This window comes from Sulfurimonas sp. NW7 (genome assembly GCF_051132265.1).
In the GTDB taxonomy this organism is placed as follows: domain Bacteria; phylum Campylobacterota; class Campylobacteria; order Campylobacterales; family Sulfurimonadaceae; genus Sulfurimonas; species Sulfurimonas hydrogeniphila.
In genome coordinates, this window is record NZ_CP093235.1 from 1267211 (window position 1) to 1497896 (window position 230686).

A 230686-nucleotide genomic window follows, 5' to 3' on the forward strand; every position below is an offset into this window, starting at 1 on the left:
AGATAAAAGATGAACTATGACAGATATTACCTACCCTTATGAAAATATGCAGGACTACACACTGCCAAGTTTGCTAAAACGGTCAGTTGAGCTGTACGGACCGAAAAAAGTATTGTCTAAAGTTGACCAGGACCCTATGAGCTATGAAGAGTTACATGAAAATGTACATGCCATGATCAAACTTTTAAAGAAAAACGGTGTCAGAAAAGGCGATAAAGTTGCCCTGCTGAGTGAAAATATGCCTAACTGGGCTGTTGCATATTTTTCTGTTACCTATTTTGGCGGTGTCATCGTTCCCATACTTCCTGATTTTCATCCCTCTGATGTCCAGCACATTATCAGACACTCTGAGGCAAAAGCTGTTTTTGTATCACAAAAGCATCTTCAAACCATAGAAGAGCTGGATAATTCCAATATGAAGTTTGTTATAAAGCTTGATGATTTAACACTCATAGATGAATTGAAAAATCACAGTTACATCGCAAAACTGACACAGAAAATGGCTTCCAAAGAACTTCCAAGACCAAAAGAAGATGATATGGCGGCACTTTTGTATACGTCAGGCACGACAGGACACTCAAAAGGAGTGATGCTCTCACACAAAAACCTTGTTACCAATGCAATGAGTGCCTATAAAAACGTAACTATTTTACCCGAAGATACTTTTCTTTCCATTTTACCTTTGGCACATACTCTCGAGTGTACTGTCGGCATGATACTGCCGATTTTACATGGTGCGGACATTGTATATCTCGACAAAGCACCCACTCCGAATGTCCTTATAAAAGCCTTTGCCAGCGTCAGACCGACTATGATGCTCAGTGTGCCTCTAATCATAGAAAAAATATATAAAAATAAAATATTGCCAAAATTTACCGGTTCGTTTATTATGAAAACACTCTACTCCATCCCTTTTATACGCAAACTGCTCAATAAAGTTGCCGGAAAAAAATTAATCGAAACATTCGGAGGCCGGATCAAATTTTTCGGTATAGGCGGTGCAGCACTCTCTCCCTATGTAGAAAAATTTTTGGCAGAAGCCAACTTTCCATACATTGTAGGCTATGGACTCACCGAAACATCTCCACTTATAGCGGGAGGAAGAATCGGCTACCCGATCAAGATAGGCTCTACCGGCTTGCCGATGGTCGGAGTCGAAGTGCAGATAAAAGATCCCAACCCGCAAAACGGTGAAGGGGAGATTATAACCAGATCACCCAGTGTAATGATAGGCTATTACAAAGATGAAGAGCAGACAAAAGAGGTTATCAAAGATGGCTGGTTTTATACCGGAGACTTGGGTTACATAGATGAAGACGGGTATCTCTTTATCAGCGGAAGAAGTAAAAATGTCATTATCGGTCCCGGTGGAGAAAACATATATCCAGAACAGATAGAGGCTATCATCAATCAACATGAGGCGGTTCTTGATTCCCTTGTGATGGAAAAAGACGGAAAACTGGTTGCAAGAGTACACCTGGACTATGAACTTATAGATAAAATGTTTAATGCTCATAATATGCCGGAAAATGAAGTCAGAGAAAAAATTGCAGATTACCTGGAAAATATGAGAATAGAGGTCAATGCACAGTTGGCCTCATTTTCAAAAATTCAAAAATTTATAGAACAGATTGAGCCTTTTGTAAAAACACCGACAAAAAAAATAAAAAGATACCTTTATACAGAATAGACAATGGCACAAAAGGAAAATATCATAGAAAATTTTAAAAAGGTTCTGCACAAAGATGAATCGGTTTTGGTACGGGCAGAAATATCAAAAACGTTTTATTTGCCTATGATAAAACTCTATGCCCTGGGATCTCTTCTGCTGTTTATAGGATATGAGTACGAAATAGGTGTGATTGGTATTGTTTTAATGATTCGCACTTTTTTTGTCCATCTGGATGAAATAAAAGAAAAAAAATCCTACAACTGTCTGCTCACACAAAAAAGGCTTATTATTCTCAAGGGCCGGGTACAAAAAGAGATTTTTCCGATTAACCTTGAAGAGATCAGAACTATCTATATTAAGCCTTTCAGTAAAAGATTTGGCAAAATAATTGATGTTGGAACACTGGAAGTAATCACGACATCCGGCGGCAGGTATGTTATAAGCAATATAAAACAGCCCTACCTCTATCACCGCGCCATCATCGGTGATATTGTCAGTGCGACGCACTATTCAAACAAGTCTAAAAAGAGTTAAAACTGAGGCTGCACAAAAGGCACTACCTGCTTTTTACGGCTCAGTACGCCATCGAGCCATGCTTTATGGTCTTGGAGTTTAATGTCAAATGCTTTTTCTATTTTTGACTCATCATCACTCACAACCAAAAGTTTTGAGCCCTCTTTCATAATGTCTGTCAAAAGAATCAAAACAGTATGCAGTCCGCCCTCTTCTTTCATCTTTTTCATATCTTCAAGCAGTTCCTCTTCACGAGGTTCCAAGACTGAAATATCGACCATTTCAAGCTGCCCGATACCGACTTTTGTGCCGTTCATATTAAACTCTTTATAATCCCGTGTATTTAAATCACGGGCACTTGCACCGTCAACAGCAGATTTTACTATAAACATCTCCATCGCCAGTTTTTTATAGTCTGTTACTCCGGCAATTTCTGCCAACTCTTTGACGGCTTTTGTATCTGCCTTTGTACATGTAGGCGATTTAAATATAACGGTATCACTTAAAATTGCCATCATCATTAAACCTGCAATCTCTTTTGGTACTTCCACACCGTAACATCTGTACATTTCATAAATTACCGTGTTAGAACACCCAATCGGTCGAATCCATGCTTCAAGAGGCGTATCGGTAGTCAAATCACCCAGTTTATGGTGGTCGGCAATACCTATTATAGTTGCTTCGTCAATATCGTCCTGAAAATGTGCTTTGTCGGTAGAGTCAACTATAAAAACTCTCTCACCTGCCACTGAAGTTTTGAGCATTGGCAGAGTACCGCCGAATTTCTCTAAAATAAACTCGGTCTCAGCAGTTATTTCACCCTGACGGGCAGGGATATACTCTTCTTTTTCTACTTTGTTTTTTAAATAAGATAATGAGATAGCACCAACAATAGAGTCACTATCGGGATTTTTGTGTCCAAAAACGTATACAGACATTTTTAAGCCTTTATTTTTTTTCGAATTATACTATATTTTATGTAACTTTAACTCTTTTTCAAGATATTCACCGGTGTAAGAGCCTGTTTTTTTATGGTTCTTTGCCAACACTTCAGGGGAACCTTCCGCTATTATGAGTCCCCCGCCGCTGCCGCCTTCAGGACCCATATCTATAATATAATCGGCATTTTTTATCATATCAAGATTATGCTCAATGATGAGCATAGAGTTACCGAGTTCGACAAACTTATGCAGTACATTTGTCAATCTGTCAACGTCGGCAAAATGCAAACCTGTTGTCGGTTCATCCAGAATATAAAGCGTTTTTCCTGTATCTTTACGGCTAAGCTCTTTTGAGAGTTTGATTCTCTGCGCTTCTCCGCCTGAGAGCGTTACGGCATTTTGACCCAAAGTTATATAGCCAAGTCCTACATCTACAAGTGTTTTCATTTTTTGGTGTATCTTAGGAATAGGTTTAAAAAACTCAAAAGCCTCATCCACACTCATGGCAAGCACATCGGCGATGGTTTTACCTTTGTAAAAAACCTCCAAAGTCTGCTGATTATAGCGTTTTCCGCCACAGGCATCGCATTTGACCATAATATCGGGCAGAAAGTGCATTTCTATCTTGTTTTCACCCTCACCCTGACACTTCTCGCAACGTCCGCCTTTGACATTAAAAGAGAATCTTGATGCCGTATATCCGCGAATCTGACTCTCTTTTGTCTGGGCAAAAAGGTTGCGGATTTCATCCATCACACCGGTATAGGTTGCCGGATTACTCCTTGGAGTACGCCCTATCGGGCTTTGATCCAGATAGATAACTTTATCAACATGCTCTAATCCGTTTATTTCTACACCAGCAACTTTATTGACTTTTCTGGCATGATTTAACAGTTCTCTTGCCGTCGGAAGAAGTGTCTGAAGCATCAGAGAACTTTTTCCGCTGCCGCTAACTCCTGTGATGCAGACAAAGTTGTTGAGCGGAATTTTAGCACTCAGGTTTTCAATATTGTTAATAGTGACATTTTTGATTTCTATCCATTTTTCCTGCGGACGTCTGTAAAAATACTCGATTTTTTTACGTCCGTAAAGGTAGTCAGCCGTAAGTGTTTTTGCTTTTTTCAATTTTTCCAGTGTTCCGCTGAAAACAACTTCTCCGCCGAATTTTCCCGCACCGCTTCCTATGTCTACTATAAAGTCTGCATTTTCTATGGTCTCTCTGTCATGCTCAACCACGATAACAGTGTTTCCTTTTTCCTGCAGGCTTCTGAGTGTTCGGATAAGTTTCAAGGTGTCTCTTTCATGAAGTCCTATACTCGGCTCATCCAACACATACATGACACCTGTAAGTCCCGAACCGATTTGTGAAGCTATTCGTATGCGTTGTGCTTCTCCTCCGCTTATGGTTCTGGCATCACGACCCAAAGTAATGTAGCCAAGTCCTACATCATAAAGAAAGAAAAGTCGTTCTTTGATTTCGTTTAAAATAGGCTCTGCTATCATTCTTGACTGTCTGTCGAAATAGGAAAAGTTCTCATCATTGGCAAAAAATTCATAGGTTTTGGCAATCGGCATTTCGAGAAGCTGTGCTATTTTTGTATCAGCCACTTTCACTGCCAAAGATTCGCGTTTGAGCCTGTGCCCGCCACAGACATCACAGACCTTTTCACTCATATAGTCTGCAAGTTCTTTTTCGTCTTTAAGCATATCATAGGCTATACGGATAATACCCGGGAATATTCTTTTTACTTTATGGTTTTTCCACAAAAACTCTACTTCATCTATATTACCGTGTAAAATCGCTTTTTGCTGGTGCAATGGCAATTCAGAATACGGTACGGTAACGTCAATGTCATTATGTGCACAAAAACCCTTTAAAAAGGTAAAATAGTAACCTTTGTTAAAACCGTAAACAATTTTAACAGCACCTTTTTCAATACTCAGATCACTGTCAATAATCTTGTCAATATCAAGTGCATAACGTATGCCAAGACCGTCACATTCAGAACAGGCGCCTTTTGGAGAGTTAAAAGAGAAGCTCAAAGGTTCAAGCGGTTCAAAGCTTATTTTACAGTCAAAACAGGCGTTATGTTCCGAATAGTGAATATGCTGAGGGCAGCCGAGTTCTTCATAGTTGAGTATTTCCACTTCCAGTTCGCCGTAGCTTTCTTTGAGCGCTTTTTCCACATCTGATGCGATTCGTTCTTTGTTCTCTTCTTTGACAATCACTCTGTCAACAACTACTTTAATCGTATGCTTTTTTGTTTTTGAGAGTTCTATCTCTTCATCCAGACGTACCATAACACCGTCAATCTGAGCACGGACATAGCCTTTATGCACAAGTGACTCAATCAGGTCTGCGTAGGCACCTTTGTTCTCTCTTACAAGCGGTGCCATCAGGACAAGTTTTGCTCCCTCAGGCAGCTTTGCAACTTCGCCAATTATATCCGAAGCCGACATTTGAGAAATCTTTTTGCCGCATTTATGACAGTACTGAATACCGACACGGGCATACAGCAGTCGAAAATAATCATATATTTCCGTAATTGTTCCGACAGTTGAACGCGGATTTTTTGAGGTTGTTTTTTGATCTATGGCTATAGCAGGTGTGAGCCCCTCTATTTTGTCAACATCAGGCTTGCCTACACGGTCTAAAAACTGTCTTGCATACGAAGAGAGTGATTCCATGTAGCGGCGCTGACCCTCTGCATAGAGCGTATCAAAAGCCAGAGTAGACTTCCCGCTTCCACTGAGTCCAGTCATCACAATCAATTCATTTTTAGGAATTGTCAAATTGATATTTTTTAAATTGTTTTCGCGCGCGCCGGTGATTTTAATTACATCTTTTTTTTTCATTTATACCTCAAAAAATTCTATAGAGCAAATATATTACAATAATCAGATAAAGAACAGTTAAGAGTTTTTTTTGCAGAGATACATTTAAGATATGATGCTTTAAATGTATGCCTGCATACACACCTGCCAATGATGCCAACCCTATAATGATTCCACTTGTATAATCAACATGCCCGTGCAGTGTATGCGATATCAACCCCGAAACAGATGAAAAAACAACAAAGAACAGTCCTGCTGATGTAGCTTTTTTCAAAGGTACATGTAAAAACCCAACAAGGATAGGGACAAGAATCAGACTCCCGCCTACCCCTATGGACATGCTTATTGCCCCTATGACAAAACCTGTGACAAAAAGCACTGCCTTGTTTACTTTCTTTTCGTGTTTATAGTCATGTGTTTTCATAAAAAGGCGAATAAGTGCAAATGCAGCAAATGCCAAAAAGACCATTTCCAAGGTCTGGTCACTGAAACTTGCCGTAATATTACCGCTTAAAAGGGCACCGGTAAAACCGCCAAGTCCAATAATAACAACCATCAGGACATCAAGTGTTCCTTTTTTATTATTCAGATAGCTGCCGTAAACAGAGCTGAAAACCATCTGAATAACCGAAATGCCTATGGCAATTTTTGTTTCATACCCAAGCAATAGCAGCAGTGGCACCAGAATTGTTCCACCGCCTATTCCAAAAAGCCCGGACAGCAAACCGACAAAAGTACCAAGCAAGATTAATTCAATCATTATTATCCATAACTTTTTTGGAATTATACCCCAATATAAATAATAGTTTAATTTTACTTTGTGTTTCATTCAAGTATAATCTATGAATTATAAGAAAGGTAGATAATGCTAGAGAGCTTAAAAGAAGCAGCAAAAAACTTTTGCATACATCAAATCGGCGCTTCATGCGAAATAAAAGATGCCCCGACAAACAAGAGAACACTTATTGCTTACATAGATGTACAAACTCAAGACCAGAAACGCTACAGAGTTTATATAGCTTCTGACAATGATTTTATGCAGAAAGTTTCAAAACTGTTTTTAGAAGAAGAAAAAAGTGATGAAGAGACGCTCAAGGAAATGACACTTGAAACTGCCAATCTTATTATAGGAAGCGCCAAAGTCATTGCTGAAGGACTTGGAATCTCATATACAATGGGAACGCCTCATTTTGCAAAAGTCGGAGAATTTGACTTTAGCTTTGATGAGCGCAAAGTCGTTCATATAGACAATGCCGAACTCATTATTGCCATTAAGGAATTAGATGCCTGATACAAAAAAATTTGACCTGCAAGAAGAACTTTCATGGATGGACTACTCCGGTATTTTAGACATGGAAGTTGAATTTATTGCTGATCTGGGAGAGACCGAGTTGAGTGTTGCAGAAGTTTTAAAGCTTGAAAAAGGATCTATTATCGATTTAAAAAAACCGGCAGGAGAGAGTGTTGAGTCTTATGTCAACGGACGTATTATAGGAAAAGGAGAAGTGATGGTTTACGAAAAAAACCTCGCTATCCGTATCAATGAAGTGCTGGATTCAAGTGCTGTACTCTACTACCTGTCAAAAGAGAGATTATGATTAAAATTTTATTACTTTTTATTCTGCCGTTTTCCCTGTATGCTTCAAAAATTTTAAGCTATAATATTTATGAAAGAACTGACAGAGCCGATGTCATGATTACTTTTGATACACCTTACACCGGGCAGATAAAGCAGAGTATCAGTAAATCAAAAATCATCATAAAACTTGAAGATGCCACGATAGAATCACCAAAAATAAAAAAAGTCTCTTCCCAGTATTTACACTCATTGACTATCACACCTCTTAACAGTGAAACCCTGATTGTTGCTTCTATATCTCCATCAACAAAACTTATTGCTTCAAAAACATCTGACGGCTACGGATTGAGATTGCGCTTTACAAACAAAACAGCTGTAAAATCATCAACTTTTAAAAAAGCATCATCCTCTTCTGTAAATTCACTCAGTGCATTGCCGACAAAAAAGGATGACGCAATGTCTTCAAGTTATTATATTGTGGTTGCGATTTTAATCCTTGGAATTCTTATACTTTTATATATCAAGAAAAAAATGAAACCTCTCCCTGCTAATACGGAAACATCAAATAACAACTGGCTCTTTAAAGACACAAAAAAATCCCCTTTACAAAATGACAACACTGATATGACAGAACAAAATGTCAGTATACGGTTTCAAAAAGCCATAGATGAAAAGAACAGTGTTGTTATGCTTGACTTTGGCAATCAAAGCTACCTGGTTCTTATGGGTAACGGCAATATACTTCTGGACAAATTTACAGATAACAAGCCGGCATCCCAAAAGGAGTTTGATGAGATTTTACAAAGCAGACATGAAGATTTAGAAAAATTTTTAGGTAAATCGCAAACATCACAAAAGCAGGAACCTCTTCAGGCATACAAAGAAAGAGCTGCAAACATAGCCTATGAAATGCAGTAAAAAACTAATTTACGTTTGGTTTTTGACTCTCTCTTTTAAAACGTTCTTTCAGTAGTTTTTTAATTGTATTGACCTGAGATATACTTAACAAATAGCTCTCATTCATCAATTTATTGATATGAAACACTTCTGTTACAGTAATTCCGTAAGGATCTTTTTTTTCTTTCACAACTTTCCAGTCATTAAAACTGTACAGATAAAGATTCTTACGGGTTGTCTGTATGTAGTACGTCACTACAATCTCATCAGAATGTTTCTTTTCCAATGCAACAACTACCCGTTGTTCTTGCGAATATTCACCCTCTTTTAACTGCAGTATGTTTTTCATATCTTTTACAGTCAAAAAACCGACATAAAATTTATTGTATAGATCATGATATCTTTGTACTTTTTCAGTCATCAAGAAATTCATATCTATGACATATTTTTTATTTGCACGTATTGTTTTGGTAATCCAGCTCATGGTATTATAATACCTGAACGGATGAAGTTTCAGCATGTGTGCTTCTATCATTTTCTTGGAATTTATTTTGTCTTTTGGCAAAAGTTTTTGTTTGTCGAGTTTTGTAATATATTCTAAAACTTCTGCAGCCGAGAACTCTTTTGTAAACCATACTTTACAGTATGACGGGAACTGCTTGGCACCTGTGGCACCTTCATTTAAGATAATTAATGATTTGATTGTGTAGTTTGGAAAGATAATTTCCAAAAGTGCTTTTTTCTTTCTCAGTCTGCGACGCAATTTCAATACAGACTTTACCAGTGTCATTTCAACAAAATAGAGTTCATTGTTTTTTGTCAAAAACATTGCATCAAATTCACTGATTTCACGGCTTTTTGTTCTGTAGACTATTTGTTCTTTCTCGCTGATGGAAAGAGTATTTGCATAGGCTTTGCATTTTCCCTGATGAAAACCCTTGAGTACAAATTTTGTTATATAGTCATTCTCCTGGGCGTAACGCAAAAGCTTCTCATAAATAAAATTTTCATACACTTCCCCTTCAAAGGAACGGTAAGAACTCAAATAGGAAGGATCATCCAGTTCAATGCCTTTTTTAATTAAAGAGAGTAAATGTTTTGTATTATAAACATAATGGAGTAGATTATCCGCTATGTCTTCTTTTTCTAAATTTTTAATTGCCGGAGAAATTTCTAACATCAGAGTGTCATCTCACTGTTTTTAAAGAAGTCATCTATGACTGAACGGTATGTTGCTATATCATCAATTGAGTTTACTTCATTTCTCAAAACTGATGCACCTCGATAGCCTTTCGAATAGGTATGGGTATGCTTTCTAAACATTGCAACACCATGCTGTCCGTAAAACTCTATCATTTTGTCAAAATGTTCCATAATAATTTCATGTTTAAGACTCTGTTCGATAGATTCTGCACCGGTTTTAAGCTGATGAAATATCCACGGAGCCCCTACTGCACCGCGACCTATCATAACCCCGTCAGCACCAGTATGTTCAAGCACCCATTTGGCTTTTTCATAAGAGTCTATATCTCCGTTGGCAATCACCGGGATATCTACAGCCTCTTTTATCTCTCTTATTGCATCATAATCAACAGCTGCTTTAAACTTGCCGGTTCGTGTTCTTCCATGCACTGCAATAAAATCTGCACCGCTGTCCTGTACGACTTTTGCAATATCTACATGGTTTTTCTTTTCAAAGCCCAATCTTATTTTAACACTGGTCATATTTTTATTGGAAGTATTTTTAATAGTTTTTATTATATCTCCCATCAGAGGAAGGTCCAAAAGAAGAGAACTGCCACTGCCGTGACCCACAACTTTGGGTACAGGACAACCACAGTTCAGATCAATAATGTCAATTCCATCCTGTTCGTTTAGTATTTCAACCGCACGACGTACAATATCAACATCAGCACCTGCAATTTGTACAGAATACGGATCTTCCAAAGAAGATTTTTCCAGCATATGCAGTGTTTTTTGTGAACCGTGAGCCAGAGCATTTGAACTCAACATTTCACTGACAGTCAAATCTGCTCCAAATTTTTTCACCACACTTCTAAAAGGAAGATCAGTAAAACCCGCCAATGGGGCTAATACATATAATGGCTTGTCAAAGGAGAGTTTTGTTTTTTTCATTATTACAGAAACATATCTATACTAAAGTTTTGTCCACACTCTTTAAGCGCACGATAAGCCTTAAAGTTCTGATACTCATCAGGCTGAGAATTGTCAAGAATAGCATTGGCCGGTGCTATCATTTCAAGGTCATAAAGCGTATAAAGATACGCATCCACAGCATCTTCATCTTCTTCAGACAATATTTCAAAAAGTTTTATTCTCTGTTCCGGAATCATACCGCCTTTAGATAGAATCGAAGAAATTTCAATATAGTCTTTCTTGCTGAGATCAAGTTTTTTAAATAAATCTATAAGTACTTCATTACTGATTTTCAAAATATTTTCATCAGCATTAATTCTTGAAAGGATTACATGTAAAGCCTCTTTTGTTAAAAAGGATTTATATTTTTCAATACCGCTCAATGGTGCGGTTTTGACATAATCCACATAAACCTCTTTACATATACTGTCATCATATTTGGTACAGTTTGCCAGAATATTTTCTGCACTTATCTGACCTTTTTTGTATCTGTTTCTTTCGTTTTGTATCACAAGTTCATTGTCAGACGGTAAATTGTACGGTTTAAGATCCACAACTTCACCGTTTTTGACATCTTGAATAATACGCAGTACTTTTTCAATTTTTTCGTTATTTATTTTTCCTATAATCTCTCCGACCGGGTGCATCTCACTATTTTGCAAAAGCGTTCCCAATAGAGTATATCTATCAGTTTTAAATGTATAGTTTCTCTCTTTTTTTCCCAGGTAGGCATCAATAACAGCATTAATAAGTTTTTCATAATCTTTTTCATATTTACGTAATCGAAAATTACCGATAATTGAATAGAATGTCATATGTGCCACGCTTGCAAGGTATAGGATAAATATCGGTATGATTACCCATAAAGCAATTGAAAGTGACGGCATAGGAATGCCAAACAGATCTATACTCATGCTTTCCTGTGTTACATATGCGTAAACATACCAACCGACAAGTCCCATCCAAACCAATGCAGCTACTGTGTACCTTTTAATATACATTCTCCAATCCTTTATTTAGATTTTTCTACTATTTCTCTACAGTCAATGCAGTATGCAGCATGCGGTTTTACTTTCAGTCTTTGAAATCCTATTTCATCTTCACACATTTCACAAACACCATAACCACCGTTTTTAATTTTAGAGAGTATTTTTTCAATCTCATCCAATTCCTGCTTTTGCTGCTCTATTATAGCACCTTCTACCATAGAATTGTTATTTGCCGAAGCATGATCGCCTTCATCATTTAAATCTAACGAACTCAGCTCACTTAGTTCTGTTCGGACATCCTGAATGTTTTTCTCTATCTGTTCTTTTCGACTCAGTAGTAACTCTTTAAAATATTTTAACTCACTTGCTTGCACTTATATTTCCCTTTTATTTATGATATGGATGATTGCTCAGTATAGCAAAACCTCTATAGATCTGTTCCAATAAAACCGCCTTGGCAATTTTATGACTCATTGTTATTTTGCCTAAACTGACAACAGCATTGCTTTGGTCTAAAAAATCTTTTTCAAAACCATATGCTCCGCCTATAAAAAATTTTACGGACATTTTATCATTTAGAAGCTTACTAAATTCAAAACTGTCTACTAGTTTTCCATCTGGATGCAAAGTTATACAGAAATCTTTCCCAATATAAGCTTCTAAAACTTTGGTATATGCTTTTTGAGCGGCCTGTGGGGAAATTGTGTGTGCTTTTGTTACATCTTTTGAAAAAATCTCCGTATCTTTTACAGTTGCAAACCTTGATATCATTTTTGTCAACTCTTTATACAGCGGATCGTAAAGTGTTTTTTCTCTCTTTGCTATAGAGACGATTTCTATATTCATTGGAGTAAGCCGCTCCCGATTACATTGTATGTTACATGTTCAAATGAATCATTAAATTTCACACCGCCTATAGCAGCGACATGGTGTCTGGATTTTGAGGCAATGGTATCCAGGGTATCTCCAAGAAGGCTTGATACATCTTTTTTTGTATCAGTATTTCTGTATGCGCCAAGTCCGATATAGTTTAAATCCATTGCATTTGCCTGCAAAACTTCTTCTTCATTATGCGTTGAAATACCTAAAATTTTGTCTTCATTTATAACACTTCGTAAAATTTTGACTGCCTTGAATACATCTGTATCTATAGCTTTAAGATCTTCCTGCCCTACATGCACACCATCGCAGAATTCAACAAGCTCATAGGCATCATTCACTATCAAAAAACCGTCATAAAGTTTTCTGATTTTTATCAATTGTGCTTTAATAAAAGCGATGTCTGCATTTTTATTTCGATATTGTATAATTTCAGCATTCTTCTTTTTTGCAATACCTATAAAGGATTCTAAAGAAATTCCTTTTTTATCAAGCATGTCCTGATCACATAACGCATAGAGTCTCATATCAGTCTTTTTTCAGTAAAGTCAGCATATCAGAGAGGGTTTTTTTCAACTTGTTTCGATTGACAATCATATCAATGGAACCGTGTTCTAGTAAAAATTCAGCTCTTTGAAATCCCTCAGGCAATTCTGAACCAATAGTCTGCTCAATAACTCTCTGTCCTGCAAAACCGATCAACGCTCCCGGTTCAGCTATAATAATGTCACCAAGGTTGGCAAAAGAGGCACTCACCCCACCCATCGTCGGGTCCGTAAGCACAGAGATAAAAGGCAGTTTGTGATTGGAAAGTTTTGCCAGTGCCGCCGAAGTTTTACTCATCTGCAGCAGTGAAAAGGTTGATTCCTGCATTCTTGCACCACCTGAGGCACTGAGTATAATCAAACCCTGCTTTTTCTCAATAGCTCTCTCAGCCGCGCGAACAATTTTTTCACCCTCAACTGAGCCCAAAGAACCGCCCATAAAAGCAAAATCAAAAATGACAAGCTGTACATCAACCCCGTTCATTTTACATTCACCGCTTACTACTGATGATTTTCTTCCTGTTTTTGCATAGGCTTCTTCAAGACGTTTTTTATAAGGTTTTTTGTCAACAAACTTCAACGGATCCACAGGTTCCAATGAAGCATCATACTCTACAAATGTTCCCTCATCTGCAAGCATGTTGAGTCTCTCTTTTACACCTATACGGATATGATACCCACATTTTGGACATACATAGTTTTGGTTCTCAACTTCTTTGTAGTACATAAGAGAGTGACATGATTTGCATTTAATCCAATGAGATCCTGCTTCGGCTTTTTCCGGTTGTTTATTGTCAAATGTTTTTGTAAAAAGGTTTAGTAAATTCAAAAAAAATCCTTAAATTATATAAATAGACTCTATTATAGCAAATTAATGTTGATTTTAAAGAATTTTTGAAAATATTTTTTTCAGAAGAAAGGCAGATTTACTCATCAAAAACAAGTAAATCTGCTTGAATTTATTGCAACAAAGAGTCTATAATGCTTCTTGCTGCCTCACGACCGTCAAAAGCCGCAGTTACAACTAAGTCAGCACCACGAAAACAATCGCCTCCGGCATATATGCCGGGTGTTGTTGTTTCGTATGTCTCTTCATTTACAATAATCCCACCCCATGAATTTGTCTCTATACCGTTTTCAGCTAAAAACGACGGCACAACAGGATCAAATCCAAGTGACATTATAACCACATCTGCATTCACTCTGAATTGTGAACCTTTTACCTCTTCCATGCGTTGGCGGCCTGAAGCATCTTTGGCACCCAAAGTTGTTTTTACAACTTCTACCGCCACTGCACGTCCTTCCTCATTTAATATTATCTCTTTGGGTGCTACAAGAAATGTAAAATCAACACCCTCTTCCATCGCATTTTTATACTCTTTTTTACTGCCCGGCATGTTTTTTTCATCTCTGCGATACAAACATGTAACAGATTTTGCACCTTCTCGTTTTGCAGTTCTTAAACAATCCATCGCCGTATCACCTCCACCGATGACCACAACATTTAAATCTTTAAAATCAAATTTTTTATCATACGGCTGTTTAAAATTCTTTCTTTGTATGTTTGTAAGATAATCCATTGCCTTGTAGACATTTGGTGCATTTTCACCTGCGATACCCGCACTTTTTGCTTTTGTTGCACCAACGCCTATAAACATTGCATCATGTTCGTTTGCAATAGTTTCAAACTCTATATCGCGTCCCACTTCACTGTTGAGCACAAGTGTCAATCCGGCCTCTTCCAAAAGTTTCACACGTCTCTCAACTACTTTTTTATCGAGTTTGAAATTTGGAATACCGTATGTCAAAAGACCGCCTGCACGGTCACTTTTTTCATACATGGTTACAGCAATGCCTGAACGCAAAAGATAGGTAGCAGCAGAGAGTCCTGCTGGACCGCTTCCGATAACAGCCACTTTTTTATCTGTTGTTATTCCAGGAAAATCCGGTGTATATCCTGCTTTAAATCCTGCTTCAGTAATGTGTGTTTCAACAGAACCGATGGTAATCGCCCCGTGCCCGTCATTTAATGTACAATCCCCTTCACAAAGTCTGTCATGCGGGCATACTCTTCCCATGACTTCAGGGAAAGGAGAAGGTTCATTGGAGAGTTTAAAAGCAAATTCCAAATCTTTTTCGGCAATAGATTTGAGCCATTGAGGAATATAATTGTGCAAAGGACATTTGTTTAAACAAAACGGATCGCCGCACTGAATACATCTGTCACTCTGTGTTGCTGCCTCATCTTTATCAAAGACTTCGTAAATTTCACCAAAATCTTTTGTTCTGTCAACAACCAGTCTTTTTGCCGGGTCAATTCTCTCAGTTTTTAGGTATTCGCGCATTTTAGTCTCCGTTCTCTAGATTAAGAGGTAATTTTGTTAAATTTTTAGGTTTTACCAGCCAGAAGTTTCGTACTTCCACTCTAAAGTTTTCCAGTAAATCTTCAGCTTTTTTGCTCTTTGTTTCTACTACATAATCTTTGAGCAGGCGTTTGAGGTAATGTCGTGCTTCATCTCCCTCATCTGTATCAATTCTTACAGCTTCCACAAGTTCACTGTTTACATTTTCAATAAAATCATGATCTTCATCATAGACAAAGCTCACGCCTCCTGTCATTCCTGCACCAAAATTAATACCGGTACGTCCCAGAATGACAACAACACCGCCTGTCATATATTCACAGGCATTGTCCCCGGTCCCCTCAACAATAGCAAAGGCTCCGGAATTACGTACTGCAAAACGCTCTCCGACACTGCCTGAAATATAAAGTTTTCCGCCGGTAGCACCATAAAGACAGGTGTTACCGCCTGCTGAAAATTCTTCACCCTCATTTTTGGAAGTAATAATGATTTTTCCTCCGTGCATACCTTTGCCTATATAATCATTTGCAACGCCGTCAAGATAAATCGAAACACCCGGAATTAAAAACGCACCAAGTGCCTGTCCGGCTACACCGCTGAGATTCATTTTGATTGTATCCGGCTTCAGTCCTTCATCCCCGTAGTATTTCGCAATTTCTCCGGATATCAAAGCACCAAAACTTCTGTGGATATTTTGGATTTCTCTTTTGATGCGTATCGGGTATTCAGGATGTTTAATCGCATTCATCGCCTCTTTGAGAACATCTTTTTCAAATTTGTTATCATCAAAAGGCGGATTAAACGGCTGTTGATGCGTATTGACACCCTCTTCTCTGTGCAGGATTGCCGAGAAATCAAATTTCTTGGCAAATTCATCGTCTTTGACACTCAGCAGGTCCACACGGCCTATCATTTCCTCCATGGTTCTGTATCCAAGTTCTGCCATAATGGCTCTGATATCTTCGGCCAAATATGTAAAATAATTGATTACCTGATCAACATGTCCTTTAAAGAACTCTTCACGAAGTTTTTCGTTTTGTGTTGCAATACCTACAGAACATTTATTGACATGACAAATACGAAGCATTTTACAGCCTACAATAGTCAAAACACCTGTACCGAAAGCAAAAGACTCCGCACCCAGCAAAGCAGCTTTAACAACATCAAGTCCTGTTTTTAGTCCACCGTCTGTCTGTAATTCTACAAGTCCACGCAGATTATTTGCCTTAAGCGCATTATGTGCTTCAGACAATCCGAGTTCCCAAGGATTCCCTGCAAATTTGATAGAGGTCAGCGGAGCGGCACCGGTACCACCGTCTCCTCCTGAAATAATAATTTTATCAGCATAGGCTTTTGCCACACCCGCAGCAATGGTGCCTACTCCGACAGTAGATACAAGCTTGACAGCGATTCTTGCCGCAGGATTGACCTGCTTCAAATCAAAAATCAACTGTGCCAAATCTTCAATAGAATAAATATCATGGTGTGGCGGCGGTGATATAAGTGTCACGCCGGGAACTGTATGACGAAGCTTTCCGATAAGAGCAGTCACTTTATGCCCCGGAAGCTGTCCGCCTTCACCCGGTTTTGCACCCTGTGCAACTTTAATCTGAATCTCCTCTGCACTTCTCAGATACGCCGGAGTAACACCAAAACGGCCTGAAGCGACCTGTTTGATTTTGGAAACTCTCTCTGTGTTGTATCTTGCTTTGTCCTCTCCGCCTTCTCCTGAATTTGACTGTGCTCCGATTCTGTTCATTGCAATGGCAATTGTTTCATGGGCTTCAGGAGAAATGGAGCCAAGACTCATAGCAGCGGATGCAAAACGTTTGAAAATCGCTTCTTTCGGTTCAACTTCTGATATATCAATCGGTTTTCTGTCTGATTTCAAGTCAAAGAAATCACGAATAAATTTCAATCCGCGCTTGTTCACAAGGTTTTTCAGTGTATCAAAATTTTCCTGTGTAGGGTGTTTGGAAACAGCATGAATTGCATGAATGACAGCAGGACCGAAATCATGATGTTCCTGATTTGTATAAAACTTATAGTAGCCACCGATATTCAAAGGAAATATTTTGTTAAAACCGTTTGTTTTAAAAGCATCTTTATGGGCTTTTTGCAGTCTTTCGTCTATATCTTCATAGGTAAGTCCGCTGAGCGTACAATGCGATGTTGCAAAGCACTCTTTTACTATGGTTTTATCCAGTCCCATTACATCAAAAAGACCGGAATTTCTGTAAGAGGCAATTGTTGCAATTCCCATTTTGGACATAATTTTCAAGAGTCCGCTGTTGAGTGCAGTGTGTACAGATTTATAGGCTTCAGAAAATGTCATATTTAACGCTTTTGATTTTTCAAGCTGGTTTGCCACTGTTGCGAACAATACATAAGGATGGATTGCCGAAGCACCATATCCAAGGAGTACTGCAGCACTGTGCGAATCAATGACTTCTCCCGTTGTAGCGATAATAGAAACCAAATGACGAATCTTTTCGTTCAGTAAAGCGAAGTTCAAACGGCCTATGGCCATTGCCATCGGAATAACTTTGTTGTCCTTGTCAAATCCGCTGTCATCCAAAATGACAATGCGTGTTCCTTCATTTTTAACCGATGCTATGACTTTTTGAACCAATGCTTCCAAAGAGGCTTTCAAATCGCTTATATAGGTGGTTGAAAATGTGGCATTTTTATAAAATTCCTGATATCTTGGAGAGGAATCATTGCCAAAAGACTTGAGCACTTCCAACTTTTCAGTCGTTATTATCGGAGAAATAGACTTCAGCCTGTGCGCATGTGACGGAATTTCATCCAGAATATTATGCACTTCACCAAAACCGGTATTTAAGCTCATTACAACTTTTTCACGAATAGGATCAATTGGCGGATTGGTAACCTGTGCAAATTTTTGCTTGAAAAAATCAGTAAAATTACGCTGTTTTTTAGAAAAAGCTGCAAGAGGTGTGTCATCACCCATAGAACCCACGGCTTCTTTTGCCTCTTTTACCATTGGTTCGATTACCTGTTCAATAACTTCCTGCGTAACATTAAAATATCTTTGTTTGGCAATCAAATCTGCCTCATCAACTTCTCTGCATACAACATACTGCTCTTCCACATGTTCCTGCAAATAAATCATATGTTCATTCAGCCACTTCATATACGGATTGGAACCTTTTAAATAATCATCAATTTCCTGACTCTTCAGAAGCTTGCCAAATTTCAGATCAAGTCCTATCATTTCCCCTGACTGCAGACGTCCACGCTCTTTGATCTCTTCTTCGGGAATATCTACAACACCGTACTCGGAAGCTATCAGAAGGTTGTCATCTTTTGTTACGATGTATTTTGATGGACGCAAACCGTTTCTGTCAAGTACACAGCCTATATATCGTCCGTCTGTTACTGAAAATGCAGCCGGACCGTCCCATGCTTCAAATACAGTTGAATGATATTCATAAAAAGCTCGTAATTCAGGATCCATATGCGGTGCGTTCTGCCATGCCGGAGGAATCACTGCACGGACAGCTTTGAAAAAGTCCATACCGTTTACAATTAAAAATTCAAAAAAGTTATCGGCTGAAGCACTGTCAGAAGCACCGGGCTGCAGGATAGGAAGCAGTCTTTTAATTTCTTCGTCGCTGAATACTTCGCTTTTTATTGATTCAGATTTTATAGCCACATTAATGCGGTTGGCTTCAACAGAGTTGATTTCTCCATTATGCGCTACAGCACGAAACGGCTGTGCAAGACGCCATTCAGGGAGTGTATTTGTTGAAAATCTTTGATGAAAAAGTGAAAAAGAGATTTTAAAATTTTCATTCTGCAGATCTTTGTAAAATTCTTTGATATGCGTAGGCATAACAAGCCCTTTATACGATAGCACTTTCGAACTCATAGATGCTATATAGAAATCTCTTTCAGAAATCATTTCATGTTCTGCTTCTTTGCGTGAAAGATATAAAAGTGCATCAAATCTGTTTGTGGCCATGATTGAATTAGGAACAATGAAAAGCTGTACGATGTGAGGCAGTGAAGCCAGTGCCTGGTCTCCTAGAGCATTGGTGTCAATTGGAACATCACGGTGTAAAACCACTTTTAAATCATTGTTGTTACAAATAGATTCCAGTGTCTGCAAATGCTTTTTTTCTTTGGTAAAAACTACAGCTACTGCAAACTGAGACGGTAATTCTATACCTTTTTCTTTTGCTTCATTTTTAAGAAAATCAGTCGGCATGGAAAGCAGTAAACCGCTTCCGTCCCCCGTTTTTCCATCTGCAGCAACAGCACCACGGTGCATCATGCGTTCAAGCGCAGTCACTGCATCATTGAGCACTTTGTGTGAAGGTTTGTTTTTGATGTTGGCGACAAGACCAAAACCGCAATTATCCTTAAATGATCTTAATAAATCATGATGTTCAACCATTTCAACTCCCAAATTTGTAAATTTTATATGCAAAACATATAAATTTAATCTCTTTTTAAAGAAACTTAGTCTATTTAGACAAAGCATGTAAATTATACTTTCTTTTGGTTTAAATAAGCATAATAAGTGTAAAATATTTTAAAAAAAATTAAAAAGTGTGTATATAGGAAGCAATTAGGTGCAAGGTTTTATCATTAATTTAAATCGCGTCAAAGACGAAGATTTAATAGTAAATATTTTATCTCAAAACAGCTTAGATACCCTTTACAGATTCTACGGTGCACGCCATGGTGTGATAAATATAGGTTTTAAAATTGATTATGAAGTCGAAAACTCGGCAAAATCCACTATATCAAGACTTAAAGATGTTATACACATTGGATACAGCTGGATAAATGATTATAATCTTTTGCGATTATGGCAGGATTTTTTAGGGCTTTTCTATAAGCACTTGAAAGACTCTGAAGATATTGGTTCTTTTTATTTTGATTTAATTGAGGAAGCTTCACAAAACTGGAACAGACAAAACCCCAAACGCGTAGCTATTGAAGCCTATACCAAACTTTTGGAGCATGAAGGACGGCTGCATAAAGATATGCACTGCTTTTTATGTTCCAAAAAAATTGATGGGGATGTCTCGCTCTTGCGTGCATATCTTCCAACGCATGAACAGTGTTCGCATACGCTCGCAATCAACAAAAAAGGACTAAAAGAACTCTTTAAAAACAAATCTTCTCTTTTTTTAGACAACCAGGAAGTAAATCGGCTCTGGAATGTTCTGCTTGAAGGTTTATAATTTACATATTTTGTTGTATTCTACTATCATGCCATGATATCGGGCATATATAAGGTTTAAATCTTTACATGTAAAGGCCTCTTTTATGCCTGATTCCAAAAATTCTTTATACTGCATATAATTTTTAAACTCTATGTCAAAACTCTTTAACAGCCTTTTTGTATAACTGTCTACAACCATCTCATCTCTAAAACAGGCATAACAGAGAATAGCGTCCGCACTCTCCTGTCCGATGCCTTTTTGCAGTAAAAGCCACTCTCTGCTTACCTCTTTTTGAAAAGATGCAAAATCACCAAATTCATTTTGAATGTTTTTTGCAAGCTGCAAAAGCCTTGGTGCTTTTTGGTTATAGAATCCGCTTGGACGAATCTTCTCTTTTAAGACGTCTGCATCCAAAGCGGCAAAACTGTTCAAATCCAAAAACATGTCTAAATTCTTTAAAGACTTTTCAACATTTTTCCATGTTGTGTTTTGCGTCAATACAGCACCTGCAACAACTTCAAAGGTTCCCGCATTGGGCCACCACAATTTCGGCGAATACTGCAACAGGTTTTTTGCTTCTAAAAAATCATATATCTGCAGAGAATTTGTGTACATGTAAACCTTTATCTAAATGGGTACTTCTAAAAATCTAACATCTCTTTCTTGCCACAAGAGAGGCTACACGGGTATCTTCGCCTCGCAGATTCACTTCGTCTTTTTCTTCATAGTAGATAATATCAAGCCCGATAAAAGCATGCAGCAATTCATTTGTACGCAAAAGGTATTCAGGGTTTGCCGGCTGATTAAAATCGCCGTGTGCCACAATAAAAGTTTCAAAAATCAACAGGCCGTTCGGCTTGAGAGCTTCTTTGATCTGCGGCAACAACCTTCTGCTCAAATAGTTAATATTGATAATGAGATCGTACGTATTTTTCTCTAAATTATAACTGTCCAGGTCAGCTTCTATTTTATTTACTTTCTCATCATCTTTTATCTGAGAAAGTGCATAATCACTAAAATCCACAGCATCAACTTCAAAACCTTTTTCTGCTAAAAAGTGCGTATTTCTGCCAATTCCGCAGGCAATATCCAAGGCTCTGTCTCCTGCTGCACAATCTATATACTTTTCAACTATCGGTTCTACATTTTTTCGCATCGGCTTCTCTACATGGCGAATATTCCAACGTTCTTTATCTTCTATCATTCTCAACCTTTCTTATCTTAAGAGTTTCGGAGTTACTCAGCATAAACTTTATATGCTATTATATTGAAATTTTTTTGTATACACCTTGAACCGATAAAACAAACATACATTATTTTCAGGAAGCTTTAGTATGAAATTTTTTTTATTTTTATTTGTTTTCTTACTTTGTGTGCTCCGTGCCGAATCCATAGATACAAATTCATCGTATCTTGATACTGCGCATAAAATAATTTCTGACAAAGTCACAGGCTATTCAGACACCCTTGATCAGACGATCAGCAAACTGTTTACAGGAAAAAAAGCACAAAATAGCTATGATGATTTTTTTAAAAATGAAAAATATTTCAATGAAACAGAAAAATCATTTGTCAGTGTAAATCTAAATACACAATTTCAGTCAAAATACAAAGAAAAAAGTACCCTGAACATAAATGCCAACATTGCCCTCAAAAGAACAAATCAGAAGCTTAATCTTTTTATCTCAGGCATCAATGAAAACAAAAACATAATAGACAAAAATGCTGCCACAGAACTTGGTCTCAACTATTTCAGATCAGACAGTTACGAGATCCAAAGCAGGTATTCCATTGGAATCAGAGGCTTTTATCCGTTTGTCAGAGCACGATATTATAAAGTTTTTATTGCAAAAAACTGGAAAATCGAACCTATGCAGATTTTTGAGTATTCGAGTAAAGAGAGTTTTACAGAAAGAACTTTCATCTATTTCGACAATACACTTACAGACAGATCACTGTTAAGGCTCACCTTACACAGAGAAACAAAAACAAAGGTAAAGGGAATGGACTATGATATCTCGGCACAATACTATTGGAACTTTAACAAAAAAAACATCCTAAGTATATCTGAAATATTTTCCGGCAATACAGAATATACAACAGAACAGTCTTCTAAAAAATACAGCGGTATAAATAATTATGCTACAGTTTTGACTTTTAGAAAAAACATATGGAAAAAATGGTTTTTTTATCAGATCAGTCCCTCTGTAAACTTTCACAAGGAAAACAGTTACAAAGCAAATTATGCAATTGCATTTTTAATAAATCTTTATTTTGGCGATTTTGACTAAAAGTTCATGAAAGTCTGTTTTTGTAATCTTCATATCCAAACTCTTTTACAAGTTCAATTGTTCCGTTTTTGCGCTTTATCACCAAAGAAGGAAGTTTCACACCATTAAAGGTGGTATTTTTGACAAAAGTATAATGAATTTGATCTTCAAATATAACAGTATCTCCTACATGTAAAGGGGAATCAAAAGAGTAATCCCCCATGATGTCACCCGCAAGACAGGTGTTTCCGCCTAAACGGTAGGTATATTTTTTTTCATTTGCTATGCCTGCATTTCTTACTTGGGCACGATACGGCATTGCCAGTGTATCAGGCATATGTGCTTCTGCAGAGGTGTCAAGAATGGCAATATTCATACCGTTTTGAAAAACATCCAATACTGTTGACTGCAGATATCCTGTTTCCCAACCGACGGCCTCTCCGGGTTCCAAATAGACATCAATATTATATTTTTTACGAAATTCTTTGATTATCCAAACAAGTTTCTCTATATCATAGCCTTTTTTGGTTATGTGATGTCCTCCGCCAAAATTAATATATTGCAAATTTTTCAAATATCTTCCGAATTTATCTTCAAAAGCCGCTAAAACCTGTTCAAGCGCATCTGCATTTTGCTCACAAAGCGCATGAAAATTGAGTCCGTCTATCTTTTCAAGCAGTTTTTCATCAAAATTCTGCAGAGTTGTTCCCAGTCTGCTGTACAAACCGCAGGGGTTGTATATATCGACTGGAGAAGAAGAGACTTCAGGGTTTATTCTCAGAGAAACATGAATATTTTTATTGATTTCTTTGACTTTCCAAATATATTTTTCCAATTGATTTGGAGAATTAAAGACTATATGATCAGATATTTTGGCTATTTCTTCAATCTCATCATCTTTATATGCCGGAGAATAAGTATGCACTTCTGCATCCGGGTTGTATTTGCAAAATTCTTCACGGGCAAGTTTTGCCTCATACAGACCACTGGCTGTACAGCCTTTTAAATATTTTGCCACCAGTTCAAAAGTGCTCCACATTGCAAAGCCCTTGAGTGCCAAAATAATTTTGGCACCGCTTTGTTCTTGCACATACGCTAAAGTTTGCAGATTCTTTTCTAAAAGGGTTTCCTCGCATATATAACACGGTGTTTTAATTGGATTCATTTGTTTAGTCTAGTTCTTGAATCTTCCAAGGCAATCCCTGTTTATTGAGCTCTTCCATAAACGGATCAGGATCAAACTCTTCCATATTATGCACCCCTGTTTTGTACCAGACTTTTTCAAGCATCAACTTTGCACCTATCATCGCAGGAACTCCCGTCGTATAAGAGACAGCCTGAGAGTTCACCTCTTTATAGCATGCTTCATGATCACTTACCTGATAAATATAGATTTTTTTCTTTTTGCCGTCTTTTATGCCCTCTGCCACAATACCGATATTTGTTTTTCCTTTTGTACGGGGACCAAGAGAAGCCGGATCAGGGAGCAGTGTTTTTAAAAACTCTATCGGAACAATTTGTTGCCCCTGATGCTCAATCGGCTCAATTCCCAGCATGCCTACATTTTCAAGACACTTCATATGCGTAAGATAACTCTCGCCAAAGGTCATAAAAAACCGAATACGCTTAAGCCCTTTTATATGCTTGACAAGGGATTCCATCTCTTCATGATAAAGCAGATAAGAATCTTTAGGTCCGATTTCAGGATAATCCCAGACCATTTTTATCTCCATCGGCTCTGTTTCTATCCATTTGCCGTTTTCCCAGTATCGCCCGTTTGCAGAAACTTCACGAAGATTGATCTCAGGATTGAAGTTTGTTGCAAAAGGATAGCCGTGATCACCTGCATTGCAATCAAGAATATCAATAGTATGAATTTCGTCAAAATAGTGTTTTTGCGCATAGGCACAAAAAACATTTGTCACACCCGGGTCAAAACCGCTGCCAAGCAAACCCATAATACCTGCTTCTTTGAAGGCTTCATCTTTTTCCCATTGCAGTTTATACTCAAATTTTGCCTCATCGGGATGTTCATAGTTTGCAGTGTCCAAATAATCTGTTTTTGTTACAATACAGGCGTCCATAATTGTTAGGTCCTGGTAAGGAAGTGCCACATTGATAACTATATCCGCCTGCACTTTATTTATCAAATCTGCTATCTCCTGCGTATTGTCGGCATCAAGCGCATAGGTTTCTATATCTGCATCTGGCAGTTCTGATTTAATATCATCGCATTTTGATTTTGTTCTGCTTGCAAGTACTATTTTTCCAAATACCTCTGCATTCTGTACACATTTATGCACAACGACACGGCTTACGCCGCCCGCACCTATTATTAACGTTGTATTCATTATAATTCTCCCTATACTAAAGCATCAGCTAATGTAAAAATCCATATCATAAGTGTAACCAATAAGCTTAACAGAACTAAAGTCGCACCGGCATCTTTTGCCTGTTTTGCCAAAATATGATACTCGTTAGTCACCAAATCCACAACTCTTTCAATGGCACTGTTTGCGACTTCTGCCAACACAGGTATAAACAGTGAAATAAAAAGGATACTTGAGTGTACAAAACCTACCGGCAAACTCCAGGCAACAATACCCATCACCGCAAGCATAAAAAGCTGCCACTTAAATGATGTTTCATTTTTCACTATATCTATAAAACCCTCTACTGCATACATACCATTTTTATAAAGATTATGTTTTGGTTTATTCAGCTTCATATTTTTCTCTCATTTGTAAAATTATATCCCGTAACTCTTTTGCTTTTGTATCAATCGGCAGAGGATTTCCAAAATAGATTTTAACTACTCTGCGCTTAAAAATATTCCTTTTGGCACCTTTTGGCCTATATTTTGCAAAAGAACTGCCAAATATACCTTTATCTATATAAAAAGGAACAATAACACCCTCATAATCTTTTGGAATCAGCTCATAACCTCTCTTAAACTCATGTATATTTCCGTCCTGTGATATTTCGCCTTCGGGAAACAAAGCGACAATGCTGCCTTTTTTTAATCTTTTATGTGCCTCTTTGATGGCATCTTTAAAAGCTCTTGGCGAAAGAGGGATTGCTTCTCCCTTTTTAAAAACAGCGTGAAAAAATTTCCAGTTATAAATATCTTTGTCCATCATATAATTTATTCGTCTTGCTATTGGAAGCTGCAATAAAATCCAGTCAAGCCAGCTGACATGGTTGCCAAGCAGCAACACAGCTTTATTTTGCGGGATATTTTCCAACCCTGTGTAAATATATTTATGTCTTAATGCTGCAATAAGACCCATGAGTGAAAAAAACATCTCTACTACATATCTTTTATATAAATTACGTATCAGATAAATGCCTATCATCCCCATAAAATAAAAAAGCAGTTCAGCATTCATCCCGAAATATGCGAATACCGTTGTCAACAATAAAAAAGTAAACATAAATATGTTTTGTATAAAATTATTTGCTGCCAAAATAATTCCAAGATGTACACGTGAAGCCAGATACTGAATTCTTGCATTTAACGGTACCAAAATAAATGCCGCAAAAATACCAAAGAGTGTAAACATAATTGCAATGAATGTCATAGAATGCAAAAACGGCACACTCAAAACAATAAGCGTTATAATGGTTGCCCCTATCCCCGCCAAACCGACATTGATATAAAATCTTGAGAGTTTTGCAACCATAACTGATCCGACAACAATGCCTATACCTGCAAGTGCCATCACACCTTGCACATAAATAGTGTTGGTTACATGTAGCTCATCTTTTGCATATTCGCCAAATACAGCCAAAACAACCTGTGATATTGACCAGAAAAGACTGAGTGCGATAATCGCATCAAAGATTTCTCTGTTTCTTCTGACTGTTTTAATGTTTCTGAACAAATAGACACCGCTCACATACTTTTTTAAGCGAAAATCCCGTTTGCTCGCTTCTATCATTTTATTTGGCAGTTTTGAGGCTAAAAACCACTCAATTATCGAACCGATCACCAAAAGCCAGCCCAGAGGCGCAACAGTTTGCAAAATTTGGGACTCTGTTACCAAAGTATCCCTGTACATTCCCTCAAATAAAACCGTATAAAAAATAATACCGCCAAGGATCGCAACGGTTGTGATTGCCTGAACAGCACTGTTGGCACTGCTGAGAAATTTCACACCAACCAACTCTTTTATATATCCGTATTTCGCCGGGCCGTAAATTGCACTCTGCATGGCAAGCAAAAAGGTTAAAATAAAAGCAAAAACAAAATACCCATGATAATAGGCATAGGTAATACCAAGGGTAATAATCACCGCAAAAAGAGCAGCATACTCCATAATTTTGTTTTTGGCAAATCTGTCTGCCAAGAAACCCGAAGGAGAAAAAATCAAAATAAAAGGAAGTAAAACCAAGGCATTAACGATTGCCGTCAAGACAATTTGTGTACTTCCGTCATAAACCTTAAATATCGTGTTTTGTATAATGATTTTATGCCCGAGATCTGTAAAAGCATTCAGAAAAACCACTGCAAGATAATTGATAACACCTGCTATTTTAAACATTTTCTTCTTGTGCTAAAAGCGTACTCCATCCTTCATAATAGCCCTGCTCTTTTTTTATTGCTTCAAAAAGTTCATTAACAACTTTTCTTACTTCCTCTGTAGTTACTGCATGTGTTTTCACAAGAGCAATACCGTTTTCAAATTCATCACTGCTTATTTCGTCTTTAAAACTAAAGCCTTCAAGAGATAAAGAGTTTAAAAATTTATTTTTTTGCGTAGGTGTTGTAAATGAAACATAATGTTCCACTGCTCTTGGAATTTCTAAATTATCGCCTTCTTCTTTGAGTAAAAAAATAATTTTTTCGCTTTCTATATGACACAGTTCCAAATCATTCGGAGCAAGGTTTTTATAATGAAAATCCCATTTTGTATCACGGACTACATTGCTTTCATAAATATAATGAGCTGGTTTTAGCATATTTGCCACTGCAGCATCCAAGCCTTTTGAGTCAGCCGCGTAAAAATAGAGCTCACTCCATCCATCTACAACTCTTGAACCGACGTACTTTGCTTTGTCTTCATGTTCAAGAGTTATAATCAAAGATTCTTTTACATCCAAAAACTCTTCAAAGCCCTCTGCGCTTTCATCCAAAGCATCAAACTTTATAAATACACTAAGCAGCCATCCGTACTTGTTACTATATGCATAAGCATTTAAATCTACTTCTATCGACACTTGATTACCGTCTTCATTTCTTAAAAATATTTCTCTCATAAACTCTCAATCTTTTTTTTCTTTATTATATCAAAGATTATTCTTTAATATCGATAATAATTATTAAAATTAAGAATATTTAAAAAGAAAAAGTATATAATTTCCGCATCAAAAAGATTTTGATAGTAAATATCACAATCAACAAAAAGGATAAAAAAATGAAAAAAACAAACGTATCACTAGTATTAGCAAGCATGTTACTGGTAAGCAGTGCCTCTTTCGGGGATGACAAAACAGATATTCTCAAGCTTCAACAGGAAGTGAAAGATCTCAAAGAAATGACACAGATTCTTGTTGATGAAACAAGTGATTTAAAAACCGGCTTTAATTATACCAAAGTTGATGAGAAAAAGCGTTATACCGGTCTAGGTAGTGCTGCTTCTAAAGTTTACTACTCAAAATCACCGTTAAGTATCGGCGGATACGGTGAAATGTATTATTCAAGTACACAAAAGGCTGGTTCTGAAACACAGATAAAAAGATTTATAACATATTTTGGATATAAGTTTGCTGACAATATCATTTTAAACTCGGAAATTGAGTATGAAGGCGGCGGAGTAAAAGCTACCAGTACAGGTGCGACCGGTGATACTGTAGCTGTTGAATTTATGTACCTTGACTTCATCGGGAACAAAAACTTCAATGCACGTCTTGGTAACTTCTTGCTCCCGATGGGTTTAATGAATGAACAGCACGAACCGACACTCTTTACAACGATACAGCGTCCAAATACAGCGAAGTATATTATTCCGACTACATGGAATACTTCAGGGGCAATGGTTTACGGTGAAATTGCAGATGGCATAGAGTACAAAGCCTCTATAGTCACAGCACTGCAGATAACGGATACCGGGGACAAGTGGGTAAGAAACGGCCGCGGCAGCGGGCGTTTAGTGAAAAATCCGGATGCAGCAGGACAGATAAGAGTTGACTACACCGGAAAAAGCGGTTTGCTTATCGGTGCTTCATCATACTTTTCAAAAGATTTGCTTATGGTAGATGTTCATCTTGACTACAAAATAGGCGCAGCAAGAATTTACGGTACCTATGCACAAAACAAAAGACTTGATACAAATGCAAGTCAACAGGTTACAGCAAATTACGGCGGTTTCTTAAATGCAAGTTACAATATTGCCTCTTTAATAGGTACAGACAAAAAAACACCTCTTTTTGTGCAATATGAACGATATAATCCGCAATCAGAAGTAAGCAACGGCGGAACTGCAGGTGATGCCATAACAGATATGACACTTGGGATTAACTTTTTCCCACATGAGCAGGTAGTCCTTAAAGCTGAGTATGTTGTCTCAGACAATGCGGCGACAGGGAACATTACCGGCATATCTTTAGGTTTTGTTTTTTAAAAACATTCGGACATATTTTCTCCTTTATAAGGTTTTGCAGCAATTTTACTGCAAAACCCCAATTATTTTGCTAGAATTTTAAAAATAAAATATTTAAAGAATTAAGCTATGAAATATATTTCACTATTTATACTGCTATTGACACAACAGCTATCAGCCCAACTCCTTGTATCTCCTATTGATGCAATGAAAGAAAATTTTGATCTTAATGCAACAATTACCAAGAAGAATATTATTCTGACCCATGAAAAATTTAAAACAGTACAAAAAAATGCAGGTGTAAAACTGACTACAAAAATCTACAGAGTATATATAGCCGAAAAAAACGGAAAAATATTAGGATACGGCATACTTGTTAACAGAAAAGTTCGTTCCAAAAATGCAGTAACACTCTATTTTTTCAAAGACTCTGTTTTGCAGGGGATAGAAGTCATTGCCTTTAATGAAACACTGGAATATCTTCCGCCAAAAAGATGGACGCAACAGTTTAAAAACAAAAAAACTGACAAGTTGTTAAAACTCAATCGTGAAATAACAAATATCTCAGGTGCAACAATGAGCGCAAAGAGTCTTACTGATGGTTCGCGTATAGCATTTGCCATATACAATATGCTCTATAAGGATAAATAATTGCGTTTTACTCTTATAAAAGACTTAAAGAAAGATTCATCGATCAAACCTATGCTCAACGGCTTGCTCGTTTTCATGCTTTTGTATTTTGCTGCTGAAGTTTTTGTAGATTCCAGCAACTTTGGTCTTTTTTATGAACAGGTAAAATTCACACTTTTTGGAAATGAAGAAAATTTCCTCGAACCCATCTCCGAAGCCTCGTTTTTGGAATATATTCATACCAAAATATTTTTCATGATGATGATACTTCTCACACTCAGTGCTATATTTATCCGCTTAGCCGCAAATGACACTCTTAAACTTTTTTGTCTTAACAGTGTGATGACAAGTGCGCTGATTATGCTCATTGCCCTTACGCTTTCATATTATATACATCCTTTTTTTGTGTATATTTATCTTGTAACATATTATTTATGGCATTTGTGTGCATTTTACATGGTTATTTATTCATTATGGAGCCTTAATTTTGCAAAAAGCCTATAACCTTGCTATATTTTACTTTATTCTCTTTTCAATACTCCTTCTTATAAGCAGCAGTATTCTTTTTGCATCCAAAATCGGCTTCACGACCGAAGGTGTATTAACATACTATCTTGGAAATGAAGCACTTTTCATAGCACCTAAAACACCAGGCGGCATACTGAAAATCATCTTGCCGCATATTTTTGCCTTTGGACTTTTCGTAATGGTGACTGTGCACTTTTTACTCTTTACACACAAAAAAAGAACAAGAGAACTGCGACTGCTTACATCTGCTCTGTTTATACTCTCATTTTTAGAAATTTTTACACCGTTTGCTCTTATAAACGGTTTTGAATCGCTTGCATTTTTAAAAATATTTTCATTTTTTTTCTTTGAAATTGTCATATTGTATACTTTGTTTATACTCTTTAAAAGTATTTTATATGATTAATTGGCTACAATATTTGCTATGAAAACACTTTTATTATTTTTATTACTTCTTATTACATGTAATGCTTCCTTTGCAAACGACAACAAAGTGTGTCAAAAATGCCATCCTTTAATCTATAAAGAATATTATGATTCAATTCACAGAAAGTCATCGCTTGCTAATGATGCAATATATAGAGCGGTCTTTGAGAAAGAACACAAAGAAAAAGAAAGAAGCAAATGCAACAGCTGCCATGCACCAAGCGCAAAAAACCTGCAACAGGAAAAAGAAGAACCGATATCATGTATCTACTGCCATACAATCAAAAATATTCAAAAATATGATGAAGCGAACAAAAATATTTTAACAGGAAAGAAAAAAGACTTCTTTAGTGCCCAAGAAGATAAAAGAAACAAATCCAAAGTTACATATGAAACAACAACTTCTTTTTTTGGTCTTATCAAACGCTCTAAAAATTCTCCTTATCACCAAATTGAATACAACAATGAAAACTACTATAACGGCAATGTCTGCATGGGATGCCATTCACATGTAAACAATGCACATGATTTTGATATCATCATGCTTGATGCGTATATTGACAAAAAAGACAAAAACACCTGCATATCCTGTCATATGCCGCAAACCATGGGCAGCAAAACAACACTCAGCGACAGTAAGACTCATGCCTATCATGGCATAGCAGGTCTGCACAAACTCAGCAAAAGTCTCGGAAAATATATCAATTTTCATGTACAAAAACATGAAAAAGGCTTTCAGGTAAGCATTGAAAATCTTGCCAATCATGCTCTGTTCGGACAGGCCTACAGAGAAGGAGTCCTCAATGTTACAATCATTCGCGGAGCAGACAAAATAGTTCAGGAACCTTATATATTTACACGTATTTTCGGAAAAGGCGACAAAGAAAGTATGCCTTTTGAAGCAACGAATATTTTAAAAGATACCCTTATTTATGCGAAAAAAAATATTGTCTACAACACAAAGCTGCAAAAAGGTGATAAAATTGTACTAACACTTGGTTTTCGGCTTATCTCAAAAAAAGCAGCAAAAGAGTTAAAGCTGCAACATAGCAAAGAGCTTACCAAAATAAGAATTCTAAAAACTGAATCATTTAATTTTTAATAAACATATCAGTATATTCAGCTATATTTTTGCTTATAACAAGTTTTTTATCTGCTTGCAAAATAATGTAGCCTATCTTCTTAGAATCTAAAAATGCATATGTTTCTTTTATCGGCATAACACTCGCAGCCGTTGCATATGCATCGAGTGTTGCTGATGGAAGTTTTGAGACAAGCGTTATAGAGATAAATTTTTGTTCTGATTCTTTTGTTTTTGGATTAATGAGATGATTATACTTTGTGCTTTTTATATAACGATTATAATTTCCGCTTGTGCTCACACCGCTGTTATGTATTATAAATGTAACCAAAGGATGTGTCACATCCAAAGGATTATTAACGGCAATTTTACAGCTGCCTATGCATCGAATGTCTCCGCTCAGGGCAACAACTGCCTTTTTCACCTTGTTTTGCAGTAAAAATTCACTGACTTTGTCTGCTGCAAATCCCTTTCCCATACCGCCAAGATCTATTTTTACTGCATTGCCTAAAAAAGCCTCATCTTTATCAAATCTAAGTTCATTAACAGAAACAGAACTTTTTTCAAGTTCATTTTTCAAAGCAATACACTCTTTGGCACCAAATCTGTATAAATCTTTCGTAATTGTTCCTATCGCAATATTAAAGTACCCGTGTGTTTGCTTATAGTATTTTAAAGAAAGCGTCAAAGCTTCATAAGAATACTTGTCTAAAGATGCATGTCTGTTTTGATTAAGTTGAGATATTGGAGAACTCTTTTTATAAGTAGAGAGCGAGTTATCGACCCTTTTGATAATCTCAAAAGAGGGTTTAAAAAATTTTTTATCTTCCTTGTCGACAGATATTGACACAAAAGTACCCATCAATACTTTTGTACGCTGTATCATCTGTGAATCTGCATTACATGTAACAAATACAGAGACAAGAAGAAAAAATTTGTACATCAGTTAAATATCAATAATCTCATTTACTTCAAGTCCAAATCCGCTCAGTCCTACAAAGTCGGTTTTTTTCATAGAAGTAATAAGATTCATTTTTGAAATACCAAATGATTTAATAATCTGCGCCCCTATTCCAAACTCTTTTATGGCCGCATTGTCCTGATGATGTGTTTTGTTTATAAAAACCAACAAACCGCTGTTTTGCTTCAGATATTCTATAGAGTTGATCAAATTATTGTATTTCTCTTGTTGCAAAAGCAGTTCACAGTCAGGAATTACATTATGAACCCGTACATTTGCAACTTCACCTGCATTGTAAAAAAGTATCGCTGTATGTTTTATACCATCATGGTCTTCAAATGTATGTTGCTGCACTTTGACACCGAAAAACTCTATCTCCTGCACCTCTGTCTCTTTTACAAGTCTTTCATTCGAAAGTCTATACTCAACAATATCAGAAATAAATACTGTATGCAGATCATGTTTTTTGGCAAAAATATCCAAATCATCACGACGGGCCATTTCACCATTATCTTTAATTATTTCACAAATTACCCCCGCTTCACTCAGCCCTGCCAAACGGCACAGATCAACAGAGCCTTCCGTATGGCCTGTTCTTACAAGTGTACCGCCCTCTTTTGCAATGAGAGGAAAAATATGTCCCGGTTTTACCAGTTCATCCGGCTTTGAAATGGGGTTGGCTAATATTTTTATAGTATCGTCCCGCTCTTTAGCTGAAATTCCTGTCAGTGCATCTTTAGCATCAACAGAGACTGTAAAGGCAGTTTCATACGAAGAAGTATTTGAACTCACCATAGGATTCAAATCAAGTCTGTCGGCAATAGACTTAGAAAGAGCAACACATATAAGCCCCCGTGCGTGCATTGCCATAAAGTTTACATGTGCCGGTGTAGAAAAGGCAGCCGCATAGACCAGATCGCCCTCATTTTCTCTGTCTTCATCATCAACCATAATAACCATTTTACCTTTTTTAATATCTTCTATAGCCTGTAAAACTCTTTCTATCGGTTTCATATTTTCTCTTTATTTATTAATATTTTTCTTTTCTTTATTATAGGAAAATTAGTATTAAAAAGAGTTCAAAAAAAAAATTAATACTTTTAATAAAAAACTCTTGACATAAAAGAAATTTTTGTCTATAATTTCGCTCACAAACACAGAGTAAAAGTGTTTGAAACACCGCGGAATAGAGCAGTTCGGTAGCTCGTCGGGCTCATAACCCGAAGGTCACAGGTTCAAATCCTGTTTCCGCAACCAATCTTTAATCTACAAAGCATTGGGGTATCGCCAAGCGGTAAGGCACCAGTTTTTGGTACTGGCATTCGGGGGTTCGAATCCCTCTACCCCATCCACCTATTTCAAATACACATAAAATAGGCACTTTCAAGTAATTGATTTAATAACTGTCAGCTGATTTTATAGGATTTTTACTGACAATATGACTGACACTTACAGTAACATTTTTACAACTTTTCAAAAACATACAACCTATCCATTCATCATCTATTTTTTGTTATAATAGCTTATCTATTTAAGGAAGTATTTTATGAGTAAGAATCCAAACAATAAAAATATCATTTCAAAAATTGTATCTGTCTCTCAAGCTATTGAAGGATATACTACAACAAATACTTCTGTTATAAAAAAAGCTCAACTCCTTAGAAAAAAATATGGCATCAAAGTATCAGTTAGTAAGTAGTGAGTTTTACTACGATAACAGTGATGTTCCTAGAAACAAATTTAATATCAAAGACACAGAAACTGTCCATGAGATAGAAAGAGAGCTCCTGGAAGAAGCATATACTGTCTTTTTCAATGAACTTAACGAGAACACTCATTTTGATGAGATATATTTCATTTCACTACACAAAAGAACGTTTGAATCACTATATGATTGGGCTGGACTATACAGGGATTTCAACATGGCAAAAGGTGAGTCAAGATTTTGTCAAGGTGAATTTGTCAAAAGTTCATCTCAAAAAATATTTACAGATTTAGCTAATGATAATTTTCTCAAAGATTATACATCACGTCCAAAATCAGAGTTTGTAAAAAAGCTGGCTTATTACAAATGTGAACTTAATGCCCTACACCCTTTTTATGAGCTCAATGGGAGAATTACAAGGATGTTTATTGATATGATAGCTGCATATAATGGGTATCAGTTTATAGACTATTCTCACATTACTCCAAGTGAGTACATTGATGCTGCTATAGAGTGTGTACAGTTTGCAGATAGCTCAGCTTTAGAAAAAATCATTTTCAATGGACTATCGAAGTAGTAACTGTTGATAATTGGCGTTTGAATATCTAAAAAATGTGGCATAAGGTAACAGATGAAGATGAAATTAGATTTCTGGAGATGCTGTCTTGATTTTTAGGGGCATTATACATTTTAATATTGAACACCTTGCAAAAATTGCAAATGTATTAGAAGTAGATTTAACTGATTTTTTTCATGCTCTAAATCTAAAATAATCAAATAGCAAAGTTAATCACAGTCCCAAAATACAACAAAATACAAATAAATATTATAATTACAATTAACCTGTATCATCAAAAATATGTTATACTTAGGTAACTAAAGGAGGTAATTACAGATGCAAATATCTTTAAATATTCAAGATGATGTTTATCAAAAACTCAAGAGTGCTGGCATTGATATGCAATCAAAAATTAATGAATACCTTCTGAATCTAGTAGATAGAAAAGATGATTACTTAAACTCTAAGCAATTTCAAGAGGATAAAGCTTATTTCCAAAATGCTTTAGAAAATATTGAAAGTGGAAAGACAAAACCTCTTTCACATACAGAAGTATGGAATACAATAGAACATTATACTAGCAATTAAGTATGAAAATTATCTATGAGCCAAGGTTTATAAATTCTTTTAATAACATTTGGGACTATATTGCACAAGATAGCAAGAATAGAGCAAATCAATTTAAAAAAGGGATAAAAAAATTAATTGAAGATATGCACCATATGCCTTACAAATGTAGAAAATCAATTTACTTTGATGATGATAATATCCGAGACTTGATTTATAAAGGGTATACAGTTGTATATAAAGTTGATGAAGAAAAATCAATCATTACAGTTTTAGGTATTAAAAAGTATAAAGCAGAATTGTAGGTCACTTTAATTTTTAGGGGTATATTTTTATTTTGTATTTAAAAAATACAATAAAACAGGGATACAGTGAAACCCTCTACCCCATCCACCCCTTAAAACCCCTAAAATAAGCACTTTAAATTTGAATTGGCAGAGCAAGAATCCGAACAATAAAAATATTATCTCAAAAATTGTATCTATCTTTCAAGCTATTGAAGGATATACTACAACAAAATACTTCTGTTATAAAAAAAGCTCAACTCCTCAGAAAAAAGTATGGCATCAAAATATCAGTTAGTAAGTAGTGAGTTTTACTACGAGAACAGTGATGTATCTAGAAACAATTTTAATATCAAAGACACTCAAACTATCCATGAGATAGAAAAAGAGCTCCTAGAAGAAGCATATGCTATCTTTTTCAATGAAATCAATGAAAGCACTCGTTTGACAACTGCTAAAGAGTTCAGGGTTTAATTTGGAAAAATGGCAACAAAAGAGTGCACAGGCTATATTTAAACGCTTGTTTGTTGCCTCTTATGCCTGTTTGCTTGTATGAGAGACAGAACATACAAACAGTAAAAATATGTTGGAAATCAGAAAGTTTTTAGTTCGATTAAGCTGCAGGCTCGTAACCAGGAACAAGATATCTGATGTAGATGGAGTTTTGAGTTGTGTAGATACTTATGACTGAAGTACCGGTTCCGAAAAAGCATTAATTTTTTTTAACTTAATGGCATTGGGTATAAATAGCGGGTTAAAAAGAATTATAATTTCTCTTTAACCATATTGTCTAAATAAGTAAACAACTCCTGTGATGCTTTTTCTGCATCTTTAAATATTTTTATGATTTCATCAACTTTATCACTGCCAAGCATACGCATAGCTTTTGCTATATCATCATGCACTTTTTTATGCGGCTCTTGCAGATTTGTATAAAAACTGCTTTTTCCAAATAGTTTTTTACCTTCATCTGCATACCATTTGCCTAGTCTGCATTGAGTATGGTCACTCAATTCAAATTTCAATTTCCCTTCAAGCATTGATGAATATGCATTGTTTTTATAGACCATATGATCAAGTTTTGCCATATTTGTAAATAGTTCGTATCCTATGATTTCATTGTCTTTTGTGATAGCTTCACTGTTGGAAATCAACTGAGAAAGCGTGTCAACATAGTCCTCGAGTGTTTGCTGTGAACTTATGGAGTGTTCTTCAATTTTTTCACTGTTTTCACTCATATTCATCGAGTTTTGCTTAAGTACACTTATATTTGCTTCTACCTCACTTGTAGCTTTTTGCGTTCGTTCTGCAAGCTTACGAACTTCATCGGCAACTACTGCAAATCCTCGTCCGTGTTCACCTGCACGTGCTGCTTCTATAGCCGCATTCAGTGCAAGCAGGTTAGTCTGGTCTGAAATATCTTTAATAAGAGAGATCACATTAAAAATTTCTTCAACATTTGCATTCAGTTCCTCTGCAGAATGCCGTGATTCTGAAACCATCTCTGTAATACTGCCAATTGCATCTTTAATGTTATCCGTAGAGTGTGTCACTTCTTTAATGACTTCGGATGTTTTGGCATTGAGTATATTTACCTGATTGACACTTTCAACACTCTGAGACATGCTGTTTCTTAAATTTTCTGCATTGTTGAGTGCACCGCTTATCATCTCTCCCGACAGCGCAAGAGTCAGTTTGTTCTTCTCGCCAATTTCCGCAGCATGTTTTGCAGAATCTTCAGCTCTTAAAGCTTCTTCTTTTGCTTCGAGTGCAAGCGCTTCGACTTTATCTAAAAAGGCATTGAAATTTTTACTCGCCTGCCCTAATTCATCTTCTGATACCACGGGAAGTCTCTTTGACAAATCAGCATCACCCTGTGCCAATTCATCAGCAACATTTGCAAGGTTTACTATAGGGTCAGTAATTGTTTTTTTGATAATGTACATTAAAAACAGTAAAATAAACAGATCAACCAAAGACATAATATATACTTGTCTCAAAAGAGAGTCTTCAGATTGAGAAATGACGCTGTTTACTTTATTGATATCTTCACCGATCAGTGCATAAGCAACAACATTGTTTGAAAAATCTTTTATAGGTTCTGAGACTATAAAATACTTATCAGTTATTTGTGGTCTATCTGTCTTCTCAATAGAAATATGAGCCAAATCATTAAAAAACTCTTTATTAACGACATTTTCTTTGACTGCAAGTGTAAAATTACCGACTTTTGGAGCAGATTTTAATGAACGTGCTGTTGAGAGATATTCGTTTTTCATGACAATGGCTATTTCGTATCCGTTGTTTTTTCTCGCAGATTTTATTATAGAATTTAAACCTTGCATAAATTCAACAGAACCTAAATAGCGATTATTGAGCTCAACAGGAGCTAAGCCTCTGAGTACAAGCCCTGCACGACCAAGCTCAATAGCGACAATAGGTTTTTTATCTCTTTTAACGGCAACTATTGTTTTTCTAAAAGAACTTAAATCATCTCCAAATTTCTTTGGCTTCCAAGCACGTAAAAAACTATGTACATTTGCATCATGTATATGTATTTTAATATTTTTATATTTTGTGTATTTTTTAAATTCCTGAGACAGGCTTTTTAAACCATTGATGGCAACAGTTCTGTTGTTTTCCATCAATGAGCGTATCACACTGTAATTTTGCGATATGTTTATAGCATTGGTAAGACCGATGTCTTCCTTTGCTTGCATTGCTTGCTTGTAGCTAAGATGCAAAGAAGCAGATTCTGAAGTATAAACCTCATGTTCCAAGTCTTTAATAGAATAATAGTAGTTCACCAAAATAACAATAAATCCTGCTAAAATAGAAACTACCAATGGTATATGTATTTTTTTACTGATTGACATGAAATTTACCTCCATTCCTGCAATTTTTTTTGACAGGTACTATTTTAATTTGCCGTTTCCATAGTGCTTAAAGAGATAGTCAGTCACAATTTTTTCATCTTCTTTTGTGATAGGTGCTTTAAAATGTACAATCATCTTCTCTATCTTTTTATGCCAAAACTCACGTGATTGAGGGCCTTGGTTAATAATATATCCAAAAGAGTGACACATCAGACAGTTTGCCTGAACAGCATCAAATCCTTTACCCATTTTGATTTGATAAGATATATACGGGACTTCAATATCTCCCTTTACTTGTGCAAAGAGTGAACCTGCGGACAGTATTGCTATTAATAATAATTTTTTCATTTTTTCTCCTTAAACCACTTCTACTGTAACTTCATCAATACCATTGTACTTATATCCACCATGGTTCCATCCGATATCTTTTGCAAATGGCTGTTCATCTCCAAGACGATTAACTGCTTTTGCCATAAATGTCAGTTTTCCGTATTTTGTAGGTTTATATGAATACCTAAACTCCGTATAAGCATAACGTCCATTTTCTTGTTTGAGTTCTGCTTTTTCCCATGTTTTCCCACCATTAACAGAGACTAAAACTTCTCTAATTCCATGTCCGTCATCAAATGCCACACCTCTTACAACTACATGTGAATTATGATAGAGTTTCATCCCGTTTTCAGGATACCCTATCACTGATTTTACATTCATATTTGTTATTGGCTTTGTTGGTTTAAATTTATGCTTTGGCGTTTCACATTCACATTTATTGTCTGGAACACGGTATGCTACATCCATAAAGAAAAGAGATTTGTATTTATTTGTAACTGTAATATTACTTAACATTTTAACCCAACTGTCCGAATAGTATCCAGGAATAACCAAACGAAGAGGAAAGCCATTTAAATAAGGTAAATCCTCACCATTCATTTCATACGCAATAATGACATGATCATTTAACTCTTCAATCTCTAATTCTCTTACAAAATTCGGTGTTTCATAATAAGCTGCATTATCCTTACCGTTGAAACCGATCCAATGAGCATCTTTTTTCAAGCCTGCACGATTCAAAATATCACTTAACCGTACACCTTTCCATTTTGCACATCCCATAGCACCACTTCCCCATTGAATACCGCCTGCTATTGGTGTAAAAGCTGAACGGGAATTACCACCACATTGCAGTACTGCAGTTACTTCAACTTGTTCAAAATCATTTTTCAACTCTTTAAGAGAAATTTCCAATTCTTTTTCAACCAAACCATCGATTTTAATAGTAAAAGAATCTGTATCAATATAAGTCGGAATATCCGGAAGGTGCCATCTGACAAAAAATTCATCATTTTCAGTGATGCCGCGTGCAAATGTGCTTCTTGGTGATTCCAAAAGCGGTGGTCTGTCCGAATAGGTTATCAATGGTCTTTTTTCAGGGAAAGCCATATCAGAGACTTTTCTGGTATCAATTGGCTGATGTGTTTCACCGGCTGATAATGCAGTTGTACCTAAAATAGCAGCTGAAGCAGCCATAGAAGTTTTAAGAAATTCTCTTCTTTTCATATTTTTCCTTATAATTGTTATTTTGGCTTGGATTATATCGACAAATATTTAAAATGACTTAAAAGAGCTTTTTTTCCAATCTTTTTAAAAGATTTTCAAGCTCTTTGTATGATGTTATATAATCCGATTTTATCGCTTCTATTTCTTGAATCACACTGTTTAATTGAGAAAATATTTTTGGAAAACTTGCTGTTGTTTTTTCAAGTTCCTGCATATTCTTCACTGATAAAACAATCTGTTTTATTATCATTTCACTTTGATTCTTGACATTTAGAGGAGCATAGTTAATTTTGTCCGGACGTTTCAAAATTGCTATTTGTCGTAAAAATAAAATGCCCATTACAATAAAAGCTATCAGTAAATCATTATGAAACATTTTGACATCCCTCCTCAACCGAGTTAGGATTTATTGTATCATAATTTATTGTAAAACGATATCTACTATTTCTTTTGGATCTTTTACTACTACGGTATGTGTTCCATGCGCAGAAAATCCCCATGCTGCAAAAATCGCTTCAATGCCGGCATTGTGTGCACTTTTAATATCTTTTGAATTATCCCCCACCATCCATGCCTTATCTTTTTTTGCATCATAACTGTAAAAATTCAAAATCTTGTGTATCATATCGGGATGCGGCTTTGATGCCTGTACTTTATCTGCACCGACTATCATGTCAAACAAATCGGCTACATGTAAATGTTCCAGCATTGTCAGGGCAAACTGTGTCGGTGCATTTGTCGCAACTGAAAGCTTTACCCCCTTTACATGTAACCGCTCAAGCATCTCTTGGACACCATCATAAAGGTAAGGATGTTCTATACACTGCTCTTTATAATGTTTTTCAAAAAGAATTCTGTCTTTTTCTTCATAGATTTCAGTATTGTAAAAGAGTTTAGGAAGATTTCTTACCTCTTTGTTAATAGCATCCACTATAAACTCTTCGCTTAGTGGAGGCAGGTTATGATTTGTTTTTCTTACATAATTGACTGAGATGGTAATATCTTTTTTTGAATCAATCAATGTCCCGTCCATATCAAATATAACTATTTTTTTCATGATTTCATCTTTTTATAAATTTCCACAAGTGCTTCAACAAACAAATCACTGTCATTTGGACATTTACAGACTCTATACTCTTTAAATCCCAAATCCTGTGCTATTTCTCTGTACTCTACATCCAGCTCATAGTCTGTTTCCGAATTGTCAATAGTAAAGGCGATAGGAAAAATGACAACACCCCTGTTTCTGACTGTTTTGAGTTTGTCCTCAAGTGAAGGTTTGAGCCACTCCATACGCCCTACTTTTGACTGGTATGCCAAATGAACATCATGAAATGCCATCCCTTCTTTTTGCATCATCTCTTTTAAAATTTCCACATGACGTTTCACATGTTTTTCATACACATCTCCCGCATCTATAATTTTTTGCGGAAGTCCGTGTGCTGAAAAAACAATGTCAAAATCACGATACTCACTCTCTCCCACTGTATTTTGAATACTTTGAATAACTGCCCTGTTATATGTTTCATTTTGGAAAAAATGTTTTATTTCCACCAAAAGTGCATTGCCTTTACTCTTGTGATAGCACTCTTCAAAATCTTCAAGAGAGGACTTTGTCGTCGTTGTAGAGTATTGCGGATACAAAGGAATCAAATATATTTTGTCCACATCCTCTTTAGCCAGTTTTTCCACTACTTCACAGGCAAAAGGCGGTGTATATCGCATGGCAAAATCAACTATAAATTTTTCACCCAGTTTTTTTTGCAGTTTTGACACAAGATTTTTTGTATGCCCGACTATAGGCGATTTTCCGCCCAGTTCTCTGTATATTTCCTGAGATGCTTCCGCACGGTTAAAGACAATCAGTCCGCCAACCATTTTTCTCACAAGATTGCTTTTCATCGTCAGTATGTTTTTATCTGCAAACATATTTTTTAAAAACATTTCTACTTCATTCAGGTTGTTTGGACCACCCATATTCAGTAATACTATCGCCTCTTTTTTCAATCTACTTCCTATTGTATATATACACTCAGCCAGACAACAACTTTTTTTGTTTTGAGCAGTGTATGCTTTGTATTTGCAGCTATAAACAGAGTATCACCGCTTTTTAATTTGTGTACTATACCATTTATTTCCAATTTTGCACAACCTTTGAGAACGACAAGCCATTCATCTCTCTCTTCAACAAAGGTTTGCGGAGTTTTCAGGGTGTTGCTTACTATAGTTTTTATTTCTACATTTTTCTTTTTTAAAAGTGTTTGAAATTTTTCACTGTCAGGTTCAGGCAGCTCATAATCAAAAATATTACTCATCTTCGACTCTCAGGCTGACTTCATACATAAACTGTTGCAGAGGCAGCATATCTTCATAAATTTCATAAAGCCTGTTTATAAGCTTCTCCCCGTCTTCTATAAGATGCGGGTCGAGTATCGTATAGGTTGCCATACCTTTATAAAGGCTCAAATCAGCATGTTCCATATCAGCATGAAATCCTTTAGGAAAACGCTTATAGCCTTTTTCAAGATGGGTGTAGTTTTTATTTTTTGCTTTGATAACTTTAAGTATATTTGCGAGTTCGGCACGTTTGGCATCATTTTTAATGGTTTGCCGAAAAGCATCAAGCATCGGTTTTTCAAACCAGCGTACACCCACGGCTACATAAAGTTCTTCAGGCGAAAAGTGCAGATAAAAAGAGGAGCTTTGCATTCTCTTGCTGTTTCCCTGCCAAAATATTATGCCGATGCGCTCTTTTATAGGCATGGCAAGCGCATTTGGACGTCTTGAATCACGGTAGATTCTATACAGAGATTTGTTGATTTTTGGTATTGCGTTTATGGATGGTTCAAGTGCCTGCAGATGCTCTCCCATCTCTGTGACAAAAGCACGGGAGGGATTGAGAATGAGTGTTTCGTACTCCTGTTTATGAGCCGAAAACCACTCTTTGTTGTTGTTTTTTCGAATTGCTGCCAAAAACGGCAGTGTTTTTTTACTAAAACCTGTAAACTCCAAAGGTATTTCCTTTTTTACATTACAAATATATGTGTCAAACTAAAACTTAGTCATGAAAGACACAAAGCCCGCACTAAAGTACGGGTTCCAAAAAAGTCGCTTAACTTAATAGCATTGCGTTTAAAACCAAGGTTTTAAGCTTGCCTAAAATCTGGTATTTCTATGCTAATTTTCTGTTTCTAAAAGCAAGTGCAATAATTATAAACACTATTGCATAGGTTACCGGAACAAAGTCAGGAATAGGTACCGGATCCCCTTTTGCATACGAGTGCATACCCGCAAGATAATAATTCACTCCGAAATATGTCATCAAAACCGATGTAAATGCCAAGAGCGAGATTACACTGTAATTAAAGTCATTGTAAATAGATTTAATAAACCGTACATGGATAACAACGGCATAGACTAAAATAGTCACCAGTGCCCATGTCTCTTTTGGATCCCATCCCCAGTATCGACCCCATGATTCATTCGCCCAGACACCGCCTAAAAAGTTTCCAACAGTCAGTAAAACGAGCCCTATCATCAAACTCATTTCATTGATTGCATTTAACTCTTTAATTGAAAGAGATATCTGCTTCTCATTTTTGTCATTTTTTACAATAAACAGCAACAGGGTGATAAACCCAAGTAATGCTCCAAGCCCCAGAAAACCGTAACTTGCCGTAATCATAGAAACATGAATACTCAACCAGTAAGAATTAAGTACAGGCACAAGATTGGTAATCTGCGGGTTCATCCAGCTCAAATGTGCCACAAACAGAATCAGACCTGCCAAAATTGACGTAGATGCCAGCGTAATAGGAGACTGCTTGGAAAAAATAAATCCTGCCAGAACCGTTGCCCATGCAATATATGTCATTGATTCAAAACCGTTTGACCATGGAGCATGTCCCGATATGTACCATCGCAGTGCAAGACCCAAAGTATGTGCAATAAAAAAGATACCTAAAAGTCCCAAAGAAACTTTTGTAATTTTTTGCATTTGAAATTTCGGTTTTAAAATTTTCACAAAACTTAAAATCAACAATACAAAGCCCATAATGAAATACAATGGCCAAAGAATTTCAAAAACATTTGAGTGGTTGTAAAAAATCTCTGCTTTTATTTTATTTTCACTCGGATAGACAGCAGAACCGTAGAACCTCTGATATTCGTCTATCTTTTTCAATCCTGCATCAGCGATTTTCCATTCTCCGTTTGAAAGAGCAGCATCGACAGCTGTGAAATAGGCTATCGCAATCATTCTGACTTTTTCAGCCTGAGAAGCATCAAATGTTTTTAAAGCCTCAATTGTTGCATACCATTTGTTATTAAGGTCATTCGGTTTTGGCCATATTTTCAACAGTGAACCTGTAAAAACCATATAAACAACATTTACTTTTTCATCAATTTTCAAGGCAGCTTTGTCTAACTTGTTTCTGTCTTTTGGAGCTTTTCTTGAAGCCTGTTCAACAAGAGACAAAAGCTTATAACCCCGCATACCTGCAGGATCCTGAAAAAACTGTGCAAAAGAGGCATATTTTGCATCTTTTTTTATTCCTATGGCCTCATTTATTCTTTCATCAGCCGTTCGAATAAGTTTTATGTCTTTGTAAACATCCGGTCGTATCATCATGCCCAGGATTACCTGATTTGCACTTAACTCTGTTTCTCCGACTTGCAATGTAGAACTTCTGTGTATTTTTGCCAATACTTCCAAAGCAAGTGTATCTATCGGCTTCATACGTCCTTTTGTATCCTGCACTATCAAATGTCCAAATTTTTGTGCATGCTCTTTATCAAAAGAAAGTATGGTTTTTATAGCCGGATCAAGTTCAGCGGCTTTTGCCGGTGTCACTGCAAATGCCAAACCTGCAATCAACAATGCCGGAACTATTTTACACTCACTCGCTTTTTTTGCTTTTGCCGAAAGTTTGGCAAATCTGTGTTTTTTGGAAAAGAGTGCCCAAAACATTCCGAGTGCCAGTAAAAAATACCCTATATATGTCGGCAGTGTTCCTGGGTCATGGTTTACTGACAAAATTGTTCCTTTTTCATCCATATCATAAGAAGATTGGAAAAATCTGTAATTTCTGTGTTCCAAAATATGATTCATATATATTCTGTATTTCATATCAATTCCCATTTCCTTGTCTATAAGTTCCACTTCACTTGCATACGATGCCGGACTCATAGATCCCGGATATCTGTCAAGCTGGAAATCCAAAAGTTTTAAGGTAAAAGGAATTTTTATCTCTTTTGAACCATAAGCAACACTTACATGTAAACCATTTATATCCACTTCACTGGGAACACCAAGCATACCTTTTTGTGAATATACCAGGACTTCTTTTTGTTTATCGCCACTGTGAACCAAAAATTTAAGCGCATCTACACCGGAAGCCCGCAGTATGGATTTTGGGTTTGAAACCACTTTTTTATGTGCATGCAGCATAAAATCACGCAAAACAAAACCGCCTAAATCACTGCTGTAAAGAACTCTTGTCTGAAGCGCTTCATGATCATTTGCATCCAAACTGCCTCTGGATCGGTCAGCCATTTTTAAGTAAGAAAGTTTCATATCATGCTTCAGGTACAACCTGCCGTCTTTTATATACAAAAACAAAACCGGTTTATCAAAATGTTCGCCTGAATTAAAATCCAGAATAAAACTTCCCGCATTATAAAACTTGCCCTCTTCGAGTGCTACAGGTTTTCCCTGTCCACTGCCTGTAACCATAAGTTTTGCTATTGCCTTGCCGTTTTTGTCTGCCACCAAAGTTTCTATGGCATTAGGAATGTACTCTACAAGCTTCACATCAACCTTTTTATTCTCAAGCTTCAAATACGCCTCAAAATCATTATTTCCTCTTTTTGAAAGATATAAAACTTTAGAGAATTTTTTTGTGTCACTGCCGTTACTGACTTTTATGCTTATATAGGGATCAGCACTTACAATTGAAGAAGCACTGCCTCCTTCACGAATATGCATAGTCCCTTCATAACCAAAATACCGCGTCACTGCCGCACCGACCAATATCACCAAGAACGCAATATGAAAGATAAAAATAGGCGCTTTAGAGAGTTTGTACATCTTAAATCGATAGATATTATACAAAAGATTCAAAGCCAATAAACCCAGCAAAACCTCAAACCATCGTGCATTATAGATTTCTGCTTTTGCAGTCATCGTTCCATAGTCATTTTCAACTATCGTTGCATACCCTATTGTAAATGCAAAAATAAGCATTAAAATTGCCATCGTATGCATTGAACCAATTAAAGAGAGAATTTTTTTCATGTTTAACCTTTTAAAAAAAAATTATTATACTTGCAATAAGATAATAATAAACTAACCTAAAAACAATCACGCCTTTTTAACTTACATTTTAATTTTCACTTCAAAACATTTTTTCTGCACAGTGCATAAATTTACACTTCCGCCGTGTGCCTCGGCAATCTGACGGGAAAGAACAAGTCCTAAACCGTTGCCTTTGAGCTTTGTGCTTTTAAATGCTTCAAAAAGCTCTTTTTCATTATCTATAGCCACACCACTGTCATATATCTTAAAGATGTGATATATTCCATCATTTTCATAGGTTATTTCAACCCTTCCCTCTTCGTTTTCATCCTCTTCTATCGCATCAATGGCATTGGTGATAAAGTTTGCAAACAGCATTTCAAGTAAATCTTTGTCTGCATGCATAAAAAAATCCTCTTTTGGAAAAACAAACTCTATCTCTTTTGAATATCCGTAATAGGCTATCGCCATATCCAGAGACTCTTTGAGCTGACTCCACGGTATAAGATCTTTTTGTGTCTGCACACCTTTTGAAAACATCAGTGTCGCTTTAATGATTCGCTCAATTCTATAAACTGATTTTTGTATCTCTTCGACTATTGGAATATTTTCAGGAAGTACCCGTTTTTTAAGTGTCGAACTCATCAAAGAAATCGCCCCTATAGGGTTCCGTATTTCATGGGAAAGGTGGGCTGCCATCTGTCCCATAGTAGCAAGATTCTCTTTTCGCTTTTGTTCTGTAATATCTGTTGCAGAGAGCATCACTTTGTCTTTATAGGTAGAACTCTTGACAAGGTAGGAGTGTGCATTAAAAGTAATTTCATAATCTTCATCACGGTACTCCAAAAGCTTTAAAAGCTCCCATAACTCTCTTGCATGGGAATTTTGCAAAAAAACAGTGTTATCACTGTTAAGAATCCAAATAGCATTAGGGAGAAATTCAACAACCTTTTCAACAGTATCCTGCAGGTGTGCATACGAGGCCTTTAACTCATTAAACTCATTCTCAACCTTATAAGTCTGCTGAATAAGAACATTAAGTTCCTGCGGTGTAATAGATGCCATTAAGCACTGAGCCCTGTCAAAATTTTATACAAATCATGTGCATCATCACTGCCGGCAAGTTCGCGTATGGAATGCATTGCCCAGGTTGGCAGTCCTACATCTATGGTGTCTATTCCTAAACGCGAAGCCGTGATGGGTCCTATGGTGGAGCCACATCCCATATCGCTTCTTGTCACAAAATTTTGCAGCCTTACATGTAACAATGAAGCGCTATACTTAAACTTTGCTATTGTTTTGTCATTGGAGGCATATCGCTGATTTGCATTGACTTTTATGACAACACCTTTGTTTATATGCGGGGCATGATTGCTGTCATGTTTTGCCGGGTAATTTGGATGAATTGCATGGGCATTGTCTGCACTTATCATCAAAGAGCTTCTTGTCATCTTCATATACTCTTCATAATCATCAAACATTCTGTGCAGGGTATTTTCTAGAAAACTGCCCCCTGCTCCGCTCGTCGATTCACTCCCCACCTCTTCATGGTCACTTGCGATGAAAAGCATAGGCTTGTCTGTATTTACACTGCAAATACTAACCATGCCTGTGTAACAACTCAGCAGATTATCAAGCCGCGCACTTGCAATAAAATCATTCCGCAGCCCTACAAATTCTGCTTTTTGTGTATCATAAAAGCTCAACTCACTTGCATAAATTTCTTCGACATCTCCAATACCGTTGTTTGCAAGCTGCCATTTAATAAATTCATCAAAATCAAAATCTTCATTTGTGCTCAAAACCGGACAGATATCTGTCTGTTTGTTCACCGTTCTCTCTTTGTTGGCTTTGTCGTCCAAATGAATGGCTAGCGATGGAATAACAGCGATTGGCTTTTGCACATTAATCAAGATACTTTGCAAAGTCTTGTTTGCATCAAGATAACTTACCCGACCCGCTAAAGACAAATCTCTGTCAAACCAGGGATTTAAGAGCAGTCCGCCGTAAGGCTCAACACCGAATTTCACCACACCATGCTCTTTTATTACAGGATTTGGCTTGAGTTTCAGGTTTGGCGAATCGGTATGTGCCCCGACCATCACATAATTTTTCTCTGTTTTTGGATAGGTAAAGGCAATGATTGAAGAGCCATTGCGTGTGACATAATACTTTTGTCCTGCTTTAAGTTCCCATTTATCTGTTTCATCAAGCTTGATAAATCCTGCATTTTCAAACATCATTGCCATATTTTGCGTCGCATGAAAAGGCGTAGGCGAAGCATCCAAAAAGCCTAAAAGTCCTTCATTGAAATCTTGTTTATTCATCTGTTTATCCTATTATATCCACAAATTCATTGCCTTCAAGCGCAGTTATGAGCTGTGCATTTACATGTATGGCGGAATCTATGACGACATTGTGCAGTTTTGATACTATGGTAATTTTAAGCGGTCTGTTCCCCGGATTTTGCCTGATAAGCGTATAAAGTTTTTCCAGTACATCAAAATTACTGCTCAGTCGTACAGCCAAATTAATTGGCTCCGGCGGCGCTTCTTGAATCTCTGTTTTTACTTTTTTTGTCTCTTTCTTTGCCTGTTTGAGTGTCATTAGCTTTGTAACATTGAGTCGTGGTCCAAAATCAGTATGCGTGACTCTTGCCTTAAAAGCAACAGGTTCTTCCAGATCCATTTCACTGAGTTGTTCGAGCTTATCGGAAAAAAGCATAATTTCAATATTTCCATGAAAGTCCATCAGGTTGACAATACCGAACTGATTCCCTTTTTTAGAGATTTTTTTCGTTATCTCTTCTACTTTTCCTATAAATATAGCAAAAGAGCCGTCTTTGATGCTTTCAAGTTCTGATGAGAGTGTATAATTTAGCTCATCCAATTCTTGTCTGAAATTATCCATCGGATGCCCGGAGACATAAAATCCCAAAGTCTCTTTTTCAAACTCTAAAATCTCTTTGAGTTCATATTCGTCTGAGTTTGTAAGTTCGAGTTTTACGGTTGTAATCTCTTCATCATTTCCAAAAAGAGAACCAACTGCATTTTTCTTTGCTTCACTCGCTTTTTTTGCCGTCTCCACAATCAGTTCTATCTGGTCTAAGAGTGCTTTTCGTGAGTAGCCGTATCTGTCAAATCCGCCTGACTTTATAATGGCTTCAATAACACGCTTGTTTACTTTACTTGGCTCGATTCTGTTGACAAAATCCTGCAAAGAGGTATAGTCACCGTTTTCTTCGCGCTCTTCTATCATGGCATAAATAGCTGCTTCTCCAACCCCTTTTATACCGCCCAAACCAAACAAAATAATCTCCTGCTGATTTTTCGTAATAGCAGAAAATTCCAGATAAGAGTCACAGATATCAGGAGGAGAAAGTGCTATGCCCATTCGCTTGACTTCATCTATATAGCGCACTACTTTTTCTGTATTGTCTTTGTCTGAGGTTAAAAGTGCTGCCATAAATTCATTGGGATAATATGTCTTGAGCCATGCCGTTTGAAAAGTAACCATGGCATAGGCTGCCGAGTGTGATTTGTTGAAACCGTATCCGGCAAACTTTTCAATCAAATCAAAGAGTTCTGAAGCCGTTTTATAATCAAGCCCCTGTTTGGCTGCACCCTCGGAGAACTCTTTGTTGTATTTAAGCATCTCCTCGACTTTTTTCTTCCCCATGGCACGGCGCACAATATCTGCACCACCGAGAGAAAATCCGCCGATAGTCTGCACAATCTGCATAACCTGTTCTTGATAAACTATAACTCCGTAGGTAGGCTTGAGTATCTCTTCAAGTGCGGGAAAAACATAGGTAATTTCCTGTCGTCCGTGTTTACGCTCGATGAAATCATCAAGCATCCCTGATTCCATAGGACCCGGACGGTACAGTGCCAGGACCGCAATCAAATCCTCAAAGTTTGAAGGTTTTAAACGACGGTTCAGATCCTGCATACCGGATGATTCTATCTGAAACATTCCGACTGTTTCACCGGTCTGAATGACATCATACACATTTTTGTCATTTTCGTCTATCTGATGCCAGTCTATCTCCTTGTTGTATCTTCTTTTAATGAGTTTGATTGCATTGTCAATAACATCGAGTGTTTTTAGACCCAAGAAGTCAAACTTGATTAAATCGACATCTTCCATATAGTTGAGTGAATACTGTGTGACAAAGGTATCTTCCCCGGAAGGCTTGTATATAGGTGTTTTTTTCCATAACTCTTCATTGCTTATAACGACACCGGCAGCGTGCATTCCTGCATTTCGCTTGAGCCCTTCAAGCTTTTTGGCAAATTCCCAAACCCGTCCGACCTGAGGATCACTCTCTATGAGTTCTCGAAGTTTTGGCTCTTTTTGAAAAGCACCCTCTTTAAACTCTCCGTTTTTTGTTTTACCGTTAAGTGTAATGCCGAGTTCATCGGGTACAAGTTTTGCCATCTGGTCGGCTTTACTAAGCGGCATATCCAAAACACGTGCCACATCCCGAATGACTCCCTTGGCAAGCAAAGAACCAAAAGTAATGATTTGGGCAACCTGATTACGCCCGTATTTTTTTGTGACATAGTCTATCACTTCTCCGCGGCGCGCCTGCATAAAATCCATATCAATATCGGGCATACTCACACGCTCAGGATTTAAAAAACGCTCAAAAAGCAGGTCGTATTTCATCGGGTCAATGTCGGTAATCTCCAAAGAGTAGGCAACCAGGCTTCCGGCAGCACTTCCCCGTCCGGGACCTACTGCAATACCCAGACGCTTTGCCTCTTTAACAAAGTCCCAAACAATCATCATATAACCGGGAAATTTCATAGAGTTAATGATGTTCATCTCAAATTCCAGCCTGTCCCGATACTCCTGATGCTTCTCTTTTGGAACAATTTTCAGACGCTTTTGGAGTCCCTGTCGGCATTTGACAATGAAAAATTCAGCATCATTCTTATCAGCAGCACTCATCCACTTTTTTTTCTCTTCTTCTGTGGCATTTTCAGGTAAAGGGGGATCATCTTCAAAGTCTATATCAAGCCCCTCTTCTTTTGCATACTCCTGCGTAAATTTAAAGTTGGGCGGTGTCGGTGATTTTACAATGGGTACAAAATCTTCTATTTTGTCTGTAATTTCCTGCGTATGTTCTAAAGCTTCCGGAATATCGGCAAAAAGCCGTGCCATCTCATCAGGAGATTTTATATAAAACTCATGTACCGAGTGACGCATACGATTTGGATCATCATAAAGTTTATTCATCCCTATGCACATAAAGGCCTCATGGTACTGGGCATCTTCAGGATAGGTATAGTGTGTGTCATTTGTCGCCACAACTTTAATACCTGTTTCTTTGGAAATTTTTAAAATCTGCTCATCTATGTAGAGTTGATCCCCGATACCGTGACGCATCAGTTCAAGGTAAAAATCATCACCGAAAATATCCTGATACTCCCGAGCGACATCTAAAGCACCCTCATATCCGAGCGCACCGTTTTTGACATTTCTTTCATTTTGCAGATTTAGGTGCCAGTTTACTTCTCCCTGAAGACATGCAGAGGTACAGATAAGCCCCTCACTGTGTTCTCTCAGTTCTTTTTTGTTGATTCGCGGGAAATAGTAAAAGCCCTCTATAAAGGCTTTGGAGGAGAGGTACATCAGATTTTCATATCCCTTTTTATTTTTGGCATATAAACAGATATGAAAACGCTGTTTTGTACTTTTATCGCCAAGAGTCTCACCGTTGTGAATGTACCCTTCCATACCGATAATAGGCTTGAGTCCGGCATTTTTCATCTGCTTGTAAAAATCAATAGCTCCAAACATATTGCCATGATCTGTCATAGCAACACTTGTCATCCCAAGTTCTTTGACTCTTGAAACAAGGTTTGAGAGTTTGTTTGCACCGTCTAACAGTGAGTATTCTGTATGAAGATGTAAATGTGTAAAGGAAGGTTTTGCACTCAAAAATCACTCCGTTTTTTAGTATGTAAAGAATAGAGTGATTATAGTTAAAATGACTTAATTTGAGGTAAGAAGATGAAAAAAAGCTCCTTATTTAAGAAGCTTTTTCCATGCTTTTTTTATTTTTTTTACAAGCTTCTCGGTAATGCCTTTTATTTCTGTCAGCATATTCGGATTTTGATGCAATACACCAATTACCTCTTCCACATCACCAAAATGTTCCACTATTTTTTTTACTTTCTTTTTCCCTATGCCTTTTACAGATGTTAAAAAATCACTCAGTTCTTCTTGTGTAATTTTCACCTCATCACTAAAAGACTCCTGTGATTCATCTTTCGTAGGCTTTGGAACTTCTACATTCGAATCTTTCTTCAAAGAACGCAACGGTTTAAGCGAGAGTTTATCCTGATAATTCCATTTTTCACTCGGCCACTCCTCACTGTATCGTGGTTTGACGGCAGAAATTTTATACTTTTTATCCAGTTCATGCAGATAAACTTCTTTGTCACCGTACATTTTCTTCTTTTTACCAAAGTAGGCACCGTCATAACTTGCACGATATTCACCAAAAGTAATGTGTCGCATTGTTCGCAGCAAATCCGGAGAGATTTTTCCCAACTCTTCCCAGTTAAACATTGGAATATGCGGTTTTCTAAATCTTCCCTCGCTTAAAAGCCACATCAGGTATTCCCCGATCCAGTCTCTTATATAAGGAAAAGCGGCAAATGCAGTCGCACACTCTAAAATACGCACTTTCCCGTCTTTGCCGTAAGCCACATCACAGGCCCAGTATTCTGCTTTTGCAGCCTTGGAGACTTTCACTGCCAAATCAAGTACGGATTTTGGTACATCATTATAATCCATACTGCCGCCCTGGGAAGTATTTGTCAGCCATTCCCCCTCAGGCGCACGACGCCAAAAGGCACATACAGGTTTATGCCCTATGAGCATAACACGAATGTCTGCCTCCATCGGAACAAAATCCTGCACATAGACAGGATGATATCTTTTTTCTTCCAAAAGTGCTTTTGCTTCCTCATAACTGTCGACTTTATGTACAAAATAACCGCCGTAATTTGAAGGTCCGTAGGACTTTTTGATGATTTTAGGGTACTTTGCTTTTTTCAGTGCTTCATCCGCTTTTTTATGATTGTAGTAAATATAGGTCTTTGGAATCGGCAAGTCATATTTCCAGGCAAACCGTGTCACATTCTCTTTTGATTTGTTAGAAAACTGTGTATCCAAAGAAGGAATAAAACGCACATGAGGCAAGGCTCGAGCAATTTCACGAAATGTCTCATAAGCAGTAGCAGGAATATTGCCGATAAGTACATCAATTTTTTTGTCTTTGACCTCTTGAATAAATCTCTCTTTATCATTTTTCCAGTGATATGTCACTGTCTCTATTTTGTTTGGCCACCCTTTGAAATTGGAGTGGTCAAAAAATCTCAGGACATAGTCCATATACAAAAGGCCTAATTTCGGTAACTCTTTATTGCTTAATCCCATGCTGCTTATTCCTTAATCAGTGAAGTTAAATTATTTAACTTTTTCTAAATACTCGCCGTCAACTGTATTGACTTTAACAGTATCGCCCTCTAGCACATGATACGGTACCTGAACAACAGCACCGCTTTCGAGTGTTGCAGGTTTTTTGCTTCCGCTTGATGTATCACCTTTAAAATTCGGCGGTGTTTCTGTGATCACAAATTCCATTACTTCCGGAGCCTGCACAGAAATTGCCTTGCCTTTGTAAAACACAATATCAACGTTGATACCGTCTTTAAACCATTTAGAAGCATCATCACACTGCTCATATGTCAAGCCAAGCTGATCATATGTTTCATTATCCATAAACTGATACATCTCTCCGTCATCATACAGGTACTGCATTGTTTTGTATTCAATCACAGGCACTTCAAACTTGTCACCCGCATGCACTGTTTTTTCCACTACTTTACCGTTTAAAAAACTTTTCATTTTCATACGGACAAATGCTGCCCCTTTTCCCGGTTTTACATGTTGGAACTCTACTACTTTATACGGAACTTCCCCTACTATCAGACGCACATTTTTTTTGATATCACTCATACCGATTGTTGCCATTCACTCACCTTTAAAAATATTTTTACAATTCTATAATAAATGGGCTTAGAAGTCTCTAATAGCATTGCAAATATCTGATTAGTGACATTTTATTATTATTTGCTATTTTAAATCGCAAGATTAAGCAATTCTTAATATATAGAGGCGTACTATTTATAAAAAGCAAACTGGAGCTAAAAATGGAAATTTCATCATCATTAAATACTATAACTGTAAAAGGCAATATCAAGGCTATAAGCCATTATGAAGAAATAAAAAACGAAATTGAAAAGATGATCGACAATTCTCCGGATATAAAATATATAAAAATTCTCATTTTGGAATCCATCTCCATTACCTCCTCTATTATAGGATACCTGTGTAAACTCGTGGACGACGGGATAAATCTTGAGGTACACATACAAAATGAAGGTTTGCATGAACTTTTGGATGATTTGAATCTGGTTCCTTTATTGAATGTAAAAAAACTCTCCGCGCATTGATGAATGACTATATATCAGACATATATAAAACTTTAAATATATTATGTGTTGAAAACGATACAAAAACGATACAGATATATAAAAACATTTTTGCCGATATGTTCAAAAATGTATATTGTGCCAAAAACGGTCTAGAAGGTTTTAACAGCTTTCAAAAAAATGAAATAGATATTGTTATTACCAGATACAGTATGCCGATATGCAACGGACTGCAAATGAGCAAAAAAATACGCAAAGTGGATACTTCTGTTCCAATAGTACTGGTAACTTCTTTTCAAAGTATTGAAATTCTCAAAGAAGCAATTGATCTGCATATTGCAAGCTTTTTAAAACGACCTTTTACTGTCTCTTCTTTAGTCTCAATATTCAATCAGGCAGTAAAATCCATCATAGTTGACAGATGTATTATGAAAGAACAGGACCAAAAAATAAAATACAGCAATTATCAGGAAGGTATTACTTTTGCAAAAGAAAAAATTATTACAAAAAATGATTTGGAAGAGGACAACAGGCTTCTTAAACTTACATGTAAAGCCGTCTATAAGCCAAAAGACATTCTAAGCGGAGACAGCTATATTATACGAAAGTTAAATGAAAATGAGTATTTTATCTTTTTGGTAGACGGTATGGGCAAAGGCATCTCTGCTTCTGTGACTGCAATGCTGTGCAGTTCTTTTGTCAACTACTCTGTTGATTTGCTAAAAGAAGAAAAAAAACTGTTTTCGCTTGAGACATTACTCAACTCGCTAGTGAAGTTTATACGACCAAATTTACTAAAATATGAAGTACTTTGTGCGCATTTTTTACATTTTAAGCACAATACCCTGAGTTATGCAATTTTTTCTATGCCTCCTGTACTCTATATGCTCGATACACAAGAGGTCTTCAAACTCAAATCCAACAATACTCCTCTGGCATCCTATACAAAAAAATTTACTGTTGACACACTGGATATACAAAAACTTAAAAAAATGATTCTCTACAGTGACGGTTTGAATGAGAACACGGTTCATAATTCACAAGAGAGTTATAATGCATATATTGCAGAAGATTTTATGCAGGCAAACAGTGTTGAGGAATTTGAAAATTTGTATCAAAAAAAGATAGAAATACAAGAAGATGACATCACCTATATTTTACTGACATAAATTAGCTATAATTTCACAAAATTTTAAAATGAGTGGAGAAATATGGAATTTACTTTAGATGCAACTTCAAAAAATGCCCGTGCGGGAACTCTTAAAACAGCCCACTCCACTATTAAAACACCTGTTTTTATGCCTGTCGGTACTATAGGCAGTGTGAAATCTTTGGATGCACATGATGTTTTAGAATTACTCGGTGCCGACATCATTTTGGCAAACACCTACCATATGTATCTGCGTCCCGGAGACAAAACGGTTGCCAAGATGGGCAAGCTTCACGGCTTTACACAATACCCTAAAAGTTTTTTGACAGACAGCGGCGGTTTCCAGGCATTTTCATTAAGCGACATCTCAAAATCAAAAACTGACGGTATAGAGTTTCGCTCCCACATTGACGGCAGTAAGCACTTCTTTACACCTAAAAAGGTAATAGACATCCAACACAATCTCGGTTCTGACATCATGATGATTTTAGATGATTTGGTTGCACTGCCGGCAACACAGGAGCGCATAAAACTCTCTATAGAACGGACAACTGCCTGGGCAAAAGAGTCTATAGAGTACTTTCGTGCAAAGCAAAAAGAGGGTGTGGGCGTTGAACAGAATATTTTTGCCATAATTCAAGGCGGCACAGACAAAGCGTTTCGAACAAAAAGTGCGACCGAGCTGTGTGCTTTGGATTATGACGGTTTTGCCATCGGCGGGCTCTCTGTAGGAGAACTCAACAATGAAATGTACGATACGGTAGAACATACCGTACAATATATGCCAAAAGACAAACCCCGTTACCTGATGGGTGTCGGTACACCGGAAGATTTAATAGAAAATATTGAACGCGGCATCGATATGTTTGACTGTGTAATGCCCACAAGAAATGCAAGAAACGGCACTCTTTTTACCTCATTTGGGAAAATAAACATCAAAGGGGCAAAATTCAAAGAAGATCCCGAACCGATAGACCCTGAGTGTCAGTGCCTTACATGTAAAACATACAGCCGTGCCTACATCAACCATCTATTTCGTGCGCGTGAAATTACTTACTTCAGGCTTGCTACGATTCACAACCTGCACTACTATCTCAACCTGATGAGAGAAGTTCGTGAGGCTATTTTAGCAGACAGCTTTGCAGAATACAAAAAAGAGTTTTATGCAAAAAGAAGTTGATTTTCAAGTAATTTAAACATAAAAGCAATTCAGCCCGCACTGAAGTACGGGTTCCAAAAAGACTTCGGAATCGGTACTTTCTATGCCAAAGCATGGCTTAAAAATAAAACCAAATTTTTTTCTGTAATAACTTTCCTGCCACTCTCGCCCGCACTGAAGTACGGGTTCCAAAAAGACTTCGGAATCGGTACTTCAGTGCCGACTATTGTTACGTTTTATCACTCTCTTCCGGCATTGGAATAGCAGTTCCAAAAAGTGCTTCGCCGTTATAAAGCGACTGGGCATTGTGGATAACTTTTTTTTCATTTGTGTCAAAAAGCACAATGTCTGCTGCATTTTGCCCTACCTCTATAATTCCTGCTTTCGTATTGATACATTTGGCAGGATTTTCTACAGTCAATTTTACTAATTCGCTCATAGAGATCATCCCTGATTTTACCAGTTTTGTATAATAAATCGGCAGTGCATCTTCTAGTGCTTCACATCCATAGGCCGCATCAAAGAACGCCACTTCTTTATTTACAGGTGAATTTGGCTGATGCAAAACACTCAGAACATCAATATCACCATTTTTTAAAGCATTTTGCAAAAGAATGACATCTTCCCTGCTTGCTAAAGGAGGATTGAGTTTTGCCGTTGTATTAAAACCTTCACAGGCTTCATCGGAATAAATCAAGTGATGCACGGAGACTTCACAGCTTACATGGACACCCTCTTTTTTTGCCTTAGTGATAAGCTCTATAGAACGAGGTGAGGCAATGGACTTAAAGAGTATTTTAATATTGAAATATCTTGCTATTTCTATCATTCGTGATACATGTAATACTTCACTCAGCTCAGGAATTCCTGCCAGTCCGAGTTTTGAGCTGACATCTCCTTCAAGCATTACACCGGCATTAATCAAAGAGTTGTCCTCAGGCTTGCAAAAGAGTGTTACGTCATACATCTTGACATATTCTGCTATTTTAATAGCAATATTGTTTTTTGCTATCGTGCTCATATAAGGGGCCACAACACCTTTTTTTAATAAAATCGCGATATTTGAAAGCGCCATATCTTCTTTTAAAGCGTTCAGCATAAAATCAATCTTTACGCCCTTGATATCTTTGACACCGTTTTGTGCAAATTCCAAAACAACTTCATTGTCAATAGCAGGTGTTGCATCGGCATTTAATACAATATGCCCTACTCCGCCTTTTCTTGCCTCTTTCGCAAGTGTTTTTATATTTTTTGCATTTAAAGAAGAATCCAGCACTCTTACATTGGTATCTATAAGACTCGGCAACAGATAGGCACCTTGGGCATCTATAACATTTTCATCCTGCAAATTTTCACCTATGGCGACAATCACACCGTCTTGTATCTGTACATCGACATTTCTTTCTCCGTTTACGTCACACACTACGGCATTTGATATAAGCATTTCAGACCACCTTTGATATAATGTCCGTATTATAAATTATTAAGGCTTAAAACTCATGAAAATTCTTGTATCAGCACTCGAACACTCTGCAAATATGCATCTCAAATCATTACAAAAAGAGTTGGCCGATGATGTTGAATTTATAGGTATCTTTGATAAAAATCTGGGAGAGCCCATTGTGGATTTGAGAAGCCTTGCTATTATGGGTTTTGTGGATGCTTTGAAAAAATTACGGTTCTTTTTCAAACTTGCAGACGAAATGACAGAACTTGCAAAAGAGGCGGATAAAATACTGCTGATAGACTCTTCCGGCTTCAACCTGCCTCTGGCAAAAAAAATCAAAAAAAGATACCCGCAAAAAGAGCTAATCTACTATATACTGCCCCAAGCCTGGGCCTGGAAGAAAAAACGCATTCCCGTGCTTGCCAAAACTATAGACAGGTTATGCTCTATTTTACCTTTTGAGCCGAGTTACTATCCAAAAGAAGCTCCTATAGAATATGTCGGGCATCCATTACTTGACCAAATTACACACTTTAAAGAATCCCTCAGGGACGAAGTACAAAATGTCGTGTTTATGCCCGGCAGTCGAAAAGGTGAAATTACAAAACTCATGCCTGTTTTTAGGGAACTTGTGCAGCACTTACATGTAAAGGCAACACTGGTTATACCTGAGCATTTTTCCCAGACAGACATCAAGTCATTATATGGAGATATAAGTGATTTTGACATCACGCATGAACCGCATAATGCCCTTTACAATGCAGATTTTGCTTTTATCTGCAGTGGAACGGCTACACTTGAAGCGGCACTCATAGGTGTGCCTTTTGTTTTGAGTTACATTGCAAAACCGTTTGATTATTTTCTAGCAAGCAGACTTGTAAAACTGGATTATCTTGGTCTTGGGAATATTATGTTTTCACAGTATAAAAAGGAGGCACTGCATCCTGAGTTTATTCAGAAAGATGTGACTGTAGAAAATCTTTTAAATGCTTATAAAGAGTATGACAGAGAGAAATTTTTACAAAATTCCCAATCTTTAAGAGAATATCTGCAGCATGGAAGTTCTCAAAGAGTGGCAGAAATTCTTTCCCATTAGCGTCAAACTAATGCCTTTATGTATCTTTTGGTTTGCGGGCTTGAATGCTTATTTTTTTCCCTGTAAGCTTTTCTCTTGGCTTCCCGTCATAACGGTGATTACGCTCGCCGCTTTTTCCTGAAAATTTTGCTTTGCCGTTTTCATCTTTGCCTAAAAACTTGTTGGGTGCTTTTTTCTTTTTTGCCCATTTGTTCTCTTTTTCATCATCCTTTGTAAAATCACCTTTTGGCTTGTCAAACTTCGGCTTTTCCTGTGTAGAACTTTCATACCGTTTTTTAGCAACTTCTCTTATCTCATCTTTTGAGAGTTTTTTTCTTTTTGGTTCATCTGAATCTTTAGACTCTTTTTGCGGATATGCAAAACCTTCAACTGTTTCTTGTTTAATGGCACGTCCAAGCAAAGTTTCTATAGCATGCAGGGCTTTTTGCTCGCTCTCATCCAACAGCATTACGGCCTTGTGTGTAGCTTTTGACACTCTTGCTATATAGACGATGGCTTTGATCGGCATATCATAACTGATCAAAAAACCACAGGTCAAATTTTTGTTTTTTACAAGTTCTTTATCTTCTATGACAGGAATCTCTTTATTGTCCAGCTCTTCTTTAAGTGCTTGAGAATTGCTTGCACAAACAATTAAAATATCTTCATTCTTGTTTTCTTCTATAATTTTATTTAAAAGTTCTGTTTTTTTATCATCCGGGCAGGGATAAATACGATGGTTGTTTGGTTTAATGGCAATGGTCTCAGCAGGCATTTGGTGTCCTATAAAAGTATTTTTGAAATTATACCCACAAATGCCATAAATTATGCTATTATAGAAGAATAAACAAAAGACTTGTTTAAGTCTTCATTAGGAAAAAACGATTCAAAAAGAAATTACATTTAATTCACTCGGTCTTTCAGCGCCGATTTTAAAAGCTGTCAAAGAACAAGGGTATGATATACCTACACCCATTCAGGCAAAGGCGATTCCCGTCATTTTACAAAAAAAAGATATTTTGGCAGGTGCACAGACAGGAACAGGAAAAACCGCAGGTTTTACACTGCCTCTTTTGGAGTTGCTTTCACGCAAAAAATCTTCAAAGCAAAAGCATAAAGTCCGTGCACTTATTTTGACGCCGACACGCGAGCTTGCACTGCAGGTTGCCGAAAATGTCGCATTGTATGCCAAACATACCCCTTTTAAATCAACTGTTATTTTTGGCGGTGTAAAGATTAATCCGCAGATTACACAACTGCGAAAAGGTATTGATATTGTCATTGCAACACCGGGACGTCTGCTTGACCATATTTCCCAAAAAACAATCGATTTGAGAGAAATAGAATTTTTGGTACTTGATGAAGCCGACAGAATGCTCGATATGGGTTTTGTCAACGACATTAAAAAAATTGTCAACATTATTCCAAGCGAACGCCAAACGCTGCTTTTTTCGGCAACCTATTCGGATGCCATTAAAAAACTCTCAAACCAGTTTTTAAGATCTCCTACGCTTATCGAAGTAGCCCGCACAAACGAGTCAAATACCAGTGTAGCACAGAGTGTCTATCCTGTCGACAAAGCACGAAAAAGAGAACTCTTAACCCATCTTATACATGAGGGAAAATGGCAGCAGGTTCTTGTTTTTACCCGTACCAAGCACGGCGCAAACAAACTCAGCGGACAGCTTGAAAAAGAGGGTATTTCATCAGTTGCCATTCATGGAAACAAAAGCCAAAATGCACGAACAAAAGCGCTTGCTGATTTCAAAAAAGGAGATGTGAGAGTTTTGGTAGCTACAGATATTGCAGCCCGCGGTATTGACATCGACCAGCTACCTCATGTCGTTAACTTTGAACTGCCTAATGTCAGCGAAGATTATGTACATCGTATAGGACGAACCGGCCGTGCAGGCAATAAAGGTGAGGCAATCAGCCTTGTCTGTGTTGATGAAGATGAGTTTTTAGGCAATATAGAAAAGCTGATAAAAAAAGATATACAAAAGGTATGGCTCAAAGGTTTTAAACCCGATCCGAGCATCAAAGCGGAACCTATCAATATGGGTGGAAACCGAGGCTCAAGAAACAAGCCAAGAGGAAACTCCCGCGGCTCAAATGCCAACAGAAGCAGAGCAAGAAGATAACTCTTCTACTCTGTAATATCTTTCAAAATAGATTCGAAATCTTTTTGTGCTTTTAAGAGTGTCGCTTTCGCCTCTTTGTCTTCAACTTTTGCAGAACTCAGCCAGTTATACACAGCCGGAAAACCTACGACAACTTTATTTTCTCCTTTTTTCTTATACAACATTGTTGTACATGGTGCAAATGCCGATGCTTCAGGTCTGCTTTTTGAAACAGTATAAATAACCGGCAGTTTACAGATAGAATAAGTAATATAAAAATCAAACGGTGACTCTTTTGTTCCGTCTTGTGTAAGTACTTCGTTGAGATCCATAAACTGGGGAACAACAAACCCGTATGGTTTAAATGCGCCTTCAAGGTTCATTTGAAGTTCATCCAGCACATCATCAGGGTCTTCATCCTCATCTACTTCCATCTCATAAACTGTTACTAAATTATGTGATGTTTTTAAACTGTCTTCACTGTAAGTATGCTTTGCTTTTGGAAAATTCTTTTTTATCACTGCAAGCACGTCTGTTTCTATCTTTTTTAGAAGAGACAGGTCTTTAATCCCTAATATTTTTCCCTGTGCCTCTGCGCTCAACACAGAAAAATGCAAAGTATTTTCATTTTTTGCCTGATAGATTCCCATACCCATCGGTGTAAAAACACCCGCTTTTGGATACTTAATCACCAAATCTCTTGTGTATTTTTTACTCCAGAATGTCATTAAAGTAAAAACTTTGTATTGTGTCTCTTTAAACTGTTTTTTAAACGGTCCTATCATATTGCTGTTAAGCTCTACATGGAAACCGCCGTTGTTCAGCGCCTGTTCAATAGTATATGGAGTAATTTTTCCATCTTTGTTTTCTATACTGAAAAGATGCAAGTCTCCTTTTGCCTGGAGTGAAACTGCACAAAAAAGTACAATTGCCAGTGTAATTAGTTTTTTCATTTTTCTTTTCCTATGGTTTAATATAAATCCAACCTGCTTTAACACTCTCCAGCAGTTCAACCACACCTGCGGTTACTACAACGGAGCCGTCAACAAGGTCTTCTTTTTTTATATGCAGTGTCCGCATTGTGTTTCCACACGCAACAAATTCTACATCATACTGCATCAGAGCATCTACGCGCACAGCAGTCTCTTTCACATGTCTGTCCAAAAGTTTTATCCCCTTGGAATAGGCAACGATTTTCATCTCTACTTTTTCCGGTCCGTAAAACTTCAAAACATTGTTTGCGACACTGAGTATGTGATCCAGTGCATGCGGAGAATCTTCTGTGACTGAAAAGACAATTTGTCTCGGATTGTCTATAGAAGGTTTGGGCTCTGCATACTCTGTATCTGCAAACGAGAGAATACAAAAGCTTAGTAAAATTAGTGTAAATTTTAGCATGAATTATCCTTTATTTTATGTTTTTTGTTAAATCTTTAAAATCCTGAATATTCCATGAACCCGGAATCTGTTTAATTATTTTTTGATTTTTGTCTACAAAGAAAAAAGTCGGTGTAAAATATACATGTAATCCCAAAGGCAGTTCATCAAAGTCAAGGTTCAATTCCACGGGAATAAAACGTTCTTCTATCCATTCTGACATTTCCGGATCATCAAAAACCTCTTTTTTCATTTTGATGCAGTACTGACAATCCGAACGTATGACATCTATCATAATAATTTTATTGTTTTGTTTTTGGATTTTTAACGCTTCTTCATAAGTATGAAATTCAAGACCCCATAAAGAAAAAGCACTTAACAAAACTAAAAATATAATTTTACTCATCTTCCCACTCCAACATTCTATAAGCTGTTTCTACATTCTGTCTGTGGATGGAATCATAAAAAGGGTCATTTTCATACTTTTTCATTTTAACCTCATTTACAACATCAGCGATATCTTCACCCGCTTCCAGCCTTTTTTTTACTTCTTTTTTTAAGGTCTTCAGATAATTATAGGTAAAATCAACGGCTTTTTTATCTATATTTTCTCCATGCCCGCCGATAATATACTGAACATCCATTTTCTTTATTTGTTCAAGAGCCTCCAACCAGCCGCTTATGTCCCCGTCTCGAAGTGAAGGAAGTCTTTGATTAAACACAAGGTCGCCTACAAAGACAATTTTTTTGCTTGGTATGTAAACGTAAAGATCACTGTTTGTGTGCGCTTTATGATTTACACTTTTGATATATACTTTGTTTCCGTTAATCTGTAAAACTTTTTCTTTTTTTACAAAAACAGTCGGAAAGACCTGTGTCGTTTTTTTATATGCCTCGGCAGATATTCTTCTTTGCATGCGTGTTTGTTCCAACTTAGGAAGTTCTTTAAATGCCTCTGATCCTATGATTTTGGCACCAAGTGTCGCATAGTAACTATTTCCAAGCCAATGATCATCATGAACATGTGTGTTTATAACATAAGAGACAGGAAGATTTTTGATAGCTTTCATCTTTTGATATGCCTGCTGGGCATACTGATACGTGGGACCACTATCTATCACAAGATAGCTGCTCCCAAGGGTAACAAAACATGAATTGGACATGTTTCCGTTGTTATGCTCATCCATCACTTCTGGTAGCCCAAAAAAGCAGTGAGTGGTGATCTCATCTACTTTTTCAGGCTGAAGTTTGTAATCGTAAGAAAGGAGAGAATGAAATAATACAATACTCAACAAAAATGACTTCAAAGCATAATCCTTTTTAAAACAGGTAGTTTAATTCGAAACGGTATTCGTTATATGAATCTTTTTCTACGCCACTTACACGACTATCAGCTGATACTAAGCCAACACGTATCTTAGCATACAGTCCATTTCCAAAGTTTTCACGTAAGTCTACATGTAGTATATTACTGTCTGCTTGAACACCGGCAGCTTGTTTTGCTTCATCAAAGTTTTGTATTGCATAACGAGCCATTGCACTAAAACCAGTAATCAAACCAGCTTTATTAAAATCATAATGCAATTCTGCAGCTGCAGTTTTAGTATTGGCATACCAGTTATACTGTGCCATAGCACGTGTATACCCACCCGTTGGGAATCCTCTCCATGGTGCTACGATATCCGCTGCATCTTCAACTGCAGAGTAAGCAATTTTTGCTTTAAATGCACCTTTTTTAAGGACTAAACGAGCCATCCAAAGAGAACTGTCAAGCGTATATCTATCTTTATATCCCAGGTTTGTTGCAGGTGCTTTATCGATAGCTAATGTACCTTTTAAAGTAGCACCACCAACGGCTCCTCCGCCGTTATCCATTTGGTTCATATAACGAACACCTGGAGTTAACGAATATCCACCTGATAAAGCTATCTTATAATTTAATTCTCCTGTAATTGATGACACAACACCAGGAACACTACCATAAGTAACATCTACTTTAAGATTTTCAATTGATGTATTATGTAAATCAATAACAATTAATTCATGATTCACATCTTCTCCAGCAGTAACAAAATTTTGATAACTCAAACCTTTATGCACTGCTGAATCATCATTATTGGCCCAACTGTTACCAGCTTCATCTTTAAATGTAATTACATCATGAAAAGTTGTATGATCACGCAGTTTTTGTGCAGTAATATATGCACCTCTAATTTTTGTTTTAGCCAATTCTTTTGTCTCTAAAACAACAGCTTCAAAAGTATTTGGAATCATTTTTGTATCATTAGATTTCGTCAAAAAAGATTCAAAAATTTGACGACCGGCTATCACTTTAGTTTTAGAAACCTCATACTGAATATTTGCTTCTGCCAATACTGAATATTCCCAAACTCCTGTCGTACTAATTTGATAACGGCTAAATGTATCTTTTCCTGCTTTTACATACTTTATATCTGCCTCATCTTGACGTAATGCAGCAATAGGACTACTTGTAAAATAAAATCCTGCCATTGCACTTACACCATTGTACGATGCAGATTTATAAAGTAAACTGCCCCCTAAACCAAAGGCTTCGTTATCTTTATTCCCAGTAGCAGCTGTATCGTCATTCTTCCAGTCCCATTTAAAGTAGTTTGTTCTTATTCGACCATAGAACATGCCTTCTGTAAACATTTCAGAAAGGCTATCAACTTCCCCCGGTACAATATTTGTTTTAACCATCATATTGTTTTTTAATTCACGTTTTGGTTTAGTTTCAGCAGCATTTGCTGAAATTGACAATGCACATGATAATGCTGCAACAGCACTTAGTTTTAATAATTTCATTTTCTTTCCTTTATTAATTTAAAAGTGTTATAATAACTTTGTTTGATTATGTTATTGTTAACACATTCAGATGCAGGAGGCAGTTGCAGCTGCCTCCTGTTCCTTTAGCAGCCTCTTGACCCCTTAGTCGGACAGCCACAACTGTAATCTAGTATAGTAACATTACCTTTGTTACTCACATCAACCACTTTTTTCTTTTTAATATAATCACGTACAACATCATAAACCGGACGAATTTTGTCAGTTTGCAAGTTGGCGCCTGCTTTTTGCAGGTTCCCACCCCATGATGAGACTATATATGTTTTCTTCAAGTCTATAGGTTTACCTCCAATCTTAAGATTTGATATTCTCTCACCCGCTTTGTTTGAAACGGCGATAGAATAGGTTACACCGCCAAGACGGCTCATGTCACCACCCTGCTGGTATAGAGGGTTTGCATTAAAAACATTATCTGCAATATCTTCTAAAAGTGTTGCAATTTTTTCACCTTTTAACTCAAATGTATACACATCAGGATAGGTAATCCCACACATCTCATATACATTGTCCATTAAAATATTGTCACCGGCAAGCACTGTTGTTCCCCATCTGTATCCTGGAGTAAAAGAGACATCACATTTCATCTCATCCATAATTGCATCATTGATGAGCTGATCAAATGTTGAGAAGAATGTATCACGCTTATAAAGCATTCCTTTTGTTCGGCCTAACACTTCATTAAACTCTTTATCAAAAGGAGCATACAATTCATTGACAAGCTTTACACCCTCCGGATCTGCCGGAATAATATGCGAAGCAATAGGAATCAGTTTGTACTCATATCCGTTCACTTTTCCGTTTTTTGCATCAATATCCAAACGACCTATATATTTTCCGTGACTTCCTGCAATAACGATAACAGTACCGTTAATTACAATAGGTTCCGGTGAAGGGTCATGTGTATGACCGCTTAAAATAAAGTCGATACCTTTAACTTTACGCGCCACTTCCTGATCAACGCTGAATCCATCGTGCGAAAGCACAACAACGCAGTCCACTTTTTTCTCATTTTTCAACTCATCTACATATTCTTGAAGTGTTTCAAGTCTTAAACCAAAACTCCAACCCTCTGTAAACTCTTTTGGGTTCGCAGTAGATGTAAACGGAAAGGATTGTCCGATAATTCCGATTTTTGCCCCACCACGCTCTTCAATAGTATACGGTTCAAAAATCAACTCTTCATACTCATCAGCAAAAGGATCATCACCTATGATATTTTGAGAAATAAATTTCGCATCAAGCATCTCAATCAGCTCTTTGACTCTCTCTTTCCCATAGGTAAATTCCCAGTGCCCGACCATAGTGTCAATTCCAAGATAATTTTGGGCTTTTACAATAGCTTCGCCAGCGGTTTTCAGTGCCACACCAGTTCCCTGCCATGTATCACCGGAATCAAGGAAAAGTACATTCTCTTTTCCGCGTTCTTTTATAATGTGATTTGTCAAAGTTTTAATGTGCGCGATACCGCCCATTTTTCCAAACTTTTTAGCCAATTTGCTAAAGTCTATATATGTGTCGAAATATGCATCAAGAGAACTTGGTTCAAGTCCATAATGCTTTGCAAATGCTTCACCACATAAAAACCCAGGTGTTCCCACAAGGTTTGGAGCAGAGATCAATGTTGAGGGCTCTCTCCAGTACAGTGGTTTTATATGTGCATGTAAATCACATATATGCATCAGTGTAAAATTACCCATTGAATTAAACTGGTATATATCTTTTAAACCAATCTGCTCTATTTTTTGTGAACTTGCAAAGCTGCTTGTAGCTGCAGTCAGTCCAAATATCGCTGCAATGTGCATAAAATCTCTTCTAGAAATTTCCATTAATTAACCTTCTATCTTTTTAAACCAGGGATTGAAATTTCAGCGCCCTTTGCTTTATTTGTTAAATACACTTCAAGTGCTACCATCTGTTTTGAACCGAGCGGTATAACTTTTAAAAGTGCATTTTTCATACATCCCTGAAAACGGCGTTGCAGTGTTCTTAAAGATGATTTTGTCATTCTGTATGCCGGCCATGTTGCCGCAGCTTTTGCACCTTTTGCACCTAAATCCGGAAGCGGCTGTGTTCTTAAAATACGGCCGACTACAGCAGGAGCATGACAAGAGTTACATGAAAGTCCGCGACCGCCGCGTTTTGTCATATATGTCTTTAAACCCAGTGCATAAGCTTCTTTCATCTGCTTGTTTGCTGTTACATCTATGTTTATCTTTTCGCCGTTTGCAATAGATTTCACATATGCCACCATTGCAAACATGTTTCCACTTTTAAGCTTCAGTGGTTTGTGACCACCGTCTGCCATCATTGCCTGAATTACCTGGTCAATTCCTACAACCATGTCAAACTTTTTGATATAACGGGGAAACCCTGCTATATATGCCGGCAGTTCATCTTCGGTCACACCAAGATATTTTGCAAGACCTTCGTCTCCACCCATATAACCTAGTAATTCTTCACCGTCAGCCACCATAATGTCGGCAGGATTGTTCTCTGACATCTCTGCGTACATTGCACGGTCTGCGTCGCTCATTGCAAATTGCTCACCACCATAAGATAATGAAGCAAGCATTGCAACTGATAGAGCTATTTTAATACCTGTTTTCATTTGATTATCCTTTTGGTTTAATCTTTTTGGTTTTTTCGTGCGCTTCGCCAGTATTATCCGTATATTTAACAGTCAGTTTCCCTTTGCCGTTAATTTTCATGTATGTAGTAAATACAGGGTTTACAGATAATGACTCCCAGACTTTCATACTTGTAATTTCTTTTCCGTTATAAATAAACTTTACACTGTTTATATATTTTGCCGGAATAATTTTTTTCGTTTTTTTATCTTTAGCCATACCAGTATGCATTGGGTGCATAACCATAAAACTAACTTTGACTATCTCGCCGTTTTTATATCTTTTTGGCTTGATTTTAATCAGTGACTTTCTTTCTTGCATTTTCAATTCCTCTATTTTATATTTTTCTTGACTTTAAATGTTTGGTTAGAATCAACCACAACCACCAATAGTTACTTTAACACTTTGAGAAGCTGTTAAAAACTCTCCATTGCTCAACTCTACCAAAGCAGTTACTTTTTGCGTACCACCAAGTTTAATACGTGTTGAAAACATTGCTTTGCCGTTAGCAGGAGTCAAATAAACATCAATTGTACGAGCATTTGAATTTTTTCCTGTTAAAATATGAATAGCTTTTACATAATTACTCTCAGTCATTGGAGAATCAACTGTAACTGTTACAGGAACAACTGCACCGTTTTCCGCAATTTCCGGAACTTTTAATTTTACTTTTTTTGAAGGTTTAGGGGTTTTCCCACCTGTTATCGTGTTTACAGCAGTATTATAATCCATTTTATTTGGACTTATAGGTTTCGAACCACCGGCAAAACTCATCGCTGGCATAACAGCTGATACCGCAGCTACTGTTCCTAGTTTTTTGAAAAAATCTCTTCTTTGCATAGTTTAAATTCCTTATAATTATTTTGGAGCAACAATATATGAAGTAATATCACATATTTCTCTTGGAGTGAATAACTTGGTTGTTAAGTTAATTGTCATATGAGTATCCGGATTGTCAATACGGGCATCAGCTATTTTTTGAAAAACAAACTGGTTGTCTCTTGCACCACTCTCTATAAAGTTTTCTCTATAGTCAGTTAAATCAGGACCTATATTACCGGCACCTTTAGCACCTTCTATATTATGGCAGGCAACACAGTTTCCATATTGCTTGACTTTTCCGTCTTTCGTTTTTCTAGACAAACCTTTTGGCGGGTTTTTCTTTGCCTTTTTTCCGTTTAAGTTATGGAAAATATATGCACCTCTTGCTATTGCATCAGGGTCAGTTGTTACACAACCGGCTGGCATACTATATACTTTTGGTGGTGCTAACAAATCTTTTTCTATCATCTTACTCGCATCCGGATGTGTTATTACTTTGCTATAATCAGTAGCAAATAATGAAACACCCACAAGTAATGACATCATAACAGTTTTCTTCATTCTCGTTCCTCCTATTTGTTTTATGGAGTAAGTGTAACTACTAAATGTAAAATTTATGTAAAATCAGTTTTATTTATATTTAATTTGTCTTTTTTTTAGGAAATGTGTAGATAAACAGACTTCCCTGCTTCGGAAGTGACTCTATTTCAAGTTCTATATTTTCTTTGTCTATGATTGCTTTTACTATATTGAGCCCTATTCCAAAACCGCCTTTACTGCTGTCTTCTCTGTAATATCTGCTAAATATCTTTTCAACTTTTTCAATGCCTACACCATAGTCTTTAAAACTCAAACAGCATTTTTCGTTTTCTTTATACAGCGTAATATCAATATTTGAATTTTCATACGAGTATTTTATGGCATTGGATATATTGTTGTCTATGAGACGCTGCAGTTCTTTGTCATTCATATATACCATTCCGCACTCCTGTATTGATGCATTGATCTGAATATTTTTCATTTTGGCAACTTCATTAAAATACTCTATACGTTCTTTTAAAAACTCGGCAAGATCTATATCTTTTTTTTCATGATGCAAGCGTTCATATTTTATAAGATAGTCCATATCATTGTAGATATTAGAAAGTACTTTTGCGGCAGCTTTCATTCTCTGCATATATTTGTTTTGTTCATATTTTCTGTTGTAAAGATCAATATTTACATTAATGATAGAGAGGGGTGTATTTATTTCATGCATGGAGTCTTTTATAAAGTTGTCCAGCTGCTTGTTTATTCTTTGAAAAGGTTTGGCGAAACTGCCTAGAAAAAAGAGACTCAGTATAAAGACGAAGACAACAATGGTAAAAAGGATAATAAACACTTTTTCATACACAGGTGCAAAGGAGATTTCATTTTTCAGTATAAGATATCTCGCACCGAAATATCTCTCTTTGGGCAAGGTTACAATGAGGTAGGCGTTGTTGCCTTCTAAATAATATCCCTCTTTAAAATAATTGATCGGAGTGTCAATCAAGGTAAAAATCGGATGAAAACCTTCGTCATAAAGACCTGACTGAAATGTTTTAAACCTTGGGTACTCAAAATATTCATCATCCTGGTTAAATTCTTCCATCGCTTTTACCACCAAAAGAGACTTTTCTTTTAAAAAAAGTTCATTTTGAATAGAATGGATGTTTTTCATATAGACGAAATAAAAAAACAGAGGCGTCAGCAGTATGCCGGAAACCAAAAAAGTATAAATAAGCGCATATTTTGCCGAATATTTATTATCTTTCAATAATGTACCCTAAACCGCGTCTGTTTTGTATGACTGCCTGTGGAAGTTTCTTTTTAAGATTGTTGAGCTGAACTCGTATTGTAGCCGGTTCCACATACTCTCCCCATACTTCATCTTGAAACATTTCTGTAGAAACTATAGAGTTTTTATGCTTGATAAGCACTTCAAGCAAATCTTTTTCTGTTTTTCTCAGTACAATCTCTTCATCATCTTTCGTCAGTTTGCTTTTTTTCAAATCATACACCAGACCACAGCCGAGTTCTACACTGTTACCGTCATTTTGCAAATGACTTGCAATTGCCTGATCTATACGCAGTTCAAGCTCTTCGAGGTCAAACGGCTTGCGGATATAGTCACAGCACCCTCTTTTGTAACCCTCTTTTAAATCATCAACATCCGTCATTGATGTTAGGAATATGGCAGGTGTTGTAATTTCATCTGCACGCAGTTTTTTTAAAAGTTCAAAACCGTTCAAAGAGGGAACATTTACATCCAAAAGAAGCAGATCATAACTTTTATCATAAACAGCATCATATGCTTCAAGTCCATCCGTAATCCCGTCTACTTCATATCCAAGATCACTCAAAAATTCTTCTACGCTGATACGCAAAGAGTATTCATCTTCCAAAAGTAAAATTTTCATTTAATTTTCCCGTCTATTTTTTTTACAATTTTTCTGTTAAGCATCATTTGAATCAACTCGTCTTTGGAATATTTGTCAAATTTTTCATAGGCTTCGTCAAAAAACAGCTGTCTCTCTTCTTTGTCTATGACATCCTGCAGATAGACCATTGATTTGGCACTGTAGTCTTTATATATGTTGTTTTGATATTTTTTTTCTTTGACAACATCATACAGTCCGCTTCTTGTAACATTAATTAAAAAAGAGATATCATCTTCCGGATTTCTGAAATAATCCAAATACCTTTTTGGCAGTACAAAGACAAAAGCTCCTATTATTGTACCACTTCCGTCTTTCATATTTTCATAAAAAATATATTTTTCATCTGCATAAACAACACCGTTAAGCTTCAGTTCTTTAAAATCAATATGGTTGAGGGTTTGAATATGTGCATAATTATAGTTTCTGTTTGCCAGAACATAATTGTCAATTGTCAGGTTTTGCATCATCAAAACTGCAGTATCTGTGTGTTTTACATCGAGTAACACATACAAATCAACACCCATGGAGCTGAAAAAGTCTGTTATAGATTTAAAAAAAGAGATGACTTCCACAAAGCCCAAAAAGTTACCGTTTTTATATACAGGCACTGTTGCCTTTATACCCAGACGGCGTCCAATTTCTACAGAGGTACGGGGATTTGTATGCGTATAGAAATATTGCAGATCCAGTCTGTAGTCACCTATCGGCATACCGGCATAAATGTCATCCCAGCTTCTTGCAAAGATATTCAGCTCTTTTGTAATGACCTGGGCACGTATATGCATACCGGTGTTTTTTTCAATATTTTGTGTAATATCTTCTAAAATTTTATAGCCCAGATCTTCATCATCATTTTCCAGGGCATTGACAAGTGCTTCATTTTTTGAAAGGAGCAGCGCAATTTTCAGATCATCCATTTCATGAGATTTGAGCTGGGAATCAAGTGTCAGCCGCATTTGATCCATAATATGGTAAATTTTTTCTTCTTTGACTTCATTTTTGTAGTATAAGGTCAGAAGCAATGTGATCAGTATAATGCCCCCAAAAAAGATTACTATTTTTTTTAACAAATAAACTCCGCCTCTATTCTTTAGTCCAAATTACTGAAGATGTTTTAAAAACGCTTCCGGTTCTATAAATCCTACAATTGTTTTGGATTTCTCTACATTTAAATCTTTGTCAAAAAAGATCATCACAGGAGGACCAAAAACACCATATGCCTTAGAGAGTGCCTTTTCTTTTGCTCCGTTTGCCGTAACGTCAGCACGAATCAGAACATATTCACTTAATTTTTCTTTTACTCTCGGATCTGCAAAAGTCACCTCTTCAAGTTCTTTACATGCCGTACACCAGTCAGCTGCAAAATCAAGCATTATTTTTTTACCTCTGTTTTTTTCCAACAAAGTATTGAGCTCATCCAATGAGGTTACCTTTGTAAATGTCAACTTTTTCTCATTTGCAGGAAGCACTGTACCTGCTGCCTGTGATTTTAAAAATCCAAGCGGCTGTTTTATACTTGGTGCGCCTGCTAAAACACTCATGAAAAGTGCCAAAGAGTAGAGAAACAAGAGCAAAGACAGACTCCGCTTGAAACTGTGTCCGTCTTTGTCAAAGGCTCCAAAATGAACACTGAATCCTATTCCGACAATTGCATACATCAAAGTAGTAACAGATGACGGCAGTACTTTTTCAAGCATCCAAATGGCAACACCCAACATTAATGCGCCAAAAATTTCATTGACCATAACCATCCACGGACCAGGTTTAGGCATAAACTTACCGGCACTTACACCGACTAAAACAAGTAAAACACCCATTCCTATACTCATACTAAAAAGTGCAGCCCCGCCTAAGAGTGCATCACCCGTTTGTCCTATGTATACCAAAGCACCTGCCAAAGGAGCAGCAACACAGGGACCGACAATAAGTGCTGAGAGAAATCCCATAATGGCTACACCTATAAAACCGTTACGATTTGTATTTGTACTTACTTTGGTTACAAGTGCATCAGGAAGTTTCAATTCATAAAAACCAAACATACTTGCAGCAAGAGCAACAAAGATACCTGCAAAAGAGTAGACAACCCAGGGATTTTGCAATGCTGCTTGCAGATTAGCTCCAAAGACTCCTGCTAAAACACCTGCAATTGTATAGGCAACAGCCATTGCAAGTACATAAACCAAAGAGAGGGCAAAAGCTTTTTTTGTCGTAAGTCCTTCACCCTGAGAAATTATCACACCGGAAATTATAGGAATCATAGGAAATACACAAGGCGTCAAAGAGAGTAACACGCCAAACCCGAAAAAAGTTGCCAAAATAACAAAAAAACTGCTTGATTTTATCGTATCTGCTATAGAGTCAGTCTCTGATTTTTTTTCTGTTTTTGTACCTAACGCATCGTTTGTTGAAGAGAGTTTGTCTGTATCCACTGTGAGTGTAAACTCTTTTGTACTTGGTTCATAACACAAGCCCTGCTCCGAACATCCCTGGTAAGAGATTTTTAATTTTATTGTTTGCATCCCTTTCAAGGAAGCATCTTTTTTCAATGTAACAATAAAATTCGGTGACTTGATATAAACTTTGTCGCCCTGGTGCTCAGATACAGCAGGCTTTGTGATGCTTTGTATGGACAAACCTTTTGCATCAATCAGTTCAATTTTTAATTTATCAACATACAGATAAATATCTTTGGCAATTTTCACACCTGTTTCTATCTGCATTGTGTCATTGACTTTGGCATAAGGTTTAAATGCCTGGTCCGGCATTAAAAAAGCGCTTGCATGAAGCAAGCCGAGGCTAAAAGTCAAAATTAAAAATATTTTATTCAACAGTTTCATATATCTGTCCTTTTAGGAAAATATTACATTTTTGTATGTATTCTTTGCGTAATTGTATCTCATAAATATAAAATTTGTGTTAATAAAAATATATTATAATTCCATATCAAAGAAAAAGGTTTTTAAAAACATGCTAGATTTAGATACTGAAATATGTGTATGCAATTCGCTGACTCTAAAAGATATAGCTGATTGTATAAAAGAGAATAATTTTACAACCCTCCAAGAACTCCTGCAAAACGACATATGCCCTATGGGTGACAAATGTGAATCATGCAGAGATGAAGGATATCATAATGACGGACTCAACCTCCCGATGGTTTTGGCAATGGTAAAAAGAAAACAAATCTAAATATTATTTTTGTACATCTTTTGGTATGACTATGGTAAAAGTTGTACCAAACATTGAACTTTCCACACTGATACTCCCTCCAAACTGTTTTTCTATAATCATTTTTGACATGTACAGTCCAAGGCCTGTTCCGTTTTTGCCTTTGGTAGAAAAATAGGGTTCAAACAATTTGGACAAGTGTTCTTTTCTTATACCTCCCGCTTTGTCAGTCACATCAATCTGAATCTTCGGACCGCTCTGTTTACATGTAAGCTTTATAATCTTATCTTCTGTTTTTTTATTTTCGTATGCTTCAATGGCATTGTTTAACAGATTCAGTAAAACCTGTATCAGTTCATTTGCATATACATTTGCAGACAACTCAGAATCACATTCTGTTTGGAGCTTAATTTTATTTGACTTGAGTCTTGGCTCAACAAATTTTATTGCTTTTTTAAGCAATCCTCTCATGTCAGTCTCTTGAGGAGCTTTGTTTGGGCGAAAATATGTCTTGAAATCCTCAATCGTATCTGAAAGATACACAACAGAATCACTGATATCTTCCAAAGTCTGCATAATATCCTCTTTGGAAATATTTTGTCCCATAAGATATTTTAACTGTAAATTTGAAATTTGAAGCGTAATTGTATTTAGGGGCTGTCGCCATTGATGGGCAATCATACTGATCATTTCTCCCATTACAGCCTGTTTTGACTGTGCAGTCAGAATTTCATCTTTTTTTATCAGTTCTTTTGCTTTTTCCTGTACTTTGTGTTTTAAAATTTCATTTGTCTCCTGCAGTTCTTTTGTTTTTTGCTGCACTCTTTGTTCAAGTGCCGCATTGAAGTTTTTCAATTTTCTTTGATAGTAAATCATAATAAAAAAAATGATTGCAACAACCCCTAAAACCATCCATAAAAGAAAGTAATCAACTCTTTCATGATACCGCGTGAGTCTCCAGCTGTTTTTTATTGCTTCTATCTTCTCTTTGGAAAGACTCTTCAAAGCTTTTTGCATAATTGAGTACAAGACCGGTTCATCCTTTTGCACACCTATACTTCCATGCAGCAGCCTCTCTTTTGCCAGGAATCCATTGATCTTCAGCTTTCCGTATCCATATTTGTCAATAAAATAGTCCGCCTGTTCATCTATGGATGCAATAGCATAGGCTCTGCCGTCGAGCACTTTTTTCACCATTGTATTTTTATTCTCTTCCACTTCAATATTTAAATAGGGATACAGATAGTTTAAATAATTTTTAAATGAGTTTTTTTGCACCAGCAACAACTTTCCTTTTAAAAACAGAGGGTTTTCAACAAAGGATTTGTCAAGCCTGCTTAACAATGTGAAATGGGTACTGCTGAAAGGTTTTGTCGGTCTGACAGTAGTAAAATACCTGTTATTCGTTGCCACGACTGCAAGTAGTTTGCACTTTTTTTCTTGCAGTTTTTGGAACAACTCTTCTTCTGAGTGTGATTCTACAGGAATAAACTCAAAACCTGTTTTATTGCCAATCATTGCAAACACATCAGCCATAATACCAATGTGTCTGCCGTCTTTAAATCCGTCAATCGGAAAAAAATCATAATTTACACACAAAGGTATCTTTTTATGCAACTCTATATATCTTTGTTCCTCATCTGTCAATGCGAGTCCGTTTATCCCGGGCTTTACAATAAAATCATCCAGTGTTTTTCCCGCACCCACATGAAAATCATTTTTAAAAAGCTGCATCTGTTTATGCAGGAAGTTTCTGTCTATGGAACCTATGTCATATATAAAAGGCAATATCAGTTTGTTGATTGTTTCTGCTTCATATTCCAATGTCTCTGTGTCCAGCTGTGGCGCATATTTTTCATGAATGATTTTGGCAATCTCTTTTCTGTGTGAGAGAGCATATTCCCAGCCTTTTATGGAAGCTTTTTTAAAAGCATGCACCCGGTAGGGATGGTTTTTCAGTTCAGCAGCGGAGGTAAAGAGTTCCTCCTGCAAGACAAAGAGATTATCATTTGAGGGATCCAGAATATTATATTTTACACCGAGTTTGTCAAGTTTGTGAGGCTGATCGGAAATAAAGGCCGTCATAGCATCGACTTCACCTTTTGCAAACTCATCCACACGGTATGTTTGTGGAACCATTTTAAGATCACTTATCTTTACGCCGTATCCATCCAAATAAGGTTTAAAATTAAGCCTGAAATCATCAACAAGCGAAGACATCACTGTTTTGCCGATCAGATCTTTGGGAGAATGGATAGAAGGCTGTGTAATCAATACAAGTGCGGAACGCTTAAAAAATGACGCCAACAGAATCAGGGGTTTTCCCTGCAGATACTCCAGTAAAATAGAAGAGTTGTAAATACCGTAATTTGCTCTTTGTGAGAGAACCTCATCAACGACATCCATCCCCGTCCTGTACTCTTTGATCTCCACATCCAGACCGGCATCACGGTAAAATCCTTTTTCTTTGGCGGCAATAAATCCCGCAAACTCAAACTGATATTTCCAGTGGAGTTGCAAAGAGACTTTTTCCAAGGCATCTGCAGCGTGTCCTCGGTTTGTATCGGCTTCTGTGAAACCACATAAAAAGAAGAGTATCAATAGGAAAAATCTCATTCTCTGCCTTTTAAAAATTTTAAAACTGTTTCAAAACTGCCTTCTATAATTTTTGTAGAACAGGAGAGCATTAGATTAAGCGGATAATCAAAATCCTCTATCACTCTTGCATCCAAATCGTAAAAAGATCCCTCTTTTGCAAATCTTTCATCTTCTGTAAATCTGTCAATATAATTACAGGCAGGACTTAAGTATCCGTATACCTCTTTTTTGAGTCCATAGGCATATCCGCACTCAAAAACAGTTCCGCTGTCAGGCTCTTTCCCGCGAAAAGGATTTAAGTTGGCTATCACTATGTCAGCCTCTTGTATCATTGCAATATTTGCATCAAATATATTCTGTGCAATTTTATGTTTTTGCTGTGAAAAATCAACAATGTTGTCAAGCGGGTAGAGACCTTCATATCCATATTTTTGGCACAATTGCACTAAATTTTTTCCAATTGCAACAGAATCAGGCTCAAAAACATCAGGTCCGGCTATATAGATTTTTTTCATACAATACTCTATTCACTAAATTCAACACTATTGTATCATGTTTTTATACAAGTTGTGTAAATTACACGCTTAAGCAAAGCATCAGCCCTTTTTTCATACCCTACCATACAAAATCAATGCCATTAAGTTAAGAAATAAGTTTGATGTTTTCTTGGAACCCAGGTTTTACCCTAGGCTTTAGTTTTGAAAGACACAAAGCCCGCACTAAAGTACGGGTTCCGAAAAAATTGCTTAACTTAATGGCATTGACCCTATAAAATACAAGAGGTTACAAACTATGTCAAACAGATTAGCAAACGAAGATTCTCCATACCTGCAGCAGCACAAAGACAATCCCGTAGACTGGTGGCCGTGGTGTGAGGAGGCTTTTGTTCAGGCTGAGGCCCAAAACAAAGCAATTTTCATCAGCATAGGCTACAGTTCCTGTCACTGGTGCCATGTAATGGAAGAAAAAGTATTTGAAGACAAAGAGTGTGCGGATATTTTAAATGAAAGTTTCATCTCTATAAAAGTAGACAGAGAAGAGCGTCCGGATATAGACAAATATTATCAGGAAGTATATATGCTTTTGAATCGTCGCGCCGGAGGATGGCCGACAAGTATATTTTGTACACCACAGAACAAACCCTTTTTTGCCGCCACTTACATACCGCCTGAATCAAATTCTGGCAGCATAGAAGGCATGGGTTTTAAAGAGATTACACAACTTATAGCAAGAAAAGTAAAAGAGGGGGATCCCAAACTCTTTGAAAATGCCAATGAGATAGAAGGCTTTTTGGGTCAAAAAGAGCATCCAAAAGAAGCGACTGTGTTAAAAGAGGAGTTTTATAAAAATTTTCTGCTCCAAGCCAAAAACAATTATGACGCACAAAACGGCGGTTTTTCAGATAAACCGAAATTTCCACGTGCTTCCACTCTTGATGCCCTGCTTGTTGTTGCAAGACTCTACAATGATGCCGATGCAAAAACAATGCTGACAAATACACTCAAAAACATGATTAAAGGCGGTATGTATGACCTTGTAGACGGAGGCTTTTGCCGTTACAGTGTAGATGAAAAATGGCTTGTGCCGCATTTTGAAAAGATGCTCTATGACAATGCCCTGCTCTGTGGTGTCTACACAAAAGCCTATTTGCTATATGAGGATAAAACATATTTGCATATTGCAAAAGAGACAGCAGACTTCTGGTACAACTTTATGAGTGAAGATGGACTTTTTTACAGTGCAAGTGATGCCGACAGTGAGGAGGGAGAGGGAAGCTACTTTGTTTATACCTATGATGAAGTTTATATGCTTCTTGTTCAAAATGGATATGAAAATGCAAAAGAGATGTGTGAAACGATGCATGTTACGCATCACGGAAATTTTGAAGGCAAAAATATCATTCGTTTTGAAGAAGAGATTCCTGCATGGTTCAGTAATGTAAAACCGCTTCTGCAAAAAATTCGACAAAAAAGAGACTACCCTTTTACAGACAAAAAAGTACAGACATCATGGTCGGGTATGATGATAAATGCTTTATTTTTACTTGGAACTGTTGATAGCAAGTACAAAGAAAAAGCCATAAAAAGCCTTGATAAGCTTCTTGAAACACTCTTTATTGATGAAAAACTGTATCATACGACACTTATACACAAAAAGCCAAAAGTTGAAGCTTTTTTGGAAGATTATGCATTTCTCTCACAGGCACTTCTCAGCGCTTTTAAATACACACAAAATGAAATGTATCTTATACATGCCCAACGGTTTGTCAACAAAGCACTGGAAGAGTTTTACGACAAAGGACTGTGGAACTTCAGTAGCGGCGAATTTGCTGTAAAAGCAGAAATTACGGATACAACATATACAAGTTCCGTCAGTATTATGATAGATGTTCTACAAACCCTCGGAACACTTCTTGAAGATGAAAAATATACCCATTTTGCCTTTAAAACAATGGAATACAACTCTTATGAACTCGGGCGTAAGCCAATTTACTACCCCTCTATGCTTATACAGGCTTTACGATATGTCAAAGGAGACAGAGTTATAAAAACAAGCGAACAAAACATTTACAACTACGCGTACAAACTGGCAAAAATAAAATATCCGTTCACACTGTTAAAAAGAAGTGAAACGGATGATTTCATGATATGCGGAGAGAAAAGCTGTTTTGCAAATACACAGGATGTGGATAAGATTAATCAACTTGTTGAGCAATCTTTCTAAACTCTTTCCACTTTAGAAAAAAAGCTTCTTTAAGCTTTTTTTTCCTCTTTGTATTCTCTGCTTCAAGTTGTTTTGTAAAGGTAAAAAGTTTTTTGTTTTTTTGGGATTGCAGAAAAACTTTGTGCAACTCTTTTGTTACATATATATCATGAAGTTTTCCTAAAATATCCTGTAGTTCTTTGAGTGTGTTTCTGAAAGTATCTTTATTTTGCAGATAAGCGGAAAACAGCTCTGTGGCATATCGCAGTTTTTTTAATTTAATTCGTAATTTGTGCGCCTGTTCATCTTCCAAGACACTCCCTGTTGCGGAACCGTATAAAATTATTTCATTTGTATAGCTTTTTAAAAAATTTTCGGCAAAAGGAATAATGTTTTTTTCCAGGGCGGACAACTCCTTTTTTTTAAGCTTTTTTCGCCATTTTTTTGTTTGTATCCATCTTCTTAGTTCTCTTATAAGCTTTTTATATTTGTGAGACTTTAAATACTTTTGAATCTTTTTATACTCTTTTTCTCTGTAGTGGACAACAATTTTATAAAGCAGCGATTCTGTAGAAGACAATGTCTCTTTTTTCAAGTATGTTTCCATGTAAACATCAATATCACGGGCTCTGTTGCAATAAGAGGCCACGGTTGCAATTTTTATGTCAATTTTTTTTGTAATTTTTTTTGGTATTACGGATTGAAAAGTAAACAATACAGAGCGCATCCTTCTCAAAGAGACACGCATTTGATGCAGGGGTTCGGTCTCTTTTTTTGCAAGCACAGCTTTTTTGTATTTTTGTATTTTTTTAAAATCAATTTCCAAAAAATTTTTAAATGCTGATTCAATACTTACATCCATCTTTTCATACCTTCTTGTACCATTATAACATAGAACAAAATTTATGTTAAGGTGAAAGTGATTATAATAAATCAAAGGATAAAAAGATGGGACATGAAAGAACTATGCTCGAAGATGAGATAAAAGAAGGTACTGATTTAAAAGATATTGTACATGAAGACAGAAGAAAAAATAAAACAAAAGAGAAAGACACTGAGGACAAAAGAGGCAAAGACCCTCATAAGAAACGTGTTGCCGTCTGGGTAAAAGATGAAGTCCTGCGATATGAAAGTGAACTCAAAGATTTACAGATAGAACTCTTAAAAATGCAAAACCATGTCAAAGAAACAGGACAGAAGGTTTTAATGATTTTTGAAGGTCGTGATGCTGCGGGAAAAGGCGGGACTATCAAACGTATTACAGAACATCTCAATCCTCGTGGTGCAAGAGTAGTAGCCCTTGACAAGCCCAGTGACAAAGAGAGAACACAGTGGTATTTTCAAAGATATGTCCAACACCTGCCATCAGCCGGAGAGATAGTCCTTTTTGACAGAAGTTACTATAACCGTGCAGGTGTTGAGCCTGTTATGGGCTTTTGTACACAAGAGGAGCATAAAGAGTTTTTACATGAAGTTCCCGAATTTGAAAAGATGCTTGTCAATTCCAATATAAAAATTTTTAAATTCTATTTTTCTGTTTCAAAAGCCGAACAGAAAAGACGTTTTGAAAAGAGAAAAACAGACCCGCTCAAGCAGTACAAACTCTCACCGGTGGATGAAAAATCACAAGATTTATGGGACAAATACACCATAGCGAAATATTCTATGCTCTTAGCATCTCATACAGACTATGCACCCTGGACAATCATTCGTTCCGATAACAAGAAAAAAGCCCGTATAAATACCATCAAACATATATTAAACCATTTTGACTATCCGAAAAAAATTGACAAACAGAAACTCAAAGCAGATGCTGACATACGTATTTCTGCCAATGATGAAATCAGAATCATGGAAACAGAGATGACCTTAAAAAAAGACAATGCGTAGGCGTGTTACAAAAGGGTTGTATATTTTTAGCTATAATTTTCTTTTTCAATAAAGAGGGTTACTCATGCTAAAAGATTTAGGAAAATTTATTTTTATGATTGAGCTTGGCTTCAAATATATAAAAATTTTCAAACAAACCTATTTTCATCCGTTTATCACACAAAAATATGCCTATCAGGAACTCTCAAAAGCAAGACAGGAGTATTCAAACAAAGTTTTGGACTTTTTAAATATCAAAGTAAAACCTGTAGGCAAACTTCCAAACAAAGACAAAATTCTTTATGCAATCAACCACCGTTCTCTGCTTGATATTCTCGTGATGGAAAATATTTTTTCAAGATACAGCAAAAGTGGTGCCTGGATAGCAAAACAGGAACTTTTTGAAGACCCGATATATGGCAAATTTTTTCAATACAGCGGATGTATTCCTGTAGATTTGGAAAACAAAAAAGGACTCGTACGCTTTTTTAAGACCATCAAAAGAACACTTGCCAAAGTTGATGACTTAAATATTTACATTTTTCCCGAAGGTGAGAGATACAATGGAGAAGGTATTAAACAATTTCAAAGCGGTGCTTCAAAAATAGCCAAAGCAAACAACCTTGACATAGTTCCTGTATATATCAATGACAAACTTGAAAAGGTATTTAAAAATGCCCCTTACAATGAACCTTACACTGTTGAAGTCCATATAGGCGAAATCATCAACTATGAGAATTTGGAAGAAAAGTATCTTGAATTTTATAAATCAGTAAAAGAAAAAACAAAAGGAAACAAATGAAACTTGGTGTAAACATTGATCATGTAGCAGTTTTACGAGAAGCCAGACAGGTAAATGACCCTGATATTTTGCAGGCACTTTACGTCGCCTGTGAAAGCGGTGCTGATCAGATTACTATACACTTACGAGAAGACAGAAGACATATTCAGGACAATGATGTTACAAATATTTTGCAGTTTTCGAAGGTGCCTGTTAATTTGGAATGTTCGATTAATAAAAAAATACTCGACATTGTCAGTAAGGTCAGGCCTCATCGTGCAACCTTGGTTCCTGAAAAAAGAGAAGAAGTTACCACAGAAGGCGGACTTGATGTTTTTGCCTATGAAAATGAAATATCCTATGCAATTGAGCAACTCCATGACGCCATCATTCCTGTTTCGCTGTTTGTTGACCCCTCTACAGATGCGATAGAACAGTCAAAAAAGCTCGGAGCCGAGATGGTCGAACTTCACACCGGACTTTTTGCAAATCTTTTTGCGATGCTTCACTCCTCTTTGCCAAAATCAAATCACTCTGTAAAAGAATTTGAATTTCCAAGATATGAACTCAGTGACAGACTGGAAACTGCCCTCGAAGAGTTAAAACTCTCTGCAAGATATGCAAAAGAACTTGGTCTCGAAGTAGCAGCAGGCCATGGACTCAATTATCATAATGTAGATGAAATCATGCAGATTCAGGAGATTACAGAGTTGAACATCGGACAAAGCATTATCGCCCGCAGTGTTTTTACCGGATTACGTGAAGCGATACAAGAGATGAAAAGAGTTACAAGGCGATGAATAAGCCAACAATAGCCGTAAGTGTCGGTGATGTAAACGGTGTCGGACTGGAGATAGCACTCAAAGCACATGAAGAGATTGCTAAAATATGCCATCCGGTTTACTGCATCAATAAAAATATCTTGCAAAAAGCCTCTGCACTGTTACATGTAAGCATCCCTGATGATTTCACACTTTATGAAGTTGCGGGAGATTTTGCTCTGCAGCCGGGAAAAGTAGCTGCCAAGAGCGGTTTGTACGCCTATGATTCTTTTATGGCTGCCGTGCGTTTGTGTGAAGAAAAAAAAGCCAAAGCCGTTGTAACCTTACCGATACATAAAGAAGCCTGGATGCAGGCAGGACTTGAGTACAAAGGACATACAGACCTCTTACGCAAACACTTTGACAAAGAAGCCATTATGATGCTAGGATGCCATAAAATGTATGTGGCACTTTTTACAGAACACATTCCCCTCAAAGATGTTGCAAAAAATATAAAATACAAAAAACTCAAACAGTTCTTTTTGGATATGCACAATACAATTCCAAAAGCCCCTGTAGCTGTGCTCGGTCTTAATCCGCATGCTGGAGACAACGGTGTTTTGGGGCATGAAGAGCTTATAATCACGAAGGCAATAAAAAGTGCCAACAAAAAAATAGGCTTTGAACAGTTTGTCGGTCCAATGGTGCCTGATGTGGCCTTTGCACCCTACTGCCGCAACAACTACAACTATTTTGCAGCAATGTATCACGACCAGGGACTTGCTCCGCTCAAAGCACTCTATTTTGACGAAAGTGTTAATATTTCACTTAACCTGCCCATCATACGCACATCAGTCGATCACGGAACTGCTTTTGACATCGCCTACAAAAATAAAGCAAAAACACTGAGTTATATCAATGCTGTACAGGCAGCATTGGATTTCATTAAATCTGAAGAATCAATTCCTTTAATAAGTTAAAAAAACTGATATTTTTTCCGAATCCGAGTTTTAACCTTGGATGTAGTCTTTTAATACCCAAAGCCCGCACTGAAGTACGGGTTCCAAACAGCACTCTCTTCCCGGAATCGCTGTTTCAGACCTGAAAAATACCAAAAATGTTTTTGAAGCCTTTTCCAAACAGCATTCTCTTCCCGGAATCGGTACTTCAGTGCCGACTGTTGCTGCTTTTTGTCACTCCTGTTCCAATTTGAAAGATAAATTCCATAAATTTTTTTAAATGATAATTATTTTCCTTTAAGATTAGTTCTGTTATACTACACCTATAAATATTTAGAAGGAAGACAAAATGAAAAAAATCGCAGCACTAGCATTAACAGCCGCTTCGTTAATGGCATCATCATTGGTTCAAGATGCAAAAAACGCAGGCCTTATGCCAATTCCGAGTTCACAAACTGAACTTTTAAAACTGATAGACAACCCGAAAAATCCTATCACAAAAGCAAAAGTAAAACTCGGTGAAAAGCTTTATATGGATCCGCGTCTTTCACGCAGTGGTCTTATTTCATGCAACACATGCCATAATTTAATGGAAGGTGGAGATGACGGCGTAGGTCCTTCAACAGGACATATGTGGAGACACAATCCGCATCACTTAAATGCACCGACAGTTTACAATGCAGTGTTTTTCGGTTCTCAGTTTTGGGATGGACGGGCAAAAGATTTGGAAGAGCAGGCACAGGGACCGGCACTTGCCCATCCTGAAATGGCAGCAACAAAAGAACATATAGAAGAAGTAGTCAAATCTATGCCGGAATATGTAAAAGCATTTAAAAAAGCATACGGTGACAATGTAAAAATTACTTTTGAAAAAATTACGGACACTATTGCAAATTTTGAACGTACACTTGTAACACCGGCACCGTTTGATGCATTTATGAATGGTTACAAAGAAGCAATGACACCAAAGCAAAAAGAGGGTCTGAAAACTTTCATTCAAGTTGGTTGTGCATCTTGTCATAACGGTGTAGCACTTGGTGGTGAAATGAATGTATTGAATGTGGCAGCAACATACAAATACATGAATACAGGTGACTTTAAAGGTGACAAAAACGGCATGGTAAAAGTACCGACACTCAGAAACATTACTGAGACTGCACCTTACTTTCACAATGGTATGATTTGGAACTTAAAAGATGCTATCAAAGAGATGGGGCGTATTCAACTTGGAATGAAAATTACGGACAAACAGGCTGAGTCTATTGAAGCATTCTTAGGTTCATTAACAGGGAAAAAACCGCATATGATGATGCCTATGCTTCCTGCTTCAACAGATAAAACTCCTAAACCGAACTTAAACTAGTTTTATAGCAACATAATGTTGCTATAAAATATCTTCTTCACAGATATATCTGATTATCTCTTTTTTCAATTGCTTAAATTCAGCATTTTCTACATTTTCAAGAGTATACAGTAATCTGTCCAGTGATCTGTTTTTTCCCAAATAAGGTACAACTTTTTTCAAAAATTTCTCTTTATCCCCAATACTCTGCAACTCTTTTTTGATCCTTTTTTCTTTGTCCGTTCTTGTAGTATTTTTCAGTACCTGATACATGTAAACTAAAAACAGTGCTGCAAATACTCCCGACAAAAAATAAACTGCTTTTTCCATCATAGTTGTCCTTTCCTTCTTTTTTGTTGTATCTTCAAACACAGCATCTTCCACATGTATCGCAAAAGCCTGTGTTGTTATCTCTTTTACTCTTTGCTCCTTGATGTCAAAATATTCTAAAGAAACAGAGGGAATTGTAAAGTTTTTATCCGAAACAATTTCAAAACTTTTTTGATAAATTTCTTCCTCTCCCTGGTGCAGTTTTTTTGTACTTTTTTCGTATACGGTTGCACCTGCTATACTTATGTTTATATCATCAAAATTATTGATATTGCCCTTGCCCTGCAGAGAGAGTGTGAATTGTACCGGCTGATTTTTTTGGACATATTTGACATTCACACTTGCATGAAGCTCATAAGAACCCATAACAGTAAGATTATTTGGAATTTTTTTCACTTCCAGGTTCAGAGCATTAGAATAAATATTTCGTTTTGCATATTTTGAGCTTGAGAGTTCTATTGTAGCTTTTATGGGATTTAAAACAAAAGTACCGCTTTTTTGGGCTATAATTTCATAGCGAAGCTCTTCGACCCATTCGCCTTTATCGTTTTTATACTCTTTGTCACTGATTTCCTGCAATGCAAAATCATTAAAACGGGGGGTCTCAACACTATAGTCTTCTACATCATCTTTACAGACAAGCCTTACATGTAACAGAAACTTTTCTCCTGCCATCGGCGTTATATTGCTGATGTTCATACTGAGTCTATAATCCGGTGAATGTGTTTGTGTGCGTTTTTTCACCTTTACATGTAAAGGCTGTGTCTTTTCAACCTTGCCGTCAACTTTGATACTAAAAGCAGGTAATGTAACATCTTCGGTCGGTGCCAAAGAGTAAATTTTAGTCACTTTGTCTGCTTTTTTCGCATGAATCAGCGTTGCCTCATGGAAAGTTCTTACATTTTGCACGATATACCCGTCTATATACTCTATCATTGGAAATGTAACATGAAAACCTTTTGCAACCACGCGAAATTCCAAAGTTTCTGTTTTGACAATCTCTTTGGGTGCAGTTGTTTGTACCCATGCATACAGTTCCAAAGGAATACAAAAGAGTAAAAAAATTATACTACCAAGGTTTTTTACTGTCACTGCTGCTCCTTTTTGTCCGGATTTTTTGCAAGAAAACAGGAGTTTTTTGTTTTTGTATTATTTTTATCCATTTTTCTTCCTCTGACAAAACCAGTTTTTGCAGTTTTATCTTGTATTTTGAACTGACTTTATAATCATTATTCATTTGTTCAAGCCTGTTTTTAAAACATACTTTTGCCGTGCCTCTGCTGAAAATCTTTTTGAGTTTTTTTCTTTTTTTAAGCTTCTGTGTAATTATCTGTAAATTCTTTTTTGTCTCATCAAAAACATGCAGTTGCAAAGAATGCTCAAACTGAGACTTTGCCAGTTCCAGTTTCCCTCTTTGTACATAACAGTTGCCGATATTGTGATAAATTTTTGCATTGAACAGTTTATCTTTGCCGAGTGCTTTTTTATAATACTTTATTGCCTGTAAATATTCATGTTTTTTATACAAAGCATTGGCAATATTATAATTAACTGCGCTTGTAGGCTTGAGCTTTTTGTAACATTCTACCGCTTGCTCATACTGCTTTTTTGCATAAAAAGACTTTGCTTTTTGCAGAGTTATAAAATCGAAAACACCCGCATTTACAGGAGTATTTAAAAAAGTCAGCTGCATCAGAGCAAATAACACTGTCAGTTTAACTGTATGCTTTTTTTTCAAGTTCAGTATAAAAACAAAATAGAGAATCAACAGTGCAAGCCCCAAAGGATACATAAACAGTTCCTGATACTGTTTCATATTATATGCATCAGCAGATATCTTTTGCGAACTCTTTTGTATGGCATTGAGAATTTTTTCTATGTCACCCTCTCCCCATTGATACTTTGTATAATACCCATGACTCTTTTGCACCATATTGTTCAAGGCATTATTTTTCCTGGATGCAAAATCAATGACATACAGCCTTAGATGATTTTTTCTAATATATGCAGTTTCATCCACTCTTGTGACATCTTCACCACCGTCACTCAGTAAAATTATATTTTTTGTTTTTTCCGTATGCAGCATTTTTTCACTTGCCTCAAATACTCCAAAGAGATTGGTGTTTGGCTCAAATTTTTGCTTTATCTGAGCGTTTTTAAGCATATAGGCAAGAGCCTGTGTATCTTCACTGAGAGGATAAAGCATATAGCTGTTTTTAGCGAACAGCAGTACCCCTGCATGTAAATGCTCTGCTTTTTCGATGAGTTTTACAAGTTTTTCTTTGGCTAAAGTGAAACGGCTCGGATAAATATCTGATGAGTTCATAGATTCTGAGACATCAAGTGCAATAACAGCCGAGCTGCTCATCTGTTTGATCACCGTATTTTGTTTCAGATATACAGGACGGGCAAGTGCGATTATCATCAAAAATATGACAAGTAAAAAATATCTGTAGCGCATGGAAGCTTGTATTAACTGAGGGTGTAATGTGAGTTGTCTGATCACTGCCTGAGAAAAAACAGTTTCGAGAATATTGTTGCTCTTTTTAAAAGAGAAAACAAAGAGTAATGCAGGAACAACCAAGAGGTACAGTACATAATCATATAAAAAGAACATTTACAACACCCCTCTCGTTTTTACATGTTCTACAAGCAAGATTGCGCACAACAACGAAAACAGAAGAAAATAAAAATATATATGCTCTTCTACATCTAAAGTATTGTACTCAAGTTCACTTTTTTGCAGCCTATCAATGCGTTTGTAGACTTTGAGTAAATCTTTTTTATTTTGCACTTCAAAGTTTTGTGCACCGTTTTTACTGGCAATAACCTTCATCATGTTGCTGTAACTTTTGTCTATGGTTATCGTATAAATTTTTATGCTGTATTTTTTTGCCAGTTTCAGTGCAAATGCAAGCGGAATTTTACTTGCAGAGTCTTCTCCGTCACTCAACAGTATAATGATTTTTGACTTGCTTTTTGCATTTTTCAAAAGCGCTGCAGAAGAGACGAGGGCATCAATCAAAGCTGTGCTTTTACCAATAACCCCCACTTCAATCTTGCCCACGATATTTTTTTGCGCCTCTTTGTCAAAACTCAGAGGAGAGGCTATAGCGGCTGTTGTACCAAAAATGACCAAACCTATTCTGTCGCTCTTTCTCATATCTATAAAACTTTTCACGACCTCTTTTACCACATCCAGTCTGCTTTGTTTGTAATTTTTTTCATTAAAACCATAAGTACTCATAGAACCGCTGGTATCAAGTGCCAACACAATATCAACGGCATTGCTCTTGACTGCTTTTATTTTTTTCACTGCAACAGGATCGCTCAATGCAACAGTCATACATGTAATCATAGCCCATTTTAAAATTTCTCTTGCATAGTGTTTCTTCTTAACATGCGAGAGCAGTTGCAAAAAATGAGGAATATAGAAAGATTCTTTTTCCTGATTGAATAACAAAGTGCTCAAAGCAAACAAAGGAAGCAGCAGCAAAAAAAAGGGATATGTAAAATGAAAGGAATTAAGCATAGAATTCTCTTAGCGTATCTAAAAAATTCTCTATTTCATGAGAGAGCTTTTGCGGTATCTGTAGAGATTTTTGTTGGTATTTATAGAGAAAAAGCTGTGAAATTATATGCTCAAGCTCTTTTTTCTGCTCTTGTGTTTTTGCCAGTTTTCTTCCGTAATAGGTAAAAAGGTAAGCACTTTGTTTGACATTATAAAAATTTGAATGCAGCAGTATTTTCAAATAGCATGTTTCGTCTGTTTTATTTTTTTGCACTCTTTTTTTATAAAAATAAAAGAGTGCAAAAAACAGTATAAAAAAAAGCAGTATAAAAAACACTAACAGATACAAAGAGTTGTCCGGTACTGTTACAGGAGCAAAAATATCATTTATTTCATTCATGTTTTCTCCATAAGACCGATAATTTTTTCAGCCGGATCTTCATCTGTGTAAATTTTCACAAAACGGACTCCTGCTGTTTGCAGTTTTTTATACAGCATCTCATCATTTTGTACTATTTTTTTTCTATAGGAATGGAGCGTTTTTTTGTTAAGGCTTATCTCTGCACTCATACCCAAAGCCGGGTCGGTAATATGCAACTCTCCCAGTTCTGCAGGATTTTCTTCAAAACGGTCACGGACAATAATAAGTACAAGCTCATGTTTCAGACTCAATGCCATCAAATTTAAATCATGCGTATCAAAAAAATCTCCGATTAAGAACAGAATGCTCTTTCTTTGAATTTGTCTGTAAAGAGCCTGTGTACTATACGAATAATCCAATGTTTTTCCAAGGACATCAAAACTGTCAACCTTTTCCAGCAGTCTTCGCACAGCAAAAAGCTGTTTTGTTTTTTGCGTACACAAAAAAAGTGTGTCACTGCAGATATAGCTCTCAAAGGGATTGTTTTGCTTGACACAGCTGTAACTGAGTAATGCACAAATCTGAGTCAGTAAATCTTTTTTCAGTATTTTCGTTCCAAAATGAAGCGAACCGCATAAAAACGGAACAATCACTACGTTGAGTTCTTTTTGCTGATGAAAAACTTTCACATAGGGTTTTGTAGTTTTTGCACTTATAATCCAGTCAATATGCCTTATATCATCTCCGCTTTCATACTCTCTGAGTTCTTGGAAATCATATCCCTCGCCTCTTTTTTTTGAAATATTTTCCCCTGCAATTTTACTAAAGACTTCTCTTTGTGTTTTGATAAGGATTAGTGCAAGTTTTTTATTGGACTCCAAAAGTGTTTTCAGCATGCTGTTACGGTATTTCTATAGATTCTAGGATTGTTTGAATAATATCATCACTGCTTAACCCCTCTGCAATGGCGTCATAACTTAAAATGATACGGTGTCGCAATACATCTTTGATGCTCAGAGCAATATCTATAGGAGAGACAAAATCATTCCCTCTTAAATAGGCTCTTGCTTTGACGGCTTTGAGCATATTTATCGTTGCACGCGGACTTGCTCCAAAAGCTATATATCGTTCCAACGTCTCAAGACCGTATTTTTTCGGATCTCTTGTTGCAAAGATCAGTCTTACTATATAGGTACTCAACTCCTCTTCGATATAAACAGATTTTACCTCTTCTTTCATCTCTTCGAGTTCACTGGCCAAAAGAACCGGTTCAATGGTTTCAAAAGTCTCATTTGCAGCTTTTTGTGCTATTAAATACTCTTCATCTTCTGTGTTATAACCGACAATTACTTTAAACATAAAGCGGTCTAACTGCGCTTCGGGCAAAGTATAAGCGCCCTCCTGCTCAATCGGATTTTGTGTTGCAAGCACCAAAAACGGAGGTTCGATTTTAAAACTTTCATCACCAATTGTAACCTGTCTCTCTTGCATGACTTCCAAGAGTGCCGATTGTACTTTTGCAGGCGCTCTGTTTATTTCATCTGCCAAAAGCAAATTTGTAAAAACCGGACCGTGTTTAATTTTAAACTCTCCGGATTTGACATCATAAATCTCTGCTCCGATAATGTCTGACGGCAGTAAATCAGGAGTAAACTGCACACGTTTAAAATCCAGGCTCAATGCTTTTGACAAGGCATTGACAGCCGTTGTTTTTGCAAGACCAGGAACCCCTTCAAGCAATATATGTCCGTTTGTAATAAGTCCGATAAGCAGAGCATCAATCATATTTTCATGACCGATGACCCCTTTTGCTATTTCTTGTTTTAATAATTTTATCTTGTTTTTCATATATAAAGTGTAGTATTAGTTTGTAAAAGATATGTAAAATATATCTACAAAGGAGTTTTATTATGGACACAGATGAATTTTACCTCACAGACGAAGAAAAAAAAGCACTCAAAGAGATAGCAAAAGCAGCGCTTTATGAAGCTGTTATACATAACCGAAAAATTGCCCTCGATGAAGAGAAAGTACCTCCAAAATTCAAACTGCACCTCGGTGCTTTTGTCACACTTAAAGAAAACGGCAGACTCAGAGGCTGTATAGGACGATTTGAACCGGATGAGCCTCTTTATCAAGTCATTATAGATATGGCAATTTCCGCTTCACGGTATGACACCCGTTTTACCCCTGTCACAAAAGAAGAACTTGACAATATAGAGATTGAAATTTCAGTGCTTACACCGAGAAAAAAAGTCAATTCTGTTGATGATGTCATTGTCGGCAAACATGGAATATATATTGAATACGGTAATAAAAACGGTACCTATTTACCGCAAGTGGCAACAGATATGGGATGGGATAAAGAGCAGTTTGTAAGAAGCTGCTGCATTGAAAAAGCAGGAATTGCACCAGAGCATTGCAAGGATGCAACGCTTTATGTATATGAAGCGATAGTCTTTTAAGACTTCCTTCATCCTCTTTGGGACCTATTTTATTTCAAGCAGCCTTGAAAAATACTCTTGCGGATGTTTACACACAGGACATTTTTTCGGTGGTTTTTTTCCATAATGAACATGCCCGCACACTTCACATATCCATGCTTCTTCTTCATCACTTTCAAACTCATGTCCGGAAGTTAGACGTTCTAAAAGCATTTTATACATTTTTTCATGCTCAATTTCCACTTTGCCAATAGCCGTAAAAAGTACAGCTGCTTCTTTATCACCCTCTTCTTTGGCAATTTTTGCAAAATCAGGATACATATCAGAATTTTCATAATGCTCACCGTTAATGGCATCTTGAAGATTTTCCATTGTCTTGCCAAAACTCTCTTCGCTGTTGTTTTTGAGCCTGTTGTGGAGGGCAAATTCTAATTTTGCATGCTCTTTTTCATTGTTTGCCGCTCTTTGGAAATGGGCAGCTATATCTCGGTAGCCTTCTTTTTGTGCTACTTTTGCATAAAATTCGTATTTGTTTCGGGCTTGAGATTCTCCGGCAAACGCTTTCATAAGATTGACTAAAGTAAGATTTTGCGTAATCATCTCCATTGCCACGCCACAACAATGCAGTTCTCCTCCCCCGACTGCCTGTATTTCTACAATATTTCCACATTTGTTACATCTATACGTTTCATACTTTCTCATAGCAACACCTTTATATTGAAATTTTCCATCATTATTGCACATAGAAACTTAAGGGCAGCTCTCAAAACCCTGATAAATAAAAAACAGACTCTCCATTCAGAACAATATTATTATATTTTCAGTACAATAAATATATTTTTTAATTTTTACAAGGATTTTGACACCATGAGTTTTTTAAAAGAGTACGATGAAGAAGTTTATAACTTGTGCGAAAAAGAGTTAGAGAGACAGACTAACCATCTGGAAATGATAGCAAGTGAAAACTTCACACTTCCGGCAGTAATGGAAGCTATGGGTTCGGTTTTTACAAACAAATATGCTGAAGGGTATCCGGCAAAACGCTACTATGGCGGATGTGAATATGCTGACAGCGTAGAACAGCTGGCTATAGACAGAGCATGTAAACTTTTTGGGTGCAAATATGCAAATGTACAGCCACATTCAGGATCACAGGCAAACGGAGCTGTTTATGCGGCACTTTTAAAAGCAGGTGACAAACTTTTAGGTATGGACCTGAGCCATGGCGGACACTTGACACATGGTTCCAAACCAAGTTTTTCAGGGAAAAACTACTCCAGTTTCACCTATGGTGTTGAACTTGACGGACGTATTAACTATGACAGAGTTTTAGATATCGCTAAAATTGTACAGCCTAAAATCATCGTATGCGGGGCTTCTGCATATGCCCGTGAAATTGATTTTAAGAAATTTCGTGAAATTGCCGATGAAGTCGGTGCAATTCTTTTTGCAGATATCGCACACATTGCAGGTTTGGTAGCCGCAGGTGAGCATCCTAGTCCATTCCCTCATGCACATGTAGTTACAACAACTACACACAAAACACTTGCAGGACCTCGCGGCGGTATGATAATGACAGATGATGAGGATATAGCAAAGAAGATAAACTCTGCTATTTTCCCGGCTCTTCAAGGCGGACCGCTTGTACATGTAATCGCTGCAAAAGCAGTTGGTTTTAAACACAATCTTACACCAGAGTGGAAAGATTATGCGAAACAGGTAAAGAAAAATGCTTCTGTATTGGCTGATGTACTTATGAAACGCGGCTATGATGTCGTAAGCGGCGGAACAGACAATCACTTAGTGCTTGTCAGTTTTGTAGGCAAAGAGATCTCCGGAAAAGATGCTGATGCAGCTCTGGGAAATGCAGGGATCACTGTCAATAAAAACACTGTTCCCGGAGAGACACGAAGTCCTTTCGTAACATCAGGTATTCGTATCGGTTCACCGGCACTTACATCTCGCGGTATGAAAGAAAAAGAGTTTGAACTCATCGCAAATAAAATGGCAGATGTTTTGGATGATATCAACAATACTGAACTTCAGGCAAAAATAAAAGAAGAACTCAAAGAACTTGCACAAAATTTTGTAATATACAACCAACCAACATATTAAGGTTCCCACATGACTGCCATGGATTTAAAACTTATAAAAATGGTAAGTGACCACTACTGGATCAAAAGAGATACGGTAGTGAACAAAATCACCTTTAAAGGGCGTACTTTTTACAATAAATTTGAAAAAGTCAATGCGCCTTTAAACCAGTCTGTGATTAACAAACATATAAAAGGTGAAATAACTGTAGCCCATTCGATTGTGGACAAAAAAGGGATTGTTGAAAATATAGTTATTGATTATAACGGCAGAGATCCTGAAAGATTTTATCACAAAGCACAGCTTCTTTTACGAGAAGAAGGTTTTATTAACTTTACAGCCTATGAAACAAAGACCAAAGGGCATTTGCATCTCTATATTCACAAAGGGCATACAACACTGCAAGAAGCGATACAGCTTGGCAAAATGATCAGTATGAAACTGGCTGCAAAACAGCCAAAGCAGTGGAGAATGTTTCCGACAAATGATTTGCCTGATGAATACAACATTTTGACACTTCCTTATGAAGTCTATGCAAAAGAGAGAGGCGCTTCGTGGTCGAAGCATATGTGATTTTGTTCTTTAGGTTATTTTTGGTATCATAGAACAAATAAAAGATTGAGGGTATAATAGTATGAATGATAAGAATGAACTAAGTGATATTGTCCTGAATAAAAACGGCTCTTCCAGCTCAAATAAAAAAATAATTCTCGCTGTTGCCACATTGGGAATTATTCTCATAGTAGTTGTAATGCTTATGAATTCACTTAATTCCAAGGGGACAGACAACTTACCTCAAGCTATACTGCCGCCGGAACCTCAAGCCAAAACTCTTACACAGGAAACACCTGAAGAACCTCTTTTTGAAGAAGTGGATGTCATACAGGAAAATAATTCTGTTGATGAAGATTTAGATAAAATCGCACAAAAACTCAAACAAGAAAGTAAACAAGAACATAAAACAGTTGCTGCACCACAGAAAAAAGTAGTGACTCAAACCAAAAAAGTGACACAAAAACCCCAGATAAAACAGAAACCTCATGGAACATCAAAGGTAAAGTATTATATACAGGTGGGGTCTTTTTCAAAATATGAACCAAATAAAAAATTCCTAAAATCTATTACGGATTTAGGCTATAAATATAGATATCATAAAGTTACAGTCAATTCAAAAACACTTAACAAAGTATTGATTGGACCATTTAAAACACAAAAAGAAGCAAATAATGCTAAACGTGTTATTCGTGCCAAAATTGAGCCGGGTGCATTTTTAGTAAAATTATAATTTTACAAGGGTAATCTTGATATATTCTAAACAATTTACACAAGATCAGCTGGCACCTATTGCCGTTTATTCAAAACTAAAAGAGTTTTTCAAGGAGGAGGTCTCCTACCTTTTTGAAAGTGCCGGACAGAGTGAGGGAAACTACAGTTTTATCTGTATAGGTGCGAGAGAACGCTTACAGTTTATAGACGACAAAACAGTCTATACAGACAAAAACGGTACAAAACATATTAAAAAAGAAAATCCTTTTTCCTTTTTAAAAGAGTATTATAAAAATATAGATACAGACGAATATAAAAATGCCACAAAAAAACTAAATGTCGGTTATGTGGATGGATTTATCGGCTATATCGGTTATGATATGGTAAAAGTCTTTGAGCCAAAACTTCGATTATTCATGGACAACCTCAAAGACGAATTGAACACTCCGGACTTAGACCTGATTTTACCAAAACTTGTCCTTGTCTATTCCCATAAAAATCATCAGATTACACTTATTTCGACACTCAAAGAGTACAGTGAAAAATTTCAAGCCATTGAAAATGATTTAAAAGGCACATATACTTACAAACACAGAGTCTTCAACATTGGAGAGGACAAAGGAAGCTTTGCCCATACAAAAGAAAAATTCTTTGCCATGATAGACAAATCAAAGGAGATGATTAAAAGCGGTGATGTTTTTCAAATTTTGATGACAAATCGTTTCACCAGACATATAAAAGTGCACCCTTTTAGTTTTTATCGTATTCTTCGTACAAAAAATCCCTCCCCTTATATGTTTTTAATGGAGTATGAAGATTTCAGTATCGTCGGCTCATCGCCTGAAGTTATGGTGAGACTCACAGATACACAATTGCTTCTTCGCCCAATTGCCGGTACAAGAAAACGCGGAACTACAAAACAAAAAGACAAAGAACTTGAAAAAGAACTGCTCGCAGACCCAAAAGAGTTGGCTGAACATTTAATGCTTATAGATCTTGGCAGAAACGATGTCGGCCGGGTTGCCAAAACCGGTACAGTCAAAGTGGAAGATATTATGCATATAGAGCGTTTTTCACATGTTATGCATATTGTTTCTGATGTGGTAGCAACACTCGATGATGACAAAGATATGTTTGATCTGTTTATGGCAACATTTACAGCAGGTACTATGACCGGTGCTCCAAAAATTCGTGCTATGGAACTTATAGCCGAATATGAAGGCTTAAAACGCGGTTTTTACAGCGGCAGTGTCGGATACTTCGGGTTTGACGGAAATATGGACAGTGCAATTGCCATACGGACAGCCCTTGTAAAAGAAGACAAGGTAGTTCTTCAGGCAGGTGCGGGCATAGTCGCAGACAGTATAAAAGAACTGGAGTATCTTGAAGTAAACAATAAACTGGGTGCGCTCATTCACTCACTTGAAGATTTAGATAAAAAAGACTAAAAGAGATACAATGCATAAACTTTTCTCCATCTTTGGAAATCCTGTTTCACACTCCCGCAGTCCTCTGATGCACAACAGCGTTTTCAAAAATCTTAATTACAATGCCTGCTATACACGCACGCTTCTCAAAGATGGCAACAAACTCAAAGAAACCTTTTTTTCTCTGGGCCTGAGCGGTGCCAATGTCACAGTACCACACAAAGAGAGCGCCTATGCTGCCTGTGATGAAGTTCGGGGCTTTGCAAAAAAAATCGGAGTTGTCAATACACTTATAAATGAAAACGGAAAACTTATCGGCTACAATACAGATGCTGATGGCTTTATGTATGCCATAAATGAGTTTAAAAATATACAAAATATTTTGGTACTTGGTGCAGGCGGCACAGCAAAAGCTCTTGTGCAAAAATTTTTAGAAGAAGGTTTACATGTAAGCATACTCAACAGAAGCAAGGCACGCCTTACATACTTTGAAAAACTTGACTGTGAATGTTATACATGGGAAAATTTTCAGCCCAGTCAGTATGACTTGGTTATAAATACAACAAGTGCCGGTCTCAAAGATGAAAATCTGCCTGCACCAAAAGAGATGATTGAAGCTGCTTTGCAAAATACCCACTATGTTGCAGATGCCATATATGGCAGAATTACTCCCTTTTTACAACTTGCCAAGGAAAAAGGTCTTACATGTAAAGACGGTGCAGACATGCTTTTGGGACAGGGAGTTTTGGCAAATGAACTTTTTTGCAACTTTGAACTTGACAAAGAAGCCATAAAAAAAGAGATGCAAAAAAGTTTTCTTTACTAACGAGAAAAGCTAAAACCTATAGAAAGTTTTGTGATATCTTTGTTGTAATCTATTAAAGACTCTACATATCCACTAAAAAGTTTTATATACAGATATGATTTGTCTTTTCGTAAAGGGTAAGAATAAGTCGCTTCAACCGCTCCTCTCATACTGTCTATATTCCCTCGTGCCATCAGACTAAACATATGTTTATTATAAAAATAGGTAAATTTTACCTTTGTATACCCTAAATATTTCATTAAATCAGGATTATCACTTAAATTTGCACTTCCCGGAAAAGGTACCAAAAGTGTTAAGTCTGTAATAAGCGTACTATGTTGCAATCGCAATGTTGTATAAAAATAATTTATACTTTTAGAGAGATTAAAACCATTAAATTCTGGTATATACTCTGTATTCGGCTGTCCGTTTGATTTATGTGCAATAGCAAATTTTAATGATCGCATTTGAAATATTGAGCTTTTGTCACTAATGGGAAAAACAACAAATCCTTCAGGGTTATATAAGTTTTCTCTAAAAGGAGAAGATGTAACATATATCTGCCAAAAAGCCTGTTGCGTATATGCCAAAGAGTATTTTTCCCCTAAACCAAAAATATTTTTAAAAACTTGCAATTGCAAGCTCACTTGGATTTCAGCTTCAAACTTATCATATGGCACAATATCGAGTTTATGATTTATATACTTCTTATTTGCAACACCAAAAGGTAAAAGGTAATTTGCTTTATAGGGACGAAGACCAAAAGAGTTATCAAGCCATTTTTGCATATTCTCTTTTGAAGTATCATTTGCAATATTTTCAATATTTATTTTACTTTTTGTTGCATCAGAGATTTGTTCTGCCTGGAGCACCGTTACTATTAAAATCACATATAAAAATAATCTCATCTACACCCTTACTCTATCTTCTAACGCTCTCGTTAATGAAAGCAAATCTATATTTTCCAAACTGACTCCTGTCGGGACACCCTGTGCTATTTTAGAAAAATTCAAATCATATATACCAAGTTTGTCTTCTATATACAGAATGACGGCATCATTTGCTATTGAGGGCGTAAGCGCAAACAACACTTCTCTTATTCCATTTTGTACAATAGTTTCCAGATGTGTCATACTTAACTCTTCGAGTGATTCCAAAACAAAATATTTTCCGTCAAACAGGCCATTTTCTTCCAAAAGCAAAATATCTTTAGCATTTTCAACTATGCACAATAAAGATGTGTCGCGTGTCTCGTCACAGCAGATATGACACAGTTCATCTTCGCTCATGCCACCACACTCTTTGCATTTTTTCAGACTCCCCAGGGCATCTTCAATAGCATGTGCTATTTTCATCCCTGCAAATGTATCATTCATAATCATATGATACGCCAGTCTTGTCGCCGACTTTTTTCCTATACTCGGCAATTCACCGAGTGCATCAACAAGCCTGTTAAATTTTTCCAAGGAGCTGTTCATTCATTCACTTCTTTTTTATTTGGCATAAATAGCCATAACTGCAATGGTGATTGTAGTTTTCCGGCAATTTTCAATGCATCCTCTCCACTGCCTAAAAACAGATCTGCCCGTACAGGACCTTTGACAGCCCCACCCGTATCTTGGGCAAAAACGATATTATTAAATTTTTCTTTTCCGAAACTTGATGACAAGTATAGCATATTTCCCAACGAAATATATTTTTTATCAACTGCAATAGAACTTTTCTCTCGAAGTTGTAACCCTAATGCACCTGTTGCACCTTTGTCTCTTTTTGTAAAAAAGACAAAAGAGGGATTGTAATCAAGTATTTCATCGATCTGAGAGGGATGTTCCTCCAACCATTTACGGATACTCTGCAAAGAGATGTTTTGCAAAGAAATTTCTCCTTTTTGCACCAAATACTTTCCTATTGATTTATATTTATAGCCATTTTGGTTTTCATATCCTATATACATCGTCGAATTATCATCCAGAATCACCTTTCCTGAACCCTGTACCTGTAGAAAAAATCTGTCTATTTTAGAATCACAGTAGCAAATGACCGAAGCATTTAAATCATGAAGCTTTGCTTCTTTGCGGCTGTAATAAGGAACCAGTCTGTTATTTTGTATCTTTCCTCGAAGCCTGTAGTTTTTGAGTTCGGGATATATAGAACTCAGATCGACAACAACCAGATCCTTCGGTGTTGCATAAATCGGATATTTGTAGGTATCGCTTTTATGAAAAGAACCGTGTATCCGTGCTTCATAGTACCCGGTTAACAAGCCCTCTTTATTTCCACTTTTATCAGCTATTGAGTAAGGGGTGAAGTTATTAAGCAAAAACTGTTTTGCATCTGTTACATGTAAGGCTTTTTGACATAAATTTTTATAGATTTTTTGTCCCTGTGTACTTTTACAGTTATTTGTAAAATTATTTAAGAATTCATCATAATTTTGTTCTTGAAATCCGGGAAGTTTTGAAAAAGATGTTTTGGTAAAATTTACATTTTTTATTTTGCTTGGCTGTGGCGACTGTGTATGTTTGTTGCACCCTAAAAAAAGTGTCATCATCAGGAAAAAAAGAGTTGTTTGTTTCATAAACAGTATTATATCATCTAATTATTTTTTTTTAAACTACAAAATGGGTATAATTTCAAAAAAATATTTAAATAGGATTTTATTATAATGGAACACTTAAGCTATTATGAGATTTTAGAAGTATCACAAAATGCAGATAAGGCAACTATCAAAAAAGCTTACCGAACTTTGGCAAAAAAATATCATCCGGATAAAAACTCTGGGGATAAAGAGGCAGAACACAAATTTAAGCTTATTAATGAAGCCTATCAGTGTTTGAGCAATGACCAGCAACGCAGTATTTATGACCGTTATGGCAAGGAAGGTCTCCAGGGAATGGGCGGCGGCAGTCGATCTTCTTCAAGTTTTGATGATTTGGGGTCTATGTTCGAAGAGATGTTCAGCGGATTTGGCGGCGGACGCACAAGACGCCAAAATCCTGCCGATATGGACAAATATCCGCTTGACATGAATGTCGATATTGTTATTGACTTTAACGAGGCTGTATTTGGCTGTGAAAAAGAGATAAAATACACCTATAAAAAAGCCTGTGAATCATGTAAAGGTACAGGAGCAAAAGACGGCAAACTCTCAACATGTCCGCAGTGTAAAGGACAGGGGCAAATCTATATGAAACAGGGCTTTATGACCTTTTCTCAAACCTGTCCGGTATGTAACGGAACAGGTACCTCAGCAACAGACAAATGTAGAAAATGCCATGGCAAGGGTTATGAAGAGGTAAAAGAGACTATTACCATCTCTGTGCCAAAAGGTATTGACAGCGGGAACCGCTTACGCGTTTCAGGAAAAGGAAATATCGGCAAAAAAGGAAACCGTGGCGATCTTTATGTAACATTTGAAGTCAAACCTGACAAACATTTTATAAGAGATGACAACGATGTATATATTGAAATTCCGGTATTTTTCACGCAAGCTGTTAAAGGAGACACCCTGACAATACCTTCTTTAACAGGCGAACTTGAACTAAAACTTGACATCGGAACAAAAGACAAACAACGGTATGTCTTTAGAGGTGAAGGGATAGAAGATGTCCATGGACACGGGAAAGGTGATTTAATCGCTGTGATCAACATCCAGTATCCTAAAAAACTGACTGATGAACAAAAAGAGCTTTTAGACAAAATTCAAGACTCTTTTGGCATAGAATCAAAACCTCATGAAGGTATTTTGGATTCAGTGATAGACAAAATGAAAAACTGGTTTAAGTAACCCTTATGAATAAAACACGCCTTAAAAATCAACTCTCATCACTGGCTCTTTCCATGTTTAGAAAAGATTTTTTTGGCATATATCACGGTTCAATATCTTCCAAAACAGACAAAAGCCGCTTTATCATCAACACAAAAGAGGCTATATTTGACAACATCAATGAAGAGAGTCTTATAGAGTTGTCTTTCAAACAGGACTACAGATGGAAACAGGCAAGTATAGACGCCAATATTCACCAAGGTATCTATTCGCATATTTCAGAAGCAAAATTTATATGCTTCAGTATGCCACAATTCACTACAGCCTATTCACTTGAACATAACATTATCATTCCAAAAGATTATTTTGGATATACAGAGATAGGCTTGGTGGAAATAATCGATCCCAAACAATTTGAAGACTGGTATGAAAGAGCACAAAGTGAAATTATTTTGTATTTTCAAACAAAAAAGACAAATCTGATGGTGATTCGCGGATATGGGGTCTATGCATACAGCAGAGATATTCATGAAATGGCAAAAAAACTTGCCATTTTGGAAAAAAGCTGTCGCTTACTCATGTTAGGTGATTCGTGCAACTCTCTTTGTGATTATGACTAAAGCCCTGTTATGGCTTCATATGCCACATCCATCATAGTATCTATCTCTTCCTTAGTTATCACATAAGGCGGCATAAAATAGACTATGTGTCCAAGCGGACGCAGCAAAACACCATGTTCAAGCCCATATTCATATACTTTTAGCCCTATTCTCTCTTTAGCATCATAGCCTTTGAGTTCCACAACGCCAACCATCCCTGTCTGCCTGATTTGTTCTACATTCGGCAATTCTAAAAACCTTTGGAGTTTTTGTGACATATAGTCTGCAAGCTCTCTGTTCTTTTCAATAATATTTTGATTTTCAAAAATATCAAGTGTTGCATTTGCAGCGGCACAGGCTAAGGCATTCCCTGTATAGGAATGAGAATGCAAAAAAGCTTTATGCTCATTATAGTCACAGTAAAATTTTGCATATATGTTATTGGAAGTCAGAACCACAGAAAGCGGTAAATATCCGCCGGTCAAGCCTTTTGAAAGAATCAGGAAATCAGGGGATATTCCTGCTTTTTCACAGGCAAAAAGTTCTCCTGTTCTTCCAAAACCGACCATTACCTCATCGGCTATAAGATGAATATCATATTTTGTACATATTTCCCGAACAAGTACCAGATACTTTGCATGATACATATGCATATAGCCTGCACCCTGTATAAGAGGTTCTAATATCAAGGCACTGATTTGTGATGCTTTTTCCTGACACAGTTCTTCAAACTTCTGCGCTGCTTCTACAGCTGCCGTCTCACTCATGTCAACAGGGACAGGTGTTTGAATTGTTTTGATCAAAAGAGGCTCATAGGTCTCTTTGTAAAGTTTCACATCTCCGACACTCAAAGCACCTATGGTTTCTCCATGGTATGAATTGCTTAAAGAAACAAAAAGAGACTTTTTCTTTCCGTCGTTATAATGAGCATGATAACTCATCTTCAAGGCAAGCTCAACAGCAGATGAACCGTTATCTGAGTAAAAACACTTATCCAGGTTAGCCGGTGTTAGTTTTACAAGACGCTCAGAAAGCCTTATAACCGGTTCATGCGTAAAACCTGCCAATATAACATGTTCCAAAGTATCAAGCTGTTCTTTTATTTTTGAATTAATATATTCATTCGTATGTCCAAACATATTTACCCACCAGGAGCTGATAGCATCTATATACCTGTTTCCCTCAAAATCTTCCAGATAAATACCGTGTGCTTTTTTAATCGGAATAAGCGGCAGCGTTTCGTGGTCTTTCATTTGTGTACACGGATGCCAAAGGACATCCAGATCTCTGTTTTTCAATTCATTGTTTTTCATGGGCAAATTATACCTTTTATTTTCTCTCTTTATCAAGTTTTAATACGAATTTACATAGAATATCAAACAATATCACAAACAAGGTTTTTATTATATGATTACATGGATGCAAAGACATAAGAAATGGCTTATTATAACTATATGGATTTCAACAATAGCATTTGTTGGAGCAGGCTTTGTCGGCTGGGGACAATACAGCTATGGCAACAAAGCAGGTGCTGTTGCAAAAGTGGGAAATGTTGAAATTACAAACGGTGAACTGCAAAAAACCTATTCTCGTCTTTATGCACAGTATAATCAAATGTTTCAGGGAAACTTTGATGAAGAAAAAGCAAAACAGTTCGGATTGGACAAACAGGCACTCCAACAGTTGATACAGCAGGCATTGCTTATAAATCTTGCACAGTCCTATGACCTTATTGTAAGTGACGAAGAGATGATTGAAGCACTCAAACAGCAAAAAGCTTTTTACAAAAACGGAGCATTCGACAAAGAGACATACAAGCTTGTCCTTTCCCAGAACAGACTGAGTATCAAAGAGTATGAAACCGAGTTGCGAAAAGAACTTCTTATACAAAAAACTTTGAAACTGCTTCCTGTAAAAACATCAAAAAATGAAGAAAATATTTTAAACACGATTTTCAACATCGCAGACAAAATAAACTATAAAGTTCTTGCACTTGATGACATTCAGGTTTCTGTAGACAATGAAGCATTAAAAAAGTTTTGGCAAAAACAGAAAAACAATTTTATGAATGATGTTGTTTACGAGGTTACTTTTATCAAGGTAGCCCCTGTAACAAAAAAATTCAGCGATACAGAGATTGCGACATACTACAAAGAAAACAGAACACATTTCAAAGGCAGTGACGGTAAAATTTTAACTCTTGAGGCAGCTAAAGGAAAGGTTCTAAAGGAGCTTAATGCAAAAGCGATGAAAGACAAAGCCTTACGAACATATATAGCATTTAAAAAGAACAAACTTCCGGACACTGTAAAACCGCAAAGTACTCAAATCTCAAAATCAAACAATCCGTTCAATGAGCAAACACTCGATACAATTTCCAAACTGGCACTGACGAAACCATATACAAAACCGATAAATATCAATGGAACATACTATGTTTTTGAGTTAACAAAAACAATACCTGCAAAACCAAAATCATTTGAAGAAGCAAAAGCGGAAATTTTACCACTCTATATAACACAAAAGAAAAAAGAAAAACTGATGAAACTTGTCAATGATTCTGTAAATACTTTTATAGGCAAAACTTCTGATTTTCTTACTGTGACTTCTGTAGACAAGTTAGCACCTCTAAGTAAGCAAGAAGCTGCTGATTTCTTACAAAAACTGTTTGTGAGTGATAAAAAAAGATCTTATATCGGTCTGAATAACGGAAAAGTTGTTTTATACAACATTTTGGAACAAAAACTGCTTACAAATAAAAACAACAATGTTAGCGACACTGTCGCAAAATTAAAAAATACTCTGTTTAACGAAGGGCTTATAAAAACGCTTCAAAACAAGTACCAAACTGAGATTTATATTCAAGGACTCTAAATTGAGTAGAACTGTTTTAGCCATAGATATAGGTTCGACAAAAATTTGTGCAATCATTGCAGAAATCGACAATAATCATACAATCTCAATAACCGGTGCAGGCACAACAAAAGCACAGGGTTTAAAAAAAGGAAGCATAACAAACATTGAACTTGCTTCAAGAAGTATAAAAACAGCAGTTGAAGATGCAAAACGGGTATCAGGCAGCAATATCAACACGGCAATTGTTTCCATATCCGGAGCCTACACAAAAAGCCTTAACTCAAACGGCATTGTAAACATTCAATCAAAGGAGATCTCCTTTGAAGAGATAAAACGAGTTATGCACACTTCTTTGTACAACGCCAATATACCAAACGAATACGAAGTTCTGCATGCACTGCCTTTTAACTTTAAAGTAGATGACCAGGACTATATAGAAGATCCGCTTGGGATGAATGCTTCAAGACTTGAGGTTGAAACACACATCATAACGACACAAAAATCAAATCTGAACAATCTTAAAAAAGCTGTCAGGGGAGCTGGTGTCGAGGTGGAGAATGTAGTCCTTAACAGTTATGCTTCAGCCATCGCAACACTCAATGAAGATGAAAGAGAGTTAGGTGCCGCAGTTATTGATATGGGTGGTAATACAAGCAACATTGCCATTCACTCAGGCAATTCAATTCGCTACAACGAATTCTTGGGTGTTGGTTCAAACCATGTGACAAGTGACCTTTCCATGGCCTTGCACACACCGCTTAATGTTGCAGACAAAGTAAAACTGACTTATGGTTCACTGCTCACTCCAAGCAATGATTTAATAGAGCTTCCTATTATCGGGGATGAGAACTCTACGCATGAAGTCTCTCTGGAAGTTGTCCACAATGTTATATTTGCAAGAGTCGAAGAGACATTAATGATACTTGCACAGTTTATAGAAAACAGTGGGCTTAAAGAGCAGATTGGAGCAGGTATAGTCCTCACAGGCGGTTTTTCAAAAATGGACGGTATACGTGACTTGGCTGTAGCAACCTTTGGTTCTGTCCCTGTTCGTTTGGCAAAACCTATTGAGATGAACGGTCTTTTTGACTCACTGCGCGGTCCGGAATATGCAAGTGCTGTCGGACTGGTTATGTACTCTGCTTCTCCTTATACCCCTTATGAGATTGATGTCAACAAAAGAGTCCGTCATACTAATGAAGAGCCGACAGTAACAAACAGTATTGATCTGTCCAATGAACCTGTTATACCTATAGTCTCATCTGAAGAACAAACAGTTAGTGATAAGGATAAAATGGTAAACTTAGAGACAGCAAAAGAGAAAAAAAGTGATGAAGCTGGAAGTTTCAGTAAATTTTGGAACTGGGCAACCCAGTTATTTTAAAGGAGTGAAAGAATGGAACCATTTGTAATAGAAGAAGCACAGAGCCCTACCGGTGCAAGAATTATAGCTGTCGGTGTCGGTGGCGGCGGTGGAAATATGATAGGACATATGATTAATGAAGGTGTAACAGGTATTGAGATGATGCTTATCAATACCGATGCACAGGTTCTCAATGAAACAAATGCCGCTTCAAAAATTCAAATAGGTGCAAAACTTACAAAAGGTTTGGGTGCCGGAATGAAACCAAGCATAGGCAAAGATTCTGCACTGGAAAACTATGATGAAATCAGAGCAGCACTCGAAGGAGCTGACATTGTTTTTATCTCTGCAGGTCTTGGCGGAGGAACCGGAACAGGTGCTGCACCTGTAGTTGCTCAGATAGCCAAAGAAGTTGGAGCCCTTACTATTTCAATCGTTACCAAACCTTTTATGTTTGAAGGAAAAAAACGTTTAAAATTAGCGGAAGAAGGATTAGAAGAACTCAAAAAAGAGAGTGATTCTATAGTAGTTATTCCAAATGACAAACTTTTATCAATCATCGACCGAAGACTGGGACTTAAAGAGAGCTTTAAAATAGTAGACAGCGTATTGGCACAGGCTGTCAGCGGAACATCAGGTGTTATCCTCTCAAGCGGGGACAATGATATCAACCTTGACTTTGCCGACTTGCAAACTGTTATGAGTCACAAAGGTATGGCACTGATGGGTGTGGGGGAACATGAAGGTGAAAATGCAGCCTATGAAGCGATTAAAGCGGCAATAGAGTCTCCGCTCTTAGACAACATGTCCATTAACGGTGCAATGGGTGTTTTGGTACATTTCAGTATGCATCCTGATTTTCCTATGATGGAACTTGCAGAAGCAATGGAAGTTGTCCATGAAAGTGCACATGATGATGCAGAAGTTATCTGGGGAACCTCTACAAGCGAGAAGATTCCTGAGAACTATATTAAAATCACTATTGTTGCAACAGGTTTTGAAAAAGAACTGACAAACAATGAAGATTTTGTCAGTGAAACACCTGCTCCTGTTCGCGCCAAAGTAAGACCAAGACTTGTCGTAGGCGGTGAACTTGACGGTGATTATCTGGATATTCCTGCTTATATGAGACAACAACAAGACTAACTCCATTGCACTCTTTTGAAAAAATAATGAAGGCCAAATCACTCCTTGGTCTTCGCGAAAAAGCTTCTCTCAAAGAAATAAAAAACAAATATAAAAACCTTATGAAAAAATGGCATCCTGACAAACATAAAGACAACTATGAACAGGCAACACAGATGAGTATGCAAATCAATGAAGCCTATCAAATTATACTTGACTACTGCAACACTTATGAATACCCTCTTGATGAAGAGAGTGTTAAAAAATCAACCTACACACCTCAAGAGTGGTGGAACAGTAAATTTGGGGACAACCAACATAATGTCTAAAGCCAAACACCATTTTTTATATAATATGCAAGCGGGTAGTAACTTACAGCTATAACATACAGAGTTGTAAAAAAAAGCGATATCTTATATTTTGCATTTTCATCTTCTTGCCTGAAAGGAACAAGTCCCAGAACAATACCAAAAAAAGTACCGATAAATAAAAATATATATAACAAATATCCTATATAGTTATAATCTTTTTGCAGCAGACAAAACGGGCAGTGATGTGTTGGCAGTTCGTATATATACGTTCCAAAAAAACCTATGAGTGAGACCAGGGCTGCAATAACAAACAGTAGATTCATAAGAGAAAACAGATATCTGTTTTTTATTTTGTATGCCAATACAATAAACGCAAACAGAGCATAAAAACTTCCAAGAAGCATTACCGGGTTTACACTTAGCAAATGTGCCATGTAGGTACCGTCTGTTGTAGAAAAAATAGCACCGCAACAGTCTACAACACTCTTTGTATCTATAGAAAGAAACATCAGGCTCTCCAGCCCTATTTCGAGAATGAGTAAAAAATATGCAAACAGATATATTTTTAACTTCAATTGTAAATATATCTGTTGTTCTGATTTCATATCTTCATTGTTAAGTACCAGCCAGTAGGCAAAAATATATAAATTGATAACTTTAAGTATCAGAAGATAGGTACCGTATTGTGTTGCATTGACGACACCGGCTCCACACATTGCCCCGGGTAAAATATTTGAAATATCATCAAGAGTAAAAATAAAAAATATAAACAATAAAACCTTGGTGTAAAAAATAAATTTTATAACTACACTTACCAGATAGCTTTGTTTTTCCAGATTATACTGCAATGGAGTTGTAGCATTACGGTCGTATCGGGAGACTATTTTCACACTGTAATAAAATGCAAGAGTGGCGAAAATAACAAAGAGCAGATTCAGTATGTCTATTGTCAATACTTCAGGCGTCAGGAGCATAGCAGTTTACCATTATGTATCTCTACAACACGATCCACAAAATCCAAATCAAAAAAAAGAGGGTCATGCGTTGCAACGATGACAGTTTTATTCATAGACTTTAATTCTTTAAGAATTTGTATGAATTCACAAGAGAGCTTTTCATCCAGATTTGCAGTCGGTTCATCTGCCAGAATTATTTTTGGATTGTTTACATTTGCCCTGGCTATTGCAACTCTTTGCTGTTCACCACCCGAGAGATTCTTTACCCTCACATCTTTTTTATGTTCAATGTCAAACATCTTCATTACAGAAAAAAGCTTTACATGTAAAGCCTTTTCATCCAGGTTTAACGGCACCAATGGCAGTAAAATATTATCACGAACACTCAGCGTCGGAATCAAATTATATTTTTGAAATATAAATCCGATATTGTCTCTTCTGTATCGGGAGCAAAAATGATCCGGCAGTTTTGAGATATGTTTGTTTTCAACCAGGACATCTCCACTTGTCGGTTTGAGCAGTCCGGCAATCAATGAAAGTATGGTACTTTTTCCACTGCCACTGACCCCTTTTAATATGACAAGTTCTCCTTCGCCAATTTCCAAATCAATGTTATCCAAAGCTTTTATATCATCATAAATTTTGCTTACATGTAGCAGTTTTATCATCGTATTACCTCATCAGCATCAAGCGTAGCAATTCTCCATGACGGAATGATTGTTGCAAACATATATACAGGGACACTGAGCAAAAAAAGTAAAAGCAGTATCTTATAGTCAAGCACAAAGAGAAGCGTAAAACTATTTGCAATATCATTATAGTCTATAAATATGTTTTTGAGTATCGGCGCATTTAAAATATACACATAAAAGAGAGCCAGGGTTATTCCCATAATATAAGCGATAAAAGAGATAATGAGACCTTCATATATGCGTGCTTTAAGAACATCATCAATTGTCCAGCCTATTGCCTTAAGTATGCCTATCTCTTTTTTTTCTTCACTGCTGAGTCCGCTGGATTTATCATAAACAATCATAAAAAATGTAAAAAGAGTAATTGTAAACAGAATTAAAAAAACAGTGCTGGTATAATTAAACTGGTTTTCAAGTGCTGTTTTCAAATCTTTTCTCGCAACAATTTTAAAAGTTGGAAATCTATTTTGAATCTTTGACATTATGGAAGGAAGTTCCAGAGGGTTATTGACACGAACAGCCAAATCTGTAGCCTCACTGTTTGTGTAACCAAAAATTTCTTTCACAGTATCTTTGTTCATAACAATCATATCATTTGATTCCAACTGTGTTGCGGCTTTGAATGTTCCGGCTATATAAATTTTTTTTACTGATAAATCAGGAGAAATAAAATTAAAATATTCTTTATAATAACTTGCATCCAATATGCGTTTGACTCCCTCTCCTACAAGCATAGACGAAGCATTCAGTTCACTGTTCTTTATTATATTTTCAAAAGTAGCATTGTATTGATTTTCAAATTCATCTATACCTACTACAATAAATCTTGCATGCATATGTTTAAACCAATAATATCCCCATACACGTGCATTTACATCAGATACACCTTTAATATTTACAATGCTATCTATAACATGCTCATCCACAGTGGTATCTCTGCCCGCCTTTTGATTTGTCACTATAATTTGCGGTTGGGCATCAAGTGTTGATTCCAGTTCATACTTCAGCGAGTTTTGCACAAAAAAGAATGACGCCAACAGAGTAATGAGCAGTGTCAGTATTATAAGAATAAATATGTTCTTTGCTTTATATCGTAAAATATAATTGATGGCATATTCCAGAAGATGAAAATTAATCTTTTTCACGGTATTGCCTTAATAGAGTTGTTTTTCAGCGCCAAAACAAAATTGGAAACAGTTGTCATTTGTACAAATTTTTTCTTTTGCATACACTCTTGTTTTGTCAGCGTATCATTCATCTGTAGATAAAATATCTCTCCCACACTCAAAAGCACTAAAGCACTACATGTAAAGAGACAAAAGCGGCTTTTTTTATTCATCCAGTTTATACACATCTTCAGGCGTGATATCATCAAACTTGAGTATCTTTTTTCCCTTGTGGTCAAGATAAAACCGTTTGGCAGATGCTTCATCCTTAAAAGCTATCAACTCATTTCCCATGGGTCCGTACACATCACTCCACATAACAAAATAGGCTTTTTTTGCATCAATAACCTGCTGCGTATAATACTCTTGCACCAACATATGTTTTATTTTCTTCGGATGTTCAAAATAGTACTTCATCATATCTTTAATTCCGTCAAAAGATACATTTTTGTCAGTATACTCTATACGTGAAATCCAACTTGGATATTTATATAAAAGCATACCGCACACAGGACATTTTTCATCTTTTAAAACAGTAAGTTTGCAAAAGTGTCTGTGTTTGCCTGAGACTCTTTTAACCTCCCACAGATAAAGCGCCAATGCCTCCAAGTATTTTTTATTGAGTGTTGCACAACTCTTTTTTGTAAGCAAAGCATTTGAGAGTTCTTCATAACTGTTGTATCTCTTTACGTCTATATCAGAACATTTTTTCTTATAAATTTTTTCACCCATAGGATAAAGCTTCTTCTCTTTAAAGGCCTGTGAATAATTCGGATAAGAAAAAAGAAGTGTTGAAAAAAGAGGAACAAGAATGAAAAATTTAAAAATTGACATAAAACCACCTAATACAAAAATATGTTCAGGACAAATCTTATCAAAATAGTGTTAATTTAGCGTTAAAGTTGCCTGGAAGGTACTCTTAAGAGCATCAATCTTCTGACAAACAGAACCAAAAGAGCAAATGCCAGTATTTTAAAATCTATCTCACTTGCAATATGAAGATGTTCAAAGGTATCGCTTTGTGTAGCTTCTGCTCCCAGTGCCTGCATAGAAAGGATTTTTGGAACATACACTGCAGAAAACATCAAAGATGCAAATATCACTGTGACAGCCGCTGCAAAACTGATGGCATCACGCTGACCCATTTTATAAGCCATGGCCTCATACAAAGCGACAAAAGTTGCTACAAAATAGGTCCAATATGAAAACCTGTGAAAAATTTCTCCCATTATAATACCCGCATTATAATGGTCTATCAGTAAGTTGACCGTAATCTTGTCTGTATGAAAAACAACAGGCGCAACGATAGCACCTAAAACCAAAACAGCCCCAAAAGTAGCTGCTAAAACAATAAAATATGTAAAATCCAGATAAATATTTTTTTTCATTTTGTAAAACCTTGTTATATTTGTAATGTAAATCCGCGATCGAACGAGCTGTAGTCTTTGTAAAAAGTTATAGATTTAAAATCTTTTCCTTGCATATAATCCTGTATTTTATCTTGTTGGTCATAACCAATCTCACAACTAAAAAATCTAATCTTTTGCCTTAAGACTTCATCAAGAAGTTCTTTAATAATTTCATCACCGACCTCTCCCCCAAAAAGTGCATTTTGCGGCTCATAGGAGAGATTTGATTCCAAAGCAGTACCATTTTCAATATACGGCGGATTTGAAACCAGATAATCAATTTTTTCACAAACCGGTTCAAGCAGAGATCCTAACCGCAGTTCAATCTGCTCCTGCAGTCCAAATTTTTCTATATTTTTTTGTGCCACATCCAAAGCTTTTTGAGAAATATCCACTGCGATGATTTTAGAGTTTTTAAAAGTCTTTGCAAGCATTATAGAGATGATGCCGCTCCCTACTCCGACCTCGGCAAAAGTGAAAGCACTCTTTTTATCCGGTACGTTTTTGATCACTTCATCTATCAGCAGTTCTGTTTCGGGACGGGGTATCAGGGCGCCCTCGTCTATGTAAAACTCTTCACTGTAAAAGCTTACCCGCTTTGTGATGTATTCAAAAGGTTCATTGTTTTGCCGTCTTTGTACCCATTCAAAAAACTGCTGTGAAATTTCTACAGAACTGTTTTGATGGGTAATGAGCCAGAGTTCATCCACTTCAAGATATTTCATTAAAAGCAGCTGTGCTTCTCTTGGGGCTCTTTGTACACAAGGCTGTAGATTCTGTGTAACCTCACGAAGTAAATCTTTGACTATATATCTGCTTCGCATTTACCCTCAGTACCGCTCTTTTCTATATATCCCACATCCATGCCGAGTTCCTTTAATCGTTCAATCACAGGAGGATGTGTATAGTGAAAGAAAATATACAAAGGATGCGAAAGCGGAAAACTTTTGTTTTCATTTACCAGTTTTTTCAGTGCATTTGCAAGTTCAATTGCACCTGCGCTTCCGCCAAGTTCACTCCCCGTCTTATCCGCTTCATATTCGTTATGCCGACTGACAATTCCCATAACAGGCATCATTACAAAACCAAGTACCGGCATAAACAGCATCAGTAAAATCATAATGACATAGGGCTGTTTGGAAACACCGAGTTCCAGGTAAAGCGAATCCGGCAAATTACCAAAGATTGCAAACATTGCAAAAAGCATCACACCCACCAAAGCAATATTTTTATAAATATCCCCATGGGCAAAATGTCCGAGTTCATGCCCTAAAACGGCTAAAAGCTCCTTCGTTGTCAGTTTTTTAAGCAAAGTGTCAAACAAAACAACTTTTTTAGCTTTTCCGAATCCGCCGAAATAGGCATTGAGCCTGTTATCCCGCTTACTCGCATCACTTACAAAAACACCCGAACTTACAAAACCTGTTTTGTCCATAAGTCTTTTAATTTCACTGTCAAGTTCTGCATCTTCAAGCGGTGTCAGTTTATCAAAAAACATTGCACGAAAAGTAGGATAAAGCATATTTATCAAAATCACTATCGCAAAAACAAACAAAAAGCTCCACAGCCACCACAACTCAAAGTTTGCAATGATTTCATAAATACCCCACACAACCAGAGAACCAAAAACAATTGTCAGAAAAAAAGAAATAAACGTATCTTTTATCCACTGTCCAAGGGTTGAATTGTTAAAGCCGTATTTTGCATCAATCACAAATTTTTCATAATAGGAAAAAGGCAAAGAAATGATATAGTTTACAACTACAAAACTCATGACTATAGCCACATTCATCAATGCCTGGTTTGACAGAGTATAGTACTGTTCAACAAGGTACTTTATCCCAATGCCGATCCAGGCAATAAACACAAGATAGTCAACAAAAGTATTTACAATCGAGAGTTTTTCTTTTTCAACAGCATAATTTCCCGCTTTTAAGAAATCAGCAGCAGACAGCAAAACCGGTGTTTTTCTTTTTATGAGATTAATATAGCCTATCTGCATTACACTTGTATATATCATTATCAATACATAAAAACTATATATACCCACTATTGTCATTAACATGCCACTACCGCCTTATTTTAATTGAGAAATTATAGCTAAAACTTATCTAATTGGAATACTTTTGCTTAACGGAACGATTGTTATTTCATCTTTTACAGGAATAACATCTCCTTTGTCATCAAATATATTATATGCGATCATATATACAGCGCCTAAAAGAAGACCGGCAATGATAACCGCCCATACAATTCTCTTTTTTTCGCCTTTTAACGTATTGTAATCACCCATATCTTCTAATCTTGGTTCTGACATCATTTTCCATCCTTTATAAATATTTTGTGAGATTGTATCAAAAATAAATATAAGTTGATGTGATAAAAAAGAGCTAGTTTGACGATTTAAGTCTATTTTTTATTTTGTTTTATCGTCATTTTGGTAAAATTCAGTTACTCAAGTATATAATCAACAACTTTTGACTCTACAGTAACTTCTTTGATAAAAGAGACCACTTTGAGATGCTCTTCATGTGTCGCATATGTTTCAAGATCTGCTTGGGTTGCAAATGTTGAGTAAAGAGAGAGGTCCATAGCTCTGTCTGATTCATTAAAATTAATACCAACTTCAATGGTTCTGAGCACATCAATACTTTTTTCCAGACTTTCAAGTTTCGCTTTTGCCTTTGCTATATTTAAAGCTTTGTTTTCATCTTTAAATTTAAACATCACTATATGGACTATCATTTTTCAACCTTTAGATATTTCTTGCAATATTAGCAAAGATTTTATAATATTTTGCTAAGATACCTGTATGAAAGAGTTATACGGTGTAGGAATTTTATTTTTTTATTTTTTGAAATGGCCAATCGCCGTTGTTTATCCGTACATGCTGACACATGGTCTGCAGCATAATCCAATTCTGGATATTTTATGGGTCTACTCTGTATTTTTAATCCTCAAAGACCTTTACATGTACATCAGAAAAAAGAGTGACAAACTATAAAATATTTTTCCAAAAATATTCTGCAATAAAAACGATAAAAAATATTCCAAGTAAATTCAAAACTATTCCGTATTTCAGCATATCTTTTACCCCGACAGCTCCGCTGCTCATCGCAATAGCATTGGGCGGTGTGGCAATAGGCAGCATAAAAGCATAACTTGCGCACAGGGTAGCCACCATCATGAAAAGTGTTGTATTTATGCCGGACTGCTCTGCTACAGAATAGATAACCGGCAGCATTATCGAAATCAGTGCCGTATTTGACGTAATTTCTGTCGTAAAAGTTATCAATACAGCAACACTCAACAGAAGAAGCAATGGTGAAAGTTCAGTCATATGTAAGAGATATGATGCAACCTCATCTGCCAGTCCGGTTTGTGCAAAAGCTTTTGCAATAGAAAAACCCGCACCAAATAAAAACATTATGGCATAAGGGATTTTTTTACTGTCCTCTTTCCATTGCAGTATATTAAAAGGCGGCATAAACAGTGCCAATCCAAAACCAAGCAGTATGCCACTCTCACTCATACCAAGACCATTCCAATAGGGTCTTACAGGAGCGTTGACAAACAAGACTGCAATTAAGCCCAACATTAAATACATCACTTTTTTCTGTGATGGCTCTAAAACTTTTTTTTCTATTTTTGTCTGTATCGGTATTGCATTGACACCGTAACTCAGTAAAAAACCGACACTTGTCAACATAAAAAGAGAGAGTGGCGCAACCATAAATATCCACTGGAAAAACGGAATAAGCTGCATATTGTGTTCTTGCATAATACCGAGCAAAATCAAATTTGGAGGTGTGCCGATGGGTGTCAATATACCTCCTATACTTGCACCATAAGCAATAGCAAGGGCAAAACGCATTTTTAATTTTATATTATCTGTTAAAAAAACTGCAATACTGATAAGTAACAGGGTTGTTGTCGTATTGGACAAAATGGAACTTAAAAGAGCTGATGTCAGTGCAAGAGAAAATATCATCCCTCTTGGTGTTGCAGGAAACAAACCCAAAAGTTTATTGGCTACATGTAAATGCAGCTTTGTTTTCTCAACCGCTATTGCAAGTAAAAAACCGCCAAAAAAGAGATAAATGATAGGATTGGCATAATTTGTGGCAGTCATTTTTGTATCTAAAATCCCAAAGGCAGGAAAAAGAACTATCGGTAAAAGAGAGACTACGCCCAATGGCAGACCTTCGTTTGTCCAAAGCGTTACAAAAAAGGCTATACACCCTATAAGGGTACTCTGTTGGAGTGTAAAAAAGACTCCGCTTAGAGCAAAAAAGAAAAGTCCTATACTCAGTGCCACTGCTATTTTCATATATATCCTGCTTTCTACTTTGTCAATAGATCTTTCAAACTTTCATGTGGGTTTTTTCCCTCAAGTGTCAGATACACTTCTCTCGCAATAGGAAGATACAAATCATGTTTTACAGAGATGTCATGCAGCGCATACGCAGTTCCTATTCCCTCTGCAACTTCGCCCAATGCTTCAAGAATTTCTTTTTGAGTACGGCCTTTTGCAAGACCGATTCCCACTCTGAAGTTTCTGCTCATGGGAGAAGAAGCTGTTAAAAACAGATCACCTGCACCACTTAACCCTATGAAACTCTCCTCTTTTGCGCCGTATGCAATGCCAAAGCGTTGCATTTCAACCAAACCGCGAGATATCAACGCTGCAGCTGCATTATTTCCCAATTCCAATCCATTACATATGCCTGCAGCAATCGCAATGACATTTTTGTATGCACCGCAAACTTCTGCACCTGTCACATCATCTGAGGTATATGTTTTGATAAAAGAGGGAAACAAACCACCCAACTCTTGAGCGAGTTTCTCATTCGAGGAGTTTATAACCAAGGCAGTCGGCAGGGACTGCATCACTTCTGACGCAAAAGAGGGACCGGATAAAAAGGCTATATTTTCATCGGGAACATACTTTTCATATATTTCATTTAAAAACTTTCCGCTTGTAGCCTCTATGCCCTTCGATGCCACAAGAATTTTTTGGTTTTTAAATACAAAATTTTCTTCAAGCCAGCCTGCTATCTGCTGTGCAGGTACTGTAATCACAAGATACTCACATTCAAGAATCTCATCTAGAGTGACAAAATTGTCTAAATCTCTCGGAGTTCTAGACGTTATAAGAACACTGTTTTTTTCACTCAGGGCAAATGCCAAAGCACTGCCCCACTTACCTGCTCCAATGACTCCAATTGACATATCGCTTACTCCCAATCAAATTTTCAAATTCCTGTATATCTTTTTCATATCCTACAATTACGAGAATATCACCGCTTTTTATAACATGCTCTTTTGCTTTGTTTGAATATATAAATTCACTCTGCATATCTTCGTGCATCACAGATAATACCAGTATGCCATTATATCGTGTCCAGTCTATACTTTTAAGTTTTTCATCTTTAAAATGACTTGTGTCATCAATTTTAATTTGTGCAATTTTGAGATCACTCTCTTCATATAAAATACTGTGCAGTACCTTGTTTGATACCGGCTTTTCCAATACATTTGCAATAATATCCGATGTCGTTTCTACAATCGGAATGACTTTTGTGGCTCCTGCCATTTTCAGTTTATCTGAATTTTCTTTATTTGATGCAATCGTTATAATTGTCAGGTTTTTAAAACTTGAACGCAGTGATATCGTTAAAAATATATTTTCGGAAGGGTCTTCCAATGCACAAAAAGCTATTGAATTTTCAATATCCACATTGTTTTCTATATCTTCCCACTCATCACTTAAATCAAAAAGTTCCACATCATACAAACCCTCTTTTTTATCATTGTCATCCAAAGAGTATACTTTGATGCTGTTGTATTTGTCTTTTACATTTTTAATTATTTCATAGGCGTATTTATTGTGTCCAAATATCAATGCTGTAGTTTTAGTCATCATGTACTCTTGTATGCAAATATTTTTCAAATTCTTTAATATACACCTGATATCCAATGACCAAAAGATAATCTCCGGCCTCCAACAAAGTGCTGTCTAAAGGGTTAAAATAAAAACGGTCTTTTTCATGCTTATACACGCCAAGCAAAACGATACTGTAGTGTTTATTGTTTAAATCTCCGACTGTAGGAAAGTTTTCTACAATTCTTTTGGTGATGCCGATCTCATCGATAATTACATCAGAATCCTCACTCCTAAGCTCATGAATCACTTCAAAAGCAACAGGCTTTCCTACCAGCTCTTTCGTTATAAGTCCCACAAGCTCCTGAGGATAAACTATTTTATTGATGCCTACAAACTCCAGTTTGTTACGGTTTGCATCATTGTTTAACAAAGACAAAATCATAACATCTTTGTTTAAAGACCGTATAGTCAAAGCGGCATAAACATTGTCTACATCATTTTCACGCAGACACAGCACTCCTTTGAGTTGTTTTTTCATATCTATGTTGAGTTTTTCATAGCTTTCTTTATTGCCGGGATTATAATTTAATGTAGTATACCCGTCCAGTTTTGCATTTTCCACCCTTTGGGTATCTTCATCAAGAACGATAATGTTATGCCCGCTTTTTGAAAGTTTTCTGGCAACTTCCCTGGCTACATTTTCATATCCGCATATCAGATAAAATTTTTTTAGTTTGGCAATATTTTCAATTGTTTTTATCTCTTTGATCTCTTCAAGCTTCTCGGTAAAAGCAGAAACAAACAAAGATGTAGTAAATGCCAAAACTGCAATACCTGCAATGATAACGATGATGGATACAAAACGCCCTTCGCTCGTTACCGGAACTATATCACCGTATCCCACAGTTGAAATGGTCACTATAGCCCAGTAAAGTGCTTCAAAAAGAGTATCAACAGGAGAGTCTGCCCTGTTGCCTTCCATAACATAAATCAAAACAGAAGAGATAAAAATAACGACAAAGGCGAAAATACCAAGCGTAAAAAACTCAAACTTTTTTGTTGCAAGAACAGAACTCAGTATTTGCAAACTTTTGGCATACCGAAAAAGTTTAAAAACCCTAAAAAGAATAAATATACGCAACAGTCTCAATTCATGGAAAAACGGTAAAATTGCAAGAAGATCTATAATGGCTTTTGGTGATGCCATATAGCTGAGTTTTACTTTTGCGATCTCTTTAAACGCCTTGTAAAGATTAACCTCGCGAAGCAAAAATGTATCATGTTCCGCTCGTTTGACAATAATTTCACTGACACTGCTGTTTACCCACAAACGCAACATATACTCTATAAAAAAAATGATAGAAATTACATAATTGCTAAAAAACATCAGGTAGTCATTTACATGATGTTTGACTTCCCGAATTAAAACACCTACACTTATAAAAATAAGCAGAATCATAAAGATATCTATATATCTTTTATATTTGCATTTGTCATTCTCTAAAATATTGTAAAAAAAGTTTTTAAAAGACTGATACTTTTTTGAGGTATTTAAAAAATAGGCCGCATCAAGTATCAAACTTTTTATCATAGAAGTTAACCCAGTTTAGCTTTAAGAATTTCATTGACAACCTGTGGATTTGCACTTCCTTTGCTTGCTTTCATCACCTGACCGACAAAGAAACCGAAAAGTTTCTCTTTTCCGCCTTTGTACTGGGCAACTTTATCCTCATTTGCATTGATAATTTCATCACACATCGCCTCGATTGCTCCTGTATCTGTAACCTGTTTGAGTCCGAGTTTGTCAATTGCACTGTCAACATCTACAGTTTCATTCTCCATTAAAAAATCTAAAACTTCTTTCGCCGCTTTGCCGCTGATGGTTTTATCATCTATTCTTTTGACCAAAAATCCAAGCTTTTTTGCATCTACCGGAGAGTTCGTTATATTTATCTCCCCTTTGAAACGGGCAGGCAACTCCACAGTCAGCCATGTAGTAGCCGTTTTTGCACTCACCCCTTCCTCTTGCAGCATTGTTTCAAAAAAGTTTGCCGTCTCCACGGCAGAAGTGATTACCATAGCATTGTATTTATTCATACCGTATTCATTCACAAAACGCTCTTTTTTTGCATCAGGCAGTTCGGGAATTTGTGTATATTTTTGCATCATTTCATCTGTTACAACACATTTGAGCAGATCAGGTTCCGGAAAATATCTGTAATCAGCCGCTTCTTCTTTTCCTCTCATAGAACGTGTTTCCTGTTTTACAGGATCAAAAAGACGTGTTTCCTGACAAATCTCTTCTTCATATGTTCCATCTTCCCATGCATCAATCTGACGAGCCACTTCAAGCTCTATAGCACGCTGAATAAATTTAAAAGAGTTGATGTTTTTAATCTCGACACGGGTATACAGCTTTTCATCTCCTTTAGGACGGATAGAGACATTTACATCCACTCGAAAAGAACCCTCCTGCATGTTCGCATCACCTATATCCAAATAGCGGATAATCGAGTGGAGCTTTTTCAGATAAAGAATCGCATCTTCAGCACTGCGCATATCCGGTTCACTTACAATTTCGAGCAAAGGTGTTCCGGCACGGTTTAAATCAACTTTTGAAATATTGCCGTCATGGATGTTTTTACCGGCATCAGCCTCTATATGTGCCCGATTGACACGAATCGTTTTGTGTGAACCGTCTTCAAAATCAATTTGCAGTTTCCCGTGTTCCACTATAGGCGTATAGAGCTGCGTAATTTGATAAGAAGAGGGAGAATCCGGATAAAAATAGGATTTTCTGTCAAAATAAGAAACTCTGTTAATCGTAGCATCAAGGGCTGTACCGAGCATTATGGATTTATGTATAACTTCTTTGTTAAGCACAGGAAGTGCACCGGGCAGTGCCAAACAGGTCGGACAGGTATTTGTATTTTGCTTATGGTTAAAACTCGTAGGACACGAGCAAAAAAGTTTCGTTTTTGTATTTAATTGTACGTGGACTTCAAGACCGATAACTACTTCAAACATAAATTTCCTTGTGAAAATAAATTAATTGTTCTTATTTTAACCAATGTATGCTTTAAAGGACGTTATGCAATACTGATCTTGCAATCAAGAAATAATTTGGGTATAATATATGTATTGATAAATATAGAAAAAGCCAACCTTATTGTGAAGTAAGTTCGGAAAGTTATGGGTCTCACATTTGAGATCGCCAGACTGCCAAATGTATTTATAATCTGCATTTTTTCTTTATCTATCATAATTTTACAGTTTTATATGTATTTGTTTATATGTAATGAACAGGAGAAAATTATGAAATTTCTTGCCAAATTCGCTATAACAGCTATTTTAGCTGCAACATCTCTGTGTGCAAAAGATGATATCAAAATCAATTTTGAAAGAATGCACTCGCACAACAGGTTTATTCCTGCAATAAATCTTACCTACAGGCAAGAGCAAAAATCAAAGATCGCCGTTATATTGTCCTATGCAAACAATATCCTTGATTTTGAACATACTCTGATGGAAAATATAAAAATTACAGATACAAGATTGATGTTGAGTTACAGGTTTTAACTCTTTTTGTCGTAGATTTTTTCCAATAATGCGGTTTGTTTTTTTGCTTCTAGCAGTCGCTGTTTATTGACTAAAAAAGCATCTATTGCGAGAATAAGAAAGAGTGAGATAAAGATATATACCATCGTGGTAAAAACCGCTATTACGATTCCGAAATTGATAAATATCTTGAAAGTAAACAGAGCACCGAACAATACTATTGCCCATGATGCTCCAAGCAAAAAGCTTATAATTTTTTCATAAATGTCTTTTTGCATTGAGAGAAATTAGATAGTCTCATCGACAAGTAATGAACCACCAAGGTAAACATATGTAAGCATCATAAAGATAAACGCCTGCAAAAATGCCATAAATGTCAACAGAGCAAACGGAACAATCGGCAATATCCAAGGAGCAAGCATCAATATTACCATCAAGAACATATCATCCCCTTTTACATTTCCAAAAAGACGGAATGTCAAAGAGATAATACGGGAGATATGAGACACAATCTCAATCGGGAACATTAACCAGTACAGCCACCAGACAGGTCCAAGAAAGTGCTTGAGATAAAGCAGCAGACCATGCTCTTTAATACCAACATAGTTGTAATACACAAATACAGTTATAGCAAGAGCCAAAGGCATTTCCAACATTGCTGTAGGCGCTTCAAATCCTGGGAATATTCCAATAATATTTGCAATTCCAACAAACAAACCGATAGTTGCTACCAGTGCAACATATTTACGGGCATGCAATCTGCCCATTACATCCGTACCCATAGACCATACACCCTGCACGTATGCTTCCATCAGGTTTTGTGTCCCTTTGGGTACAAGTTGTAAATTTGACATAGCCACTCTCGCTAAGATTAAAGCTATACCGGCTGATAGCAACATGTGACTCATAAAAATAAACGTTTTATCTTCTGAGATAAGTCCGAAAAAAGTAAACAGTTCACCCATAGGTGTGCTCCCTTGTCTTTAAATATTGACGCAATTATACTCAAAGTTGCATTAAATTATTCTAAGTTTTGTTATAATCATCCCAAGAATATTTTAATCGAGGAGGATTTCATGAATATTTTAAAATCCGTTACATATATTACATTGAGTGTTTCATTGCTTTTTGGGGCCTCTCAACAAGAAAACAAACAACTGCAGAACATAGTAAGAACAGGACAGAAAAGTTCCATGCTGCTGCTCAAAACCCTGGGTTCCAATATGAAAAGAAATATGAAAGCAGGCGGTCCTATGCAAGCCCTTGATTTCTGTACACAAAAAGCCTATACCCTGACAGAGGAAGTGAACAAAAAGCTTCCAAAAGGAGTAACAGTCAAAAGAATCAGTACAAAATACAGAAACCCCGCCAACCAGCCGCAAGGTAATGAACAAGAAGTTTTGGCATCACTTGAAAAGCTCCAAAGCCTACATGTAAAGCTACCAAAACAGTTGATACAAAAAGTAGATGAACATACATACAAATACTATAAACCATTAGTAATAAACAAACAGGTGTGCTTGAAATGTCATGGAAATATACAGAATGAAGCTTTAAAACGTGCCATTGCCCAAAGATATCCGGAAGATAAAGCACAGCACTACAAGATGGGTGACTTGAGAGGAGCCGTCGTTGTTACGATTAAAAAGTAAATAAAGTAGAGTTTTCTACTTTATTTGGCAAATTCTACAGCCCGACTTTCCCGAATAACATTTACTTTAATTTCACCCGGATACTGCACACGATCTTCTATCTCTTTTGCAATTTCTCTTGCCATCAGAATTGACTCATCATCATTTACCAAAGTAGCATTCACGATGACTCTGACTTCTCGTCCGGCATTAATCGCATATGCCTGTTTGACACCGCTGTGACGCGATGCGATATCTTCTATTTCGGTAACACGTTTTAAAAAACTCTCCAGAACTTCTCTTCGTGCACCCGGACGTGCTGCTGAAAGTGCATCTGCAGCACAAACCGCACCACACTCTATGGAGTTGATTTCCTGTTGTCCGTGATGTGCATAGATTGCATTGATGACAACTTCATCTTCATTGTATCTGCGACAAATCTGGGCCCCTAAATCAACATGATTTCCATCCATATCATGCGTCAATGCCTTGCCTATATCATGCAAAAGTCCTGCCCGTTTTGCCAAAATCGGGTCTCCCCCCATTTCTGCAGCCATAATTCCGGCAAGATGGGCAACCTCAAGCGTATGGGCTAACGCATTTTGTCCGTAACTTGCGCGGTAACGCAGTCTTCCGATTAATTTCATAAGTTCCGGGTGCATTACACCGATATTCATTTCTGCTATCAGTTCTTCACCTTCTGCCAAAATTTTGGATTCAAACTCCTCAGAAACTTTTTTAAATATCTCTTCTATTCGCGCAGGCTGAATTCTTCCGTCTTCTATAAGCAACTGCAGTGTTTTTGTTGCAATAGCTCGACGATACAAATTAAAACTGCTCACAAGAATAGCATTTGGTGTGTCATCTATAATGATATCCACACCAAGAAGAGTTTCCAAAGCCTTGATATTTCGCCCTTCTTTACCGATAATGCGGCCTTTGAGTTCATCACTCTCCAAATGAACCAGATTTGTCAATCTCTCAGAAGCAAATTCTCCGGCAAAACGACTCGTTGCCTGTGCCAAAATAAAATTGGCTTTGCGCTCCCCTTCTTGTCTGGCTTCATTTTCATATTTTCTTACAATATGTGCTATCTCGCCACGCGCCTTTTCTTCAATTTTATCAAGAAGAATTTTTTTAGCCTCTTCCTGTGTCATACCTGCACTGTGTTCTATGGTATGGACTGCTTCATCTATTTTCTCTTCATACTTTTTTTTCAGTGAAGCCAGTGATTTTTCATTTCTTTCCAGGTTAACTTTTTGTGCTTTGATTCTGTTTAACTCATTTTGAATGTTTTTTTCTTCATCCTGTATCAAGCGCTTCAGACTTTGTTCTTTGCGTAAAAGTTCATCTTCTCTTTGCGCAAAATCTGCACGTGCACGTTCTTTGGCACTGTCAAAGGCTTTTTGTGCTTCATGCTCTATTTCACGTGCTTTGAGTTTTGCACGTTCCAGAAGTGTCTGTGCTTCATTTTCAATCGCCTTTGCTTTGGCAACCGCCTGTTCAACATATACATCAAAGTTAGCACCGGTTATCTTTTTAGAAATTAAAAAACCAACTACTCCACTTACTGTTGCAATTGCACCACCAAGCAGTATTTCGTTTAACATCTAATAAACCTTTTTATAAAGACCTTAGCTACTCCGTTTACGCAGTGTTCTTGTCGGGGTTATAAGTACATCACATGCCACATCATATGCATCACATATCAAACTGTCTGTGTGACAAAATACCGGTTGTACAAAAATAGTATATGGTTTTTCTTTTAATTTTGCAAAGAAACGATCATACATCCCTTTTCCAAAACCAATTCTCTGTAAATTACCGTCAACTCCCACTGCTGGAACTATAGCTATATCAATTTTATTATTTTTTTTTATTGTATTTCCCGCTTCAAAAATATCAAATTTTTTTTTCTTTAGCGGTAATCTAAATGGTACCATTTTAAAACTTTCGCCTTGCATAAACGGCACAAAAATATCGTGTTTTTTTCTCATTTTTTTAAGCACTTTAAGGATATCTGCCTCATATGGCAACGGATAAAAAAACAATATTTTCAGTCTTTTGCCGGTTTTAAAATGTTCCAACTCTTTTAAGAGTGCATTATTTATTAAAAAATCTTTATAAAACTTATTGTGTTGTGATGCTTTTTTAATCTTTTGAAGACATATTTGCCTGAAACTGTTTTTTGTAAGAGTCATATTAAATCTTTATCGCTATAATTTTGCATATTTTACACAAATAAACAAACAAAGGCAAAAAAATATATGAGAAACACTCCACTCTTAACTACTTTACTGGCAATCGGATTACTTTTTGGAGCCTGCTCAAAAGAGAAAGAAAACACCCGCCAAGAAGCAAATTCACTCCTTGCAACAAATGAAATCGTTTTAACATCACTCGACAACAAACAGCTTGTTGTCGAAAAAGCAGACAATGGACTGCAACTTGAGGGGGCAAAAGGCAAAGTAGTCATTTATGATATATTTGCAACCTGGTGTCCGCCTTGTCAGGCGGAAGCGTCACACCTTGCCTCACTCCAAAAAAAATACAAAGATAAACTCATCATTATTGGGATTAGCGTTGAAAACAATATTCCAAACGAAAAGCTTGAAACATTCAAAAAACAATATAATGCAAACTATACTCTTGTCAATTCAAGTGAAAACTCACGTATCATCAGTGAAATAGCAAAAGAGTTAAAATTAGGCAGAGACTTCGGAATTCCGCTTATGGTTTTATATAAAGACGGTAAAATAATCAATTATTATCAGGGTGCTACAGAAGAAGAGTTTATCGAAAGTGACATTAAAAAAGCGTTAGGAATATAACAATGTTTGGTTTTATAAAAAAATCCCTCAGCAAGACCGTCGCCGCTATAAAAACAGTCGCTCCAAAGAAAAAAATCACTTTTACCAAAGAAGAACTCGAAGACATTTTGCTTGAAGCGGATGTTGAATATGCTTTGGTCGAAATCATTCTCAACGAAATATACCAAGACAAAATCACACGTGAAATTCTTCGCTCAAAACTCTTGGCGACACTGGCATACACCTCTTACAAAGAACCGGAGTTCACACCTCCTTTTGTAGAACTCATAGTCGGCGTCAACGGTGCCGGAAAAACAACCACTATTGCAAAACTCGCTTACAAGTACAAACAGGAAGGCAAAAAAGTTTTACTCGGTGCAGGCGATACCTTTCGTGCCGCAGCCATCGAACAGCTGACACTTTGGGCAAACAGACTTGACATTCCCATTGTTTCTTCCAAACAGGGACATGACAGCTCGGCAGTTGCCTATGATGCCATAGATTCGGCAAAGGCAAAAGGTTTTGACAACGTCATCATTGACACCGCAGGGCGTCTGCACACACAGACAAACCTGGCAAATGAGCTCAAAAAAGTAAAACGCATCTGCGACAAAGCCCACAAAGGCGCACCGCACAGAACCGTACTCATCATAGACGGCACACAGGGCAATTCCGCAATAAGTCAGGCAAAGGCCTTCAATGAGATGATAGGCATAGACGGCATCATCATCACAAAACTCGACGGTACGGCAAAAGGCGGCAGTATCTTCTCCATCGCCTATGCCTTGGAACTTCCTATAATTTACGTAGGCACAGGAGAACAGCCGGAAAATCTCACACCGTTTGACAAATACGAATTTGTCGATGGTCTGCTTGATGCCATTTTTACAGAAGATGCATAACTCTGCTTTTATATTATAGTACTTCATAAAACATACGGATAAAATATGGTTCAAACCATAATTTTATGATATAATATTTATGTTCAAACAATAAAAGGACTTCTAATGCTTCAAACTCTTAAAGATTATCAACTGAACTATTTACGAGTTTTAAAAAGTTCCTATAAGCGCTATATACACAAAAATATAGATTTTTCTCAAAAAATGATAGGTCTCATAGGTGCCAGAGGTGTTGGAAAAACAACTTTCTTATTACAGTATTTACAAGAAAATGATCTGCCTCTTGCTAAAAAGCTTTACTTTAGTGCAGATGCAATAGAAATAGAATCATTGTTTGAGATAGCATACAACTTTTCAAAAGAGGGTGGGAAGCTACTTGTCATAGATGAAATTCATAAATATAAAAATTTTGAAATAGAGCTAAAAAAAATTTATGATATGCTTGATTTACATGTAATATTTTCTGGTTCAAGTGCATTGCAATTAGATAATTCTAAAGGAGATTTAAGCAGACGAGCTGTTCTATACCATATGAAAGGTCTGTCTTTTAGAGAATTTATAGAGTTAAAGAGCTCAAAAAAGTTGCCAACTTTTACATATGAAAAACTTTTTGTCGACCATGAAAATATAGCGTATGAAATATCTTCCAAATTAAAAATTTATGAGTATTGGACGGAGTATCTAAAAATGGGATACTACCCTTTTTATTTTGAAAATGAGGGAAGTTATCTGCTTAGACTCCAAGAGACAATCAATACGGTTATTGAAGTAGATATACCCTCTGTATTTCCGATAGAGTATGATAAAATTATTAAGCTTAAAAAGCTTATAAAATTTGTGTGTGAATCTAAACCATTTAAAATCAATATTAAAGAACTCTCTGTAAAAATAGGTACAAGTGATTACCATACACTCTATAAATACATGGAGTATTTAAAAAGAGGTAAAATTCTTAACCTTTTAAGAGCGAAAACCAAAGGCGATAATATTTTCACTAAGCCGGATAAACTTTATTTGGGAAATACGAATCTTCATTATGCGTATTGCCAAAATATTGAGATAGGTACGATTAGAGAAGTTTTTTTTATGAGTATGTTTGACGATGATGTTCTAAGTGTACCTGCAAAAGGTGATTTTTTAATAAACAATAAATATTTGGTAGAAGTAGGCAGTAAAAATAAAACTTTTAAACAAATAAAAGATATACCAGACAGCTTTGTTGTTGCGGATGATATTGAAATCGGGCACGGCAATAAGATTCCACTCTGGTTGTTTGGGTTTTTATATTAAAATTTATCATTAAAGCAGGTTGAACATAAGGTAGTAAAAAGGATATTCAATCACAGGGGTGGAATTAGAAGATATGTAACAAAAGAAGAAAATCAAGTTTTTCACTCTCTGAGACATAATCCAAGTTCACAAATGCTTAGAAATGCAGTACACCAAAAACTTCCGAAAGATTTAATAAACAGAATACTTGGACATGAACCTGATAAAGACACTACTACTCAGCAGTATTTTAGTGGGTATAGTGTTAAGGAACTTTTTAAGGGAATTAAGTGGTTGGAGTTTGGAAAATTATAGCTTGATAAATATTTATATTATCAGTTGTATCATTTTAAGCTTTTCTATATATAATTTGTAGGAAGTAGAATAATCTGCAACAGATGTTTGATGTGTCAATATAAAGAGTTGCAAAAATATTATGCAAAAAAAAATTAATACAAAATTACCCCTCTCAATGCCATTAAGTTAAGAAAATAGCTTGATGTTTTCTCGGAACCTAGGTTTTAACCAAGGCCTTAGTCTTGAAAGGCACAAAGCCCGCACTGAAGTACGGGTTTCGAAAAAGCCACTTAACTTAATGCCATTGGACTACCCCCCCTGTGATTGGCTCTTTCTATTTTATGACAAAATGTCATTTTTTTAATACAAAAATAAAAAATAGATTATAATACTTCAAATATAAATAAGAGATAATCATTATGGCTAAGAAAAAAATACTTTTTGAGTGTCAGCACTGTGGACTAACCACACCTAAATGGATGGGAAAATGTACCAACTGCGGTGCCTGGGACAGCTTTATTGAATTAAACGAGCATCAGCAGGAAGTTGTCAAACAGACAAAATCAACGACATCATCATCGGCTAAAGCTGTCAGTATTAATGACATTGTAGAAGAAGAAGTCTATAGATTTTCTTCACTCGACGATGAGCTTGACAATGTTTTAGGAGGAGGCATTGTTCCCGGTTCGCTCACACTTATAGGAGGAAGTCCTGGTGTTGGCAAATCAACCCTCTTGCTTAAAGTAGGTTCAAACATTGCATCAACAGGCAAAGATGTACTGTATGTTACAGGAGAGGAATCAGCCGGACAGATAAAACTGCGTGCAAACCGCCTCAAGTCAAACCATGATTCACTCTACCTTTTAAGTGAAATACGACTTGAGCAGATTTTGGTTGAACTTGAACACAGAAAATATGATTTTTTGATTATTGATTCTATTCAAACTATTTACTCGGAAAACATCTCTTCTGCTCCGGGAAGTGTTACACAGGTTCGCCAGATCACTTTTGAATTGATGCGTATTGCCAAAGACAAGGATATAGCCATTTTCATTATCGGGCATATTACAAAAGAAGGCTCTATTGCCGGTCCTCGGGTTTTGGAACATATGGTTGACACCGTTTTGTATTTTGAAGGGGATTCTTCCCAGGAGCTGAGAATTTTACGAGGCTTTAAAAACCGTTTCGGGGCAACAAGTGAAATAGGTGTTTTTGAGATGAAAGCCGAAGGACTTGTGAGTGCCACAGACATTGCTTCACGCTTTTTTAACCGTAACTCCTCTCAAAGCGGTTCTGCACTTACTGTCATTATGGAGGGTTCCCGTCCCATCATTTTAGAAGTTCAGGCGCTTGTGTCAGAATCACACACGCCAAATGCAAAAAGACAGGCAACCGGCTTTGACAACAACCGACTAAATATGCTTTTGGCACTGCTTGAGCGAAAACTGGAGATTCCGCTTTCGGGATATGATGTTTTCATCAATATAACAGGCGGTATTAAAATCACCGAAACAGCAGCCGATTTAGCCATACTCGCAGCAATTATCAGCAGTTTCCGTGACCGTGCCATCTCAAAAGAGACTATTTTTATAGGTGAAGTCTCTCTGGTTGGGGATGTTCGAGAAGTATATGCCCTTGATGCAAGGCTCAAAGAGGCGAGAATGCAAAATATCACCAAGGCACTTGTATCTAAAAAACCACTTGAAAAGACAAGTATAAAAACATTTATAGTCGATGAAGTAACAAAACTTTTGGAGTGGTATTAAATTATACATTTTAAAGTTATATTTGCATAATTTCGTTGTATAATAACTCTATATTTTCAAAAGGCAAAAAATGATAGATGCAGAGTTTAGAAGCGAAGAACGATTTTCAAGATTGTCACTGGCTTACGAATGTGCGAAAGAAAAAGATGATGTATGTGCAAAAATAGAATCAATAATCAATAAATATGCTTTCAAGCCTGACACATATACAACAAAAGTCGCTAATGGAAAAGAAGTTTTGGTTATTGAATTTCATGATGACTGTAATCGTGAAGCCGGACCGATTTTTGAAGAAATAATCAAGTCTCTTGATGTTAAAGTTATTAACTGAAAATAAAAATAATTATTTTTCTGATATACTAACAAAAATAAAACTGTAATTTCAAGGAAGAAATATGGCTGAAGAAAAAGAAACCGAAGAATCCGCACCCGTAGAAAAAAAATCCAGTAATTTGCTGATGATTATTATCATTGTTGTTTTGATTCTTATCATAATCATAGGTGCTGTAGTTGCCTTTTTGTTAATGGGTTCAGATGAAGAAGCAGCAGTCAATAATGCTCCTCAGGCACAGGAAAGAATGGCAGATACACATACAAGCAGAAAGAGTGTATCTAGCAGTTCATTTGACAACAACAGAAAACTGAGTGATATCGGTGTCTTATATCCGCTGGACACTTTTACAGTTAACTTAAAAAGTGATTCCGGGAGAAGATATCTCAAAGCAACAATGTCTTTAGAACTTGATTCTCCCGAGCTCAGTCATGAACTTGACTCAAAAGCACCGGTACTTCGGGATAGAATTATTCGAATACTCAGTTCTAAAACTTTAGAAGAAATCTCTTCCAAAAAAGGCAAACAAAAAGTTTCACAACAAATTATGGATACACTGAACTCTATGATTACTGACGGAAAAATACAAGGTATCTATTTTACTGAATTTGTTATTCAATAATAATTAATGATTGGTATAGATATTATAAAAGCATCACGTATGCAGCATCTGATGATGCGGTTCGGCGACAAAGGTCTTCGCAGATTTCTGTCAGAAGATGAAATCAGACTTGTAAAGTCCTACAAAACAGCAGCCGGATTCTGGGCTGCAAAAGAGGCATTTTCTAAAGCACTGGGAACAGGCATAGGTGCCGAATGCTCTTTTTTCGATATGAGAATTTATAAATCGGAAAAAGGCGCTCCGCTTTTTGCACTTTCAAAAAAGATCATTGAAAAATTTAAGATTACTGATGTTGCTTTATCGATTACACATGACGGAGACTATGCCATCAGTGTTGTCAATATAGAGTTTTTAAACTCACCCTCCTCCGACAAAATCAAGCAGTTCTAGTTTATCATTATCTTTTAAAACTTTTTTATCCCAGTCATTTTGCTTTACGATTTCCATGTTTACTGCCGCTGCCATAACTTTATCAACCAAATCAAGTTCTTTTAAAATTTCCAAAAGCGTTGCTCCGTCTTGAAAGACTTTACTGTTTCCATTCACTATTATTGTCATTAATATTTCCCGTTTCTATTTTTTAAGGTACCCTTTTTATAATTGTACCAACTTTACTTGAATATCAGTGTAATATTACATATTATAATTGAGAAATATATTCTGCCAAAGCTTTGATGTCTGCATCGGAAAGTTTTGCTGCCTGTCCCTTCATAACAGCTTTCATAGCTCCGCCGTATGTTCCGTCTTTATAGCCTTTGAGCGCCGTTATGATTTTTGTTTTGTCCCATCCTTTAATTATCTGAGATTTTCCTAAAGCTTTTTTCTCAGCATGTGCTCCGTGACAACTTGAACAAGCAGTAAAAAGTTTTGCACCGTCAGCTGTTGTTGTCTGAGGCACATCCTTTGTTACCTTTTCTACCACTACAAGCTTCTTTGTTTCAATGGCTTTTTGCACTGCAGCAACTTTTTGCATTGCATCATTTTGTCGGGTTTGGACAGGTTGTTTTTGGGCCGTTTGTACCTCTTTCGCAACTTCTGCTGTAGCCGATACATCCTCAGATTTTTTCTCGTCACTGCATCCTGCAATCAACATTGCAAGCACAACTGATAATACTATCTTCATTTTCATATTCCTTAATTGTTTATTAGTTATTGTACAGTATAATAGCTTTAATTTAATAAAGCGATGAAAACTATGAATTTTGAACCCTATCCATTTGAAAAACTAACTAATTTACTGCAAAATATACAACCAAACAAAGGCTACTATCCATCTGTTTTAACAATCGGCGAACCACAGTTTGAAACACCTGATTTTATACAAAAAACATTAACTGACAATACCGCCCTTTTAAAAAAATATCCAAAGACCAGCGGTGAGGCAATTTTGAGAGAAGCACAAAGAAATTTTATTTCCAAAAGATTCGGTGTCACGCTGAACGATGCACAAATCATCCCAACATTCGGCACGCGTGAAGTCCTTTTTAATTTCCCGCAGTTTTTGCTCTTTGACAAGAAAAATCCCGTTATTGCCTACACAAACCCTTTTTACCAAATCTACGAAGGTGCAGCAACAGCGACACGAGCAAAAGTGATACATTTGAATTTGAGTGAAAAAAACAGCTTCAAACCAGAAATCAACGAAGAAGAGCTGGCAAAGTGTGATCTGGTTATACTTAACTTTCCAAACAATCCTACAACGGCAACGCTCACTCTTGACGAACTAGGCGAGTGGGTCAAACTCGCTCTCAAACATGATTTCGTTTTGCTCAATGATGAATGTTACAGCGAAATATATACAAACAGACCAATGCCTTCACTCCTAGAAGCTGCGTTACATGTAAACAATGATACATTTAAAAATATTTTAGTGATCAACTCCATTTCCAAGCGTTCTTCTGCACCGGGTCTTCGCTCCGGTTTTATCGCCGGTGATGCCACAATACTGGGAGAGTATATGAAGTACAGAACCTACATAGGCTGTGCCTCACCCCTTCCTCTGCAATATGCGGCAGCAGCGGCTTGGAGTGATGAAGAACATGTTGCCAAAGCAAGAGCTGTCTATCAGGAAAACTTTCGTATAGCCCAGGAGATATTGGGAACAAAAATTCCTGATGCTACATTTTACCTCTGGATACATGTCGGTGACGCGCTTGAATTTACTAAAAGATTATACAAAAACTACAATGTAAAAGTACTTCCGGGTGAATATCTCGCCCGAGAAGATGCGAAAGGCGAAAACCCGGGCAAAGGGTTCATTCGTATTGCACTGGTTGAGAATCCCCAAAAAACAAAAGATGCACTTGTAAGAATTAAGGAATGTTTAAATGAGCAAAGATAAAGAGTTAAAAGAAAAAATCCTCAAAGCCCAGCAAAACGGTGACATAGCAGCACTTTATGTTTTGGAACAGCAGGCACATGAGAGTTTCGATGAAGAAACACTGCAAGGTTTTTATGCAAATATTCTTGATTTGGCGCTGGAAAAACTTACCGAAACGCTTGAAGCCCACAGAGCCATGGATATGAACGAAGTGCAGGATTTTGCAACCCTGCGTGCTTTATATGAGTATGCGATAGAGCACTACTCTGCAGGTAAAACAAATGATGCTGCCGCACTTTTTGAAGTCCTTAGCGGTCTAAGCAATGACGAAAAATTTTCAAATGCTTTAAAACTGCACTGGATAGCAGCAGAGGAAAAAATTTCTTTTGATGACTTCCTTGATAGAATTGCAGATTTGGAAGCGACACAAAGAGCGGGAACCTTTTACATAAGCGAGTTTCAGCAAGAGGCACAAAAATTGCTTGACACAATGAAAGACAAAGGCATACAAGCATGAAAATACACTTCATCGGCATCGGCGGCATCGGTATCTCAGGACTTGCACAGTATATGCATTACAAAGGGCATGAAGTCAGCGGTTCTGACATCAAAGAGACTGTTATTACCAAAAAACTGCGCGCTCTTGGTTTACATGTAACCATACCTCATTCTGCGGATGCCATTACGAATCATGACCTTATTGTACACTCCGCTATTATCCGTCCTGACAATCCCGAAATTATTGCAGCAAAAGAAAAAGGCATAGAGGTTCTTGCACGCCGTGAAGCACTGCCTAAAATTCTGCAGGACAAAAAAGTCTACTCTGTTGCCGGAGCGCATGGAAAGAGCACAACGACAGCAATTCTCTCAGCTATTATGAACGGTTCTGCCATTATCGGTGCAGAATCCAAAGAGTTTGGCTCAAATGTCCGTTATGATGCAACAAATGATGTTATGATTTTTGAAGCTGATGAGAGTGACGGCAGTTTTATAAACTCTAATCCCCACTGTGCCATTGTCATCAATGCCGAGCCTGAACATATGGAATATTATGATTACAATTATGAAAGATTTTATGATTCGTACAAAACTTTCATAAATCTTGCACCACTCAAAGTTTTAAATGCCGAAGACCCGTTTTTGGCAACACTGGTCAATGAAGTTGAAGCCAAGTGGCTTTATCCCAGCAAAGAGATACAAAACATAGAGTTCGTACTCATAAACAATCAGCCCCATACCCGTTTTACCTTCCGTGATTTTGGGAGTTTTGATGTCTGGGGATTTGGCAAGCATATTGCCATTGATGCAGCCCTCGCGATACTTGCCGCACATGAATCCATGTCCATAGAAGATATACGCAAAAATATTTTAAACTTCAAAGGTATTAAAAAACGTTTTGATATTGTCGGATTTGAGCACGACAGTGTCATCATAGATGATTACGGGCATCATCCTACAGAGATCAAAGCCACTTTTGAATCGGTCAAAGAGTATGCCATGCTCAAAGGTTTTGACAAAATTACAGCCATTTGGCAGCCGCACAAATACTCCAGAACTATTGACAATCTGGAGGAATTCATCAAATGTTTCGACGGAGCGGCCGAGCTTATCATCCTCCCTGTATGGGCAGCGGGAGAAGCACCGCGCGATATTGATTTTCAAGAAAATTTCAAACATTACAACCTTACTCTAGCGGACAAAATTTCCCGCAGTAACAATACTATAAAAGTTATAAAAGACAATAAAGACTTGGAAACACTTGATAAAGGTCTCATCATCGGTTTTGGTGCAGGTGATATTACCTATCAAATCAGAGGCACACTGTAATGGCATATATTTACGGTTTAATTATAGTAACACTTTTATTCGCGGCACTGCATTATTTTACAGAACTTGACAACTCTCAAAAACTTCTTATCGGAGCTATATTGCTCTTTATCATACTCGGTGCCATTACCTACAACAAATATAATCAGGCACAAAGAGACAAAATGCTCAAGACAATAATAAAATACAAACAGGGAAAAACGATTACATGTAACGGCGTCGATGTCAATGCAGACATATACTCCCTCAGTACAGGCACCTATACCTTCATAGGCAAAAAGAACACACCCCACTATGCAGAGATGATAAGTGCAGACAGTTGTGAATAAAACTGCTAAAAGTTCCCGAGTCGATACCCTCATCCACCAACTTGACTTAGTTGAGCATATAGAACAGTTTAAAAGTTTTTTTTCCCGTGAACACTCTTTGTATATTGAAGGTGATCAGGAACTGCATTTTCGTTATATCAAAGAGTTGGATAAGCTGGAGTTTAAAGCCCCGCCTAAAGTAAGTGATTTTTTTGAAATCAAAGGACATTTGAAAAAACACGGTGTCTTAAATTTTGAACAGATTTTTGAGATTGTAAAAATTGTACGCTATTTTCGTTATTTTAAAAACAGAGAACTTGAGGGCCTAATCGGAGAGTGGATGGACAAATTCATCATCCCCGAAACCTTTTTGGAAATAGAAAAATATTTCACAAATGACGGAAAATTTGAAGAAAATCTGGATGAGAACCTTTTTACGCTCAGTAAACGCATACAAGAGCACAAAAGCAACATCTCAGGCGCGCTCAAAAGAATGATGTCGAGTTCAAAACTCGCCGGTTACCTTGTCGATACACAGGTTCACTTTGTAAACAATGAAGAGTGTCTGCTTGTGCGCGGCGGATTTAATCATGTCCTTAAAGGTGCCATACTTGGCAGAAGTACCGGTGGATTTTTTTATGTTGCACCCGACAGCGTACTTAAATCAAAAGAGCAGATTCGTTTTATAGAGCAAGAACGTGAAGCAATATTTTACGAATATGCCAAAGAGTTTTCAAAAAAACTCTATGAACTGCAGCCTTTTATCAACTTTATAGACAAAGAGTTTACCAAATTTGACAACTATCAGGCACGGGTACTCTTTGCAAAAAGCAAAAACCTGCAACTCGTCAAAAGCAAAAAAGATACAAAAATAGTGCTCAACAGTTTTATTCATCCTGCTTTGCATAATGCAAAACCTATCAATGTTGACTTTTCCAAAAATATTTTGATGATTACGGGTGTCAATGCCGGCGGAAAAACCATGCTTTTGAAGTCCATATTGGCAGCTGCATTTATGGCAAAGTATATTATTCCTATGAAACTTAATGAGACAAAGTCACATATAGGCAATTTTAAAGCGATACAGGCCATTATAGATGATCCGCAAAATGTCAAAAACGACATCTCGACTTTTGCAGGCAGAATGCAGCAGTTTTCACGTATATTTGAGTACAAATCAGCACTTATCGGAGTCGATGAGATAGAACTCGGAACAGACTCTGATGAAGCGGCGGCGCTTTTTAAGGTCATTCTCGATGATTTAATCAAACGCGGACAAAAAGTGGTTGTGACCACCCACCACAAACGCCTTGCTGCACTGATGGCAGACCGTGATGATGTGGAACTGATGGCTGCCATTTATGATGAAGAGCAGCGAAAACCCACTTATGAATTTATGCAGGGTATCATCGGGAAAAGTTACGCATTTGAAACAGCCAGCCGTTACGGCATTTCAAATACCATTGTCAATGAGGCAAAAAAAGTCTACGGCGACAACTCGGAAAAACTTTCACTCTTGATCGAACGCGGTTCACAACTTGAACGTGAACTCAGGCAAAAACATCAAAAAGTCGATGAAAAACTGGATGAAATTCATAAAAAAGAGCATGCCCTCAAAGAACAAAAAGAACAGCTTTTGCGTGAACTTGAAAAAGAAAAAGCAGCACTCAAACACTCTTATGATGTTGCCATAAACGAAGCCAAAAATGCGGCAAAAGCAGGCGATGTCAAAGAGATTCACCGTGCGATGAACAAAGCAAACAAAAAACTACCAAAACAGACACAAAAAGAGGACAAAAGAAATATAGAGTTTAAAGTCGGAGACAAAGTCAAATACCACTCCCAAAAAGGGACGATAGTCTCCATGAAAGGCAAAAACGAGGCGACCATAGAAGTGGACGGTATGCGGGTTCGCGTCAGAACAAAACATCTCAAACCTACACAAATCATTCAACCGAAACCGGCGACAAATCTGAGCTTACATGTAGAGAAAAAAGCGGGACTCAAATGTGACTTGCACGGTTTAAGAGGCGAAGAGGCCTGTGAAGTCTTAGACAAATTTTTAAGCGACGCCCTTATCAACGGCTGGGATGAAGTCATAGTCTATCACGGCATAGGCACAGGAAAACTCTCTTATGCGGTCAAAGAGTTTTTAAAACGCCACCCGCGAGTGAAAAAATTTGAGGATGCCCCACAGCATATGGGCGGATTTGGAGCAAAGGTAGTACATCTGTAATGGCAAAATCAGTTGCAATCATCGGAGGCGGTGCAAGCGGGCTTTTGTGTGCCGTCTTTTGTGCAAAAGCAGGTTTACATGTAACGCTCTATGAGCAAAATACCAAACCGGCAAAAAAAATTCTCGTCTCTGGAAACGGACGCTGTAATATTACAAACAAAAATTTACATGTAAACGATTTTTTTTCTCAAAATCCGAATTTTGTAGAGTATGCCATCAGGAACTTCGGATTTAAAGAGTTTGAAAAATTTGCCGCATCAATCGGACTGCTCTTACATGTAACGGATGACGGAAGAGCCTATCCGCTGAGCAATGAAGCCAAAAGTGTTGCCAAGATTTTTATAGAATATGCCCTGAGCCTTGGCGTTGTTTTTCATACAGAGCATAAAATTACCGATATAAAAAAACTGACAAACAGCTATGACAGTGTTGTCGTTGCCAGCGGTTCGCGTGCTGCTTCTCATTTGGGCGGTAATGCCGATGCCGAGGAGTTTGCCAAAGCCTTTGGGCACACTGTCATTGAAGCCTACCCCTCTTTGGTACAACTCCACCTCAATTCTAAAACAGCCCACAAAATGAGCGGAGCCAAAATCAATGCCGAAGTAACGCTGTTTGTCAATCAGCAAAAAGAGCTTACATGTAACGGCGATGTGCTTTTTACAAATTACGGTGTTTCCGGTTTTGCTATTTTGGATATCTCCCAACATGCCTCACAAGCACTCTTGGAGTACGGGGCTGTTGATATCTCCATCAACCTGCTTCCTGAATTTACAGCACAAAAACTCTCTGCCCATCTCTTACATGTAAAGAAAAACATGCCTGCGTTTACTCTTTTGGATGTATTGGTCGGCTTAGTTCCCTTAAAAATAGCAAACGGTATTTTGCAGGACCTGCATCTCAACCCTGAGAGCAAAAATATAGATACAAAACTCTCCAAAAAAATAGCAAACCTGATGCTCAACTGGCGATTTGAAGTAACAGACACGCATGGATTTCGGCACGCAGAAGTCAGCGGCGGAGGCATAAATACCTTAGAAATAAACAACAAAACATTTGAATCAAAAAAACAGAAGAATCTCTACTTTATAGGAGAGTGTCTCGATGTCGTCGGCAAACGCGGCGGATACAACTTTGCTTTTGCCTGGGCAAGTGCCTATGCGGCGGCCAACGCCATAAGTGCAGATTAAAACATAAACAGATAAAATATACTTATATTAAAAAAGGTTGCTTGTATGTCCACACCGCTTATAATTCTCATAGTGCTTGCCATAGTTCTCATTCTTATGTACAACTCGCTTGTTGCAAAGAAAAATCAGGTCGAAAATATTTTTGCCTCAGTCGATACGCTTTTGAAAAAACGTTATGACCTCATACCAAATCTTGTTGCCGGTGTCAGTAAATACATGCAGCATGAAAAATCAATCCTTGAAGATATAACAAAACTCCGTGCCCAGGCAAACAAAACAAATCTGAGCAACAAAGAGAAAATAGATTTGGACAAAAAAATGAGTGCTGCTCTTGGCTCAATTATGATTGCGGTTGAGAACTACCCTGAGCTCAAAGCAAATGAAAATATTCTGCATCTGCAACATTCGCTCAATGAAGTAGAGGCACAGATCTCAGCAGCCCGCCGTGCTTACAATCAGGCCGTTACGGATTACAACAATGCAATTGAGCAGATTCCTACAAATATCATGGCAAATATGATGGGATACAAGAAAAAAGATGTTTTTGTCATCAGTGAAGACGAGAGAAAAAATGTCAATGTCAAAGAGCAGTTTTCTTAAGATATGAAAAATATCAGCGAGTTAACAGATTTTTACTATAAAACACTCTACCCTGTTTTGCAGGAACTTGAAAATGAAAGAAAAAAGCTTAAAAAAAAGATTATCAATATCGGTATTGTATATACTGTTATTGTCCTACTTTTTACCTTTGCACTTTTAATAAACATCCAAAACATTGAAGCCTTGATTTTTGCAGCAGTTGTGTACCTCGCTATAGGCGGAGGCATATACAAATACCTCATTAAAGATTATACCGCCCAGTTTAAGAGCCTCATCATTGAGCCCTTGATTCAAGAGATCGATAAAAATCTCACTTATCTGCCAAATGCGCATATTGCACAAGAGAGTTTCACCCGTTCAAAGATTTTTACCGCACGGCCTGACAGATTCAGCGGCAATGACTATATTCGAGGAGAAATTGATGGAATAAGAATAGAACTCTCAGATATTCATGCCCAAAAAAAACATAAAGATTCAAAAGGCAGAACAAGCTGGAGCACAATATTTCAAGGTCTTTTTATTGTTTGCGAATTTAACAAACATTTTGCATCCCAGACCGTCATTCTTCCCGACAGCGCCCAAAATACATTTGGCACGCTTATTGGCAACTGGCTACAGGCAAATAATATGAGCCGCAGCGAACTTGTAAAAATGGACAATGTTGCCTTTGAAAAAGAGTTTGTTGTCTATTCAAACGACCAAATTGAAGCACGCTATATTTTGACACATACACTTATGAGCAAACTTCTGCATTTGAAAAAAAAATCAAAACACCCTCTCTATGTCTCTTTTTTAGACGGCAATATTTATATGGCAATAGAGTATAATAAAGATCTTTTTGAATCGTCTGTATTTCATTCACTTTTAAAGTATAAAATAGCAATGCAATATATACAAACCCTGCATTTGGCACTGGGAATTGTCGGGGAGTTACAACTCAACCAAAAACTATGGAGTAAACGATGAAAATAAAACTAACACTGGCAGCACTTTTAACCACCCTCAATTTGTATGCACTTACAATCGGGGAAGCACCAAAAAATGTAACAATAGAGGGTGAAAAAGGAGGACTGGTAACAGGAGGCGCATGGAACTCAAATATGCTTAAAAATAAAGTATTTGTCATGTTTTATGTTGATCCTGATGAAAAAGATGTCAATGAAGATTTTTCTCAGGCACTGAAGAAAAAACACTACAGAGAAAAAGGAGCGTTTGGCAGTATTGCCATTGTCAATATGGCGGCAACATGGAAACCAAACTTCGCAATCGAAGCCATCCTCAAAGGCAAACAAAAAGAATTTCCAAAAACGATCTATGTAAAGGACAAAGACAAAACTCTGGTAAAAGAGTGGAAGATAGCGGATGATGCTTCAAATATCGTCATTTTTTCAAAAGACGGCAAAGTCCTCTTTTACAAATCAGGAAAAATGAGTGCAGACGATACACAAAAAGCATTTCAAATCATTGAGGAAAATATATAAATGGAGAATGAGACAAACATCCTTGCTCTGAGTATCAAAGACCTTTTTACAAAAAAAATGCTGATGTATTCACTCATGCCTTTTGTCATCAGTATGCTAATTTTGTATATTCTCTTTTTTATCGCTGCCGGTCTTGGTGTTGACCAGCTCACAACCATGGAGATACAAAGCACACAAACGACGATCCAAAACGGCATACCTCACACAGAAAGCTTTCAGGCCACACTCGCAGGTACGGGCATCATGAAATTTTTAATGAGCAGTGCGCTGACTTCCTGGATAGCCACTTTTCTTATCTATACCATAGGCGGATTCATGACATTGTATGCTTCTATATTTGTAGCACTGCTTGTTATCGGCTTTTTAACCCATGCTATTTTGAAAGAAATTCACTACAGGCACTATCAGGATGTAGCAATGATAGGCTATTCCAATGCAGCAGAAGGCATATTTTTAACACTGAAATGGATGTTTGTTATGATTGTCCTGTTTTTTGTATTTATTCCCCTGTATTTTATACCCGTTGTAAACATCATAGCATTCAATTTTCCGCTGTATTACTTCTTTCATAAAATGATGATCTATGATGTCTCTTCGGCAATATGTACCAAAGAAGAAGCGATGAAAATCAGGTTTTTTCATGCCAATACACTCAGGCTCAAAACATTGGGACTTTATCTGCTCTCACTCATCCCTTTCGTTATATTTTTTGCATCTGTTTTTTATGTGATATATCTTGGACACAGTTTCTTTTTGGAAACCAGAAAGTTACGCAATGAAAGCTAATATGGCATTGTGTCCGGAATCGGTACTGTAGCACCGACTGCTGTTGCTTTCCAGCCACTCTCGGCCCACCCTAAAGGATGGGTTCCGAACAAACTGTATATTCCACGGAATCACTACTGTAGTGCCGACTGTTGTTGCTTTCCAGCCACTCTCAGCCCACCCTAAAGGATGGGTTCCGAACAAACTGTATATTCCACGGAATCACTACTGTAGTGCCGACTGCTGTTGCTTTCCTCCCACTCTCAGCCCACCCTAAAGGATGGGTTCCGAACAAACTGCATATTGCACGGAATCGGTACTTTAGTGCCGACTGTTGTTACTTTCCTGCCACTCCCAGCCCACCCTAAAGGATGGGTTCCTAACAAACTGCATATTCCACGGAATCGGTACTTTAGTGCCGACTGTTTAGAATTAAAAGTACAGATTCGAAAAACTACTCTTCCTCTTTTTCTTCCTGCATTACCATTTTCCTGTAAGCTTCATCTTTAACAACCATTCCGGCTTCATACAAAAACTGGCTTGGCACAAAGTTCTGTTTTTTAATCTTGTCGTATTTGGCATAACTCAAATAGAGTATATCTTTTGCCCGTGTGACTGCCACATAAAAAAGCCGTCGCTCTTCATCAAGACTCCCGCCCCGCTGCATCAGTTTTCTGTTTGGAAAACGCCCGTCCATCAAATCTATCACATACACTTCTTTGTATTCAAGCCCTTTGCTTGCATGCACACTCAAGAGATTAACTCCCTCTCCCTGCGTCAAGTCGGATGAACCCAAAATCATCGCATTTAAAAAACGTTCATGCTCAGAATAAGGTTTTGAGAGCTCTTCTAAGAGCAGAGTTTTTCTCTGTATTCTGCTCAGTGCTTCCGTTTTTTGTTTCTCATCAACAGAACCGTCTTTGAGTGTCGCTCTTTTAGTTGCAAGTACATCGGATATATACATGTAAAGCGATGAATTTGCAATTTTTTTCACGACTGTTTTTGGCTGTTTAATACCTTTTAAATCGCGAAACAACAGATAAAAATTATGCAAAAAAGTCGCGCTCTCTTTCGTCAGTTTTGGATGTTTGAGTACCGGATTTTTCATAAATTTTGCTTCAAAACCGAGTTTAGCATATTTCCCAACGGCACCGAGTTCCAAAAAATCATCAAAAAGACCGAGCTGATGGTTGAGTTTGCGCTTTTCAAAAGGATTTTTCATCCCCTCATCAGGCGCATAGAGTCCGTAAAAAATACTCCCCTGCCCTAAAGCTTTGAGTGCAATATAGAGCTCTTTTGCCATAGCAGAGCCAATGCCCCGTGCAAATTCAAAGAGATGTATAAAAGCCATCATATCCGACTCGTTCACAAGCAGTGTGTATAAATCAAGTATCGCTTTTATTTCGCGCGAATCAAAAAAACTTGTGCCTCCTTTACGTTTGCAGGGAATATCAAGCTCACGAAGTCCTACCTCTATGCCGTCAGCCGAGGAGTTGTTGCGGAAAATAACGGCTATCTCTTCTTTTGGTGTCTGCGTATCGCGAATCATGGCAGCCATGGCATGATACTGGTCAAACAGCTCATCAAATGCCAAAAGTTTTGGCGCCTGCGCATCATATATACGTGTCACTTCCAGTTTTTTCGGATAAATTCTCTCATTATGCTCAATCACCTTGTTTGCAAGAGAGAGAATAGGCACAGAAGAGCGGTAGTTTTTTGTCAGAGTATGCACAACCGCATCAGGATATTTTGTCGTAAAGGAGCCTATAATCCCGATATCAGCACCGTTAAAAGCATAAATACTCTGATCATAATCCCCCACACAAAAGAGCGAGGGCGGGTTCATCGCATCTATAAGCGTTCCCTGCAGGGCATTGGTGTCTTGGTACTCATCCACCAAAACCTCTTTATATCCCAGTTCGTCATTTTTGCACATCTCTCTGAAGTTCAACAGCAAATCGTTAAAATTTAAAAAACCGTACTCTTTTTTCAGTGCTTCAAATTCATCGACTATATCGGCATATATCAGAGCAAAGAGTTCATGTTCCGGATATTTTTCTATAAGCCAGTCTTCAAAATTATTTTGCAGTTCCGTATTTTGGTAAAAAGAGTACAAATCGTACAGATAATTCCCTCCGTAGGGCTGTACTTCAGCCTCTATATGCATAAAAGAGCGCTTTTCAAAGACAGAGCGAAAGAGTGTTTTGAGTTCTCTCTGCTGTTTGAGCACCACTCGTTTGTCTCTTTTTTTCAGCCATCTGTAACTGACCGCATGAAATGTTCCCGCATCAATTTTTTTGGCAACACCCGCACCGAAATACTCTGCAACACGTGCCACCATCTCTGCTGCCGCCTTGTTTGTAAAAGTCAGCAGAAGAATTTCATTTGGTGCAATGCCATTGTTTAAAAGATGTCCGATTCTGCCGACAATAGTCGAGGTTTTTCCTGTTCCGGCAGAGGCAATGATGAGATTTTTACTGTAAGGAGATGTTGCAGCGGCATACTGTTCTTCATTTAATCGGGACAACGGCATAAACAAACTCCTTGGGCAAAAATTTTAAGAGTGTGATTATACTTATTTATTGTTAAATTTATTTGGGATATGCTAAAATCATTTAAATTAAATGTTTTAAGGCAAGCCATGGAAGAAAATAAAAAAATATTAGAGATTGTTTCGAATGAGGCAAAAAACTCTATCGCACAGATTCCTGTTGTCACACCTACTATTTATGCTTCAGTTTTTTCAGACTTTGCCAAGAAAAACAATCTTGAAATAGAAGATGAGGAAAGCCTTTCAAGAAAAATTATAGAAACTGAATGTTCACGATTTACAACTTTACAAAATGAAACATCCAAAAATGTACAGGCCTTAAGTGAAAATACAAACAGGGCCATTCATGCTATTGAGAACAAAGACGAAAAAATTCTCAATCGGGTGTTGCAAGAGACGCAATATCTTCGTCAAGAAATTGAAAAACTCAAAGAATCTGTTTACAAAGATGAACTGACCCACGCATATAACAGAAAATGGCTTCATGATACTCACCTGGACCCGCTTGGCAATACTTTTGTGCATAATGGAACGCTTGCTATTATAGATCTGAACTATTTTAAACAGGTGAACGATACACATGGCCACATTATCGGTGATAAAGTTTTAATATTTTTGACAAATGAACTGAAAAAATTAAAAATTCCTGTCATACGCTACGGAGGTGATGAGTTTATCATACTCTTTGGCGACAGTGTCTCCGAGGAAAAAGCAAGCTCTTTTTTAAATACAATCAGAGAAAATGTTCTTGGCAAAAAATTAAAAGCACACAACGACACCTTTCGTGTCAGTTTTTCATTTGGTGTAACCAAATTTAAAAAAAATGATCTCCTGCCACAGGTTATAGAAGTAGCTGATAAAAATATGTACAATGATAAGATAGAGATAAAAAAGAGAGTAACCGGCATATAGCAATTTCTAAGCAAATACTCACCTCTTTTTGGATATAATCGCGCAATTTTAATTTAGATAATTTAAGGCGCGCACTATGTCAAACAACAAATACAATCCACAAGAAACCGAAAACAAATATTATAAAATTTGGGAAGAAAGAAAATACTTCGAAACAGACGGAAACAAAGCCATACAAGAAGAAAATAAAAACTTCTCTATTATGATGCCACCGCCAAATGTAACAGGACGACTGCATATCGGGCATGCTCTTACCTTTACACTCCAAGACATCATTACCCGCTACAAACGCATGGACGGCTACAAAACACTTTGGCAGCCGGGAACGGACCATGCAGGAATTGCCACACAAAATGTTGTTGAAAAACAACTCTTAGAACAGGGACTCACGAAAGAAGAGATAGGACGCGAAGCATTTTTGGAAAAAGTCTGGGCATGGAAAGAAGAATCTGCCGGCATAATGACAGAACAGCTTCGTAAAATGGGTGTAAGTCCTGCCTGGGAGAGAGAGCGCTTTACCATGGATGAAGGTCTGCAAAAGTCAGTCAAAGAAGCTTTTGTCCATCTCTACAATGAAGGTTTGATTGTTCGCGGAAACTACATGGTAAACTGGTGCACACATGACGGGGCCCTCTCAGATATCGAAGTAGAACACGAAGAAGAAGATGGTAAGTTTTACCATATGCTTTACCATTTTACAGATGGCAGCGGCAGTGTTGAAGTGGCGACTACACGACCTGAAACCTATTTTGGAGATACTGCCGTCATGGTACATCCTGATGATGAAAGATACAAAGACATCATAGGAAAAGAAGTTGTTTTACCCCTTCTTGATAGAAAGATTAAAATTATTGCAGACGCTTATGTCGATATGGAGTTTGGAACAGGTGTCGTAAAAGTCACGCCTGCACATGACCAGAATGACTACGAAGTCGGAAAACGCCATGATTTGGAATTTATTACGGTTTTTGATGAAAAAGGTATTTTAAATGACTATGCCGGAGAATTCAAAGGCATGGAACGCCTTGAAGCACGAGAGCCTATTGTAAAAAGACTCCAGGAAGAGGGTTATATCGTTAAGATAGAAGACCATAAACATCAGGTCGGACACTGTTACCGATGTAAAAATGTAGTAGAGCCGTATATTTCAAAACAATGGTTCGTACGTAAAGAAGTAGCCGACAAATCCATAGAAAAAACAAATGCAGGTGAAGCAAAATTTTTCCCGCCGCACTGGATAAACTCTTATAATTCATGGATGGGTGAACTCCGTGACTGGTGTATAAGCCGTCAACTCTGGTGGGGACACCAGATTCCTGTTTTTTACTGCGGGGATTGTGACCATGAATGGGCAACAGAAAATGAACACCCGACTGAGTGTCCAAAATGTGCTTCAAAAAACATCTCTCAAGACCCTGATGTACTCGATACATGGTTTTCTTCTGCTTTGTGGCCATTCTCTACACTTGGCTGGGGTCAAGGTGATACCGAGATGGACAAGCTTTTTCAATCACAGGATATGAAAGATTTTTATCCAAACTCTTTGCTTATTACCGGTTTTGACATTCTTTTCTTCTGGGTTGCAAGAATGATGATGATGGGCGAACATTTTATAGGAGAACTGCCGTTTAACCACATCTATCTGCATGCTCTTGTGCGTGATGAACACGGTCAGAAAATGAGCAAATCAAAAGGCAATGTCATTGATCCTCTTGATATGGTCAATAAATACTCTGCTGATATATTACGCTTTACTCTTGCCATTTCTGCTGCTCAGGGACGTGATATACGAATGAGTGTTGACAAACTCGAACAAAACCGTAACTTTACAAACAAACTCTATAATGCAAGCAAATACCTGCAGATGAATGGTGATACTTTTCCTGATATGGAGAGTTTTTGTGTTGAGACCGATCTTGGTCGTTACATGATGAGCCGTTTGAATTTTGCCACAAAAGAGGTTCGTACCTATCTTGATGAGTACAAGTTTAACGATGCGGCCCTGACAATGTACCGTTTCTTATGGAATGAATTTTGTGACTGGGGTATTGAGTTGAGTAAAGCAGACAAAGCATCCATCATAGAACTTGGTGCGATTTTCAAAGAAGCCATGAAACTCCTGCATCCGTTTATGCCGTTTATCACAGAACATCTCTACCATGAACTCAGTGGCACTTCCTTAGAAAATGCTGATTCTATTATGATTAAGAAATTTCCTCACAAAACAAAGCAGCGCAAAGAAGAAAAAACATTTGCCATTATTATGGATGCCATCGTCTCCATTCGCCGTGCAAAAGTTTTGGTTGATCTGGCAAATCAGAAAATCCAAAAAGCCTATGTGAAAATTGACGGTCTGAGCGAAAAAGAAAAGGCAATGATGTTGCCTTTTATCGCAAAACTTGCAAAAGTGGAAGATGTAGAATTTACCGATACAAAAATAGAAAATGCGGTCAGTGACATCGCAGACAGCTGCGAAACTTTCATTCCGACAGATTCTATTGATTTGACGCCGATTATCAACAAACTGACAAAACAGGATGAAAAACTCCAAAAAGAGATAGGCAAACTGAGCGGGATGCTGAACAATGAACGCTTTGTTGCGAATGCTCCGGCAGATGTTTTGGCAAAGAATCGTGAAGCACTCAAAGAAGCAGAAGCCAAACGTGAAAAAGTTTTAGCACAATTAGATTCACTAAAGGCATAATTTGTTTGATATAAGAAAATACACCTCTCCAAATATAAAAAACGATATTTTATCAGGTCTTGTTGTTGCAGTGGCACTGGTACCTGAAGCTATTGCTTTTAGCTTTATAGCAGGTGTCAGTCCTATTGTAGGATTGTATACTGCTTTTATCTTAGGTGTTATTACTGCACTTATCGGCGGAAAACCGGGAATGATCAGTGGAGCTACCGGCAGCGTCGCTGTTGTTATAGTCGGGCTTGTTATAGAAGCAAACCTAAAACTCACAGCACAGGGGTTTAGCGGAGATGAGCTCTACTTCCATATGCTCCACTATGTTTTGCTGGCAACCATCATAGCAGGACTTATTCAGGTTGCTGTAGGAGTGCTGAAATTTGGAAAATTTATCCGTCTTGTTCCCCAACCTGCCTTGTATGGTTTTGTAAACGGTCTGGCAATCGTTATTGCCATGGCACAGTTTAAATTCTTTGAGGGACAGGGTTTAAATATGTATGTTATCGTAGCCATTACCATGTTTATAATGTACTTCTTGCCAAAATATACAAAGGCTGTTCCCTCAGGACTTGTTGCCATCGTCCTTTTAACACTTGTGGTGTATTTTACTCATTTAGACACACTCACCGTCGGAGCATTGGCCGATTTGTCAGAGTTTAAAGGGAAACTGCCGCATCTCATTATTCCCGATACGCTTTTTAGTATGGATGCCATTGTCATGGTTCTTCCTTATGCTGTTATTATGGCTCTTGTCGGTCTCATAGAATCACTCTTGACACTTGCAGTTTTAGATGAAATGAGTGGGACAAGAGGCAGTGGAAACCAGGAGTGTATCGCTTTGGGAACCGGAAATATCGCCTGTGGATTTTTTGGAGGCATGGCGGGATGTGCAATGATCGGGCAGAGTATCATCAACTATACATCAGGCGGTCTCGGACGGCTTTCCTCATTTACGGCAGCCGTCGGACTTTTGATCTTGGTCATCTCTTTAACAGATGTTTTAAATGCCATTCCAGTCGGTGTTCTTGTGGGTATTATGTTTATGGTGAGTATAGGAACATTTGAGTGGTCGAGCTTCTCACATCTCAAACATATGCCTCGTGCCGATGTTTTTGTAATGGTCGTTGTGACAATTATAACAGTTGTAGAAGATTTGGCTGTTGCAGTCATAGCCGGTGTTATCATCTCTGCACTTGTATTTGCATGGAAGCATGCGCGCATCTGGGCAAAAACACATACAGAAGCAGACGGAACAAAAGTATATGAACTTGAAGGTCCGCTCTTTTTTGCAAGTGCTACAACTTTTTCAGATAATTTTGACATTCAAAATGATCCGCCAAAAGTTGTCATTGATTTTAAAAATGCGAGAGTATTGGATTTTTCCGGTGTCGAAGCCATAGATTCTCTCGTAAAAAAATATGAAGATGCCGGCAAAAATCTTCTTTTGCGCCACTTAAGTGATGACTGTAAAAAAATCATGAAAAAAGCCGGACCGCATTGCAGTTATGAAGAAGATGATCCGACATACAAGGTTGCTATTAATTATTAAATTGTGTTTCAATGTGAAACATGATTTTAACTTTTAACATTTTCAATACATGTAATGATATCTTTTAATCTATATCAGCATATCATTAAATATGAATTTAAAATCTTTGCAGATAAAAATTATCCTTATTTTTTCTCTTCCTGCCATTGCATTACTTTACTTTTCCTATTCTTTGGTAAATGAAAACTATATCAAGTATAAGAACAGTACTTCCTATGCATTCTCTGCAAAACAAACAAAAATTCTCAGTAAACTCATTCATAATTTACAACTTGAAAGAGGATTGAGTGCAGGGTACCTTGTTTCAAAAGATGAAATAATCCGAAAAAATCTGGAAAAACAGTATAAGCATACAGACAGTGCCTATCAGGATCTGATTCATTTTTCAAATGCATATCAGTATCTTAAAAAGCAGTTTCATTCTATTGCGGCAGTGAGAAGAAAAGTTCTTAAAACACAAATCAGCTTTTGGGATGAAATGCAATATTATAATACCCTCAATAAAGAGCTGCTTCAGGCTATTACTACACTGATGCATAATTTGGAATCAAAATCATATAACGGCAAAGCCCTTATTGAACTTCAAAAACTTAAAGAGTATGTGGGACAGGAAAGAGCATATGTTTATAACCAGATACTCGCTCCCAAAAAAAATGAAAAGTATATACATTATATTCATCTCCTGCAGGAAAAAGAGAAAAAGCTCCAGACTATTTTTTACATATGTGCTTCAAAAAACACACAAAATATTTTCAAACAACTCATACAAAAAGAGACTGTACAAAAAACAGCTGCCTTAAGAACAATGTTTTTTCAGGATAAACTCTCATCCAAAGAAGATGCAAAAATATGGTTTCAGACTGCTTCACAATACATTACACAACTTTACAATGTGTCAAGCCACATTCTCAATACCATTGTAACAGATGCCCTGCAGACACAACAAGATATAAAACAGGTTTTTACATATACAATTATCTTCTGGATTCTCTCTTTTATCTCTTTTTTTCTCCTCCTCTATTATATTAACGCTCTAATCAGAAAAGAGGACAAACTTCTTGCAAAAATACGTATAGCTTCCCATACATTCGACTCACACGAGGCTATAGTCATTACTGACAAAAACGGTGTTGTACTTGAAGTCAATAAATCTTTTACCAGAATTACAGGATATAAAGCAAATGAGATTATAGGACAAACCACAAAGCTGCTAAAATCAGGCAAACACAGTAAAGAATTTTATGCCAACATGTGGCATCAACTCCTTTCATCCGGACAATGGAAAGGTGATATTTACAACAAACGTAAAAACGGTGAAATTTATCCTGAAAGACTCTCCATTACTGCTATTAAAGATAAAAACGGTGAAATAATAAACTTTATAGCACAGTTTTATGATATTTCAGACTTAAGAAATGCACAGGAAGAGGCTCAATATCAGGCAAATCATGATTTTCTCACAGGACTCATGAATAGAAAAGCTTTATTGCAAAGACTCCATGAAGAGAATGCAAAGGCAATCAGACATAGCTTTATTCATGCTTTTTTATTTATAGACTTGGATAATTTCAAACAGGTCAATGACACCTATGGCCACCATGTCGGAGACGAACTTCTCATTCAAGTCTCACACAGAATGAGAAGCATCTTAAGAGAAGAAGATATTCTTGCAAGAATCAGCGGTGACGAGTTTGCAATCATTTTAGTAAATATAGCAGAGACAAAAGAGGCCGCCAAAGAGTATGCACAAAAAAAATGCCACTCTATCATAGAAGCCCTCTCTCGGACATTTGTCATTGAAGGAAATGAAATTCACATTGGTGCAAGTATAGGCATTAAAATCTTTCCCGATGAAAAACACAACATAGAAAATATTATGAATGATGCCGACAAAGCCATGTATGTTGCCAAAAAAAACGGAAAAAACAACTGTTCGATTTACAGTGAGATTTGAATCCTATTTTATATAAACAAAGCTTTCGGGTATGACAGATCTGTACTTGGGGATACTTTGTCCCAAAGAAGCATTTATATATGTCGGATCCGCTACAACATACCTTTGTCCTGATACCTGTACACTCTCCCCTGCCATCGGTACATGTAAAGCAGTACTCATGTGATCTTTATACTGAACACCCACAATACCAATACCAAATAAATCTTTCACCAAACGGGCATACAATACAGCTCTGTCCTCGCAATCTGATTTTTCATAATAAAGTGTTTCCTCTGCAAACATAACTTTTTCTCTGCCAAACTGTTCCTGATCACGCTCATATATAAAAGCTTTTTGTACAAAATGCAGTACAAAATCCAAAGCTTCACTTGCTTTTTTGTTCTCAGTATATTTCTTGATATCACTTGCTATGTCTTTATATGTCTCATACTCCAAAGGTGTATTGAAAAAAACTTTATATTCCACCTGAGGATATGTTTTCATAAAATCTATGAGATTTTGGTTATACCGATAAGAAAAAGTGTAAACTTTTCCATGTTCTTTAAAAGAAACAGTTTTTGTTTGGATTTTTTTTGCAAGTACAGGAAGTGTTTTTAACGTAAAATCAAGTGCTTTTGTTGCATCAGGATAATCATTTTTATACGTATAGACTTTTGCAATATTTTCTTTGTTATATTTAGAAATGACATAAAATTTTCTATTATCCAGTGTATAGTTTGGTGTAGAGTAGATCTTGCCTTTGACACTGTGAAGCAAGACTATATGTTTGTCTGCACCCAAAGCTACACGGACCCTGTAGCCAAGCTTATTCAACAAAAACCAGCTCAATAATTTTTCATTATCCGGTGTAGAAAAAAGAGTATAGGAGAGTCTGTTTATTAAAAGATAAACTCCCCAGTCATTAAGATGCATCTCTTTACATGTACTCTCAATCCCGTACAAAAGGCTGTCGTAATCACTTGTCGCCACAACACTGAAAAAATTCTCAATCCCCTTTTGTGTTCTGGGGTAAAAGTTAGCATTTTTTATTTTTTTATCAACATCAAATCCCAAAGATGTTCCAAAAAACTCAAAAACTGTATTGTCAGCTTTTATTTTTTTTTCCTGAGGAGCGGATTTTTTCTCAGCAAAAGGTTTTATCTTTATCACTAAATTCGGACCGACACTTCGAACTTTTTTTTGATGCAATGCCGGCACAGTCTTTGGTTTTTTCTTTTTATATAAGGGTGTTGAGATATACGCACTGTATTCTTCCCACTGCTGCTGAAGATATTTGTTGAATTCGCTGTCTTTTTTATCTTTAAAGCTGTTAAAAGATCCCGTCTGCACCTTTTTAAACTCCGCAAAACTCCCTGCATATACAGAAGTTAAAAAAAGTGCTGTAACAAAACTAAAACGGCCAAATTGATTGAACAATTTTCGTCCCCCATCCCTGTTTTGTGGCACGATCCATATCTCCTTCCGTTTTATATAATATTTTTGCATCACTGATTTGTGTAGAGTTGATTCTGTTGTATTGATCAATATCATATGGACGGATCACACCGCTTAACTGAATTATCTGTTTCTGGTCATCTATCAGAATCTCTCTTTTTCCGGAAATATAATAATTCCCGTTTTTTAAAATTTTTACAATTCTTGCCGAAATAGTTGTTGTAAAGCTTGCATCCTTTGTTGCACTTCCGGATCCCTTATAGCTACTGTTTGATGTAGAGTTAAAACCTACATTTGTAAATCCGTTCAAGTCTGCTACTTTGGAGTTTACAGCAGAATTGAGACCTGTACTTGAAAACAACCCCCCTCCAAGAGCACTTGTATCAGCCTCTTGCAGCTGCTTTGTACCGGTATTTGAACTTTGTGCGGTTTCTGAAATAACTACAGTTACAATATCACTGACATGCATAGCCTTGTGATCAGAAAAAAGAGGATTTTCTCCCTGTCCGAATATACTGCCAGTCGAGGCAAAATCCTGCTGTTCCTCTTTGGCAGGCATCTGTTCAACATAAGCAGGCGGTTCAAAATTTATCTCGGGATCAGTTAAGTTTGCTGTACATCCGTTAAACAACACCACAACACAGAGAAATACAAAAGCAGTCAATTTTATTTTTTTCATAAAGAAAGTCCCTTAATTTTGTTATAATACTAGCAATTACAGTTCCATAAACAATAAACAAGGATTTTAGCAATGTCATTACGAGAAACAATCAACCAAGATGTAAAAAATGCCATGAAAGCAAAAGATACAAAAAAAAGAGATGCGCTTCGCCTCCTTACCAGTGCTTTTAAACAGATAGAGGTAGATGAACGAAAAGAGCTTAGTGATGAAGATGTCATAAAAATTATTCAGACACAGGTCAAACGCAGAAATGACGCGGCAAGCCAGTACAAAGAAGCAGGCCGTGAAGATTTAATGCAAATAGAACTTGATGAAATAGCATACTATGAAGTTTATCTGCCAAAACAGCTCAGTGATGAAGAACTGCAAAATGAAATCAAAACCATCATTGAAAAAACAGGTGCTTCGAGCATGAAAGAGATGGGAAAAGTTATGGGCATGGCAAGTAAAGAGCTAGCCGGTCGTGCCGATGGAAAACGCATCAGTGATGCAGTCAAAAAAGCCTTGGCTTAAATCTTACCAGTCATCCAGGACGAAGCCCTTTGGCTCGTCATTTTCTACCTCTTTTACTTCAATATTTGTATTTATTTCAGGTGCAACAACTTTTTTTACTTCTGTTTTTTTCATCTGCTCTTCAAACTGCAACTCAAGCCCTTTGCTTGTCATTATAAAGCCGTTTACATGTAACTTGCCGTCATGTATTTGTTTGTGATGTTCCTTGCACAAAGGCACAAGATTGTGTTTGTTGTCTTTGTGAAAATGCCCTATAAAACCTGCATCATCAGCCAGTGATTTTTGCGATATATGATGCACATCTTCTGCCACCGCACCGCAGATAACACATTTAGTCACATAAAGCTCTTTGTTGTACTTGGATTTTTTCTTCTTCACAAGCAGTTCAAGCTCGTCATAATCATTGGCAAGACGTTTTCTGATGGCATTGGCATTTTCCAAAAATTCATTGTCCATATGGAGCGATTTGGCAAATTCCAGTCCGTATATACTGCTGCCGCTTCCGGCTTGAAGCACACGATTGAAAATTAATTTGTCATTTGATTCATCATACTCCACACTCAGGTGCAAATCGACAACATTGTCAAGCGAAGTAATTTCATCCATCGTCGAGAGCTGATGCAGGTGTGTTGCAAACAAAAACAGACATCGAGTATGCGAGAGCTTTTGTATAGCTGCAGCGACAATGGCAACGCCCGAGAGTGTTTCTGTCCCGTGGCTTATTTCATCGCCCAAAACAAGCGATTTCACGGTTGAACGGTTGAAAATATTTTTAAGTTCAAGCATTTCCACTGCAAAGGTAGAGAGTCCCTTTGCCAGATTATCCTTAGAAACTATGCGTGTAAACAGCGAATCAAATATACTGAATTTCATCACCGCAGCACTTACAAAAAAACCTGACTGCGCCATTAACACCGCAATGCCGATACTCTTCATCAAAGAGGATTTTCCGCTGGAGTTTATACCGTATAAAAGGACTCCGTTAATGTCATGCCCGTCATGCACAGCCACATCAAGCATCACCGTTTTTGGATGAGGCAGATCCATATAGTCACGATTTCCCATCACGATATCATTGGGAACATAGAGCCCTCCCCGCTCCTGTACTTCTATCAAAGGATGGCGCAGTTGCATAATCTGCATAAAATTTTCATCCTCTTTAGCTTCAACTATCATCGGTCTTGAATGTTTGTACTCCTGAGCCACTTTTGAAGAGCTCACTCCCACGTCCAGATCAGCCACATAACTGATAACTCTGTCAAAAAGAAGTGAATAGCGTCGCTCAAACAGTGCCTGAAGTTGGATATATCTCTCTTTTACCAAAACAACAATTTTTCGGCGGTTTTTCATGATATTGTCAGAGAGTTTGTCAGTAAAAGCAGAGGTGATTTTGACATTGTTTGTCAGTTTTTTTACACTGAAATCTGCAAAATCTTCCCGCTTTTTGAATTCACTCTCAATCAAAGAGAATCTGTTTTTGCTCAAAGAGATGTAATAGCCCTCTTTTTCCAAAAGTCCCAAAGTCACCATTTTTGTCGAACTTCCTGCATTGACACTTGTCAGAAGTGCTTCGATTTTCAAAATTATATCTTCAAAAGCAAGCATCATTACACTGTTTTCTTTGACCAAAGTATCTATTGCCTCATCCACACCGCTCATCAAAAAGTTTTCATCTACCGTGGCATTGGTAAAACGCCGTGATATATCCAAATCGATTGTTTTAGTTATATCACGTAAGAACTCTTCCACTTCACTCTCATGAAAAGGCGTTTTTTGAATCTTATGTTTTTTGACATAGAGCATCAACTCTTTGACACTTACCATAGAGTCATACATATGATTCATCTCAAAAGGATGCAGTCTGCCAAGACTTAAACGGCGAGACAGCCTCTCAAGGTCATAAACACCCCGCATCATTTCATCCAAATACCTTACATGTGAAGCAACCCGTTCTATAAGGTTATAGCGACGTTCAAGTTCGTCTTCTTCCATTATCGGATTTAAAAGGCGCTCTTTTAAGAGTCTTTTTCCTATAGCCGTTGCACTCTTGTCAAGCATTTTTAAAAGTGTAAACTCTTTTTTGTCTTTGGAAATTATCCCCATCTGCTCCAGTGCATTGTTGCCCAGATACATAAAACGGCGATTGTCTATAAGACGGGGCATCGCCATCTTCTGCACTATATGATAATCATGTTCTATCACAAAATTGATGAGAATTGCCAAGGCTTCGGTAATCATAGGGGAACGTTCCAAATCCAGATGCTCTATAGGAGAGAGCAGTGAACGAATCTGATATACCTCTTTAAAAAGTTCATTTTGAAACTCTATTTTTGCCCGTTTGTTATTCACAGAATAGTGATAATGTTCGGGAATTTCCAAATACTGCATCACATGACGCTGGTCATCAATTCCGTCTAAAAAAGTCACAACAATTTCACTCGTTCTGTAAACATTTAAAAGATTAAAAATCTCATCAAGTGCATAAGCGGGATCTTCACTTGTCCCGTGTGTCTCATACAGCCATGTTTTCCCCGTGGTTACGTCAATGGCAGCATACCCGACCGTATAAATATCACGAAACTTGTCAATCAAAACAGAAACAATGTAATTGTCATCATTGTCAATAATATGTTCAAAATTGGTACCGGGTGAGACAATTTGAGAAATATAACGACTGATCTTAGGAGGATTTCCCTTTTGCTTGACGACTATAACCGTATACTTCTGCTCCTGAATCAAACGGTTCAAGTAACGTTCAAACGAAACGGCAGGCACACCCGCAAGCAGAGGGTTTTTCTCAGAATTGTCTATAATTTTTTTATTTTTTTTCGTAAGCTGTATATTTAAAAGTTCCGCTATCTCTTTGGCTTTTCCAATCTGTTCTTCATCATTATTGACTTCATACACTTCAAAAAAAGTACCGATTTCCATAAAAACAACTGTATCATTCCCATACTTCTGTTCAAAAAACCGTTGTAAATCAAAATATATCTGCGTTAAAAGTTTCTCTTTATTGTTTAATATTTTACTGACATCTGATGACTGCATGGAACTCTTTTTTACTAAGCTTTATTTAGAATATGATTATATCATAAGAAGGATTTAAAAAGCGGTGAAGAGGTGTCAAGCGCAATCCAAAAATGTACCAAAGTACAATATATCACGACAGAATTAAAAAAACAGGCAGTTTACGCTTATACTGCTTATTTTAACTCCGCCGTTGACATCACACTTACAATTTGTGAGACCGTTCAAAATTCCATAAGTTCAAATCATAAATTTGACAGAAGTATTGAAATATATGTCTAACGGGATAGGACAAGAAAAAAACTGATTTTTAAAAAGGTGCTTGAAAGCTCGTATTTTTAGGGTTTGTGGCGGACGAGGAGAAACTCGAAAAAAACCTATCCTGTATTTTATTTAATATGCTATAATTTAGTAAAAACATCGGAGTTTTTATTATGACTATTCGTATAAATACAGATTTTATCGATTATGTTGACTATATTGATATAGCTCAAGAAGCATTAAAAACTGCCCCTAAAAAATTGTTTGAAAAAATGATACGTTTGATTATTAATAGTATTCATACTCAAGAAATAGAATTAGAACGATTTTCATTGCAACTGGATGATATGCACACTTTTCCTGTTGATAATATAGAAGAATTTTATGATACTTTATTAAATGCTATTGATGACATAAAACTTTTCAAAAAGAAATTAGAGCAAATAAAAGATAAAGATATTCTTTTTGAAGAACTTTATATCCAAGTAGATAAACTTTATACTTCTTTGATTATTTTTTTAGACAGGATAGGTCAATTAGAAGTTCGTATTCTTCAAGAAAATAAAAAATCTGCTTAATATTATGGAGATTATCAAACTTCGCAATATCTTCGTACTGAAAAACAACTAATTAAAAAATATGTTCTTTCTCAAATCCAAATAAATGATACTTTAGAACTTTTTGAACAAGATCCAAATCATTCATCTTTGCACTATAAAAAAATGAATTGCAAGAAAGATAAAGATAGATATTCTATCCGAATTCCAAATACTCAATATCGTATTTTAATGAATTGTACTATTGATGTTATATATTTAGTTTGTGTATGTAGTCATGATGAGTATGATAGAAGAAATCGAGGGTGTTAGTAGCGAAATATATGTCTAACGGGGTAGGACAAGAAAAAAACTGATTTTTAAAAAGGTGCTTGAAAGCTCGTATTTTAGTGGTTTGTGGTGGACTAGGAAAGATTCGAAAAAATCCTATGCTGTTTATTTGACTTTATACACATAAAAGGTGTATAATTATACACATAAAGGAAGTGACATTATGAATACTACAAGATTAAATATTACATTACCTACATCACTTGATAATGATATTAATCGTTATGCAAAAGAGCTTAATACAAAAAAGAGCCATCTTATAGCTTCTGCCCTTGATATGTATTTTGATTATATAGATTTAAAAGAAGCAGAGAGAAGACTTGAACTTAATGAGCCTACAATTTCATTTGATGATATGTTTCAAGAGTTAGGTCTTGATGTATCAAATTGAATTTACATTTACCGCAAAAAAAGATTTTAAAAAAGTAAATAAACCTGATTTAAAATTTATTCGTGATAGTTTAAAAGATTTTTCGGAATTATTTTCTAAAGAATATGAAATTGCATTAATGCAAAAAGGTAAGATTAAAAAGCTTCAAGGGCAAAAAGAAGATTTATATCGTTTAAAACTTCGTTCTTATAGAGTTATTTATAAAAAGTATGATGATAAACTTATAATTTTAGTGATACATGTAACTACTCGTGAAAGTGCTTATAAATAGGCGTTTATTTGCAAAATATAATAAAGTGTGAGAATGTTCACTTAAGTACGATAATAACAAATAGTGGCCTGATTTTGATAAAAAAATATTCTGACAAATCCCTATATTGTTGACTTGCAAAAGATTTAAAAAAAGCTATAACTTGGCCACAATTACAATTTGTGAGACCGTTCAAAATTCCCTAAGTTCAAATCATAAATTTGACAGAAGTATTGAGATATATGTCTAACGGGGTAGGACAAGAAAAAAACTGATTTTTAAAAAGGTACTTGAAAGCTCGTATTTTAGGGGTTTGTGGTGGACGAGGAGAGATTCGAACTCTCGGTACCGTTGCCAGTACGCATCCTTAGCAGGGATGTGGTTTCAGCCACTCACCCACTCGTCCTTTTGAAGAGTGAGATTATAGTCATTATTTCATAATAATTAGCTTAAATCTGTGCTAATATTTTTTTAACGACCTCAGCAGGGTTCTCTGCCTGATAAATCGGACGTCCGACGACTATAAAATTAACAAGTGCTTCTTTGGCATAGGCAACATCGGCGACTCTTTTTTGATCCCCTGCATCTTCACCAAAAGGACGAATACCAGGAGTGAGTGTCATAAACTCTTTACATGTAAACTCTTTAATAGCCTTGCTCTCATACGCCGAACAGACAACACCGTCAAGTCCGCTTTCCATTGCATCTTTTGCAAACTGATTTGCTTTTGTTGCTATGTCCGCTTCATATATTGCCTGAAATTCCTCTTCACTAAACGATGTCAAAGCTGTTACAGCCAAGACCAATGGACGATTTTCATACTTTTCCAGTCTTTGCATCACGGTATTCATGGCACGTTTTCCTGCACTTGCATGAACATTAAACATATCAACACCAAGTCCCATAATAGACTCGGCGGCATCTGCCATGGTATTTGGAATATCATAAAGTTTTAGATCTAAAAATATTTTAAAATCGGGGTTGATTTGCTTAATAGCCTGCAAAAATGCTTCGCCGTCGCGAATATAGGTACGCAGTCCGACTTTGAGCCAGACATCATAGTTTTTTATTTTTTCAATTAAAGTGAGATTTTCTTCTTTCGTAGGTAAATCAAGGGCAACACATAATTCCATACTAACTCTTTTTTGTGGAATTATAGCATGAAAAACTAAAGCCCAGACTGAAGTCTGGGTTCCAGAAAAGTCCTATTATTTGGACTTCACCATTGCTTCAATTTTGGCAACTATGCTTGGATCTTCCAGAGTTGAAATATCCTGAGTAATTGCCTCGCCTTTAGCGATAGAGCGTAAAATACGACGCATAATCTTTCCGCTTCTTGTTTTTGGAAGTCCCGGTGCAAAAACCATATCATCACAGATAGCGATGTTTCCTATCTCTTTTTTGATGATGTTATTAATAATTTTTGCTTCTTCAACCTCATCAGCCACGCCTTTGTCATCTTTTAAAACGATGTAGGCAAAAATACCCTCGCCTTTGAGTTCATGCGGTTTTCCGACAACGGCAACCTCGGCAACATTTTGATGTTTTTTGATGGCTGCTTCAATTTCAGCAGTTCCCATTCTGTGACCGCTGACATTAATAACATCATCAGTACGTCCCGTAATCGTGATATAACCGTCTTCATCATACACAGCACCGTCACCTGTAAAATAGACAGGTTTACCGTCCTTTTTCACATCACCAAAATAGGATTTTATAAATCTCTCTTCATCTCCCCAGACACCGCGAATCATCGAAGGCCAAGGACGTGTGACACACATATAACCTCCCTCTCCGACTTCAACTTTCTCACCGGTTGCCGGGTCCAGAATCTCTGCCATGATTCCAGGAAGAGGAAATGTTGCGCATCCCGGTTTAATAGGGGTTGCCCCAGGAAGCGGAGAGACTATATGCCCGCCTGTTTCTGTCTGCCAGTAAGTATCAACGATAGCACATTTGCTTCCGCCAACCTCTTCATAATACCATTTCCACGCAGGAGGATCAATAGGCTCTCCAACAGTTCCAAGTACTTTTAAACTACTCAAATTATACTTAGCCGGTTCATCTTCACCCATTTTATGCAATACACGAATCGCAGTAGGCGCAGTATAGAACTGGTTGATTTTATACTCTTCTACCATTTTCCAAGGACGACCCGCATCAGGATAGGTCGGAACACCTTCAAACATTACCGTTGTCGCACCCATTGCAAGCGGACCGTAAACTATATAGGTATGCCCGGTAATCCAGCCGATATCTGCTGTACACCAGTAGGTATCATTTTCTTTGACATCAAACACCCATTCCATTGTCATCTGCGCCCACAGTATATATCCCGCAGAATTATGCTGCACACCTTTTGGTTTTCCTGTTGAGCCTGATGTATAGAGCAGAAAGAGCGGGTCTTCACTATCCATAACTTCCGCTTTACATGTAACGTCCTGCATTTTGATCAATTCATTATAAGAGTAGTCACGCCCTTCAACCCATCGTATATCTTCATTGTTTCTCTCAACCACGAGCACTTTTTTTACCGGCCCACCTTCTGCCAAAGCCGCATCCACCACCGGTTTTAACATATATGGCTTGTCTTTTCTGTAAGCTCCGTCAGCAGTGATCACAACTTTTGCATCCGCATCTTCAATTCTGTCTTTGAGTGCTTCTGCAGAAAATCCGCCAAATACTATAGAGTGAATGGCGCCGATTCTGGCACAGGCAAGCATCGCATAGGCAGCTTCGGGAATCATCGGCATATAGATGACAACTCTGTCCCCTTTTTTGACACCAAATTCATTTTTCAACAGATTGGCAAAACGGTTTACATTGTAGTAAAGTTCCAAATAGGTAATAATCTGTTTATCGCCGCGATCTCCTTCAAAAATAATCGCCGCTTTATTCTTGCGTTTGTCTAAATGACGGTCAATACATTGTTCTGAAACATTTAACTTTCCGCCTTCAAACCATTTGACAAAAGGGTAATTCGATTCATCCATCACTTTTGTAAACGGCTCTTTCCAGCTCAGCTTTTCTTTGGCAAATCTGCCCCAAAATCCTTCATAATCTTCAATTGCTTCATCCTGCAAATCATGATATTCACACATGTTTTTGATTCTGGCAGTTTTTGCAAACTCTTTGTTTGGTTTAAAAATCGGTTTTTTTTCTATTTCTGACATTTATTTTCTCCTGTGTTAGTTTTAAGTAAATCATTGCTGTCATAATGGCATCATTTACAGCATTATGCACACCCATTTGAGGGATATTACAGTTTTTCAAGATTGTATCAAAACGCAAATCAATATTAGCTTGCGGTATCATTGCAATTGTTTTATCAAAATATATTTCAGAAACTTCAACCATTTTGTTTGGCAGAGTGATTCCAAGCACGGGCTTTATATATTTGTTAATCATCGCAACATCAAACTCAAGATAGTACCCCACCAAAGTGGCACCTTTGATATAATTCAAAAACTCTTTAATTCCTTCCAGCGGTTCTTTTGCATTCTCCAGGTCACATGGACGGATTCCGTGTATTGTTATACTTTTTGCATCAATTGCTCCAAAGTTTTTCAAATAAACTTCAAAAGTTTGTGATGTCAGTATTTTATTATTTTTAATCTTAACTGCACCTATAGAAAGTATTTCATCTTCTTTTGGATTGAGGCCCGTGGTTTCTGTATCGAAAACCACAATTTCATCACTTTGTTCAAAAAGAGAAGAAAAAGATTTATCTTTGAGTTTTGACAGATTTCTCTTTTTTTTCATCTGTTCAAACATAGAAAAAAGCATTACGAAACCATTTCCAAATGAAAATGAAAACTAATAAACTTTTTCAGTTTATCTACCACTTTAAAACTGTCTTTGAGCAAATCCCGGCTTGTTTTGTCCAAACCTTTTGGATTTATATAATTGATATCTTTTTGATCCTTTGCATACAGCATTGTTTTGAGCCTCACAGACAACAGAGTATCAAAACTTTCTATGAGTTCTGTCGCAAAAACTTTATCAAAAACACCTCGGTTGTTCAACTCTTTGATACGTTCGATTGTATTGTTTTTTTTGATTTTATTCTCCAGTGCCAGACATTTTATGCCGTGAACAATTGCAAATATACCGCCTTTTTTCAAATCCAGTTTGTTTTCATGCTCTTTGTCAAGCTTAAAACCGCTAAAAAGAGAAATAGGTGTTTCAAAAAAAAGCGTTGCTTTTGCAAGATGTGCCAAAACATCATCTCTCTTCTCAAAACGCGCAAACAAATGTTCTTTTGCCGCATTCACTAAAGTACAATCACCCGCAACACACTTTGCATCTAAAAATATACTCAAGTTTTGTAAACTGTTTCCTTCAAAACTTGCTATCCAGTTATCTATTTCATTTTTAAAGTCCCCTAAATTACGACGCCAGTACGCATTACTGACCATAACATTGCCCTCACACTTGACAAACCCTATTTCTAAAAGCGCCCTGTTGAGTTTATGCATAGGCTCTCCAAAAAGTTCTGTATCCATATCATCGGCAATGATCAGAGCATTGTCCTGATCGGTTTTGAGTATCTGCTCCTCTCTGCCCTCAGAACCCATTATCATAAGAGCACATTTTTCCTGTAAAGATTCATCAACGTACATCGTAAAAACTTTTGCATATATTTTTTGGTTGAGTGTTGCAACAAGTTTGCTGATATAACGTACTTTTACACCATTGGAATCAAGTGTTGTTACAAGATTTTTTAATCCGTTTTGAACCTCTTTTAAATCATCAATATTCTCTGCTTTGTCTATTTGCACAGAAATCAGGTAAGAATGGTTTGCAAAATAACTCAACAAATCCAACTGCTCTAGTATCCCGACAATTTCATCACCCTCTTTTACAACCAAGCGCTTAATCGCATTATGTGTCATAAGCACCAAAGCATTAAATAAAAAGTCACTCTTCTCAATAGCAATAATATTTTTAGATGCTATATGCACAATGGCATCACTTACATCATATTTACCCATCAAAACCTTCTCTCTCAAGTCCGTATCCGTAACTATACCGCAGCTGTTTTCATCCCTTACGAGAATACATGTAGCCTTAAGATTTTTCATTTCTTTTAAAGCATCTGCTATTGTTGTGTCTTGTGCAACAATACAAACAGCATGAAGATAAATATCTTTTACCTGAGATACCAAAAAAGGAGTTAATTGACTCTGCTGTGAGTATTCTTTTAAATGTTGATGGCGTGTAATAAAATCTTGTAAAAAATACTCTTGTATGCGTTTGTTTTGTATCAATTCCAAAAAATCTTCTTTTTGAATCTCATAACAAATCAAATCTTCACTGACAACAAACCTGTTTTGTGTTGTCCCGTAAATCAAAGCATCCGCATCAAAGCTGTCACCTTCACCGTAAACAGTATGCAGTGTATCATCAATATACTCGGACACATATCCTTTTATGATAATATAAAAAGCAACAGATGGAAGGTTTTTGCTGATGAGCAGCGTATCTTTAGGGTAATATGCAATGTCGATTTTTTGCATCAGCTTACTCAGTTCCTCTGAACTGAGTAAGCCAAAAGGGTGAATAGACTCAATAAGTTTTTTTTGGTCTAAGATGCTCATAGTTAATGCTCGGATGCACCCTCGGCACCAATACCTGTCTGACTTCTGATGTATTGTGCTTCAAAAGCCTCCATCTCTTGTGCTGCAGCCTCTGATTTGTCCGTTACTGAGAAAAACCAGATACCGACAAAGGCAACACTCACAGAAAAGAGTGCCGGGTATTTATACGGGAAAATCGCTTCGGCATTGCCAAAAATCTGTACCCAGACAATCGGACCAAGGATGACAAGCATGACAGCTGTAGCCAGTCCCAAGGTTCCTCCGATGACAGCGCCACGCGTTGTAAGTTTTTTCCAGTACATGGAGAGTAAAAGTACAGGAAAGTTGGCAGAGGCTGCTATTGCAAACGCAAGCCCGACAACAAAAGCAATATTTTGTTTTTCAAATGCTATTCCCATAATAATAGCTACGATTCCCAAAACAACAGTAGCAATTTTTGAAACTTTCATCTCTTTAAGCCCGTCAATTTCACCTTTTTTGTACACAGAAGCATACAGGTCATGTGAAATTGCAGAAGCACCTGCCAGTGTCAGACCCGAAACAACGGCCAGAATTGTTGCAAATGCCACAGCAGAGATAAATCCAAGGAAGAAGTCACCGCCAACAGCATGAGACAAATGTATGGCTGCCATATTGTTTCCGCCAAGAATAGGAAATCCGCCGCTTATGGCCTGTTTTGCCAGATCCAGATACTGAGGATTTTTATACACCATTACAATTGCGCCAAAACCGATGATGAACGTCAGTATATAAAAATAACCGATAAAACCTGTTGCATAAAATACCGACTTTCGTGCTTCTTTTGCATTGCCTACTGTAAAAAATCTCATCAGGATATGAGGGAGACCTGCTGTACCGAACATCAAGGCGACGGCTAAAGATATTGCAGAAACAGGGTCCGAAACGAGTCCGCCCGGAGACATTATTTCTATACCTTTTAATTCTGTTGCATGGGCAAACAATGCTCCAAAACTGAAATCATAATGCGCCATTACAGCAATAGCCATAAAAGTAGCTCCTGAAAGCAGTAAGAATGCTTTGATAATCTGCACCCAGGTTGTTGCGAGCATACCGCCAAATGTTACATAAAGAATCATTAAAACACCAACCAGAATAACCGCTACTTCATACTGCAGACCAAATAAAAGCTGTATTAACTTTCCAGAACCGACCATTTGAGCGATAAGGTAAAGAATAACAGTTGCAATAGAACCAAATGCAGCCAATATACGAATAGGTTTTTGGCGTAGTCTGTAAGAAGCAACATCCGCAAAGGTATATTTGCCTAAATTTCGCAAAGGTTCTGCAATAATGAATAGAATAATCGGCCAGCCGACCAAAAATCCGATCGAATAGATAAGTCCGTCATACCCTTTGAGATAAACAAGTCCGGAAATTCCCAAAAAGGATGCCGCAGACATATAGTCTCCTGCAATGGCCATACCGTTTTGCAGCCCTGTAATGCCACCGCCTGCTGTGTAGAAATCTTTCGCAGACTTTGTTCTTTTGGCTGCCCAGTATGTTATGCCCAAAGTTGCACCGACAAAAATAACAAACATAACAATTGCCGGAACATTCAGCGGCTGTTTTTGAATTTCACCGTTGATAGTTCCGGAGGCAAATGCCGCGATACTGCCGAAAATTAAAAATAAAAATATTCTGTTAAACATCTAGGCGCTCCTTTAATTTGTTTTTTACTTTATTTGCCAGATCATCAAACTCACTGTTTGCTCTTTTTGTATATATGCCTGTCAATATAAAAGCAAATACGATTACAGCCATACCGACAGGAATACCTATGGTTGTCACTGCCTCACTAGAGAGGGGCACTGCCAATGCCGAGGGATCAAAAGCTATTGTAAGTATAAATGCAAAATAGACTACAAGCATCGCTATTGTTAATTTTAGAGCAAAACCCTGTCTTGTCTTTACAAGTTTCTGGTAATCAGGATCTGCTTTTATCTGTTGTATCTGTTCTTTGGTCATAATTTTTCCTTGTATTAGAAATTATAGTTTGCAATGAGTCTGTACTCATTCCAACCGGTGTCACTTCCTGGAGTTGCTTCCGCAAATTTTCTGGGAAAATTTCCGCGAAAACGAAGCTGCAGTTTTTCAACTGCTTTTGGGTAGTATTTGATGTCAAACCCAGCTTCTGTTGCTGTTCTTGCTATACCGTATCCGGAGTTTGCATCTGTATCAAAAGCGACATAATAGGCAGCAGTTGAAAGGTTGACTCCATGTTGTTTGAAGTTATAGACAGCAGCAGCTTTTGTTGCTTTTGTTCCCGCTAAAAACATATGACGGGTCACCATACCTTGAGTATATGCCGGCATGCCGCCAAACTGTGTAAGTATCGCATTTTTGTAAGAATCATCTCCTGCATTGTTTGAAGATGTTTGGGAGTAGGCAATATATGCAGCAAAACCTTCATATTTTGCCCCGACTTTACCCGCCCAGTAAAAAGAATCTACCTCACCGGACCCTCCCAGCGGAGAGTACTGCATATATTTTCCGCCAACACTGTTTTGTTTAATCATCTGCACTTTTACAAACGGTTTTACATTGCTGTTGAGCAGACAGTTCCAGGAGACTCCTGTGTCAGCGTAGAGTGTATTGTAAAGATTCCATGCATAATCATTTGAGACATCTACATGAAAGTTTTTCGTTGTATATTTCAGTTGAATATTTGTAACACCGGCAGTTTTTCTTCCGGTTGTTGCAAGTCCCAAGTTCAGATACTCTCCGGTTTGTACTCCTGTTGAAGCATTGATCCCTCTTGAAGTGTACCCTGAAGTAGCGGCAAGTATTCCGCCGGCAGAATAGATATTTGAGAATGTTCCATAAGCGATTCTGTCTACATGTGCTATCTGAAGAGTAATATTTTTCACATCCTTGCTTACAAACTTGTATGCTCTGAAAGTATTTGGAAGCGTTCTTGCATCATCTGATCCCATCATTAAAGAGTCATATCTCTGATAACCAAGCTTGGCATCACTTTTTAGCCCATATTCACTGAAATTGTATCCAAGATATCCCTCACCTAGAATTGAATATGACTTGTATCCGGTTCCAAGAAGTGCCGGTGACTGGGCAGTGTGTTGCTGTATACCCAAATCCTGCACTGTATAAAAAGCCGCAGCCAACCGAATACCGCTTAATGCAGCTGTTTCAAACTTGAGATGACCTCCTAAAACAGCAGCATCTCTGTGCGTATCTGCCCCTGAACCACCCTGATACTGTCTGTCCACATAAAACATTCTAATCTGACCGCTTGTTTTTCCTTTTGCAAACATGTCTTTTATGTCATCAGAAAGAACATGCACCTCTTGTTTCTCTTCAACACCGTGCTTTAACTTTATATTTACACCGTCGTAATCAGCATATACACTTGTCACCAATGCTGTAACAAACATACTTAATGCAATTTTTTTCATGTAATCCTCCACTTTTAGATAAGTGCCTGACAAGAATAAATGACATATTTAACAACATACAAAGGATTTAGTTGCAAGGCGAACTTTTGTTGGCGATGCTAGCATCGTTAACGGAAGTTCAACGCAGAAAATGAGTCCTTTGCATGTTGCCCTTCGGGTGAAGAGAGAAAACAGAACCTAACTTCGTTGAAAACCCTTGAAGCTACTAGTAGCTTCTGCGAATTTTCGCCTTGTAGCTTCTATTTTCTCTCTTCATTAAATTATGTCATTTATTCTTGTCAGGCACTTAAGATAATCATAAATCCAAAACATAGCATTAACGTAGCAATTCATATTTTTAACACAAAATTGCAATTTAATCTCTGGCGTGTATCAATATGTAACAAACAATACCCTGCTCATTTTTCTATCATATATCCCATGCCTCTGACATTAACAATAATATCTTCTTTTAAACTTTTTTTCAGTCTGTTAATCTCTGCTCTTATGGTTGCATTATCTACGATTTGTTCATCCCATACATACATGCGAAACTGTTCAAAATCAACTATTCTGCTTCTGTTCCTGGCTAAAATATCTATAATTTGCGATTGTTTTTTTGTAAGAATCTGGGGAGTGTTCTGAAACAAAAGTGTATTGTTTTCCTGGTCATACATATAGTTTTTTGAAAGCCTGAGAAAAACCAGAGGAATATCTTTGTCTGTTAAAATTCTGTCAATTTTCAAAGCAAGTTCTTTTAGGTGAAAGGGTTTTTTCAAGTAATCATAGCATCCCAGATCATAGGCACGGGAGATATCTTCTATATCTACCAGAGCGCTGATATAAATGCTGGGTGTATGAATTTTGATGGCATGAAGCTTTTCCAAAAGTGTCAATCCGTCTATATTTGGTACAGAGATATCCAAAATCAATAAATCATAGTCGTCTTTTTGAAGATTTTCAAATGCTTCAAGACCGTCTGTAAAACTTACAACAAGATGTCCCTGCTCCTGCAGATACTCCTGTATAGACTCGTTTAGCATTATTTCGTCTTCCAGTAAAAGAATTTTCATTATTCACCCATCATTTTAAATTTATATTCAAATGTAGTCAGTTTGTCAGTTGATGCAATATCTATGCTCACATTGTCTTCTTCACAAATATTTTTCACCAACTGCAGTCCCAATCCAAATCCTTTGACATTGTCATTTTCCCTGTAGTATGCATCAAAAATTTTCTCCGGATCTTTTATAATTTTAGACTTGCTTGATACACTAAACATTACATCTGCTCCTGTTTGCTTTACATGTAAGAAGACTGTTTCCTCCGGCAAAGTGTATTTGATGGCATTTGTAATAGTATTGTCTACAATACGCTGAAGTTTTGTTTCATTAAAATAAATATAAACCTTGTCCAAATCACTGCTGTATTTAAAATCAATTTTAGACAGATGTGCAACATCTCTAAAAAACTCTATCCGCATGCCGAGATACGAAACCAGTTCAATTGAAACTTTGGGATACGGCACCTGGTCTTTTTTTACCAAATAACTCAAATCATCATATATATTAAATATATTTTTTGCAGCCGCTTCTATTTTGGACAATTGTCTGTCCTTTTTATTTTTCATTTCATACAGTTCTATACTCGTCAAAATAACACTCAGAGGCGTGTTTGTTTCATGCACAGTGTAGCGTAAAAACTCTTTTTGTGCAGCCAGTATCTCTTCTGAAAACTTTTTTTCTTGTAAAAGTTTTGCATTTGCCTGTTCTAAATACAATGTTTTCTTTTGTACCTTTTTTTCAAGAATAAGATTGATCTCTTTTAATGATAGCTTTTGCTGATTTATTGTCTTTACCATTTCATTTGCATACAGAACCATCTCTTTAAATTCTTTAAAAAAAATCTCATCAGGACTCAGCAATGCTTCCCTGTGTGCCGCATTTTTAAAAAAATTTAAAAATACATGCATATCATTTTGAATCAACGCATAAAATATCTTATACAACCCGAGCATGATTGCAAAAAGTATAAAAGAGAGTGTCACAATAGCCAAAGTGTTTTTTATCAGAAGCCTTTTGAGCTGTTTTTGTGTATCTCCGTAATCAGCCACACTGTGTTCCTGCCTGTAAAGCGCTTTTTCATAATCCTGATAATTTTCTTTTATCAGCAAATAGGCAAATATAATGACAAAAACCAATATGACAACAGTTGTGACGGTATTGGCCTGCTTGATAGTCAAAGATGTAAATCTGTTCTTTTGCATTTTTTATCCCTGTTTTTCTCAATAAAATTATACCGCTTTTAATTCCAAACTTAATTTTAAAAGCACAAGACATATTTATAAAAATTTAACTATAATAACAAAAAATAAAATAAAGAGGTTTATATGTTTGGAAAAGCACAACTCAAAGAATACAATTTAAGCGAAGAAGAATTATCAAAACTGCAATATGCAAAAATCGTAACAAACAAAGGCGATATCTGGATTAAACTTTATCCGGAGGAAACACCAAATACCGTTGCAAACTTTGCACATTTGGCACAAACAGGATTTTATGACAATCTCAGCTTCCACCGTGTAATCCCCGGTTTTATGGCACAGGGCGGTTGTCCGCAGGGAACAGGAACAGGTGGTCCGGGCTGGTCTATAGCATGCGAAACCGATAAAAATACACATAAACATGTCAAAGGAACACTTTCTATGGCACATGCAGGACAAAACACAGGCGGCAGCCAGTTCTTTATCTGTTTTGTTCCCTGCCCGCATCTTGACGGTGTCCATACAGTTTTTGGCGGTATTGAAGAGAATGATGCTGAAAGCTTTGCGGTTTTAGATTCAATTGAAGGACAGGATGAGATCAAAACTATAGAGATTCACGAAAAAAGAGACTGATTTTTTCGCAGGCAAGATTAAAACCTCAATCTCGGAACCGGCACTTCAGTGCCGGCTGTTGCAACAGCCTTGCCATTCTCAGCCCGGACTGAAGTCCGCGTTTTGAAAAATACTCATAACCTAAAACATCTTTCAAGGAAAAACCATCTTAGTACATATTTGTTGCAGTGTTGACTCACACTTCTTTCTGGAAAAACTTCAAAAAGATTTTCCAGATGAAAAACTGACCGGCTTTTTTTACGACCCGAATATCCATCCCTATTCCGAATATCAGCTGCGCCTGCTTGATGTCAAGCGCTCCTGCAAAAAACTCGGTATCGAATTGATTGAGGGTGAATATGACTATGAAAACTGGCTTGAAGCAGTTCGTGGACTGGAAAATGAACCTGAAAAAGGGGCTCGTTGTGAAGTCTGTTTTGACAAACGTTTCACAACAAGTGCAAAAAAAGCCCTCGAACTCGGTGAAAAAAAAATAACAACCACTCTGTTGGTAAGTCCGCTCAAGTCCCAGGAACAGCTCAAACGTGTCGGTGATGAATTTTATAAAAGTCACGGTGTTGAGTTTGTAGCCGTTGACTACAGAAGCGGCGGCGGGACACAGGATCAAAGCCGTGTCACAAAAGAAGAACAACTCTACCGTCAGGACTATTGCGGCTGTATTTTCGGGCTTACCATGCAGCGGGATCAGCAAAACAGACTGATGGATGAAATGTTTTCACCAATTTCAGGACAGACACTTCCTGCCTCAATTGAAGAACGTCTTTACATGTACACCAAAAGAAACGAACTGGAAGAGGAAGGCAAAGAGTACAGAATAATTAAACAAAAATTTCTTAACTATAGACAGTTTGGCTTTAAGCTCACAGCAGGAAAAAAAGAGAGCATAGAAGCCTATGCTATGAGTTATTCCACACTGCCGAGAAAAAAAGCACAGGGACGTATAGAATTTTCACACAATGGTGTGCATTATTTTAATCGTGAAGAGATAAAATTTATCACTTTGCAAACCTACAATGACTTGGGCAAATCAACTTATAAATCTCTCAAAGAGCTTATTTACAACCCCTTGGACTTTGAAAAAGAACAGAGACTCAGAGCTGTTGTATCGGGCTCAAATTATGACATAACTCCCATAATAGTTGTCAAGGATATACCGGAGACAAAGCTTAGCATTGAATTGAATGCAAAAGTATATGAAGATACCAAAGAAAAACTTATTATCTTTTCTTAACAATAAATTAGATAAAATATCAAAAAAATATTGTTATAAGGTTTATAAATATGCTTATGGATGTTACAGAAATACAAAAAATTCTTCCTCACCGTTATCCTTTTTTGTTGGTTGACAGAGTTACTCAGCTAGAAAAAGGAAAATCGGTCACTGCTTACAAAAATGTCTCTATTTCAGAGCCTGTTTTTCAGGGACACTTTCCTGGCCATCCTATATATCCGGGTGTCATGATTTTAGAAGGCATGGCGCAAGCCGGTGGAATTTTGTCATTTTTAAGTATGGGAGATTTGACGGAGGAAGAGATTGCAAACAAAGTAGTCTATTTCATGAGCATCGACAAAGCAAAATTCAGAACTCCTGTAAAACCGGGAGACAAACTCGAATACAGAATTTCTGTCATAAAACAAAAAGGTACTATCTGGATGCTTAAAGGTGAAGCATATGTTGATGACAAATTAGCAAGCGAAGCGGAACTCAAAGCTATGATAGTTGACAAGTAAAGGATTTATTTTTGTCTCAAATATCTCAACTTGCCGTTATTGAAGACGGCGCGACAATCGGAGAAAATGTTACAATCGGACCGTTTTGCTTTATCTCAAGTGAAGCAACGATTGGCAATGGAACAAGCATAGATGCAAACAGTTGTATTTACGGAAAAACAACTATCGGCAAAAACAACAAAATTTTTTCACATGCAGTCATCGGTTCAATTCCGCAGGACCTGAAATTCAACGGTGAAGATGTTGAACTTATCATCGGCGATAACAATACTATCCGTGAATTTACCCTTTTTAACCCTGGGACAAAAGGCGGCGGCGGAAAAACCATCATAGGCAACGACAACCTCTTTATGGGATACGTTCACCTCGGACATGATGTCATCATCGGCAATCACTGTATCTTGGCAAACGCGGCAACACTTGCGGGGCATGTGGAACTTGGCAACTATGTTGTCATTGGCGGCATGACACCAATTCACCAGTTTGTCCATGTAGGCGATTATGCCATGGTGGGAGGCGCATCAGCTTTGGCACAGGATATTCCTCCCTTTTGTATGGCAGAGGGAAACCGTGCTTCGCTCAGAGGACTTAATTTAACGGGACTCAGAAGACATTTGTCAAGAGATGACATCAATGCCCTCAAATCAGCCTACAGAGAACTTTTTGAATCAGGCAGACCACTCAAAGATACAGCAAGCGAACTGCTGGAAAATTCAGACAATCATTATGTAAAAGATTTATGTAACTTTGTCATTACAACAAAACGCGGAATTCCGTTTGAAAGGAAAAAAGTATGATACACAGACATTGCAGCTTTTGTGATGCAAGCGAAAGCGAACAAAACCCTCTTATAGCAGGCAACGGTGTTTACATTTGTAAAAACTGTGTTGTTTCAGCTTACAAAATAATGTTTGGTGATGAAAAAGAACTTGCAAAAGAGAACAACAGCGAACTTGTTGATGCAGTACACAAACTTATGACACCAAAAGAACTGGATGCTTTTTTGGGTGAGTATATTATAGGACAGGAAAGAGCAAGAAAGCTCCTGAGTGTTGCTGTTTATAATCACTACAAGCGTATATTTAAAATGCACAAATCAGATGAAGATGATACAGAAATTTCAAAGTCAAACATTCTGCTTATCGGTCCTACAGGAAGCGGTAAGACACTTATGGCACAAACTATTGCACGAGTATTGAATGTCCCTATCGCCATTGCGGATGCAACAAGTCTGACAGAAGCCGGATATGTAGGTGAAGATGTTGAAAACATTTTGACAAAGCTCATTCAGGCAGCTGACGGTGATGTAGAACGGGCGCAAAAAGGCATCATTTTTCTTGATGAAGTTGACAAAGTTTCACGTATGAGTGAAAACCGCTCCATTACCCGCGATGTTTCGGGAGAAGGTGTCCAGCAGGCACTTTTAAAAATCATCGAAGGCTCTTCTGTCAATATTCCGCCAAAAGGGGGAAGAAAACATCCAAATCAGGAGTTTACAGCTATTGATACTACAAATATTTTATTTATCTGTGGCGGTGCCTTTGACGGACTTGAAGATATTTTAAAGCGCAAACAGGGCGAAAATGTTCTTGGTTTCGGACAGGAAAAGAAGACAAAAGAAGAGAAAAAACCTACATTTGACATGGTTGAACCGGATGACCTGGTTCATTACGGACTTATTCCTGAGCTTGTCGGACGTCTGCCTATCATTGCATCACTCAATGAAATCACTGAAGATGACATGGTACGCATTTTAACAGAGCCGAAAAACTCACTTGTAAGACAGTACAAAAAACTTTTTGCCATAGATGATGTGGAACTGAACTTTGAAGAAGATGCACTCCGTGCCATAGCAAAAAAGGCCATCAAAAGAAAAACAGGAGCACGGGGACTTCGCGCAATTTTAGAAGAGAGTATGATAGATATCATGTATGAACTCCCTGAATACAGCGGTTATGAAGTAATGATCACAAAAGAAGTCATTGAAAATGGCGAACAGCCTCTTTATATTAAGAAAACAACACAAAAAACAGCATAAGGCACAATAAATGATATTTAATAAAATAGTCGGACTTTTTTCAAATGACCTTTCTATCGACTTGGGAACTGCCAATACAATTGTCATAGCAAAGGGGCGCGGGATTATCATTAATGAACCTTCTGTTGTTGCTGTCAAAACCGAAAAATATGGACAACAGCGTGTACTCGCTGTCGGACATGAAGCAAAAGAGATGGTGGGAAAAACTCCGGGAAATATCAAAGCCATCCGTCCTATGCGTGACGGTGTTATTGCCGATTTTGACATGACTGAAAAGATGATTCGCAAGTTCATTGAAAAAGCACACGGAAGAAGTTCTTTAATATCTCCCCGTATTATCATCTGTGTGCCTTACGGCTTAACACAGGTTGAAAGAAAGGCTGTTCGCGAGTCTGCTTTAAGTGCCGGAGCACGCGAAGTTTTTCTCATAGAAGAGCCTATGGCAGCAGCTATCGGAGCCGGCATAGATATTCGGGAACCACAAGGGAATCTTGTTGTAGACATTGGTGGCGGTACAACTGAAATAGGTGTTGTCTCTTTGGGCGGTTTGGTACTCTCAAAGTCCATCCGTACAGCCGGAGATAAAATCGATCAGGGAATCGTCAACTATGTGAGAAAAAAATACAATCTCCTCATAGGAGAGAGAGTTGCCGAAGAGATTAAAATAAACATTGGAACAGCTGTAGAACTTGACCAGGAACTTACAATGGTTGTTAACGGACGCGATCAGGTTGAAGGACTGCTGAGTTCAGTGGAACTGACAAGCGAAGATGCCAGAGAAGCGATGAAAGAGCCGCTTAAAGAAGTCGCCGAAGCACTACGGGATGTTTTAGAAAGAATGCCGCCTGATTTAGCCGGTGATATTGTAAACCACGGTATAATTTTGACGGGCGGCGGTGCTTTAATCCGTCAGCTGGACAAATATCTCTCAGATATCGTCAGAATTCCTGTTTTTGTCGCAGATGAACCTCTTTTAGCCGTTGCACGGGGAACAGGAAGAGCTTTAGAAGAGATAGACCTCCTGCAAGAACTTTTTGAGAATGAATAAAAAATCGTTTGTCTATTTTTTTATCCTGACAGCACTCTTTGTGGGTGCTTTATACTACAACAATCCTATTCAGTCTCCCATTGTTTCAGCACTCAACACCATAAAATCAAATTATCTTGACAGTATAGAATTTTTTAACAACAAAACAGACAAATATTTATTTCAGGCACAGGAAATAGAGAATCTGAAAAACAGACTGAAAAAATATGAAAATAATCATCTTCTCCTGCAGCAACTCACTTCTGAACTCAAGGATTTGTACAAAGAAAACAACTCTTCACTCACAACAGATCCCAAAGTAGAGCTTGTCCGTGCAATATCGTATGAAAAATTTGGAAATATCAACAGATTATGGATGGATATTCCAGAGTATAATGCCTCAAAAATTTACGGCTTAACCTACAAAGAGTTTGTTGCAGGAATAGTGATAGCAAAAAACAACAAACCTCTGGCACTGCTTAATTCTGACATAAAGAGTGCCTACTCTGTTTATGTAGGGAAAGAAAAAGCACCCGGTATTGCACATGGCAACAATGCCAAAAATATAGTTATCAATTTCATACCGGCCTGGTTCAGTATCAGACCCGGGGATGAAGTGATCACATCAGGTCTGGACAATATCTTTTTTAAAGGTCTCAAAGTAGGAAAGGTTCTTTCTGTTACAAGATCACAAGGCTATCAAAATGCTGTTGTTGAACAATATTACAAGGCGAATGAGCCGGGTTATTTTCATATAATAAGGAATCTAAAATGAAATATTTCATAATCTCAGTGTTGCTATTTTTACATCTTACAGCCCAAGAGAGCAAACAAGAACTTACAATCGGTGCAGGACCGTACTTTCAGAGTCAACCTTACAAAGAGGCTTCTGCCCTTGTTTTGCCTTCACCGGTAATATTTTTTGACAACTCTGTTGTATATGCAAGATGGAGCAGATTCGGTCTTTACTTTTTAGGAGACAAAAAAGCGGAATATTCCTGGGGGTTTTCCTTTACTGTACAGCCGAGAACACTTGGCTACAAGGCATCAGACTCAGTCTCTTTACAAGGAATGAGCGACAAAGACTCAACAATGGAAGGTGGTATTGCTTTTAGTGCCGGCTATAAAAACTCCAGCTATATTGAAGTAATGCTTTTGGCAGACATCCTCAACAAATATAATTCATGGGTCGGCAGTGTAGAAATTGGTGATAAGTACACAGCAGGTCAATTTACTTTTTATCCAAGTGCTGTACTCTTGTACCAACCCAGAAAATTTCTTGACTATTATTACGGAGTCAAAAATTCCGAAGCAACACTGCAGCGTCCTGCTTACATGCCAAAGGGAGGATTCTCATTTGCCGTGCAAACATATATTAAATACCCTCTGAGCAAAAAACTCGCAGCCCTTTTTAACATAAGAGCAGACAGAATTCCAAACAGTGCATACAACAGTCCTTTGGTGAACAACAAATTTATTTACTCTGGACTTGCCTCGCTTATCTACACTTTTACCTACTGACTAAACTCCTATTAAGTGCCTTTTGGCTATAATCTCTAAATTTATATAACCATATTTAAGAGGGAACAAATGCCAAAACGCACCGACATAAAAACTATTTTACTTATAGGTTCTGGCCCGATTATCATCGGTCAGGCCTGTGAATTTGATTACTCTGGAACACAGGCTGTTAAAACATTAAAAGAATTGGGTTACCGCGTTGTTCTCATCAACTCAAATCCTGCAACCATCATGACTGATCCTGAATTTGCAGACAGAACCTATATCGAACCTATCAAAGAAGATGTTATCGCCAAAATCATCAAAGATGAAAAAGTAGATGCTGTTTTGCCGACTATGGGCGGACAGACTGCACTCAATGTAGCTATGAGTATGTATGAGAAAGGGATGCTTGAAGGTGTGGAGTTTTTAGGTGCAAATCCTGAAGCAATTAACAAAGGCGAAGACAGACAGCTTTTTAATGAAGCGATGACAAAAATTGGTATGGATTTGCCAAAAAGCAGAAATGCCTACAGTGTTGAAGAGGCCATAGAAGTTGTCAAAGAGATAGGTTTTCCGGTCATCAGTCGTGCATCCTTTACACTCGCAGGCGGCGGTTCCGGTGTGGCGTATAATATGGAAGAGTTTAAAAAACTTGCCCAGGAAGGCATTTCAGCTTCACCTGTCAATGAAATCGAGATTATGGAATCTATGCTCGGCTGGAAAGAGTATGAAATGGAGGTTATCCGCGACAAAGCGGACAACTGCATCATCGTCTGTTCCATTGAAAACTTTGACCCTATGGGTGTGCATACGGGAGACTCTATTACGGTTGCCCCTGCATTAACATTGACAGACAAAGAGTATCAAAGAATGAGAGATGCCTCTTTCGCAATTTTACGTGAAGTCGGCGTTGACACAGGCGGTTCCAATGTTCAGTTTTCAATTGATCCGAAAACAGGACGCATGATTGTAATTGAGATGAATCCACGTGTATCGCGTTCATCCGCACTGGCAAGTAAGGCAACAGGCTATCCTATTGCCAAAGTAGCCACCCTTTTAGCAGTCGGATTTACCCTTGATGAAATTGAAAATGACATCACGGGAACACCTGCAGCTTTTGAACCGGTTATAGATTATGTTGTTACAAAAATACCGCGTTTTACATTTGAAAAATTTCCTGAAGCCGAAAGTACACTCAGCACATCTATGAAATCAGTCGGTGAAGTCATGGCAATCGGCCGTACGTTTAAAGAGTCTGTTCAAAAAGCACTCTGCTCTCTTGAAACAGGACTTTGCGGTTTTGATGACATTGAGGCGGATGATGAGTTTGTCAAGCATGAAATCCGTCGTCCCAATGCTGACAGAATTCTTTATGTTGCCGAAGGTTTTCGTCGCGGCATGAGTATACAGGAAATGTTTGACACCTGCCAGATTGATCCATGGTTCTTATATCAAATACAAGAGATGATGGAAACAGAAGCAACTGTCAGCGATAAAATCCTTTTTGATGAGGAGTTAATGCGAAAAGTAAAAGTTGACGGTTTTTCTGACAAAAGAATTGCACAGCTTATAGCAAAAAATTCTCAAGAAACAGTGAGTGAAGACCTGGTTTATGAAGCAAGAAAAAAGCTTGGCATCAGTTTGGAGTATAATGAAGTTGACACCTGTGCCGCTGAGTTTGAAGCACTTACTCCTTACCTCTACTCAACAACAAACATTACAAAACTGCCAAATATTACCAATCGTCAAAGCGACAAACAAAAAGTGCTTATTTTAGGCGGCGGACCAAACAGAATCGGACAGGGGATTGAATTTGACTACTGTTGTGTACATGCGGCATTTGCACTTAAAGAGATGGGCATAGAGACTATTATGTATAACTGTAATCCTGAAACGGTTTCTACCGACTATGACACATCTGACGTTCTTTATTTTGAACCGATAGATTTTGAACATGTAAGAGAAGTGATAGAAAATGAAAATCCTGATGGTATCATTGTTCATTTCGGTGGACAGACTCCACTCAAACTTGCTGATTCTTTAACAAAAATCGGTGCAAAAATTTCAGGAACTCCATCATCCGTCATTGATTTGGCAGAAGACAGAGAGCAGTTTAGTGATTTTGTAAAAGCGCACAATCTTAAACAGCCTGCAAACGGTTTGGCACGTACAAAAGAAGAATCATTTATTATAGCCGAAAGACTGGGCTATCCTGTTCTTGTTCGTCCTTCCTTTGTGCTTGGCGGACGCGGCATGCGTATCGTATATAGCGAAGATGAGCTGCGTCAATACATGGATCTTGCCATTTCTGTCTCCAACGAAGCCCCTGTCTTGGTAGACAAATTTTTGGATCAGGCAATTGAGCTTGATGTGGATTGTATCTGTGACGGCAAAGATGTCTACATCGGTTCTGTTATGCAGCACATCGAAGAGGCAGGAATACACTCGGGAGATTCGGCATGTTCACTGCCTCCTATGAATTTGACACAGGATATGATAGAAAAAGTTGAGCAGCAGACAAAAGTCATCGCACTCGGCCTTGGCGTTGTCGGACTGATGAATGTACAGTATGCAATTTATCAGGATGAAATTTATCTTATTGAAGTCAATCCTCGTGCCTCACGTACAGTTCCTTTTGTCTCAAAAGCAACCGGTATGCCTCTTGCAAAAGTAGCCACACGTGTTATGATGGGCAAAGACTTAAGAAGCTCATTAGCCTACTATGACAAATATGAAATAGTTGAAGAGCACAACGGTCTGCTTCGTCCTCGCCTCAAAGGGCATGTATCTGTCAAAGAAGCAGTATTCCCTTTCCATAAACTTTACGGTGCCGATTTGGTACTGAGTCCTGAGATGAAATCTACGGGTGAAGTAATGGGTATCAGTAAAAACTTCGGGGTAAGTTTTGCAAAAGCACAACTCAGTGCAGGAAATAATATTCCGACAGGCGGAACATGTTTCCTCTCTTTTGTTGATACAGATAAAAAACATGCTCCTGAAATAGCAAAAGGTCTGGTTGAACACGGCTTTAGACTTGTTGCAACAAAAGGGACACAAAAGGCCATAGAAGAAGCGGGTATAGCATGTGAAGTGGTTTTAAAAATTTCAGAAGGTCGTCCAAATATTGAGGACAGCATGAAAAATGATGAAATAGCAATGGCAATTAATACATCTGACAACAACACATCAAAAAAAGATGCTGTTGTCATTCGCCAAGAAGTGCTTAAAAGAAGTATTCCTTACTTTACAACGCTCAGTGCAGCAAGAGCACTGATACTCGCACTCGATGAAATGGAAGATGAAAAATGGTCAAGCTCAACAGCCCTGCAAGATTTTTTAGTATAAAAACAAATATTATTCTCTCACAAACCGACACTACTGTCGGTTTTTTATCCCAGGATGCGCCTAAGCTGTGTGCAGTAAAATCACGTCCAAATACCAAACCTTTCATTGTTGTTTATAAAAACTTCCAAGCACTGAAGAAAGACCATAAAAGAGTACCAAACACTCAGAAAAACAGAGTCAGACGCCTTAAAAAAACAACCTTTATAGTAAAAAACCATGCTTTTCGGGTTGCAGAAGATGTGGCAGACTCTTCTTGTTTGAGACAAAAGGAATGGACATACTCCACATCTGCCAATGAAAGCGGTAAAAACTTTTCAAGAACTTTTTGTGAGCAAAAAGCTGATATAATAATAGAAAACAAGAAAGGACTCTTTGAAGGTCAGGCTTCAAAACTCTATAAAATAAACCATAAAAAAATAAAGAGGTTACGATGAGCAAACTGTTCCAGGCACTGCTAAGCGGTATGTTTTTTACATTCATACTTGATTTTTTCATTATATTAGGCGTGAAACTGAATTATATCGATTTTTATGGTGTACATGTATACTACAATATTTTATTTGCAGATCATCAAAATTTCTTTTTGTTTTTATTTTTTTCTATACTTCTTGGCTATTTGGTAGTTTATGCCAGCACAAAAACAGCACTGATTGTTATAGGTTCTCTCTTTGTCCTCTCTTTTGCAACGCTTATTCCTCCTATAGGAAAAAGCATTGGAGAAATGATGCTTATGAAAAAAAACATTACACTCAAAACGGATAAATTTTTCTATCATGGTGATCTCTACTATGATGGAAGAAAAAATGTAACATTTTACGATTATGAACTAAAAAAAGTTATAATTCTAGATAAAAATAAAATTCGAGGTCAATATTAGCATGAAACATATTTCTTCAATTGCCAGCGGTGTTGTATTAGGAACTGCAGGTGTTTTAATGATGAGTACGCTTACAGGATGTGAGCAAAAACAACAAGAAGCACAAAATAAATTTTTGGTTATAGAACAACAGCCAAACGGAAAGTATAAAGTTGTCGAAGAGATGCCGACACAGGGCCCTTCACGTGCAATCATCAGAGAACGTGATGAATTTGGCAGAGTAACAGAGCGTTTTATGAACGAAGAAGAGATGAAAGCTTTGGCTGCACAAGAGTATCAAAAAGTACAAAACGGTACGAGCGAAACACTTCAAGACAATTCAGGCAGTGCAGGCATGGGACTTGCCGGTACTATTTTAGCCGTTGCGGCAGGAAGTTTGCTCGGAAATATGATAGGCAATGCGCTGATGAACAACAAAAGGTTTTCCAGAAATGCAAGCAGTGTCAACAGAAGTGCCTACAGCCGTTCGGCAGCAGGCAAGGCAGCAAGAAAATCAACAAGCAGCAGAAAAAGCTTCTTTGGCGGCACCTCAAGAAGCTCGAGCTACAGCAGAAGCAGTGGCGGATTTTTTGGAGGCTGACACATGATAACTACACAAAAACTGAGTCCAATAGACGATGAAACCTTAGAAGAGATAGGCTTTACCTGGCATACTGATTCTGACGGCAGCAAGTATGTCAGCGATGAGCTTGTAGAAGTGACCCAAGAAGAAGCAGAGGCCTATTATGAGGCAGCAAATACTCTTTATGACATGTATGTCGAAGCAGCCGAATATGTCATCAGCAATGATCTCTTTTTTGATTTGGGCATTCCTTTTAACCTTATAGAGAGTATTAAAAAAAGCTGGGAAAACGATGTCCATTGGCATATTTACAGTCGTTTTGATTTAGCCGGCGGTATTGACGGACAGGATATTAAGCTTATAGAATTTAATGCCGACACCCCTACGGCGCTTTTTGAGACTGCACTTTTACAATGGGCAATTTTAAAATCCAATGATATGGACGAAGAGCGTCAGTTTAACAATGTATATGAGGCCATCAGTAACAATTTTAAAAGACTCGTTACACTCTTTGATGACACAGACAAATTTGAAGAATTCTATGACGGCTGGAAAATACTTTTTTCTTCTGTTGAAGGCAATGACGAAGAAGAAGCCACTACAAAACTGCTCCAGCAGATGGCAACAGATGCCGGATTTGTTACAAAGTTTGAGTTTTTGCAGAATGTCCGCTTTGATGAAGATGGCATTTATGACAGTAATGACATAAATTATGAGTACTGGTTCAAACTCTATCCTTGGGAAGACATTGCAGTTGATGAGCCGGAACTCGCCACCACACTCACAAATATCATCCAAAACCAAAAAGCCATTATTTTAAACCCTGCCTATACTTTACTCTTCCAGTCAAAAGGAATGATGGCAATTCTATGTGAACTGTTTCCAGATTCGCCTTACCTTCTTAAAACCTCTTTTGAACCGCTTCAAGGACTCAAGCAAGTTGAAAAACCTGTTTTTGGACGCGAAGGTGCCAATACAAAGATTATCGAAGCAAACGGAAGTATCAGCATTCAGACTGAAGGTCCCTATGCGAATCATAAAAAAATCTACCAGGAGTATGTAGATTTTCCAAAAGATGTTCATGGAAAAAAATATCAGGCAGGTGTTTTCTTTGCCTATGAAGCCTGTGGACTGAGTTTTAGAAAAGGCGGAGATATTTTAGACAATATGAGTAAATTTGTAGGCCATGTTATAGTATAAACACTCAAAAAATAATTTCTGAGTGTTTGTACTTTACAATCTTTGTGGCATTTCATCTTTAAAAGCAGTTTTTTCTGCTTCTTTTAATAACTCCAGTGCACCTTTGTCTATCATCTTTTGGGCAAGCTCTTTGCCTAAATTTTTACTTTCTTCTATACTTCTTACGATTTTTTCCTGCATAATATGTGTTCCGTTTGGAAAGCCAAGCATAACTCTAAAAACAACATTATCATCTTCTATAACAGCATTACAGGCAACAGGAGCCGAACATCCCGCTCCGATTTTTGATATAAAATCTCTCTCAATCTGTGTACATGTAAAGGTATCTTCATCATTGAGACTTTGTGCAATTATCCGTACCTGTTCATTGCCGGTTACAATTTCAATACCCAAGGCAGCCTGCCCCATCGGCGGTATCATCATATCAAGAGAAAGTTTTTGGGTATAGGGAATATCTTTGAGCAAATCAAGTCTGTTGAGTCCTATCCATGCCAAAATTATCGCATCATACTGCCCTTCTTGTAACTTTCTCAAACGTGTATTGACATTCCCTCTCAAATCTTTGACTTTTAAATCGGGTCTTTTTTGCAAAAGTTGCATTCTACGGCGCAGACTTGTTGTCCCAACCACTGCTCCCTCAGGCAAATCTTCAAGTGTTTTGTAAGTATGTGACAAAAAAACATCACTTTGGTCTTGACGTTGCGTCACAGCTGCAAGTTCCAAACCATCGGGAATATATGTCGGTACATCTTTTAAACTGTGTACAGCAAGCTCGGCATTGCCTGAGAGCATCTCATCTTCAAGCTCTTTGGTGAAATGCCCTTTTCCGCCGATGAGAGCCAAAGGTTTATCCAAAACCTTATCGCCGTTACTTACTATTTTATTAAGCACTACTTCTATTTCAGGAAAACTTGCTTCAACTCTTTCCTTGATATGATATGCCTGCCAAAGTGCCAAGTCTGAAACGCGTGTTGCTATTGTTAATTTTTGCATTACTTCACTTTTAGGTATTTTTTCTTTGTATTATCTACAGAACCGTCAAGATAAACCGTCGGTGTTCCACCAACCATAAGATCAGTGGCTACAAGTCTGTCGTGGTTAAACTGCTTGATTACACTGGAATTCTGAATATCTTCAGGTGTAATATTTGTCCCTTCTGCTTTATTAAATGCTTCAAGAATTTTTTTGACATTTTTTTCTCTTGGATTGATTGAAACATTATAAAGTTTTAATACAACATCTTTTACACCTTGATGTTCTGCGGCAATTGCTGCTTTGACCAGTGTTACGGAAGCGGGATGAATTCTTTCGAGTGGAAAATGATAGTAATATACAGCAAATTTTTGGGGCTCTTTTTTCATATCTTTAATCGCCCCTGGTACAAATCCTCTACAAAAAGGACACAGTGGGTCTGAAAAAATGACTATTTTGTGTTTCGCATTGGCATTGCCGTAAATCAAATTTTCTTTTGCATAATGTCTGGCTTTTACTGTTGGTTTAACCTTGTCGACAAGACTTTCTCCTGTACTTATATCTGTCAAATCTTTTGTAATCATCTTTCCGTTTGAAAACCAAATCATTTTTTGGCGAATTACCTGCTTTGGCTTGTTTTTCAAAACAGCTTTCACATTAACAATATAGGCATTCCATTTTGGAAGTTGTTTGAGTGGTGTAACACCCTCCACTTTTACATCTACTGATTTGAGCCTTGGATTTTCACTAAACTTGTCTTCTAAAAAATATTCTATATTTTCACTTGCGTTACTTGCATAGAGAAAACTACTTAAGAGCAGAGTCGTGCTCAATAATTTCAACATCAATGACATCTGAATCCTTTGTTATATTATTTTGTTCCTCAAAAGAAGAATTACATTTTCCTGATTTTACATTATAACGGTTAACAATCATACTCGTAAAAACACCAAACTGCATGAGTATACCTAATATGTCTGTTAAAAATCCAGGAATAATCAGCAGTATAGCACCAATCAGGGTAAAAAGATTTAATTTTTGAAACTGCTCGAGATCAATACAGTTATAAGAGACTGCCGTCATATTTTCAATCAAACTTTTTCTGAAATTCACTAAAATTGATATCCCTATAAATGCAGTAACAAGAATCTCAAAAAAAGTGGCAAGCCCTCCTATAGCAGAAGAAATCTGCACAGAGACAAGCACTTCCAAAAAAAGGTAGAGTAAAAAATAAATCATTTAAATCAGTTCCATAATTTTATCAAATATCTCTTCACTCTTGATATCTCTTTTTTCTTTTGTTGCTCTGTCAAAAATCTGCACATGTCCATTTTGCAACTCTTTACCGATAACAACCGTATACGGGAATCCGATAAGTTCCGCATCTTTCATTTTAAATCCAAAACGTTCTTTTCTGTCATCGAGCATTACCTCTACATTTGCATCCTGCAGCTGCTTATAAAGTTGTTCGCCTGCTTGCACCTGCGCCTCATCTTTGATGTTACTTATCATAATATTTACCATATACGGTGCTGTCTCTTTTGTCCAGATACAGCCATTTTCATCATGATGCTGCTCTACAACTGCTGCTACAAGGCGTGAAACACCCATTCCGTATGTTCCCATAATAAAAGGCTGTGCTTTTCCGTTCTCATCTAAAAACTCGGCTTTTAAAGCTTCAGAATAAGTCGTTCCGAGTTTAAAAATATGTCCTACTTCTATACCTTTTGTAAAAGAGAGTTCACCGTCACAGTACGGGCAGATATCCCCCTCATTTACTTCTGCTATATCTGCGAAATAAGCAGCATTACTGAGCACCGACAAATCTACCCCTATAAAGTGATAATCTGCTTCATTTGCCCCACAGATTAAATTTGTGGCATCTTTTAAATCACTGTCAATGACATGTTTTGCCTTGTCTTGATCAAGCGGCCCTATAAAACCGGGAATCAGCCCTGTCTCTTTGAGTTCTTCTTCTGTCACATCCACAATATCAAGGGCTTCTGTTGCATTGAGTGCTTTTACTTCCTGAAGATTATCGCATCCGCGTACAAAGAAAAGAACAATTTCACTTGCATCTTCATATATAACTTTTTTTGCAACACATTTAACCGTATAATAAGGGTCAATTTTGAAAAACTCTGCAAGTTCATCTATTGTTTTTATCTCTGGTGTTTTAAACTTATTAAAAGAAGCTTCAGGAGCTTCAGGAATATTTGAGCGTTTGCTTCTTGAAGCTGCTTCTATATTGGCACCGTATTCACATTTTGAACAAACAGCAATTGTGTCTTCACCACTCTCTGCCAAAACCATAAGCTCTTTGGAACCGCTTCCACCAATGGCACCACTGTCGGCTTCTACCACTCTGAAATCCAGTCCCATACGAGAAAGTATCTTTTTGTAGGCTGCTTCCATTGCATCAAATTCTCTGTCTAAATCCTCTGCTGTAGCATGAAAAGAGTAGGCATCCTGCATAATAAACTCACGGCCACGCATAAGCCCGAAACGAGGACGGGCCTCATCACGGAATTTTGTCTTAATCTGATACAGATTTAATGGCAGATTTTTATAAGATGTCACACGGTTCCGGACAACATCAACCATCATCTCTTCATGTGTAGGTCCAAGTACGAAAAGATTGTTTTTTCTATCGTGAAAACGAAGCAGTTCTTTACCGAACTTTTCTATTCTTCCACTCTCCTGCCACAACTCTGCGGGTGTTACAAAAGAGAGTTCCACTTCCTGGGCACCTACTTTTGTCATCTCTTCATTAATGATATTTTCTATTTTTTTAATCACTCTTTTTGCTAATGGCAGATAATTATACAACCCTGCAGCAACCTGTGTAATAAATCCTGCACGAGATAAAAATATATGACTCGGAAGTGTAGCATCTGATGGTGCCTCTTTGGTTGTCGGTATAAAAGCTTTACTTCTTCTCAAATTTTAATCCTTTTTTAAATGGTGTTTGTATTGGTCTGGAATATTGTCATGTTCATCATTAAGAATATACTGCATTGCTCCGGTGACAGAATCACTTTTGGCTTCATGCGAGGCTGCACGCATCTTTTTTGTCATATCATGCAAAAATCTTTTGATTGCCTGATGCGCCATTTTTTGTGCTTGCATTTCATATTCCTGAGGCAGAAAACCTTTTTTAATTGCACGTTTTGTCTCTTCCTGTGCGGCTTTTTCGGCTTTTTTATAAATCTCTTTTATGATAGGTTCCACATTGAGTGTATCAAGCCACTCATAAAATTCCACAACACTTCGTCCTACAATTCCGTGCGCCTGTCTTACATACTGTTCTCTTTGTGCTTTGTTTGCATCTACAATATCTTTTATATCATCCACAACAAAAAGAAAAATATTTTTTCTGTTTTTTATATCAATATCTCTTGGGACAGCCAGGTCAAACCAGAATCTTTCAAAATCTACATCTTCTATAAGTTCGTTGGTAATTATAGGATAAGAAGAACCTGTAGCAGTAAATATAATGTCAAATTCGTTAACCGCTTTGTCCAGGTCTCCAAATTCATATACTTCCGCATTGCACTCTTGTGCCAAAGTCTGGGCTTTTTGCTTTGTTCTGTTTGCAATAAAAGTTTCCACCCCGTCCGAGACAAGGTGTTTTGCGCAGATTTCACTCATTTCACCTACACCAATCACAAGTGCTTTTTTTTCACGTAAATTTTGAACCTTTTCTTTAATCTGTTTTATTGCTACAGAAGCCACAGAAACCGGTTTTGAGGATATATCAGTGAGGTTTCTTACCTTTGCAGCACATTTAAACGCATGAGAGAGTGCTCGTGACATTTTCTTATCCGAATAACCGCGTTCATGAGAGAATTTAAAAGCATCTTTTAACTGTCCGGCAATCTGTGTCTCACCGACCACCATAGAGTCTATAGAACTTGCAACCGCAAAAAGATGATGAATAGCACTGCTGTCATCAGCTATCTCAGCAGTTTTTCGTAAAACCTCTTCTGACAAACCACCTTTAAATGCCAGTAACTTCATCATATGTTCTGTTGCTTCTTCAATGTCACTGCAGCATACATACAACTCCATACGGTTACATGTAGCCAGCATGACAGCTTCACTGATATTAGGCGACTTGAGCAGTCTTTGCAGACATGCCTCTTTCTCTTCATCCGTATAGGTGAATTTTTCTCTCAGTTCCAAATCACTGTTTTTATGGGAGAGACTTACAATTAAATAATGCATCAATAACTTCTTTGTATCATTGTATCTAAAATGGCAACTAAATCTTTATCTTCGGGCAAAGCAATCTTCGCCTCGTTTGAGAGTTTCTGTGCCAGTTCAAAAGATTTTTCTATCGTTTTATGTTCTTGCATTTTCTTTTTCATCCATAAGAGTTCTTCTTCCGTAGGTTTTTTCGCATGCAGAGATAGAAGCTTTTCCTGATCTTTTGCTTCAAGTGCATTATAAAGATAAATATACGGCAAAGTACATTTCCCCTCTACATAATCATTCATCGCAGGTTTTCCAAGCGTTGCTTCGTCTGCTGTAATATCAAGAATATCATCTATAATTTGAAATGAAAGTCCTAAGTTACGTCCGTAAAGAGCATATTTCTCTGCATCTTTTCCTGCTAGCAGAGCACTCGCTTTTGCAGCTGCTTCAATGAGTGTAGCAGTTTTGAGATAGAGCATATCAAGGTAACGCTCTTCATCACTGTTAAAACTTTCTGCCATTCTGACATCCATCATTTCACCCTTGGAGAGTGCTGTAACCGATGAAGCAATTGTCTGTGCTACCGCTTTGTCAAAGGCAACAAGTTCCGTAAATGCTTTTGAGTATAAAATATCTCCAAGCATGACAGCTGTTTTGCTTCCGTCTGTTGCATTTACCGATGCTGCTCCGCGTCTTGTCATCGCATCATCAATAACATCATCATGTAAAAGCGAGGCAGCATGAATCAGTTCCACTATGGCGGCTAAAAGAGGAGCGTCCTTATGTTCTGGAGCAATTTTAAGAATAAGCTTTGCCCGAAGTCTTTTTCCGCCCTGCAGCATGGCAAACAGACGGGTCACTTCATCATAATCACACTCTTGTATCAATCTTTTTATTTGTGCTTCTACTCTTTGCATTTATCTCGTCTTTTGTTTATTTTTTTGCTGTTTCTAATCGTATTTGCTCTTTATCATCAGAGAGATAAAGCTCAAATTTTGCAATATTTTTTTTTACATCAAACTCTTTAAATTTAACCAGTATATAGGGTATATTATAAAAATCTGCTCCAGGAGTTTTTAGTTTAACCCGAAAACTTTGATTTTTATGATTCAAGTACAGTATATTTTGCGCTACATGCTTATCATAAGAACGCAAAACCACCAAACCTTCATTGGTGTACAAAGTCCATCTAAATGTAAAAAGTCTTGTTTTGTTATCGTATTTTACAAGAATTTTCTTTGGCTCATCCTTTTTCAATGAAATTTCCTGCACATCCCGTAAGTCACTTGCAAAAACAGCAGTGCTACAAAGAAACAATGCTGTCAAGAAAAACTGTAAAATACTTTGCAACTCTTATTCGCTTTGAGAAAGAATATCACCCATAAGCTCTATGTAAATACTTTTCGTTTTGGTTGCAACCTCATCCAGATGACTTGCTTTATATCGGGCAACTGCCGTATCAATATCATCACCGACCTCTTCTTGGAGCATCAACTCCATTGCAGCAACTTTTTCAACAAACTTTTCAAGTTCCTGTCTTACTATATCATTGTTCGCATTAAAAACAACATCCATAAACTTTGATCTCGGAGAACCTCCAAAAATATCATCTTCATCTTCAAATAACGCGCTGTAACTCATACCTAATCCTTTTTATTTTACTATTTGGGTACCTACACCCTCTGATGTAAACAACTCTAAAAGCATGGAGTGCTCAAGTCGCCCGTCAATTATATGTGCTTTATGCACACCACCGTCTATCGCTTCAAGACAGGCATCAACTTTTGGTACCATCCCACCGTGAATCGTTTCGTTTTCTTTGAGCACTTTTACTTCATCTTTCGTCAAGGTTGCAAGAAGTTTTTTCTCTTTGTTCAAGACCCCCGGCGTATCTGTCAAAAATATTATTTTGTTTGCACCTATGGCTTTTGCAACATATGATGCACACAGATCAGCATTAATATTATATCCGGGATGTCCCATCTCTTCACCTGCGGCAATAGGGGCTATCACAGGAATAAAGCCTTCTTTTATCAGATTTAAAACAACATCTGCTTTGACATTTGTAATATTCCCAGTCAATCCCCACTTGGAAAAATCTTTCGCCCTTGCACGGATAAAGTGTGCATCCTTACCGCTGATACCTATTGCTTTTGCATCATGAGAGTTCAGCAAAGAGACTATCTCTTTGTTAATCTCACCACTGAGTATCATCTCTACAATCCGCATTGTCTCTTTTGTCGTGACACGCTGTCCGTCTATAAACTGCGTATCAATTTTAAGTGCTTCGAGCATATCGGTAATTTTTTTTCCACCGCCATGAACAATTACAGGTTTGATACCTACCAAATACATAAGCAAAATATCTTCTGCAAACTTCTCTTTTAATTCGGGAGATGTTTGTGCCGAACCGCCATATTTTATAACGACAATCTCTTTTCTAAACTCGCGAATAAACGGAAGTGCATCAAGGAGTGTTTTTACTGTTTCAACTTTTGCCTGCAATATTTCTATCCTTTATGCAAAATAATTTTGCTATTCTATCCAATCTTCTATTAATGCTACTTAAGTAACTCTTCTTGTGATAAAACTATGTTACAATCTTTCCAAAATATTCGAAAAGGAAGAAAAATGTGGAAGTATCCTATAGATGAGAATCTGTTTGACAAATTTAGTAAGTATTCAAAAATTACAGGTGTGATTTTTATTATTCTCGGAATAGTGGGTATTATATACCCTGTATTTATGACCCTGGCAACAGTCACCTTTGTGGCATGGCTGATGATGTTTGGTGGTTTTATGGCCGGGTATTTTACCTATATAAGTGACAAAAGTGATGTTCTGGGCTGGCTTAAAAGCTTTGTGCTTATCGGGATTGGTGCTTTAATGATTTTTTATCCAATGACAGGAATTGGCACAGTCGGTCTGCTTCTGGCTATATACTTTTTTATGGATTCTTTTGCCAGTTTCTCTCTTGCGATGAATATGCGTCCTGCAAACGGCTGGATCTGGTGGATGATTAATGCCCTTTTTTCCATGTTAATCGGTATTTTATTTATAGCAGGATGGCCTTTTACCTCCACCTACCTTATAGGTTTGCTTGTCGGTTTCAGTCTCTTTTTTGACGGATTTGCCCTGCTTGTCACAGGGTCGATTTTTAAAAAAATGAACCGATAAAATGCACAAGACAAAAGCATTTGGTCTCTGGAGTGCCGTCTTTTTAGGTATAGGCTCCATGGTCGGTGCCGGAATTTTCATAGTCATCGGTCAGGCAGGGGCCATGGCTGGAAATATTGTCTGGATCTCTTTTGTTTTCGGTGGGATTATAGCTCTTTTAAGCGGCTACTCTCTGGCAAAGCTGGCAGTACGCTACCAGTCACGCGGCGGGATAGTCGAGTATCTGGTCCAGGGTTTTGGAGAAAACATTTTCTCCGGTTCTATGGGTGTCATGTTCTATTTTTCCCAACTCATTGCCATTGCAGCCGTTGCCAAATCATTTGGAACCTACAGCGCAACTTTTATGCTCCACGGAGATACAGCCTGGGTCAATATATTTGCCATAGGTATTATCGCCTTTTTTACCCTTATCAATCTTATCGGTGCCGTTTTTGTTGCGAAGGCAGAAAACATCATTGTCATTATCAAACTCGGAGTCCTTGTTACCTTTGCTTTTGCGGCACTTTTTACGATACAGCCTCAGCTTTTAAGTGTAGCGGACATGCCTCCTGTAAGCGGTATGGTCTTTGCCATCGGAATTACGTTTTTTGCCTACCAGGGTTTTAGTGTGATTACAAACTCAGTCGAGGATATGGAGAATCCGAAAGTGACCATGATGCGTTCTATGTTTGTCGCCCTGCTCATTGTGGCAGCTTTATACATACTTACAAGTATCGCTGTTTTAGGAAACCTGCCGCTTGATAAAATTATTCAGACAAAAGACTATGCTCTGGCTGAAGCGGCAAAGCCCATCTTTGGTGAATGGGGATTTAAAATCATGGCCGCCACAGCACTCCTGGCAACAGCCTCGGCTATTAATGCAACACTTTATGCCGTAACTGACATAGGATACACAATGGCAAAAGAGGGAAATCTTCCTGAAATATACGAATATAATATCTACCGCTCTTTTGAAGGACTCATTATCAGCGCGTTGCTGATTATACCGATGATACTCTTTTTCAACCTGGCGCAAATCACAACTGTTGCCGCTATAGTCATGCTCATCGTTCAGGGAAGTACACATATTGCGCATTTGAATCTTCTGCAGGAGAGTGGCGCAAAAAAATATCTTGTTGTTTTGGCAATTTTTTCCATGTTTGGCGTTGCGGGGATTACTCTCTATTCTACCTATAAAACCATGCCTGAGATTGCATACTATCTTATAGTGACCTTTGCACTTGCTTTTACGACAGAGTATCTACTGCGATACTTCAAACAAAGAATCATTTCTAAACAAACGCACTAAAGACACCTTCTTTTACTTTTACTTCCAGATCCAGAAGTGAAAGGGGCAGTCCGAAATGCTCAATTTTTACATAATCTTTAAATGTTACCAAAAGAGAAGTCGCTGCATCTTTTTGTAAAATTGTTTCAAGTTCTTCTTTTGTAAAACTGTGATGGTCTTCAAAATAATGCTTTGCAATAACAGCAGGAAGATATTTATCAAGTCGTTGCGGCCTTGCTATAGCGGTCACAAGACTCATTTTTTGTGTCGGGTTCACAAGTTTTACCTTACGAAAAAAATCTTTCTCCTCTTCTACATGTAAAGCCTCTTTCCCCGGCCACAGACGCTCTCTAAAAGGACCTGCAGGCAGACAAAAACTGTTCTTTGATTTTACATCTATGAGTATATCTTGCTTTTTGATATCATGTTTGGAGTAGGCATCATCCAAAAAAACTATCTCACAACCCAGCTCTTTTGCTTTTTGTATGGCTCTTTTTCTCTCTTCACTGACTATGACTGTAGCATTTGGAAGTTTTTTGGCATATATCATCGCTTCATCCCCGCTGCTTTTGACATCACATAAAATTTCATTGCCGTTTTTGACAACAATCAAGCCTTTGGATGCTCGTCCATAGCCACGAAGTATAATCGCAGGTTTTTTGTGCTCTTTTGCCAGTGCTGTTACCAATGGAGTTTTGCCACTGCCGCCGACAGTCAGATTACCAACGCTGACAATTTCCATAGCAAAATCCTCCGGTCTCTGTACTTTGTATCGAACATACATAATAATACAATAGAGCCAACTCAGCGGAAGCAGTAGATAGGAGAGAAGTTTTTGCAAAGGAGTTGGGTTGTAGAAATACTCTTCAACCCAGAAAACGAGCGTTTTTTTCAATTACACTCTCGTTTTTGCTATTTTTTTGATTTTACTTATAACTGTTTGTACATCTTCATCAGTCATACTTGCATAAATCGGTAAAGAAAGTACCTGTTGGAATGAACGCAGTGCTCTTGGAAAATCATTAACACGCAGGGCATATTTGCTTTTATAATACGATAAAAGATGAAGCGGAATATAATGCAATCCTGCCCCGATTCCCTCTTCTTTGAGTGCTACAGCAAAAGAATCGCGGTTTTTATCTATTTTTACTATATAAAGAGAAAAAGGATTCTCTTCATTATCCATATCCGGAGTAATAATGTGATCTACCCCTTCAAGTCCTTCACTGTACATTTTGGCAATCTCTTTTTGTCTTGCGATGTTTTCATCCTGTTCTTTTACCTGCGCTCTGATATAGGCTGCATTTAAATGGCTCAGTGCATAATCATTCCCAATATCTACAACATCATAAATATACTCCAAAGCATTTTCATTGCGTACCATTGCATGATTTGCCAGCAACCTTGCTCTTTGCATAATATCTTCATCATTGGTCACAAGCATCCCGCCGTTACAGATATTTTTCTTTAAATGCGGAGAAAAGTTAAAACAGACTATATCTGCACCTGTTGCACCTATTTTCACTCCCTTGTATGTAGCACCAAGAGCATCGCTTGCATCTTCAACAATTTTGACATTATATATGGAAGCCATCGAATAGACTCTGTCCAAATCTACAGTCATACCGCCAATATGCGTTATAATAACCGCTTTGAGCTTTTTGGATTTGTTTTCTTCCAAATAATTTTCTAACTTGTTGAGATCAATATTATAAGAGTCTTCGGCTATATCAATAAAAACAGGCTCAGCATCAAAATGGCGGACAACCTCAGGTACACTCGGATGCGCATTTACACTGCAGATTACTTTGTCCCCGCGTTTTAGGTCAAGTGCAAGCATGGCAAGGTGCAGTGCCGATGTGCCGTGCGATGTAGCAAGCGCATACTCTGATCCGACATACTCACGAAACTCTTCTTCAAGTTTTGGTACCTGATACAAATCTTCTCCGTCGAGTACATCACTCACATTAGAGTGTGCCTCGCGGGAACTTTCATACTTACTAAAAGGGATACTCAGTTTTTCATTTTTCATTTTTTACTCCTAGGTTTTATAATGTAATATCACGCGGATAATTAAAGTCATGATTCAATGTTCTTGAAGTCAACTTTGCAATCACAGGCATCTTTCTTTTGAAATGATTTCTAAAAATTCTTTTTATAATCATATCCAACATCCGTTCGTCAACACCCTTTTGTATGACTTCTTCACGCGAAAGTCTCTCATCCACATAGAGTTTCATCGCTGCGTCAAGTTGAGCATATGTATAGCCCAAATCAGCCTCATCACTTTGACCGCTCCACAAATCAGCCGAAGGCGGCTTTTCAATGATACTTTTACTTACATGTAAGTACTCGGCTAATTCAAAAACTTCGCTTTTGTACAAATCTCCTATGGGATTCACTGCCGACGCCAAGTCGCCGTAAAGTGTGCCATACCCGAGCATTAATTCACTTTTATTGCTTGTACCAAGTACCAAAGCATTCTCTTTTGCCGAAATATCAAACAATGTTGCCATTCGCATGCGTGATGAAAAGTTTCCTTTTCTGAGATTATCCATATCAGGGTGCATCTCTTCATACGCTTGCAACATTGGAGCAATACTACAGACAACACAACGCATATTGAAATCGCGACACAATTCATCCGCATCATCAAGTGAGTTTTGTGATGAATATTGTGATGGCATTTTAACACATAACAGGTCATCTCCAAATGCTTTTTTCGCCAAAACAGCGACCACAGCAGAATCCAGTCCGCCACTCAAACCAACCACTGCTTTTTTTATACCTGTCTTTTTCACTTCATTTTCCAAAAAAAGAACCAAATAGTCAGTTATCTGCGAATATTTACTCATAATATATACTAAACCTTTACAACTTATTAACAAAAAATATTATATCTAAAATTTGTAACAAATGTTTTTTTAAGAAAAGTGATTTTAACGTTTTTGTAACAAATTTATTGTAAAATTAAGATCTAATTTTATTTTTAAAGGTTTTATAATAAATTCAACAACAATAATATCCAAACTGAAATTATTGGTATCCCTGCCTTTAATCATTATATTTTTTGGATTTGTACTCTTAATGATACACAGCTATAACAATCTTCAAGGCCTTTCTCATCTTAAAAAAGACGCTTTGCATATACAAAATATTTCTCTTTTGATAAACTCTCTTCAAAAAGAGAGAGGCTACAGCAGCGGGTATCTTGGCTCCCATGGAACAAAATTTCAATCACTACTGCGCAAACAGCAACAAAATACAGACAGTATATATGCTAAAATCATCTTTTTGCATGAAGATTATTCTCCCGACAAAAAGACACTTGCAAAACTCCGAAAAAAAGTCCAATCACTCTCTCTTAGCACTATAGATGCTTTTAACGAGTATACAAAAATCATATACCATCTGTTGCAAAATCATCTCATGATCACCAAAACAATCAAAGAAAAAGAGATTGAACAGATGTTTCATGCCTACACAAACCTGCTTTTTATGAAAGAAGCCGCCGGCAAGATGCGAGGTTCCCTCAGCGGATTGTTTGCCCAGAAAAAACAAAACTACCAACTTGTATTTACAGCTATGCATGCAAAAGGCGAGTATGATCTGGCACAGCAAAACTTTTTAACATATGCTTCTGATGAGATGATGAAAGAGTTTCATACAATTGCTCAGGGGAAAAATTATCAATGGCTGCAAAATGTATTTAAAAAGTATACAAAACATCAAAATATTTCTGTCACACAGGATCCAAACGAATGGTTTGATAAAGCTACAGCTATTATAGAAGCATTTAACAGACTGGAAAAACTGGAATTTGCCAATATTAACAGTTTGATAAACAAATATGCCTCAAGACTCAAAATAGAACTGATTATAAATATTTTTCTACTGGTCCTCATCACTTTGATTATGCTTTTGCTTGGAGTCAAAATTAAAAACAGTATTTTGAGAAACTTAAAACTGTTAAGTGAATACAAAAATGCTGTTGACAGAAGCAGCATTGTTTCCAAAACCGACAGAAGCGGAAGAATCACCTATGTAAATGATAAATTCTGCATAATTTCAGGCTATACAAAAGAAGAACTTTTAGGAAAACCGCACAATATTGTCCGTCACAAAGATATGCCAAAATCACTGTTCCGGGATATGTGGCACACTGTTTTAGAAAAAAGAGCCTGGTCCGGCGTTATAAAAAACAGAAAAAAAGACGGAAGTTCTTACATAGTCGAAGTGACCATCAGCCCTATCTTAAATGAAAGAGGAGAAATTGAAGAGTTTATTGCCATCAGAAATGACATCACACAGATTTTACAACTCCACAAAGAGATAGAAGAGACGCAAGAAGATATTATTCTCAAAATGGGTGAAATTGGTGAAACACGAAGTCAGGAAACAGGTTTCCACGTCAAACGGGTAGCCTTATATTCTCAGATCTTGGCAAAACATTACGGCTTGGGGGAAAAAGAGACAAAATATCTCACTATTGCTTCTCCGATGCATGATATAGGCAAAGTTGCCATTCCTGATCATATCTTGAACAAAAAAGGCAAGCTGACACAAGAAGAATGGAAAGTGATGAAAACCCATGCAGAAATAGGCTATCAGCTCTTTAAAAACTCACAAAGAGAGCTTTTGAAAACTGCCGCAGTCATTGCGTATGAGCATCATGAAAAATATGACGGCAGCGGCTATCCAAGAGGTTTACGTGGAAAAAATATTCATATTTACGGACGCATTACTGCGCTTGCGGATGTTTTTGATGCTCTTGGCAGTGAACGTTGCTATAAAAAAGCATGGGATGATGAAAGAATTTTCAAATTAATACAAGAAGAAAGAGGAAAACATTTTGACCCCGAACTTGTCGATATTTTCTTTGAACATCTTGATGAGTTTTTACATGTAAGAGATAGCTACAATGATATGCACTCTTACACAAAAGTTTAGAAGAAGCTTTAAAAGCTTTTTCCAAACCCTATACTTGATTTGTAGTTTATATCATTTTGTATTCCGTTAAAATTCTGATAAAACGGTTTTGAAAATGTTATAAAAAACGAGTAACCGCTGTGCATGGCGACCTGTGTTCCTACAGTCGCAAAAACAACATGATGTCCTGTGTTGTAAGCGGTCTCACCACCAAAATCATCTTTATACGCTTTTTCTCCGTTGATTTCAGCAAAAAGTGATACAGAATAGCCAAAATCTTCTTTTTCATCTGCTCTGCAAAACTTCTGATTATGCTGGTGCGCAAAAAGTTTGTATGAAAATGCTGCATTGTAGGTAAAAATATCCCCCAATTGACTCTCATCAACACCCTTTGTATTTTTTTTGTACAGTATGTTTGCATGCAAAGAGAAAGTGTCAAAATCTTTTGTCAGAGCAACTCCGGCAAAAAAGTCCCATGAGCCGCTTCCTGCCTGTAAATCCGCTTCAAGAACTTCTCCTGCATCTGCTATATCAGTTTTGCCTGTTGGTGCTTTTATTCCGGCTAAAAGAGCAACTTTGAGCTCTTTGTCATACACTTTATACTGTAAAATTGTAGAAATATCGCCTATACCCTGAGCATTTCCATGCGGATGTACTGCATATAAACCATTATCTGCTTCACCTGCACGAACATTTATACGCGAAACATAGGGAAGTTGCATACTGAGTGTCAATCTGTCTGTGAGCCCGTAAGAGAGTGAGAGAGAATAGGAATCTATTGCATCAATATTGTGCAAATGACTTGAACCGTTTTGCATCGCTGATATTATGGTTTGATCAGAGAGTGTGTTGTTCTGGACACGCTCAGCATTTACGCCAATGTAGTAGTTTCCTTTTTGCATTGTATTTGCAGAAAGTGTATACGCGGCGCTCGAGCCACCCATTCCCAAGACATGCGAAGAGTTGCATGCCCATAAAGGCGTTATAGCAGCTGATGCTGCCAGCGATAGTATTTGTAATTTTCTGAAGAGTTTTTTTTGCATAAGTATCCTTATTAATAATTAAAAAAATTTGAAACAGTTGTTTTTGAAAATTAAGAATAACTTGGGGGAGCTCTGGGATTACGAGGAGTGTAAATTTCGTTTATGTATATAAAAAGAGTAGAAACAGGCACAAAACAGAGTGTCTGCCCAAGTGTAGGAAGATAGACCGGTTCTCTTTGAATATCACCATCAAAGATATTGGAGGAGATACTGCATATCTGACAATCTTCATGTACTTCCAGGTCACTGTGGTGATGAAAAACCGCCATAAGTGTCGCAAGTACAAAAAGAGCGGCAAAGTATTTTCTGAGAATCTTTCTTATTATCATTTTTGAATTATAACATATAATTCATATCAAAAAATCAGCACACCTCTTTTTTTGCCATAATATTAAGTTCATTACATGTAAAGCCTGCTGCTTTTCTTGCCTCAAGATTTAAATTTTTAGGACGCAAAAATCCTTGCGGATAATATTTGTCTATAATTTCAAAATAGACATCTTTGTTTACACCCTCTTTTTCACAGGCATACTCAAACCAGACATCGCCCTTTTTCACATGAGAAACCTCTTCATCAAGGATTACATGTAAAGCATGTGTAATTTTTTCAAGCATAGTATTTTTTGGCATTCTCTGGATTTTTTGCAGTATCATCGGTGTAGCATCCAAGCCGTTGGCTTCGAGATAACGGGGAACTACTGCCATACGCTCCAATAAAGTCTGTGTTCGCTGACTTGCTTCAAAAAGAGCATTATGCACCTCCACATCGCCATACTTGCTCCCAAGTTCATGCAACAGTTCTTCAAGCAGTAAAAAATGGCGTATCTCATCATCTGCAACTTCCAGCCAGTCATCATAATATTTTTTTGGCATATTTGTAAAACGGTATGCCCCGTCCAGTGCCAGATCTATAGCAGAATATTCTATATGTGCTATGGCATGCAGCAAATTCACCTGTCCCTCTTTTGTTGTGAGGTTTGTTCTTTTTGGAACATCCTGAGGCAGTACTGTCTTACATGTAACACTGTATGAGGGTTCTGAAAACTTTTTTGCTTTGTACTCTGTTTCAAAAACGGCGTTCCCTGCTTTGTAATGCGCATAAAAATCATTAAATCTTCTGATTTTTTCTTTGGGTGATTTTGTCTGTAAAATTAACTCTAATTCTTTATAAAAATTCATACCGATATGATGCTATAATAACACTAAAAAAGAGATTATAATGCAGATAAAAAAACAGCCTATGGGACCGTATCAGACAAATTGTTATATTGCTACAGTTGATGGCAAAGATTTTATAATTGACCCGGGTGTTGGTGCCACTGGGTGGGTTTTGAACAATGTTACAAATCCTGTAGCCATATTAAATACACACGGTCATTTTGACCATGTGTGGAGCAATGCAGAGCTTCAGGAGAAACTGGGGGTCAAACTCTACACACCAAAAGGTGACATTCCTCTGCTTCAAGACAATACCTGGATGCCGGATCTGCCGCCATCTACTCCTGATGTAGCCATTGAGGGTGACGAAGAGCTTGATTTTGACGGTACAAAAGTAAAATTTACCCATTTTCCGGGACACTGTCCGGGGTGCTCCACTATTGAAATCGGGCATGCAATGTTCAGCGGTGATTTTATTTTTCAAAGAAGTATCGGCAGAACGGATTTTCCTTACTCCAGCCCTGAAGATATGAAAAAATCTTTAGAAAAATTCAAGCAGATTCCTTATGACAAAACTGTCTATCCGGGACACGGGGACAATACTTCGATCAAACAGGAACAGCAGTATGCAGACTACTGGATCAACCAACTCTAAAGGAAAATAATGCAAGATCATTTTAAAGAAAAAGCACAAAACTGGGACAGCGGTGACATACGTGTGAAGGGCGCAAAAACAATTGCTGATGCTATAGAAAAAGAGATACCGCTGAGTGAGCATATGGAGATACTTGACTTTGGCGTGGGAACAGGACTGCTTGGATTTAGCATTGCTCCCAAAGTAAAACAGGTTTACGGTGTTGACACCTCGGCAAAAATGCTCGAAAAACTTCAGGAAAAAAACACACCGCAACTGGCAATAAAAGCCTATCATCAAGATATTGTCAAAGAACCGCTCAAACAGCAGTTTGACGGACTTATCAGCTCAATGACACTGCATCATGTAAAAGATTTGGATGCTTTTTTTGCAACAATTTATAAAAACATTAAAAAAGGCGGTTTTATTGCCATTGCCGATTTGGAAAGGGAAGACGGAACCTTTCACTCGGACAATACAGGTGTGCACCATTTTGGATTCGATGCCCAAACACTGCGCGACATCGTCCAAAAACACGGATTTACAGATGTAAAAATACAAAACATAAATACAATCAAAAAACCCCATAAAGATTTTGGAATATTTTTACTCACAGCAAACAAAGAGTAAGAGGTGGACTGAACCTTTTTACTCTGGTGTTCCGCTCTTTTGCTCTTCCTCATCCAGCAGTTTGAGTTTTAAAACATGCTTGTCTGTTATAACAGTTTTAAATTCTCCTTCAAAAACTTTTATATCCAGAACAAAAGCCTGTACATGTACATTTCTTTTACGCCCTTCTTTATGTCTTACTTTTGCAACAACATCAACAACATCATGCAGTTTTACAGGAGAGAGAAACTGGCAGTCACTTGCTACCAAAACAACATTTCGTTCGTTTACTGCAAGCATAGCTGCATAATCAGCAGCACCAAAAATAAAACCGCCATGAATCAATCCGACCTCATCAGCAAGCATGTCAGGAATAGTCTCAAGGCTCAATTCCACATATCCCTCTTCCATCTTTATCACTTCACCACAAAGATTTTGGTTGACCTTTTCATGTGTTTGAATCATCACTTCATTTTCTGTATTTCTATACTCTTCAAGTTCTAATTCATCATCAAGTTGTTCATTTTTCATTATTTTTTATCCTTTATCAGTTTCACATAGACTCTTTGCGGCGCAGGATAGCCTTCTACTGTTTTTGTGTTATCATCCGGATCAAGGAAGTCTTCCAGTGACTGCCCCTCTATCCACTCTGTTTTACGCTGTTCATCAGCATCTGTAACAGAAGTACATAATACTTTAAATCCATCAAATCCGGCACGCAGACACCAGTTTTTCAATGCTTTTATCGTCGGTACAAAATAGATGTTGGGTATTTTGGAGTAAGAAAACTCAGGACAGAGTGCCATCTCCTCATCGCCATCTATATAAAATGTATCTAAAATCACTTCGCCTTTTTTGTCCAATCCCTTATAGAGTGATTTTAACATGGCAACAGGATCACTTCTGTGGTACAAAACACCCAAACAAAAAATCATATCAAATTTTTCGTCATATATCGGCAGATGTTCAACACCCAAAAGTTCATACACTATGTCACTTTTTACAAAATGATTGATGAAATCAAACTGTGTTTTATAGAGCGGTGAAGGATCAAAACCGACTAAAAGTTTTGGTTCGTCTTCTTGCATCCGAAACATATAGTACCCGTTGTTACAGCCTATATCGGCAACTCTTTTGTTTTTTAAATCAAAATAGGGTCTGAGCAGATTGTATTTTATATTACTTTTCCACTCACTGTCTATAAATGTTTCACCGATTTGAAAGGGTCCTTTGCGCCATGGCATCAGCATTTTTGCCGTTTCATACACTTTTTTTTCATCACAGACACCGCTGATTTTTACCACATCCCCAAACGTAGCATTACATGTAACTGCCTCAAGGCTCTCAATCGCTTTTCTCAGGGGTGCTATGTTTTTCCACTGCATCCATTTTTGTCTCTCTTGTCTTAATTCTTCTAAGTTCATTTTATGCTTTTTATAGTTAAGTTTAAGTACAATTATATCTAAATAATAATTAAGGATTTTTATGCGATTAGAAAAGAAAGCGACCGTTGTTTCAAGCAGTGTGGCTACTGTATTGATACTGCTTAAACTCACTGTCGGAATATTAAGCGGATCTATCGCCGTTTTGGCATCTGCCATTGATTCTCTCCTCGATTTAACGGTTTCGCTCTTTAACTATTTTGCGCTTCACAATGCAGAAAAACACCCGGATGACAAATTTCACTTTGGACGGGCAAAACTTGAACCGCTTGCGGCTGTCATGGAAGGAACAATAATTTCGCTCTCGGCACTTTTTATTCTATATGAAGCAATTTCTAAAATAGTGCACCCAAAAGCAATGCAGCACATGAATGAGAGTATCACTGTAATGGTGGCATCTTTTGTCATCACAGGTTTTTTAGTCCTCTTTTTATCATATGTGGCAAAAAAAACAGGAAATATGGTTATAAAAGCCGATGCGCTGCACTACAAAACAGACATATTTTCAAACGGTGCTGTTCTTTTTGCACTTGTAGCCATCCAGTATACAGGAGAGTATCTTATAGATCCTGTTTTAGGTATTGCCATTGCATTTTATATGATTTACTCTGCCATTCCTATAGTAAAAGAAGGAGTTTTGATGCTTCTTGATGTTGCACTGCCAAAAGAAGATATCGAAAAAATAGAAGAAATTCTCAAAAATGAAAAAGAGATTACAGCCTACCATTACCTGCAGACACGTGAAGCAGGTTCGCATATCTTTATCTCTTACCATCTTGTCTTTAATGTGAGCATATCACTCTACGATGCCCATCTCATATCAGACAGGATTGAAGCAAAAATAAAAGAACTTTTTCCAGATAAAAAAGTCCATATACTCACTCATATGGACCCATATGATGATTCAGATATCAATGAAGAGGAAGAAGAGTGGTAAGCCTTATTTCTTAGGTTTGGCGCCTTTTTGTTTCACTGCTTTTGCTTTAAAGTTTTTGTTGGCGATATTCTCCAAAAAGACTGTGGCATAGGAACCTTTTGGCAGTGTAAAAGCAATGTTTAAAATATCAAAATGGTTTTTATACTTACATGTAATATCTTGAGGATAGACCAAAGCCGCCCGACGCATGCCTTTGTCATATAAAAACTCATCATCATATTTCGCTTCTATTGCTCTTGCCTCGCCTCTGGCACGGTATACATTCCGTCCGGGCAAAAGTCCTGTCGGTACTACTTTTTTTGCCTGGAAATCCTGTTGAGGAGTATTTTTCGGCGTAAAGAGTTTTTCTTCATCTGAAAGATAAACATCCCCCTCTAAAAGCATAAACTTTCCGCCGTTTTTTTCTCTGCTCAAAAGAATTCTCTCTTTCAACCAGTCATTGAAATACAAACTCTGATAAATAGAAACAAGAAACTTTTTCAGCTTTGCATCGTTTACATGTAAGTCTCCGGCTATCATCGCACGGGCCTGTTCTATTGAATCTTCATCCCGTCCAAATCTTTGATATCCAAAATAGTTGGGCAAGCCGTTTTTTTCACTTTTTCTAGCCAGCTTTTCAATACGTCCTGCTTCAATCTGTGAAACACCAAAAAGATTGATGCTAAAACGGTTTCCGGCCAGATCACCCATCCGTATGGAGTGGGTATGTCTTGTCATATTGAGTATTTTTATCTGAGGATGCCTAAATTTTTTGAGCTGTTTTTCATACTTCGCTTCGACAGAAATATACTGTGTCGTTGTTGCATGTTTGTCTTTAAGTCCTGCATAGCCTATTTTTTCAGCAGGTATGTTGAGAAATTCAGCAAATGCGGCTATCATATCCCAGGTTGTGAGTTCTACTTTCTTTACATGTAATACAACAAAGTTACCATTGCCTTTAAATGCCAAAGGAATCTCATCTACTGTAAAGTCTTCCTTGTTTTGTTCAAATTTAAAATGTATGGTCTCTTTGTTTTCTAAATATTCTCTGTTCAAATGTCTACTTCTTTTTTATGCTAATTGTATCTAAAAAAAATGCATTTGCATGATTTTTTAATTTCAACTGTACCGCATCAATTTTTTTTTGAAAACTTGTCCCATTTATCAATTGGTCCATATAAAGTTTTGCCAATCTGCTTTTTAAACTGTTATGCTTTGGATAATACTCTTTGATTAAAAAATAAACATACTGTGCCAGTTCATCTTTTCCTATGAACTGATGTTCATTGTTTTCTCTTTTATAAACAGCACAGCTAAGCCCTTTTTTGATTGCATGAGTAATATTTTCAGCAGACCTTTCTTTTGCAAATACAATGCTAAAACGCTCTCCCACTTCATGATCGCTGTCATGCGCATCCGAATTGGCAAACGGTGCCAGATACTTGTGTTTGTTTCTTATTTGAAGCGCAGTCAGGTGTGTCATGTTGTTATACTCTTTGATTTTTTCCTCTCCAAAAACTTCAACACCGTCAAGATGCGAACTTTTAAGCATCTCTTTGTAAAAAGCCTGATGAAGATGGTACTTTCCGTCTCTGTATACCCAGTTTGGATGCGCCAGGATGGATACACCCTGTGCCTCTTTTATTTTTTCGATAACCCAAATGTTTTTTGCATAATGAAAAAGATCAATTTTTGTATCTATCTCTTCTTTTTGCAGTCTTTTGACAATATCCTGAAGCTCTTTTTCGTATATTTCGCTCTTTTCTCTCTGCTTTTGGATAGATTTGTCTGCATTGACAGATAATATATGTCCGTTTCCCTGGGCAATCGACATATCTTTTTTCCCGCCGACACTCACTTCCTCACCGGGCAGTACCAAAATGTCTATATTGTTCTGTTGTACTTTTTCTATCGCCTCAAGAGAGCCTTCGTAGCTGTCATGGTCAGTAATGCTCACAAAATCCATCCCTGCCTGCAAAGAGGCCAAAGCCATTGCAAAAGGTGTTGTTTTACCATCAGAATACACAGAATGCATATGCAAATCACCCTTGAAAGGTCTTAACTGTATCATCTCTTTGTCAACGCAGTAAAGACAAACGGACTTAGACTCTTTATAGGTAAAATTGACTTTTACAATAAACTCTCCAAGATAGTTCATGGTGTATGCAAATACAATATGATTGTTTTGTACAGTATAGTCTATCTTGTCTTTATGATAATAATCCCCTCGTGAGAGGACTTCTACAGATTCAATATTACTCGTATTTTTAAGAGTAATTTTGTAAGCGGTATTTTCATTTTCCACCACTACATTTGGTGTTATCTTCATTGATTTTCCTGTTTGTTTTTATAATTTTGGCATATTCTGTACTTGCTTATCTCAGAAAAAATCCGTATACAGCTGATATTCCAAGCGTATACATACCTAGCAGATAGACATTCCTGGGATTTCCGGAAAGTTTTGGTGTTTTAATTTCTGACACATTCAGTATCGCAAGAGTTACCCCGCTTATGTATAAAACGGCAGAAAAAACTTCATGCGTAAAAAAACCTTCAAACAAAAAAATGAAAACCAAAATAAGACTGTTGTTATCCAATGCAAGTCCTGTATATTTTGTTCCTCCGGCAAGTCCGTATGTACTGAAATAACTGAGTCGCACAGCAGCCGCACTTATCATTATAAATGCGCCTATAAGGTATACAGGCTCAAAATGTCCATAACTCAAAAGCAATACAGCAGGCGTCACACCGTAGCTTACAATATCTATCAAAACATCCAACTGCCCTCCGAATTTCGCATCTGTAGAAGTTCTTCCTTTAAGCCTTCTGGCTACCAAACCATCCGCCCAGTCAAATGCAACAGCCCAAACCATACCAATCATAGCCGCATAATAAAGACCGGTGATACTAAAATAGATGGCTAAAAGTGTACAGGCTAATCCTGAAAGCGATAAAAGGTTGGGAATATCTCTCACATAAGAGAGAATCGTTGGTTGTTTGGTCATAAATTGAATCCTTATCAAATTTTTACTGAATATTAAATATATTTATGGTATTATATCTAAAATATCTTAATTATATTACAAAAGGAAACAAAATAATGATTATATATACTGTCGGAACTTTTGATTTATTACATGTGGGGCATCTGGCCTTATTAGAATACTGTAAAACACTGGGGAATACACTTGTAGTCGGTGTTGCATCTGATCAGGTTGTAAACTCTTACAAACCAAATGTTCCTGTGGTTCCTTTGGCCCAACGTATGGAGATGCTCAAAGCACTCAAATGTGTTGATGATGTAAGAGCATACCATGAACTTGAGTATGTCACAGCCTGTGAAGCAGTAAATGCAGATATTTTTGTCATTGGAGAAGACTGGGGCGATCAACCGCATAATATAGCAGTAGAAGATTACCTCAAATCAAAAGACAGAAAAATAGTACAGGTCAGTTATAATCCACAGACTTCTTCTACAAAAATCAAGCAAAATGTTATTGCCCAACTACACAAGGGAAAATATATGGCACATATACTGTAACAGTATAAAAGTTACAATAAAACTGATACTTACAATTCCAATCTTTTTAGCATCCGATTTGCAATCGTTATATCTTTTTTAATTGCCTCTTTTAAGTTATTTAAAGAGTCAAACTTCTCATTGTTTCGTATAAAATCAACAAAACTTATTTCAGCTTTTTCTTTACATGTAACCACACCGTCAAGTATGTGTGTCTCTACCGCAAAACTGCCGTCCGTTGTTATACGGTGTCCTATAAAACTTACCGAGGGATGAAAATGTTCTTCATCGTCAATGCGAGTAAGCGTTGCGTACACTCCCTCCTTTGGCAGTAAAAAACCCTTCACTCTCAGGTTGATTGTCGGAACAAGTTCCCGGGAGCCCAGACCCTGTCCGTCAACTCTTATACCGGTAATCATATAGTTGTGTCCGAGAAAATCATTGGCACCTTTTATGTCGCCTATTTGGAGTTTTGCCCTTATTTTATGCGAATGTACCGAATCGTTGTTATGTTTGACCTCGTCTACCACAACTACATCTCCTTTAAATAATTGTTTTAAATCTTCATAGGAATATTTTCTGTCTTTGCCAAAATGAAAATCATATCCCACAACTATTTTTTTTAATTTCGGAAACTTTTTTTGTAAAAAAGCAACAAAACCCTCTCCGTCCAAATGCCGTATATCATCAAGCTTCAGATAGACAATACGATGCTTTGTATAGCGTTGTCTAAATCCGTCAGGTGTCAGGTTGGCATATCCTGTCTCAATCACAACAATAGTACCGTTGTCATCAAGCTCACGAAAAAGTGCCTGATGCCCGATGTGCATTCCGTCAAATCCGCCTATGGCGATTGATGTGCTTTTTCTCATATTTGCACCTTCATTTTTTTCTTCTCTCTCAGCATTATAATATATCTTTTTTAAAGTGATAACAATACTCTAAATTTCCCTCTTTCCCCGCAAGTTTTGAGGGAGATTTTTTCACCAACTGCCAGTTTTTCAAACGGCAGGCATCTTCAAACCTTTGCATTGCCCTCTCTATTGCCTTTGTATCCTGTACAACGCCGTTTTTGTCACGTTTTGCCTCTCTTCCTACTTCAAACTGCGGCTTAAAGAGCAAAATGATATCACCCGAAGCAAGCCTGTCAACAGCATCCAAAATATACAGCAAAGAGATGAAGGCAACATCACTGACAACCAGTTCAAACGGTTCATCCGCCTCAAACCGGCGGATATCACAGCCTTCATAAGTATTGACACGATTATCTTCACGCAAAGAGTGATGCAACTGTTCTCGCCCCACATCAACACAACTGACTTCCCGCACACCTCTCTCAAGCAAAACCTGGGTAAATCCGCCCGTAGAAGAACCGATATCCAAAGCTCTTTTATTGCTTACATGTAAATCCAGTTCATCCAAAAAATATTCAAGCTTCAAAGCAGCACGGGAAACATATCTTTTATGCTGTACCACTTCCACCCTGTCATCTTCTTCTACTCCAAAGGCCGGTTTTTTGACAGTTTTGCTGTTTACAAGAACCAGTCCGTTTTTAATCATAGCCTGCGCTTTGTTACGGCTTTCACTCAGGCCGTTTGCTACCAAACAGTTATCCAGTCTCATGGGAGCATCTCTCTCATTTCCTCTTCCGTAAGTGTTTTGACACCCAGACTTACAGCCTTGTCATACTTGCTGCCTGCATCTTCGCCATAAATAAGATAGTCGGTTTTTTTGCTTACACTGCCTGAAACTTTTGCACCGAGTGCTTCCAACTTCTCTTTTATAACAGGTCTTGGCTCGCTCATAGTTCCCGTGAGTACCACCTTTTTTCCTTTAAAAGGATTTTCGTCTGCTTCTTCTCTTTTTTTCGGCGGCACCGGCTGTAAAATCTCTTGAAGCTTGCGCACGGTATCTTCATTCACACGCATAAATTCCAAATAGCTCTGCGCCATCTCTTCCCCTATGCCGTCAATGCCTACAAGCTGTTCCTGCGTTGCATGTAAATATGCCAGCCCGAAAGCTTCGGCTATCATTTTTGAAGCCACTTCGCCGATATGCTCGATTCCGAGCGCATTGATAAAACGCCAAAGCTCACAGCCTTTTGCATTCTCTATGGCATTGAGCAGGTTTCTTGCTTTTTTCTCTTTAAAGCCTTCAAGCTTTAAGAGTTTTTCTTCACTCAAAGCAAATAAATCAAGTACGCTTTTGACAAGTCCCGCATTAAAAAGCTGCTCAACTATTTTACTGCCGAGTCCATCAATATTGAGGCACTGCTTGGAAGCAAAATAGATAATGGAGTTGACAACCCGTGCCTCACATTTGAGATTTTGACATTTTATAAGCACATCTTCTTGCAAGAGTTCGCTCCCGCAAACAGGGCAGCGTGTAGGACGGAGAACTTTCTTTTCATCTCCCTTGCGTTCCTGTGTCAATACTTTGACGATTTTTGGAATCACATCCCCGCTTCGCAAAATAATCACCTTGTCCCCTATGCGGATGTCCATACGCTCTATTTCATCAAAATTATGCAGCGTCGCACGTTCAACAACTGCCCCCTCGATTTCTGTCGGCTCGACAATCGCTACAGGCGTTACCACACCCGTACGTCCGACCTGCAAAATGATGTCTTTTACGCGTGTTATCTTCTCGACTGCCGGAAATTTATAGGCCACCGCCCAACGCGGTACTTTTACTGTATATCCCATATCTATCTGCGCTGCGATTTCATTGACCTTGACAACCATCCCATCAAGCATCATAGGGTAGCTTTCACGCTCCTCTTTCATACGCTCATACATTGCCTCTATCTCATCATAGCCTTTTGTTACGGCACGAAGCGGCGGTTCGCGAAAACCGAGTTCATAAATGTAAGACATTTTATCACTCAGAAGCTTGTGCGGCAGAGTGTTTACACCGACACCGTAGGGCAAAAAGACAAGATTTCTTTTTGCGGTAATATTCGGATCAAGCTGGCGAAGGCTCCCTGCTGCAGCATTACGCGGGTTGGCAAAAGGCGGTTCTCCCTGTTTGAGACGCTCTTTGTTGATTTTTTCAAACTCGTCCTTAAAAATGACAACTTCTCCGCGAATTTCAATCAGCTCTTTATGCTCTATGCTCAAAGGAACCGTGCGAATTGTTTTGACATTTTGCGTAATCAGTTCACCCACTGTTCCGTCACCTCTGGTGATGCCCTTTTGCAGTTCACCGTTTTCATAGATAAGATTGAGCGAAGCACCGTCATACTTTGGCTCACAGTAAAAGGTCACATTTTTGTCAAGCCTGTAGGTTTTTTCCAGCCATTTTTTCAACTCTTCGGCATTGAAAATATCTTCCAAAGACCACATACGCGAGAGATGACGCGCTTTTACAAAGCCCTCGCTGACAACATCCCCTACCCTTTGTGTCGGAGAATCTTTTAAAACATCTTCAGGGTGTGCCGCTTCATACTCCTCCACCTCCTTGTAAAGTCTGTCATACACCTCATCCGTCATAATCGGATCATCCAAAACATAATAATGATATGCCCACAAATTTAATTTTTCTACTGCCTGTTTATACTCTTGTTTATTCATACTGAAATATTATCTTAAACTTGCTAAAAAAACATCTAACCGCTAACAATCCGCTAATACAAAACTGTTATACTCCTCCTATAAAACATAAGCCTTTTTATAAAGAATAACTTAAAAAGCAAGGAAACTAAAAAATAGGCACCCCAATCCTCTAAAAACTAAATTTCAAGAGTTGAGAGATAGAATCATCCAAATCCCATCTATTGTTGATAAGTTGTTCTTGTATAGATTTTGCACCATTAAGATGTAAAATATTAAGAATCATACTTCTAATGATTGTCATTAAAAATGGATTTAAATGGCAGTTATGGTCATCTTCTCTAAGCGCATTATCTTTGTACTGGTGCATCGTTTCTACTTTCCAATGATGTAGTATTTTATTATGAAAAAATTCTGCTTCTTCACGAAAGTTTGCAATACAGAATTGAATTCTTGTGCTATTGGTCACTTCTTTAGTTTGATGATTTATATGCTCTACTTTTTTGATAGTTTTTATTATTGAACGAACATGAGAAATTCCATTATGGTAAAAAGTTGTAGGTTTATATACAAACACTTCCCTTTGTATCCATTCATTTGATTGCTGGATAGGTTTTGCGTTATAGGTGCTTGTTGGTTTCATTTCCCTTGATATTTCATCTATTTTATCAAGGAGTGTTTTTTGATTGTCTTTAACTTTAGCAATATATTTTGAGCCACTATTTTCAATGGCATCTAGCGTTTTTTTTGAGTATTCATTGCATCAAAGGTAAAGATGAATGTATCATCCAACTCCCCTATCATAGCCTGTAGGGCTGGTATCTCATTAGACTTCTGTGCTATTTGTTGATGTGCAATGACTACACCAATTTCTGAAAGAACTGCACCTACTACTTCAATTGAACGTTTGTCTTTATATCTACTACCGTTCATGACCTTTCCATCAACACTCAGGTGTTTTCCTGTAGTATCAACATAGTTCTTAATCCATTCTCTAAAAACACCTTCTACCTCCTCTGAATCTACTTTTGCAAGTATCTCTGATACTACACTTTTTTTTGGAGTGAGTATAAATTCTATCCCTAAAAGTTTTTTTATTTGTTCTTTTTGAATATGTTTATCTATCCAAATTGAAATTTGTTTGTAGTCTGTTGCTCCCATTAATCCAGCTAACACAGATAAATATAAAACATGCTCTATTTTATGTCTCTTCCCTTTGGCTTTACGATAATCTGTAACTCCTGAAAATAGTTTCAAAAGTTGATTTGATTCGGCTTGTTCTTTATACCCTTTAATTGATCGCTTCTTTGAAAGTTTTTCTCTTGATTTTCTTGCCATTTCTTCTCTTTTTATTTTTTAATACTTACAGCAATTATCGTTCTACTTTTTGTTATGGCTTTTTTTAGGATTGGGGTGAAAAATAGGCATCAGAATAGTAACAATATTATTTCAAAGAGCGATGCAAGATGAAATTCTTGCAGAGTTTGATTTTTTAAATACTCTTTTTTGAGTTCAGTTTTGTTGAATTTGAACAGAGTATTTTGATAATCAAACTATAGAATAAACTATATAGTTTTTCTATTTTGGTTAACAATTTAGTAATGATTTAAGTACTAACTTGGGATCTTTAACTTATCACTGTTTATGACTAATTTGTAAATACACGATTTGGATTATAGGGTGTATTGTATTTAAAAATAGAGTAGATAATGGTTGCAAGTTTTCTTGAGACAGCAACTAAACCCTCTTTTTTAGATTTACCCTGACTTCGTTTAGTATCGTAGAGTTGCTTCATCTGTTTGTTGTGTATCAAACAACTTGTAGCACTCAGATAAAGTGCATGCTTAACTAAGGATGAGCCTCTTTTACTAAGATGTCCAACACTCTTGGAGTTACCAGAACTGTTTTCAGTAGGAAATAACCCAAGGTAGCCTATGAACTTAGGAATGGATGGAAACCTTGTTAGGTCTCCACACTCACTAATAACAGCAGCAATAGTCTTATCGCTTACCCCAGGTATAGTTTTAAGATTCTCTATTAAACTATTTTTAGTTGGAAGTTCATCAAGTGTTTGAGAGTTAATACCTTTTTTATCCAGTAAAGCAACTATCTCAGCTTCAATAATATCTAACTCACTAAGGTACATTTTTAAAAGCCTAATAGTGCTTCTAATAGCGATAGCTCGTGCATCTTTGGCTTTACCTGAGTAGATAGATTCTCTTGAGAGTTCTAGTAGTCTTAGGGCTTTATCTTTATTAAAGTTATTCCCTTGAATATGACTAAAAACTTTCATGATTCTATCTACACTGCTATGCTTATAGTGGTGTGCAGTAGGATATTTCTCAAGCAGTGCTAATCCACTGATTGTAAATGGATTTGTAAAGCTTTCAAACTCTGGAAATGTAACCGTTATCTGAGTTAGTATTCTCTTTTTAACCTCTTTCATATCTGCTTGAATAGAAGCACGATTACGATAGAGTGTTCTAAGACTTTGATACTCATCATCAGTCACATAACCAGAAGAGTATTTGCCATCTTTTAAAAAGAGTGCTATTACTAAAGAATCTATGTTGTCATTTTTAACTTTTTTCATAGTTATTTGCTCTCGATACCTTGAAGTCTGGAATGGATTTAATAGTTTAACACTATACCCCTTAGACTTTAAAAACTCTAAAAGATTTTCACCATAAATACCTGTTGCTTCTATACCAATAAGAAAGTCATCTTTCTCTAAAGTGACACTATCTAAAATAGTAAGTAGTTTCTCAAATCCTTTTAAGTCATTGTTAATTTTAAAAGGTTTGTTAATAACTTTAGTTTCATTATCATCGATAACAGAAACAACATGAAAACTCTTTGCAATATCTATACCTACATAATACATCTTTGTAATCCTTGTCGTGTAATCTTTGGTTGCCTAACAACTTAATGTTAGAGTTCACAGCCTCGTTAATCTATATGTTGTAAGTGCTAAAATAACAGCTACCCCAACAGCTTGTAATAAGTGATTAACAACTAAAGATACCAACTGGCTTAATGATGTAGTCAGTAGATCAAATTTGGTAAATTTTATATTCTGCTATAAGGAGAAAAATGTTGTTTTACCTTTAGTCATAGACTGTGATAGTTACAAGATTTGAAGTTAGTACTTCAATCTTAAAAGAGTAATATTTCTTGATAAAAAAGTCAAAAAACTTTAATAAAAGAACCTATTTACTCATAAAATAAATTATACGAGGAGCGTAAGATGAAAAAGATACTCATTCTGTCACTATTATTAGCAGGCATAAGTTATGCAGATGAAAGTTTTGCCCAACATGAGGCACAAATGCAACAAATGCAAGAAAGAACACAACAATATAACGGCAGCGGTTCAGGAGAAAAAAAACAAAACAAGTATCAATATAAAAATGGTTCCCAAAATCAGGGAAGCGGTTCAGGTTCTCAAAATATGTACCAGGGTTCTCACGGAAAAGGCGGAGGAAGAAGGTAAATATTTTACTCTGTAGACTTTTATTTAGTCTTAACCTGCTAAAATTAGGAAAAAATTATGGATAATAAATATGACACTGATTTTAGCAGACTCAAAAGAAGCACAGCAAGCATACGCACTCGTCACTGCTTTACAAAAAAGATTTGTTGACAAACTCGATACTCTTTCAAAAAAGTTTGGAGCCGATAAAAAGTTCAAAGAAGTTACCTGGCTCAGAGATGCCGGACTTCACGGGGGCGGAAACAGATTTGAAGCAAGAGACAAAAAACTGTTCAATACCGCAAGCGTGAATGTCTCACAGGTACATTATGATGACAAACCTGAAAAAAACCTCAAAAGTGCCACCGCCATTTCAACCATTATCCATCCTGCCAATCCGCATGTCCCCTCTGTGCATATTCACATCAGTCTGACAGAATTGCGTAATGCACCCTCCTATTGGCGAATTATGGCTGATTTGAATCCTGCTGTTGCCTATGAAGAAGATAAAACTGCATTTGACAAAGCCTTGCAAAACCTAGGAAGCAAAAACTATACAACAGGCGCAGAACAGGGCGACAAATATTTTACAATTCCTGCCCTGCAGCGTACACGCGGCATCTCTCATTTTTACCTTGAAAACTACAAAACAGACAACAAACAAGCCGACGCCGATTTTGCAAAAAACTTTGGAGAGGGCATTATAGACACCTACATCCACATTATAACAAATGCTTTACAGACAAGAACAGAAATCTCAAAAGAGGCACTCCAACAGCAACTTGACTACCACACACTCTATCTTTTCCAGGTTTTGACACTTGACAGAGGCACTACCTCAGGACTGCTCATTCACAATCAAAACGATATCGGCATAATGGGCTCCTTGCCTTTACATGTAAACAAAGCACTTTTACTTTCTTGGAAAAGCAAAATGCAAAACCCCCAGGATGAACTGGTACAAAACATTGCAGACGCCATAGCCGACAACGGAGTCATCGACACACGCACCAAAGAAAAACTCGCCAAAACAGTACGCACACATTATAAAAAATACCCACAGGCACTCAACATGCAAGCCAGCGGAAACACAATCCCAAATACTGTTGGGAACCATCAAGACTAATGTATTGCCATGAAGTTAAGAAAAAAAATTTGATATTTTTTTGGAATCTGGGTTTTAACCTAGACGTTAGGTTTTAAAAACGCAAAGCCCGCACTGAAGTACGGGTTCCGGAATATAGCAACTCCCCGGAATCAGTACTTCTAACACTAAAGCATAACTTAGAAAAACTAAATTTGTTCTGTAGTGCCGACTGTTGCTACTTTCCTGCCACTCTCGGCCCATCATAAAGGATAGGTTCCGCAATACAACAAGCTCTTGGAATCGGTACTTTAGTGCCGACTGTTGCTACTTTCCTGCCACTCTCGGCCCGCACTGCAGTACGGGTTCCGAAAAAGCCGCTAAACTTTATGGCATTGAAGCTCCCTCTGGTGAAATAGTTATAAACAACATATCCCAAATAAATTTATACTTTGGTATAGAGCCACTCTCTTTTCGAGTACAGATACCAATAGATAATGCCTTTTATCAAAGTTTCTATATTCATAATTGCAAAAATCACAACAACTCCATAGCCCATATGATAGGCTGTATACGAAGGAATCACACGGAAAAGCCACAAAGAAGAGACATTGACTTTCAGGGTGGTTTTTGTGGCACCGGCTCCTCGAAGTGCTGCAGAATAGACAAACATAATTGCAAGTGGAATCTGCGCCAAACCTACCAGTATAAGGTACTTTGAGGCAACTGCAATCGTCAGAGCGTCTTTTGTAAAAAAACTCACAAGAAACTCCGGAAAGAGTATCATAATCAACCCGACACTTCCCATAAACACATAGGCAATCCGTCCGGAAATTATCCCCATATTATAGGCTTTGTCAAAATCTTTTTTTCCTATATTTTGTCCTACCAGCGCCATTGCGGCGATGGCAAAACCAAAACCTGGCATAAAGGCAATACCCTCAACACGGAGTCCGACCTGATAGCCTGCAAGTTCTGCCGTTCCGTAAGCAGTGATGATGGAGACAAAAACCAAAAAACTCATACTCGATATACCACGGTCAAGTGCTGCACTCCAACCGACTTTCAGGACTCTTTTTATATCCTGCGTGCGAATAATCGGCACAAAATCAAGACTCGAATTCATCTTTTTTATAAGTATATAGTAGGCAACAACATTAAATATATAGGAGATGACCGTTGCAATGGCGGCACCTTCAATACCTCTTGCTTCAAAGCCGAAATGACCGAATATCAGCACGTAGTTCATAAAAGCATTCATAGCGGCAGAGGAGAGTTTGATGTAAAAAGAGCTTTTTGTATCTCCTGCGGCACTCAGGGCATTGTAAAGCAGATTATCCAAAAATATCACGACAATACCGAGTGATAAGACTTTAAAATAGATACTGCCCTGCTCTACCACTGCAGGTGTCGCACCCATCCAGCTGTAAAAATGTGTGCTGCCGAAATAGCCGCCAATCGTTACAAAAAAAGCCAAAATCACGGCAAGAATAACAAGTGAAAAGAGAAGTGCCGAAGCTCTGTTTTTTCTGCCCTGCCCGATAAATCGCGAGATAAGCGCATTGCCGCCTATGACATACAGCGTCATCAACACATTGATAATCATCATAAACTGCATACTCATACCGACAGCTGCAAGTGCGGCAACACTTACCGTTCCCACCATCAGCATATCTATAAGCACCTGCAAAATATCTACAAGATGCTTGAGCGCTGCAGGAAAGGCAAGAGAGAGAACTTTTTTGGTATCTTTTGAAATTATTTTTGAAAAAATTGTGCTACCTCTTGCATCGTTTCTATCAGTGCCTCTTTTGTAGAAAATTCCAAAACTTTTGTATCTCTGACATTTTCACCCGGCGGCGTATAATCAAACACAAGCACATAATGTATCAACTTGACTTTCTCACCGTACAGATCAAACCATTCCAGACTCATTTCGGCAATTTCACCCTGCATATCAATGACAACCGCACCATACAGACGTGTCAAATTCTCCAAACTGATGTCACCCTCTTTTGATTTGTAAATCATTCCTCTCCCTTGTCTAAACTTTTTTTCATTGCACCGTTTTTCATCTTCAAATATGCCAAAAATCCGAATATTGTGCCTGTTACGATAAAACCCGCACCAATCACATCCTCTTTTTGCACTGCCATTATTATCCAGCAGATATCCGCAAAAAGATAGACAATCACTGCCTGATAAATCTTTCCTTTATAGGTCAGATAGGCACCAATGTTTAACAGCAGTCCGCCAAGTATTGCAAAACTCATCATGAAATCTCTTCTATTTTTTGACTTTTGAGTACATATTTATAGTAAAGCGCGCCTACAAAAAAACCGCTGCCAATTATAGCCGTAATTGCCTCTAAAGAAAATGAATGTGCTGCCAAAAAGCCAATCATATACGAAGTAAAAGCTGCCGAAGACAAAAACAGCATGTCATTATAGGCAACAATCCGTCCATAGTATTTTTTTTCTATGTTTTTTTGCAAAAGTGTATAACTGTAAGACCATAAAGTCGTTGTAAAGAAACCGACAAGCACGCTCGCTGCCAAAGAAAGATAAAAATTATGCATTGCAAATGCCCATATCCAGACAGCTGTCCCCTGGGCTATAAATACATAGACAAGCCTTGTGTTGTTAATCCATTTTCCGATATATACCGGACCGATGACAAGACCTACGGCACGGGCAGAATGCAGTAGCCCAAGAGCCAGTGAAGCCGCAATAAAAGAGGCATAATACTCATCAACCATCAAGGCCACCAGGGCATCAAAAGCGGTAAGACCGACAAAAGAGTGGATAAGCATCAGATGGAGAGCTTTTGGTGTTCTTTTGAGATAAACAAAAGTCTCCTGCATCATTTTAAAAATATTTTCTTCGACTTTCAGTATTTCTATTTTAATTTCTGTATAAAAGAGCAGCCAAAAAGCTATAAAAAACATCAATCCGTCAAGCATAAAGGCCGTTTTTATACCAAACCAATAAACCACAAAGCCGCTTACCGCCATTCCCAGCGTATAGGAAAACGACCAGATAATAGAATGCAGTTCATTAGCGCGCTGCAGCTTGCTCCCATGCAGGATTTTTGGCAAAAGCGACATCTCTGTCGTAAAATAAAATGAAGCTGCCGCCATTTTAAAAAATATCAATACATACAAAAGTAACAAGTCCGAGACCTGTGTCACAAATATCAAAGAGACAGTAGCGACTATTTCCACCGTGATAAGCAGCAGCATCAGTTTTTTTGGATTCATCCTGTCTATAACAGGACCCGAAAACGGAGCCTGCAAAACACCGGCAAAAAAGTTCAGCATTGCTACAAAACCGACAACAGAGGCGGATACATGTAACTCAATGAGCAGAGTATATATAGCTACATTGGAAAACCAGGCCCCAAAATAAGAAATCAGCTGAATTGTCGAAAGCTGTCTTAATACTTTTTCTTCTTTGAGTAATTTTATATATTCTTTCATAAACGCAAGATTATCATAAATATTTTAGAATAAACACAAAAAAATAAAATATTTTCTAAAGTTATTCACGGCATTGTCGATTTTGTCATTACTAATTACACTTTTCGCAAAGGAGTATGTCATGGATGGCATTGCAAATGTTGCAAGACAGCAGCAGTCACAGGTAGGTTCGGCAGAAATTCAGGGACGATCGCAAAATCAGTCACAGCAGGTACAGCAGACAGCACAGACAAGAACAAAGCAGGCTGATGTTATTAAAGAAACACAAAATTCTGCAGCTGACAATACAAAAAATACAAACGCCCAAAAAGATGTTGAAAATCTGGTAAAGGAGCTCAATGATGCACTTTCTCCGCTCAATACAAGTATAAAATTTGGAGTAGACAAAAATGACATCTTTTATGTAGCGGCGATAGATACAAAAACAAATACCGTTATTCGAAGATTTCCGGCAGAACAGGCACATGATTTTCTTCCAAAAATGCAAGAGGTCAGCGGAATTCTATTTGACTCTAAGGGGTAAAGTGTACTTCACAAAGTACTGCATTTACTCTTGAACCCTCTTTACATGTAAACACACCTTTGGCAAGTTTTACTAAAAAAAACAAATACAAAATTCATAAGCAACTTCTCACCTGTTTTTCGTTATAATCGCGGTAATTATTTTATTATCAAAGGTTTTTTACATGAAAAAAAGTGTTAAAAAAGTTGTTTTGGCATACTCTGGCGGACTTGATACCAGTGTTATACTCAAATGGCTGCAAGACGAATACAAATGCGAAGTTGTTACTTTTACAGCAGATTTAGGACAAGGTGAAGAACTTGAACCTGCACGTGTTAAAGCACTTGAACTTGGCATTAAACCTGAGAATATTTTTATTGATGATTTACGCGAAGAGTTTGTAAGAGATTTTGTTTTCCCGATGTTTCGTGCCAATGCTATTTATGAAGGGGAATATCTTTTAGGGACATCCATTGCACGCCCTTTAATAGCAAAACGTCAGGCAGAAATTGCAAAAATCACCGGTGCTGACGGTGTAGCGCATGGGGCAACAGGAAAAGGCAATGACCAGGTTCGCTTTGAAATGGGATACCTTGGACAGGACTCTACACTTACCATTATCGCTCCTTGGCGTGAATGGGATTTAAATTCTCGTGAAAAACTTTTGGCCTATGCGGCACAGCATGGCATTCAGATTGAGAAAAAAGGAAAAAAATCCCCTTATTCTATGGATGCCAACCTTTTGCATATCTCTTATGAAGGCGGTATTTTGGAAGACCCTGCAGCAGAGCCGGAAGAGTCGATGTGGCTGTGGACAACTTCACCGCAAAAAGCACCGGATACTCCCGAATACATAGAGATCGAATACAAAAATGGTGATCCGATTGCACTCAACGGAGAAAAACTTTCACCTGCCACAATGCTGCAGACACTAAACGAATATGGCAACAAGCACGGAATCGGTCGTGTTGACATCGTTGAAAACCGTTTTGTCGGCATGAAAGCCCGCGGATGTTATGAAACTCCGGGCGGAACGATTATGCTCAAAGCACACCGGGCAATAGAATCCATCACACTTGACCGTGAAGCAGCGCACCTTAAAGATGAGATGATGCCTCGTTATGCAAAACTTATATATAACGGTTTTTGGTTTGCTCCTGAGCGTGAAATGCTGCAGGCAGCAATTGATCAAACACAAAAATGGGTGGAAGGAACAGTACGATTAAAGCTTTACAAAGGAAATGTAACCGTTGTGGGAAGAAGTTCTGATGTTTCGCTTTTTAATCCTGAATATTCTACTTTTGAAGAAGATGAAGTTTACAACCAAAAAGATGCAGAAGGTTTTATAAAACTCAACGCATTACGTTTTATCATTGAAGGTAAAGCAAGAAACAAATTTAAAAAATAACTAGAGGAACGAGATATGAGTATAATAAAAATTGATATGAATTCACCGGAATTTCAGGCGGAACTTGAAAAAACAATCAAATTTACAGACAAGGTCAATGCACAGTTCGGTTGGGTATACAACCCGCAAGAAGAAGTGAACGAAGGCGTACAGATGGGCCTTGCACGAAACAAGATGATGTACAAAAAAAGATTTTGTCCCTGTTTTATGGTTGAAGAAGTTGACGGAAAGCCAAAATCGGTTGATGACAGAATCTGTCCTTGTAAACCTGCCATTGAAAAAGAAATTCCGGAGGGTGGCGTCTGTCACTGTGGAATTTTCTGTACTCCAGAGTTTGCCGAGAAAAAGCGTATTGAACTCGGTATGGAAGAGGCCGCACACAGCCATTCCAGAGGACTGACAAAAGAGGAGTGCGAAATACTTGTGAACAAAGACGAACTTGACGGTGATGAGCTTGTATCCCTTTTAGAAGCACGTGAACTGAAAATGGTTAATTTTAAGCTTGTAGATGTACGCGAATATATGGAATGGCAGATGGGGCACATTAAAGGTGCAGACAAACTGGTACCGACAAGTTCATTTTTTCAAACATGGGAAGAAACAAACTACGGTAAAAATGAAAATATCATACTCTACTGTCATGTAGGAAGCCGTTCTGCTCATGTTGCAAGAATTCTTACAGACAACGGTTATACAAAAATCGGAAACTTGACAAATGGTATTGTTGCCTATCCAGGTGAAATAGAAAGATAAAATAAAACTAGGAATAATCTATGAAAGTATTATTAATTAAAGATGTAAAAAGTTTGGGTAAAGCCGGTGAAGTCAAAGAGGTCAAACCAGGTTATGGTCAAAACTTTTTAATTAAAAAAGGTTTTGCCAAACCTGCAACACCTGAGATTATTGCTGAACATGAGGCAGAAATCAAAAGAAAAGAAGAAGAAGAAAAAGCTGAAATAGCAAGACTCAAAAATATTGCAGAAAAACTTGATAAACTCGAAGTTATCATTACAAAAAAAGTTGGCAACAACGGGCACCTGTTTGGGGCTATAACCAAAGAAGAAGTCGCAAATGCACTCAAAGAACAACATGACATAGAGATAGATAAAAAAGCCATTACAGACAAAACAGCGATTAAAACAATTGGGGAACATGATTTGGATTTGAAACTCGGTCACGGAATTCATGCAAAACTCCATGTAGATGTTCAGGGAGAGTAAGAATTAATGTTTGATGCTACTACCATACTGGCCTACAAAGGTCAAAAAAAAGCCGTTATCGGCGGTGACGGTCAAGTGACCTTTGGAGACAGCGTTTTAAAGGGCAATGCAACAAAAATCCGCAGGCTGCATCACGGTAAAATTCTGGCAGGGTTTGCCGGAAGTACTGCTGATGCTTTTAATCTGTTTGATATGTTTGAAGAATTTTTAGAAAATAAAAAAGGAGATTTGCTCAAATCTGTTGTTGAGTTTTCTAAGGCTTGGAGAAAAGACAAAGTGCTGCGTCGTCTTGAGGCTATGATGATTGTTTTGAACAATGAACATATATTTATTTTGACGGGAAACGGCGATGTGGTTGAGCCGGAAGACGGACAAATCGCTTCTATAGGAAGCGGAGGCAATTTTGCCATTTCAGCTGCACGCGCATTAAAAAAGCACGCTTCATTGGACGAAGAGGAACTTGTCAAAGAGTCTTTACATGTAGCGGCAGATCTTTGTATATATACAAATCACAATATTAAAACACTCATACTCGATGGAGAAGCGCAGTGAATTTAACACCAAAAGAAATTGTAGAATATCTGGACAATTATGTCATTGCTCAAAAAGATGCGAAAAAAACCATTGCACTTGCTTTGCGAACACGCTACAGACGTATGCAGCTTGATGATGAACTCAAGAATGAAATTACTCCGAAAAATATTTTAATGATTGGTTCAACCGGTGTCGGAAAGACGGAAATATCACGCCGTCTGGCTAAAATGATGAAAGTACCGTTTATAAAAGTTGAAGCAAGCAAATATACAGAAGTGGGGTTTGTCGGTCGTGACGTAGAGTCTATGATTCGTGATCTGGTTGTAAATTCCATCAGCATTGTCAAAGCGGAACAGGAAGAAGCAAACAAAGACAAAATAGAAAACTACATTATCAATAAAATCACAGAAAAACTGCTCCCTCCCCTTCCTGCCGGTGCAAGTGAAAGCAAAAAAGATGATTATCAACGCCTCTTAGAAGCTATGGAAAAGCGTATAGAATCCGGTGAAATGGATGATAAAGTCATAGAACTTGAAATAGAAAAACTCAATATCGAATTTAATGACACAAATTTACCGCCGGAAATGGCCAAAGTGCAAGAGAGTTTCTCCAAAGTCTTTGCCACAATTAACAAAGAAGACAACAAAAAAGAGGTAACGGTTAAAGATGCCAAGATGCTTCTTCGTCAGGAAGCAACCAATAAACTTCTTGATATGACAAGAGTAAATGCAGAAGCATTGAGACGGGCGGAAAACGGAGGGATTATTTTTCTTGATGAAATAGACAAAATTGCACTCAGTGAAAAAAGTCAGGGACGGAATGACCCCTCAAAAGAAGGAGTCCAGAGAGACCTCTTGCCTATCGTAGAGGGAAGCAGTGTTTCAACAAAATACGGAACAATCAATACCGATCATATTCTCTTTATTGCAGCCGGTGCTTTTCATGTCAGCAAACCAAGTGATTTGATTCCGGAACTGCAAGGAAGATTTCCGCTTCGTGTAGAACTAGAAGCTTTAACAGAAGAGACACTCTATCAAATACTAACGCGTACACAAAACTCTCTGCTTAAACAGTACCAGGCTCTCTTGGGCGTTGAAGGCATGGAGTTGATATTTGAAGATGAAGCGGTAAGAGCCATTGCAAAACTTGCACACCGTGCCAATGAAACGGCTGAAGATATCGGTGCAAGACGTCTGCATACTGTGTTAGAGAGAATACTTGAAGATATCAGTTTCAATGCAGATGAGTATAAAGGAAAAGAGTTTGTCGTCACAGCAAAGCTTGTGCATGAAAAACTCGATAACGCCGTAGAAGATGAAGACTTATCAAGATATATATTATAATAAGTTCAGACACTTGTGTCTGTAAAAATAAGTAAGGTTTGTAAAAATGACTAAAGCTGGTTTCGTTTCCTTGATTGGACGTCCGAATGCAGGTAAAAGCACCCTAATGAATTCCCTTTTGGGCGAAAAAATTGCAATGGTAAGTCAAAAAGCCAATGCAACAAGAAAGCGTTCAAATGCAATTGTTATGCATGAAAATGCACAGATTATTTTTGTCGACACGCCCGGTTTGCATGAAAAAGAAAAAATGCTCAATCAGTTTATGCTTGATGAAGCCCTTAAAGCAATGGGTGATTGTGATTTAATCGTCTACCTTGCACCGGTGACTGATTCTACCGAACATTATGAAAGATTTTTAAAAATTAACAACGGACGGGTGAAGCATATTATTGTTTTAAGCAAAATAGATCAGGTTTCGCAAGAAAAACTTTTTAAATCGATTAGTGCCTACAATAAATATGCTGATCACTTTGAAGCGCTTATTCCTGTAGCAATTCCCCGTAAGGTAGGTCATAAAGACTTATTGGACACTATTGCAAAAAACTTACCGGAATCTCCTTATCTGTATGATCCTGAGGATTTGACAAGTGAACTTGTTCGTGACATTTATGCAGGATTTATCCGTGAAGCTATTTTTGAAAACATCAGTGATGAAGTCCCTTATGAATCGGATGTCATTATTGACTCTATCGAAGAAGAAACAGGAATTGACAGAATTTATGCCACAATAATTATAGAAAAAGAGTCGCAAAAAGGAATCATTATCGGAAAAGGCGGTGAATCCGTCAAACGAATAGGCAAATCTGCCCGAGAAAAAATCGAAAGACTCAGTGGGAAAAAAGCCTATTTGAACCTTCAGGTAACAGTCAAAAAAGGCTGGACAAAAGACAAAAATTTCCTCAAAGAGATAGGATATGACCATGGGCAATAGATTTTACTTTTTTGTTATAAGTATTATCTGTACACTTTGTTTTTCAACTGCTGTGTTTGCTTCAAACAATGACATTTTAACAAACTATCGACTGCATGGCATTAAAAATATTCAAAAAGAGTTGGATAAAAGCCTTAGTGATAAAAATTATTGGCAGGAGTTTCTCAAAAACAAAGACACCCAATTTGGCTATATTGAATCCTATACAAATATTTTACTGTGTGACAAATCAAAATCAGAACTGTTAATTTACTCAAGAGACAGCAACAACACATACAGGCTGCAAAAAGAGTACAGTGCTTTCACGGGAAAATTCAAAGGAGACAAAACCAGAGAAGGCGACCTTAAAACACCTGTTGGCGTTTATGATATTGTAAAAAAGCTATCAAAAGTCGACTCTTTTTACGGTCCAATGGCATTTGTGACTTCCTATCCGAACCTCTATGACAGATACAAAGGCAAAACTGGACAGGGTATCTGGATTCACGGACTGCCAAGCAATCAGGAAAGAGACGAATTTACAAAAGGGTGTATTGCCATCAATAACAAAAGCATAGAATGTCTTAATAAAAATATTGATATCAAAAAAACAGTATTGATTATAAAAGAAGATACAGGCAGCAACTATACTGTATCAAAAGAGACCCTGGCACTGCTTTTATCCAATCTGTACGCATGGCGCTATTCCTGGCTTTATAATAATCTGGAAGATTATCTTCACTTCTATGCACAGGAATTTAAAAGATTTGACGGTATGAATCTTGAAAAATTCAAGCAATACAAGCAAAGAGTTTTTAGCAAAAATGAAAATAAAATCATACTGTTTCGCAATATAAACATCATTGCATATCCCAATATTGAAAACTTATACAAGATAACCTTTAATGAAGAGTACAAATCCGACAGTTTCTCTTTTCATGGAAAAAAGATATTAATTGTACGCTTACAAAACAATCAATTCAGCATTATAACAGAGAAATAAATGTCTCTGATTTTCAATATATGCCTGGCACTTCTTTTTTCATCTGTTCTCAATGCAAATATTCAGCTTATCAAAAAAGAAAACAGTGACTCAAACACCACTCTTTTAGTTATAGGCGGAATTCACGGTAATGAACCCGGCGGATATTTTGCAGCTTCAATCTTGGCCACACACTACACTGTAACATCGAAGAATTTATGGATTATTCCAAACTTGAACAAAGAAAGTATTATGGCTAACAAACGTGGCATTCATGGTGATATGAATCGTAAGTTTTCACATATCAAAAAAGATGACAAAGACAGAAAAATCATCCAAGAAGTCAAAAAAATAATACTTTCAAAAAAAGTTTCTTTAGTCTTAAATTTACACGACGGACATGGTTTTTACCGTAAGCAGAACCAAGGCAGTATATTTAATCCGAATGCCTGGGGACAGACCTGTGTTATTGACCAGTGCCGGCTCCAACAAAAACAGCTTTTTGGCGACTTAAACACTATTGCAGAAACAGTCAAAAACAATATCAATAAAAAACTCCTGAAAAAGCATCACAGTTTCAATGTAAAAAACACCAATACAAAGTATGAAGATGAGGCAATGCAGCTTTCTCTTACCTACTTTGCTGTTACAAATGACAAGCCGGCATTTGCCATCGAGACAAGTAAAAATCTCTCCAGCTTGTCTCAAAAAGTCTTTTATCAACTCCTGGCAATAGAAGAATATATGAAAATAATGGGAATCGCCTACAAACGCGACTTTGAATTAAATGCAGCACAAATCACGAATATAATAAAAAACTATGGAACATTAGTAATAAATCACAATATTTTGTTAAATTTGAATGATATAAAAAACTCTTTAAGCTATATTCCGATAAAATCAAAAAGTAATGAGTTTTATTTCTCCCATCCGTTGGGAGAAGTAAAAAGAAAACAAGGCAGATATTTGATATATATCGGGAATAAGTTAGTAACTACACTCAAACCCCAATATTTTAAAATGTCGGATTATTGTCCCGAAAAATACACAATTGTTATAGACAATAACGAAGTTTCTTTGCCAAAAGCTTCAGAATTTTATGTAAGTGACGATTTTAAAATCGTCAAGAGTAAAAAACACCGTGTGAATGTTATAGGTTATTATAAAAAAGACAGAGTAGATGAAAGTCAGATAAATATATCTTTAAAAGAGTTAAACAAACACTATTCAGTTGATAACAATAACAAAACATACAGGATTGAGTTTTACAAAAATGATGAATTTTGTTCCATGTTATTGGTTCATTTTAAATAGGATTATAGTTAATGAATACATCAACACAGCACTCTTTTTCAAGTGTATTATCAATTAATCCATACAAAGAGACATACTTTAGTGGAATATCGAGTTTCATCACAGAAACAACAAGTCCAAAATTTTCAAAAGATCAGTTTGTAATTTCATATATCAGTACAAAAGAATTTATAACTGCCCAGATTGCAATCAGTAAAAATATTCCTGAGGAAGATTTGTTTGATGCTATCAGTAACAAAGCATATGATGAACTGGCCCTTGATCAGGCAGTTGAGTATAAAATTCGGTACATAGAATCATTTGACACATTAGATGAAGAAAACAGATATTTTCATGTCTTTATCGTAGACCCTTTGGACATAACCAATACTTTTATAAAAATTATTGAAAAAGTAAAATATATTGATGTCATCCACCCCAATCCTCTAAAAACTAAATTTCAAGAGTTGAGAGATAGAATCATCCAAATCCCATCTATTGTTGATAAGTTGTTCTTGTATAGATTTTGCACCATTAAGATGTAAAATATTAAGAATCATACTTCTAATGATTGTCATTAAAAATGGATTTAAATGGCAGTTATGGTCATCTTCTCTAAGCGCATTATCTTTGTACTGGTGCATCGTTTCTACTTTCCAATGATGTAGTATTTTATTATGAAAAAATTCTGCTTCTTCACGAAAGTTTGCAATACAGAATTGAATTCTTGTGCTATTGGTCACTTCTTTAGTTTGATGATTTATATGCTCTACTTTTTTGATAGTTTTTATTATTGAACGAACATGAGAAATTCCATTATGGTAAAAAGTTGTAGGTTTATATACAAACACTTCCCTTTGTATCCATTCATTTGATTGCTGGATAGGTTTTGCGTTATAGGTGCTTGTTGGTTTCATTTCCCTTGATATTTCATCTATTTTATCAAGGAGTGTTTTTTGATTGTCTTTAACTTTAGCAATATATTTTGAGCCACTATTTTCAATGGCATCTAGCGTTTTTTTTGAGTATTCATTGCATCAAAGGTAAAGATGAATGTATCATCCAACTCCCCTATCATAGCCTGTAGGGCTGGTATCTCATTAGACTTCTGTGCTATTTGTTGATGTGCAATGACTACACCAATTTCTGAAAGAACTGCACCTACTACTTCAATTGAACGTTTGTCTTTATATCTACTACCGTTCATGACCTTTCCATCAACACTCAGGTGTTTTCCTGTAGTATCAACATAGTTCTTAATCCATTCTCTAAAAACACCTTCTACCTCCTCTGAATCTACTTTTGCAAGTATCTCTGATACTACACTTTTTTTTGGAGTGAGTATAAATTCTATCCCTAAAAGTTTTTTTATTTGTTCTTTTTGAATATGTTTATCTATCCAAATTGAAATTTGTTTGTAGTCTGTTGCTCCCATTAATCCAGCTAACACAGATAAATATAAAACATGCTCTATTTTATGTCTCTTCCCTTTGGCTTTACGATAATCTGTAACTCCTGAAAATAGTTTCAAAAGTTGATTTGATTCGGCTTGTTCTTTATACCCTTTAATTGATCGCTTCTTTGAAAGTTTTTCTCTTGATTTTCTTGCCATTTCTTCTCTTTTTATTTTTTAATACTTACAGCAATTATCGTTCTACTTTTTGTTATGGCTTTTTTTAGGATTGGGGTGGATGTCATCATTCCTTCGCCTCTTTTAATCAAATCACTTTATACAAAAGAACTCATCGACAGTAACGGTGTACACTGTTTTATATATATTCAGGAAAATGATGCATTTTTGACTATTTACGGCAACAAGGAATTTGTTTATACCAAATCTTTAAAATATTCTCTTGTAGAAATGCATGAGCGTTTTTGTGAACTGTATGGTGAGAGAATTGAATATAACGAATTTATATACTTTTTTTCAAAAGAAAATCTTAAAGAAACTACAAGCGATTACAAAGAATTTTTTATTCGTCTTTATAAAGAATTGTTTGCAAATATCAATGATATTCTCACCTATGCAAAAAGAGCATTTGATATTGAAAAATTTGAGCATGTATATATAGGAGCACAGCTTCCCACTGTAACAAAACTTTATGAAATGCTGGAAGTTGAGTTAAACATAAAGTCAAGTGAATTTGAATTTGATTACGGTTTTGAGACCGAAGATGAATATGTTGATCAGCTTCATGCACTTATGCATATTTATACAACACTGCCCAAAGATGAAATATATGAATGCAATTTTACTGATTACAGACGACCGCCGAAATTCATCAAACGAGAAAGCGGCAAACTTATAATTTTAATATTTGCTTCCTTTGCTCTTGCGTTTGCGTACCCTATAACATACTGGATACTTACGTATGCACAGACTCTGCAAGAAGATCTGCTCAAACAAAAATATAAAGAGATTCATAATATCAAAATAACCAGAGAAGCCACTATTAAAAACAGGAAAGCAGACAAAGAAAAATCATTGAAATTGCTTGCCAAAGAACAAACAGAATACTCTGAGAAAAAAAACACTCTTATGAAAATTCATGAAGTAAAAGTTGATTATCCCATGAAAGCAAAACTTTTGACAATGTTCACTAAAAACTTAAACAAGTATGGTGTAAAGATTGAAGAAGCAAAGTATGCAGAAGATAATAAAACAAAAACACTGACTTTTTATTTAGTTGCCAATAATGACAGAAAGATTACACAACTTGTTGAATATCTCACTAAGATTTATGAAGGAAAATACA

At 37.2% G+C, this 230686-nt stretch carries 232 protein-coding genes, 3 tRNA genes and 1 riboswitch (1 of these 236 only partly in view); of the genes, 104 read left to right on the top strand and 131 right to left on the bottom strand.

Annotated features, from left to right (window positions below; all coding sequences use genetic code 11):
* Positions 1–16 precede the first annotated feature (16 nt).
* Positions 17–1690 (top strand): AMP-binding protein, encoded by a 1674-nt coding sequence (locus tag MLC35_RS06645; protein ID WP_434636266.1) that lies wholly within the window; start codon positions 17–19, stop codon positions 1688–1690.
* Between the two features lie 3 nt (positions 1691–1693).
* Entirely contained in the window at positions 1694–2206 is a 513-nt protein-coding gene (locus MLC35_RS06650; protein ID WP_434636268.1) for a hypothetical protein, read from the top strand.
* Here the strand turns inward: MLC35_RS06650 and MLC35_RS06655 are convergent.
* From MLC35_RS06655 to MLC35_RS06665, 3 genes are read right to left on the bottom strand one after another with little or no spacing between them, the layout of a single operon-like run.
* Complete coding sequence (locus tag MLC35_RS06655; RefSeq protein ID WP_434636270.1) at positions 2203–3123, bottom strand: manganese-dependent inorganic pyrophosphatase; 921 nt, start codon at positions 3121–3123, stop codon at positions 2203–2205. The genes MLC35_RS06650 and MLC35_RS06655 overlap by 4 nt on opposite strands.
* A 30-nt stretch (positions 3124–3153) precedes the next feature.
* A complete protein-coding gene (gene uvrA, locus MLC35_RS06660; RefSeq protein WP_434636272.1) occupies positions 3154–5982 on the bottom strand; it encodes an excinuclease ABC subunit UvrA in 2829 nt (942 codons plus the stop codon).
* Positions 5983–5989: 7 nt separating this feature from the next.
* The gene (locus MLC35_RS06665) at positions 5990–6721 is read right to left on the bottom strand and encodes a sulfite exporter TauE/SafE family protein (RefSeq protein WP_151900202.1); all 732 of its coding nucleotides are present in this window, start codon (positions 6719–6721) and stop codon (positions 5990–5992) included.
* Between the two features lie 105 nt (positions 6722–6826).
* On the opposite strand from MLC35_RS06665, the gene MLC35_RS06670 reads away from it, so the two are divergent.
* From MLC35_RS06670 to MLC35_RS06680, 3 genes are read left to right on the top strand one after another with little or no spacing between them, the layout of a single operon-like run.
* Entirely contained in the window at positions 6827–7252 is a 426-nt protein-coding gene (locus MLC35_RS06670) for a chemotaxis protein CheX (RefSeq protein WP_151900201.1), read from the top strand.
* Entirely contained in the window at positions 7245–7559 is a 315-nt protein-coding gene (fliN, locus tag MLC35_RS06675; RefSeq protein ID WP_151900200.1) for a flagellar motor switch protein FliN, read from the top strand. Before MLC35_RS06670 ends, fliN begins: the two co-directional genes overlap by 8 nt.
* Positions 7556–8458 (top strand): hypothetical protein, encoded by a 903-nt coding sequence (locus MLC35_RS06680; protein WP_418640383.1) that lies wholly within the window; start codon positions 7556–7558, stop codon positions 8456–8458. Before fliN ends, MLC35_RS06680 begins: the two co-directional genes overlap by 4 nt.
* 4 nt (positions 8459–8462) lie before the next feature.
* On the opposite strand, the gene MLC35_RS06685 is transcribed toward MLC35_RS06680, so the two are convergent.
* From MLC35_RS06685 to gltB, 9 genes are all read right to left on the bottom strand, one after another.
* Positions 8463–9617 (bottom strand): hypothetical protein, encoded by a 1155-nt coding sequence (locus tag MLC35_RS06685; RefSeq protein ID WP_434636275.1) that lies wholly within the window; start codon positions 9615–9617, stop codon positions 8463–8465.
* Positions 9617–10573 carry a tRNA dihydrouridine synthase DusB gene (gene dusB, locus MLC35_RS06690; RefSeq protein WP_151900197.1) on the bottom strand — a complete coding sequence of 319 codons (957 nt, stop codon included), beginning with the start codon at positions 10571–10573 and terminating at the stop codon, positions 9617–9619. The genes MLC35_RS06685 and dusB overlap by 1 nt, the downstream gene beginning before the upstream one ends.
* A 2-nt stretch (positions 10574–10575) precedes the next feature.
* On the bottom strand, positions 10576–11595 hold the full coding sequence (locus MLC35_RS06695; protein WP_151900196.1) for a hypothetical protein: 1020 nt from the start codon (positions 11593–11595) through the stop codon (positions 10576–10578).
* An 11-nt stretch (positions 11596–11606) separates the two neighbouring features.
* Positions 11607–11957, bottom strand: coding sequence for an RNA polymerase-binding protein DksA (gene dksA / locus MLC35_RS06700; protein ID WP_434636277.1), 351 nt, complete (start codon positions 11955–11957; stop codon positions 11607–11609).
* A gap of 13 nt (positions 11958–11970) precedes the next feature.
* On the bottom strand, positions 11971–12429 hold the full coding sequence (locus MLC35_RS06705) for a 23S rRNA (pseudouridine(1915)-N(3))-methyltransferase RlmH (RefSeq protein WP_434636279.1): 459 nt from the start codon (positions 12427–12429) through the stop codon (positions 11971–11973).
* Entirely contained in the window at positions 12426–12989 is a 564-nt protein-coding gene (locus MLC35_RS06710; protein WP_434579734.1) for a thiamine phosphate synthase, read from the bottom strand. Before MLC35_RS06710 ends, MLC35_RS06705 begins: the two co-directional genes overlap by 4 nt.
* Position 12990: 1 nt before the next feature.
* The gene (accD, locus tag MLC35_RS06715; protein ID WP_151900192.1) at positions 12991–13836 is read right to left on the bottom strand and encodes an acetyl-CoA carboxylase, carboxyltransferase subunit beta; all 846 of its coding nucleotides are present in this window, start codon (positions 13834–13836) and stop codon (positions 12991–12993) included.
* A 130-nt stretch (positions 13837–13966) separates the two neighbouring features.
* Positions 13967–15352: a glutamate synthase subunit beta gene (locus tag MLC35_RS06720; RefSeq protein ID WP_151900191.1), complete on the bottom strand. Its 1386-nt coding sequence runs from the start codon at positions 15350–15352 to the stop codon at positions 13967–13969.
* A gap of 1 nt (position 15353) precedes the next feature.
* The gene (gene gltB, locus MLC35_RS06725; protein ID WP_151901508.1) at positions 15354–19793 is read right to left on the bottom strand and encodes a glutamate synthase large subunit; all 4440 of its coding nucleotides are present in this window, start codon (positions 19791–19793) and stop codon (positions 15354–15356) included.
* Positions 19794–19971: 178 nt separating this feature from the next.
* Between gltB and recO the strand changes: the two genes are divergently transcribed.
* On the top strand, positions 19972–20589 hold the full coding sequence (gene recO, locus MLC35_RS06730) for a recombination protein RecO (RefSeq protein WP_418640384.1): 618 nt from the start codon (positions 19972–19974) through the stop codon (positions 20587–20589).
* Here the strand turns inward: recO and MLC35_RS06735 are convergent.
* Both MLC35_RS06735 and MLC35_RS06740 read right to left on the bottom strand, forming a co-directional pair.
* Positions 20584–21186: a 3-methyladenine DNA glycosylase gene (locus MLC35_RS06735; protein ID WP_346388827.1), complete on the bottom strand. Its 603-nt coding sequence runs from the start codon at positions 21184–21186 to the stop codon at positions 20584–20586. The genes recO and MLC35_RS06735 overlap by 6 nt on opposite strands.
* Before the next feature lie 34 nt (positions 21187–21220).
* Positions 21221–21775 (bottom strand): class I SAM-dependent methyltransferase, encoded by a 555-nt coding sequence (locus MLC35_RS06740; protein WP_418640385.1) that lies wholly within the window; start codon positions 21773–21775, stop codon positions 21221–21223.
* Positions 21776–21905: 130 nt separating this feature from the next.
* Between MLC35_RS06740 and MLC35_RS06745 the strand changes: the two genes are divergently transcribed.
* On the top strand, positions 21906–22862 hold the full coding sequence (locus MLC35_RS06745; RefSeq protein WP_434636283.1) for a hypothetical protein: 957 nt from the start codon (positions 21906–21908) through the stop codon (positions 22860–22862).
* A gap of 4 nt (positions 22863–22866) precedes the next feature.
* On the opposite strand, the gene nspC is transcribed toward MLC35_RS06745, so the two are convergent.
* Genes nspC through MLC35_RS06770 form a run of 5 tightly spaced genes read right to left on the bottom strand, consistent with a single transcriptional unit; the run spans position 22867 to position 28100 of the window.
* Positions 22867–24006, bottom strand: a complete 1140-nt coding sequence (nspC, locus tag MLC35_RS06750) for a carboxynorspermidine decarboxylase (protein WP_434636284.1) — start codon at positions 24004–24006, stop codon at positions 22867–22869.
* Between the two features lie 4 nt (positions 24007–24010).
* Positions 24011–25192, bottom strand: a complete 1182-nt coding sequence (locus tag MLC35_RS06755) for a saccharopine dehydrogenase family protein (protein ID WP_418640388.1) — start codon at positions 25190–25192, stop codon at positions 24011–24013.
* A gap of 11 nt (positions 25193–25203) precedes the next feature.
* Complete coding sequence (locus MLC35_RS06760; protein WP_418640389.1) at positions 25204–25569, bottom strand: diacylglycerol kinase; 366 nt, start codon at positions 25567–25569, stop codon at positions 25204–25206.
* On the bottom strand, positions 25556–27385 hold the full coding sequence (locus MLC35_RS06765; RefSeq protein WP_434636287.1) for an MFS transporter: 1830 nt from the start codon (positions 27383–27385) through the stop codon (positions 25556–25558). The genes MLC35_RS06760 and MLC35_RS06765 overlap by 14 nt, the downstream gene beginning before the upstream one ends.
* Positions 27378–28100 carry a DUF695 domain-containing protein gene (locus MLC35_RS06770; RefSeq protein ID WP_434636289.1) on the bottom strand — a complete coding sequence of 241 codons (723 nt, stop codon included), beginning with the start codon at positions 28098–28100 and terminating at the stop codon, positions 27378–27380. Before MLC35_RS06770 ends, MLC35_RS06765 begins: the two co-directional genes overlap by 8 nt.
* A 158-nt stretch (positions 28101–28258) precedes the next feature.
* On the opposite strand from MLC35_RS06770, the gene MLC35_RS06775 reads away from it, so the two are divergent.
* From MLC35_RS06775 to MLC35_RS06795, 5 genes are all read left to right on the top strand, one after another.
* A complete protein-coding gene (locus MLC35_RS06775; protein WP_434636291.1) occupies positions 28259–29464 on the top strand; it encodes a porin in 1206 nt (401 codons plus the stop codon).
* Between the two features lie 108 nt (positions 29465–29572).
* Positions 29573–30094 carry an FMN-binding protein gene (locus tag MLC35_RS06780; RefSeq protein ID WP_151900178.1) on the top strand — a complete coding sequence of 174 codons (522 nt, stop codon included), beginning with the start codon at positions 29573–29575 and terminating at the stop codon, positions 30092–30094.
* Positions 30095–30577 (top strand): hypothetical protein, encoded by a 483-nt coding sequence (locus MLC35_RS06785; RefSeq protein WP_434636293.1) that lies wholly within the window; start codon positions 30095–30097, stop codon positions 30575–30577.
* Complete coding sequence (locus MLC35_RS06790; RefSeq protein ID WP_346388835.1) at positions 30561–31007, top strand: hypothetical protein; 447 nt, start codon at positions 30561–30563, stop codon at positions 31005–31007. Before MLC35_RS06785 ends, MLC35_RS06790 begins: the two co-directional genes overlap by 17 nt.
* 18 nt (positions 31008–31025) lie before the next feature.
* Positions 31026–32129, top strand: a complete 1104-nt coding sequence (locus MLC35_RS06795; RefSeq protein WP_434636295.1) for a multiheme c-type cytochrome — start codon at positions 31026–31028, stop codon at positions 32127–32129.
* Here the strand turns inward: MLC35_RS06795 and MLC35_RS06800 are convergent.
* Positions 32119–33051 (bottom strand): FAD:protein FMN transferase, encoded by a 933-nt coding sequence (locus MLC35_RS06800; RefSeq protein WP_434636298.1) that lies wholly within the window; start codon positions 33049–33051, stop codon positions 32119–32121. The genes MLC35_RS06795 and MLC35_RS06800 overlap by 11 nt on opposite strands.
* A 3-nt stretch (positions 33052–33054) precedes the next feature.
* The gene (locus tag MLC35_RS06805; RefSeq protein ID WP_346388838.1) at positions 33055–34083 is read right to left on the bottom strand and encodes a bifunctional 3,4-dihydroxy-2-butanone 4-phosphate synthase/GTP cyclohydrolase II; all 1029 of its coding nucleotides are present in this window, start codon (positions 34081–34083) and stop codon (positions 33055–33057) included.
* A 166-nt stretch (positions 34084–34249) separates the two neighbouring features.
* Between MLC35_RS06805 and MLC35_RS06810 the strand changes: the two genes are divergently transcribed.
* The 7 genes from MLC35_RS06810 (at position 34250) to MLC35_RS06840 (ending at position 36658) form a co-directional block, all read left to right on the top strand.
* A tRNA-Met gene (locus MLC35_RS06810) sits at positions 34250–34326 on the top strand.
* Between the two features lie 20 nt (positions 34327–34346).
* Positions 34347–34421, top strand: a tRNA-Gln gene (locus tag MLC35_RS06815).
* Between the two features lie 194 nt (positions 34422–34615).
* Positions 34616–34768, top strand: a complete 153-nt coding sequence (locus tag MLC35_RS06820; RefSeq protein WP_188110057.1) for a hypothetical protein — start codon at positions 34616–34618, stop codon at positions 34766–34768.
* On the top strand, positions 34740–35351 hold the full coding sequence (locus tag MLC35_RS06825) for a Fic/DOC family protein (RefSeq protein WP_151900176.1): 612 nt from the start codon (positions 34740–34742) through the stop codon (positions 35349–35351). The genes MLC35_RS06820 and MLC35_RS06825 overlap by 29 nt, the downstream gene beginning before the upstream one ends.
* Before the next feature lie 318 nt (positions 35352–35669).
* On the top strand, positions 35670–35921 hold the full coding sequence (locus MLC35_RS06830; protein ID WP_434636301.1) for a hypothetical protein: 252 nt from the start codon (positions 35670–35672) through the stop codon (positions 35919–35921).
* Positions 35922–35923: 2 nt separating this feature from the next.
* The gene (locus MLC35_RS06835) at positions 35924–36205 is read left to right on the top strand and encodes a type II toxin-antitoxin system RelE/ParE family toxin (RefSeq protein ID WP_434636303.1); all 282 of its coding nucleotides are present in this window, start codon (positions 35924–35926) and stop codon (positions 36203–36205) included.
* A 255-nt stretch (positions 36206–36460) separates the two neighbouring features.
* Positions 36461–36658, top strand: coding sequence for a hypothetical protein (locus MLC35_RS06840; protein ID WP_434579846.1), 198 nt, complete (start codon positions 36461–36463; stop codon positions 36656–36658).
* A gap of 290 nt (positions 36659–36948) precedes the next feature.
* Here the strand turns inward: MLC35_RS06840 and MLC35_RS06845 are convergent, their stop codons facing one another.
* From MLC35_RS06845 to efp, 14 genes are all read right to left on the bottom strand, one after another.
* Positions 36949–39060: a methyl-accepting chemotaxis protein gene (locus tag MLC35_RS06845; RefSeq protein ID WP_434636305.1), complete on the bottom strand. Its 2112-nt coding sequence runs from the start codon at positions 39058–39060 to the stop codon at positions 36949–36951.
* A 39-nt stretch (positions 39061–39099) separates the two neighbouring features.
* The gene (locus tag MLC35_RS06850; protein ID WP_151900171.1) at positions 39100–39408 is read right to left on the bottom strand and encodes a sulfite:cytochrome C oxidoreductase subunit B; all 309 of its coding nucleotides are present in this window, start codon (positions 39406–39408) and stop codon (positions 39100–39102) included.
* A gap of 9 nt (positions 39409–39417) precedes the next feature.
* A complete protein-coding gene (locus MLC35_RS06855) occupies positions 39418–40617 on the bottom strand; it encodes a molybdopterin-dependent oxidoreductase (protein ID WP_151900170.1) in 1200 nt (399 codons plus the stop codon).
* A gap of 58 nt (positions 40618–40675) precedes the next feature.
* Positions 40676–40993: a hypothetical protein gene (locus MLC35_RS06860; RefSeq protein WP_151900169.1), complete on the bottom strand. Its 318-nt coding sequence runs from the start codon at positions 40991–40993 to the stop codon at positions 40676–40678.
* Positions 40994–41038: 45 nt separating this feature from the next.
* Positions 41039–41674 carry an HAD family hydrolase gene (locus MLC35_RS06865; RefSeq protein WP_434636308.1) on the bottom strand — a complete coding sequence of 212 codons (636 nt, stop codon included), beginning with the start codon at positions 41672–41674 and terminating at the stop codon, positions 41039–41041.
* A complete protein-coding gene (gene hemH, locus MLC35_RS06870; protein WP_151900167.1) occupies positions 41671–42624 on the bottom strand; it encodes a ferrochelatase in 954 nt (317 codons plus the stop codon). The genes MLC35_RS06865 and hemH overlap by 4 nt, the downstream gene beginning before the upstream one ends.
* An 8-nt stretch (positions 42625–42632) precedes the next feature.
* Positions 42633–42932, bottom strand: a complete 300-nt coding sequence (locus MLC35_RS06875; protein ID WP_151900166.1) for a cupin domain-containing protein — start codon at positions 42930–42932, stop codon at positions 42633–42635.
* Positions 42925–43629, bottom strand: coding sequence for a DUF2461 domain-containing protein (locus MLC35_RS06880; RefSeq protein ID WP_151900165.1), 705 nt, complete (start codon positions 43627–43629; stop codon positions 42925–42927). The genes MLC35_RS06875 and MLC35_RS06880 overlap by 8 nt, the downstream gene beginning before the upstream one ends.
* Positions 43630–43789: 160 nt before the next feature.
* Positions 43790–46912: a cytochrome c biogenesis protein CcsA gene (ccsA, locus tag MLC35_RS06885; protein ID WP_434636311.1), complete on the bottom strand. Its 3123-nt coding sequence runs from the start codon at positions 46910–46912 to the stop codon at positions 43790–43792.
* A gap of 81 nt (positions 46913–46993) precedes the next feature.
* Positions 46994–47977: a sensor histidine kinase gene (locus MLC35_RS06890; RefSeq protein ID WP_151900163.1), complete on the bottom strand. Its 984-nt coding sequence runs from the start codon at positions 47975–47977 to the stop codon at positions 46994–46996.
* Positions 47977–49239 carry a M18 family aminopeptidase gene (locus tag MLC35_RS06895; protein ID WP_434579857.1) on the bottom strand — a complete coding sequence of 421 codons (1263 nt, stop codon included), beginning with the start codon at positions 49237–49239 and terminating at the stop codon, positions 47977–47979. Before MLC35_RS06895 ends, MLC35_RS06890 begins: the two co-directional genes overlap by 1 nt.
* Before the next feature lie 4 nt (positions 49240–49243).
* Positions 49244–52861 carry a DNA polymerase III subunit alpha gene (dnaE, locus tag MLC35_RS06900; RefSeq protein ID WP_434636313.1) on the bottom strand — a complete coding sequence of 1206 codons (3618 nt, stop codon included), beginning with the start codon at positions 52859–52861 and terminating at the stop codon, positions 49244–49246.
* 87 nt (positions 52862–52948) lie between these two features.
* Positions 52949–54367 (bottom strand): ATP-grasp domain-containing protein, encoded by a 1419-nt coding sequence (locus MLC35_RS06905; RefSeq protein ID WP_346388849.1) that lies wholly within the window; start codon positions 54365–54367, stop codon positions 52949–52951.
* A 30-nt stretch (positions 54368–54397) separates the two neighbouring features.
* Positions 54398–54964 carry an elongation factor P gene (efp, locus tag MLC35_RS06910; RefSeq protein WP_151900159.1) on the bottom strand — a complete coding sequence of 189 codons (567 nt, stop codon included), beginning with the start codon at positions 54962–54964 and terminating at the stop codon, positions 54398–54400.
* A 179-nt stretch (positions 54965–55143) separates the two neighbouring features.
* Between efp and MLC35_RS06915 the strand changes: the two genes are divergently transcribed.
* The 3 genes from MLC35_RS06915 to tgt are packed head-to-tail and all read left to right on the top strand — an operon-like array spanning position 55144 to position 57755.
* The gene (locus MLC35_RS06915; protein ID WP_151900158.1) at positions 55144–55446 is read left to right on the top strand and encodes a hypothetical protein; all 303 of its coding nucleotides are present in this window, start codon (positions 55144–55146) and stop codon (positions 55444–55446) included.
* Complete coding sequence (locus MLC35_RS06920) at positions 55446–56594, top strand: response regulator (protein WP_434636315.1); 1149 nt, start codon at positions 55446–55448, stop codon at positions 56592–56594. The genes MLC35_RS06915 and MLC35_RS06920 overlap by 1 nt, the downstream gene beginning before the upstream one ends.
* A gap of 42 nt (positions 56595–56636) precedes the next feature.
* Positions 56637–57755: a tRNA guanosine(34) transglycosylase Tgt gene (gene tgt / locus MLC35_RS06925; RefSeq protein ID WP_434636317.1), complete on the top strand. Its 1119-nt coding sequence runs from the start codon at positions 56637–56639 to the stop codon at positions 57753–57755.
* 208 nt (positions 57756–57963) lie between these two features.
* Here the strand turns inward: tgt and MLC35_RS06930 are convergent, their stop codons facing one another.
* A complete protein-coding gene (locus MLC35_RS06930; RefSeq protein ID WP_434636319.1) occupies positions 57964–59178 on the bottom strand; it encodes an amidohydrolase family protein in 1215 nt (404 codons plus the stop codon).
* A gap of 55 nt (positions 59179–59233) precedes the next feature.
* Between MLC35_RS06930 and lpxB the strand changes: the two genes are divergently transcribed.
* Positions 59234–60277 carry a lipid-A-disaccharide synthase gene (gene lpxB, locus MLC35_RS06935; RefSeq protein WP_434636321.1) on the top strand — a complete coding sequence of 348 codons (1044 nt, stop codon included), beginning with the start codon at positions 59234–59236 and terminating at the stop codon, positions 60275–60277.
* 16 nt (positions 60278–60293) lie between these two features.
* Here lpxB and MLC35_RS06940 read toward each other — a convergent pair whose 3' ends face one another.
* Positions 60294–61031, bottom strand: a complete 738-nt coding sequence (locus tag MLC35_RS06940) for a hypothetical protein (RefSeq protein ID WP_434636323.1) — start codon at positions 61029–61031, stop codon at positions 60294–60296.
* A 121-nt stretch (positions 61032–61152) separates the two neighbouring features.
* On the opposite strand from MLC35_RS06940, the gene MLC35_RS06945 reads away from it, so the two are divergent.
* A complete protein-coding gene (locus MLC35_RS06945; protein WP_434638303.1) occupies positions 61153–62397 on the top strand; it encodes a DEAD/DEAH box helicase in 1245 nt (414 codons plus the stop codon).
* A gap of 5 nt (positions 62398–62402) precedes the next feature.
* On the opposite strand, the gene MLC35_RS06950 is transcribed toward MLC35_RS06945, so the two are convergent.
* From MLC35_RS06950 to dsbD, 14 genes are all read right to left on the bottom strand, one after another.
* A complete protein-coding gene (locus MLC35_RS06950; RefSeq protein WP_151900151.1) occupies positions 62403–63329 on the bottom strand; it encodes a DUF302 domain-containing protein in 927 nt (308 codons plus the stop codon).
* Between the two features lie 10 nt (positions 63330–63339).
* Positions 63340–63774: a DsrE family protein gene (locus MLC35_RS06955; protein WP_151900150.1), complete on the bottom strand. Its 435-nt coding sequence runs from the start codon at positions 63772–63774 to the stop codon at positions 63340–63342.
* 10 nt (positions 63775–63784) lie between these two features.
* On the bottom strand, positions 63785–64159 hold the full coding sequence (locus MLC35_RS06960) for a thioredoxin family protein (RefSeq protein WP_151900149.1): 375 nt from the start codon (positions 64157–64159) through the stop codon (positions 63785–63787).
* Positions 64152–65060 carry an MBL fold metallo-hydrolase gene (locus MLC35_RS06965; protein WP_151900148.1) on the bottom strand — a complete coding sequence of 303 codons (909 nt, stop codon included), beginning with the start codon at positions 65058–65060 and terminating at the stop codon, positions 64152–64154. The genes MLC35_RS06960 and MLC35_RS06965 overlap by 8 nt, the downstream gene beginning before the upstream one ends.
* A 13-nt stretch (positions 65061–65073) precedes the next feature.
* On the bottom strand, positions 65074–66579 hold the full coding sequence (locus MLC35_RS06970; protein WP_434636325.1) for an OprD family outer membrane porin: 1506 nt from the start codon (positions 66577–66579) through the stop codon (positions 65074–65076).
* A gap of 104 nt (positions 66580–66683) precedes the next feature.
* Positions 66684–68444 (bottom strand): thiosulfohydrolase SoxB, encoded by a 1761-nt coding sequence (gene soxB, locus MLC35_RS06975; protein ID WP_151900146.1) that lies wholly within the window; start codon positions 68442–68444, stop codon positions 66684–66686.
* 11 nt (positions 68445–68455) lie between these two features.
* Positions 68456–69226, bottom strand: coding sequence for a sulfur oxidation c-type cytochrome SoxA (gene soxA, locus MLC35_RS06980; protein ID WP_151900145.1), 771 nt, complete (start codon positions 69224–69226; stop codon positions 68456–68458).
* Positions 69227–69230: 4 nt separating this feature from the next.
* Positions 69231–69566: a thiosulfate oxidation carrier complex protein SoxZ gene (gene soxZ, locus MLC35_RS06985; protein WP_193149969.1), complete on the bottom strand. Its 336-nt coding sequence runs from the start codon at positions 69564–69566 to the stop codon at positions 69231–69233.
* A 51-nt stretch (positions 69567–69617) separates the two neighbouring features.
* Positions 69618–70085 carry a thiosulfate oxidation carrier protein SoxY gene (soxY, locus tag MLC35_RS06990; RefSeq protein WP_151900143.1) on the bottom strand — a complete coding sequence of 156 codons (468 nt, stop codon included), beginning with the start codon at positions 70083–70085 and terminating at the stop codon, positions 69618–69620.
* Between the two features lie 18 nt (positions 70086–70103).
* The gene (gene soxX / locus MLC35_RS06995; protein ID WP_151900142.1) at positions 70104–70628 is read right to left on the bottom strand and encodes a sulfur oxidation c-type cytochrome SoxX; all 525 of its coding nucleotides are present in this window, start codon (positions 70626–70628) and stop codon (positions 70104–70106) included.
* 79 nt (positions 70629–70707) lie between these two features.
* A complete protein-coding gene (locus MLC35_RS07000) occupies positions 70708–71865 on the bottom strand; it encodes a sensor histidine kinase (RefSeq protein ID WP_434636328.1) in 1158 nt (385 codons plus the stop codon).
* Positions 71855–72508 (bottom strand): response regulator transcription factor, encoded by a 654-nt coding sequence (locus tag MLC35_RS07005; protein ID WP_151900140.1) that lies wholly within the window; start codon positions 72506–72508, stop codon positions 71855–71857. Before MLC35_RS07005 ends, MLC35_RS07000 begins: the two co-directional genes overlap by 11 nt.
* Positions 72505–73599 (bottom strand): cache domain-containing protein, encoded by a 1095-nt coding sequence (locus MLC35_RS07010; RefSeq protein WP_434636330.1) that lies wholly within the window; start codon positions 73597–73599, stop codon positions 72505–72507. The genes MLC35_RS07005 and MLC35_RS07010 overlap by 4 nt, the downstream gene beginning before the upstream one ends.
* A 30-nt stretch (positions 73600–73629) precedes the next feature.
* The gene (gene dsbD, locus MLC35_RS07015) at positions 73630–75366 is read right to left on the bottom strand and encodes a protein-disulfide reductase DsbD (RefSeq protein WP_434636333.1); all 1737 of its coding nucleotides are present in this window, start codon (positions 75364–75366) and stop codon (positions 73630–73632) included.
* A gap of 130 nt (positions 75367–75496) precedes the next feature.
* On the opposite strand from dsbD, the gene MLC35_RS07020 reads away from it, so the two are divergent.
* The gene (locus tag MLC35_RS07020) at positions 75497–75718 is read left to right on the top strand and encodes a hypothetical protein (RefSeq protein WP_434579875.1); all 222 of its coding nucleotides are present in this window, start codon (positions 75497–75499) and stop codon (positions 75716–75718) included.
* A 3-nt stretch (positions 75719–75721) separates the two neighbouring features.
* Here MLC35_RS07020 and MLC35_RS07025 read toward each other — a convergent pair whose 3' ends face one another.
* Both MLC35_RS07025 and MLC35_RS07030 read right to left on the bottom strand, forming a co-directional pair.
* Positions 75722–78313 carry an ABC transporter substrate-binding protein gene (locus MLC35_RS07025; protein ID WP_434636335.1) on the bottom strand — a complete coding sequence of 864 codons (2592 nt, stop codon included), beginning with the start codon at positions 78311–78313 and terminating at the stop codon, positions 75722–75724.
* On the bottom strand, positions 78310–78810 hold the full coding sequence (locus tag MLC35_RS07030; RefSeq protein WP_434636337.1) for a nucleoside 2-deoxyribosyltransferase: 501 nt from the start codon (positions 78808–78810) through the stop codon (positions 78310–78312). The genes MLC35_RS07025 and MLC35_RS07030 overlap by 4 nt, the downstream gene beginning before the upstream one ends.
* A gap of 277 nt (positions 78811–79087) precedes the next feature.
* On the opposite strand from MLC35_RS07030, the gene MLC35_RS07035 reads away from it, so the two are divergent.
* On the top strand, positions 79088–81019 hold the full coding sequence (locus MLC35_RS07035; protein WP_418640413.1) for a thioredoxin domain-containing protein: 1932 nt from the start codon (positions 79088–79090) through the stop codon (positions 81017–81019).
* Here MLC35_RS07035 and MLC35_RS07040 read toward each other — a convergent pair.
* Positions 80991–81860: a CHAD domain-containing protein gene (locus tag MLC35_RS07040; protein ID WP_434636340.1), complete on the bottom strand. Its 870-nt coding sequence runs from the start codon at positions 81858–81860 to the stop codon at positions 80991–80993. The genes MLC35_RS07035 and MLC35_RS07040 overlap by 29 nt on opposite strands.
* 86 nt (positions 81861–81946) lie before the next feature.
* Between MLC35_RS07040 and ppk2 the strand changes: the two genes are divergently transcribed.
* The 5 genes from ppk2 to MLC35_RS07065 all read left to right on the top strand — a co-directional run bounded on the left by ppk2 (position 81947) and on the right by MLC35_RS07065 (position 86731).
* Complete coding sequence (gene ppk2, locus MLC35_RS07045; RefSeq protein WP_188110054.1) at positions 81947–82888, top strand: polyphosphate kinase 2; 942 nt, start codon at positions 81947–81949, stop codon at positions 82886–82888.
* A 64-nt stretch (positions 82889–82952) separates the two neighbouring features.
* On the top strand, positions 82953–83669 hold the full coding sequence (locus tag MLC35_RS07050; RefSeq protein WP_346388862.1) for a lysophospholipid acyltransferase family protein: 717 nt from the start codon (positions 82953–82955) through the stop codon (positions 83667–83669).
* Positions 83666–84448 (top strand): pyridoxine 5'-phosphate synthase, encoded by a 783-nt coding sequence (locus MLC35_RS07055; protein WP_434636342.1) that lies wholly within the window; start codon positions 83666–83668, stop codon positions 84446–84448. The genes MLC35_RS07050 and MLC35_RS07055 overlap by 4 nt, the downstream gene beginning before the upstream one ends.
* Entirely contained in the window at positions 84445–85389 is a 945-nt protein-coding gene (pdxA, locus tag MLC35_RS07060) for a 4-hydroxythreonine-4-phosphate dehydrogenase (protein WP_434636344.1), read from the top strand. Before MLC35_RS07055 ends, pdxA begins: the two co-directional genes overlap by 4 nt.
* 328 nt (positions 85390–85717) lie before the next feature.
* Positions 85718–86731, top strand: coding sequence for a cytochrome-c peroxidase (locus MLC35_RS07065; protein WP_434636346.1), 1014 nt, complete (start codon positions 85718–85720; stop codon positions 86729–86731).
* Between the two features lie 21 nt (positions 86732–86752).
* Here MLC35_RS07065 and MLC35_RS07070 read toward each other — a convergent pair whose 3' ends face one another.
* The 6 genes from MLC35_RS07070 to MLC35_RS07095 are packed head-to-tail and all read right to left on the bottom strand — an operon-like array spanning position 86753 to position 92760.
* Positions 86753–88132 (bottom strand): BatD family protein, encoded by a 1380-nt coding sequence (locus tag MLC35_RS07070; RefSeq protein WP_434636348.1) that lies wholly within the window; start codon positions 88130–88132, stop codon positions 86753–86755.
* On the bottom strand, positions 88110–89657 hold the full coding sequence (locus tag MLC35_RS07075; RefSeq protein ID WP_434636351.1) for a vWA domain-containing protein: 1548 nt from the start codon (positions 89655–89657) through the stop codon (positions 88110–88112). The genes MLC35_RS07070 and MLC35_RS07075 overlap by 23 nt, the downstream gene beginning before the upstream one ends.
* Positions 89658–90572 (bottom strand): vWA domain-containing protein, encoded by a 915-nt coding sequence (locus MLC35_RS07080; RefSeq protein WP_434636354.1) that lies wholly within the window; start codon positions 90570–90572, stop codon positions 89658–89660.
* A complete protein-coding gene (locus tag MLC35_RS07085) occupies positions 90565–90951 on the bottom strand; it encodes a hypothetical protein (protein ID WP_151900124.1) in 387 nt (128 codons plus the stop codon). The genes MLC35_RS07080 and MLC35_RS07085 overlap by 8 nt, the downstream gene beginning before the upstream one ends.
* A complete protein-coding gene (locus MLC35_RS07090) occupies positions 90948–91808 on the bottom strand; it encodes a DUF58 domain-containing protein (RefSeq protein WP_434636356.1) in 861 nt (286 codons plus the stop codon). Before MLC35_RS07090 ends, MLC35_RS07085 begins: the two co-directional genes overlap by 4 nt.
* Positions 91809–91812: 4 nt before the next feature.
* Positions 91813–92760, bottom strand: coding sequence for an AAA family ATPase (locus MLC35_RS07095; protein WP_434636358.1), 948 nt, complete (start codon positions 92758–92760; stop codon positions 91813–91815).
* A 62-nt stretch (positions 92761–92822) separates the two neighbouring features.
* Here MLC35_RS07095 and amrA point away from each other — a divergent pair, with 62 nt between their 5' ends.
* Positions 92823–93377: an AmmeMemoRadiSam system protein A gene (gene amrA, locus MLC35_RS07100; RefSeq protein WP_151900121.1), complete on the top strand. Its 555-nt coding sequence runs from the start codon at positions 92823–92825 to the stop codon at positions 93375–93377.
* Between the two features lie 24 nt (positions 93378–93401).
* On the opposite strand, the gene MLC35_RS07105 is transcribed toward amrA, so the two are convergent.
* Positions 93402–94058, bottom strand: a complete 657-nt coding sequence (locus MLC35_RS07105) for a ferritin family protein (protein ID WP_434579890.1) — start codon at positions 94056–94058, stop codon at positions 93402–93404.
* A 165-nt stretch (positions 94059–94223) separates the two neighbouring features.
* Here MLC35_RS07105 and MLC35_RS07110 point away from each other — a divergent pair, with 165 nt between their 5' ends.
* The 5 genes from MLC35_RS07110 (at position 94224) to MLC35_RS07130 (ending at position 98969) form a co-directional block, all read left to right on the top strand.
* Positions 94224–95471 carry a serine hydroxymethyltransferase gene (locus MLC35_RS07110; RefSeq protein ID WP_151900119.1) on the top strand — a complete coding sequence of 416 codons (1248 nt, stop codon included), beginning with the start codon at positions 94224–94226 and terminating at the stop codon, positions 95469–95471.
* Positions 95472–95480: 9 nt separating this feature from the next.
* Positions 95481–96023, top strand: coding sequence for a DUF1882 domain-containing protein (locus MLC35_RS07115; RefSeq protein ID WP_151900118.1), 543 nt, complete (start codon positions 95481–95483; stop codon positions 96021–96023).
* A 61-nt stretch (positions 96024–96084) separates the two neighbouring features.
* Positions 96085–96735: an SPOR domain-containing protein gene (locus tag MLC35_RS07120; RefSeq protein WP_434636360.1), complete on the top strand. Its 651-nt coding sequence runs from the start codon at positions 96085–96087 to the stop codon at positions 96733–96735.
* A gap of 16 nt (positions 96736–96751) precedes the next feature.
* On the top strand, positions 96752–98164 hold the full coding sequence (locus MLC35_RS07125) for an anthranilate synthase component I family protein (RefSeq protein WP_434579894.1): 1413 nt from the start codon (positions 96752–96754) through the stop codon (positions 98162–98164).
* Positions 98165–98174: 10 nt separating this feature from the next.
* Positions 98175–98969, top strand: a complete 795-nt coding sequence (locus MLC35_RS07130) for a shikimate dehydrogenase (protein WP_434579895.1) — start codon at positions 98175–98177, stop codon at positions 98967–98969.
* Here MLC35_RS07130 and MLC35_RS07135 read toward each other — a convergent pair.
* Genes MLC35_RS07135 through mltA form a run of 3 tightly spaced genes read right to left on the bottom strand, consistent with a single transcriptional unit; the run spans position 98966 to position 101526 of the window.
* The gene (locus MLC35_RS07135; RefSeq protein ID WP_434636362.1) at positions 98966–99856 is read right to left on the bottom strand and encodes a phospholipase A; all 891 of its coding nucleotides are present in this window, start codon (positions 99854–99856) and stop codon (positions 98966–98968) included. The two genes, MLC35_RS07130 and MLC35_RS07135, sit on opposite strands and share 4 nt — an antisense overlap.
* Entirely contained in the window at positions 99857–100426 is a 570-nt protein-coding gene (gene recR, locus MLC35_RS07140) for a recombination mediator RecR (RefSeq protein ID WP_151900113.1), read from the bottom strand. It abuts the gene before it with no gap.
* Positions 100423–101526 carry a murein transglycosylase A gene (gene mltA, locus MLC35_RS07145; protein ID WP_434579898.1) on the bottom strand — a complete coding sequence of 368 codons (1104 nt, stop codon included), beginning with the start codon at positions 101524–101526 and terminating at the stop codon, positions 100423–100425. The genes recR and mltA overlap by 4 nt, the downstream gene beginning before the upstream one ends.
* Before the next feature lie 87 nt (positions 101527–101613).
* Here mltA and dnaJ point away from each other — a divergent pair, with 87 nt between their 5' ends.
* Together dnaJ and MLC35_RS07155 are read left to right on the top strand one after the other, a co-directional pair.
* Positions 101614–102735 carry a molecular chaperone DnaJ gene (gene dnaJ / locus MLC35_RS07150; protein ID WP_151900112.1) on the top strand — a complete coding sequence of 374 codons (1122 nt, stop codon included), beginning with the start codon at positions 101614–101616 and terminating at the stop codon, positions 102733–102735.
* A gap of 5 nt (positions 102736–102740) precedes the next feature.
* Positions 102741–103334 carry a class II aldolase and adducin N-terminal domain-containing protein gene (locus MLC35_RS07155; RefSeq protein WP_151900111.1) on the top strand — a complete coding sequence of 198 codons (594 nt, stop codon included), beginning with the start codon at positions 102741–102743 and terminating at the stop codon, positions 103332–103334.
* On the opposite strand, the gene MLC35_RS07160 is transcribed toward MLC35_RS07155, so the two are convergent.
* Entirely contained in the window at positions 103331–104626 is a 1296-nt protein-coding gene (locus MLC35_RS07160; protein ID WP_346388874.1) for an adenosylmethionine--8-amino-7-oxononanoate transaminase, read from the bottom strand. The two genes, MLC35_RS07155 and MLC35_RS07160, sit on opposite strands and share 4 nt — an antisense overlap.
* A gap of 94 nt (positions 104627–104720) precedes the next feature.
* Here MLC35_RS07160 and MLC35_RS07165 point away from each other — a divergent pair, with 94 nt between their 5' ends.
* The 4 genes from MLC35_RS07165 to MLC35_RS07180 are packed head-to-tail and all read left to right on the top strand — an operon-like array spanning position 104721 to position 108986.
* Positions 104721–106187, top strand: a complete 1467-nt coding sequence (locus MLC35_RS07165; RefSeq protein WP_434636364.1) for a peptidylprolyl isomerase — start codon at positions 104721–104723, stop codon at positions 106185–106187.
* 1 nt (position 106188) lies between these two features.
* Positions 106189–107553: a cell division protein FtsA gene (ftsA, locus tag MLC35_RS07170; protein ID WP_151900108.1), complete on the top strand. Its 1365-nt coding sequence runs from the start codon at positions 106189–106191 to the stop codon at positions 107551–107553.
* Between the two features lie 12 nt (positions 107554–107565).
* A complete protein-coding gene (gene ftsZ / locus MLC35_RS07175; protein ID WP_151900107.1) occupies positions 107566–108678 on the top strand; it encodes a cell division protein FtsZ in 1113 nt (370 codons plus the stop codon).
* 26 nt (positions 108679–108704) lie between these two features.
* Positions 108705–108986, top strand: coding sequence for a J domain-containing protein (locus tag MLC35_RS07180; protein WP_346388877.1), 282 nt, complete (start codon positions 108705–108707; stop codon positions 108984–108986).
* Here the strand turns inward: MLC35_RS07180 and MLC35_RS07185 are convergent.
* The 10 genes from MLC35_RS07185 to MLC35_RS07230 form a co-directional block, all read right to left on the bottom strand.
* Positions 108983–109942: a hypothetical protein gene (locus MLC35_RS07185; RefSeq protein ID WP_434636366.1), complete on the bottom strand. Its 960-nt coding sequence runs from the start codon at positions 109940–109942 to the stop codon at positions 108983–108985. The genes MLC35_RS07180 and MLC35_RS07185 overlap by 4 nt on opposite strands.
* Positions 109933–110592, bottom strand: coding sequence for an ABC transporter ATP-binding protein (locus MLC35_RS07190; RefSeq protein ID WP_434636368.1), 660 nt, complete (start codon positions 110590–110592; stop codon positions 109933–109935). Before MLC35_RS07190 ends, MLC35_RS07185 begins: the two co-directional genes overlap by 10 nt.
* Positions 110589–111761, bottom strand: coding sequence for an ABC transporter permease (locus MLC35_RS07195; protein WP_434636370.1), 1173 nt, complete (start codon positions 111759–111761; stop codon positions 110589–110591). The genes MLC35_RS07190 and MLC35_RS07195 overlap by 4 nt, the downstream gene beginning before the upstream one ends.
* The gene (locus tag MLC35_RS07200) at positions 111758–111955 is read right to left on the bottom strand and encodes a hypothetical protein (protein ID WP_151900102.1); all 198 of its coding nucleotides are present in this window, start codon (positions 111953–111955) and stop codon (positions 111758–111760) included. Before MLC35_RS07200 ends, MLC35_RS07195 begins: the two co-directional genes overlap by 4 nt.
* Positions 111948–112616: a nitrous oxide reductase accessory protein NosL gene (locus MLC35_RS07205; protein ID WP_434636373.1), complete on the bottom strand. Its 669-nt coding sequence runs from the start codon at positions 112614–112616 to the stop codon at positions 111948–111950. The genes MLC35_RS07200 and MLC35_RS07205 overlap by 8 nt, the downstream gene beginning before the upstream one ends.
* 62 nt (positions 112617–112678) lie before the next feature.
* The gene (locus tag MLC35_RS07210) at positions 112679–113170 is read right to left on the bottom strand and encodes a DUF4149 domain-containing protein (RefSeq protein WP_418640426.1); all 492 of its coding nucleotides are present in this window, start codon (positions 113168–113170) and stop codon (positions 112679–112681) included.
* Positions 113171–113184: 14 nt separating this feature from the next.
* Complete coding sequence (gene prmC / locus MLC35_RS07215) at positions 113185–114015, bottom strand: peptide chain release factor N(5)-glutamine methyltransferase (protein WP_151900099.1); 831 nt, start codon at positions 114013–114015, stop codon at positions 113185–113187.
* Positions 113997–115256 carry a M48 family metallopeptidase gene (locus MLC35_RS07220; protein ID WP_434579909.1) on the bottom strand — a complete coding sequence of 420 codons (1260 nt, stop codon included), beginning with the start codon at positions 115254–115256 and terminating at the stop codon, positions 113997–113999. Before MLC35_RS07220 ends, prmC begins: the two co-directional genes overlap by 19 nt.
* A gap of 42 nt (positions 115257–115298) precedes the next feature.
* Positions 115299–115511, bottom strand: coding sequence for a hypothetical protein (locus MLC35_RS07225; protein WP_230973313.1), 213 nt, complete (start codon positions 115509–115511; stop codon positions 115299–115301).
* A 131-nt stretch (positions 115512–115642) separates the two neighbouring features.
* Complete coding sequence (locus MLC35_RS07230) at positions 115643–115936, bottom strand: Dabb family protein (protein ID WP_151900097.1); 294 nt, start codon at positions 115934–115936, stop codon at positions 115643–115645.
* Between the two features lie 67 nt (positions 115937–116003).
* Here MLC35_RS07230 and MLC35_RS07235 point away from each other — a divergent pair, with 67 nt between their 5' ends.
* Positions 116004–116195 (top strand): hypothetical protein, encoded by a 192-nt coding sequence (locus tag MLC35_RS07235; protein WP_151900096.1) that lies wholly within the window; start codon positions 116004–116006, stop codon positions 116193–116195.
* Here the strand turns inward: MLC35_RS07235 and MLC35_RS07240 are convergent.
* The 5 genes from MLC35_RS07240 to gatB are packed head-to-tail and all read right to left on the bottom strand — an operon-like array spanning position 116190 to position 122105.
* Positions 116190–117521 (bottom strand): SLC13 family permease, encoded by a 1332-nt coding sequence (locus MLC35_RS07240; protein ID WP_434636375.1) that lies wholly within the window; start codon positions 117519–117521, stop codon positions 116190–116192. The genes MLC35_RS07235 and MLC35_RS07240 overlap by 6 nt on opposite strands.
* A gap of 14 nt (positions 117522–117535) precedes the next feature.
* Positions 117536–118423: an NAD(P)H-dependent glycerol-3-phosphate dehydrogenase gene (locus MLC35_RS07245; RefSeq protein WP_346388886.1), complete on the bottom strand. Its 888-nt coding sequence runs from the start codon at positions 118421–118423 to the stop codon at positions 117536–117538.
* Entirely contained in the window at positions 118395–119114 is a 720-nt protein-coding gene (locus MLC35_RS07250) for an NAD-binding protein (RefSeq protein WP_151900093.1), read from the bottom strand. The genes MLC35_RS07245 and MLC35_RS07250 overlap by 29 nt, the downstream gene beginning before the upstream one ends.
* The gene (locus MLC35_RS07255) at positions 119107–120669 is read right to left on the bottom strand and encodes an ion transporter (RefSeq protein WP_188110050.1); all 1563 of its coding nucleotides are present in this window, start codon (positions 120667–120669) and stop codon (positions 119107–119109) included. The genes MLC35_RS07250 and MLC35_RS07255 overlap by 8 nt, the downstream gene beginning before the upstream one ends.
* A 5-nt stretch (positions 120670–120674) precedes the next feature.
* Complete coding sequence (gene gatB, locus MLC35_RS07260) at positions 120675–122105, bottom strand: Asp-tRNA(Asn)/Glu-tRNA(Gln) amidotransferase subunit GatB (protein ID WP_346388888.1); 1431 nt, start codon at positions 122103–122105, stop codon at positions 120675–120677.
* A 122-nt stretch (positions 122106–122227) separates the two neighbouring features.
* Positions 122228–122305, top strand: a riboswitch (cyclic di-GMP riboswitch).
* Positions 122306–122393: 88 nt separating this feature from the next.
* On the opposite strand from gatB, the gene MLC35_RS07265 reads away from it, so the two are divergent.
* The gene (locus tag MLC35_RS07265) at positions 122394–122657 is read left to right on the top strand and encodes a hypothetical protein (protein WP_434636378.1); all 264 of its coding nucleotides are present in this window, start codon (positions 122394–122396) and stop codon (positions 122655–122657) included.
* Here the strand turns inward: MLC35_RS07265 and MLC35_RS07270 are convergent.
* Positions 122654–122914 carry a hypothetical protein gene (locus tag MLC35_RS07270; protein WP_434636380.1) on the bottom strand — a complete coding sequence of 87 codons (261 nt, stop codon included), beginning with the start codon at positions 122912–122914 and terminating at the stop codon, positions 122654–122656. The two genes, MLC35_RS07265 and MLC35_RS07270, sit on opposite strands and share 4 nt — an antisense overlap.
* Before the next feature lie 9 nt (positions 122915–122923).
* Positions 122924–123601, bottom strand: a complete 678-nt coding sequence (locus tag MLC35_RS07275) for a F0F1 ATP synthase subunit A (protein WP_151900090.1) — start codon at positions 123599–123601, stop codon at positions 122924–122926.
* Between the two features lie 111 nt (positions 123602–123712).
* Here MLC35_RS07275 and MLC35_RS07280 point away from each other — a divergent pair, with 111 nt between their 5' ends.
* Entirely contained in the window at positions 123713–124288 is a 576-nt protein-coding gene (locus tag MLC35_RS07280) for a Tll0287-like domain-containing protein (protein ID WP_434579917.1), read from the top strand.
* 20 nt (positions 124289–124308) lie between these two features.
* Here the strand turns inward: MLC35_RS07280 and rny are convergent, their stop codons facing one another.
* Entirely contained in the window at positions 124309–125877 is a 1569-nt protein-coding gene (rny, locus tag MLC35_RS07285; protein WP_151900088.1) for a ribonuclease Y, read from the bottom strand.
* Positions 125878–125901: 24 nt separating this feature from the next.
* Positions 125902–126468, bottom strand: coding sequence for a 5-formyltetrahydrofolate cyclo-ligase (locus MLC35_RS07290; protein ID WP_151900087.1), 567 nt, complete (start codon positions 126466–126468; stop codon positions 125902–125904).
* A 66-nt stretch (positions 126469–126534) separates the two neighbouring features.
* On the opposite strand from MLC35_RS07290, the gene MLC35_RS07295 reads away from it, so the two are divergent.
* The 7 genes from MLC35_RS07295 (at position 126535) to acpS (ending at position 132654) form a co-directional block, all read left to right on the top strand.
* Positions 126535–127098 (top strand): TlpA family protein disulfide reductase, encoded by a 564-nt coding sequence (locus MLC35_RS07295; protein ID WP_151900086.1) that lies wholly within the window; start codon positions 126535–126537, stop codon positions 127096–127098.
* A 2-nt stretch (positions 127099–127100) separates the two neighbouring features.
* Positions 127101–127979 carry a signal recognition particle-docking protein FtsY gene (ftsY, locus tag MLC35_RS07300; protein ID WP_151900085.1) on the top strand — a complete coding sequence of 293 codons (879 nt, stop codon included), beginning with the start codon at positions 127101–127103 and terminating at the stop codon, positions 127977–127979.
* Positions 127980–128084: 105 nt separating this feature from the next.
* Positions 128085–129269, top strand: coding sequence for an AAA family ATPase (locus tag MLC35_RS07305; protein ID WP_434636383.1), 1185 nt, complete (start codon positions 128085–128087; stop codon positions 129267–129269).
* A 695-nt stretch (positions 129270–129964) separates the two neighbouring features.
* Positions 129965–131311, top strand: coding sequence for a DNA repair protein RadA (gene radA / locus MLC35_RS07310; protein ID WP_434636385.1), 1347 nt, complete (start codon positions 129965–129967; stop codon positions 131309–131311).
* Between the two features lie 70 nt (positions 131312–131381).
* Complete coding sequence (locus MLC35_RS07315; RefSeq protein ID WP_151900081.1) at positions 131382–131642, top strand: hypothetical protein; 261 nt, start codon at positions 131382–131384, stop codon at positions 131640–131642.
* A gap of 64 nt (positions 131643–131706) precedes the next feature.
* Entirely contained in the window at positions 131707–132264 is a 558-nt protein-coding gene (fliL, locus tag MLC35_RS07320) for a flagellar basal body-associated protein FliL (protein WP_151900080.1), read from the top strand.
* Between the two features lie 6 nt (positions 132265–132270).
* Positions 132271–132654: a holo-ACP synthase gene (gene acpS / locus MLC35_RS07325; RefSeq protein ID WP_151900079.1), complete on the top strand. Its 384-nt coding sequence runs from the start codon at positions 132271–132273 to the stop codon at positions 132652–132654.
* Here the strand turns inward: acpS and thiS are convergent.
* Complete coding sequence (thiS, locus tag MLC35_RS07330; RefSeq protein WP_151900078.1) at positions 132622–132822, bottom strand: sulfur carrier protein ThiS; 201 nt, start codon at positions 132820–132822, stop codon at positions 132622–132624. The genes acpS and thiS overlap by 33 nt on opposite strands.
* Positions 132823–132904: 82 nt before the next feature.
* Positions 132905–133387: a c-type cytochrome gene (locus tag MLC35_RS07335; RefSeq protein WP_434636388.1), complete on the bottom strand. Its 483-nt coding sequence runs from the start codon at positions 133385–133387 to the stop codon at positions 132905–132907.
* Between the two features lie 72 nt (positions 133388–133459).
* Between MLC35_RS07335 and MLC35_RS07340 the strand changes: the two genes are divergently transcribed.
* The 10 genes from MLC35_RS07340 to MLC35_RS07385 are packed head-to-tail and all read left to right on the top strand — an operon-like array spanning position 133460 to position 143009.
* Entirely contained in the window at positions 133460–134605 is a 1146-nt protein-coding gene (locus MLC35_RS07340; RefSeq protein ID WP_434636391.1) for a succinyldiaminopimelate transaminase, read from the top strand.
* On the top strand, positions 134592–135101 hold the full coding sequence (locus MLC35_RS07345; RefSeq protein ID WP_434636393.1) for a hypothetical protein: 510 nt from the start codon (positions 134592–134594) through the stop codon (positions 135099–135101). The genes MLC35_RS07340 and MLC35_RS07345 overlap by 14 nt, the downstream gene beginning before the upstream one ends.
* On the top strand, positions 135098–136411 hold the full coding sequence (gene murC / locus MLC35_RS07350) for a UDP-N-acetylmuramate--L-alanine ligase (protein WP_434636395.1): 1314 nt from the start codon (positions 135098–135100) through the stop codon (positions 136409–136411). Before MLC35_RS07345 ends, murC begins: the two co-directional genes overlap by 4 nt.
* Positions 136411–136740 carry a hypothetical protein gene (locus MLC35_RS07355; RefSeq protein ID WP_434636397.1) on the top strand — a complete coding sequence of 110 codons (330 nt, stop codon included), beginning with the start codon at positions 136411–136413 and terminating at the stop codon, positions 136738–136740. Before murC ends, MLC35_RS07355 begins: the two co-directional genes overlap by 1 nt.
* On the top strand, positions 136721–138955 hold the full coding sequence (locus tag MLC35_RS07360; protein WP_434636399.1) for an endonuclease MutS2: 2235 nt from the start codon (positions 136721–136723) through the stop codon (positions 138953–138955). The genes MLC35_RS07355 and MLC35_RS07360 overlap by 20 nt, the downstream gene beginning before the upstream one ends.
* Positions 138955–140142 carry an NAD(P)/FAD-dependent oxidoreductase gene (locus MLC35_RS07365; RefSeq protein WP_434636401.1) on the top strand — a complete coding sequence of 396 codons (1188 nt, stop codon included), beginning with the start codon at positions 138955–138957 and terminating at the stop codon, positions 140140–140142. The genes MLC35_RS07360 and MLC35_RS07365 overlap by 1 nt, the downstream gene beginning before the upstream one ends.
* Before the next feature lie 45 nt (positions 140143–140187).
* Entirely contained in the window at positions 140188–140742 is a 555-nt protein-coding gene (locus MLC35_RS07370) for a LemA family protein (RefSeq protein ID WP_434636403.1), read from the top strand.
* Between the two features lie 3 nt (positions 140743–140745).
* Entirely contained in the window at positions 140746–141708 is a 963-nt protein-coding gene (locus MLC35_RS07375) for a DUF3137 domain-containing protein (protein WP_434636405.1), read from the top strand.
* Complete coding sequence (locus MLC35_RS07380) at positions 141705–142223, top strand: YtfJ family protein (RefSeq protein WP_434636407.1); 519 nt, start codon at positions 141705–141707, stop codon at positions 142221–142223. Before MLC35_RS07375 ends, MLC35_RS07380 begins: the two co-directional genes overlap by 4 nt.
* Positions 142224–143009: an EI24 domain-containing protein gene (locus tag MLC35_RS07385; protein WP_434636409.1), complete on the top strand. Its 786-nt coding sequence runs from the start codon at positions 142224–142226 to the stop codon at positions 143007–143009. It begins immediately after the preceding gene.
* Positions 143010–143442: 433 nt separating this feature from the next.
* Here MLC35_RS07385 and MLC35_RS07390 read toward each other — a convergent pair whose 3' ends face one another.
* Positions 143443–145521, bottom strand: a complete 2079-nt coding sequence (locus MLC35_RS07390; RefSeq protein WP_434636411.1) for an ATP-dependent helicase — start codon at positions 145519–145521, stop codon at positions 143443–143445.
* Positions 145522–145629: 108 nt separating this feature from the next.
* Between MLC35_RS07390 and MLC35_RS07395 the strand changes: the two genes are divergently transcribed.
* The 4 genes from MLC35_RS07395 to MLC35_RS07410 all read left to right on the top strand — a co-directional run bounded on the left by MLC35_RS07395 (position 145630) and on the right by MLC35_RS07410 (position 152649).
* Positions 145630–146451, top strand: a complete 822-nt coding sequence (locus MLC35_RS07395) for a GGDEF domain-containing protein (protein ID WP_434636413.1) — start codon at positions 145630–145632, stop codon at positions 146449–146451.
* 76 nt (positions 146452–146527) lie between these two features.
* Positions 146528–149155, top strand: coding sequence for a valine--tRNA ligase (locus tag MLC35_RS07400; RefSeq protein ID WP_434636415.1), 2628 nt, complete (start codon positions 146528–146530; stop codon positions 149153–149155).
* A 1-nt stretch (position 149156) separates the two neighbouring features.
* Positions 149157–150695 carry a SulP family inorganic anion transporter gene (locus MLC35_RS07405; RefSeq protein WP_418640454.1) on the top strand — a complete coding sequence of 513 codons (1539 nt, stop codon included), beginning with the start codon at positions 149157–149159 and terminating at the stop codon, positions 150693–150695.
* A gap of 91 nt (positions 150696–150786) precedes the next feature.
* A complete protein-coding gene (locus tag MLC35_RS07410; RefSeq protein WP_434636418.1) occupies positions 150787–152649 on the top strand; it encodes a diguanylate cyclase domain-containing protein in 1863 nt (620 codons plus the stop codon).
* Positions 152650–152652: 3 nt separating this feature from the next.
* On the opposite strand, the gene MLC35_RS07415 is transcribed toward MLC35_RS07410, so the two are convergent.
* Together MLC35_RS07415 and flgH are read right to left on the bottom strand one after the other, a co-directional pair.
* The gene (locus tag MLC35_RS07415; protein ID WP_434636420.1) at positions 152653–154098 is read right to left on the bottom strand and encodes a hypothetical protein; all 1446 of its coding nucleotides are present in this window, start codon (positions 154096–154098) and stop codon (positions 152653–152655) included.
* Positions 154043–154765, bottom strand: a complete 723-nt coding sequence (gene flgH, locus MLC35_RS07420) for a flagellar basal body L-ring protein FlgH (protein ID WP_151900064.1) — start codon at positions 154763–154765, stop codon at positions 154043–154045. Before flgH ends, MLC35_RS07415 begins: the two co-directional genes overlap by 56 nt.
* Positions 154766–154837: 72 nt before the next feature.
* Here flgH and MLC35_RS07425 point away from each other — a divergent pair, with 72 nt between their 5' ends.
* On the top strand, positions 154838–155281 hold the full coding sequence (locus MLC35_RS07425; protein ID WP_346388924.1) for a GatB/YqeY domain-containing protein: 444 nt from the start codon (positions 154838–154840) through the stop codon (positions 155279–155281).
* Positions 155282–155284: 3 nt separating this feature from the next.
* Here MLC35_RS07425 and MLC35_RS07430 read toward each other — a convergent pair whose 3' ends face one another.
* Positions 155285–158329 (bottom strand): MutS-related protein, encoded by a 3045-nt coding sequence (locus tag MLC35_RS07430; RefSeq protein WP_434636422.1) that lies wholly within the window; start codon positions 158327–158329, stop codon positions 155285–155287.
* A 413-nt stretch (positions 158330–158742) separates the two neighbouring features.
* Between MLC35_RS07430 and MLC35_RS07435 the strand changes: the two genes are divergently transcribed.
* The 3 genes from MLC35_RS07435 (at position 158743) to MLC35_RS07445 (ending at position 160118) form a co-directional block, all read left to right on the top strand.
* Positions 158743–159147 (top strand): hypothetical protein, encoded by a 405-nt coding sequence (locus MLC35_RS07435; protein WP_151900061.1) that lies wholly within the window; start codon positions 158743–158745, stop codon positions 159145–159147.
* 472 nt (positions 159148–159619) lie between these two features.
* Positions 159620–159847: a hypothetical protein gene (locus MLC35_RS07440; RefSeq protein WP_418640461.1), complete on the top strand. Its 228-nt coding sequence runs from the start codon at positions 159620–159622 to the stop codon at positions 159845–159847.
* Positions 159834–160118 carry a type II toxin-antitoxin system RelE family toxin gene (locus tag MLC35_RS07445; protein WP_151900059.1) on the top strand — a complete coding sequence of 95 codons (285 nt, stop codon included), beginning with the start codon at positions 159834–159836 and terminating at the stop codon, positions 160116–160118. Before MLC35_RS07440 ends, MLC35_RS07445 begins: the two co-directional genes overlap by 14 nt.
* A gap of 295 nt (positions 160119–160413) precedes the next feature.
* Here the strand turns inward: MLC35_RS07445 and MLC35_RS07450 are convergent.
* From MLC35_RS07450 to MLC35_RS07495, 10 genes are all read right to left on the bottom strand, one after another.
* A tRNA-Ser gene (locus tag MLC35_RS07450) sits at positions 160414–160503 on the bottom strand.
* Between the two features lie 43 nt (positions 160504–160546).
* The gene (gene pyrF / locus MLC35_RS07455; protein ID WP_434636425.1) at positions 160547–161230 is read right to left on the bottom strand and encodes an orotidine-5'-phosphate decarboxylase; all 684 of its coding nucleotides are present in this window, start codon (positions 161228–161230) and stop codon (positions 160547–160549) included.
* A gap of 75 nt (positions 161231–161305) precedes the next feature.
* Complete coding sequence (acs, locus tag MLC35_RS07460) at positions 161306–163270, bottom strand: acetate--CoA ligase (RefSeq protein WP_434636428.1); 1965 nt, start codon at positions 163268–163270, stop codon at positions 161306–161308.
* On the bottom strand, positions 163239–163871 hold the full coding sequence (locus tag MLC35_RS07465) for a 3'-5' exonuclease (RefSeq protein WP_151901497.1): 633 nt from the start codon (positions 163869–163871) through the stop codon (positions 163239–163241). Before MLC35_RS07465 ends, acs begins: the two co-directional genes overlap by 32 nt.
* An 11-nt stretch (positions 163872–163882) precedes the next feature.
* Positions 163883–165697: a putative nucleotidyltransferase substrate binding domain-containing protein gene (locus MLC35_RS07470; protein ID WP_434636430.1), complete on the bottom strand. Its 1815-nt coding sequence runs from the start codon at positions 165695–165697 to the stop codon at positions 163883–163885.
* A gap of 2 nt (positions 165698–165699) precedes the next feature.
* Positions 165700–167367 (bottom strand): cation acetate symporter, encoded by a 1668-nt coding sequence (locus MLC35_RS07475; protein WP_151900056.1) that lies wholly within the window; start codon positions 167365–167367, stop codon positions 165700–165702.
* Positions 167360–167683, bottom strand: a complete 324-nt coding sequence (locus MLC35_RS07480; protein ID WP_151900055.1) for a DUF485 domain-containing protein — start codon at positions 167681–167683, stop codon at positions 167360–167362. Before MLC35_RS07480 ends, MLC35_RS07475 begins: the two co-directional genes overlap by 8 nt.
* Positions 167684–167697: 14 nt before the next feature.
* Positions 167698–169131, bottom strand: coding sequence for an OprD family outer membrane porin (locus MLC35_RS07485; protein ID WP_434636432.1), 1434 nt, complete (start codon positions 169129–169131; stop codon positions 167698–167700).
* A gap of 398 nt (positions 169132–169529) precedes the next feature.
* Complete coding sequence (locus MLC35_RS07490) at positions 169530–170183, bottom strand: response regulator transcription factor (RefSeq protein ID WP_151900053.1); 654 nt, start codon at positions 170181–170183, stop codon at positions 169530–169532.
* Positions 170183–171376, bottom strand: a complete 1194-nt coding sequence (locus tag MLC35_RS07495) for a sensor histidine kinase (RefSeq protein WP_434636434.1) — start codon at positions 171374–171376, stop codon at positions 170183–170185. Before MLC35_RS07495 ends, MLC35_RS07490 begins: the two co-directional genes overlap by 1 nt.
* Before the next feature lie 123 nt (positions 171377–171499).
* Here MLC35_RS07495 and MLC35_RS07500 point away from each other — a divergent pair, with 123 nt between their 5' ends.
* From MLC35_RS07500 to MLC35_RS07560, 13 genes are all read left to right on the top strand, one after another.
* Positions 171500–172006 carry a peptidylprolyl isomerase gene (locus MLC35_RS07500; protein WP_151900051.1) on the top strand — a complete coding sequence of 169 codons (507 nt, stop codon included), beginning with the start codon at positions 171500–171502 and terminating at the stop codon, positions 172004–172006.
* A 145-nt stretch (positions 172007–172151) separates the two neighbouring features.
* On the top strand, positions 172152–173237 hold the full coding sequence (locus MLC35_RS07505) for an epoxyqueuosine reductase QueH (RefSeq protein WP_434638305.1): 1086 nt from the start codon (positions 172152–172154) through the stop codon (positions 173235–173237).
* Between the two features lie 50 nt (positions 173238–173287).
* Positions 173288–173737, top strand: coding sequence for a 3-hydroxyacyl-ACP dehydratase FabZ (fabZ, locus tag MLC35_RS07510; RefSeq protein WP_151900049.1), 450 nt, complete (start codon positions 173288–173290; stop codon positions 173735–173737).
* A gap of 11 nt (positions 173738–173748) precedes the next feature.
* Complete coding sequence (lpxA, locus tag MLC35_RS07515; RefSeq protein ID WP_418640467.1) at positions 173749–174534, top strand: acyl-ACP--UDP-N-acetylglucosamine O-acyltransferase; 786 nt, start codon at positions 173749–173751, stop codon at positions 174532–174534.
* Positions 174531–175775, top strand: a complete 1245-nt coding sequence (gene clpX, locus MLC35_RS07520) for an ATP-dependent Clp protease ATP-binding subunit ClpX (protein WP_151900047.1) — start codon at positions 174531–174533, stop codon at positions 175773–175775. The genes lpxA and clpX overlap by 4 nt, the downstream gene beginning before the upstream one ends.
* Before the next feature lie 10 nt (positions 175776–175785).
* Positions 175786–176823, top strand: coding sequence for a rod shape-determining protein (locus MLC35_RS07525; protein WP_151900046.1), 1038 nt, complete (start codon positions 175786–175788; stop codon positions 176821–176823).
* Positions 176816–177577, top strand: coding sequence for a rod shape-determining protein MreC (gene mreC / locus MLC35_RS07530; RefSeq protein ID WP_434636436.1), 762 nt, complete (start codon positions 176816–176818; stop codon positions 177575–177577). Before MLC35_RS07525 ends, mreC begins: the two co-directional genes overlap by 8 nt.
* Positions 177574–178323 carry a MipA/OmpV family protein gene (locus MLC35_RS07535; protein WP_151900044.1) on the top strand — a complete coding sequence of 250 codons (750 nt, stop codon included), beginning with the start codon at positions 177574–177576 and terminating at the stop codon, positions 178321–178323. The genes mreC and MLC35_RS07535 overlap by 4 nt, the downstream gene beginning before the upstream one ends.
* Positions 178324–178392: 69 nt before the next feature.
* Positions 178393–181650, top strand: a complete 3258-nt coding sequence (carB, locus tag MLC35_RS07540) for a carbamoyl-phosphate synthase large subunit (protein ID WP_434636440.1) — start codon at positions 178393–178395, stop codon at positions 181648–181650.
* Positions 181611–182084, top strand: a complete 474-nt coding sequence (locus MLC35_RS07545; RefSeq protein ID WP_151900042.1) for a Sua5/YciO/YrdC/YwlC family protein — start codon at positions 181611–181613, stop codon at positions 182082–182084. The genes carB and MLC35_RS07545 overlap by 40 nt, the downstream gene beginning before the upstream one ends.
* Positions 182081–182527: a hypothetical protein gene (locus MLC35_RS07550; protein ID WP_151900041.1), complete on the top strand. Its 447-nt coding sequence runs from the start codon at positions 182081–182083 to the stop codon at positions 182525–182527. Before MLC35_RS07545 ends, MLC35_RS07550 begins: the two co-directional genes overlap by 4 nt.
* A 1-nt stretch (position 182528) precedes the next feature.
* Complete coding sequence (locus MLC35_RS07555) at positions 182529–183107, top strand: hypothetical protein (protein ID WP_151900040.1); 579 nt, start codon at positions 182529–182531, stop codon at positions 183105–183107.
* 3 nt (positions 183108–183110) lie between these two features.
* Complete coding sequence (locus MLC35_RS07560; protein ID WP_346388935.1) at positions 183111–184289, top strand: glutathionylspermidine synthase family protein; 1179 nt, start codon at positions 183111–183113, stop codon at positions 184287–184289.
* A gap of 33 nt (positions 184290–184322) precedes the next feature.
* Here MLC35_RS07560 and hemC read toward each other — a convergent pair whose 3' ends face one another.
* Genes hemC through argB form a run of 9 tightly spaced genes read right to left on the bottom strand, consistent with a single transcriptional unit; the run spans position 184323 to position 191963 of the window.
* Complete coding sequence (gene hemC, locus MLC35_RS07565; RefSeq protein ID WP_434636442.1) at positions 184323–185282, bottom strand: hydroxymethylbilane synthase; 960 nt, start codon at positions 185280–185282, stop codon at positions 184323–184325.
* Complete coding sequence (locus MLC35_RS07570; protein ID WP_434636444.1) at positions 185282–186115, bottom strand: DsbA family protein; 834 nt, start codon at positions 186113–186115, stop codon at positions 185282–185284. Before MLC35_RS07570 ends, hemC begins: the two co-directional genes overlap by 1 nt.
* On the bottom strand, positions 186069–186500 hold the full coding sequence (locus MLC35_RS07575) for an FxsA family protein (protein ID WP_151900036.1): 432 nt from the start codon (positions 186498–186500) through the stop codon (positions 186069–186071). Before MLC35_RS07575 ends, MLC35_RS07570 begins: the two co-directional genes overlap by 47 nt.
* The gene (locus MLC35_RS07580) at positions 186501–188204 is read right to left on the bottom strand and encodes a proline--tRNA ligase (RefSeq protein WP_434636446.1); all 1704 of its coding nucleotides are present in this window, start codon (positions 188202–188204) and stop codon (positions 186501–186503) included.
* 3 nt (positions 188205–188207) lie between these two features.
* Positions 188208–189488: a glutamyl-tRNA reductase gene (gene hemA, locus MLC35_RS07585; RefSeq protein WP_434636448.1), complete on the bottom strand. Its 1281-nt coding sequence runs from the start codon at positions 189486–189488 to the stop codon at positions 188208–188210.
* A complete protein-coding gene (locus MLC35_RS07590) occupies positions 189488–190375 on the bottom strand; it encodes a polyprenyl synthetase family protein (protein ID WP_434636450.1) in 888 nt (295 codons plus the stop codon). Before MLC35_RS07590 ends, hemA begins: the two co-directional genes overlap by 1 nt.
* Positions 190376–190391: 16 nt before the next feature.
* Positions 190392–190808, bottom strand: a complete 417-nt coding sequence (locus MLC35_RS07595; protein WP_151900032.1) for a hypothetical protein — start codon at positions 190806–190808, stop codon at positions 190392–190394.
* A gap of 3 nt (positions 190809–190811) precedes the next feature.
* Positions 190812–191099 (bottom strand): DUF2018 family protein, encoded by a 288-nt coding sequence (locus MLC35_RS07600; RefSeq protein ID WP_151900031.1) that lies wholly within the window; start codon positions 191097–191099, stop codon positions 190812–190814.
* 12 nt (positions 191100–191111) lie between these two features.
* Positions 191112–191963, bottom strand: a complete 852-nt coding sequence (gene argB / locus MLC35_RS07605) for an acetylglutamate kinase (RefSeq protein WP_346388942.1) — start codon at positions 191961–191963, stop codon at positions 191112–191114.
* 126 nt (positions 191964–192089) lie between these two features.
* On the opposite strand from argB, the gene MLC35_RS07610 reads away from it, so the two are divergent.
* Positions 192090–192635: an HdeD family acid-resistance protein gene (locus tag MLC35_RS07610; protein ID WP_151900029.1), complete on the top strand. Its 546-nt coding sequence runs from the start codon at positions 192090–192092 to the stop codon at positions 192633–192635.
* A 1-nt stretch (position 192636) separates the two neighbouring features.
* Positions 192637–193923: an APC family permease gene (locus MLC35_RS07615; protein WP_418640476.1), complete on the top strand. Its 1287-nt coding sequence runs from the start codon at positions 192637–192639 to the stop codon at positions 193921–193923.
* Here MLC35_RS07615 and MLC35_RS07620 read toward each other — a convergent pair.
* Genes MLC35_RS07620 through MLC35_RS07630 form a run of 3 tightly spaced genes read right to left on the bottom strand, consistent with a single transcriptional unit; the run spans position 193907 to position 196757 of the window.
* Positions 193907–194797 (bottom strand): tetraacyldisaccharide 4'-kinase, encoded by an 891-nt coding sequence (locus MLC35_RS07620; RefSeq protein WP_346388944.1) that lies wholly within the window; start codon positions 194795–194797, stop codon positions 193907–193909. The genes MLC35_RS07615 and MLC35_RS07620 overlap by 17 nt on opposite strands.
* On the bottom strand, positions 194798–195934 hold the full coding sequence (locus MLC35_RS07625) for a DegT/DnrJ/EryC1/StrS family aminotransferase (RefSeq protein ID WP_188110047.1): 1137 nt from the start codon (positions 195932–195934) through the stop codon (positions 194798–194800).
* Positions 195935–195950: 16 nt separating this feature from the next.
* Positions 195951–196757 (bottom strand): NAD+ synthase, encoded by an 807-nt coding sequence (locus tag MLC35_RS07630; protein WP_151900026.1) that lies wholly within the window; start codon positions 196755–196757, stop codon positions 195951–195953.
* A gap of 232 nt (positions 196758–196989) precedes the next feature.
* On the opposite strand from MLC35_RS07630, the gene MLC35_RS07635 reads away from it, so the two are divergent.
* Positions 196990–198852 carry an HD domain-containing phosphohydrolase gene (locus MLC35_RS07635; protein ID WP_434636453.1) on the top strand — a complete coding sequence of 621 codons (1863 nt, stop codon included), beginning with the start codon at positions 196990–196992 and terminating at the stop codon, positions 198850–198852.
* A gap of 8 nt (positions 198853–198860) precedes the next feature.
* On the opposite strand, the gene MLC35_RS07640 is transcribed toward MLC35_RS07635, so the two are convergent.
* From MLC35_RS07640 to MLC35_RS07650, 3 genes are read right to left on the bottom strand one after another with little or no spacing between them, the layout of a single operon-like run.
* Positions 198861–199874 (bottom strand): transporter, encoded by a 1014-nt coding sequence (locus MLC35_RS07640; RefSeq protein ID WP_434636455.1) that lies wholly within the window; start codon positions 199872–199874, stop codon positions 198861–198863.
* A gap of 50 nt (positions 199875–199924) precedes the next feature.
* The gene (locus MLC35_RS07645; RefSeq protein WP_346388948.1) at positions 199925–200203 is read right to left on the bottom strand and encodes a hypothetical protein; all 279 of its coding nucleotides are present in this window, start codon (positions 200201–200203) and stop codon (positions 199925–199927) included.
* A 34-nt stretch (positions 200204–200237) separates the two neighbouring features.
* A complete protein-coding gene (locus MLC35_RS07650; protein ID WP_434636459.1) occupies positions 200238–201053 on the bottom strand; it encodes a ferritin-like domain-containing protein in 816 nt (271 codons plus the stop codon).
* Positions 201054–201093: 40 nt separating this feature from the next.
* Between MLC35_RS07650 and MLC35_RS07655 the strand changes: the two genes are divergently transcribed.
* Positions 201094–201687, top strand: coding sequence for an MBL fold metallo-hydrolase (locus tag MLC35_RS07655; protein WP_151900021.1), 594 nt, complete (start codon positions 201094–201096; stop codon positions 201685–201687).
* 9 nt (positions 201688–201696) lie between these two features.
* Positions 201697–202296, top strand: a complete 600-nt coding sequence (locus MLC35_RS07660) for a class I SAM-dependent DNA methyltransferase (RefSeq protein ID WP_346388950.1) — start codon at positions 201697–201699, stop codon at positions 202294–202296.
* A gap of 18 nt (positions 202297–202314) precedes the next feature.
* Here MLC35_RS07660 and MLC35_RS07665 read toward each other — a convergent pair whose 3' ends face one another.
* A complete protein-coding gene (locus tag MLC35_RS07665; RefSeq protein ID WP_346388951.1) occupies positions 202315–202806 on the bottom strand; it encodes a PaaI family thioesterase in 492 nt (163 codons plus the stop codon).
* Complete coding sequence (gene cmoB, locus MLC35_RS07670) at positions 202806–203699, bottom strand: tRNA 5-methoxyuridine(34)/uridine 5-oxyacetic acid(34) synthase CmoB (RefSeq protein WP_434636462.1); 894 nt, start codon at positions 203697–203699, stop codon at positions 202806–202808. Before cmoB ends, MLC35_RS07665 begins: the two co-directional genes overlap by 1 nt.
* Before the next feature lie 61 nt (positions 203700–203760).
* Between cmoB and MLC35_RS07675 the strand changes: the two genes are divergently transcribed.
* A complete protein-coding gene (locus MLC35_RS07675; RefSeq protein WP_434636464.1) occupies positions 203761–204654 on the top strand; it encodes a cation diffusion facilitator family transporter in 894 nt (297 codons plus the stop codon).
* 3 nt (positions 204655–204657) lie between these two features.
* Here the strand turns inward: MLC35_RS07675 and MLC35_RS07680 are convergent, their stop codons facing one another.
* The 3 genes from MLC35_RS07680 to MLC35_RS07690 are packed head-to-tail and all read right to left on the bottom strand — an operon-like array spanning position 204658 to position 207638.
* On the bottom strand, positions 204658–205689 hold the full coding sequence (locus MLC35_RS07680; protein ID WP_434636466.1) for a tRNA pseudouridine(13) synthase TruD: 1032 nt from the start codon (positions 205687–205689) through the stop codon (positions 204658–204660).
* Between the two features lie 4 nt (positions 205690–205693).
* Positions 205694–206962 carry a PHP domain-containing protein gene (locus MLC35_RS07685; protein WP_434636468.1) on the bottom strand — a complete coding sequence of 423 codons (1269 nt, stop codon included), beginning with the start codon at positions 206960–206962 and terminating at the stop codon, positions 205694–205696.
* 46 nt (positions 206963–207008) lie between these two features.
* Positions 207009–207638, bottom strand: a complete 630-nt coding sequence (locus tag MLC35_RS07690; RefSeq protein WP_346388954.1) for a CDP-alcohol phosphatidyltransferase family protein — start codon at positions 207636–207638, stop codon at positions 207009–207011.
* Between the two features lie 95 nt (positions 207639–207733).
* On the opposite strand from MLC35_RS07690, the gene MLC35_RS07695 reads away from it, so the two are divergent.
* On the top strand, positions 207734–208174 hold the full coding sequence (locus MLC35_RS07695; protein ID WP_151900013.1) for an adenylyltransferase/cytidyltransferase family protein: 441 nt from the start codon (positions 207734–207736) through the stop codon (positions 208172–208174).
* Between the two features lie 29 nt (positions 208175–208203).
* Here the strand turns inward: MLC35_RS07695 and MLC35_RS07700 are convergent, their stop codons facing one another.
* The 6 genes from MLC35_RS07700 to MLC35_RS07725 form a co-directional block, all read right to left on the bottom strand.
* Positions 208204–209025, bottom strand: a complete 822-nt coding sequence (locus MLC35_RS07700; protein ID WP_434636471.1) for a bifunctional riboflavin kinase/FAD synthetase — start codon at positions 209023–209025, stop codon at positions 208204–208206.
* Between the two features lie 34 nt (positions 209026–209059).
* A complete protein-coding gene (gene tlyA, locus MLC35_RS07705) occupies positions 209060–209776 on the bottom strand; it encodes a 23S rRNA (cytidine-2'-O)-methyltransferase TlyA (RefSeq protein ID WP_418640486.1) in 717 nt (238 codons plus the stop codon).
* Positions 209773–211725, bottom strand: a complete 1953-nt coding sequence (ligA, locus tag MLC35_RS07710; RefSeq protein WP_434636474.1) for an NAD-dependent DNA ligase LigA — start codon at positions 211723–211725, stop codon at positions 209773–209775. Before ligA ends, tlyA begins: the two co-directional genes overlap by 4 nt.
* Positions 211726–211876: 151 nt before the next feature.
* A complete protein-coding gene (locus tag MLC35_RS07715) occupies positions 211877–212347 on the bottom strand; it encodes a hypothetical protein (protein ID WP_434636476.1) in 471 nt (156 codons plus the stop codon).
* Between the two features lie 92 nt (positions 212348–212439).
* Entirely contained in the window at positions 212440–213042 is a 603-nt protein-coding gene (locus tag MLC35_RS07720; RefSeq protein WP_434636478.1) for an ISAs1 family transposase, read from the bottom strand.
* Positions 213043–213352: 310 nt separating this feature from the next.
* Positions 213353–214588 (bottom strand): IS110 family transposase, encoded by a 1236-nt coding sequence (locus tag MLC35_RS07725; RefSeq protein WP_434636480.1) that lies wholly within the window; start codon positions 214586–214588, stop codon positions 213353–213355.
* A gap of 363 nt (positions 214589–214951) precedes the next feature.
* On the opposite strand from MLC35_RS07725, the gene MLC35_RS07730 reads away from it, so the two are divergent.
* On the top strand, positions 214952–215197 hold the full coding sequence (locus MLC35_RS07730) for a hypothetical protein (RefSeq protein WP_151900009.1): 246 nt from the start codon (positions 214952–214954) through the stop codon (positions 215195–215197).
* Between the two features lie 70 nt (positions 215198–215267).
* Positions 215268–216302, top strand: a complete 1035-nt coding sequence (locus MLC35_RS07735; RefSeq protein ID WP_434636483.1) for a coproporphyrinogen III oxidase — start codon at positions 215268–215270, stop codon at positions 216300–216302.
* 403 nt (positions 216303–216705) lie between these two features.
* Here MLC35_RS07735 and MLC35_RS07740 read toward each other — a convergent pair whose 3' ends face one another.
* The 4 genes from MLC35_RS07740 to MLC35_RS07755 are packed head-to-tail and all read right to left on the bottom strand — an operon-like array spanning position 216706 to position 219738.
* A complete protein-coding gene (locus MLC35_RS07740; protein ID WP_346389038.1) occupies positions 216706–218034 on the bottom strand; it encodes an MATE family efflux transporter in 1329 nt (442 codons plus the stop codon).
* Complete coding sequence (locus tag MLC35_RS07745; protein ID WP_151900006.1) at positions 218019–218291, bottom strand: hypothetical protein; 273 nt, start codon at positions 218289–218291, stop codon at positions 218019–218021. The genes MLC35_RS07740 and MLC35_RS07745 overlap by 16 nt, the downstream gene beginning before the upstream one ends.
* A complete protein-coding gene (locus tag MLC35_RS07750) occupies positions 218288–218536 on the bottom strand; it encodes a hypothetical protein (protein WP_418640489.1) in 249 nt (82 codons plus the stop codon). The genes MLC35_RS07745 and MLC35_RS07750 overlap by 4 nt, the downstream gene beginning before the upstream one ends.
* Entirely contained in the window at positions 218533–219738 is a 1206-nt protein-coding gene (locus MLC35_RS07755) for an MFS transporter (protein WP_151900004.1), read from the bottom strand. The genes MLC35_RS07750 and MLC35_RS07755 overlap by 4 nt, the downstream gene beginning before the upstream one ends.
* Positions 219739–219859: 121 nt before the next feature.
* Here MLC35_RS07755 and MLC35_RS07760 point away from each other — a divergent pair, with 121 nt between their 5' ends.
* The 10 genes from MLC35_RS07760 (at position 219860) to MLC35_RS07805 (ending at position 228475) form a co-directional block, all read left to right on the top strand.
* Positions 219860–220261: a flagellar protein FlaG gene (locus MLC35_RS07760; protein ID WP_151900003.1), complete on the top strand. Its 402-nt coding sequence runs from the start codon at positions 219860–219862 to the stop codon at positions 220259–220261.
* A gap of 163 nt (positions 220262–220424) precedes the next feature.
* Entirely contained in the window at positions 220425–221648 is a 1224-nt protein-coding gene (locus MLC35_RS07765) for an argininosuccinate synthase (RefSeq protein WP_346388962.1), read from the top strand.
* 15 nt (positions 221649–221663) lie between these two features.
* Positions 221664–222401, top strand: a complete 738-nt coding sequence (locus MLC35_RS07770; RefSeq protein WP_418640491.1) for a ferredoxin-thioredoxin reductase catalytic domain-containing protein — start codon at positions 221664–221666, stop codon at positions 222399–222401.
* A gap of 20 nt (positions 222402–222421) precedes the next feature.
* Positions 222422–222868 carry a 50S ribosomal protein L9 gene (gene rplI / locus MLC35_RS07775; RefSeq protein WP_418640492.1) on the top strand — a complete coding sequence of 149 codons (447 nt, stop codon included), beginning with the start codon at positions 222422–222424 and terminating at the stop codon, positions 222866–222868.
* 6 nt (positions 222869–222874) lie between these two features.
* Positions 222875–223420 carry an ATP-dependent protease subunit HslV gene (hslV, locus tag MLC35_RS07780; protein WP_151899999.1) on the top strand — a complete coding sequence of 182 codons (546 nt, stop codon included), beginning with the start codon at positions 222875–222877 and terminating at the stop codon, positions 223418–223420.
* Positions 223417–224745, top strand: a complete 1329-nt coding sequence (gene hslU / locus MLC35_RS07785; RefSeq protein WP_346388964.1) for an HslU--HslV peptidase ATPase subunit — start codon at positions 223417–223419, stop codon at positions 224743–224745. The genes hslV and hslU overlap by 4 nt, the downstream gene beginning before the upstream one ends.
* Before the next feature lie 46 nt (positions 224746–224791).
* The gene (gene era / locus MLC35_RS07790; protein ID WP_151899997.1) at positions 224792–225676 is read left to right on the top strand and encodes a GTPase Era; all 885 of its coding nucleotides are present in this window, start codon (positions 224792–224794) and stop codon (positions 225674–225676) included.
* On the top strand, positions 225666–226658 hold the full coding sequence (locus tag MLC35_RS07795) for a L,D-transpeptidase family protein (protein WP_434636487.1): 993 nt from the start codon (positions 225666–225668) through the stop codon (positions 226656–226658). Before era ends, MLC35_RS07795 begins: the two co-directional genes overlap by 11 nt.
* Positions 226659–227951, top strand: a complete 1293-nt coding sequence (locus tag MLC35_RS07800) for a M99 family carboxypeptidase catalytic domain-containing protein (RefSeq protein WP_434636489.1) — start codon at positions 226659–226661, stop codon at positions 227949–227951.
* An 11-nt stretch (positions 227952–227962) separates the two neighbouring features.
* A complete protein-coding gene (locus MLC35_RS07805) occupies positions 227963–228475 on the top strand; it encodes a hypothetical protein (protein ID WP_434636491.1) in 513 nt (170 codons plus the stop codon).
* A gap of 464 nt (positions 228476–228939) precedes the next feature.
* Here MLC35_RS07805 and MLC35_RS07810 read toward each other — a convergent pair whose 3' ends face one another.
* Positions 228940–229542, bottom strand: coding sequence for an ISAs1 family transposase (locus MLC35_RS07810; protein WP_434636478.1), 603 nt, complete (start codon positions 229540–229542; stop codon positions 228940–228942).
* 75 nt (positions 229543–229617) lie between these two features.
* Here MLC35_RS07810 and MLC35_RS07815 point away from each other — a divergent pair, with 75 nt between their 5' ends.
* Positions 229618–230686, top strand: the 5' portion of a protein-coding gene (locus MLC35_RS07815; RefSeq protein ID WP_434636493.1) for a hypothetical protein. Its footprint extends 77 nt past the window's final position; 1069 of the gene's 1146 nt are visible here — the first part of the coding sequence; its start codon is at positions 229618–229620; its stop codon lies off the right edge, out of view.

Bases quoted from the DNA above. Each gene is read 5' to 3' on its own strand.
- MLC35_RS06645 (WP_434636266.1), top strand. From the start codon at position 17: ATGACAGATATTACCTACCCTTATGAAAATATGCAGGACTACACACTG.
- MLC35_RS06650 (WP_434636268.1), top strand. From the start codon at position 1,694: ATGGCACAAAAGGAAAATATCATAGAAAATTTTAAAAAGGTTCTGCAC.
- MLC35_RS06655 (WP_434636270.1), bottom strand. From the start codon at position 3,123: ATGTCTGTATACGTTTTTGGACACAAAAATCCCGATAGTGACTCTATT.
- uvrA (WP_434636272.1), bottom strand. From the start codon at position 5,982: ATGAAAAAAAAAGATGTAATTAAAATCACCGGCGCGCGCGAAAACAAT.
- MLC35_RS06665 (WP_151900202.1), bottom strand. From the start codon at position 6,721: ATGATTGAATTAATCTTGCTTGGTACTTTTGTCGGTTTGCTGTCCGGG.
- MLC35_RS06670 (WP_151900201.1), top strand. From the start codon at position 6,827: ATGCTAGAGAGCTTAAAAGAAGCAGCAAAAAACTTTTGCATACATCAA.
- fliN (WP_151900200.1), top strand. From the start codon at position 7,245: ATGCCTGATACAAAAAAATTTGACCTGCAAGAAGAACTTTCATGGATG.
- MLC35_RS06680 (WP_418640383.1), top strand. From the start codon at position 7,556: ATGATTAAAATTTTATTACTTTTTATTCTGCCGTTTTCCCTGTATGCT.
- MLC35_RS06685 (WP_434636275.1), bottom strand. From the start codon at position 9,617: ATGTTAGAAATTTCTCCGGCAATTAAAAATTTAGAAAAAGAAGACATA.
- dusB (WP_151900197.1), bottom strand. From the start codon at position 10,573: ATGAAAAAAACAAAACTCTCCTTTGACAAGCCATTATATGTATTAGCC.
- MLC35_RS06695 (WP_151900196.1), bottom strand. From the start codon at position 11,595: ATGTATATTAAAAGGTACACAGTAGCTGCATTGGTTTGGATGGGACTT.
- MLC35_RS06705 (WP_434636279.1), bottom strand. From the start codon at position 12,429: ATGAATATAGAAATCGTCTCTATAGCAAAGAGAGAAAAAACACTTTAC.
- MLC35_RS06710 (WP_434579734.1), bottom strand. From the start codon at position 12,989: ATGAGACTCTATGCGTTATGTGATCAGGACATGCTTGATAAAAAAGGA.
- MLC35_RS06720 (WP_151900191.1), bottom strand. From the start codon at position 15,352: ATGCGCGAATACCTAAAAACTGAGAGAATTGACCCGGCAAAAAGACTG.
- gltB (WP_151901508.1), bottom strand. From the start codon at position 19,793: ATGGTTGAACATCATGATTTATTAAGATCATTTAAGGATAATTGCGGT.
- MLC35_RS06735 (WP_346388827.1), bottom strand. From the start codon at position 21,186: ATGTACACAAATTCTCTGCAGATATATGATTTTTTAGAAGCAAAAAAC.
- MLC35_RS06740 (WP_418640385.1), bottom strand. From the start codon at position 21,775: ATGATAGAAGATAAAGAACGTTGGAATATTCGCCATGTAGAGAAGCCG.
- MLC35_RS06745 (WP_434636283.1), top strand. From the start codon at position 21,906: ATGAAATTTTTTTTATTTTTATTTGTTTTCTTACTTTGTGTGCTCCGT.
- nspC (WP_434636284.1), bottom strand. From the start codon at position 24,006: ATGAATCCAATTAAAACACCGTGTTATATATGCGAGGAAACCCTTTTA.
- MLC35_RS06755 (WP_418640388.1), bottom strand. From the start codon at position 25,192: ATGAATACAACGTTAATAATAGGTGCGGGCGGCGTAAGCCGTGTCGTT.
- MLC35_RS06760 (WP_418640389.1), bottom strand. From the start codon at position 25,569: ATGAAGCTGAATAAACCAAAACATAATCTTTATAAAAATGGTATGTAT.
- MLC35_RS06765 (WP_434636287.1), bottom strand. From the start codon at position 27,385: ATGTTTAAAATAGCAGGTGTTATCAATTATCTTGCAGTGGTTTTTCTG.
- MLC35_RS06770 (WP_434636289.1), bottom strand. From the start codon at position 28,100: ATGAGAGAAATATTTTTAAGAAATGAAGACGGTAATCAAGTGTCGATA.
- MLC35_RS06775 (WP_434636291.1), top strand. From the start codon at position 28,259: ATGAAAAAAACAAACGTATCACTAGTATTAGCAAGCATGTTACTGGTA.
- MLC35_RS06780 (WP_151900178.1), top strand. From the start codon at position 29,573: ATGAAATATATTTCACTATTTATACTGCTATTGACACAACAGCTATCA.
- MLC35_RS06795 (WP_434636295.1), top strand. From the start codon at position 31,026: ATGAAAACACTTTTATTATTTTTATTACTTCTTATTACATGTAATGCT.
- MLC35_RS06800 (WP_434636298.1), bottom strand. From the start codon at position 33,051: ATGTACAAATTTTTTCTTCTTGTCTCTGTATTTGTTACATGTAATGCA.
- MLC35_RS06805 (WP_346388838.1), bottom strand. From the start codon at position 34,083: ATGAAACCGATAGAAAGAGTTTTACAGGCTATAGAAGATATTAAAAAA.
- MLC35_RS06820 (WP_188110057.1), top strand. From the start codon at position 34,616: ATGAGTAAGAATCCAAACAATAAAAATATCATTTCAAAAATTGTATCT.
- MLC35_RS06825 (WP_151900176.1), top strand. From the start codon at position 34,740: ATGGCATCAAAGTATCAGTTAGTAAGTAGTGAGTTTTACTACGATAAC.
- MLC35_RS06830 (WP_434636301.1), top strand. From the start codon at position 35,670: ATGCAAATATCTTTAAATATTCAAGATGATGTTTATCAAAAACTCAAG.
- MLC35_RS06835 (WP_434636303.1), top strand. From the start codon at position 35,924: ATGAAAATTATCTATGAGCCAAGGTTTATAAATTCTTTTAATAACATT.
- MLC35_RS06840 (WP_434579846.1), top strand. From the start codon at position 36,461: ATGGCATCAAAATATCAGTTAGTAAGTAGTGAGTTTTACTACGAGAAC.
- MLC35_RS06845 (WP_434636305.1), bottom strand. From the start codon at position 39,060: ATGTCAATCAGTAAAAAAATACATATACCATTGGTAGTTTCTATTTTA.
- MLC35_RS06850 (WP_151900171.1), bottom strand. From the start codon at position 39,408: ATGAAAAAATTATTATTAATAGCAATACTGTCCGCAGGTTCACTCTTT.
- MLC35_RS06855 (WP_151900170.1), bottom strand. From the start codon at position 40,617: ATGAAAAGAAGAGAATTTCTTAAAACTTCTATGGCTGCTTCAGCTGCT.
- MLC35_RS06860 (WP_151900169.1), bottom strand. From the start codon at position 40,993: ATGTTTCATAATGATTTACTGATAGCTTTTATTGTAATGGGCATTTTA.
- MLC35_RS06865 (WP_434636308.1), bottom strand. From the start codon at position 41,674: ATGAAAAAAATAGTTATATTTGATATGGACGGGACATTGATTGATTCA.
- MLC35_RS06875 (WP_151900166.1), bottom strand. From the start codon at position 42,932: ATGAGTAATATTTTTGATTATGAGCTGCCTGAACCTGACAGTGAAAAA.
- ccsA (WP_434636311.1), bottom strand. From the start codon at position 46,912: ATGAAAAAAATTCTCTCTTTAATTGGTTCAATGCATACGATGGCAATT.
- MLC35_RS06890 (WP_151900163.1), bottom strand. From the start codon at position 47,977: ATGGCATCTATTACACCGCAGGAACTTAATGTTCTTATTCAGCAGACT.
- MLC35_RS06895 (WP_434579857.1), bottom strand. From the start codon at position 49,239: ATGAATAAACAAGATTTCAATGAAGGACTTTTAGGCTTTTTGGATGCT.
- MLC35_RS06905 (WP_346388849.1), bottom strand. From the start codon at position 54,367: ATGGGATTAAGCAATAAAGAGTTACCGAAATTAGGCCTTTTGTATATG.
- efp (WP_151900159.1), bottom strand. From the start codon at position 54,964: ATGGCAACAATCGGTATGAGTGATATCAAAAAAAATGTGCGTCTGATA.
- MLC35_RS06915 (WP_151900158.1), top strand. From the start codon at position 55,144: ATGGAAATTTCATCATCATTAAATACTATAACTGTAAAAGGCAATATC.
- MLC35_RS06920 (WP_434636315.1), top strand. From the start codon at position 55,446: ATGAATGACTATATATCAGACATATATAAAACTTTAAATATATTATGT.
- tgt (WP_434636317.1), top strand. From the start codon at position 56,637: ATGGAATTTACTTTAGATGCAACTTCAAAAAATGCCCGTGCGGGAACT.
- MLC35_RS06930 (WP_434636319.1), bottom strand. From the start codon at position 59,178: ATGCTTATATCAAATGCCGTAGTGTGTGACGTAAACGGAGAAAGAAAT.
- lpxB (WP_434636321.1), top strand. From the start codon at position 59,234: ATGAAAATTCTTGTATCAGCACTCGAACACTCTGCAAATATGCATCTC.
- MLC35_RS06940 (WP_434636323.1), bottom strand. From the start codon at position 61,031: ATGCCTGCTGAGACCATTGCCATTAAACCAAACAACCATCGTATTTAT.
- MLC35_RS06950 (WP_151900151.1), bottom strand. From the start codon at position 63,329: ATGAAAAAACTAATTACACTGGCAATTGTACTTTTTTGTGCAGTTTCA.
- MLC35_RS06955 (WP_151900150.1), bottom strand. From the start codon at position 63,774: ATGCTAAAATTTACACTAATTTTACTAAGCTTTTGTATTCTCTCGTTT.
- MLC35_RS06960 (WP_151900149.1), bottom strand. From the start codon at position 64,159: ATGAGTAAAATTATATTTTTAGTTTTGTTAAGTGCTTTTTCTTTATGG.
- MLC35_RS06970 (WP_434636325.1), bottom strand. From the start codon at position 66,579: ATGAAATTATTAAAACTAAGTGCTGTTGCAGCATTATCATGTGCATTG.
- soxB (WP_151900146.1), bottom strand. From the start codon at position 68,444: ATGGAAATTTCTAGAAGAGATTTTATGCACATTGCAGCGATATTTGGA.
- soxA (WP_151900145.1), bottom strand. From the start codon at position 69,226: ATGAAAACAGGTATTAAAATAGCTCTATCAGTTGCAATGCTTGCTTCA.
- soxZ (WP_193149969.1), bottom strand. From the start codon at position 69,566: ATGCAAGAAAGAAAGTCACTGATTAAAATCAAGCCAAAAAGATATAAA.
- soxY (WP_151900143.1), bottom strand. From the start codon at position 70,085: ATGCAAAGAAGAGATTTTTTCAAAAAACTAGGAACAGTAGCTGCGGTA.
- soxX (WP_151900142.1), bottom strand. From the start codon at position 70,628: ATGAAGAAAACTGTTATGATGTCATTACTTGTGGGTGTTTCATTATTT.
- MLC35_RS07005 (WP_151900140.1), bottom strand. From the start codon at position 72,508: ATGAAAATTTTACTTTTGGAAGATGAATACTCTTTGCGTATCAGCGTA.
- dsbD (WP_434636333.1), bottom strand. From the start codon at position 75,366: ATGAAACTGTTGAATAAAATATTTTTAATTTTGACTTTTAGCCTCGGC.
- MLC35_RS07020 (WP_434579875.1), top strand. From the start codon at position 75,497: ATGCTAGATTTAGATACTGAAATATGTGTATGCAATTCGCTGACTCTA.
- MLC35_RS07025 (WP_434636335.1), bottom strand. From the start codon at position 78,313: ATGAGATTTTTCCTATTGATACTCTTCTTTTTATGTGGTTTCACAGAA.
- MLC35_RS07030 (WP_434636337.1), bottom strand. From the start codon at position 78,810: ATGAAAAAAATCTATATAGCCGGACCTGATGTTTTTGAGCCTGATTCT.
- MLC35_RS07035 (WP_418640413.1), top strand. From the start codon at position 79,088: ATGTCAAACAGATTAGCAAACGAAGATTCTCCATACCTGCAGCAGCAC.
- MLC35_RS07040 (WP_434636340.1), bottom strand. From the start codon at position 81,860: ATGGATGTAAGTATTGAATCAGCATTTAAAAATTTTTTGGAAATTGAT.
- ppk2 (WP_188110054.1), top strand. From the start codon at position 81,947: ATGGGACATGAAAGAACTATGCTCGAAGATGAGATAAAAGAAGGTACT.
- MLC35_RS07050 (WP_346388862.1), top strand. From the start codon at position 82,953: ATGCTAAAAGATTTAGGAAAATTTATTTTTATGATTGAGCTTGGCTTC.
- MLC35_RS07055 (WP_434636342.1), top strand. From the start codon at position 83,666: ATGAAACTTGGTGTAAACATTGATCATGTAGCAGTTTTACGAGAAGCC.
- pdxA (WP_434636344.1), top strand. From the start codon at position 84,445: ATGAATAAGCCAACAATAGCCGTAAGTGTCGGTGATGTAAACGGTGTC.
- MLC35_RS07065 (WP_434636346.1), top strand. From the start codon at position 85,718: ATGAAAAAAATCGCAGCACTAGCATTAACAGCCGCTTCGTTAATGGCA.
- MLC35_RS07075 (WP_434636351.1), bottom strand. From the start codon at position 89,657: ATGTTCTTTTTATATGATTATGTACTGTACCTCTTGGTTGTTCCTGCA.
- MLC35_RS07080 (WP_434636354.1), bottom strand. From the start codon at position 90,572: ATGCTTAATTCCTTTCATTTTACATATCCCTTTTTTTTGCTGCTGCTT.
- MLC35_RS07085 (WP_151900124.1), bottom strand. From the start codon at position 90,951: ATGAATGAAATAAATGATATTTTTGCTCCTGTAACAGTACCGGACAAC.
- MLC35_RS07090 (WP_434636356.1), bottom strand. From the start codon at position 91,808: ATGCTGAAAACACTTTTGGAGTCCAATAAAAAACTTGCACTAATCCTT.
- MLC35_RS07095 (WP_434636358.1), bottom strand. From the start codon at position 92,760: ATGAAAAACAAGATAAAATTATTAAAACAAGAAATAGCAAAAGGGGTC.
- amrA (WP_151900121.1), top strand. From the start codon at position 92,823: ATGGACACAGATGAATTTTACCTCACAGACGAAGAAAAAAAAGCACTC.
- MLC35_RS07105 (WP_434579890.1), bottom strand. From the start codon at position 94,058: ATGAGAAAGTATGAAACGTATAGATGTAACAAATGTGGAAATATTGTA.
- MLC35_RS07110 (WP_151900119.1), top strand. From the start codon at position 94,224: ATGAGTTTTTTAAAAGAGTACGATGAAGAAGTTTATAACTTGTGCGAA.
- MLC35_RS07115 (WP_151900118.1), top strand. From the start codon at position 95,481: ATGACTGCCATGGATTTAAAACTTATAAAAATGGTAAGTGACCACTAC.
- MLC35_RS07120 (WP_434636360.1), top strand. From the start codon at position 96,085: ATGAATGATAAGAATGAACTAAGTGATATTGTCCTGAATAAAAACGGC.
- MLC35_RS07130 (WP_434579895.1), top strand. From the start codon at position 98,175: ATGCATAAACTTTTCTCCATCTTTGGAAATCCTGTTTCACACTCCCGC.
- MLC35_RS07135 (WP_434636362.1), bottom strand. From the start codon at position 99,856: ATGAGATTATTTTTATATGTGATTTTAATAGTAACGGTGCTCCAGGCA.
- recR (WP_151900113.1), bottom strand. From the start codon at position 100,426: ATGAACAGCTCCTTGGAAAAATTTAACAGGCTTGTTGATGCACTCGGT.
- mltA (WP_434579898.1), bottom strand. From the start codon at position 101,526: ATGAAACAAACAACTCTTTTTTTCCTGATGATGACACTTTTTTTAGGG.
- dnaJ (WP_151900112.1), top strand. From the start codon at position 101,614: ATGGAACACTTAAGCTATTATGAGATTTTAGAAGTATCACAAAATGCA.
- MLC35_RS07155 (WP_151900111.1), top strand. From the start codon at position 102,741: ATGAATAAAACACGCCTTAAAAATCAACTCTCATCACTGGCTCTTTCC.
- MLC35_RS07160 (WP_346388874.1), bottom strand. From the start codon at position 104,626: ATGAAAAACAATGAATTGAAAAACAGAGATCTGGATGTCCTTTGGCAT.
- MLC35_RS07165 (WP_434636364.1), top strand. From the start codon at position 104,721: ATGATTACATGGATGCAAAGACATAAGAAATGGCTTATTATAACTATA.
- ftsZ (WP_151900107.1), top strand. From the start codon at position 107,566: ATGGAACCATTTGTAATAGAAGAAGCACAGAGCCCTACCGGTGCAAGA.
- MLC35_RS07180 (WP_346388877.1), top strand. From the start codon at position 108,705: ATGAAGGCCAAATCACTCCTTGGTCTTCGCGAAAAAGCTTCTCTCAAA.
- MLC35_RS07185 (WP_434636366.1), bottom strand. From the start codon at position 109,942: ATGCTCCTGACGCCTGAAGTATTGACAATAGACATACTGAATCTGCTC.
- MLC35_RS07190 (WP_434636368.1), bottom strand. From the start codon at position 110,592: ATGATAAAACTGCTACATGTAAGCAAAATTTATGATGATATAAAAGCT.
- MLC35_RS07200 (WP_151900102.1), bottom strand. From the start codon at position 111,955: ATGAATAAAAAAAGCCGCTTTTGTCTCTTTACATGTAGTGCTTTAGTG.
- MLC35_RS07205 (WP_434636373.1), bottom strand. From the start codon at position 112,616: ATGTCAATTTTTAAATTTTTCATTCTTGTTCCTCTTTTTTCAACACTT.
- MLC35_RS07210 (WP_418640426.1), bottom strand. From the start codon at position 113,170: ATGAAAAAAAATATTTATCTGGATTTTACATATTTTATTGTTTTAGCA.
- prmC (WP_151900099.1), bottom strand. From the start codon at position 114,015: ATGCGAAGCAGATATATAGTCAAAGATTTACTTCGTGAGGTTACACAG.
- MLC35_RS07220 (WP_434579909.1), bottom strand. From the start codon at position 115,256: ATGTTAATGACAATAGTGGGTATATATAGTTTTTATGTATTGATAATG.
- MLC35_RS07225 (WP_230973313.1), bottom strand. From the start codon at position 115,511: ATGATGTCAGAACCAAGATTAGAAGATATGGGTGATTACAATACGTTA.
- MLC35_RS07230 (WP_151900097.1), bottom strand. From the start codon at position 115,936: ATGATAGTCCATATAGTGATGTTTAAATTTAAAGATGAAAACAAAGCT.
- MLC35_RS07235 (WP_151900096.1), top strand. From the start codon at position 116,004: ATGAAAGAGTTATACGGTGTAGGAATTTTATTTTTTTATTTTTTGAAA.
- MLC35_RS07240 (WP_434636375.1), bottom strand. From the start codon at position 117,521: ATGAAAATAGCAGTGGCACTGAGTATAGGACTTTTCTTTTTTGCTCTA.
- MLC35_RS07245 (WP_346388886.1), bottom strand. From the start codon at position 118,423: ATGTCAATTGGAGTCATTGGAGCAGGTAAGTGGGGCAGTGCTTTGGCA.
- MLC35_RS07250 (WP_151900093.1), bottom strand. From the start codon at position 119,114: ATGACTAAAACTACAGCATTGATATTTGGACACAATAAATACGCCTAT.
- MLC35_RS07255 (WP_188110050.1), bottom strand. From the start codon at position 120,669: ATGATAAAAAGTTTGATACTTGATGCGGCCTATTTTTTAAATACCTCA.
- gatB (WP_346388888.1), bottom strand. From the start codon at position 122,105: ATGTTTGAAGTAGTTATCGGTCTTGAAGTCCACGTACAATTAAATACA.
- MLC35_RS07265 (WP_434636378.1), top strand. From the start codon at position 122,394: ATGAAATTTCTTGCCAAATTCGCTATAACAGCTATTTTAGCTGCAACA.
- MLC35_RS07270 (WP_434636380.1), bottom strand. From the start codon at position 122,914: ATGCAAAAAGACATTTATGAAAAAATTATAAGCTTTTTGCTTGGAGCA.
- MLC35_RS07275 (WP_151900090.1), bottom strand. From the start codon at position 123,601: ATGGGTGAACTGTTTACTTTTTTCGGACTTATCTCAGAAGATAAAACG.
- MLC35_RS07280 (WP_434579917.1), top strand. From the start codon at position 123,713: ATGAATATTTTAAAATCCGTTACATATATTACATTGAGTGTTTCATTG.
- rny (WP_151900088.1), bottom strand. From the start codon at position 125,877: ATGTTAAACGAAATACTGCTTGGTGGTGCAATTGCAACAGTAAGTGGA.
- MLC35_RS07290 (WP_151900087.1), bottom strand. From the start codon at position 126,468: ATGACTCTTACAAAAAACAGTTTCAGGCAAATATGTCTTCAAAAGATT.
- MLC35_RS07295 (WP_151900086.1), top strand. From the start codon at position 126,535: ATGAGAAACACTCCACTCTTAACTACTTTACTGGCAATCGGATTACTT.
- ftsY (WP_151900085.1), top strand. From the start codon at position 127,101: ATGTTTGGTTTTATAAAAAAATCCCTCAGCAAGACCGTCGCCGCTATA.
- MLC35_RS07305 (WP_434636383.1), top strand. From the start codon at position 128,085: ATGCTTCAAACTCTTAAAGATTATCAACTGAACTATTTACGAGTTTTA.
- radA (WP_434636385.1), top strand. From the start codon at position 129,965: ATGGCTAAGAAAAAAATACTTTTTGAGTGTCAGCACTGTGGACTAACC.
- MLC35_RS07315 (WP_151900081.1), top strand. From the start codon at position 131,382: ATGATAGATGCAGAGTTTAGAAGCGAAGAACGATTTTCAAGATTGTCA.
- fliL (WP_151900080.1), top strand. From the start codon at position 131,707: ATGGCTGAAGAAAAAGAAACCGAAGAATCCGCACCCGTAGAAAAAAAA.
- acpS (WP_151900079.1), top strand. From the start codon at position 132,271: ATGATTGGTATAGATATTATAAAAGCATCACGTATGCAGCATCTGATG.
- thiS (WP_151900078.1), bottom strand. From the start codon at position 132,822: ATGACAATAATAGTGAATGGAAACAGTAAAGTCTTTCAAGACGGAGCA.
- MLC35_RS07335 (WP_434636388.1), bottom strand. From the start codon at position 133,387: ATGAAGATAGTATTATCAGTTGTGCTTGCAATGTTGATTGCAGGATGC.
- MLC35_RS07340 (WP_434636391.1), top strand. From the start codon at position 133,460: ATGAATTTTGAACCCTATCCATTTGAAAAACTAACTAATTTACTGCAA.
- MLC35_RS07345 (WP_434636393.1), top strand. From the start codon at position 134,592: ATGAGCAAAGATAAAGAGTTAAAAGAAAAAATCCTCAAAGCCCAGCAA.
- murC (WP_434636395.1), top strand. From the start codon at position 135,098: ATGAAAATACACTTCATCGGCATCGGCGGCATCGGTATCTCAGGACTT.
- MLC35_RS07355 (WP_434636397.1), top strand. From the start codon at position 136,411: ATGGCATATATTTACGGTTTAATTATAGTAACACTTTTATTCGCGGCA.
- MLC35_RS07365 (WP_434636401.1), top strand. From the start codon at position 138,955: ATGGCAAAATCAGTTGCAATCATCGGAGGCGGTGCAAGCGGGCTTTTG.
- MLC35_RS07370 (WP_434636403.1), top strand. From the start codon at position 140,188: ATGTCCACACCGCTTATAATTCTCATAGTGCTTGCCATAGTTCTCATT.
- MLC35_RS07375 (WP_434636405.1), top strand. From the start codon at position 140,746: ATGAAAAATATCAGCGAGTTAACAGATTTTTACTATAAAACACTCTAC.
- MLC35_RS07380 (WP_434636407.1), top strand. From the start codon at position 141,705: ATGAAAATAAAACTAACACTGGCAGCACTTTTAACCACCCTCAATTTG.
- MLC35_RS07385 (WP_434636409.1), top strand. From the start codon at position 142,224: ATGGAGAATGAGACAAACATCCTTGCTCTGAGTATCAAAGACCTTTTT.
- MLC35_RS07390 (WP_434636411.1), bottom strand. From the start codon at position 145,521: ATGCCGTTGTCCCGATTAAATGAAGAACAGTATGCCGCTGCAACATCT.
- MLC35_RS07395 (WP_434636413.1), top strand. From the start codon at position 145,630: ATGGAAGAAAATAAAAAAATATTAGAGATTGTTTCGAATGAGGCAAAA.
- MLC35_RS07400 (WP_434636415.1), top strand. From the start codon at position 146,528: ATGTCAAACAACAAATACAATCCACAAGAAACCGAAAACAAATATTAT.
- MLC35_RS07410 (WP_434636418.1), top strand. From the start codon at position 150,787: ATGAATTTAAAATCTTTGCAGATAAAAATTATCCTTATTTTTTCTCTT.
- flgH (WP_151900064.1), bottom strand. From the start codon at position 154,765: ATGAAAAAAATAAAATTGACTGCTTTTGTATTTCTCTGTGTTGTGGTG.
- MLC35_RS07425 (WP_346388924.1), top strand. From the start codon at position 154,838: ATGTCATTACGAGAAACAATCAACCAAGATGTAAAAAATGCCATGAAA.
- MLC35_RS07430 (WP_434636422.1), bottom strand. From the start codon at position 158,329: ATGCAGTCATCAGATGTCAGTAAAATATTAAACAATAAAGAGAAACTT.
- MLC35_RS07435 (WP_151900061.1), top strand. From the start codon at position 158,743: ATGACTATTCGTATAAATACAGATTTTATCGATTATGTTGACTATATT.
- MLC35_RS07440 (WP_418640461.1), top strand. From the start codon at position 159,620: ATGAATACTACAAGATTAAATATTACATTACCTACATCACTTGATAAT.
- MLC35_RS07445 (WP_151900059.1), top strand. From the start codon at position 159,834: ATGTATCAAATTGAATTTACATTTACCGCAAAAAAAGATTTTAAAAAA.
- pyrF (WP_434636425.1), bottom strand. From the start codon at position 161,230: ATGGAATTATGTGTTGCCCTTGATTTACCTACGAAAGAAGAAAATCTC.
- acs (WP_434636428.1), bottom strand. From the start codon at position 163,270: ATGTCAGAAATAGAAAAAAAACCGATTTTTAAACCAAACAAAGAGTTT.
- MLC35_RS07465 (WP_151901497.1), bottom strand. From the start codon at position 163,871: ATGTTTGAACAGATGAAAAAAAAGAGAAATCTGTCAAAACTCAAAGAT.
- MLC35_RS07470 (WP_434636430.1), bottom strand. From the start codon at position 165,697: ATGAGCATCTTAGACCAAAAAAAACTTATTGAGTCTATTCACCCTTTT.
- MLC35_RS07475 (WP_151900056.1), bottom strand. From the start codon at position 167,367: ATGTTTAACAGAATATTTTTATTTTTAATTTTCGGCAGTATCGCGGCA.
- MLC35_RS07480 (WP_151900055.1), bottom strand. From the start codon at position 167,683: ATGACCAAAGAACAGATACAACAGATAAAAGCAGATCCTGATTACCAG.
- MLC35_RS07485 (WP_434636432.1), bottom strand. From the start codon at position 169,131: ATGAAAAAAATTGCATTAAGTATGTTTGTTACAGCATTGGTGACAAGT.
- MLC35_RS07490 (WP_151900053.1), bottom strand. From the start codon at position 170,183: ATGAAAATTCTTTTACTGGAAGACGAAATAATGCTAAACGAGTCTATA.
- MLC35_RS07495 (WP_434636434.1), bottom strand. From the start codon at position 171,376: ATGCAAAAGAACAGATTTACATCTTTGACTATCAAGCAGGCCAATACC.
- MLC35_RS07500 (WP_151900051.1), top strand. From the start codon at position 171,500: ATGTTTGGAAAAGCACAACTCAAAGAATACAATTTAAGCGAAGAAGAA.
- fabZ (WP_151900049.1), top strand. From the start codon at position 173,288: ATGCTTATGGATGTTACAGAAATACAAAAAATTCTTCCTCACCGTTAT.
- clpX (WP_151900047.1), top strand. From the start codon at position 174,531: ATGATACACAGACATTGCAGCTTTTGTGATGCAAGCGAAAGCGAACAA.
- MLC35_RS07525 (WP_151900046.1), top strand. From the start codon at position 175,786: ATGATATTTAATAAAATAGTCGGACTTTTTTCAAATGACCTTTCTATC.
- mreC (WP_434636436.1), top strand. From the start codon at position 176,816: ATGAATAAAAAATCGTTTGTCTATTTTTTTATCCTGACAGCACTCTTT.
- MLC35_RS07535 (WP_151900044.1), top strand. From the start codon at position 177,574: ATGAAATATTTCATAATCTCAGTGTTGCTATTTTTACATCTTACAGCC.
- carB (WP_434636440.1), top strand. From the start codon at position 178,393: ATGCCAAAACGCACCGACATAAAAACTATTTTACTTATAGGTTCTGGC.
- MLC35_RS07545 (WP_151900042.1), top strand. From the start codon at position 181,611: ATGGTCAAGCTCAACAGCCCTGCAAGATTTTTTAGTATAAAAACAAAT.
- MLC35_RS07550 (WP_151900041.1), top strand. From the start codon at position 182,081: ATGAGCAAACTGTTCCAGGCACTGCTAAGCGGTATGTTTTTTACATTC.
- MLC35_RS07555 (WP_151900040.1), top strand. From the start codon at position 182,529: ATGAAACATATTTCTTCAATTGCCAGCGGTGTTGTATTAGGAACTGCA.
- MLC35_RS07560 (WP_346388935.1), top strand. From the start codon at position 183,111: ATGATAACTACACAAAAACTGAGTCCAATAGACGATGAAACCTTAGAA.
- hemC (WP_434636442.1), bottom strand. From the start codon at position 185,282: ATGCAAAAATTAACAATAGCAACACGCGTTTCAGACTTGGCACTTTGG.
- MLC35_RS07570 (WP_434636444.1), bottom strand. From the start codon at position 186,115: ATGTCATTGATGTTGAAATTATTGAGCACGACTCTGCTCTTAAGTAGT.
- MLC35_RS07575 (WP_151900036.1), bottom strand. From the start codon at position 186,500: ATGATTTATTTTTTACTCTACCTTTTTTTGGAAGTGCTTGTCTCTGTG.
- hemA (WP_434636448.1), bottom strand. From the start codon at position 189,488: ATGCATTATTTAATTGTAAGTCTCTCCCATAAAAACAGTGATTTGGAA.
- MLC35_RS07590 (WP_434636450.1), bottom strand. From the start codon at position 190,375: ATGCAAAGAGTAGAAGCACAAATAAAAAGATTGATACAAGAGTGTGAT.
- MLC35_RS07600 (WP_151900031.1), bottom strand. From the start codon at position 191,099: ATGAGTTACAGCGCGTTATTTGAAGATGAAGATGATATTTTTGGAGGT.
- MLC35_RS07610 (WP_151900029.1), top strand. From the start codon at position 192,090: ATGTGGAAGTATCCTATAGATGAGAATCTGTTTGACAAATTTAGTAAG.
- MLC35_RS07615 (WP_418640476.1), top strand. From the start codon at position 192,637: ATGCACAAGACAAAAGCATTTGGTCTCTGGAGTGCCGTCTTTTTAGGT.
- MLC35_RS07625 (WP_188110047.1), bottom strand. From the start codon at position 195,934: ATGAAAAATGAAAAACTGAGTATCCCTTTTAGTAAGTATGAAAGTTCC.
- MLC35_RS07630 (WP_151900026.1), bottom strand. From the start codon at position 196,757: ATGAGTAAATATTCGCAGATAACTGACTATTTGGTTCTTTTTTTGGAA.
- MLC35_RS07635 (WP_434636453.1), top strand. From the start codon at position 196,990: ATGATACACAGCTATAACAATCTTCAAGGCCTTTCTCATCTTAAAAAA.
- MLC35_RS07640 (WP_434636455.1), bottom strand. From the start codon at position 199,874: ATGCAAAAAAAACTCTTCAGAAAATTACAAATACTATCGCTGGCAGCA.
- MLC35_RS07645 (WP_346388948.1), bottom strand. From the start codon at position 200,203: ATGATAATAAGAAAGATTCTCAGAAAATACTTTGCCGCTCTTTTTGTA.
- MLC35_RS07650 (WP_434636459.1), bottom strand. From the start codon at position 201,053: ATGAATTTTTATAAAGAATTAGAGTTAATTTTACAGACAAAATCACCC.
- MLC35_RS07655 (WP_151900021.1), top strand. From the start codon at position 201,094: ATGCAGATAAAAAAACAGCCTATGGGACCGTATCAGACAAATTGTTAT.
- MLC35_RS07660 (WP_346388950.1), top strand. From the start codon at position 201,697: ATGCAAGATCATTTTAAAGAAAAAGCACAAAACTGGGACAGCGGTGAC.
- MLC35_RS07665 (WP_346388951.1), bottom strand. From the start codon at position 202,806: ATGAAAAATGAACAACTTGATGATGAATTAGAACTTGAAGAGTATAGA.
- cmoB (WP_434636462.1), bottom strand. From the start codon at position 203,699: ATGAACTTAGAAGAATTAAGACAAGAGAGACAAAAATGGATGCAGTGG.
- MLC35_RS07675 (WP_434636464.1), top strand. From the start codon at position 203,761: ATGCGATTAGAAAAGAAAGCGACCGTTGTTTCAAGCAGTGTGGCTACT.
- MLC35_RS07685 (WP_434636468.1), bottom strand. From the start codon at position 206,962: ATGAAGATAACACCAAATGTAGTGGTGGAAAATGAAAATACCGCTTAC.
- MLC35_RS07690 (WP_346388954.1), bottom strand. From the start codon at position 207,638: ATGACCAAACAACCAACGATTCTCTCTTATGTGAGAGATATTCCCAAC.
- MLC35_RS07695 (WP_151900013.1), top strand. From the start codon at position 207,734: ATGATTATATATACTGTCGGAACTTTTGATTTATTACATGTGGGGCAT.
- MLC35_RS07700 (WP_434636471.1), bottom strand. From the start codon at position 209,025: ATGAGAAAAAGCACATCAATCGCCATAGGCGGATTTGACGGAATGCAC.
- tlyA (WP_418640486.1), bottom strand. From the start codon at position 209,776: ATGAGACTGGATAACTGTTTGGTAGCAAACGGCCTGAGTGAAAGCCGT.
- ligA (WP_434636474.1), bottom strand. From the start codon at position 211,725: ATGAATAAACAAGAGTATAAACAGGCAGTAGAAAAATTAAATTTGTGG.
- MLC35_RS07715 (WP_434636476.1), bottom strand. From the start codon at position 212,347: ATGAAACCAACAAGCACCTATAACGCAAAACCTATCCAGCAATCAAAT.
- MLC35_RS07720 (WP_434636478.1), bottom strand. From the start codon at position 213,042: ATGGCAAGAAAATCAAGAGAAAAACTTTCAAAGAAGCGATCAATTAAA.
- MLC35_RS07725 (WP_434636480.1), bottom strand. From the start codon at position 214,588: ATGTATTATGTAGGTATAGATATTGCAAAGAGTTTTCATGTTGTTTCT.
- MLC35_RS07730 (WP_151900009.1), top strand. From the start codon at position 214,952: ATGAAAAAGATACTCATTCTGTCACTATTATTAGCAGGCATAAGTTAT.
- MLC35_RS07735 (WP_434636483.1), top strand. From the start codon at position 215,268: ATGACACTGATTTTAGCAGACTCAAAAGAAGCACAGCAAGCATACGCA.
- MLC35_RS07745 (WP_151900006.1), bottom strand. From the start codon at position 218,291: ATGATTTACAAATCAAAAGAGGGTGACATCAGTTTGGAGAATTTGACA.
- MLC35_RS07750 (WP_418640489.1), bottom strand. From the start codon at position 218,536: ATGATGAGTTTTGCAATACTTGGCGGACTGCTGTTAAACATTGGTGCC.
- MLC35_RS07755 (WP_151900004.1), bottom strand. From the start codon at position 219,738: ATGAAAGAATATATAAAATTACTCAAAGAAGAAAAAGTATTAAGACAG.
- MLC35_RS07760 (WP_151900003.1), top strand. From the start codon at position 219,860: ATGGATGGCATTGCAAATGTTGCAAGACAGCAGCAGTCACAGGTAGGT.
- MLC35_RS07765 (WP_346388962.1), top strand. From the start codon at position 220,425: ATGAAAAAAAGTGTTAAAAAAGTTGTTTTGGCATACTCTGGCGGACTT.
- MLC35_RS07770 (WP_418640491.1), top strand. From the start codon at position 221,664: ATGAGTATAATAAAAATTGATATGAATTCACCGGAATTTCAGGCGGAA.
- rplI (WP_418640492.1), top strand. From the start codon at position 222,422: ATGAAAGTATTATTAATTAAAGATGTAAAAAGTTTGGGTAAAGCCGGT.
- hslV (WP_151899999.1), top strand. From the start codon at position 222,875: ATGTTTGATGCTACTACCATACTGGCCTACAAAGGTCAAAAAAAAGCC.
- era (WP_151899997.1), top strand. From the start codon at position 224,792: ATGACTAAAGCTGGTTTCGTTTCCTTGATTGGACGTCCGAATGCAGGT.
- MLC35_RS07795 (WP_434636487.1), top strand. From the start codon at position 225,666: ATGGGCAATAGATTTTACTTTTTTGTTATAAGTATTATCTGTACACTT.
- MLC35_RS07800 (WP_434636489.1), top strand. From the start codon at position 226,659: ATGTCTCTGATTTTCAATATATGCCTGGCACTTCTTTTTTCATCTGTT.
- MLC35_RS07805 (WP_434636491.1), top strand. From the start codon at position 227,963: ATGAATACATCAACACAGCACTCTTTTTCAAGTGTATTATCAATTAAT.
- MLC35_RS07810 (WP_434636478.1), bottom strand. From the start codon at position 229,542: ATGGCAAGAAAATCAAGAGAAAAACTTTCAAAGAAGCGATCAATTAAA.